This is a genomic window from Xanthomonas sp. NCPPB 1754, assembly GCF_041475725.2.
GTDB classification, from domain to species: domain Bacteria; phylum Pseudomonadota; class Gammaproteobacteria; order Xanthomonadales; family Xanthomonadaceae; genus Xanthomonas; species Xanthomonas euvesicatoria.
Genome location: NZ_CM192982.1, coordinates 342817 through 573502, shown reverse-complemented (window position 1 = coordinate 573502; position 230686 = coordinate 342817). Strand labels below are relative to the sequence as shown.

Here is a 230686-nt window from a genome sequence, read left to right as displayed (position 1 = left end):
TACTTCAAGCCAGGCCGCCGCATCGGCTGCCGCGGCATTCACCGCGCATGCCGCACTCAGGCGTCGGCGGTTGCGGCCTGCAACGCCGTGGCCGGCTCGGCACGGCCGGCTTCCGGCGCCGGCAGCGCCGCGGTTGCGCCGGCCGTCGCGGCATGGATCAGCCGCCCGGTGAGCTGCGCGCCGGCGCTCATTTCCACCACCTGGTAGTGCACATTGCCCTGCACGCGCGCATTGGCGGCCAGTTCGACCCGCTCGGCCGCATGCACATCGCCGGTCAGCTGGCCGTTGATGATCACCACCGGCGCACGCACCTCGCCTTCGATGCTGCCCTGCTCGGCCACCGTGAGGGTCGCGCTGGCGCCGTCTTCGGCGATCACCTTGCCCAGGATGCGGCCTTCCACATACAGCCCGCCGCTGAACATCAGGTCGCCGCGGATGACCACCTGCGGCCCGATCAAGGTATCGACCACGGTCTGCGCACCACGGTTGGACTTGTTTCCGAACATGAGCTACTCCCCCGCGCCATTGCCGGCGACTTTCCAATCGAATGTCTGACTGACCGGCGCCCCATCGCCGCTCAGGGAGATTTTGACACGTTGCGGGGTGAAATCCTTCGGCAGGATCACGCTACCGTCCAGCTGCTGGAAATAGCGGAACGAGTACGGCTGCCCGGCGGCATCGGGCTTCTGGTGCAACTCGTTCCAGCTCACCGTCACCAGCTTGCCGGCGCGCACGCCTTCCACCGCAAAGCGCAACTGGCCCTGGCTGATCGCGCCGCGGTTGAGGTTCTGGGTCAGCACCACGCTGTAATTCCAGGTGCCGCCGGCTTCGGCAGTGAATTGCACCGAGTGCGCGTTGAGCCCCTTGCGCTGCGCGGTGGAGCCCACCAGCCGCTCGTAGAACGCCACGTCGGCGCGCAGCGCGGCGATCTGCTCGTCGCGCTCGGCCAGCGAGGCCTGCACTTCGGTATTGGCTGCGCGGCTGATCTTGTCGGACATCGCCAGATTGACCTGGCGCTGCTGCAACTGCTCGATCTGCCGACGTTGCTGGGCCTGGCTGCGTTGCGCCTGCTGCAGCGCTGCCTCGGCCTTCACCAGCCGCGGTGCAGCCGTGCGCGTGGCCATCCACCACACCCCGCCCAGCGAAGCCAGCCACACGATGGCCAGCAGCAGCCACAACCAGCGGCGACCGGGCCGGCCGCCGCCGGAGGCACGTTGGACGATCTGCACGCGTGCGGCTGGTCTCATAGGCATCGGGTCCGGACGGGCCGGCGCAATCATGGGCGGCGTAGTGTGCCAGAGCCCAGACAATGGTCGCGCTGGCGTTGGACCGGCGGTTATCCCAAAGTTCTGCGATAGTTCTGCAATTGTTTGCAGGGAACCACGCCATGAGCGAAGCGCATCTGTTCGTGATCGGCATCCTGCTGGCCTGGCTGGCCGGCATCCGGGTCTATCTCACCGTGTTCGGCGTCGGCCTGGCCGGCCTGCTGGGCTGGATCGACTTGCCGCCGGCGCTGCATCCGGCGCAGTCGTGGTGGGTCCTGGGCACCTCCGGCGCGCTGGCAGTGGCCGAATTCTTCGCCGACAAGATCCCGGGGGTGGATTCGGGCTGGGACCTGCTACAGACGCTGGCCCGCGTGCCCGCCGGCGCCTTCCTGGCCGCGGCAACGCTCTCGCCCGACGGCGACCTGGGCGCGGGCGCCCTGGCGGCCGGTGCCGGCGTGGCGCTGACCAGCCACACGCTCAAGGCCGGCACGCGCGCATTGCTCAACACCTCGCCCGAACCGGCCAGCAACTGGATCGCCTCGCTGGCCGAGGACACCATCGCCACCACGGCCTTGGCACTGGCACTGGCGCACCCCTGGCTGGCACTGGGTTTGGCGGTGGGCTCCAGCCTGCTGGCGGGGCTGGTGGTGTGGTGGGTCTGGCGATTGCTGTGGCGGGGAATGCGTCGGCTGGTTGCGCCGATGCGCCCCGCCGCTACGCCAACTGCACGCAGCTCCCCGCTACCGTGAAGTTCATCGCATAATCACAGCGACTGTAGGGAGTATCGATGGCCGCCCGAGATCCGGTTTCTTCCACCACACGTGACGACACCGCCACGCGTAATCGTCCACTTCGCGCCGAGACGCCGCCGGCCGACCACTGGCGTCGCTGGGCCGATGAGGTTGCGTCGCCGGTCGACACCGCTGTGCCGGTGAGCGCGGCGATCATTCCTGCGCCTGCCGCTGCAGCGGTGCCCAGCCCGGCCGCGGCCGTGTCGGCGCCGCGCGCGTCGGCGGCCAGCGGCAGCGCGCGTGCTGCCGCAGCATCGGCGCCCACGGCGTTACCCACATCGGCAGCGGCCACCGCGCCGCACGACGGCGAGGACAATGTCGCCGCCGATGCGCCGTACCGCGTCCTCATCGTCGAGGACGACCGCTCGCAGGCCTTGTTTGCGCAGAGCGTGCTGCATGGCGCCGGCATGCATGCGCAGGTCGAAATGACCGCCGCCAGCGTGCCGCAGGCGATCCAGGACTATCACCCGGATCTGATCCTGATGGATCTGCACATGCCCGAGCTGGACGGCATCCGCCTGACCACGCTGATCCGCCAGCAGCCCGGTCAGCAGTTGCTGCCGATCGTGTTCCTGACCGGCGACCCGGACCCGGAGCGCCAGTTCGAAGTGCTCGACAGCGGCGCCGACGACTTCCTCACCAAGCCGATCCGCCCGCGCCACCTGATCGCTGCGGTGTCCAACCGCATCCGGCGCGCACGCCAACAGGCGCTGCAGCAAGCCGGCGAACAGGTCAGCGCGCGCAGCAATCCGGAAACCGGCCTGCCCACCCGCGGCCACGTGATGGACCTGCTCGCCGATGCGCTGGAGCGCAAGCAGTCCGGCGGCCTGTTCTTCATCGAGATCGCCAGCGCGCTCGGCCTGCGCGAGCGCTACGGCTATGCCGCCTACGAGCGCCTGATGACCCAGGCCGGGCACCGCCTGGCCAGCGCCGCCCAGCCCTACCCGCTGGCGCGCCTGAACGACAACAGCTTCCTGCTGCTGGCCGTCGACATGCCCGAAGCCAGCCTGGAACAGCAGGCACTGGAGATCCGCCAGCGGCTGTCTGCCAACGCCTTCCCGGTGCGCGAAGAAGAATCCGTGCACGTGCGCTGCGCCATCGGCGTGGCACCGCTGGGCGTGGGCTTCGACGACACCGGCAGCGCGCTGGAAGCGGTCGAACGCACCGCGCTGCAGGCACGCCTGCGCAGCGACGGCGTGCAGACCTACCTGGCGCCCAGCCAGGCCGAACAGCAGGAACAACTGCGGCTGGTCGAAGGCCAGCTCGAACTGGCCTATCAGCCGATCGTGGCCGTGGCCGGCGGCGACACCGCGCAGTACCAGGTACTGCTGCGGCTGCGCCAGGCTGACGGCACCTTGCTCTCGGCAGGCCAGGTCATTCCTGCCGCAGAAGCCGCCGGGCGCATCGCCGATCTGGACCAGCAGGTCATGGACCACGCGCTGGGCCTGCTGCACCTGTACCAGCACGCCAGCCCGCCGCTGCGCCTGTTCGTCTCGCAATCGCCGCGCACGCTGGCCCGCGACGCCTTCGCCGACTGGCTGCTCAAGGCGCTGGTCGAACGTGGCGTGGCCGGCCAGTCGCTGATCGTGGATCTGCGCCTGGACGATGCATTGATCCATGCCGTCACCGTGCAGCAGTTCTGCGCCAAGTTGATGCCGGCCGGCGTGCAGTTCTGCCTCAGCCAGTTCGAACCCGGCGACGAAGCCAACGCACTGCTGGCCCAGCTGCCGCTGAGCTTCGTGCGCATGGCCAACCGCTTCGCCGATGCGCACGGCAACGCGGCGGTGCGCGACGAACTGCGCGGCGTCATCGACATCGCCCACCAGCGCGGCCTGCTGATCATCGGCCAACGCATCGAAGATCCGCAGGCCGCGGCTGCGATGTGGATGAGCGGCGTGGATTTCATCCAGGGCAACCTGGTGCAGACGGTCGGCAAGGAACTGGACTTCGACTTCACGAGCGCGGTGCTCTGAGTGAGAGAGCGGGCAGCAGGTCTTCGCGCCTGGAGCATCTTGGCAGTGCTGGCCGCGCTGGCGGTCGCACTCGGCGCAGGCCTGCAATGGTCGTCGCTGCAAGGCCCCTGGCGCGCCGTCAGCGCGGTGTCGGCAGTACTGGCGGTGGTCTGCGGGCTGTGCGCCGCACTTGCGGCCCACCGGGCTGTCCAGGCGCAGCATGCGTTGGCACAGCGCCTGGAAGAGGCCGACCTGGCCCGCGAACGCTTGCAGCAGGAACTGCGGCGCCACGGCGAACTCGAACAGGAACTGTTGCGCGCCAAGCAGGCCGCCGAGGCCGCCACCCTGGCCAAGGGCGAATTCCTGGCCACCATGAGCCACGAGATCCGCACCCCGCTCAACGGCATCATTCCGATGCTGGAGCTGATCTCCAGCGGCCAGCTCAGCGTTGACCAGCGCGACATGCTGCAGACCGCCACCGGCAGCTCGCTGCAGCTGCTGCGCATCGTCGACGACATCCTCGATTACTCCAAGCTCGAAGCCAACAAGCTCGAACTGGAAATCACCACCTTCAACCTGCGCGAGCTGCTCGACGGCGTCATCCAGTTGCTGCAGCGCACCGCCGAAGGCCGCCAACTGCGCCTGAGCCTGGATATCGAACCGTCGGTACGGCTGCTGGTGCGCGGCGACCCGATCCGCCTGCGCCAGGTGCTGGGCAACCTGATCGGCAACGCCATCAAGTTCACCGAACGCGGCAGCGTCGACATCCAGCTGCGCCGCCTGGGCGAAACGCGCGCCCAGCACCTGCTGCGCTTCCAGGTGCGCGACACCGGCATCGGCATCGCCCCGGACCAGCAGGCACGCCTGTTCCGCTCTTTCGCACAAGCCGATGCCTCCACCACGCGGCTGTACGGCGGCACCGGCCTGGGGCTGGCGATCTGCAAGCGCATCATCGACCTGATGGGCGGCCGCATCGGGGTGGAATCCGAACCCGGGCGCGGCTCCACCTTCTGGTTCGAAATCCCGCTGCTCAAGGTCATCGGCGACCTCCAGCAGGCCACCGGCGCCGATGCCGCACGGGTGATGGTGATCAGCTCCGATGCGCGCCTGTCGCAACGCCTCAAGCGCCTGCTCGACAGCTGGGGGGTGTCGCACGTGCTCATGGAAACCACCCAGGAAGCGCTCGAACGCGTGCGCCGGCACAACGACAGCGAGGGCTTCCGCTGCGTCATCGCCGACCACGACACGTTGCGCTACAGCGCGCGCGCGGTGCACCGCGCGCTCGCCCGCCCGGAAAACGCCAACAGCGCGCGGCTGATCTGGCTGTACGGCGAAGAACCGGTACCGGCCGAACTGCAGGATCACACCACTCTGGTGCCGCGACAGAGCCCGGACGAAACCCTGCGCGCCCTGGTGCTGCCGCCCGAACCCAAGCCCGCCCACGTCACCACGCTGGCCTCGGCGATGATCCCCGAGCCATTGCCGCCGCCGATGGCCAATGCGCGCGAGGTGCGCATCCTGCTGGTCGAAGACAACCCGGTGAACCTGCTGGTCGCGCAGAAGCTGCTGGCCGTGCTTGGCTTCGAGGCCGACACCGCCACCGACGGTGAAGCCGCACTGGCCAGCATGGAATCCACCCGCTACGACATGGTCTTCATGGATTGCCAGATGCCGGTGCTGGATGGCTATGCCGCCACCCGCCGCTGGCGCGCGATGGAAACCGAGAGCGGCGGCCGCCCGATTCCGATCGTGGCCATGACCGCCAACGCCATGGCCGGCGATCGCGAACGCTGCCTGGCCGCCGGCATGGACGACTATCTGTCCAAGCCGGTCGCACGCGAACAGCTCGACGCCTGTCTGCAGCGCTGGCTGCCGCGTCAGGCGCTGCTGCCCGGCCCAAGCAGCGCCGGCCAGGCGACCCACGACCCCGAAAGCGCCAGCGCCGCTGCGCAGGCACGCGCACTGCCGATCCTGGACAACAGCGTGATCGACGAGCTGTACGAAGTGGCGGGCGCGGACACCATCACCATCCTGCAGCTGTTCCTGGAAGACGCACCGCTGATCATCGAGCAACTGGAAGCGGCCGCCGCCAACCGCGACAGCATGCAGCTGCGCGACCTCGCCCACACCCTCAAGTCCTCCAGCGCCAACGTCGGTGCGCAGGCGGTTTCCAACGCGGCCCGGCGCATCGAACTGGCCGCCCGCACCGGCACTATCGAACGCCCCTCAGTCATGGTCGCCCTGGTCATCGCCGAATACGCCCGCGCCCGCCTGGCGCTGCTAGGCCAGGTCGCCCGCCTGCAAGCCGCTGCCAGCGCCACAAATCCGTAGTCGCATCAGCGCTGTCGAAGCAGCAGCAGACGCCTGGCGCCGCCACCTGCATCGAACTGCTGAGGGATGCCATCTCGGCCGCGAACACGCTTGGGCACAGCCGCCCTGACCACGAACGTTATTCGGCCGTTGCCCTGACAGCGCGGTGAGCGGCCCAGGATCCTGGGCCCGGAAGGACACCAGAGCCCCTCTCCTGCGGGAGAGGGGTTGGGGCGAGGGGACGGGGGCGAAGCTACGCACGCTCATCCGGCAACCGATTTGTGAAGGAAAATCATCAGCGACCCATCGCTGAAACACCGACCGGCAGAACTACAGCGCACTCGTAAATTCAAGACCAAAACAAGACAACCTCGACCAAATGCGCGTTCAGTCGTCCAGCTTGGTCAGCAGGTAATTGGGCTCGCCGATGCGCGCCACCAGATCCAGCTGGGTTTCCAGCCAGTCGATGTGCTCTTCTTCGGACTCCAGGATGTCCACCAGCAACTGGCGGCTCACATAGTCCTTGACGGTCTCCGCATACGCCACCGCCTCGCGCAGCACGACAACCGCCTCGCGCTCCAGGGTCAGATCGCAGCGGAACATCTCGGTCGGGTTCTCGCCGATGCGCAGCTTGCCCAAGGCCTGGAAATTGGGCAGTCCTTCGAGAAACAGAATGCGGTCGGACAGCTTGTCCGCATGCTTCATCTCGTCGATGGATTCCTTGTACTCATGCTCGGCCAGTTCATTCAGGCCCCAGTTCTTCAGCATCTTGGCGTGCAGGAAGTACTGGTTGATCGCAGTGAGTTCGTTGTAGAGCACCTTGTTGAGGTACTCGATGACCTTGGTATCGCCCTTCATGCGATGTCTCCGAGACAGTGAGCCAGCCGCACTCTAGCGCGTTGGCGCGGCACATGAAGGAACGCGAATCGTGATCAGTTGCGGGACGCGTCGCGCGCCGCGGGCAGCTGCCAGTTGCCTGGCAGCTGCCAGCTGAAATCGCGGATCAGGCGTGGAACCGCCGCAGTCTTGTGCTGGCTATCAACGGGCGACCACTTCGCCGCAGGTGGCGCCGGCGAGGCAGGAATGGAACTGGCATTCGCGGCCCGGGCCGGATGCATCTGGCATCAGGTACCGCGTGGGAATCCCGGAACAGCCATCGTCGGGACCTCGGTCCCAAGCGCCTGCCTCAGGCGGCGCTGGCCAGCCCCAGGAGCGGCAACGGCAATGCGCGGGTGGCATGTGCCTGGTTCAACAGATCACCCGCCATCTCCAGGCATGAGCCGCAATTGGAGCCACAGCCGGTACGCATGGTCAGTTCGGCAAGGCTGGCGCAGCCATTCTCGGCCGCTTCGCGGATCTGGTGGTCGGTGACCCCATTACAGATGCAGACGTACACAGTATCGGTCGGGTGTTGGCGATCCGGAAAGGACCGGCGCTGATTGCACCGCAAACGAGAATAGGTGTCAATTCCATCCGTTAATCATTATTAATCCGCATCGCGCGAGCCCCGCTGCGCTTGCGTGGCCGCTTGCGTGGGCTGTCGTGCCCCGCCGCGCTGCTGCCCGGCAGCCACGCCTCCAGCGCACGTTGGGGCATCGCACCGACTGCCGCCGGGCCGGCCAGGCTTTGCGCAAGCGGCGCCAGATGACGCAGCGCGCGCGCATAGACGCCGCGCTTGAACATCACCACGTGCTCGACCGGATACCAGAAATCCACCCAGCGCCAGTGGTCGAACTCCGGGGTGTCGGTATGGTCGAGCTTGAGATGGGATTCATCGCCGGTGAACTGCAGCAGGAACCAGACCTGCTTCTGCCCGATACACACCTGCCGCTCATTGCGGCGCACTGCCCTGCTGGGCAGCCGATAGCGTAGCCAGCCAGGCGTGGCGCCGAGCAATTCCACATGCTCGGGCAACAACCCGGTTTCTTCGCGCAACTCGCGGTACATGGCTTCAACGGGTGTCTCATCGGTGTTCATGCCACCCTGCGGGAACTGCCAGCCGTCCCTGCGCACGCGTCGTGCCCAGAATACCTGACCGTCCTGCCGCATCAGCACAATGCCGACGTTTGGCCGGAAACCGTCCGGATCGATCACGATGCGGACTCCTGAAAATCTACTGCCACCGACTCTGCCACGGCGACGCCCGGCTCACAAGCTGAAAACGAAATGCTTGACAACAGCACGACGCATCGTGAGAATTGCCGGCTCCCTAGGCTATGTAGCTCAGCCGGTTAGAGCACAGCACTCATAATGCTGGGGTCGGTGGTTCGAGTCCACCCATAGCCACCAAGGTGTTCACGCCCTCACCGGCATGCAATAATCTTGGGCCAACGCGTTTTATTGCCCCGTCGCCAAGCGGTAAGGCACCTGACTCTGACTCAGGCATTCGGTGGTTCGAATCCATCCGGGGCAGCCAAACTCAAAAGGTCCGATCGAAAGATCGGGCCTTTTTTGTTGCCCGGCGTCCGGCGGCGACGCATGGCGCATCTGCGTTCATGCATATCGCGTTCGGCCTCCAGGGCGATCCTGGCCACGCGCTCGTACAGGGCACACACCAGGACCCAAAACGACAAAAGCCCGGCATGGCCGGGCTCTTGAAGCAGGCATCCGGCGAACCGGGATGCACCAAACGCCTTGGATCAGCGCTTGGAGAACTGGGTGGCGCGACGGGCCTTGTGCAGACCGACCTTCTTGCGCTCGACTTCGCGAGCGTCGCGGGTCATGAAGCCAGCCTTGCGCAGCTCGGACTTCAGGGTTTCGTCGTACTCGACCAGCGCACGGGCGATGCCCAGACGGATCGCACCGGCCTGGCCGGTGGTGCCGCCGCCGGAGGCGGTAACCATGATGTCGAAGCTTTCGGTGTTCTTGGTCAGTTCCAGCGGCTGGCGCACGATCATGCGCGCAGTCTCACGACCAAAGAATTCGTCCAGCGGACGATCGTTGACGGTGATGTTGCCGGTGCCCTTGCGCAGGAACACGCGAGCGGTGGAGGACTTGCGGCGGCCAGTGCCGTAGTTTTGCGTGATAGCCATGATTAGATATCCAGAACTTGCGGCTGCTGGGCGGCGTGCGGATGCTCGGCACCCGAATAGACCTTGAGCTTGCGGTACATGGTGCGACCCAGTGGGCCCTTCGGCAGCATGCCCTTGACGGCGATTTCGATCACGCGCTCCGGGTGGCGCTGCAGCGCCTGCTCCAGGCTCTCGGTCTTCAAGTTACCGATGTAGCCGGTGAAGCGGTGATACTTCTTGTCTTTCAGCTTGTTGCCCGTGACGACGATCTTCTCGGCGTTGATTACCACCAGGTAATCGCCAGTATCGACGTGAGGGGTATAAACCGGCTTGTGCTTGCCGCGCAGGCGGCGGGCCAGTTCGGTGGACAGACGGCCGAGCGTCTTGCCGGCGGCGTCAACGAGATACCAGTCGCGCTGGACGGTCTCGGACTTGGCGGTGAACGTAGTCATGAGAAAACTCTTGAGTGGTCGGGCGGATTGCAGCGGCCGATGACCACTGGAACTTTGCCACGCGTTGTGAAGGCGAAACAGAAGAGGCGGGATTGTACGGGACGTTCGGCGGCGGCGCAAGTTGCAGCAACAACCGCGCCATGGCGGTTGGCAGCACGGCGGAGCGGGGCCAGAATCGCCGTATGACCCAGATCTCCCCCACCCGCCTGCATAGCCCGCTCGACCGGCTGCTGGTCGAAGCCCAGCGCGCGCTGGACACCGTCTTCGGCAATCCGCCGGCCGAGCGTCCCAATCCCGCCGCCGACACGCCCGACGTCGTCCTGGACCCGGAGCAGCGTCGCCATGCGGCCGGCCTGATGCGCATCAACCATGTTGGCGAGGTGTGCGCGCAGGGCCTGTATTTCGGCCAGGCCGCCGTCGCCCGCGACGCACACACCCAGCACCACCTGCTGGAAGCTGCCCAGGAAGAAACGGATCACCTGGCCTGGTGCGCCGACCGCCTGCACGAGCTGGACAGCCGCCCCAGCCTGTTCAACCCCGTGTGGTACGCCGGCAGCTACGCGCTCGGCGCGCTGGCCGGGCTGCGCGGCGACGACTGGAGCCTGGGATTCGTGGTCGAAACCGAACGCCAAGTCGAAGCGCACCTGGACGAGCATCTGGAAACCCTGCCCCAGAACGACCAACGCAGCCGCGCCATCCTGCGCGTGATGAAGATCGACGAGGCCCGCCATGCCGACCAGGCCGAGCAGGCTGGCGCCCGCCCGCTCCCGGCTCCGATCCCCAGCGCGATGGCCCTGGCCTCCAAGCTGATGAAGGCGGTTGCTTACCGCCTCTAGTTGGGAATTGGGAATTGGGAATTGGGGACTGGCAACCAGAATCTAGCCCGTACCTAAGTACACCCAACACGGCGATCAACCGCTGGCCGGCACACCACTGAAGCACAGCCCCCCCTTGTTTAGGGGGGCGCGCGCCAAAGGCGTGGGGATAGGCCTCTGAGTCGGGGTCCCAAGGTTTTGCGCCGCAAACTGGGGCTGTTCCCGCATTGCGCGTGCAGCTACGGCCGAACGGGTGGATAGGCAGCCTCCAGTCGGAGCCCAGCGTTTGCGCAGCAAACGCTGGAGGACTGACTACCCGACCAGCTTCAGCCCGATCACGCCGGCCACGATCAGACCGATGCATGCCAATCGCGACCACGAGGCGCTATCGCCAAATAGCGCGATACCGGCAATGGTCACGCCCAGGGCGCCGATGCCGGTCCAGATCGCATAGCCGGTGCCCACCGGAATGGTCTTCAGCGCCTGCGTCAGAAACCACAGGCTGATGCCGGCAAGGCCGATTGTCAGCACGGTCGGCCACAGGCGAGTGAACCCGTCGCTGTATTTCAGTCCCATGGCAAAGCCGATCTCGAACAGGCCGGCCAGCAACAGATAGATCCAGGGCATTGCAGTACTCCTCACAGAAAAAACGGACAAAAAAAAAAGCGACCCAGTGTCTGCACACTGGGCCGCCGTCGGCTGTGGAACGCGAGGTCGTCGCGTGGCGGGCCGTCCCGCCTGAAGGCGTTTGCGCGCTTGCGAGCAAGCACGCGACAGGATGCGCCTGCGCTTATTCGCTCAGGTTGCGTCCGTGAAACAGTTCTTCGATTTCGCGCTTGAGCAGCGTTTCGATCTTCATGCGCTCCTTGAACGACAGGTTCTTGGCGCGCTCTTCGAACAGGTACTGATCCAGGTCGAAGTCCTTCAGGTGCATCTTCGTGTGGAAGATATTTTCCTGGTAGACGTTGACGTCGAACATCTCGTAGCGCGACTTCACGTTCTTGGCGAGAAATTGCTGGATCGAGTTGATCTTGTGATCGATGTAATGCTTCTTGCCCTTCACATCGCGCGTGAAGCCACGCACGCGGTAATCCATGATCACGATGTCCGATTCCAGACTCTCGATCAGGTAGTTGAGCGCCTTCAACGGCGAAATCACGCCGCAGGTCGCGACGTCGATGTCGGCGCGGAACGTGGCGATGCCTTCCTGCGGGTGCGTTTCCGGATATGTATGGACAGTGATATGACTCTTATCCATATGAGCAACCACGGCATCGGAGATCAACTCCTTGCCGGCCTGCTTCTTGTCGATCACCGGTTCTTCGGAGATCAGGATCGTCACCGATGCGCCCTGCGGATCGTAGTCCTGACGTGCGATATTGAGGATGTTGGCGCCAATGATCTCGGCCACATCGGTCAGGATCTGCGTCAGACGATCGGCGTCGTATTGCTCATCGATATACTCGATGTAGCGCTGACGCTCCTCTTCGGTACGCGCATAACAGACGTCGTAGATGTTGAAGCTCAACGCCTTGGTGAGGTTGTTGAACCCCTGTAGCCTCAGACGAGGCAACGGCTTGACCACGTCGGTCTGTCCTTATGGAAAGCGGGAAAGGAGTCAATTATGAGCCAAAGATCCCAGCAACGAAATGCCGATGTTAAGAGTGGTTTACCTTGCATGACTCATGCCGTTAAGCTTCAGGAATCACACGCGGAACTACCATGAGCCCAGGAAATACGACGGTTGTCACTACGACGGTACGTAACGCTACCCCTTCCCTGGCGCTGGACGCGGGCACCATCGAGCGTTTCCTGGCGCACAGCCATCGAAGGCGCTATCCGACCCGGACCGATGTGTTCCGGCCAGGAGACCCGGCCGGCACCCTCTACTACGTGATCAGCGGCTCGGTGAGCATCATCGCCGAGGAAGATGACGACCGTGAGTTGGTGCTGGGCTACTTCGGCAGCGGCGAATTCGTCGGCGAGATGGGGTTGTTCATCGAATCCGATACCCGTGAGGTGATCCTGCGCACCCGCACCCAGTGCGAGCTTGCCGAGATCAGCTACGAGCGGCTGCAGCAGCTGTTCCAGACCAGCCTGTCGCCGGATGCGCCGAAGATCCTGTATGCGATCGGTGTTCAGCTTTCAAAACGGCTGCTCGATACCACAAGGAAAGCCAGCCGCTTGGCCTTCCTCGACGTGACCGACCGCATCGTGCGCACGCTGCACGACCTGGCCAAGGAGCCGGAAGCGATGAGCCACCCGCAGGGCACCCAGCTGCGTGTCTCGCGCCAGGAGCTGGCACGCCTGGTCGGGTGCTCGCGCGAAATGGCCGGCCGCGTGCTCAAGAAGCTGCAGGCCGACGGCCTGCTGCATGCACGCGGCAAGACCGTCGTGCTGTACGGCACCCGCTGACGGCGCTGTGCAGCCAGTGCCTTGTGCACTGGCTGCATGCCGGTTTCGGCTCCGATGGATTCGATTGCGACGGTGCCAACATCGGCACTTCATGCCCTCTGCAGCGGCACTTTTGCGCGATACCTCTTATAAGAGAGTCTTCGCGCCGTCGAACCGCACGCTCTGCATCGCGACTGCGTCACGATCCTGAAGATTCGTTGCGCTACAGGTCGCATCCGTTTGCCCGCGCGACCCGCCATGGAAATGCGCCATCGCAAGCTGGACTGCGCAATCGTTGCGCTCCGCGCGAAACGACCTAGCTGCCTGAATGTTGCGCTCGCCTACAGCGCCTTGCCGCCGCGGTCGCGGCAACCCCAGTTGAGGATGGGCGTGCCTGTCGGCAGTACCTGGCGGAACAGCGCTTCGCGGTTGGCCTTGGGATTGACCACCACCGGCGCGCGCGCGGCCTTCAAGAGCGGCAGATCTGCGGTGCTGTCCGAGTAGGCGATGGCGATATCGGCGTAGCCGCGCTCGCGCAGCATGCGCATCTTTTCTTCGTTATGGCAGTGACGTCGCGCAGTGACTGCGCCCAGGCGCGGGCCGACCAGGCTGCCAATGACCGGCACGTCCTGGTGGGCCACGAAACCGAGAATGGCGCGCGCCAACTCCGGCGGTGCGCCGGTGGCGACCACCACACGGTCGCCGGCGGCGCGGTGTTGGGTGAAGACCTTCAAGGCATGCGGGAGCAGGCGCTGGCGGATCTGCGCTTCATGCTTGAGCACGTATGCGTCGATGAAACGGTTGAACTCGCGCGCGCGGTGCAGGCCGAACGTGGCGATCCACACATAGCCGGACACGCCGCGCCGCCGGGTTGGCAGCATCGCCACCATCGGGCCGAGAATTGGCGAGGCCAACAGCGCAACCAGCAAGCGCAACGGGTTGCGCTTGATCAGCCAGGCAAACAGATGACTGCCGGAATCGCCGTCGTACAACGTGTGGTCGAAGTCGAAGACCACCAGCGGTGCGTCTTCGCGCGGAACGGGATACGACTCAGTCATGCGCGAAGAATAGCTGACGCAGCGACTCGCCGGGTTCGGCCGCGCGCATGAAGGTCTCGCCGACCAGAAACGCGTTCACATCGTGACTGCGCATCAGTTGCACATCGGCCTGGGTGACGATGCCGCTCTCGGTGACCAGCACGCGATCGCGCGGCACCGCCGCGCGCATGTCCAACGTGGTCTGCAGCGTCACTTCGAAGGTGCGCAGGTTGCGATTGTTGATGCCGATCAACGGCACCGGCACCTGCACCGCACGCTCGAGCTCGTCGATGTCGTGTACTTCCACCAGCACGTCCAGGCCCAGCTGCATGGCCAGGCCCGATAGATCGGCCAGTTGGGCGTCTTCCAGCGCGGACACGATCAGCAGGATGCAGTCGGCGCCGAGCACGCGGGCTTCGTAGACCTGATACGGGTCGACGGTGAAATCCTTGCGCAGCACCGGCAGCGTGCAGGCGTCGCGCGCCTGGCGCAGATAGGCATCCGATCCCTGGAAGAAATCCACATCGGTGAGCACCGACAGGCACGTCGCGCCACCGAATTCATAGCTGACCGCGATATCGGCCGGCTGGAAGTCCGGCCGGATGACACCCTTGGACGGGCTGGCCTTCTTCACTTCGGCAATCACGGCCGGGTCGCCTGCGGCGATGCTGGCCTGCATGGCAGCTGCAAATCCGCGCGTGAGCGGCAGGTCGGCGCTGCGCGCGATCAACTCGGCCAGCGGCACGCGCGCACTGCGCTCGGCGATTTCGTCGGCCTTGCGGGCAAGAATGGTGTTGAGGATGTCGCTCATCGTATCGGGTCCTGGCGGGCGGGCATTATCGGTCAAGACGGGCGTACTGCAGCGCGGCTGGGCGCCATCACGCAGCTTGCCAGCGCGGCCGTGGGGACGCCGGCGGGTGATGGCCGCTGCGTGGCGGTTGCCGGCATGGCTCAGGCCTGCACGGCAAGCTGGCGGGTATAGGCGACATAGGCGTCCACCCGCGCGCGCGCCGAGCCGTCGGCGATGACCGCGCGTGCGCGCAGCACGCCATCGGCAATGCTGTGGGCCACGCCGGCCACGTACAACGCAGCACCGGCGTTGAGCGCCACGATATCCAGCGCGGGGCCGGGCACGTTGTCCAATACCTGCAGCAACATCGCGCGCGATTGCGCAGCATCGGCCACCTTGAGGTTACGGCTGGCCGACATGGCGATGCCGAAATCTTCCGGGTGCACTTCGTATTCGCGCACTTGGCCATCGCGCAATTCGCCAACCAGCGTGCCAGCGCCAAGCGAAAGTTCGTCCATGCCGTCGCGCCCCCACACCACCAACGCGCGTTCGGCGCCGAGTTCGTGCAAGACGCGCGCCTGGATACCGACAAGGTCGGGGTGGAACACGCCCATCAGGATGTTCGGCGAGCCGGCCGGATTGGTCAGCGGACCCAGGATATTGAAGATAGTGCGCACCCCCATTTCGCGCCGCACCGGTGCCACCACCTTCATGGCCGGGTGATGCACTGGTGCATACATGAAGCCGATGCCGGTGTGCGCCAACGCGCTGGCAACCTGTTCGGGCTGCAGCTCGATCACCGCGCCCAATGCTTCCAGTGCATCGGCACTGCCGGATTTGGACGAGACGCTGCGATTGCCGTGCTTGGCCACCTTGGCACCGCCGGCTGCGGCGACGAACATGGCGCAGGTGGAGATGTTGAAGGTATGCGAACCGTCCCCGCCGGTACCGACGATGTCCACCATGTGCTGGCGATCGGCCACGTCCACGCGGCGCGAGAACTCGCGCATCACCGTGGCCGCACCGGCGATTTCGCCGATGGTCTCTTTCTTGACCCGTAGCCCGGTGAGGATGGCCGCGACCATCATGTCGGAGACCTCGCCGCGCATGATCTGCCGCATCAACTCGACCATTTCGTCGTGGAAGATTTCGCGGTGTTCGATGGTGCGTTGCAGGGCTTCTTGCGGCGTGATGGGCATGGAAACAACCGTGGCAGAACGTGATGGATGGAGACGCAGGCGGCTTGCGACGCGCGCGATCAATGCAGGAAAGCGCAAGCGCCAGGCGACGCGACTGCCGTGGCAGCTGCGACGATCACTGGCCTGGACGCGTCATGCGAAAACGCGCCTGCGGCTGCACTTCGTAATAATCGGCCGGCCCGCCCGCGCGCAGAATCGTCTGCACTGCGCCCGGATCATAGATGCCCTCGTGCAGCGCCGACCTGGCCAGGTGCACGCCGACCACTTCGCCCAGCACCAACCAGGTCTGGATGGCGTGACCGGCAGCGGTTTGCAGCGGCAGCAGCTGGCTGAGCCGGCATTCGAAACTGACCGGACTGGCAGCGACCCGTGGCGCAGCGATCAGCCGCGATGGCGCCACCTGCAGGCCGGCCAGACCGAATTCATCGACCTCCGCAGGCACCATCGCCGCGCTGGCGTTCATTGCTTCTGCCAACGGCCGGGTGGCCAGATTCCAGGTGAATTCGCCGGTGGCTTCGATGTTGCGCAGGCTGTCCTTGCGACCGATGCTGGCAAAGCCGACGATCGGCGGGATGTAGTTGAATGCATTGAAAAAGCTGTACGGCGCCAGATTGGCGATGCCCTCGGCGCTGCGCGAGCCGATCCAACCGATAGGACGCGGGCCGACGATGGCGTTGAACGGATCGTGCGGCAGCCCGTGACCCTGCGTCGGCTCGTAGAAATGGATGCTGTCGTCGGGTGTGCTCATCGTGATTCGAATGCAGTGGAAGGCGGCGCGGTGTTTGAACACGGTGCGTAGTACGGCGCGCGTCGGGCGATGTCGCGATTTCGCATCGTCGCTGCACCGATGCCGCAATGCGATACGTCACGATGGCACAGGCACATCGCAATCAACGCTGCAGAAAGTTCTTCAGCAAGGCATGTCCGTGCTGGGTCAGGATCGATTCGGGATGGAACTGCACGCCTTCGACCGGAAACTGGCGATGGCGCAGGCCCATGATCTCTTCCATCGAGCCATCCGGATTTTCGGTCCAGGCGGTGACCTCCAGTGTGTCCGGCAAGGTGGTCTTGTCCACCACCAGCGAGTGATAGCGCGTGGCCTCGTAGCTGTCCGGAAGGCCGGCGAACACGCCCTTGCCCTGATGACGAATCGGCGAGGTCTTGCCGTGCATGATGTTGCCGGCGCGGATCACATCGCCACCGTAGACCTGGCCAATGCTTTGATGGCCCAGGCACACGCCCAGGATCGGCGTGGTCTGACCCAGCTGCTCGATCAATTGCAGCGAGATTCCGGCTTCGTTGGGCGTGCACGGACCGGGCGAGATGACGATGCGCTCGGGCTTGAGCGCGGCGATCTGGTCGACGCTCATGGCGTCGTTGCGCACCACCATGACCTCGGCGCCCAGCGCCTGCAGGTACTGCACGAGGTTGTAGGTGAAGCTGTCGTAGTTGTCGAGCATCAGCAGCATGGCAAAGGACTCATTGCGCGATCAGGAAGACCGCATAGATGTTTTCGGTATAAGTGATAGTGCCGGTCATCAGGCTCTCGCCGACTCCCTGGCCCACTGCGCTTGGCGCAGGCGACGACGGTGGAGCCGGCGGCGAAGGCGGAGACACGATCGAGCCTGGCGTTGCCGCTGTGGCGGCCGACCAGGTGCCTGCTTCGACGCCATAGGCAAAATTGGGAGCGACATCCGAAATGCTGTAAATGCCGCCGAGCCGGACGCCGTACGCAGCGGCAAGCCCCTGAGCGGACTGGCGTGACTGCGTCGCGGCTTCACGCTTGAGTTCCGCACGTAACGCGGCAGCATCGGCGTAGGCCGTTTGCATCGATAACACCTGCACATTCTCGTTGGCGTCCAAGTCGCCGAGGAAGGCACGCACATCTTTCAATGAAGTAAAGGCGCCACGAATCCTGCGCTCCACCCGGGTCCCCTCGAAGACGGATTTGCCCGCCTCATAACGCGATTGCGGAGAAATCGAGAGTGCAGAGGCGTAAAGGGAGTCCTTGAGAACGTGATCGCGCTGTAATCCATCCAGAACCAACCTGGCACGGCCTTCGACAAACTTCCGCGCCAAGTCGGGCTGTAATTCCGTCTTGCTGATCTTGAGGTCAACGATAAAGCGGTCTGGATCGACCGTGCGAAACGCCTGGCCTTTGACCAACAAATGCGGCTGCGACGGCAGGGCATTGATCTGCGCCATTCCAACAGTGGGCAGCGTCAGCACAGCGGCGAGCATCCAACCAGCGATTGTGTTCATCGTTGTCGTCCTTGAGGTCTAGTCATGGCCCTGCACTGCGTGCTGCTGCAAAAGGGCCGCCACATCCGCACACAGCCGATCGACCGCCGTGGCCGTGGTCGCCCACGAGGTCACGAAGCGGATCACCTGACTGCCATCGGTGCGCATTTCCCAGCGCTCGAAGTCGTAGCCTTGCGCCAGCTGCGCGGCCTGCTGCGCGCTGACGGCGATGAACTGCTGGTTGGTCGGCGAGTCGCTGGTGAAATGCGCGCCTGCCGCAAGCAGGCCAGCGCGCAGGCGTTGCGCCATGGCATTGGCATGCGCGGCCAGTTCGAAGAACAGACCATCTTCGAACAACGCCGCAAATTGCACACCAAGCACCATGCCCTTGGCCAGTAGCGCGCCGCGCTGCTTGATCAGATAACGCAAATCGGGCTGCAGCGCCGGATTGACGATGACCAGCGCTTCGCCGAGCAGCGCACCATTCTTGGTGCCGCCGATATAGAACGCATCGGTCAGCGCGGCAATGGTGGGCAGATCCAGATCGTTGCCGTCGGCGGTCAGCGCCGCCCCCAGGCGCGCGCCATCCAGGTACAGCAGCAGATCGTTCGCGCGACAGAAGCCAGACAATTCTTCGAGTTCTGCACGTGTATAGAGGGTGCCGCTTTCGGTGCTGTTGGAAATGTAGACCAGGCGCGGCTGCACCATGTGTTCGTTGCCATGCATAGCCAGCACCGGCCGGATCAACGCAGGCGTCAGCTTGTCGTGCAGCGCCGGGACAGTGAGCACCTTGTGGCCGGTCGCTTCGATGGCGCCGGTCTCGTGCGTGGCGATATGCGCCGCGTCCACCGCGATGACGGCCTGATGCGGGCGCAAGAACGCGCTGATCGCAATCAGATTGGTCTGCGTGCCGCCGACCAGCAGATGCACGTCGGCCTGCGGCTGCGCGACGGCATGGCGGATCAAGGCAACCGCATGCGCTGTGTGCCGATCGGTGCCGTAGCCGGCGTGCTGATCGGCGCTGGCCTGCGCCAACGCCTGCAACAGCCGCGGATGCGCGCCTTCGCTGTAGTCGTTGCGAAAGCTGATGCGCGTCGTGCTGCCCTGCCCGTCCATCACAGGCCCTTGGCCGCCTGGGCAACTGCGCGAAACAGCGCGCGCCCCTTGTTCATGGTCTCCTGCCACTCCAGGTCGGGATCGGAGTCGTAGACCACGCCGCCGCCGGCCTGCACATACAGGTAGCCGTCCTGGATGACGGCAGTGCGGATGGCGATGGCGGTGTCGGCATCGCCATGCCAGCCGATATAGCCCACCGCGCCGGAATAGACATTGCGTTTGACCGGCTCCAGCTCGCGGATGATTTCCAGCGCGCGGATCTTCGGCGCGCCGCTGACGGTGCCGGCCGGGAAGGTGGCGCGCAGCACATCGCTGTAATTCAGACCGGCCTTCAGGGTGCCGGTCACTTCGCTGACGATATGCATGACATGGCTATAGCGTTCGATCACGAACTGCTCGCCGACCTTGACCGTGCCCGGTTCGGCCACGCGGCCGACATCGTTGCGCCCCAGATCGATCAGCATCACGTGCTCGGCGCGTTCCTTCGGGTCGGCCAGCAGTTCGGCTTCCAGTGCCTTGTCCAGTTCGGGCGTGGCGCCGCGTGGGCGGGTGCCGGCGATCGGGCGCACAGTGACCACGCCATCGCGCAGGCGCGCCAGAATTTCCGGCGACGAACCAACCACCTGGGTACCGCCGACATCGAGAAAATACATGTACGGCGACGGGTTCAACGCACGCAACGCGCGATACACGTCCACCGGGCGCGCGCGGAACGGCACGCGCAAGCGCTGCGATGGCACCACCTGGAAGATGTCGCCGGCGCGCACGTATTCCTGCGCCTTGCGCACCACGGCGTGGTACTCCTCGCGGGTGAACGAGGAATGGAAGTCCGCTTCGTCGATCGCGTCGGAAATCTGCGCCCGCGGATAACCGGCGCCGCCCTGACGCAGGCGATGCGCCAGCTCGTCCAGGCGCCGATTGGCGCGCACATAGGCCTGCGGCTGGCGCGGGTCGGCATGCACGATCAGGTACAGACGGCCCTTGAGGTTGTCGAACACCGCCAGCTCTTCGGAGAGCATCAGCAGGATGTCGGGCGTGCCGAGTTCGTCGGGTTTGTCGCCACTGCCCAGGCGCGGTTCGATGTATTGGATGCATTCGAAACCGAACCAGCCGACCAGCCCGCCGGTGAAGCCGGGCAGGCCATCGAGTTGCGGCACCGAATGTTCGGCGCGCAACGCATCGACTTCAGCCAACGGGTCGGCGACCTCACGGGTCTCGACGACTTCGCCGTGTTCGCTGACCTCCAGCGTGTGGCCCCGAAAGCTGTACACGCGCCGCGCCGGCAGGCCGATGATGGAGTAGCGCCCGAAGCGCTCCCCGCCTTCGACCGATTCGAACAGATAGGTGTAGGCGCCGTCGGCGAGCTTCAGATAGACCGACAGCGGCGTGTCCAGGTCGGACAGCACTTCGCGGACAACGGGGATACGGGTGTGACCTTCAGCGGCCTGGCGCTGGAACTGCTCTGCAGTGATCAAGACGACTTTCCTTCCGGGACTCTGTGGCGGGGCGGACGACGGCAACGGGCCACCATCGCCACCAGCGGCGAGCGGAAGAGAAGGAGCGTGGAGTCGTCAGGCGGGACACGCGGCTACTGTAGCGCAACTGCTGGCCCAGGGCAGCAGCCGGGGGCGAACGTCGTTCAACAACGGCGAAGGTGGGCTGCGGCGATTGCCTGGCCCACCCGAAACGCATGCGAAGCTTTCCCGATCCCCCCATCCCCGATTCCCGATTCTCACCCGCCAAGCAAAGGGCACTCACCCGGCAAGTGCATTCGCAGACGCGCCGGGACGCATTCGATGCGGAAGTGCCGCGAGGTTTCCGGTTCGCCGTCCAGGTTCAAAGTCAGCGGTTGCTGGGAAACGATTTCCAGCCACGGCACGCGGGCGCGCACGGCCACGCGTTCGAGCGCGGCCTGTTTGCCGCCAGTGACCAGGGTGCCGAGCGTGGCGGCCACTTCCCCGTCGAGGTCGGGGACGATGGTGACATCCAGCAGGCCGTCGTCGATCAGTGCCTCCGGGCACAGCGCCTGGCCGCCACCGGCCTGGCGCCCGTTCCCCAGGCCAAGTGCGATGAATTCGCCTTCCCAGCTGAACTCCGGGCCGCTGAAGCGGGCGCTGATCGGGTCGATGCGGCCCAGCCGCGACATGCCGGTGATGAGATAGGCCAGGCCGCCGAGCATCTTCTTCAGGCCTTCGTCGGTTTCCACCGTGACCTGGGTGCCGAAGCCGCCGCTGGCCACGTTGGCGCACCAGTGTGGGCCGTGGTCGGCGTCGATCCGCAACAGGTCGACCGGCTGCGCGACGCGCTCGGCGATCAGGGTCAACGCCTCCAGCGGGGCGATCGGCAGATTGGCGGCGGTGGCGAAGTCGTTGGCGGTGCCCAGCGGCACCAGGCCCAGCGACGGCAGCGAGGCCGCATCGCCCTCGTGGTGCGCCAGGGCGGCGGCCACTTCGCTCAGGGTGCCGTCGCCACCGGCGGCCACCACCGTGTGCACGCCATCGGCCACCGCCTCGCCCACGTAACGCTCGGCATCGCCGTCTTCCCAGGTGACCCGCACATCGAGCTGGATGCCGCGCTTGCGCAGCGTTCCCACCGCCTCACGCAGGTCCATGTTGTCGGTGGACTTGCCGTTGAGGATCACACGCCAGTGGGACGGGGCCATGCGCGCTGCCGATGCTGTGAGGGTAATGGCCGCAGGCTAGCAGCGGGCCAATGGGCAGATCGTGAATAGGCGCTGGCTGCGCACTGTCATTGCGGTGTCATCGATGACCCGGAGAGTGGAAGGCCATAGCAGGGACGACGGGCGGAGGCAGGATCAGCCTCCAATTTTCTTGAAGGCCGCCCCGATGGGGGCGGCCTTCCTTTTGCATGAGGCTGGATTGCGCGGCGTGCCCGGCTCAGTCGCCTGCCGCAAACGCGGCCAACCGTTCGCCGTCGAGCCGGTACACGGTCCAGCCGTCCATCGGGCGCGCACCGACCGCCTTGTAGAAGTCGATGGCCGGCTGGTTCCAGTCCAGCACCGACCATTCGAACCGCCCGCAGCCACGCTGCACGGCCAGCTGCGCCAGGTGCCGCAACAGTGCAAGGCCCGCACCCTTGCCGCGCGCTTCCGGCCGGACGAACAGGTCTTCCAGGTACAGGCCGTTGCGGCCGAGCCAGGTGGAGTAGTTGAAGAAATACACCGCAAATCCCAGCGCCTGACCGTCCTGCTCGCAGATCAGCGCATGCGCGGTGGCGCCGTCGCCGAACAGACTGGCGCGCAACTCCTCCAGGCCGGCCTTGACTGCGTCCGGCTCGCGCTCGTACACCGCCAGCGCGGTGATGAGTTCATGCAGCAGCGGCACATCCTCAGGCGTGGCGCTGCGGATCTGCGGCGCGGGCCGGCTCATCGCACCGCATCCACCGCCGCGCGCATCTGCGCAATCACCTGCGCATAGTCGGGCGCATTGAAAATGGCCGAGCCGGCGACGAAGGTGTCGGCGCCGGCCGCGGCAATCGCACCGATGTTGTCGGCCTTGACCCCGCCATCGATCTCCAGCCGGATCGGCTTGCCCGTCGCGTCGATCTTGCGGCGGAGGGCGCGCAGCTTGTCCAGTGCGGACGGGATGAAGGCCTGCCCGCCAAAGCCCGGGTTGACCGACATCACCAATACCAGGTCCAGCTCGGGCAGCACCCAATCCAGGATGTCCACCGGCGTGGCCGGATTGAGCACCAGTCCGGCCTGGCAGCCATGCGACTTGATCAGCTGGATCGTGCGGTGCACGTGGCGGCTGGCTTCGGGGTGGAAGCTGATGGTGGTGGCACCGGCTTCGGCGAAATCCGGCACGATGCGGTCCACCGGCTCGACCATCAGGTGCACGTCGATCGGGGCGGTGATGCCGTGCTTGCGCAGCGCCTGGCACACCATGGGGCCGATGGTGAGGTTGGGCACGTAGTGGTTGTCCATCACGTCGAAGTGCACCCAGTCGGCACCAGCCTTGAGGACGTTGTTCACTTCCTCGCCCAGACGGGCGAAATCGGCGGACAGGATGGACGGGGCGATCGCCGTCGGTTGCATGGGCAGCTCGGAAAAATGCAGGAGCGCCATTGTCGCAACCGTGGCCCGGAGAGGAAAGCCGGATGCCGCTGGGCGCTGGGGCTTTCGATGTACAGCGCGCTGCGTCGACGCCCGGCACTGCGTAACACAGCGGTTTTCGGCGTGAGCCTTTGCTTCAGCGCTTGCGCTGCCGTTGAATCCGGTCGTAGGCGGCGTTGATCTGGCTGGCCTTCTTTTCGGCCTGGCGGCGGGCTTCCGGGTCGGCGTTGGCGACCTTGTCCGGGTGGTAGCGGGACATCAGCCGGCGATAGGCCAGGTCGATCTCGGCAGTGGTGGCGTCCGGCTCCAGGCCCAGCGCCTCGTACGGATTTTCCGCGCGCCGTTTGAACCAGCCGGCGTCGACCGCGTGGCCGATCGCCAGCCCGATCAGCAGCCCCACCACCGGCGCCCCGCGAAACAGCAAGGCACCGGCCAATGCGCCGAGCAGTTTTCCGTACCAGGACATGGGGGCGATCGGGGGCGGGAGGCGGGCTGGCGATCTTACCCGAACGCCCGCCCAGCCTGGCTGACGGCTCCTGCACAAGCCCCACCGCGCGGGCCTCCAATAAATTCTGCGGGAGGCGGCGAAGCGCCGTACACTACGCGGCCCGCTGCCTACCCGCGGGCCCGCCGGGTCCCGGGGACAGCGTCATAGCGACGTCCTTAGGAGTGCCTGTGTCGACCACGCTGTTGCAATCCGATCTGCCCGGCCTGCCGTTGCGTCACCGTGGCAAGGTCCGCGATGTCTTCGATCTTCCCCGCGACCGCCTGCCCGCCGATGCGCCCCCGGGCGACTATCTGTTGATGGTGGCCACCGACCGCCTGTCCGCGTTCGACGTGGTGCTGCCCGACCCGATTCCCGGCAAGGGCGAGATGCTGTGCCAGGTATCCAACTTCTGGTTTCACAAGACCGAACACCTGATGCCCAACCACCTGGTGGACATCCGCGTGGAGCAGGTATTGCCCGAGGGTGTCGATCCGGCCTTGTACGCCAAACGCGCCGTGGTCACGCGCAAGCTCAAGCCGGTGCCGGTGGAAGCCATCGCCCGCGGCTATGTGATCGGCAGCGGCTGGAAGGATTACCAGCGCACCGGCAAGATCAGCGGCATCGAATTGCCCGACGGCTTGCGTCAGGCCGAGAAACTGCCCGAGCCGATTTTCACTCCTTCGACCAAGGCAGCGGTTGGCGACCACGACGAAAACATCGACTTCGATGCAATGGTCAAGACGGTCGGCGCCGAGCTGGCCGAACGCGTGCGCGATGCCACCTTGCGCATCTACCGGTTCGCAGCCGATTTTGCTGCCGAACGCGGCATATTACTGGCCGATACCAAGTTCGAATTCGGTACCGATGCCGATGGCCGCCTGTACATCATGGACGAGATGCTGACTCCGGATTCCTCGCGTTATTGGCCGGCCGACCAATACGAACCGGGCACCAGCCCGCCGAGCTACGACAAGCAGTTTGTGCGCGATTATCTGGAAAGCCTGGACTGGGGCAAGACCGCGCCCGGCCCGCGCCTGCCGGCCGACGTCATCGATCGCACGCGTGCGAAATATGCCGAAGCGCTGCAGCGGCTGGCGGATATTTCGGTGGATTGATTGCACGCGCCCGGTGAAAGGGGCGAGGCGGCGAAGTACGCAGACGCCTATGCCTGAGAGCGCCGACATTCTCGGCGTTTCGATTTCTCGACTACCGACTGAAGCCCAGGTTGGTGATCAAGCGTGAAGCTTCATGACGGCTATCGCACACACTCGCCCACCAGTATCCCCACCGCGCCCACTGCGATGGTGTGTTCTCTTGCCCAGCAAGGCCGCAATGACCATGTCAAGTCACTTGTGTCGCGTGCTGCCTGCCTTGCGCAGCGCACTAATTCCAGGTCTAGCGCTCGCACTGAGCGCCTGCACTCCCGGCGAATCTGCACCCCACGCCGTTCCCTCATCAGCACCGGTAGCACCTGCGAAGAACAACGCACCCGCAGCATTGCAGGTCAACGCCAGACTAGCCGCGCTGATACAGGCCGCTGGCGCAACCTGCACGGATGCAACAGGATGCACAGCAGGCAATGTCGACACGCGTGATTTTTACGATGTGGAGTTTTTGCCCGATTGTGGCGATAAGGGCTTCTTCGCCGGCGTCGCCCAGGCGAACGGAGCAGATCTATTGGATGCCGTTCCCGTCACCGGCAGCAGCGCAACGGCTACAGCCAATCTTGCCCAAGGCCAGCTCGTCTGCGTCCAGGCGATCGGCCGAGCCGGACAAAACCCGCGTTATTACTACGTGGCCGCAATTCCAGCGGACACCATTGCAAAGTGCAAAAACAACGCATTGTGCAAAACCTATGGCGACAGGCCGATTAAGCAGATCAAGCCTGAAAGTAGTGAGAGCTGCCACGCGGCAGCACCAGGACAATCCACTGGCAATTGCGCGCAAGGATGGGTGGGTGCGGACGCACTCGAAGTATTTTCCAACGGAATCTAGTTGCACGCACCAAACGGGTGATTTGCAGGCATCCCATCCATCACTGCATGACGATTGCTGCAATGGATCCAGATGAGGTACCCGGCCCGTGTCGAGGACACTCACCGGCCTTGGCATCGTTTGAGCAATCGGCCACCGTCATTCCGGTCACGCTCCCAGGGTGCGGGCCTGCCGCGTCCGGCCGGCTCGCCGCACTCTGGCCCCCGCAAGCCTTCACGCATTTGCACACAATGCGCAGATACCATCCTGCGCGCTCGCACATCGCCCGATACGATCAGGAGGATCCGTTGGCCCTTTTACGAACATCTCTGCATGCCCTCGCACTGAGCCTGGCGCTGGCTGCCTGCAAACCGCAAGCAGAGCCAGCAGGCGCGGCAATGCCCGCGGCGAAAGCAGAGGCAGCGGGTACCGCGCCTGCCGCCTCAACCCCTGCTACGGCGTCGGCCACGCCCGTTCAGCCGACGACCTGCCCCACCGCCGACTTCTCTGCATTTCTAAAAAGCTTCAGTGCAGACATCGCGGCCCAGGAGAAAGCCACGGCCGACCCGCTGACCATGATCCGGATCGATCCGGATGCGCAGCCGGAACCGGCGCCAGTCACTCGCGAGGTTGCGCTAGCCGACGTCAAATGGCCGGTTATCCCGAACCTGGACGTGGCCCGCTCCGCGGGCCGCGAGGTCGTGGTGTCCGAGAACGCAGGCGGTCGCCAGGTGCTGGTGCGTACACCTGACAGCGGCGATCAACAGGTCTACCACTTCGCCCAGCGCCCATGCTGGACCTTGGTCAAGGTCGACGACCAGTCGCTGTAACGGCGCGGGCAACACCGCGCCACGCAAAAACCCAAATCAGGAGACGGCCGTGCCCCCCTTCAGAGTGCTCATCCCCGTGCTGGCAGTAGCGCTTGCCGCGTGTAACGGTCCGCAGGCAGCCGATGCGCCTGAAACGCCGGCCAATGCACCCGCAGCCGCGGCCGGCCCACCCGCACCGGCCGCGACACCTCCTGCCACACCGACACAAGGGACTGTACCCATGGCAACGATCGACTCCTTCGTTCCAGCAGGATCGAAGGCGCTGGATACCCAACGCGGCGACCTGACTGGCGCCGGACATTCGGACGCACTTGTCGTGATTTCTCCGCCGGCAACCGGCAACGAAAAGCTCGGCGAAGGGCAGCCACGTCGCGTCCTGCTGCTGACCCAGAACGCCGATGGCAGCCTGCAAAAGGCCGCTGAAAATAATCGCATCGTGCCCTGTGCCCGCTGCGGCGGCCTGGCAGGCGACCCGTATGCGTTTTCGCGCGTCCAGCCCGGGCAATTCACCATCTCCATCTCAGGCGGGTCGCGCGAGCGCTGGGCCGACGACTTCACGTTCAAGTATTCGGCAGACAGGCAGACCTGGTTGCTGGACAAGGTCGTGCGCGATCTTTCCGATACCGAGACCGAACAACACAACACCCTGGAATTAACCGACAAGGATTTTGGGACGGTGACGTTCCAGGACTTCGACCCCGCCACGCTCAAGAAAGTCGCGGCGCTGGATGAGGCTGGAGCCCAGAAACAAAATTAAAGGGAAGTAATGGCTGACGCGGACAAGGATGGGTCCGTCTTTTCATGTTGCTGAGAAATGAGGAGTTACACCATGGCAACCGATCGCGAAACTGGGCTGCTGCAGGCAGCCTATGCAGCAGGAATCACCCGGCCCAACGAATTGGCGAATTTCATGGCCCAGGTAGGCCACGAATCGGGCGGACTCAATCGCCTGGAAGAAGGGTTCCGCTATACCCGCGGCCCCTCGCAAGTGAGCTCGAAAGTGCGTTCTGCACTGCGCGAAGGACCGGAGGCGCTGGAAGAAGCGCGCCTTGAGGCATTGCGCGGCCAGCCGGAGAAACTCGCCGAATTGATGTATGGCGGGCGCATGGGCAACAACGAGCCCGGCGATGGCTATCTTTACCGTGGTCGCGGCTACATCCAGCTCACCGGCAAGGATCAGTATCGCGAGGCCGGCGAAGCGCTGAAACTCGACCTGGTCGCGCACCCCGAACTGGCCGCGCAACCGGAAAACGCGTCGCGGATCGCAACCTGGTACTGGCAGCACAATGTGCCGCAAGCGGCCAGGCAGGATGCGCATGCAGCAGGCGTTGCGATCAACGGCGGCGATCCGCCCAATGGACTGGCTGACCGCGAAAGCCGCTTCGCGCGCTGGCAGCGCGACCTCACGCCCGATGTGATGCACAAGCTCGAACACGGTCAACTCGGACAGACCGTCGCGCCCGCGCAGCATTCGGCACCGACGCAAGCACCGCATGCCGGTTCGAACGCGCATTCGTTCCAGGCCACCATGGAGCGCATGCTTCCGCCGCAGAACGGCACCGCGCCGCATATCACCGGACATTACGGCGAGCACCGCAGCGCGCGCGACCACGGCGGCACCGACTTCAATTATCAGGGCGGTCAGGCAGGACGCAATCTGCAGCATCCAACCGTGCATTCGCCGGTCGCCGGAACGGTGACCTTTGCCGGCGGAAGCTACGGCACCGTCAAGATTCGCGATGCACAAGGCAACTCGCACGAGATCCTGCATCTGGATGGCGTCAAGGTCAAAGAAGGGCAAACGCTGTCGGCAGGCGACGCGATCGGCACGATGGGGGGACGTGGGCCCAATGGCGCAAGCCAATATGCGCAGCATGTGCATTACCAATTGCGCGATGCCAACGGCAAATTGACCAGCCCCGAGACCTTCTGGAATCAGGGTCACCAACACGAAGCGGGTGCGCGCCACACGCAGGCAGCACCGGCAAGCGGCACAAGTGCCCTGCGGCATGGCGACAACAGTCAGGATGTGGGCAAGCTGCAGCAGGACCTCAACCGTCTCGGTGTACGCGATGCACAAGGCAACCGCCTGGCCGAAGACGGGCGCTTCGGCGACAACACGCGTGAGGCGGTAGTGGCGTTCCAGAAGCAGCATGGGCTGCAGCAGGACGGTGTTGTCGGCCGCGATACGCGTGCAGCATTGGCTGCACAACCGGCGCAGACCCGCGAGGCGCAGGTTGCTGGGCCGAAAGGGCCTTCGCTCAACGATGCATCGCATCCCGACCACGCGCTACATAACGCAATCCGCAGCAGGCTGCCGAGCATGATCTCCAACGAGACGGCGGCACATGTCACGCTGCAGGCGAAGCAGAATGGGATCGACAGCGCGGACAAGTTGCAGAACGTGACAGTGCAGGACGGCAAGGCATTCGTCATGGGCACCACGCCGGGCTTCCGTGCGGCGGTGGACCTGAACCAACCTGCTCCGACACTTGAGCAAACCAGCGCGCAGTTGCTGGCTGGTCACTCGCAGCAGCAACAGGCCCAGCAAGAACAGCAGAAGGTTGCGATGGGAGGTCGCTGATCTTTCAGCGATAGATCAAGAAGACGCCGGCCAGGAGATTGGCCGGCGTTCTTGTTTCCACATGCACCGTGGGAGTCACGACACATCGCGCAAGCTGATCGTCATTCAACGGCCAGCGCGCGTGGTGATGGGACACCGCAACACCCCGCGCTGGCGCAACGATACGGCGCAACCCTGCCTGACACCACTGCATTGCGCGCATGCTTGGCCGCTGCGGCCAATGACACCATGCATCCGCTGCGCCTCTGCGATGTGCGCCACAGCGGAAAGTGGCCGGGCGCACAGAACGCAACACATCCGTAATTTTTACTACTGTCCATTTCGTGACTGTGCAAGCGTAACTGCCGGCACCCAAGGTGCCATCGGCGACCGGCTGTCGGGGGGCTGCCGGTCTTTGCATTACACGTTTTCTGGAGAGAGTCGTCATGCAATTCCATGTCCTGGGCGCGGCAATCTGCTGCGCGCTCTCGTTTTCTGCTGCCGCGAATGCTGCCGATGTATCGGCAAATGCCGCTATTTCGCGCGCGCAATCGTTATTGGGGAACAACGCGTCTGCATTGGCCAATCGCGCGCCGGCCGACGCCTTCATCGCACGCGACAGCATCGTCGATGCTGACGGTACCGAACATGTGCGTTTCGATCGCACCTATCAGGGCCTGCCGGTGATCGGCGGCGACGTGGTGGTGCACTCGCGTCGCGGGGTGATGCGTGAATTGAGCCAGACCATGGACACCACGGTGCGTCCGAGCCTGGTGCCGGGAATCGATGCGGCAAGCGCGTTGCGTGTGGCCGGTTCGCACTTCGATGTGGCGCAGGATGCCGCGCCGCGTGCGAGTCTGGCGCTGTATGCACGCCAGGGCGCGCCGCGCCTGGTGTACGAGGTAATTTACAGCGGCGTCAAACCCGACCAGACACCGACCGAGATGCATTACATCGTCGATGCGGTGAACCAGCGCATCCTCGAATCCTGGGATACCGTGCATACCGCATGTAGCGGCGGCACCAGCGCCGCTGGCACAGGACGTTCGTTGTATGCGGGCAGCGTGACGGTGAACACGACGCGCTGCAGCAGCACCAGCTACGAAATGACCGATCTCAGTCGCGGCAGCGGTGCGACCTACAACATGCGCAACAGCACCTCCGGCAATGGCACGCTGGTCACCGATGCCGACAATGCCTGGGGCAGCGGCACCACCGGCGATACGGTCACCGCAGCGGTCGATGCGCATTACGGCGTGGCGTTGACCTGGGACTATTACCGCACCACGCATTCGCGCACGGGCATTGCAAACGATGGCGCCGGTGCACGGAGCCGGGTGCATTACGGTAGTCGCTACAACAACGCCTTCTGGCAGGACAGCTGTTTCTGCATGACCTTCGGCGATGGCGACGGCAGCACGTTCACGCCGCTGGTGTCGGTGGATGTGGCCGGCCACGAGATGACCCACGGTGTAACCAGCCGCACCGCCGCGCTGACCTACTCGGGCGAATCGGGCGGTTTGAATGAAGCCACGTCCGACATCATGGGCACCATGGTGGAGTACTCCGCTGCAAACAGTGCCGAGCCGGGCAATTATCTGATTGGCGAGAAGATCATCCCCAACAACAGCACCGGCACACTGGCGTTGCGTTACATGTTCAAGCCAAGCCTGGATGGCAAATCGCCCGATTGCTACAGCAGCAGCCTGGGCTCGCTCAATGTGCACTACAGCTCGGGCGTGGCCAATCACTTCTACTATCTGCTGGCCGAAGGGGCGGTGGTGCCGAGCGGGTTCGGCTCGGGCACCAGCTACAACCTGACCCCGACCAGTCTGGTCTGCAGCGGCTCCACGGCACTCACCGCGATCGGCCGCGCCGCGGCCAGCCGCATCTGGTATCGCGCACTGACGGTCTACATGACCTCGTCCACCAACTACGCGGCGGCCCGTCGGGCCACGCTGAGCGCGGCCACCGATCTGTACGGCAGCACGTCCACGCAATACCGCGCAGTAGCGGCGGCGTGGAGCGCGGTCTCGGTGAACTGACGGTGCGTCCCTCGCCACGCCACCAAGGCGTGGCGAGGGCACATCTGCCATGGCGCCATCCGCGCGCGTATGCTTGGATCATTCCTGGGAGGGAACATGAGCCAAAGCACCACGACCGCGCGACCGATCGAGCGCTATTTCGCCAGCTATTCCGACGATCATCAAAACGCGACCAATCAGCAGATCCACGTGCTGGCGGTGCCTGCCATCCTGTGGTCGGTGGTGGCGCTGTTGTGGTGCATCCCGGTCGGCGGTAGCTGGTTCAGCAGCGGCGTGTGGGCCGCGCTGTCGATGTTTGCGGCGTGGTCGTACTACAACCGGCTGTCGCGCCCGCTGGGGCTGGGCATGCTGGGGATCTTTTTCTTCTTCGGCTGTGTGTGCCGGTTGATCGAAGGCCGCGTCGGGCTTGGCGGCCTGTTCACCACCGCGCTGACGGTGTTCGTGCTGGCGTGGATTGCGCAGTTCGTCGGCCACAAGATCGAAGGCCGCAAACCGAGCTTCCTGACCGATCTGACCTATCTGCTGATCGGGCCGATCTGGGTGCTGGCCAAGGCGTATCGCCAGCTGGGTTGGCGTTACTGAGCGTCGCCGACAGACCAGCCAGGCCTCACGCGCCGATCCCGAGCTCTTCGGGCAGTGGGCGAAATGCACGCGGCGCATAGCCGAAATCGCGGCGTGCCGGCTCCAGATCGAATACCAGGTCCTCGCGCATGCGCTGTAGCGCGGCGGCATTCAAGCCCCGCAGGCGGCCCAGGCGTTGCGCTGCGGTGAGTGCAAGACCGAACAGGCTCGGCGGCACCTGGTACAGACGTGCAGGCCGTGGCAGCGCTTCCAGTACGCGCTCTACCATCTGCGTGTACGCCAGCACTTCGCCGCCGCCCACGGCATAACTGCGCTGCTGGGTGGCCGGCTGGCCAACCACCGCCAGAGCGGCGCTGGCCAGATCTTCCACATGCACGGGCTGGCGAAGGCCAGTGGCGTTGGCGGGCAGTACGAACGCGCCGGTGCGCTGCGCCAGCCCGGCGATCTGGGTCAAGGTTTTGTCGCGTCCCGCGCCGTAGACCAGGGTCGGCCGCAGCACGGTGGCGCTAGCGCCACGCGCACGCGCGGCGGAAAACAGCACCTGTTCGGCAGTGGCCAGACGCTGGGCCACGTCGCGCTCGGCCGCGTCGATGGAGTGTTCCTTGACCTCAACGCTGGTGGAACCGAACGCCACGATACGCGGCGCTACCACCGGGTTTTCGGCATACCAGCGTGCGAAGTGGTCCAGCGGACCACAGCTGAAGATCACCTCGAACGCCTCGCCGGCAGCTGCCGGCACAGCCAGATCGCCCTGCCGCCAGACCAGTCCGGAGCGCGCTGCGCGCGGCTGGCGCGACCACGCCGTCACCTGCCATCGGCTGCTCAGCAGGCGGGTCAGCAAGCGCTCGCCGATTTGCCCGCTGCCGCCGAAGACCAGGGCGCGCGGCGCAGATGCAGCGGTGGACGGAGCGGGATTGGCGGCAGTCACGGGGCAATTATCGATGCATGCATGCCTGCAGCATAGCGAGTGCGGCATTGCGATGTGCAGCCCAGTGGGGCCGATGGCAGGCCATGTGCGCTGGCGGCGTTGACGCGGACGTCAGTCAACGGTTTGTTAAGCTCTCGGGCCTGCTCGCGAATCTTGTGTTCCCTGCATGCCTTTCTCGTTGGAAATTCTGCTGGCGCTGCCATTTGTCATGGCCGCTGCCGCTGCGCTGCTCTGGCGCGCCTCCCGTTCGATCACTGCGTGGTTGGCTGCGGCCGCGCCGTTGGCCGGGCTGCTGGTGCTGGCGCTGTTGACGCCCGCGGTGCTGCGCGGCGAGGTGATTGCCAGCGAGCACGCGTGGCTGCCGCAGATTGGCCTGATGTTTTCGCTGCGGCTCGATGGCCTGGCCTGGATGTTCGCACTGCTGGTGCTGGGCATCGGTGCGCTGGTGGTGCTGTACGCGCATTACTATTTGAGCGCACGCGATAGCGCGTCGCGCTTTTTTGCCTATCTCTTGCTGTTCATGGGCGCGATGCTCGGCATGGTGTTGTCGGGCAACCTGCTCTTGCTGATGGTGTTCTGGGAACTCACCAGCATCAGCTCGTTCCTGTTGATCGGTTTCTGGTCGCACCGCAAGGACGCGCGCGAAGGCGCACGCATGGCCTTTGTGCTGACTGCCGGCGGCGGCCTGGCGTTATTGGGCGGCGTGTTGATGATCGGCCGCATCGTGGGCAGTTTTCAGCTCGATGCCGTCCTGGCCGCCGGCGATGTGATCCGCGCCAGCCCGCTGTATCCGTACGCGCTGGGCTTGGTGTTGCTGGGCATCTTCACCAAGAGCGCGCAGTTCCCGTTCCACTTCTGGTTGCCGCACGCAATGGCGGCGCCCACGCCGGTGTCGGCGTATCTGCATTCGGCCACGATGGTGAAGGCCGGCGTATTTTTGCTGGCGCGTTTGCATCCGGCGCTGGCCGGTACCGATCTGTTTTTCTATACGGTGACCAGCATCGGCGCGATCACGGTGCTGTTGGGCGCCTGGCACGCCATCTTTCAGCACGATCTCAAGGGCGTGCTGGCGTACTCGACCATTTCGCATCTGGGCCTGATCACGATGCTGTTCGGCCTGTCCACGCCGATGGCGGTGGTGGCCGGCGTGTTTCACCTCATCAACCATGCGGTCTTCAAAGCGTCGTTGTTCATGGCCGCCGGCATCATCGACCATGAGACCGGCACGCGCGACATGCGCAAGCTGGGCAATCTGCGCCGGTTGATGCCGGTGACCAGCGCGCTGGCCATCACCGCTTCGCTGGCCATGGCCGGCATTCCGCTGCTCAACGGCTTCTTGTCGAAGGAAATGTTCTTCGCGGTTGCGCTGGATACCGAAGCGCCGCAACTAATGCGCATCCTGGCCAGCACCGCTGCGCTGCTGGCCGGCCTGCTGGGCGTGGCGTACAGCCTGCGCTTCGTGCACGACACGTTCTTCGGCGAAGGCCCGCGCGCGCTGGACACCACGCCGCACGAGCCGCCGCGCTGGATGCGGATTCCGGTCGACGTGCTGGTACTTACCTGCGTGGCGGTGGGCATCGTGCCGGCATGGACAGTGGCGCCCGTATTGCGCGCCAGTGCCACCGCGATCTTGGGCGACCGGCTGCCCGACTACAGCCTGGCGCTGTGGCATGGCGTCAATTTGCCGCTGGCGATGAGCGTTGCCGGCATCGTCGGCGGTGCGTTGTTGTACGTGGCGCTGCGCCGCACGCTGGATCTGTATGCAATCCAGAACCGTTCGCCGGGAAAGGCACTGTTCCAATGGAACCTGCGTGCCTTGTTCAGTGCCACCGCACGCATGACCGACGCCGTCACCAACGGCAACCTGCAGCGCATGTTGATGCTGCTGGTGCTAAGCGCGGTCGTGGTGGCGCTGGTGCCGTTCCTGCAAGGCGGTGCATTGCCGCAATGGCCTGCACCCATGCCAATGCCGGCGCTGGGGTGGATGGTGTGGCTGTTGATGATCGCATGCGCCCTGGGCAGCCTGTTCCTGTACAAGCAGCGCCTGTTGGCGGTGCTGGTGCTCGGCGGCACCGGGCTGGCGGTCAGCCTGACGTTCGTGTTCTTGTCGGCGCCGGATCTGGCGCTGACGCAGTTGCTGGTGGAAATGGTCACGCTGGTGCTGATGCTGCTGGCGATGAACTACCTGCCCGAGCGCTCGTTGCCCGAACGTGCGCGGCTGCGCAAGATGCGTGATGCCGCAATTGCCATTGCCGGCGGTGCCGGTCTTGCGGCGTTGGCGTATACCTTGATGACGCAACCCAGCCATTCGGTCGCCGGCGAACTGCTGCAGCGCGCCTTGCCCGAAGCGTATGGGCGCAATGTGGTCAACGTAATTTTGGTGGATTTCCGGGGCTTCGATACCTTTGGCGAGATCACCGTCTTCGCCATCGCCGGGCTGGTGGTGCACGCCTTGCTGCGCCGCGCGCGCATGGCACCGGAGCGCACCATGCCGGGGCCGCCGATCAAGTTGCCGGTGCCGGCCGATCTGGCGCAGATCATGTTCCCGCTGACATTGACGGTGTCGCTGTTCCTGTTCCTGCGCGGGCACAACGCGCCGGGCGGCGGCTTCATTGCCGGGCTGGTGTTGGCGGTGCCATTGCTGATGCAGTACGTGATTCAGGGGACGGCCTCGGTGGAGTCGCGCTTTGGTTTCGACTACATCCGCCTGATCGGCATCGGCTTGTTGTGCGCGCTGGTCAGCGGCGCCGGCTCGCTGGTGTTCGGGCTGCCGTTCCTGAGCAGCGGACATCTGGAAATTCCGCTGCCGCTATTGGGCGAGCTGGAACTGGCCAGTGCGCTGGGCTTCGATACCGGCGTGTACCTGGTGGTGTTCGGTGCGGCGATGTTGATGCTGTCGATGATGGGCACGATCAAGCCCTCGCGTACGCGCAGTTCGCAGCGCGGCGAGATCGACCCCACCCAACGTTCGACACGCACCGCGGAGCAGCATTGATGGAATTGGCAGTGGCAAGCGCGATCGGCGTCCTCACCGCACTGGCGATCTATCTGCTGCTGCGCGCGCGCAGCTTCGATGTGATCCTGGGCATGACCTTCCTGTCGTATGCGACCAACCTGCTGATCTTTGCCGGTGGGCGCTTGCGCAGCGGCCAGCCGCCGGTGTTGCGCGACGGCGTGCCGGCCGAGCTGATGCATCACACCGATCCGCTCCCGCAGGCCTTGGTGCTGACCGCCATCGTGATCGCGTTTGCGATGACAGCGGTGAGCCTGGTGCTGGCGATCCGCAGCCGTAGCGACAATGGCAGCGACCATGTGGATGCGCACGAAGATGCCGCGACCGGCACGGATACGCGGCAGGCCCGGCGATGAACCATCTGCTGATCCTGCCCATCCTGATCCCGATGCTGGGCGCGTCGGCATCGTTGTTCGTCGAGCACCGTCGCTATGGGCCGCGCGTGCAGCGCAGCGTGGCGTGGGTCAGCATCGCCTTGTTGGCCGCGGCGGTCATCGCCCTGTTCGCACGCGCGGCCGACGGCCAGATCCTGGTCTATCTGCTCGGCGACTGGCCGGCGCGCATCGGCATCGTGCTGATGGGCGACCGCTTGTCGGCGTGGATGCTGCTGACGACCTTGATCCTGGGCTCTGCGTGCCTGCTACATGCATGCGCAGGCTGGGACCGGCGCGCACCGCATTTCCATGCATTGTTCCAGTTCCAGTTGATGGGCTTGAACGGCGCATTCCTGACCGGCGACATCTTCAACCTGTTCGTGTTCTTCGAGGTGATGCTCATCGCCTCCTACGGCCTGCTGCTCAGCGGCGGGCGCGGGTTGCAGATGCGGGTGGGCCTGCATTACGTGGTGTTCAACGTGTGTGCGTCGACGTTGTTCCTGATTGCGCTGGGCCTGCTGTTCGGTGTGTTCGGCACGCTCAACATGGCCGAGCTGTCGCAGCGCATTGCCGATCTGCCGGCGCAGGACGTGCCGTTGGCAAGGGCCACGCTGGGCTTGTTGCTGCTGGTGTTCTGCAGCAAGGCCGCGCTGCTGCCGCTGTATCTGTGGCTACCGGAAACCTATTCGCGTGCGCCGGCGGCGGTGGCTGCATTGTTCGCCATCATGACCAAGGTGGGGTTGTACGCAGCGCTGCGGGTATCGTCGTTGTGGTTCGGCGCCGGTGCCGGCGCGCTGCACGGCTTCGGTCGCCACGCGCTGTTGTGGCTGGGCATCGCGACGCTGCTGATGGCCGCGTTCGGGGTGATGGCCGCATCGCGGCTGCGGGTGATGGTGTCGTACCTGGTGGTGTTTTCGGCAGCGACCTTGTTCATCGCGTTTTCGCTGGACGATGCCGGCGCACTGGGCGCGGGGCTGTATTACCTGCCGCACAGCAGCTTTGTCGCCGCTGCGTTGTTCATGGTCTCTGACCTGATCCGCCGTCGCCGCGGCAGTGCCAGCGACCGCAAGGAAGTAGTGGCGCCGCTGCCGGGGCGGGCCATTCCGGGCACGATGTTCATGATTGCCGCGGTGGCGGTGGCCGGGTTGCCGCCACTCTCCGGATTTCTGGCCAAGGCCGCATTGCTGCAACACGTGCCTGAAGGGCTGGTCGGGCCGGTGTGGATCGCGGTGCTCGGCAGTAGCCTGCTGATCGTGATCGGCCTCACCCGCGCCGGCGTACGCTTGTTCTGGCGGGTGCCGGCGGCGGCGGAAAATGCGCCGGAACTGCAGCCGCCGCGGCGTGGCCGCATGCGTCCGGTGGAGACCGCCGCCACGGTGCTGTTGCTGAGCGGGCTGGTTGCGATGACCGGCGCCGCAGGTCCCCTGATGCATTACACCGATGCGGCCGCTGCGCAGTTGCGCGACCCCGGCGCGTATGTTGACCAGGTCCGCGCCACCACGCCGCAACGGAGGCAGCCATGAACACGCGTCTGCCACTGCGTCGCCGCCTGTTTCCCTCGCCGCCCTTAAGCGTGACGGTCTTCGTGTTCTGGCTGCTGCTCAGCGATAGCTTCGGCCCGCAGCAATGGGTCCTGGGCATGCTGCTGGGCGTGGTGGTACCGATCTTTGCAGCGCGGCTGGACCGCGAGTTCGCACAGATCGGCTCGCTGCGCTCGGTGCCGCGCATGCTGCTGGTGGCCGCGGGCGACATCGTGCGCTCCAACATCAAGGTCGCTGCGCAGGTGCTCGGGCCAGAATCGCGTATCCATCCCGGTTTCATCTGGGTGCCGCTGGACATCGCCAACATCCACGGCATTGCCGCGTTGACCAGCATGATCACGCTGACCCCGGGGACCGTCTCGGCCGCGCTGTCGGACGACCGCAAATATCTGCTGGTGCACGTGCTGCATCTGGACGATCCGCAGGCCTTGATTGCCGAGATCAAGACCCGCTACGAAAAGCCCCTGATGGAGATCTTTCCATGACCGGCCACATGTTCATCGAATCGACCATCGTGATCTGCATGCATGCGGTGGGCCTGGCCATCCTGATGGCCTTGTGGCGGCTGCTGCGCGGGCCGACCGTGCCAGACCGCATCCTGGCGCTGGACACACTCTCGGTCACCTCCATTGCCGAATTGATGCTGCTGGGCATGTACCTGGATTCGCCGATCTATTTCGAGGCGGCCCTGGTCATTGCGATGCTCGGCTTCGGCAGCACCGTGGTACTGAGCAAGTACGTGTTGCGGCGGAGTATCGTCGAATGATCGCCCTCACCGAATACTTGCTCAGCGCCTTGCTGCTGGCGGGCACGTTTTTCATCCTGATCGGCGCTTTCGGCCTGGTGAAGCTGTCGGACTTTTTCAAGCGCCTGCATGCACCGACCAAGGCCAGCACGCTGGGCGTGGGCTGCGTGTTGCTGGCTTCGGTGGGCTACCATCTGTTTCTCGGCGTGGACCCGCAGCCGCGCGAATTGCTGATCACCGTGTTCCTGTTCATCACCGCACCGATCAGCGCGCACTTGATGGCCAAGGCAGCGCTGTCGCTGATGATGGAAAACCGCCCGGAAGTACCGAACCACGGCGACGCGCAGCAGGAAGGATTGCCGCAGGTCAAAGGCGATCTTGGCGAGAACGAAGAAACCGAGAAGCAGCATCCGGGGCCTGCGTCCGAGGATGGCTAAGGCGTTGCTGCCCGGCGTGGATTGTTTGCCGATCAGGTCCGGTTGCTGCTCAGAACCTTCTCAACGGCGCAACTGGCTGAGCCGGTCGCCGGCACATGGGGCATCGACTCACGAGCGCTCACTTCGTGCGTTCGCCAACCACGGATGGGCATGCAACTGCAGTGTGGCGCGACTCAACAACCACGCGCGGCGCTGCGCCACCGTTGCGCAGAGCGATTCTGCGACCGCCCACCATCGCTAACCGGCGCGACGCATGGGCCGCAGCAGGAATGACACACCCTCCGCTAGCGCAGGATACAAACGCCTGCGCAAGACGACACCGCCATCGCACCTTGCATGTCAGCCGCAGCCTTCGACGTAATCCACCTGCGGCGGCTTGCCCACGCGCCAGCTGGTGACTTTGCCGTCTGCATCGGTCTCGAATACCAGCGCGGTCTGCGTGGCAGCGTCGGGGAGACGCAGCGTCAGCGCGCCTGGAATGTACTTATGCGGCTGCTCGGTCAGGCCGTCGGGGTACAACGCACGCAGCTGCGCCAATGTCATGCCGACCTTGCCGCCGCCCGGCGCCGTCTCTTTCGCTTCGTTGGTCTGCAAGCGCACCAGTTGCCCGCCTTCGAACATGAAGCCCAAGCGACGCGCATCGCTGGCCCACCGTGGGCGCAGCAGGTAACAGCCATTATCGGGTGCCGCCTCGCCCTGCAAATCGCCACCCCAGGCAGCCCGCGCCTGGCTGGCATCCATCCCAAAGCGCAAATCGCCATAGCCATCCATGCGCGCAAGCGCAGCGGGGTCCTGCTGGGTGCGCGGTGGAAATGTGCCAGCTGGCGCCGTGGCCGGCGGGACAGTGGCCGCCGGTTGGTCGTCAGCGGCCGCAACCGGTGCGTGCTCGGCGTTGGCGGGCGCGGCCGGCGCGGGCGATTGGTCGGCGCGGTTGCAGCTGGTCAGTACGAGCAATGCGCTCATCAGGCCCAATAGTCTGGATGTCATCTGCGCGTTTCCTAGAGTTGCAGTACAGCGTACACAGCCACCATCGCGACCATGTGCAGAGCGTGGCCACACACCGTCGCCGCCATGTCATCGGCGCTTCATTGGCGGGCGTCACGCTATTGGCTTCGCAGGACCGCCGCCATGATCCCACGCAAGACCGAGCTCGCCCTAACCACGTTGCAATCGCACCGCAGCCCGCTGACGCTGCTGCAACGGCGCGCGTTGATCCTGGCCGACGGCCAGCGCGATCTGGCCACGCTCGCCATGCTGCTGGGCGGCGACGGCACAGGCTTGGTGCAGAGCCTGTGCGCGATGGGGTATCTGGATCTTGGACCCGCTGCAGGCGGTGCTGCGGGTCAAACGCGCACGGCAGCCACTGCCGCGCTGCCCGATGTGCACGAAGCACCCGTGGCCCTACCGGACGCAGGGCCCAGCGAAGAAGAGCTGCGGCGCCTGCGTCGCCGTGCAGCGACCAATGCACGCCTGTATTTGCTCGATATCCTGCAGTTGCAACGCAATGCCCTTGCCGCTGCGCTGCATCGGCAACTGCACGCCGCGCGCGACGACGATCAGATCCGCACGACCATCGCCGAGGCGTTGCACGCGCTGCCGCAGATCACCTCGGCGAGCTACGCCGAACGTGTCCGTACACGGATCGGCGAGCTGCTGCCGGAGACCTTGCAAGCCGCGTGATACATCCGCGTGATCTGGCAGTGGTGGCCAGCGCGCGCCGACCGGCTCGTGCCGAGTCGCTCAACATGCGCAGGGGCTGGAGCCGAGCGCCGCATCACCGCAACGGCAGCAGCCCGCGCACCCACCGCTCGCATCATATCGCTGGCGCGCTGACAGAGCAGCTGCAGTCCGGCTTGGGAGCGTCGGACAACCTGCCGCTCAGCCGCCAGGTGCAGCCGGCTGGTACTCGGGGCAGGCATCCGGCCGCCCTCCACTCCAGGCACCGTGTGCCTGAGCATCGTCCGCACCATCTGCCAATTGCTTGCGAGGTCTTGGCCGCGCGCTAGGTTGCGTCTTCCGTTGTCGGCGGTTGAAACGCAGCGCGCAATCCGGACCAGCACTGCTGGTAATCGGCTTGCCGATGGGCGGCGTTCAATGCCTGCTGCGTAGGGCGCAACACCGCGCGCGTTTCGAACATGAAGGCCATGGTGTCGGCGATCACGTCCGGGCGCGTGAGATCTGCCTGTGACGCCTTGTCGAAGGTGGCCGCATCCGGGCCGTGCCCGCTCATGCAGTTATGCAACGAGGCGCCACCGGGCGCGAAGCCTTCGGCCTTGGCATCGTAGACGCCATGCACCAGGCCCATGAATTCGCTGGCGACGTTGCGATGGAACCACGGCGGGCGGAAGGTGTGCTGTGCCACCAGCCAACGCGGCGGGAAAATCGCAAAATCCATGTTCGCCGTCCCGTGCGTGTCGCTGGGCGAGGTCAGCACGGTGAAGATGCTGGGATCGGGATGATCGAAACTGATCGAGCCGATGGTGTTGAAGCGACGCAGGTCGTAACGATAAGGCGCGTAATTGCCGTGCCAGGCGACGACATCCAGCGGCGAGTGACCGATGTCGGCACGCCAGAGATGGCCCTGGAATTTGGCCACCAGTTCGAACCTGCCTTCGCGTTGTTCGAAGGCGGCGCGAGGGGTCTGGAAATCGCGCGGATTGGCCAGGCCATTGGCGCCGATCGGCCCCAGGTCCGGCAGGCGCAGCAGGCCGCCGAAGTTTTCGCAGACGTAGCCACGCGCTTCACTATCGAGCAGTTCCACCCGGAAACGCACACCGCGCGGTATCACGCCGATCTGTTGCGGCTCTAGTTCAAGCACGCCCAGTTCGGTGCAGACCCGCAACCGGCCAAGCTGCGGCACCAGCAGCAGCTCGCCGTCGGCGTCGTAGAAGAAACGATCGCGCATGGAGGCGTTGGCCGCATACAGATGCACGGCCACGCCGGTCATCGCCTCCGGGCTGCCATTGCCGGCCATGGTGTACAGGCCATCGACGAAATCGGTGCGCGTGGCCGGCAACGGCAACGGCAACGGACTCCAGCGCATCTGATCCGGCGGCACCGGGCCGCCGCCGAAGTCGTTGTGGAGCCGAGACTGCTCGATCAGCGAGAAACGCCCATGCACCGCTGCCGGACGAATGCGGTACAGCCAGCTGCGCCGGTTCTCGCCGCGTGGCGCGGTGAAGGCGGTGCCGGACAACTGCTCGGCGTACAGGCCATGCGGCACGCGCTGCGGTGAGTTCTGCCCGACCGGCAGACTGCCGGCCACCGCCTCGGTTGCGAACTCATTGCCGAAGCCGGTCATGTAGGAAGTCTGGTCATGCATGGGCATGGGCTCTTCGGTTGCGGCACCACCGTTGCAGGGAGGTGCGATGGTTGCAGGGAGGTGCGATGTTAGAGAAACGCAATGTTCAAGCCCCTCTCCCACCGGGAGGGGGGTTGGGGTGAGGGTACGGCGTCGCGACTATCGTGAAGATCGCCTCAACCACAGCATCCAGCGAAAGCAGCACATCGTTATTCCAAAAGCGCAGCACGATCCAGCCTTTCGATTGAAGCCACCGCGTCCTTGCCTGATCGAAGGATGCCTGATGCTGCGATCCGTCCAACTCAACAATCACCTTAGCTTCAATGCAACAAAAGTCTGCGATGTACGGTGCAATCGGATGTTGCCTTCGGAACTTGAAGCCTTGGAGCTGATTCCCACGCGGACGGCGCCAAAGTGCACGCTCTGCCTCGGTCATGTGGCGACGCGATGCACGGGCGTGGGCACGGGTGACGGTAGGCAATGGCGGTTTGATTTTCATCGCTCCACCGTACCCTCACCCCAACCCCTCTCCCGTGGGGAGAGGGGCTTCAAGCACGTCCGTTTTCATGGGCTTTTCTTATCAGACAGCCTGGTCTTGCTGAGGTGGCGCTCGAGGGTCTTGCCCCAAGCGAATCCCCAATCCCGAATCCCGAATCACCAATACCCAATCCCCGCCCTCAAAGCACCCCGCGCTTGATCTGATCGCGCTCGATGCTTTCGAACAGCGCCTGGAAATTGCCTTCGCCAAAGCCTTCATTGCCCTTGCGCTGGATGATCTCGAAGAAGATCGGGCCGATGCAGTTGGTGGTGAAGATCTGCAGCAGCTTGCGCTGCTTGGTATCGGGGTCGGCGTCGATCAGGATCTTGTTGCGGCGCAGGCGTTCGACATCTTCGCCATGCGCGGGGATGCGCAGGTCCACCACATCGAAATACGTGTCCGGCGTATCCAGGAAACTCACGCCGGCGGCGCGCATCTTTTCCACGCTGGTATAGATGTCGTCGGTAAAACAGGCGATGTGCTGGATGCCTTCGCCCTGATACGCGTCCAGATACTCGTTGATCTGGCTCTTAGGGTCGGAGGATTCGTTGAGCGGGATGCGCACGATGCCGTCCGGCGCAGTCATCGCCTTGGACACCAGGCCGGTCTTGGCGCCCTTGATGTCGAAATAGCGGATCTCGCGGAAGTTGAACAGGCGCTCGTAATAGTCCGACCAGCGCTGCATGTTGCCGAAATACAGGTTGTGGGTCAGGTGGTCGATGAAGGTCAGTCCGAAGCCGGCCGGGTGCTGGTCGGCACCGTCGATCGGCTCGAAATCGGCGTCGTAGATACTGCCGGCCTCACCGTAACGGTCCACCAGGTACAGCATGCAATCGCCGATCCCCTTGACCACCGGCGCCGGAACCGCGCGGGTGTCGGGCTTGTTCTGCACGGCTTCACCGCCGTTGCCCAGCACCGTCTGCAGCACGGTCTCGGACGGGGTGCGGAAGCGGATGGCAAAGCCGCAGGCGCAGGGGCCGTGCGCGGCGGCGAAATCGGCAGCGAACGAATCGGGATCTTCGTTGAGCAGGAAGTTGACCCCGCCCTGGCGATAGACGGTAATGGGGCGGCTGCGGTGACGCAGCACCGCGCTGAAGCCCATCTTGCGGAAATAATCGTGCAGCTGTTCCCCCTGGCCGGCCGGTGCGGCGAATTCGACGAACTCGAAGCCGTCGATGCCCATCGGATTGTCGAAGGTGGTGACCTGCATGCCAGGATCGGGGCGGGTTGCAGTGGTGTTCGGTTGTGCGCTCATCTTCGTTTCTCCACGCTTGGGGGGCCGCAGGGCTATGCGGAGTAGCAGAAGACCCGCGAGAATGCGCAGGCCACCCTCGGTTTGTAGTTGCAAATGAAACCAAAATCAAGACACAGTGCAACATGAGCGATCTCGACAGCCCGCATCCGCCGCAATATCCCGTGCTGCTCAACCTCGAGCAGTTCCTGCCGTATCGCCTGAGCGTGCTGTCCAACCGGATCAGCAGCAACATCGCCAAGGTATACGGCGATCGTTACGGCATGGCGATTCCCGAGTGGCGGGTGATCACGATCCTGGCGCTGTATCCGGGTTCCTCGGCCAGCGAGGTCTCCGACCGCACGGCGATGGACAAGGTGGCAGTCAGCCGCGCCGTGGCGCGCCTGCTGGAGCGCGGCTTCATCCGCCGCGAGACCCATGGCGACGATCGCCGCCGCTCGATGCTGGCGTTGTCGCCAGCCGGGCGGCAGGTCTACGAGACCGTCGCGCCGCTGGTCAACGAGATGGAACAACGGCTGATGTCGGTGTTCAGCGCCGAAGAACAGCAGGTCCTGGAAACGCTGATCGACCGGCTGGCCAAGGACGGGCTGCCGCGCATGGCCAGCAAGGACTGAACAGCGCTACGCCGGGAGCCAGTGCGTGGTGCCTTGGCGCCGCGCAGGATCGGATCCGGTTGCAATCGGCGCTGGCGCATGGCGCTGGCGCAGCACTGGCCTGGATGCCGTGCCGCGGCGCTGTCGCGTGATTTCGATAGATTGTCGGCGCGCTCGGAAACGACTGTTCGCTGGCTCGCAAATCGCGCATTGACGCAGGGCATCGCATGCCGGTGTGCGCCGCCGTCGCCAGCAAGGCCTCATCACATCGCGCCAGGGCTGCGCGCGTGGAAGTCACAGGCTGAGTTCGCGCCGGGCGATAGCCATCGGCACGATGCAAACAAAAATCCCCGCAGCAATGCGGGGGTTTTTGTGTGACGTGTTCGCGCAACGTCAGGCCTGCGGTGGCGCCCACTGCTTGAGGAAATCGAACAGCTTCTTGCGGTCGAAACCCTCGCCCTTGCGCAACTCCGGGCCGGACTGCGTGGTCAGCAGCTTGCCGTCGCTGTCCAGCACCAGCAGCGACGGGGCGTCGTTGAGCTGGGCGAACGCCGACAGGAAGGCAGCGTTCTCGTTGGCTGCATCGCGGTTGACCTTGACCACCACGAAGTGCGCGTCGCGGAAGCTGCGCAGCTCCGCATCGCCGCCCATCAACTCGTCCAGCGCCTTGCAGGGCTCACAGGCGGCATTGCCGACATTGAGCACGATGCGCTTGCCGCCGCGCTTGGCCTCGACCTTGGCCGTCTCCAGATCGGCCGCCGGATCGCGCGAGGGGTCGTATTGCGCATTGAGCGCAGCGGCCGCGGCGATGTCGGCCGCGGTCGGCGTGTTGCCCGAAGACACCGGCTGGCTGGGATCGGCGCTGGGCGGCTTCTGCATCGAGGTATCCAACGGCTTGGGCGCCTCCTGCGGGCTGCTGGTCTGCCCGCAGGCGCTCAACAGACCGGTCAGCAGCAGGCCACAGACAAGGGGTTTGATCGGCATCGCTGTTCTCCTCACTTCACACCATGCATCAATTTATTGATCAGCGGCGCGATCAGGAACAGCAACGCGCCGGCGCCCACCAGCGCCCAGAACCCGAACGTATACCCACCCAGCGCCGAGGACACGCTCATGCCTTCGTTTCCGCTGACATGGCCGGCGAAAATGCCCGACAGGTTGTTGCCGATGCCGGTGGACAAAAACCAGCCACCCATGCCGAAACCGACCAGGCGTACCGGGGCCAGCTTGGTCACCATCGACAGGCCGATCGGCGACAGGCACAGCTCGCCGACCGACTGGATGACGTAGACCATGAACAAGGTCCAGAACGGAATCTTGCCGGCGTCGTTGACCAGGCTGGACAGCGCAAACATCAGCAGCAGGAAGGCCAGGCCGTTGAACAGCAGGCCCAGGCCGAACTTGCGCGGAATCGACGGATTGAAGCGGCCGGACTTGACCCAGATCCACGCGATGACCGGTGCCAGCGCAATGATGGCGATGGAGTTCACCGACTGGAACCACGCGGTGGGGAAGGTCCAGCTGCCGAAATTGCGGTTGACGATGTTGTCGGCCAGGAAGGTGAACGAGCTGCCGGCCTGTTCGAAGAACATCCAGAACAGCACGTTGAAGGCGAAGATGATCAGCATCGCGATCACCTTGTCGCGCTGTACCTTGCCTTCACGGATGCCTTCCACCAGCAGCATCACCGACAGGCCGATGAACAGCACCGTCAGCACGATCTGCAACACGTCCGCACCGACGGCGAGCAGGAAGTACACGCCTGGAATCGCCAGCAGGCAGCCCACCAGCACCATCAGCACGCGGCCCATGCCCTGCGCGTTGGGCGCCGGTGCGCCGATGCCCTTGAGCTGGACGCGGCCGAACCAGAACCACACCAGGCTGATCAGCATGCCCACGCCGGAAGCCATGAACACCATCTTGTAGGACGGCATGACTTCAGTGCCGAAGACCTTTTCGGCCAGCAACTGGGTCAACACCGGCGAGATCATCGCGCCCAGGTTGATGCCCATGTAGAAGATGGTGAAGCCGCTGTCGCGGCGCGGATCGGCCACCGAATACAGCTTGCCGACCATGGTGGAAATGTTCGGTTTGAACAGCCCGTTGCCGACCACCACGGTGGCCAGGCCGATCTCGAACATGGTGTGGTCGGGAATGGCGATCAGGAACAGGCCGGTCGCCATGACGGCCGCCCCGACCAGGATGGAGCGCTGGTAACCGAGCACGCGGTCGGCCACGTAGCCGCCGAAGATCGCCGCCGCGTACACCAGCGCCAGGTAGGCGCCATAGGTCCGCCCCGCCGGCGCCTGGCCGGTGGCATCGCCATTGAAGAACTGCGCCACGATGTACAGCACCAGCGCCCAGCGAATGCCGTAGAACGCAAAGCGTTCCCAGAATTCGGTCATGAACAGCAGCCACAACGGCCGGGGGTGGCCGAGCAACGTGGGGAACTCGGGAGGCGCCGGCGGCTGCGGCGGTGTGGAGGCGGATGTCGGCGCGGTCGCGTCAACGCTCATAGAGGTCCCTTGCGTATTCAGTGATGGCTGGGTGCACCGAGGCGAGCCCGGGCGACGCGCGAGGATCACTTAGACGTCATGTACGCGTCAAATTCGCCGGAGTCAGCTGCCTGATGGCCGTGGGTGGAGTTGGCGGAATTTGGCCGCGTGCTGGGGCACCGCGGGCCGGTGTGAGATCGCGCCGGCCCTGTTCCGAAAGCACACGCGCTTGCGTGCGCTTGCCTTGCCCTTGCGCATGCCTGGCCTTGCTCAGCCCTGCGCGGCGTCCGGGGCGCCTTGCGGGGGGCGGCCGTCCACGCCCACCGAGGTGCGCACGTCGAACAGTTCCGGGAAGAACGTCAGCGCCAGCGCCTGCTGCAGGAAGCCGACGCCGCTGGAGCCGCCGGTGCCGCGCTTGAAGCCGATCACCCGCATCACCGTGCGCATGTGGCGGAAGCGCCACAGCTGGAACTGGGTTTCCACATCCACCAGGTCCTCGCACAGCGCGTACTCGCGCCAGTAGCGGTCGGTGTTTTCGTAGATGCGCTCGAACACCGGCCGCAGGCTGTCGTCGGCCACGTGTGCGGCGGTCCAGTCGCGGGCCTGGTAGTGCTGCGGAATCGCGTGACCGAAGCGCGCCAGATAGCGCAGGAACTCCTCGTACAGGCTGGGTGCTTCCAGCGCCTCACGCAGCCGCGCCTGGCCGTGCGGGTCGTAGGCGAACACCTGCAGCATCTGCGGGTTCTTGTTGCCGAGCAGGAACTCGATGTAGCGGTATTGCAGCGACTGGAAGCCCGACGACGGCCCCAGCACGTCGCGAAACCCCATGTATTCGCTCGGGGTGAGCGTTTCCAGCACCGACCACTGCTCGGTCAGTTGCCGCAGGACCTGCTTGCTGCGCGCCAGCACCTTGCGGCATTGCCAGACTTCGTCGCGCTGCAGATGCACGATGGCCGCGCGCAACTCGTGCGCCAGCAGCTTCAGCCACAGCTCGGAGGTCTGGTGCTGGATGATGAACAGCATTTCATCGTGATGCGCCGGCTCGGACAGGGGCTGCTGCGCAGACAGCAGTTGATCCAGCCGCAGATACCCGCCGTAGGTCAGCCGCCCCTCCAGGTCGGTGTGGATGCCAGGTTCCAGGTCACGCAGGTTCTTGTCGACGGGCATGGCATCGCGCTGAAGATCGGGCCACGCAGGGTAACGCAGCGGCCGGGATTCGGGATTCGGGATTGGCGGATGGCGGATGGCGAAGCGTATTGGCCCACGGCTATCGCCGGCCCTGGCTGGCTGCTTGCAGCCCTGGCGGGATTGCCTGAGGGGATCGGGGCCAGCGAGATACGTGCGCAGGTGCCTCGTAGAAATCCGTATGCACGATTGGCACGCCCAGGCCTCAGCGTCGAGCCCGCTTCCTTCAGCTTTGAACCACTTGGCAGGCGCCCGGTGCGGTCTCAGCCACTGCGCCGCTGTCACCATATCGTCAACCTAGGTCTGCAAATTCATGCAGAATCGAACGGCGCTGCCGGCCAGGGACGTGGCCGGACCAGGGGAGCGTTTCACGTCTCAAGGATCAGGGGACTCTCATCTCATGCATGTGTTGCAGCGTCGTGCAGCCGTATTTTTGTGTGCGCTGGCCGTGGCCGGCCACGCCAATGCCCAGGTCGTCATCAGCCAGGTCTACGGCGGTGGCGGCAATAGCGGCGCCACGCTCCGCAGCGATTTCATCGAGCTGCACAACATCGGCAGTGCCCCGGTCAGCCTGGATGGCTGGTCGGTGCAGTACGCCTCGGCCGCCGGCAGCAGCTGGCAGGTCACCCCGTTGGCGGGCACTGTCCCGGCCGGCAGCTATTACCTGATCAAGCAGGCCGACGGCAGCGGCGGCAGCGTGGCGCTGCCCACGCCCGATGCCATCGGCACGCTGGCCATGAGCGGCACCGCCGGCAAGGTGGCGCTGAGCAATAGCGCCTCCGCGTTGAGCGGCACCTGCCCCACCGGCAATGCCGATCTGGTCGGCTATGGCAGCACGGCCAGCTGCGCCGAAGGCAATGCGCCCACGCCGGCCCCCAGCAACACGCTGGCGGTGCTGCGCGGCAACGACGGTTGCACCGATACCGACAACAACGCCGCCGACTTCGCCACCGGCGCGCCTGCCCCGCGCAATGCCGCCAGCCCCGCGCGCCTGTGCAGCGGCGGCGGCCAGCCGGTCGCCACGCTGGCCGATGTCAGCCAGGCCGAAGGCAATGCCGGCACCCGCAGCTTGGTGTTCACCCTGAGCCTGAGCCAGCCGGCCGGTGCGGGCGGGGTGAGCTTCACCGCCGCCACCGTCGATGGCACCGCCACTGCCGGCAGCGACTATGTCGCCCTGCCCGCCACCACCCTGCGCATCGCCGCTGGCGAACGCAGCGCCACCATTTCCGTCGATGTCCTGGGCGACACCACGCCGGAGCCGGATGAAAGCTTCCGGCTGCAGATCAGCGGCCTCACCGGCGCGCTGCCGGCCACGCTGAGCGCCACCGGCACCATCCTCAACGACGACTTCAGCCTGCTGCCGATCCACGCCATCCAGGGCAAGGGTGCGCGCTCGCCGCTGGAGGGCCAGGTGGTGGCCACCTCGGGCATCGTCACCGCACGCCGCAGCGCCGGGTTCTTCCTGCAGGCACCCGATAGCGAAGCCGACGCCGACCCGTCCACCTCCGAAGGCGTGTACGTCTACACCGGCAGCGCACCGCCGGAGGCGGCCGCCATCGGCAACCGGGTGCGCGTGCAGGGCACGGTGATCGAATACGTGCCCACCGCCGACCCCACCCAGCCACCGCTCACCGAGATCGGCGGCAGCCTGACCGTGCTGGCCGATTCCACCGGCAACCCGTTGCCGATGCCGGTGGCGTTGAGCGCGAACTTCCCCAACCCCAACGGTGCCTTCGATCAGCTCGAAGCGCTGGAAGGCATGCGTGTGGCCGCCGCCAGCCTCACCGTCAATACCCCCACCGGCGGCAGCGTCAACGAGACCAACGCCACGGCGACCAGCAATGGCGTCTTCCATGCCGTGGTCACCGGCGTGCCGCGCGCCTACCGCGAGCCGGGCGTGCAGTTGCCCGACCCGCTGCCGGCCGGCTCGCCTGCCGGCGTGCCGCGCTGGAATACCAATCCCGAAGTGATCGCGGTCGGCAGTGCCGGCGTCGGCGCCGAGCGGCTGGATCTGGCCTCCGGCTGCCAGGTGCTCGATGTGGTCGGCCCGCTGGATTACAGCTTCCGCCGCTACACGCTGTATCCGGAACGCACCCCGCAGGTGAGCTGCAACGGTGCCGACCAACCGCGCCCGGCACCGGTACCGCAGGCCGACGACGTGGCCGTGGCGACCTACAACATGGAGCGCTTCTTCGACGACCAGAACGACCCGGCGATCGGCGAACCGGTGCTCACGCCGGCCGCCTTCCAGGCCCGCCTCAACAAGGCCTCGCTGGCGATCCGCAACTACCTGCACACGCCCGACATCCTGGGCACGGTGGAAGTGGAAAACCTCAGCGTGCTGCAGACGCTGGCCGCACGCGTCAACGCCGATGCGGTGGCCGCCGGCCAGCAGGATCCCAAGTACGTGGCGTACCTGCAGGAAGGCAACGACGTGGGCGGCATCGACGTCGGTTTCCTGGTCAAGACCGCACAGATCGCTGGCGGCGTGGCGCGCGTGGAAGTTCTCTCGATCGCTCAGGAAGGCAAGACCACCACCTGGACCGAGCCGGGTGGCGGCGTGAGCCTGCTCAACGACCGCCCGCCGCTGGTGCTCACCGCCAACGTGCACCAGGCCGACGGCCGCGTGCTGCCGCTGACCGCCATCGTGGTGCATCAGCGTTCGCTCAACGGCGCCGAAACCGACGATGCCGCCGGCATGCGCATCCGCGCCAAACGTCAGGCGCAGGCCGAGTATCTGGCGCGCCTGCTGCAAACGCGTCAGCAACTGAATCCCGACGAAAAAGTGCTGGTCATGGGCGACTTCAACGCCTTCGAATTCAACGACGGCTATGTGGATGCGATGGGCACCGTCACCGGCAAACCGGCGCCGGATGCGCAGACCGTGGTGGGCGGCGATGGCACCGATCTGGTCAACCCGGATTACACCGACCTGACCTGGTTCAACACGCCCGACCAGAGCTACTCGTACGCCTTCGACGGCAACGTGCAGTCGCTGGATCACATCCTGGCCAACGATGCGCTGATGCGCGCGCCGCAGATCGCCTCGCTGTCGGTGGGCCACGCGCGCATCAATGCCGACTTCCCCGGTACCGCGCGTAACGATGCCAATACACCGACGCGGCTGTCCGATCACGATCCCACCGTGGTGCTGTTGCGCATGACCAAACAGGTCAATGCGGACCTGGGCGTGGCGGTCACTGCTGCGCGCGATCAGGTCACCGAAGGCGAGCGCATCGACTTCAGTGTGGACGTCGAAAACCGCGGCCCCGACAGTGCGGCGTTCGCTGCGGTTGCCTTCGCGTTCGATGCCGCAGTGAGCCCACGCGTCACCGCCGCACCTGGCTGGGTGTGCCAACCGCCGCAGACCGGCACCCAGACGGTGGTCACCTGCACCATTGCAGCGTTGGCAGCCGGTAACGCGCAGAACTTCTCGGTGCAGGTGGAGGCGGGTGCGGCGTTGGCCGGACGGACGTTGACCCTGGCTGCATCGGCGGCTTCGCAAACCCCCGATCCGCAGTCGGGCAACGACACCGATGCGGCCAGCGTGACGGTACAGGCGCAACCCCGCAGCGACCTGGCGGTACGTTTCGACGGCCCAAGCAGCCTGCCGACCACCGCCTTCAGCGCCACCTACCGCGTGCTGGTGAGCAATGTCGGCGCCGCACCGGCGCAAGGCTCCGGCCTGGTGATCGAAGGCAACACGGTGTCGGCGTTGTCGCAATTGGTACCGCCGCAAGGCTGGCGTTGCGACAAGCAGACCCAATCGCTGCGTCGGGCCCGCTTCGTCTGCAGCACCGCCGCGGTGGTACTGCCCGGCGCGCAGGCAACTTTCCAGTTGACCGTCGCTGCCAGGCCCATCCCGGCCGACGGCGCGGTGCGGGTGCAGGCCACGGCCACCTCGCGTTCGCCCGATGCCAACCCAGCCGACAACACTGCGCTGATCGTGACGCCGATCGGCGGAGGTGATGGGCGCCGCTAATCGCAGTGCAACACGTCGCAGTTCTCTACTGCGACAAAGGGCGCGGCCTGGTCCGCGCCCTTTTTTTTGTGCAAGCCAGCATGATTGTCTGCTGCGGTGCAGGACAGCGTTTTGCTTCGCCGTCCTTAACATGGCAACTCATATCATTTGAAACTTCTTGATGAAGGTGTCGTCGCAATGAGCGTAGCCGCGCAGTTCCAGATCGACTATCTGCAATACATGGACGCGGACGGCCAATGGGTCCGCGACGACATTCCGGCCGACGCTGCCAACCCGCAACAACTGCTCGCCCTGTTCAAGCGCATGTTGTTCGTGCGCACCTTCGACACCAAGTCGGTGGCCTTGCAGCGCACCGGCAAGCTGGGCACCTACGCGGCCTGCATCGGCCACGAGGCCACGCATGTGGGCATCGGCGCTTCGATGCGCAGCGGCGATGTGTTCGCGCCCAGCTACCGCGAATACGGCACCATGTTCGAACGCGGCGTGCGCCCGCGCGATGTGCTGCTGTACTGGGGCGGCGACGAGCGCGGCAGCGACTATCCGCGCGATGCCGATGCGGCGATCGACTTCCCGATCTGCGTGCCCATTTCCACCCAGTGCCTGCACGCGGCCGGTTCGGCGCTGTCGTTCAAGCTGCAGGGCAAACAGCAGGTTGCGGTGGCCTGCTGCGGCGACGGTGGCAGCTCCAAGACCGACTTCTATGCCGCACTCAATTCGGCCGGCGCCTACAAGCTGCCGCTGATCCTGTGCGTGATCAATAACGGCTGGGCGATCTCGGTGCCGCGCTCGGCGCAGACCGGCGCGCAGACGCTTGCGCAGAAGGGCCTGGCCGGCGGCCTGCAGTGCCTGCAGGTGGACGGCAACGATCTGGTTGCCGTGCTCGAAGCCATGCGTCAGGCACGCGTGCGCGCACTGGCCGGCGATGGCGGCACGGTGATCGAGTTTTTGACCTATCGCCTGTCCGACCACACCACCGCCGACGACGCGCGGCGCTATCGCGGCGAAGAAGAGGTCAAGCAGGGCTGGGCGCGCGAACCGCTGCTGCGCCTGCGCCGCTACCTCACCGCGCAAGGCCTGTGGGACGCCGCCCAGGAAGACGCCTGGAAGGCCGAATGCAGCGCGCGCGTGGACGAAGAGGTCAACGCCTATCTCAACACGCCGGTGCAGCCGGTCGAAGCGATGTTCGATTACCTCTACGGCGACCCGCCGGCCGAGTTGCTGGCACAGCGCGCCGAGGTGATGGCGCTGGAGTCGCGCCATGGATGAGCTCACCCATGTGCCTGCCGACACCTCGCAGCACGCCAGTGCCCCCTACAACGCTGCGGCAACGCGCGGAGAGATCGCCATGAGTTCGCCCATCACCCTGATCGAAGCCATCACCCAGGCGCTAGCCTGGGAGCTGGAACACGACCCCGCGGTACTGGTGCTGGGCGAGGATGTCGGCGTCAACGGTGGCGTGTTTCGTGCCACCGCCGGCCTGCAGCAACGCTTCGGCAGCGACCGCGTGCTGGACACGCCGCTGGACGAAACCACCATCGCCGGGCTGAGCGTCGGGCTGGCTGCGCAAGGCATGAAGCCCGTCGCCGAAGCGCAGTTCGACGGCTTCGTGTATCCGATGGTCGACCATCTGATCTGCCACGCCGCCCGCCTGCGCAACCGCACCCGTGGCCGCCTGCATTGCCCGATGGTGCTGCGCGTGCCGTGGGGCGGTGGCATCCGCGCGCCGGAACATCACAGCGAAGCCAACGAAGCCATCTTCACCAACGTGCCGGGCCTGCGCGTGGTGCTGCCGTCCTCGCCGCAGCGCGCCTACGGCCTGCTGCTGGCCGCCATCCGCGACCCGGATCCGGTCATCTACATGGAGCCCAAGCGCATCTATCGCCAGTACAAGGAAGTAGTGGCCAACGATGGGCAAGCGCTGCCGCTGGATGTGTGCTTCGTGCTGCGCGACGGCACCGATGTCACCCTGGTGACCTGGGGCGCGCAGGTGAAAGAGGCGCTGGAAGCGGCCGACAAACTCGCTGGCGAAGGCATCAGCGCCGAAGTCATCGACGTGGCCACGCTACGCCCGCTGGACTTCGACACCATCGCCGAATCGGTGGCCAAGACCGGCCGCTGCGTCATCGTGCAGGAAGCCCCGCGCACCGCCGGTTTCGGTGCGGAAATCGCCGCGCGCCTGGCCGAACAGTCGATGTACGACCTGGTGGCGCCAGTGGAACGCGTCACCGGTTACGACACGCATATCCCGCTGTTCCGGCTGGAAATGAAGTTCCTGCCGAGCGTGGAGCGCATCGTCGCCGCGGCACGTCGCGCGGTGGCTGCCGGCTGATATGCGCGCCCGTCTGCTTTGCGACCATCGCGCCGCCTACGCCAACCCGGTCCGCTTCCAGGCAGGCCAGCAGGTCGGCGTGGGCGTGCGCGACGAAGAATGGCCGGCGTTTGCCTGGGTCACGACCGATAGCGGACGCGCCGGTTGGGCGCCGCTGGCCTGGTTGCGCCCGCTGGGGGACGGCCGGGCCGAAGCCCTGCGCGATTACGACGCACGCGAACTCGATGCCCAGACAGGCGAGGACGTGTTGCTGCATCACGAACACGGTGGCTGGTGGTGGTCCGAACGTGCCGACGGCACGCAGGGCTGGCTGCCGGCCGCCGACCTTGAACTCCTCGACGACACCACGCCGCAGCTGCCGGCCGCGCAAGAGAACCTGCCATGAGCGACAACAAGAATTTCCACCTGCCCGACCTGGGCGAAGGCCTGCCCGACGCCACCATCGTGGAATGGTTCGTCAAGGAGGGCGACACCGTGCGCCTGGACGACCCGCTGGTGTCGATGGAAACCGCCAAGGCGGTGGTCGAGGTGCCCTCGCCGTTTTCCGGGACCGTGGTCAAGCTCGCCGGCGCCGCCGGCGATGTGATCGTGACCGGCTCGGTGCTGGCGCAGTTCGCGCTGGATGCCTCGCAGCCGCAACGCGCCGACGGCCAGGACACCGGCCATTCGCATGGACCGGCGCCGACGCACGCACCCACGCCCAGCACCGGCGACAGTGCGGCTGGGCACACCACACGCGTGGTGGCCTCCGATAACGGCGGCGAAATTGCCGATGCCGATGCTGGCGATGGCAGCAGCGATCGCGACGATGCCGGCACCGTGGTCGGCGCGATGCAGAGCTCCAACGCCGTGCAGAGCGAGCAGGCCATTACCGTCGGCGGCGTGCGCGCCATGCCGGTGGTGCGCGCGCTGGCGCGCAAGCTGCGTGTGGACCTGGCACAGGTGCGCGCTACCGGCCCGGACGGCACGGTCACGCTGGCAGACGTAAAGCAGGCAGCGGCCGCCGGTACCGCGCAGCCCTCACCCGGCGCGCATGGCGCGCCGACCTCTCCTGCCAGCGGGAGAGGTGGTCCGATCGGTGACGGTGGGAGAGCTGCCGACGGCAGGGATCGACCCGCAACAGCAACCCTTCTTCCGCCTGCGGGAGAAAGTGCCCGCAGGGCGGACGAGGGCAACGCCCGCTCCACGCTGTCGGCCAGCGGCAAGCCGATGCGCACCCAGTCGCCCGGCATCAGCGCCAAGGGCCAACCCGAGCAACTCAAGGGCGTGCGCCGCAACATGGCACGTGTGATGGCCGATGCACACACCAAGGTGGTGCCGACCACGCTCAACGACGATGCCGATCTGCACGCCTGGCAGCCCGGTAACGATGTCACCGTGCGTCTGGTGCGCGGCATCGTGCGCGCCTGCCAGGCGGTGCCCGCACTCAATGCCTGGTTCGACGGCGACGCACTCAGCCGCACCCTGCACCACCAAGTCGACATCGGCATTGCCGTGGATACCGAAGAAGGCTTGTTCGTGCCGGCGTTGCGCAACGCCGACATGCTGGATGCGCATGGCATTCGCGAAGGCGTCAACCGGTTGCGCCAGCAGGTGGAAAGCCGCAGCATCGCCGCGTCCGAACTGAGCGGCTACACCATCTCGCTGTCCAACTTCGGCATGTTTGCCGGCCGCTACGCCACGCCGGTGGTGGTGCCGCCCTGCGTGGCGATCGTGGCCGCCGGCCGCGCGCGCTACCAACTCACCCCGGTGATGGGCGGAGTGGAAACGCACAAGGTGATGCCGCTGTCGCTGACCTTCGATCACCGCGCCGCCACCGGCGGTGAAGCGGCGCGCTTCCTGCGCGCCTTGCTGGACGATCTGGCGTTGGCCAACTGAGCACTGTCTTTTTTGCCATGTAGCACGATGTGCGTCACCGTGACAGCGGCAACATTGGCCGCTGTCCGATGCACATGCTGCACCGGCCCGGAACACTCATTCACGCCGATGTGCGCCTTCATCCCGATACCACTGCTTGCCCTCTCGGCGTGATGCATCTCAGGGTCGCGCGCGTGATCGGCGCTTTTGGTCGAACCGGGCGCAGCGATCCGCGTCGCATCGACGATCGTCCCGGGACGTAGACTCTGGCCCTTGCGCGTCAGAGGCGCGTTGACCGCTTCCAGCAACACCATGGGCCTCCAGCAAGCGTCGAAAGTTGAGAATCGTGGTCTCGTCGAGAATGTCGTCCAACCCACCGAGCTGGGCAAATCGCCGCAAGGTCGGAATCTCGTGCAGCGCTTCTTCCCTCGCCGGATCGCTCAACGCATACCCCTGCTGCAGCAGATGATCCGCAATATCGTCGCCAGTGCGTAGGGCTGCCGCCCTGGCCGCCCCGACGCCGGATAGTGCGGCGCGATCAGCCCGAGCAGTTTCTGCCACGCAACGACCTGCTCCATCTCGGCCAGGAAGATCTCGTGCCGGGTCTGCTTGCGCTTGCCCAGGCTCTCGGTGTCACCGAACATCAGTTGCATGGATCACTCATCAACATGAGGCGGGCAATTTCGTGTATCTGTGGCGCCTTGTTCAGAGGCTCCTTAGCCAAACGCCTTATAACTCAGACCGCGCTGCAATATTGGAACGCGTATGCGACCGGGCCGACAATTTGTCGGCCCGGCTAAGACAGGTTTATCTTTAATTTCTAACCTTTATAACCATTATTTTTTAATAAGTCTTTGTATGCAGCATATAGTTTTGGATCTCTCTTAGTAGACCTCTTGACATCGCTGGGAAGACCTCGCGGATACGTAGCGTAGAGCTGGCCTGCGCTGTAACTAAGTGCAGTGTCATCACTCAGCACAATACCAGGCTTTCGATCCTCGCGAGGCAAATCGTGAACAGTGGGCTCCTCTGTCGAGAATCTGACATTTAAGAGCTCTCCAGGCCGACGATGGCGACTACTCAAGTGCTGCAGACCGCTGAACTGAGCAGACGGAGGTGGATTCGAAGGTTGTCCCTGCTGCGGTGGCGAGCTTTCTGGATTGCTTTCATGGGACTAGTTATAGCTACTGCTTGATGCGCCACGAATCGGACTTGTCATGTAAAAAAATCTCCACGATTAAGGCTTATTGCAGCGCCAATAAGAAATACAATTTTCACCTCAGTGTGACGCCGCAACGTCAATATTCCTCCATGTTTAGATTCTTTTCTTTTGCACCAGGAATATTTGGTGCGAGAAGCGAAATTTACCGATGAGTGCATCAACTTAAGCAAAGGTGGTATTGCACTCTTTGCAAATGGCGACCACCGCAAAAGAGTGTGCCACTCGGCGCATACATGCCATTGGCAAGCCGGCAGGCTGCCCACAGCCACGCTGACAAGTCGCGATGGCGACCACACCTTGAACGGATAAAGCGGCCTCGCTACATCCCTTGTAACTGGAAAGCGCGTTGTGTGCCTGCTTTGTCGCTTCTGCAACAACGCGTTTCGGCGCCGGCTGGCAGTAGCACCTTGCCGTCGCCCACAACTCTGCACTGGCGCATTTGCCTCTGCGCGCAGGAAGTCCCCTCTGCGCATGAAGTGGACCCTGCCGTCGGCAATCTTTGCTTCCATAGCGTGATACCACCACTTTTAGAAACAAGAATTTCTACCTAGCATTCATCGCCAGTCAAACAACGCGCGCAGTTAGAACGTATTCCCCATAGGCGAAGCATTGCATCGTCCGTGTGCATCTCCGGAAGGTCTTCATCAATTCGGACCGCTTGAGCAACGCTGCGCTAGGGAAGGTCTGAACATTGAGTCCTGAGAGTGCGCGATGTCGCCTCGTTCCGGAGAGTCGCGCGTGGATCTTCAGATTTTTCGCCACTTCTGGCGCTTTCCGTGGGAAACACCCGGGTCACAGGCGCACGCTCCCCATAGCCTGACCCACCCCGGGAGACCGGGCCACGGCCAAGGCGAAGTCGCATTGGACGCAGCAGACCTCGGGTCGACACACCGGTTGTTGCCACTGCCGCTTGGCGGCGCCATGGAGCGCCATGCGCGGCCAGCGCACCTGCACTTCGTTTCGGCATGCACGCCGTCGACAATGCGCGGATAATCGCGCGATGTCACTGAAAGCAGATTTGCTGTCGCTACAGCTACAGCCCGTATTCGAGTCCGCGCTCGCCAGGGCCGGTGTGCGCACGCTCACACCGATCCAGGTCGCGATGATTCCGCCGATGCTGGCCGCACGCGACCTGATCGCCACCGCGCAGACCGGCTCGGGCAAGACCCTGGCATATGCCTTGCCGCTGCTGTAGCAGCGCCTGCAGGCGCCGGAACAGGCGCCGCGCGTGCTGGGCGGGCTGATCCTGGTACCGACGCGTGAGCTGGTCGCGCAGGTCGCGCAGACCCTGCTGTCGCTGGCCGCCGCCTTGCCGCGACGGCTGAAGATCGTCGCCGCCACCGGCGGTGAAGCCATCAATCCGCAGCTGATGGCCTTGCGCGGTGGCGCCGACATCGTCATCGCCACCCCGGGGCGGCTGCTGGACCTGGTGACGCACAATGCGCTGGGCCTCTCGCAGGTAAGCACGCTGGTGCTGGACGAAGCCGATCGCCTGCTCGACCTGGGCTTTGGCGCCGAGCTCGATCGCATCCTGGCCTTGCTGCCGGCGCAGCGGCAAAGCGTGCTGGTCTCGGCCACCTTCCCAGCCGCCATCGCGTCGCTGGCCAAGCGTCGCCTGCGCGATCCGTTGCGCATCACCCTCGACGCCACGCCCGAACAGGCACCGGCGATCGCGCAACGCGCCATCGCAGTGGATGCCGGCCAACGTACGCAGCTGCTGCGTCACCTGCTGCTGGAATACGGATGGCCGCAACTGCTGGTCTTCGTCGCCAGCCGCCACAGCGCCGACAAGGTTGCCGAGAAACTGAGCAAGACCGGCATCGCCGCCTTGCCGCTGCACGGCGAATTGAGCCAGGGCCGCCGCGAACGCACGCTGCGCGCCTTCAAACAGGCGGACGTGCAGGTGCTGGTGGCCACCGACCTGGCCGGGCGCGGCATCGACATCGACGCCTTGCCGGCCGTGCTTAATTACGACCTGCCCCGCTCCACTGTCGACTACACCCACCGCATCGGCCGCACCGCACGCGCCGGTGCCAGCGGCGTGGCGATCAGCTTCGTCACGGCAGACAGCGCCCAGCAGTGGCGGCTGATCGAAAAACGCCAGGGCCTGCGCGTGCCGACCAGCGTGATCGAAGGGTTCGAGCCAACTCCGGTCCAGGCGCCTGCCCCCGACCATGCGCCCGGCGCAGCGGTGCGTGCAGCGGATGACAACGGCGGCATCAAGGGCAAGCGGCCGAGCAAGAAGGACAAATTACGTGCCGCGGCGCAGGCGCAGGCTGGCAAGCCGGGCTGAGAGTAGCGAACGCATCGTCGCGAGCAGTCCTAGCACCGGCGCGTGATGACTGCGCCCACACCGCCGCACTGCAGCGCGGGCTGGCCTGGCAACCGCGCGCCTCGGCAGCCGAACGCGCTCAGCATGCCTAAGCCGCAACCGCCCAGCAAAACGCGCTGGCGCAACAGCGTCGGCCAGCCACGGCCCGCTCGAACCGCTGCGTCCGAGCGGTAAGTGTCCGCTACCAAGCACCAGCAGGGTTGGCCGATGGCAGCGTCCCCGTCGCTCCGCCAACAAGGGCGCTCGCCAGCGTCAAGGCACCGCAGGCCTCCTGCACCCCTGCCAGTTGCCATCCGCAACGCGCGAGGCCTGGCTCGTCCATGCGATGCGGTCGACAATCCGCCAGCAACTGCTCGTCCCGTAGCGGTGCGCCGCCGACGGGACGACGATCAAACCTCAGTCCTGCTCGAAATCCAGTTCGCCATCACCGAACGCATGATCGCTCTGCGCGCGCGGCGTGCGCTTGCCCGGCTTGCGCAGGATTTCGACGAAGAACTGCTCGCCACCGTCGGCGACGAGTGCGTTGATCGAGCGGATCAGCTCGGCCGGCGGCAGTGCCACGGCACTGGCTTCATCCACACCGAAGCGCATCTCGAAGTCCCAGTAGTCCGCGCCGGCCGGCAGCTCCTTGCGGCGCTCGCGGCGGATGTACTTGCGGATATCGTGCTTGCTGGATTCCAGCAGACGATCGCGGTTCTTGCCTTCGAGGTTGAGCTGGTAGGTCTTGCGCATGGCGACATCGGTGGTGGGGACTGGCCGCCTATTGTGAGGCCAAGGCGGCATCCTCGGTGAATCCAGCATCAAGTGGCGCTGCAGAACCGCCAAATGGCGGCATGCGCGCCTGGACTGACGCAATCACGCCGTACGGCCCACCCCTGCGTTCACGGCCGTATCGACGCCCTGACGCACCTCACCGCAGCCCGAGCTGCTTGCGCAGGCTGCCGTCCACCGCGCTGGCGGGCAGGAACCGGCGCAGCTTGCTCAGCAGCGATGCCTGCCCGGCGGGTGTGCGGCGCATGCGCCACCTGCCCAGCGCCGCCTCCACCACGGTGGCGGCCACGCCATGCGGTTCCGGCGCGGTGTCGATGCTGTGCGTGACTGCCCGCGCCACCACGCCACGCTCGCGGTCGTAATCGGCAATGGTGGCCTGCACCACCGGCGAATTGCTGCCCAGGCTGGTCTTCGTATACGCAGGCTCCACCAGCGTCACGCGAATGCCGAATTGACGCAGCTCGTGATCCAGCGTTTCCGACAGCCCTTCCACCGCATGTTTGGAGGCAGCATACACGCCCATGTACGGCGCCGGCAGGAACCCCAGCACCGAGCTGACATTGACGATGCGGCCCTGGCCGCGTGCACGCATGTGCGGCAGCACGGCCTGCACGGTGCGCAGGATGCCGAGTAGGTTGATGTCGAATAATGCGGCCGCTTCGTCGACGCTGGTTTCTTCAATGGCACCGACAAGATTGGTGCCTGCGTTGTTGACCAGCACATCGATGCGGCCCGCGCGGGCGACGATGCCATCGACCGCACGCTGCACCGATGCGGCATCGCGGATATCCATTTCCACCAGCTCCACGGCCGTCAACGGTGTGGCACCGGCCAGGTGACGCACGCTGCCGTAAACGATGCAGCCGGCTCGGGCGAAGTGTTCTGCGGCGGCACGGCCAATGCCGGACGACACGCCCGTGATCAGCACAACGGTCTGCTGTTGCATTGCGGTTCCTTCAATCAAGAGAAAGACATCGGCGATACGCGTGCGGCCTGCAGGGCATGCGTTCGGAAGGTGGTGACGATGGCGCACGACATTGCGCTGCGACGGCACCGTGGCCACCGTCGCAGAAGTGCTTCATGCAGGCCGGGCAATGTCCGGTGCGTTATTCCCTTTGCCGGGATCGGGCCGGATCTTGAACCAGATCGAATACATCGCCGGCAGGAACACCAGGGTCAACACGGTGCCGGCCAACGTGCCGCCGATCAGCGTGTAGGCCAAGGTGCCCCAGAACACGGAATGGGTGAGTGGAATGAATGCCAGGATCGCCGCCAGTGCCGTCAGAATCACCGGACGCGCACGCTGCACGGTGGCTTCCACCAACGCATGGAACGGATCCAGACCCTCGGCTTCGTTGTGATGGATCTGTCCGATCAGGATCAGCGTGTTGCGCATCAGGATGCCCGACAGCGCAATCAATCCCACCAGCGCATTGATGCCGAACGGCTGCTGGAACAGGATCAAGGTCGGCACCACGCCGATCAGGCCGAGCGGGCTGGTCAGAAACACCATCACCATCGCCGAGATCGAGCGCACCTGCAGGATGATGATGAGCAACGTGGCCGCCAGCATGATGGGGAACAGCGGCAGCATCGCGGCGGTGGCCTTGCCGGACTCCTCGATGGAGCCGGCCTCCTTGATCTGAGATCCGCTGGGCAGTTTGTCGATGATCGGCTGCAGCTGCCTGGTGATCGCAGCCGAGACATCCGGCGGCTGCAGCGTGTCGTCGACATCGCCGCCCACCGTGATGGTCGGCACGCGATCGCGGCGCCGCATCACCGGCTCTTCCATCCGCACATCCACCTTACCTACCTGCGACAGCGGGACGCGTTGGCCGTTGCCGCCGGCCAGGGTGAAGTCGGCGATGCGTGCCGGATCCAGACGGGTATCGCCGGCCGACCGCGCCACCACCTGCACGCTGCGGATATCCTCGCGCACCAGCGTGATCGGCACGCCGCTGAGCAGGAACTGCAACTGCTGGGCGACCGCGGCCGAGGTCAGCCCCACCGCCTGCAGGCGATCCTGGTCCAGGCTGAAATGCAGGGTCGGTGTGCGCACGCCCCAGTCGGTATTGACGGTGCGCAGCATCGGGCTGTCCTGCATCACCTGCATGACCTGCGCAGCGATGCCGCGCAGCACCGTCGGGTCCGGGCCGCTCACCCGGTAGGCGACCGGAAACTTCGAATACGGGCCGAAGGTCAATTGCGTCACGCGCACGCGCGCTTCCGGTGCCAGGCCTTGCGCGATCGCCTCACGCAAGCGCAGCTTCAGCGCATCGCGCTCGTGCTGGTCGTCGGTACGCACCACGATCTTTGCGAACGAGGGGTCCGGCAGTTCCGGACCCATCGCCAGGAAAAAGCGCGGCGCGCCCTGGCCGATGTAGGCGGTCACGATCTTTGCTTCCTTCTGCTTGGACAGCCAGGCTTCCACCTTGGCGGCAGCCGTGCTGGTCTGGTTGATCGAGGTGCCGTACGGCAGCTGCACTTCCACCAGCACTTCGGGCCGGTCGGAGATCGGGAAGAATTGCTTCTTGACCATGCCCATGCCCACGACCGCCAGCACGAACAGCCCCACCACGGACCCTGCGACCAGCCACTTGCGGGCAATGACGCGACCCAGCGCCTGGCGGAAGCGGTTGTAGCGCGGCGTGTTGTAGATGGCTGCGTGGCCGCCTTCGACCTTCTTCAGGTCGGGAAGCATCTTCACGCCCAGATACGGCGTGAACACGACCGCCACCACCCACGACACGATCAACGCAATGCCCACGATCCAGAACATGTTGCTGGTGTATTCGCCGGCAGTGGAAGCAGCAAATCCGTTCGGCATGAAGCCCACCGCGGTGACCAGGGTGCCGGACAACATCGGTGCGGCGGTGTGGCTCCAGGCATACGCCGAGGCGGCAACGCGGCTATAGCCTTCTTCCATCTTCACCACCATCATCTCGATGGCGATGATGGCATCGTCGACCAGCAAGCCCAGCGCCAGGATCAGCGAGCCCAGCGTGATTCGGTCGAAATTCTTGCCAGTCGCCAGCATCACCACGAACACTGCTGCCAGCGTCAGCGGCACGGCTGCCGCCACCACGATGCCCACGCGCCAGCCCATGCTGACGAAGCACACCAGCATCACCACCAGCAACGCGACGAAAAACTTGGTCATGAACTCGCCGACCGACGCATCGATGTTGACGGCCTGGTCGGTGACCTTGCTCAGACGCATGCCCAGCGGCAGTTCGGCATTGATCGCCCCCACTTCGGCGTCGAGCGATTTGCCCAGATCCAGGCCATTCCAGCCATCGCGCATGATGATGCCCAGCAACAATGCCGGTTCGCCGCCGCTGCGGATCATGAAGGTGGACGGATCTTCGTAGCCGCGTTTAACGGTGGCGATATCGGACAATTTCAGCGTGCGGCCCTGCACGACCAACGGGGTGTCGCGGATCTTCTGCAGGCTGTCGAGCGCACCATCCAGGCGAATGAACACCTGTGGCCCGCGCGTTTCCACCGAGCCGGCCGCATTCAACGCGTTTTGCGCGTTGAGTGCGGCAAACACGTCCTGCGGACTGACCCCCAGCGTGGCCAGACGCTCATGCGAGAACTCGACAAAGATGCGCTCGGGTTGCTCGCCGATGATGTTGACCTTCTTGACGCCCGGCACGTGCAGGATGCGCTGGCGCAGGGTCTCGGCATCGCGTGCCAGCAAGCGCTGCGGCTCGCCCTTTGCCTTGAGCGCGAACAGCGCAAAGGTGACGTCGGCATATTCGTCGTTGATCAGCGGCCCGATCACGCCGGCCGGCAAGTTGGCCACTTCATCGCCGGCCTTCTTGCGCGCCTGATAGAACTGCTCCTGCACCTCCCCAGGCGGAGTACTGTCCATCAAGGTCAGCGTCGTAAACGCAAGACCCGGACGCGTGTAGGTTTCGGTACGGTCGTACCAGCGCAATTCCTGCATGCGCTTTTCGAGTTTCTCGGCCACCTGGTCCTGCATTTCCTGCGGCGTGGCACCGGGCCAGGCGGTCACGATCGTCATCACCTTGATGGTGAATGCCGGGTCCTCGGCACGACCGAGCTTGAGAAACGCCACCAGGCCGGCCAGCGAGATCAGGAAGATCAGAAACAGCGTGATGGAGCGCTCGCGCACGGCAAGCGCCGAGAGATTGAACCGGCCCTCGCTCACGGCTGCGCTCCTGCCGCCTTGGCGGTGCTGCCAGCGGTGGCCGCGCTGCTACCGGCCACGCCTTCGCCGGCAATGCGTACCTGCTCGCCTTCGCGCAACAGATGCGCCCCCAACGCCACGATGCGCTCGCCGCGTGCCAGCTTGCCGGCCACGTTGGCGTGGTCATCGTCCAGGCCCAACACCGTCACCGGCCGCCAGCTCACCCTGGTCGGGTTGCCGGCAATCACCCACACGCCCGGCCCCTTGCCGGCGTCGAACAGCGCGGCCAGCGGTACCTGCAGGCCGGCCTGGTTCCCGGAAGCGGTGCCGCCGGGGACGCGCACGCTGACCGTGGTGCCGAGCGGTGCCTGTGCGAGCGCGCCGTCCAGCACGTAGCGTGCCTCGAAGGTGCGGGTGAGCCGGTCGGCGCTCTCGGACAGCTGGCGCAAGGTGGCCGGCACGGTGACGGCGGCGTTGCCGAACAGCGTGGCTTGGGCCACCGAGCCGACCTGCGGGCGCAGGGTTTCCGGCAGCTGGATCACCGCTTCGCGCGGGCCGTGCGCCAGCCGCACCACCGGCTGCCCGGCCGCAACCACCTGGCCCGGCTCGACCAGCGTTTCCATCACCACGCCGTCGGCGTCGGCCACCAGGTCGGTGTAGCGATTGGCGTTGCGCGCCACGTCAGCCTGGGCCTGGGCGGCGCTCAGCTGCGCCCTGGCCGCATCGGCGGCGGCCTTGATCTGGTCGTAGGCCGAAGCCGAGATGGCGCCGGTACCGCGCAGGTCGCGGTACCGGGCTTCATCTTCGGCGGTCTGCTGCGCCCGGGCGCGCGCGGCGGCCACCGTGTCCTGCTGCGCACGCGCAGCCAGTTGCAGATCCACCGGGTCGATACGCATCAGCGGTTGCCCGCGCTTGACGCTCTGCCCGGCATCGACCAGCCGCTCGGACACCTTGCCGGCCACCCGGAACCCCAGGTCGCTCTGCACGCGCGCCGCTACCGTGCCGGAGAAGGTGCGCACCGCAGCGCTGGCATCGCCAGCCGTGGCAACCCGCACCCGCGGCGCGGCGGTCCGTGGATCGGGCTGCGCCTTGCCGCCGCAGGCGCTCAGCGCCAGCGGCAAGACACAGAGGAAGGTAAAGGCGACAAGGCGGCGGCGACGCATGGCAATCCCGGAGCGATCGGATGAAGGCTCGCATCCTGAGACTTGTGACTAAATCAGTCAATAGTCACAAACATCTTTTTACGGCGACAGGCTTCGCAATACCAGGCTGGACAACAGCAGCGGCACGTCGCCGGCATGATCCAGGCTGTGCTGCAGCAGCACCGGATTGATGTAGGGGCGCATCACCAGATAGGTGGCCTGGGTCAGTTCGTCCAGCGGCGTCTTGCGCTCGAAGTCACCGTTCTGGCGCCCTTGCACCAGAATGTCCTGCAGCAGTGCCTGGATGTGGCCCTCGTACGCAATGACGGGCGGCCAGCGCTCGGTCGCGGCCGACGTGGCGATCTCGTACAACTTGCGCTCGCGCGAGTACAGCCGCAGGCTCGCCTCGATAATCGCCTTGAAAAGGCTACGCAATTTCTCTGGCGGCGACGCCGCGGCAGACACCGCAGCCAGCACCTCGGCCTCGATCTCCCCCAGGCAATGCGAGCAGATCATCTCGCCGATGGCCTGCTTGGATTCGAAGAACTTGTAGATGTAGGCCTTGGAAAAACCGATCTCCCTTGCCAGGTCGGACACGGCCGTCTTTTCGTAGCCGTAGCGGCTGAAATGCTCGGTGGCGGCCACCACGATCTGGTCGCGGACATCATGGTCGGCCGGGCCGCGGCCCGACACGGGATAGTTGGATGCTTTGCTCATCGCGACAGCTTAGCGCCGTCGCTGCCGACTTACAAAAGTGACTATTTCGTATTATAGTCACTTACCACTCGTCATTCCGGCCCCGCCCATGTCGTCACTCCGCACCCTCGCAGTGTTCGTTGCCGCCAGCCTCGTCACAGGTTGCGCGGTTGGTCCCGACTACGCCCGGCCGGAGGTGCCGCTGCCGGACCGCTACATCGGCCAGGCGGATATCGCGCAGCGCCAGGCCGCAGTGCCAGCCGACCTGTCGACCTGGTGGGACGGCTTCAACGATCCCGACCTGAGCCGCTACATCAATGCGGCGCTGGCGCAAAACCTGGACCTGGCCCAGGCCGGCGCACGCGTGGCCCAGGCGCGCGCCGGGCTGAGTGCCGCCACCGCGGCGCTACTGCCGGCCGGCAACATCAGCGGCAGCGCCACGCGTGCCTACCAATCGCTGGAAACCCCATTGGGCCAGGTGCTCAGCAGCACGCCCAGCTTCGACCGCCATGCCAGCGTATACGAAGCCAACCTGGGCGCCAGCTGGGAGCTGGATCTGTTCGGGGGCCTGCGCCGCGGCCGCCAGGCGGCCTTGGCCGACTACCAGGCCACCGAAGCCGGCGCCGCGGCCACCCGTCTGGCGGTGGCCGCACAGACCGCCGATATCTACATCAGCATCCGCGGCCTCCAGGCGCGGCTGGACGTGGCGCAGCGCCAGGTCGCCACCCAGCAAGGGCTGGTTTCGATGGTGACGCTGCTCCACGGCAAAGGCCTTGCCGCCGAACTGCAGTTGCAGCAGGCCCAGGGCGCACTCGCGCAGGCGCAGGCCGGCGTGCCGCCTCTGGAAGCCGGCCTGGTTGCGGCAATGAACGCGCTGGACGTGATGCTTGGCGTGCCGCCCGGCACGCACCGTGCCGAGCTGTCGGCGACCAAACCCATTCCGCCAGCCCCCCAGATCGCCGGCAGCGGCACCCCCGGCGACCTGCTACGGCGCCGGCCCGACCTGATCGTGGCCGAGCGTCGGCTGGCCGCCTCCAATGCGCGTATCGGCGTGGCGATGGCCGAGTACTACCCCAAGTTTTCGCTGAGCGGCCTGCTTGGCAGCGCCACCGCCATCTCCGGTGCGAACCTGTTTACCGGCGACGCCGCGCAGTCGTCCGGCGTACTCGGCCTGCGCTGGCGGCTGTTCGACTTCGGCCGCATCAACGCACAGATCGCACAGGCCAAAGGCCAGCAAGCCGAACAATTGGCGGCTTATCGCCTTGCGGTATTGCGCGCCACCGAAGACGTCGAAAACGCATTCACCGCACTGATCAAACGCGAGCAGCAGGCAGCGGTGCTGACGCAGGGCGTGGATGCACTCGGCAAGGCACGCGGCGCCTCTGCGCTGGCCTACGAAAAAGGCACGGTGAGCCTGATCGAAGTGCTCAACGCCGACGACAGCCTGCTACGCGCCTCCGACGCGCAAGTGCAGGCGCGTACCGACGCGGCGCGCAGCGCGGTTGCGACCTTCAAGGCGCTGGGCGGCGGTTGGCAGGCCGGCGGTGCGGGTCCTGCTGCGATCGCTGTCGCCGTGGACAGCAACCGTCACCAAGACGACACGACAGCAACTAAGTGAATGACACGCCACGCTGACGTTGATGGGCGTCTGCGCAGGTGGCACGCCACCGCTACCGATGTCGCCGGCTACACGCAACCGCAAGAGCTGGCCGACAGGGTCAGCAAACGGCTTGTCAGCCGCGCTCAATCGGCATGGAAGCGCACGCCTGCATTAATCTTGCATTGATACGCCAGCACCGGCCCGCGTTGCTGCAGGCCCGGCAAGTCGTACATGTAGGTGGTGAAGCGCAGCGTGTCATCCGGGCGCAGCTGGTAGCGCATGAATTGCTGGATCGGCTTGCCGTCGTTGGCCACGGTAAAATGCGCATCGGAAAAGGCCACGGTACCGTCGGCGGTGATGCGATAGGCGTCGATGTGGCGGCCGCCGCGGGTCTGCGTGGCCGGCGTGCCTTCTTCGGGCGTGCAACGTGCAAGGTCGGTGCTCACACTGACGTCGTAGCCGGCGTCCAGGGCAGCGAGAACTTCGGCGCGGTTGTTCAGCGATTCGGTGGCCAGGGCAGGCAGCGCACACGCGCACAGCGTGGCGAACAGTGCGGCAGGAACAAGACGTGGCATGGCGGACTCCAGGCGGGGAAATGGATGCGACGGCCTGGGCTTGCATGCGCCCAGGACCGCCAACATGACCCAGTTCGGCCTGCATGAGCGCGCGGCACTACGCATCGCGCGGCATGAGTGCGCTCGCCGGCGGACGCCGCGCACAGATCCAGAGGCCGGCCATCACTGCGCATGCGCGGGCGGCGCGATGCGCAGGTCAAGATCGTCAAAGATCTCGTCAATTGCCGCACTTACAACCGCGCATTGACCTCGCGCGGCACGTGCTCGGGCGTGGGCTGTAACGCCGGCGTTGCGCCCAGCAACAAGCGGTCGGCCAATGCACGCGTGGCCACGCGCAACTCGGGCACGGCGGTGATTTCCCAGTAACGCCCCCGCAAGAGCGGCCCGACGCAATACAGTCCCGGCACGATCTGACCGGCGCTGTCGCGGACGCGCAACTGCGCATCGGTGTCCACGCCCAGGCCCAAGGGATCGGCCCGCAACAGACCGGCTTCGCGCATGCCGGCGATCAAGGGATCGCTGGTGCGATCGATGTCGGTATCCAGCCCGGTAGCGCGAATTACCGCATCGTAATGACCGGTCTGCGCGTCGGCAGCACCACGCGGGCGGATCACCGCCTCCACGCCATCTGGCACCCAGCGCGCCCGCAGCAAGCGCGCAGAGACAATCTGCAACTGGCCCGATGCCTGCAGTTGCGCCAGCTGTTCGGCCGCACCGGGCGCCACGCGATGGCGCGCCACTTCCCAGTACGGGCGCAGGTGCCGCAAAAAGCGTGCACGCTGGGGAAGTTCCAGGCGCTGCCACAGCGGCTGCAGATGCGGGCGCAGCGCATCCACCACGCGACGCCAATCGTCGACCACCGCACTGAGCTGACGCACTCCGCGCAGCAGGCCACGCAGGTCGGCGTCCTTGAGCGCACGCTGCAGATGCGGCGGCAATTCCAATGGCGCGCCGGGCTGGCGCAGATGCGCCTGCGGTGCCAGTCCGCGCCGCGAAATCGCCAGCAGGCGGCCGCGATGCCCTCGTGTGTGCAAGGTCAGCGCCACGTCCACCATGGTCAACCCGGTACCGACGATCAGCACATCGTCGTCCGGCGACAGCCGCGCCAATGCGTTGCCCTGCCACGGCCACCCGATGTAACGCGGATGCACGCTCAAGCGCGGGCCGATACCCGCCAGCGCCTGCGGTTGCAGTGCGCCGACCGCCAGCACCACGCGATCGCTCTGGAAGGCATCGCCATTGGCCAGAAACACGCGGAACCCCTTGCGCACGCGCTCCACCGCCACCGCTTCCTGCGACAGCCGCATGACCGACGCCTGCGCACTGCTCACTGCTGCATCCAGTTCGCTGCGCAGATAGTCGCCGTACGCCAGCCGCGGCAGGAATTCCAGCCGCCCGCTCTCGCCCAGGTGCAGCGTATCGGCAAAGGCACCGGGCGCCTGTGCGTCGATGCCCAGGTCCTTGGCACGCACGTTGAGCAGATGCTCTGGCCGCGCTGCGCCGTAGGCGATCCCGCTGCCAAAGGTCTCGGCCACGCCGACCAGGGTGATGCGTACCTGCGCATCGGCCGTCTGCGCCAGCGCACGGACCAGCGCGGTGCCGCAGAAGCCGGCGCCGATCACGGTGATATGGGTTTCCATGTGCAAATCCCGCTGAATGACCCGCACGTTGTGCCCGCAGCGCGCCGCCGATGTGTAAACGTTTGGTTAGCGCCGAGCAAGCAAAAACGCATGAGCTGATCGCCGGCAGTGATGAGGCAGGCGGGGCATGCAACGCCATCGTCCATGGCAGCGATATGACAGCGGTCGCCACCGTACGTGGTGATGCCGCGTGCGTTGCGCATGTCTGTTTTCTGCGGCGCTGCGCAATGCGGCGATGCAAACGGCTGAGGCCAATGGTCCGGTGCAGCGCAAACATGCAGGGCGATCGTCGTCCGTGCCGCACTTGCGATACGCGTGGCGACCCCGTGGCGCGCGGCTATCGGATAATACGGCCATCCAAACCGAGCAGCCGCCATGTCAAACACCGCAGTTCGTCCGCAACGCGTGCTGATCGCTGGCGGCAGCCGTGGCATTGGCCTGGCGATCGCAGAAGGCTTCGTGCGTCATGGCGCGCAGGTTTCGATCTGCGCACGCAATGCCGCCGGTCTTGCACACGCAGCAGACGCACTGGCAGCGCATGGCACCCCGGTGCATACACTGCCTTGCGACCTGGCAGACGCCACGCAGATCGATGCCTACGTGCACGCTGCAGCACAGGCGCTGGACGGCCTGGACGTGGTCATCAACAACGCCTCCGGCTTTGGCCATGGCAACGACGATGCAAGCTGGCAGGCGGGCCTGGATGTCGACCTGATGGCCGCAGTGCGCTGCAACCGCGCCGCGTTGCCGTATTTGCGCAGCAGCGCGGCTGCGGTGATCCTCAACATCAGTTCGATCAATGCGCAACGCCCCACCCCGCGCGCGATCGCCTATTCCACCGCCAAGGCCGCGCTCAATTACTACACCACCACCCTGGCTGCAGAGTTGGCGCGCGAGCGCATCCGCGTCAATGCGATCTCGCCTGGCTCGATCGAATTTCCAGATGGTCTGTGGGACAAACGCAGCCGCGCGGAGCCGGAGCTCTACGCACGCATCCGCGACAGCATCCCGTTCGGTGGCTTCGGACAGGTGCAGCATGTTGCCGATGCCGCGTTGTTTCTGGCATCGCCACAGGCAAGCTGGATCACCGGGCAAGTGTTGGCCGTGGATGGCGGGCAGTCGTTGGGCGTGTAAGCACCATCCCTGCTGACGGAGATACCGATCGGCTGCTCGCAGACTCGTAGGAGCGTGCCTGCGCGCGACCCAGCTGCATCGGTAACGCGTCCTCGCGCGCAGGCACGCTCGACGACACGGTGGCGTTTCGCCCGTATCCGATGTTCCCACGCCGAAGCGACGAGACCGCGTTAGCCAGCCAACTCCGCCGCCTCGATGCTGTGCTCGCCCCGTGCCGGTGCCAGCGCAGCAGACACCATCGCCGCGGCAATCCGTTCGGCCGGATTGATGCGGAACCGGCGCGGCAGGAGCGGGCCGAGCGCGCCAAGGACGACGCTGCCGATGTGCTCGCCGGTGCGGCGCTCTTCGCGTTCGCCGCCGATCAGGCCGGGGCGCACGAAGGTGAGCGAGGGGAAACCAATCTGGCGCAGATCGCGCTCCAGTTCGCCCTTGACGCGGCTGTAGAAAATGCGCGACTGCGCGTTGGCGCCGGCCGCCGAGTTCAGCACGAACACCGAGGTACCTTGTGCGCAGGCGGCGCGCGCGATGGCGAGCGGGTAATCGTGGTCGATACGATAGAACGCATCGCGCGAGCCGGCCTGTTTCATCGTGCTCCCCAACGCACAGATGGCCGCTTCCATGCGCGGTGCCGTCCAGTGCTCGAGCCGCTCGAAGTCGATCACCTGATTGCGCAACTTGGGATGGATCTGCGCCAGCGGCCGCCGCGTCATCGCCACTACGCCGGTGCACCGCGTATCGCCCAGCAATTGCTGCAGCACGTGCCTGCCGACCAGGCCGGTCGCCCCTGCCAACAAGACATCCATCAGGCCATCCTCGCCATCAGCGCGCTCCTTCGGAGACGATCCGCGCACTGCTGACAATGCGATCGCGCTCCACCGCCAATAGCGTCAGCGAATGCGCCGGGGCCTTCCATTCGCTGCCACCGGCCACCACACGGCCGCCGTGGCGCGCGGTGTCCACCAGCACGCGCCAATGTTCGTCATGCATGGCCGGCAGCGTAAACGACACCGCGGTAGAGGCGGCATTGATCAGCATCAGCAAGGTCACGTTGGCGGCAATCTCGCGCAGGCCGGTGGTCGGCGAGCGGCCATCCAGACGCAGCATCAACGCGCGCGCTTCCGGGTCGTGCCAGGCGGCTTCATCCATCTCGGTGCCGTTGGGCGCCAGCCAGGTCAGATCCTTCAGGCCCAGCGCCTCGTCGAACTTGCCGTCGAAGAAACGCGCGCGATGCAACAGCGGGTAGCGCTGCCGAATACGAATCAACCGGCGCACGAATGCGGCCTGGTCGGCGGCGGCGGCCTTGGTGGCAGCGGTCCAGTCGATCCAGGTCAACTCGTTGTCCTGGCAATACGCGTTGTTGTTGCCGTTCTGGCTGTGGCCGAACTCATCGCCGGCCAGCAGCATCGGCGTGCCCTGCGACAACAGCAAGGTGGCGAGCAGGTTGCGCATCTGCTGGCGACGCAGCTGCTTGATCGCCGGGTCGTTGGTCTCGCCTTCCACGCCATAGTTAGAAGAGATGTTGTGGTCGCTGCCGTCCCTGCCGTCTTCGCCATTAGCGAGGTTGTGCTTGGTTTCGTAGCTGACCAGATCACGCAGGGTGAAGCCGTCATGCGCAGTGACGAAATTGACCGATGCGGTGGGGCGGCGGCCGCTGTGATTGAACAGGTCCGCAGAGCCGGTGAGGCGCGTGGCCAACTCGGCCAGCTGGCCGCTGTCGCCGCGCCAGAACGCGCGCACGTTGTCGCGGAACTTGTCGTTCCATTCCACCCAGCCGGGCGGGAAATTGCCCACCTGATAACCGCCGGGGCCGATATCCCACGGCTCGGCGATCAGCTTGGTCTGGCTGAGCACCGGATCCTGGCGCACCGCATCCAGGAAACTGCCGGACGGATCGAAGCCATAGCGTTCGCGGCCCAGGATGCTGGCCAGATCGAAACGGAAGCCGTCCACGTGCATTTCCTGCACCCAGTAACGCAGCGAATCCATCACCATGCGCAGCGCGCCGACATTGGTGAGGTCGAAGGTGTTACCGGTGCCGGTGTCGTTGATGTAGAAGCGGCGATCGTCGGCCAGGCGGTAATAGCTGGCGTTGTCGATACCCTTGAACGAGAGCGTGGGCCCGAGCTCGTTGCCTTCGGCGGTGTGGTTGTAGACCACGTCCAGCAGCACTTCCAGGCCGGCGTGGTGCAGGCGCGCCACCATCTGCTTGAACTCGGCCACCGTGCGCGTGGACATGTAACGCGCCTGCGGGGCAAAAAAGCCCAGCGTGTTGTAGCCCCAGTAATTGCGCAGGCCTTTTTCCAGCAGATATTGATCGTCCACGAACGCATGCACCGGCAGCAATTCCACGGCGGTGACGCCGAGCGAACTGATGTGGTCGATCAATTCGTCGGTCTTCAGCGCCGAAAAGGTGCCGCGCTCTTCCGGTGGCACCGCCGGATGCAGCATGCTCAGCCCGCGCACGTGCGCTTCGTAGATCACCGTGCGGTTCCAGGGCGTCTGCGGCGGGCGGTCCTGGCCCCAGGTGAAGGCCGGGTCGATCACGGCGGATTTGGGCATGAACGCGGCGCTGTCGCGGCGGTCGAAGCTCAGGTCCTTGTCGCGATGGCCGATGATGTAGCCGAACAGGTGCGGCGCCCATTTGAGTTCGCCAACGATCTGCTTGGCGTACGGGTCCAGCAGCAGTTTATTGTGGTTGAAACGGTGCCCGGCATCGGGCGCATATGGCCCGTGCACGCGGTAGCCATACAACTGGCCGGGCCGTGCGTCGGGCAGATAACCGTGCCAGACCTCGTCGGTGTATTCGGGGAGCGCAATGCGCTCCTGTTCGCGGCCACGTTCGTCGAACAGGCACAGCTCCACCCGGGTGGCATTGCGCGAATACAGCGCGAAGTTGACGCCCAACCCATCCCAGGTGGCACCGAGTGGGTTGGGACGGCCTTCGCGAATGCGCGAGCGCTGGGTGAACTTGCGAGTGGCCATCGGTGACTCCTTAGAACGGTGAACGCAAACGGTGCGCGATTTTGCACTGGCGGTGCAGTCCGCAGCACACGGGCCGGCGCGCAGCAGGCCGGCCCATGCACGCTGCCAGACGCGCCGTTACTGGCGTGCAGCGATCGGGGTGGCCGCGTATTCGGCGGCCTGTTCGGCGGCGCGCTCCTCGGCCTCCACCAACCGCTCGGCCATGGCCCAATGGCGGTCCGCGTGCCCGTCCGGGCGGCCCTCTGCCTCCCAAATCTCCCGTGCCAACTGGGCAAGCCGCGCCTGCCGTTCCATGTCATTCATTGCGTACGTTTCTCTCAGGGGTCAATTTTCTTGGGACAACAACACTGCCACCGGCGCACGTGCAAACAGCGTAGATAGCGCCACGCGGCCGCGCTGCGACTGCAGCGTGCTGCCATCGAGCACATTACGGTATGTGCCCTCGCCCAATGCCAACGACGCCTGACCCCAGGTGGCAGGCGCCACCAGCAACGGCAGATCGCCCTCGCCCTCGACGCCGGCGCCCAGCCGCGTGACGGCCACCACCAGCGACTGACCGCGATACTGGCGACGGAATGCCAGCACCTGCGCATCGCCGCTGACCGCCACGTTCAAGGGTTGGTAGTCGCCCTTCGCAAATAGCGCTGGAAATTCGCGGCGCAACTGCAGCAACAGCGCCGTCAGGCGCGCCTTGACCGCGCCATCGCGCCAGCTGCGCAGCAACCCGGAGAAGTCGCGCGCCTGCTGCAGCCACTGCTGGCGCTGGACGTAATCCACCGGACGGCGGTTGTCCGGATCCACCAGCGACAGATCCCAGCCTTCGGTCCCCTGGTACAGGTCGGGCACGCCGGGCACGGTCAGGCGCAAGGTGGTTTGCACCAGGCTGTTGCGCGCGCCGGCGGCGGCGATGTAGCTGCTTGCGCGCAGCAGCGCGCGCCGCAGCGGCAGCCCGGCGCGACTGCACAGCACCTGCTCCACGGTGGCCTGCACGGCGTGCTCATAGGCCGGCGAGCCGTCGGTCCAGCTGGTGTGCAGCTTGGCTTCGCGCACCGCCTTGAGCAGCCATTGCGCGATGCGCTCGGCGTAGCCGGCAAGCGGCTCGGTCTGGTCGGCGCCCAGGCCGATCGGCCACGCCGCCACCAGGGTCTGCCACAGCATCTGCTGGTCGCCCCCGGCCAGGGCCGGCGATTCCAGCGCGTCGGCCAGCGCATCGAACTGGGCGCTCTGCTCGACCCACCAGCGCGGTTGCTCGGACAACACCGCCAGCCGCATGCGCAGGTCTTCGCCACGCTTGTGGTCGTGGGTGGCGGTGGCCAGCAACGCGCGCGGGTAATGCTTGGCGCGCTCGAGATTCTGCGCGTGGAACTCGGCCGCTTCGTTGGCGAAATGGGTCGGGTGGCTGCCGACCTCGTTGCGCGACAGCAGCACGCCGTGCCGGTAGAACGCGGTGTCCTCCACCGACTTGGCATTGAGCGGTGCGGACAGCTGCTCCACGCGACGGCGCAGGATGCGCCGCAAGGCGATCTGCGCACGGTCTGCGCCGGCATCGTCGAGCAACCACCGCTCGATCGCATCCACGGCCGCCACGATCGATTCCGGCATCCCCTCGCGCGCCTTTGCGGCGGTAGCGCGCAAACGCTCCGCTTCGCTGCCGGTGATGCCCTTGGCGCCGGCATAGGTGCGGTACACCGGGAACCAGCGCAGCAGCACGCACAAGCCGCGCGCCAGCATCTGCGGGCTGAACTCGCGCGTGGGCGGATCCAGCCGCGCCAACGCCGACAACGCACCCACGGCGCGATTGAATTCGCTCTGCAGCGGGCCACGCAGGATTTCGTCACGGGCGGTGCGTTCTTCCTGCGCGAAATCGCCGCTGCGCCCGCTCACCTTCTGCCAGGCACGCGCCAATGGCCGGAAGCCGGCCGCATCGTGCAGCACGCCGCCCACCTGGTCCATGAAGTCGTAACCGGTGGTGCCATCGCACGGCCAGTCGGCCGGCAGGTGCTCGCCCGGTGCGAGGATCTTTTCCAGGTACAGGCCCAGCGTGCCGGGCTTGAGCCCACGCGTGCGGCCGGCCGCATCCAGCCGGCTGCGCAGCTTGCGCACATAGCCGGTGGGGTCGGTCAGCCCGTCCACGTGGTCGATGCGCAAGCCGTCCAGATGGCCTTCGGCCACCAGCCGCAGCGGCAAGGCGTGCACCGCGTCGAACACCGCCGGCAATTCCACCCGCAAGGCCACCAGCGAGGTGATATCGAAGAAGCGGCGGTAGTTGAGCATGTCGTTGCCCACGCGCCACCAGTTCAGGCGATACGGCTGGCGTTCGATCAACTTGTGCAGGCGGCCGTCGCCGCGTTTGGCGCCGTCGTTGTAGTCGCGCAGCCACTGCGCACGTGCGCCCTTTTCGGGGATGTCCAGCGTCTGCGGACGAATCGGGTAACGCTGGTCGTAATGCGCCAACGCCGCGCTGCCGTCGTCTTCGATCACCAGCGTGATCAGGCCTTCGGCCAGCGCTGTCGCATACGGGCGGTCCAGGACTGCCAGCCACAGCTTGCCGTCGCGCCCGGGCGCGCGCCAATCGATGTCGAACCAGTCGGCGTGCCTGGCACTGCGGCCATTGCGCAGCACATCCCACCACCACGCGTTCTGCGCATGCGTGGCCATGTGGTTGGGCACGATGTCGGCGATCAGACCCATGCCGTGTTCGCGCGCGGCCTGCGAGAGCGCCACCAGGGCGTCTTCGCCGCCGAGTTCGGGATTGACCACGGTGGGGTCGATGTTGTCGTAGCCGTGGGTGGAGCCCGGCACGGCCGTGCCGATCGGCGACAGGTACAGGTGACTGATACCCAGGCCTGCGTAGTACGGCACCTGCGCGAGCGCATCGTGCAGGGTGAAGCCGGCATGCAGCTGCAGGCGGGCGGTGGCGCGGAGATCGATCATGGATGCGGTTCCGAAACGGCCGCGACGCGACGCGCCTCGGCAAAGCCGTGCAGCGCCGAATGCAGGCGCGCATGCGGCAAGGGATCGGGCAGGCGTCGACGCCAGTTGGGATGCACTTCGACGGTGCCCGGCAGGTTGGGTTGTTCGTCCAGGGCCAGCGCGTCTTCCACCGGCAACAAGGCCAGCGGCGAGACACTGGTGGCGGTGAAGCGCAATGCGCCCAGCAGCGGGTCGTGCGCACTGCTCAGGCCGGCAAGTTCGACAGCGGCATCCAGCCGTGCCACGTCCTTGTTGCGCGCGGCGGCATCGTCGCTGGCCTGCGCGGGCTGGATCAATTCCAGCTTGCGCCGCCATTCGATATCGCGGCCGGTGCGCCAGCCGGTGAGCGTGGGCAGGTCGTGCGTGGTGGTGGTGGCGATCGCATCCGGCCGCCACAGCGCCGGCGAGACGAATGCGCCATCGTCGTCGCGGGTGAACATCAACACGTCGATGCCCATCACTCCACGCTGCGAGAGTTCTTCGCGGATGCCCGGCGGCACCACGCCCAGGTCCTCGCCGATGACGATCGCCCGGTGCCGCCACGATTCCAGCGCCAGCAGGTTGAGCAGATCGTGCAACGGGTAGGCCAGATACGCACCTTCATTGGAACTGGCACCATCGGGGACCACCCATAGCCGCATCAGGCCCAGGATGTGGTCGATGCGGATGCCGCCGCGGTCGCGCAGCACCGCACGCAGCAGCGCGATATACGGCGCGTAGCCGCTGCGCCGCAGCGCCGTGGGCGAATACGCCCCGATGCCCCAATGCTGGCCATCGGCATTGAAGGCATCCGGCGGCGCGCCCAGCACCAGCCCGCGCAATACGGTGTCGGCCGCCGCTGCGGCTTCGGCGCCGTTGGGGTCGAAGCCCACCGCCAGATCGGCGATCAAACCGATCTTCATGCCGCGCTCGTGCGCCTCGCGCTGCGCATCGGACCAGCTGCGCGCCGCCAGCCATTGCGTGAACACATGCAGCTGCGGATCGTTGTCGCCGAAATCCTGCGCAGCAAAGCGTGCAAAGCCCTCCAGCGCCGCGCCGCCTGCGTTGCGGAAGGCGACCAGATCGGCATGATCGGGCGAAACGCGCGTGTACAACTGGCGCAGCAATTCCCACTTGGCGTGCGCCGAGGCCTGCCAATCGATCAATGCAGCGTTATGCAAGCCATCGAAACGTTCGCGCAGGCCGGGCACCGCGTTGATGGCATCCAGCGCCAGTTCGCCCAGGATGCGCACCGGCGCGGCATGCAAGGGATCGAGAAAGCGCCGATCGCTGGGCGAATACGGGCTGTAGCCGCCGCTCACCGGGCGCGCGGCGTGCACCGGACTCAATGCCAGGGCGTCGGCGCCGGCCAAGGCCGCGTGCCGCAACCATTCCACCGTGCCGGCGGCATCGCCGATACCGCCGTCATCCAGGCTGCGTGCCGAATACACCTGCAGCGCCATGCCCCAGGCACGCGGCGATGGCTGGCCACAGGCATCGGCCACACTGAAGCAACGTGGCGGCGCCACGGCCACCTGCTGGGTAATCGCGCCGATCTGCAGCGTCCAGTAACCGAAACGCTGCGGCGCGCGCAGGCGCCCTTGCGCATCGGCACGCACGTCTTCGCTGGCGCCGCTGTCGTCGCTCCAGCGGCCACTGGCGTGTGCCGCCACGCGCAACGGCAGCGGCTGACCCACCTGCACCGTCAGCAGCGGCGCCGGCTCGTCGGCCTGCGCCTGGCAGCGGCGCAGGCTGTCGGCGCGCTGCGCCGCGGTGGCGGCCGGCAGTTCCAGCGCGCTGAGCACCGCATGCACCGATTGCTCGGAGACCTGCCGCGGCTGGTCGCTGGCATCCACCCAATCCACCATCACCCCGGCCGCGGCGGCCAGGGTGTTGAGATCATCCCCGCCCGGATCGCGCGTACTCATGCCTGCGCCTCGTGCCAGGCGATGAAGCCATCGACCGGTAGTTCCCGCGCATCGGCAGCCACGTTTTCGACATGCGCCACGCGTCCGCGCAGCGGCGGCAACGGCACCGGCTGGGTGCCGACATTGAAGGCGATATGCCACAGCCCGCCCGGCAGCTCCCAGGTGGCGGCCACCGCGCCATCGGCAAGCACGCTGGCACGCACGGCGCGCGCCTGCGCCAGGCCCGGCACCAGCCACTGACGACGCACGTCCAGCAGCGCCGTGAACCAGCTTGCCCACTGCGCGCCGTCGCCATGCACGGCATCGGCGATCGGCGCACGCGATGCCGCGAACGTGGCATGGCTGTTCGGATCGGGAATGGTGGCGCGCTGGGCTTCATCGGCAAACGCGGCGAAGTGCGCGAACTCCTTGCGGCGGCCTTCGCGCACCGCATCGTCCAACGGTGGGCCGAAGTCGGTGAAGAACAGGAACGGTTGCTTGGCGCCCCACGGTTCGCCCATGAAAAACAGCGGAATCATCGGCGTCAATGCGGTCAGCGCCAACGCCGCGCGCAAGCGTTGCGGCGACACCAGCACGCTCAGCCGCTCGCCGCGGGCGCGGTTGCCGATCTGGTCGTGATTCTGCGCAAACACCACGAATTTGTGCGGCGGCAAGGCGCCACTGGGTTCGCCCCGCACATGCCCGCGCGGGTCCGGCTCGCCCTGATAGGCGAACCCTTCGCCCAGCACGCGCGCCAGGTGCTCGGTCGGCTTGTCGGCGAACGCGGCGTAATAGCCTTCCTCTTCGCCAGTGAGCAGCACATGCAGCGCGTTATGGAAGTCGTCGTCCCACTGCGCGGTATAGCCACGCTGCAGTTGCGAGGCCTGATTGGCCTCGTTTTCCAGCACCAGATGCACATGCCGCCCGGCCGGCAGGCTGGCCTCGACGGTCTCGCGCAAGGTATCCAGGAACGCGTTGGGCGATATCGCATGCACCGCATCCAGGCGCAGGCCGTCGAAACCGTATTCGTGCAGCCACATCAGCGCGTTGTCGAGAAAATACCGCTGCACCGGCGGCTTGCGGAAATCGATCGCTGCGCCCCATGGGGTGGGCTTGTCCTCGTTGAAGAACGGCGCAGCATAGCTGTGCAGGTAATTGCCGTCCGGGCCGAAGTGGTTGTAGACCACGTCCAGCAACACCATCAGGCCATGCCCGTGCGCGGCATCGATCAGCGCCTTCAGTTCGTCCGGTGTGCCATACGCCTCCACCGGTGCATACGGCAGCACGCCGTCGTAGCCCCAGTTATGCGCGCCGGGAAACGCGCTCAACGGCATCAGTTCGATGGCGGTGATGCCCATCGCCGCCAGCTGCGGCAGTTGCGCCTGCACACCGGCATAGCCGCCGCAGGTGCCGACATGCACTTCGTAGATCACTGCCTCGTCCCACGGCCGTCCCTGCCACTGGGCGTTTTGCCAGGCATAGCCGTCGGTCGGCTGTACCGCGCTGGGGCCGTGCACGCCTTCGGGCTGCCAGCGCGAGGCCGGGTCCGGGACCGGCTCAGCGCCGTCGACGCTATAGCGGTAACGCGCATTGGCAGCGCAGTCGATGACGGCGCTGAAAAAACCGTCCTGTCCCGCCTGCAGCGCGCGGCGCGCGCCGTCGTCGAAGACCACGTCCACGCTCTTGGCTGCTGGAGCCCAGAGCGCAAAGCGCACCTGTCCCTCACCCGCCGGCCAGGCGCCCCAGGCCGGTGTGATTGCATTGCGCTGGTTCATCGTTATTTCTCCGCTTGCAGATAGATCGTGGCCAGCGGCGGTAGGGTCAGGCGCAGACGTTGCGCATGCCCATGCATGCCCACCGGCTCGGTCGCCAGGCGACCGCTGTTGCCGAGGTTGCTGCCGCCGTAATGGGCACTGTCGGTGTTGAGGATCTCGCGCCAGAGGCCAGCACGCGGCACCCCCACGTGATAGTCGTGATGCGGTTGCGGGGTGAGGTTGCTCACTGCCAGCAACGGTGCGCCGCCGGCAGGATCGTGGCGGACGAACGCCAGCACGCTGTTGCGCGCATCGTCGGCCACGCTCCAGTCGAAGCCGTCGGCGCGATGGCTGCCGCGATACAGCGCCGGCGTGCGGCGCAGTGCGGCGTTGAGATCGCCCACCAGTTGCTGCATGCCACGATGGCGCGCGCCGTCCAGCAGATGCCAGTCCAGCGACTGGTCGTGATTCCAGTCGGCCCATTGGCCGAACTCGGCGCCCATGAACAGCAGTTTGTCGCCCGGGTGCGCCCACATCAGCGCCAGGTAGGCGCGCAGGTTGGCGAAGCGGCGCCAGTCATCGCCCGGCATCTGCCCGAGCAGGCCCCCGGTGCCGTGCACCACTTCATCGTGCGAGAGCGGCAACACGAAGCGTTCGTCGAAGGCGTACACCAGCCCGAAGGTGAGCTGGCTATGGTGCTGCGCACGTTCGGCCGGATCGCGCTGCATGTAGCCCAGCGTGTCGTGCATCCAGCCCATGTTCCATTTGTGGGTGAAGCCCAGGCCGCCATCGCTGATCGCGGCGGTCACGCCCGGCCAGGCGGTGGATTCTTCGGCAATGGTGAGCACGCCGGGGAACTGGGTGGCGATTTCGCGGTTGAGCTGGCGCAGGAACGCGACCGCCTCCAGGTTCTCGCGGCCGCCATGCGCATTGGGCACCCACTCGCCTTCGGCGCGGCCGTAGTCGCGATACAGCATCGAGGCCACCGCATCCACGCGCAGGCCGTCGAGGTGGTAATGCTCGATCCATTCCAGCGCGCTGCCCAGCAGGTAAGCGGTCACTTCCGGCCGACCGTAGTTGTAGATCAGCGTATTCCAGTCGCGATGCATGCCTTCGCGCGGGTCGGCATGCTCGTACAGCGCGGCGCCGTCGAACTGGGCCAGGCCGTGCGCGTCATCGGGAAAGTGCGCGCTGACCCAATCCAGGATCACGCCGATCCCGGCGCGGTGACAGGCATCGACGAACTGCGCAAAGCCGTCCGGGCTGCCATGGCGCGCGGTGGGCGCATACAGGCCCAGCGGCTGATAGCCCCAGGAACCGCCGAACGGGTGTTCGGTGATCGGCAGCAATTCGATATGCGTGAAGCCGAGCTGCTGTACGTAAGGAATCAACTGCTCGGCCAGCGTTGGCCAGTCCAGCGGTTGGTTGTGTCCGTCGCGGCGCCAGGAGGCGGCATGCACCTCGTAGATCGACAGCGGCGCCGGCACGGCGCCGGGGTCGCGGTTGGCCATCCAGGCCGCATCGGTCCAGGCGAATGCGGCGGCGCTGGGCACCACCGAAGCGGTTGCCGGCGGCAATTCGGTTTGCCGGGCCACCGGGTCGGCCTTGAGCAGCACCCGCCCATCGGCTGCGGTGACGGCATATTTGTACCGGGCGCCGGCTTCCACGCGCGGCAGGAAGAGTTCCCAAAAGCCACCGATGCGCTGCCGCATCGGATGCCGCCGCACGTCCCAGCCGTTGAAGTCGCCAACCACCGCCACGCGTTGGGCATGGGGTGCCCACACCGCAAAGCGCACGCCCGGCACATCGCCACAGTGGACATGCTGCGCGCCCAGCGCACGACGCACGGCCTGGCCATCGCCGGCAGCGATCTGCAGCAACAGCGATTCGTCCAACGTGGCCGCGAACGCGTACGGGTCTTCGACCTCCTGCACCCTGTCTGGCCACACGATGCGCAGCCGGTACGGCCCATCGGCCGCCAGGATGCCTTCGAAGACGCCATCGATGGCGCTGGCCTGCATGCGCGCGAGCAGCTTGCCGCGCGGGTCGATCAAGCCCATCGCCTCGGCGCCCGGTGCCAACACGCGCACCTGACGGCGGCCCTCGGCCAGCGGTTTCGGTCCAAGCACCGCAAAGGCATCGGCCGGCAAGCCGTTGGCCAGGGCTTGCAGGGTCTGCGACGTTTCCGAGATCCCTTCCGTGGTCATGCCGTCTGCTTCCGTGCGCTGCTCCTGCCCGCCCTGCCGTTCGCTCATGACACCGTCGCGAGCGCGGGCGCGGTTGCGGCGGTGTGTTCGTAGAGCGAGAGGTATTTCTTGCCTGCCACGTCCCAACCGCTGGGACGCAACATGGCCGCGCGCCGCATCGCAGACAGCAGGCTGGGCAGGCGGAAGGTGCGGAAGGCGCGCTCCAGGCAGCGGCGCAGCGCTTCGACGCTGGCGTGCTGGAACAGGAAGCCGGTCACGCCATCGTCCACGGTGTCGATCAGCCCGCCGGTCGCATGCGCGATTGGCAGGCAGCCGAAGCGCTGCGCATACATCTGGCTCAGGCCGCAGGGCTCGAAGCGCGAGGGCATCAGCAGGAAGTCGGCACCGGCGAACATGCGCCGCGCCAGGCCTTCCTCGAAGCCGATGAAGGCGCCCACCTGACCGGGATAGCGCCTGGTCAGCTCGGCCACCTGCCGTTCGATCTCCGGCTCGCCGCCGCCGATCACCGCGATCTGGCCGCCAGCGGCCACGATCTGCGGGGCCACCTCGCAAATCAGGTCCAGGCCTTTCTGATGCACCAGCCGCGACACCACCGCAAACAGCGGGCCGGTGCTCTCGCGCAGCCCGAATGCCTTGCGCACCTGCGCTGCGTTGGCCTGCCGGCCCTGCCACTGGTTCACGCTGAAGTGCGAATCCAGGTATTCATCGGTGCGCGGATCCCAGCTGGCGTCGATGCCGTTGACGATGCCGGTGAGCGCGCCCTTGGCAGCGCGACCGGCCAACAGCCGGTCCAGGCCGCAGCCCTGTGCCGGGCCGGTGATCTGCTTGGCGTAGCTGACGCTGACCGTGTTGACGTGGTCGGCATTGACGATGCCGCCGCGCAGGAACGACATCTGCCCATAGAACTCCAGCTCGGCCACCCGCTCGGCAGGGATGCCCAGCGCGGCGGCCATCGAATACGGCACCAGGCCCTGGTAGGCCAGGTTATGGATGGTCAGCAGGCACGGCGTGGTGCCGCCGGACCAGCGCACATAGCCGGCCGCCAGCGCGCAGGGCCAGTCGTTGAGATGCAGCAGGCGCGGTTTCCAGCCCAGGCCGGCGTGGCCGGCCGCAATCTGCGCGGCGGCATGCGACAAGGTGGCAAAACGGATCGCGTTGTCCTCGAACTCCGAACCGCTGGTGCTCACATAGGGCGAGCCGTCGCGTTCGAACAATTCCTTGGACAGCAGGATGTAGATCGGCAGCCCGTCCGATTGCACGATGCGGCCGATGTCGCAGGCCGGCAGCGCGGCATGCGCCAACACGCGGCCCACGATCTCCACCTTGCCCGCACGCTCGAGCACGGCGCGGTAGCCAGGGATCAGCACGCGTACGTCGTAGCGGTGGCGCAGCGCGCGCGGCAACGCGGCCGCCACATCGCCCAACCCGCCGGCCTTGATGAAGTCCGCCATTTCCGACACCACGAACAAAGCACCGCGCGTGTCTGCCAACGAGACCGGCAAGCGCTCGTGGTGACGGATGAAGCGGCCACGCGCATCGCGCGGGCGCCCGCTCTTCTTCAGAGTCGGGAGCAGCGTACTGCGCTCTAAGCGTGCGGTAGTAGCGTGAAGCGGCATCATGGCAACCATCGAAACATCCGTCGTAATGTGGGTGGAGACGGAAAAACGGCGAAGCGAAAACCGCCGTCTGCCGATTCAGCCAGACGACTTGCTACGAGTGAGGAGCGTGGGCAACGCGCGTACTCCACGTCGCCCTTGCAGAGGAATCTACACCCCGACCAAATAAAATATGCGTGAACACGTGCTGACTTTTCTGCGACAGCCCACATTCCTTTACGCGCAGTTGCGCACGCCTCAAGGCATAAGCGCCACATTGCAGTGCGATGACATCCCCGTCTCGGTGCGTTGCCCGTGACATGCACCGAATGCGGGAACTTGCGGCCGCGTTCGCCCTCATCCAGGTAACCGGTTCATCGATGCCTTGCTTCGCGCCTGGCGACCATGATTCGCGCCCGGCCTGCATGCCGTTGCCGCGCACTACGGCCCGGCTTGCTCAAGCGCCCCCTCCATGGGCCGATATCGAGCGTTAGCACAAGACCTCTCGAGACCGTGGCGCATGGCAGACCAGCCCGAACACCCAAGCCGCCCCCGTGGCGGGCTGCGCCGCCTGTTGCCCTGGGGCGGCACGGACACCGCGCGCCCTGCCGCTGCCCTGCCGACGGTGATCAATGGCGAGCGCAGCGGTCATGGCCTGGCCGCGCACCAGCTGGTGCCGGCCAAGGCCAAGTCCGGCGCGCACGATCCGGCCGCTGCCACTGCATTGCTGATACGGCTGTTCTCGCATGCCGCGCATCCCGAAGCGCTGCTGCTCGCGTTCGCCGAAGGCATCGCCAGCCTGCATGGCGAGCTCGGCGACATGGGCGTGCGCCTGAGCGCGGCGTACGCGGCCGGCGATTGGCCCGGCTATGGCCGTGCCTTGCGCCAGCTCATCGACAAATACATCCGCACCATCGATATCGGCGATTCGCTGGCCGAAGGCCGCACGGAAGCCGAGCAGCTGCGCGATCTGCTGCGCCACGCGCTGGGCAACGCCCTGGCCACGCTGTTGCAACGCAGCCCGGAGCTGGCCGAAGAGGCGCAAACGCTGGCATCGGCACTGCGCCACTGGCGCCCCGGACACGAGCTGATCACGCTGGAACAGCGCCTGCGCGAACTCAGCCACCAGATCGGCCTGCGCGCCGAAGATGCCAGCGAACAACAGAACCTGTTACTGGGCCTGTTCGACCTATTGCTGGAGAACGTCGGCGAACTCCTGGACGATCGCAGCTGGTTGCAGGGCCAGATCTCGGTGGTGCGGCAACTGATTTCCGGCCCGCTGGATGTCAGTTCCATCGAACAGGCACGCGGCACCCTGCGCGAGGTGACCTACAAGCAGGGTCTGCTCAAGCAGGGCATCGCCGAGTCCAAGACCGCCATGCGCGAAATGATGGTGTCCTTCGTCGACCGGCTGGACGGCATGGCCACCAGCACCGGGCAATACCACGACCGCGTTGCCGGCTATTCGCAGGCGATCGGCGAGGCGCGCGGCATCCCCGACCTCAACCGGCTGCTGCAGGACCTGCTGCAGGACACCGCCGGCGTGCAGGCACAGGCCCTGGCAGCGCGCGACGAACTGCTCGCGGCACGCCGGCAGGTGGAAGATTCCGAACAGCGCATCGCCTTGCTCGAACAGGAGCTCAGGGACGTCGCCGGCCTGGTGCGCGAAGACCAACTGACCGGCGCGCTCAACCGGCGCGGCTTCGAAGAATTGTTCCAGCGTGAAGCCGTGCGCACCCAGCGCAGTGGCCAGCCCCTATGCGTGGCAATGCTGGACCTGGACGACTTCCGCCGCCTCAACGAGACCCACGGCCATGCCGGTGGCGACGCCGCGCTGCGCCACACGGTGGAGGTGGCCAAGGCGGTGCTGCGCACCACCGATGCCATCGCCCGCTTCGGCGGCGAGGAATTCGTGCTGCTGCTGCCGGACTCGACCATCTTCGAAGCCAGCGCGGCAGTGATCCGCCTGCAACGTGCATTGTCGCAGCGCTCGCTGCTGCATGACGACGTGCGCGTGTTCATCAGCTTCAGCGCCGGCGTGGCGCTACGCGGGACCGACGAGACCCAGGACGAGGTCATCCGCCGCGCCGACCGCGCCATGTACGACGCCAAGGCGGCTGGCAAGAACCGGGTGATCAACGCCGATTAGCGGCCGTGATGAGTTGCCCCTGAAATCTTTTTTAAGGCTGTTCGAAGTCTTCCCCAATGATCCGGTCAGATAGAGCGACCTCTATCTCGCTAACGCCGGTGGCGACGTTCATCAGGTTGGTCAGGCGGTTGGCGCCGTCGTAGTAATACTCGTAGCTGGTATCCCCGGTGACGTGCGTGCGCAGATTGTCCTGCGCGTCGTAGGTATAGCGATGCGCGCCGGTGCCGCCGAAACTCGCCGATGCCGCTACCCGCAACCGGTCGCGCGTCGTACTCCATGGTGCGGCTGTAGGCATCGCCTCGGGTCTGGTCCAGGATGGCGCTGACATTGCCGTTGGGTCATGTTGGTACTGAGCTGCCGCCACTCTGGGCGACCTTGAGCATGTTGCTTGAAGAGCTCGTCGGCATATCGGGTAAAAAGCGGCCCAACTCCTGGGCTGCTTAATGGCCATGCTGTGGACAGATCAATACCGGAATTTATTTTTCCGAACTTACCGTCTTCACCCAGTCCTTAGATCGCGTTTACTTCGACACCCTTCAAGTTTAGGGCAGCCACGACAGGAGCAGACTTGCTTAACGTAGCCCTCAATCAATTTCTTATGAGTCTCACCCTTAAATTCCTCATTGCCAGATGATCCTCCCATTTATCATTAGCTTAAGTTATGCGTGATGTTCCTCGAGAGTCACCCGCCAATTCTTATTTTTATTCGTGGAATACCACTCGCTCCAAAATCACCTACTGCCTCTTCCTCCAGAAACAACCCTCAAATATTAGCTCCAGACTCGACATAATATTAAAGCAGAGTAACAGCCGACGATTTACTATGAAATATTATTATCCGCCCTTCGAAATAATGGAGCAGGATCCGCCCAGATCGAATTTGTGAGCATCCCTGTTGTTATACTCAAAAGATCTAGCCGAAGAATTATCGAACTCCGTTTCCAAATTTTCTGAGGCTACCACCCTATATATTCCTTTCTTAGAAAAAACAACAACCTCCCTTTTTATTCCCTCATTGTCCCACATATAGCCAGAGGCGGCAGAAGGATCAATAAAGATCATACCACCCTTCTGCAGTATACCCCGGCATAAAAATTCCTCACTTTTCATGAAAATAAATTTCTTATCTGGCGTAACCACCCCCACTTCAACTGCACTTAATCCATCAACATTAATCCTTATATCGTTAGACTCCAGAGAAGCTTTTCCCGATTTCCACTCCCTGCATCCAGCAGAACAAGCCAAAACAAGAAGTGCACAAAAGAAACTTCTAATTAATATTTTCATATTTCAATATTCCACATGAGTGTGAGGGGGTATTCCCTCCCTTAAAACATTTGTAGCGCCCGAATCATAGGCTGACTGTTGCAAAATCAACTTCTCATTTCCGGTCATATCACGATCTCTGAAATCCGCACCCGTTCCCTTCAAATGCTTTGATATATATACCCCCGAGTTAACCTGCTTTTGAATTTCAGCGGCCATCGCTGAAACAGGATCTTGCTGGCTCGCAATCGCTTCTGTGTATGCGGCCAATATTTCACGCGCCGCCGCTTTATTTGCATATTCCCTAACGCCAGCCCCATTCGCAATTTTGTATCGCATACGAGCTGCCTGATCTGCTGGAGTACGCATCCCGTCAGTGACAACCAATTTTTTACCTGTCTTTTCATTGAAATTATCTGCAGTTTGCGAAACCTTTGAATACGCCTCAACACCCAACTCCACGCCTGCTTTCACTGAGAAATTAAGGGGCCTTCTGGACCCGCCACCTGTATCAATTGGACCTATCGACCAAGCAATTCCACGCTGACATATATTAGATCCCGTAACCTTTTCGCAACGACCATCTGAATCTTTAAATTTATAGGGATTTCCCGCTGCATATATGTAGACATTAAAGCCAGAGCCAGTAGTTTTATTTACAGGAATTGAATCAATACTCAAGAACCGCCCGACCACCGGATCATAATACCGCTGCTGCATATAAATCAGCCCGGTCCCGCCATCCATTGCATGGCCGGTATAACCCACGCCATCGACCGTCTTGCCGATCGCCGCGCCATAGGGTTCGTACTGGGTGCGCTCGACGACTTGACCCGCCGCGTTGGTCGTTGCCACCGGACTACCCAGCGCATCGGTGTGCTGGTAGGTCACGGTCTCGGCGGCGCCCGCGGCCGGGCGGGTGCGCAGGGCCACGACGCTGCCGGCCAGGTAGATGTAATCGGTGTTGATGCCTCTCCGGGCGTCTTGCGTGTAGAGCAGCTGGCCCAGCTGGCTGTACAGCTGATAGTTGCAGGCCGCGCTGCCGCAGGCGATCACCCGTCGGCCGTAGCCGTCATAAGCGTACCACTCCTTGTTCGCCACCGAACGCAGCCGGTTGCCCTGCGAGAACGTGTAGGCCTGCCCGTTCTTGTTGGACAGGTTGCCCTGCACGTCATAGCTCAGCCCCACCACGCTGGCGCCAGTGGCGACATTCATCAGGTTGGTCAGGCGGTTGGCGCCGTCGTAGTAGTACTCGTAGCTGGTATCCCCGGTGACGTGCGTGCGCAGATTGTCCTGTGCGTCGTAGGCATAGCGATGCGCGCCGGTGCCACCGAAACTGGCCGATGCCGCCACCCGCAACCGGTCGCGCGCGTCGTACTCCATGGTGCGGCTATACCCATCGCCACGGGTCTGGTCCAGGATGGCGCTGACATTGCCGTTGGGATCGTATTGGTACTGGTACTGCTGTGCGCCCGAGTCCGCCACCATCGCCGGCAGCTGCCGCGCGTTCATGGCCATGCTGTGGACGACCCCATTGCCATAAGTGAAGCGCGCTATTGCGCCATTGGGGTGATAGCCGACTCCAGCGGCATAGCCGCCAACCCGGGTCGGCTGCCCTAGCGCATTCGGGGCGTAGTCCACCGATAAGCCACTTGGGTACACCTGGCTGGCCAAGGCGCCGTTGGCGTCGTAGCCATAGCCCACGCTCCAGCTCGTCCAGCCTTCGGTTCCTTCGCCGGTCAACAGCCTGCGACGGTTGTACTGGTAGGTATTGATCACCGTCTTGCCGCCACCGTCGGTGGTGGTGGTCTCGATCCGGGCGGGCAGGCCGTCTGGCGTGTAGGTCCAGCGCTGATCGCCGTTCTTGTCGGGGAAGGACAGCCAGGACAAGCGGTTGCGAGCATCGTAGGTGCGTAGCACCACGCGCCCGGAAGCCAGTGCCTCTTCGCGGTTGCAGGCCTGCGTATCCGGCAGCGACAGCCCGCTGGCAGTCCAGCTGATGTTACCGGCAGCGTCGTAGTCGACCACCGTGGCGCCTGTCTCGGGTTCGATGGTCTTGCACAGCCGCTGGTATTCGTCATACACGTAGCGACGCGCGACAGACACCGGCGGCGGAACGCGGAACGTGCCGGAGTTGGCGATCAGGTTGTGTGACGCACCAACTGGCGAGATTCCGTGGATGTAGATCAATTGGTTCGCGTAGCGTTGGCGTGCTGCCGCATCCAGCAGAATCGAAAAACGGTACGCGCCACCTTGTGCGCGGCATGCGCTGGCGACTCCGGCTTCACTCGCTTGATTAGCAGACACAGCGGCAAAGAAAGTACCGCTTCCCGCCGGACCGGCGAGGTAGGCATGCACATCGATCGATGCGTTGCGCCCGGTCGAGCACGCCCAGCCCACGATGGTGTAGGTATTGCCTTGACCTGCCCCTACCCCATCGATATTACCGGTGACGACAGATTGCTCGACGTTGACCGTCAATGGCGCGGAGGTGGTCTGCTTGCCGTTGTTGTCGGTCGCACGCGCGGTGATGCTGTGGTTTCCCACCGGCGCCCCTGTCCAGGCGATCGCATAAGGCGCAGCACCACTGTTTCCGATCGCAGCGCCATTGGCAAAGTAGTCGACCTGGGTGACGTTGCCATCGCTATCGGAGGCGTTGGCGGAAAGACCGACCGTGGCCGGCGCGAAAAACGGTGCGCCGGTCGCAGCATTCAAGGCGATGCTCGGTGGCTTCTCTCCAGCCGCCACCACCGTGACGGCAGTGGTGGGGCTTGTTTGAGCACCGCCGAGATTACTGGTGGCACGCGCGGAAAACTGATGTGTCCCGGCCTGCACGCCGTTGACGACAAACGAAATTGTTTCCTGGTAATTCACACGCGCGATGACAGCGCCATTTTGGTAAAGCGTGATACTGGAAACGCTAACGCCATCATCAATAGTGCCGGCAGAGGCTTTGACTACGATACTTGCGGGCGCCGTCAGCGTCATGCCTGATGCTGGAGCATCCAGTTGCACCCACACATAGGGATTTGCTTTTTGCGCATACACGGCCGAGGACAGCAGCATCCAGCCGCATACGATAAGGAGAAAACGCAACATTCGGCTCGCCTTCAAGGTTTGGCCAACGCGTGCCGCTACGCCCATCCAGGCCTAACGGCATCCTGATTCATTCGATTGCAGCCCGACTAACGGCCAGGCCCAGAGCGCACCAACTCCAACGGCTTACCGAAGACGTCGCGGCTGATCGTGGTCGAAACGCCTTCCGGTTCGTCGATCCCTACAGGCGCTGCGTAGCTGGGCTGATCGAAGACCTGGAAGCGCTCGGTCGTCGCATTGCCGCGGGGATTGGTGGTTCTGCGCTGAAACCCCGCCAGGTACGCGGTGGTACTTGCCAGCACACCGCTCTCGGCGTCGTACTCCACACGGATCGCCCGCCCCAATGCGTCGTACTGGGTTCGCGTTCCTGGGACGGACTGGGTGTACGCAGAGATGCCGCGTTGCGGATAGGACTGGAACGCCAGGCGCCCTGCCCGGTCGTAACGCTTGATGACCTGCACCGCCGTCCCGCCCGGATCGGCCTGGTCGACTGTTTCTTCCAGTACCGGACGCCAAAGCGCATCGAGATGACTGGTAACCCGCTTGTTTCCCTGGGTCGTGATGACACGCCAGTGTCCGGCAGGAAGGCCAACCTCGGCGCTGGCGACAATCCGAAAGTCAGAGACCACCGGATTCCAGGCGATGCTGTCCCCAGCGGGATAGCCTAGACGCGCCAGCCGCCCCATCGCGTCGTAGCTGTATGAGCCGGAATAGCCATTTTCATCGGTGGTGGCGTTGATCCAGCCCATGTCGTCGACCACCGCCGACTCGACAGCACCGTCGGCGTAGCGAATGGATTCGGGAATACCGCGTTTCCACGATGGAATCGCCGTGGTGTTGCCTGCACCGTCGGCCACGCTCGCGACCATGCCGTTGGCATGGTAAGTAAGTGTCTGCTGCAGCTTGCCGAAGGCATAGTGTCGCAACGGGAGCGCGGTGGCGGAGTCGTAGTCCGTATTGCTGACGACCCTTCCGGTGGTGGTGTTGAGCTGGCGCAGCGATTGCCCCATCACCCAAAGCGCCGGCTGGTCATGATAGGTCACCGTGTCCTGGCGACTGAATCCCAGGCTGCTCCATTTGGTCGTCGTCAGCGGGCGAGCCATCGCATCGAACGCATCCACCCTGCGATTGAAGACGACGCCATCCAGGGAAACGCTCGTTGCACTTTCGGGTCGCAGGTACTCGGACGAAAAGCCGTCGCCCCGGTCCTGCTGTGTGCTGCCGATTTTGGCAGCGAATGGCTGGCCGTCGAACGGCCAGAGGTAATTGGTGGTCTCGACCTGCTGGATGGCAGCGGGACCCGAGCCGCGCTCCACCTTTAGAAGTTTTCCTTCGTTGTAGCGGTAGCTATTGCCGAAGGTGTAGCGAACCCAGATGCCCTCGGGCTCAGTGACTTCGGTCACCTGGGTGCCGGAACAGCTCTCGGACTTGCACACCACCGCCGCACAATCGCCACTGGTACAGGTGGGACCAGTGCCTGGGGCAAACGAGGCGACACCGCCATAGGCATAGTTCCATTCCGCCGGATCGATGCCAGGGCCGGACAGGCGCTTCCGAGTAAGCGCGAAACTGTCATAGGTCATCGCGTAGCGCGCAACGTCATCGTTGGGATTATTGTTCGGGGTGGTGTAGTTGTTGCAGACACGCGGAACGTTCGAACGCCCCCGACCGATCACAGACACCGTGAACTCGCCCACCGCGCCGGAGGGATGGGTGATCGCCCCCCTTGCATCTGGGGGACTGACGATGAAACCAGGGTAACCGCACGTACGGACAATATCTTCTGGAGACACTGGTTGCTCGTAGACGATTGCCGCTGCTCCTAATGCAGCCAGGTCAAACGACCAGCGACTGCCATCGGGCAGATCGATTGCGGTCAGATAGCCAAATTGGGTTGAGGGATAGGTATAGTTGTAGATCCATGTCTGCGTCCCGCTGGTGATGCGGGAGATATGTCCACGCTGGTTGTAGGTCAGCGCAACGGATCGACCATCGCTACTGGAAATGGAATTGAGCCGCGCGGGTGCATTTGAGGCATTGCTGTAGCTGTAAGTGATCCAATTTCCGAAACGATCTTCGACACGGGTCGCATAGAGAACGGCCTGGCGCCGACCCAGATCGCTGGTGCCACCGCTTGTGGGACGCTGGAGCGTAGGCTCCATGTACTGAGCCTGCCAGTCGAACCAGTACCTCACACCGTCCGGACTGATCGCCAAAAACCCTTCGCTGGACGCATTCTTTTGCTTGGGAATGCAGGAAAAATACGTGAAATCGGGAGTGACCCAGGTGTAGGGACCGCCGCTCGTCGGCTTGGGCAGACTGGCGTTGTTGGCGACAAGCATGTCTTGTCGGCCGCGCCCAGGGATGATGAGTTGATTGCCATGCCAATACTCACTCGCCTGGAACACCGCCCCCTTTGCAGATGTAGCGGTGGGAGGCTGGCCGTTACCGTTGTGAGTGCACGCACTTGCCCAACCGGTTGTACTGGCAAAAACGCCAGTTAGGCGTGGCACTTCCAGGTCCCAATCAGCGAAAGAGAGATCGTTGAGACTATATCCCTGCCGGTTGGTAACCGTCAGGCTACGGCCTATGCTGATCGCCAGGGAATTGCCTGGCACATCCACATCGACATTCGAAAAACTCAACGTCCCGCTGTAAAGATCAACCTGGTCACCAAATAGCGTTGGCCCCAGCGCCGTCAATGCCTGTCGGTTGTGAATTAATTTGTCGTACTCCTCCCAAGGCGCTTTGACATTGGATTGAGCGTTTGCCAAACCACAAAAGAATAGTCCTACGACCAGCGCAATCCCTGCACGGCAGATGCTCATTGCATGTCTCTTGAGGCGTCCTTGGTTTTTCGATCATCCAAGCAGATCGTGACGTTTGTCAAGGATTAACAGACGTTTTTTAACCCCTGAAATACACGCTTGCCGAAGATGTGTAATGTCAGGGGCACGTTTCGACTTTTTAGTGCGCGGGCTTGGCTCCGCGCAGCTTCTGAAACAGCATCACCGCGCCGAGCACGAGCGCACCGGCGACCACGCCCACCAGCATGTTGCCCAGCGCCTCGACCAGCCAGCCCATGCTGCCGGACGACTCGGCCAGATCCACCACCAGGTGATGCAGCGCCGGGATGTTGTGCACCAGGATGCCGCCGCCGACCAGGAACATCGCCAGCGTGCCGGCCACCGACAGGAACTTCATCAACCACGGCGCCGCCACCAGGATGCCGCGACCCAGGGCCGCCAGCGCGGCGCCCTTCCTGGTCAGGTACAGGCCCAGGTCGTCCAGCTTCACGATCGCGGCGACCACGCCGTACACGCCGATGGTCATCGCCAGCGCAATGGCCACCAGCACCGCCACCTGCTGCCCGAAGGACACCTCCGAGACCACGCCCAGCGAGAGCACGATGATCTCGGCCGAGAGGATGAAATCGGTGCGGATCGCGCCCTTCACCTTGTCCTTTTCCAGCGCCACCACGTCCACGTTCTGGTCGGCCAGCGCGCGGGTGCGTTCGGCATGCCGCTGTGCTTCTTGCTCATCGTTGTGCAGAAACTTGTGCGCCAGCTTTTCCACGCCCTCGAAGCACAGGTAGGCGCCACCGATCATCATCAGCGGCATCACCAACGGGACGTTGTAGCCGCGCCCGCGCAGCCACGCTTCCAGCGCGCTGATCGCCAACGCCGCCGGCACCAGGATCATCTTGTTGACCAGCGAGCCCTTGGCTACCGCCCACACCACCGGCAATTCGCGGTCGGCCGTGACGCCGGTGACCTGCTGCGCATTGAGCGCCAGATCGTCGCCCAACACGCCTGCGGTCTTCTTGGCCGCAACCTTGGTCAGTATGGAAACGTCGTCCAGCAGTGTGGCGATGTCGTCGAGCAGGGTGAACAGGCTGGCACCGGCCATGCGCAAGGTCCTTCTGGGGTGGTCGCGAATTCTCGCCGATCCCGCACCCGCGTGGGGTGATGAGCGGCCATTGCGCGGTCGTTGCACGCTGTTGGCAGAGCGATGCAGGCACCGCAGCGCCTGCGCTTGCGGCCGTTCGTACTCGCTTTGGGCAGGTTTGCCTGCGGTGTGCGGGAGCGCGCGGATTCACTAGGCGACGACCCGTCGCTGGCCACACTCGCCGCCTGCATGACGCCCCCGGAGATGGCCTTGAGTCAGAACGACCCGCACCGCGCCCCGGCCGCAAGCCCGGCAGATCATGCCGTGGTTGGCGGCATGAGCCGGCGCACGCAGATCCTGCGCTTGCTGTTGCGCTACCGCGGCTCGGGCGTGTTCGCTGGCATGAACCTGGACCCGGCGGCCATCAACGAATACGAAGTGCCTGCAGAAGGCACCCCGGACCAGTTCGTCTCCGACCTGGAATCGCTCGGACCCACCTTCGTCAAGCTGGGCCAGATGCTGTCGACCCGGCCGGACATCGTGCCGCCGGAATTTGCCACCGCGCTGGAGCGCATGCAGGAGAACACCAGTTCGGTGCCGGTGGAGCGCATCCGCCAGATCATCGAGGAAGAGCTCGGGGTCTCGGTCAACAAGGCGTTCTCGTTCTTCGACCCGGTCCCGTTGGGCTGCGCCTCGCTGGCGCAGGTGCACCGCGCTGCGCTGCGCGACGGCACGCCGGTGGCGATCAAGGTGCAGAAGCCCGAAGTGGCCGCGCAGGTGCGTTCGGATCTGGACGTGCTCAAGAGCTTCGCCACTGCCGCCGACCGTCTCACCGGCATTGGCCGGCGTGTGCGCTTTGCCGACTGGCTGGGCGAATTCGGCAAGACCCTGCGCGCCGAGCTCAACTACGAAGACGAAGCCGAAACCCTGGCGCGCTTCGGCAAGCACCTCAAGCCGTTCCCCTTGCTGTGGGTGCCGCAACCGGTGTGGGACCTGAGCAGCCGCAAGGTGCTGACCATGCAGCTGGCCGAAGGCGTGCGCGTGGACAAGATCTCCGGTCTTCGCCGCACCGAACAGCCGATGGACGAGCTGGCCGCGGAACTGGTCAAGGGGTATCTGGACCAGATGTTCGTGCATGGCGAAATCCATGCCGACCCGCATCCGGGCAATTTGCGGGTGCTGCAGGACGGGCGTCTGGCCATCTTCGACCTGGGCATGGTGGCGCATGTGCCGCCGCGCCTGCGCGAGCGCCTGCTCAAGTTGCTGTTTGCCGCGGTCGATGGGCGCGGCGAGGAAGTGGCCGAAGAGACCATTGCGCTGAGCACGCGGCTGGAGGATTACGACGAAGAACGCTACCAGCGCGAAACCGGGCAGATGATCGCGCGCTACGCAGCGCACGATGCCACCTCCGAAGGCCGGGTGGTGCTGGATCTGGTGCGCATCGCCACCTCGACCGGCTTGCGGACGCCGCCGGAGTTGAGCCTGCTCGGCAAGACCTTGCTGAATCTGGAAGGCGTGTGCCGCGCGTTGTCGCCCACGCTGGATACCCGCCGCATCGTCGAGCGCCATCTGCAGCACGTGATGCGCGCGCGCCTGAAGAAATCCCTGTCCGCGGCCAACCTGGCCAGCGAGGCGATGGAACTGCAGCACCTGGTGCGCGAAGGACCGCGCCGCATGTCCGAGATCCTGTCGCTGGCTGCGGAAAACCGCCTGCAGATGCGCGTCACCGGGCTGGAAGAATCGCACCTGATGGAAAGCCTGCAGAAGATCGCCAACCGCGTGGCGGCGGGCATCGTCACGGCTGCGCTGATCATGGCGTCGGCGCAGATGATGCGCATCGAAACCGGCTTGAAGCTATGGGGCTACCCGGCTATTGCGATGGTGCTGTTCCTGCTCGGGGTCGTGCTGGGGCTGGGCATCGTGGTCAGTGCGCTGCTGTTCGACCGCCGCGTGCGAGCGCGCGAAGAGCGTGGGCACCGCTAGTCGTTAGGGCTGGTTGCCGCAGGTGGGCGCCTTGGTGCCCTGCGGTCAGGCATTGGGTCTGCGTCAGTCACCAACCTGTAAACAAGTGCCACTGACAAGACCGCGCCGCACGCACCCGGCGGGCGCGGCCGGAACCGGCATGTGACGTGTAAGCGACGGTTGCTGCGCGCTGTCCACGTTCAGTGACGACTGCTTCTTATCGTGTCGACAGTCCGTTCAACCGCGCAGGCAGGTGTGAGCGATTGCGCGTCAGGGGTAGCGCCTGTGATCTCCGCATTGCATGCGTGCACGACACGCAGCGAACGGTGCAAGAAAAGCGCCAGTTCCGTTCGTGCGTCTTGCATCGTGCTCGATGCAGCGAATTGCAGGCGTCCTGCGCACACCACCGTGTCCCCACCCCTGCTCGCTACGTGCAGCAGCGCTGCAGCGCTGCAGCGCTGCAGCGAGCACAACCACTACCACGCGTGGGCGCAAGGGATCTGACGCCACCTGCGCTTCAGCATCTTCGCACTGGTTGGTGCGCACGGATGCGTCGCCGCTGTCCGGCGATGCTGGGCCGGAGGTCAGGCCGGATCTGTCTGCAACAAACATTTCAGTCAGCTTCGGCGCGGCATAGTCCGTCATCCGGGTGTCACATTGCAGGTGGCGCACAGGACATGGCGAGCAAGGCGTCCGGTACGCGCTCGCACCATTCCCCCACGGACGCTGCGCATGCATTGGATGTTGTTGGTTTCGTTGTTGCTATTGCTGTGGCTGTTGGTCGCTTCTCCGCGTCTGGCATGGCTCAAGGCTGGCCTGTTGTCGCTCTTTCTGCTGCTGCTCAGCGCCTGGGGATTGGTCGACCGGCTCAGCGGCGACGGTATCAATGCAGCCACGCTGTATCACCTGCGCGCCGACATGGACGGCGCCGGCGTCAGCGACTTTTCCGGCTATATCGCGGTTTTCGTCGGCATGCTGTTGCTCTCGCTGAGCCCGCTGTTGCTGGTGCGGGTACGCCGCTTCCAGCGTCCGCGTGACGGCGGCGCCGTGTTCGCAGGCTTTGTGGGCATGTTGCTGGTCGGCATCGCCGCAAGCCCGCTGTATCGCGATGGCAAGCGCCTGTACTACCAGCTGCGCCCGGTCGATTACGCCACCGTGGTGCCGGAATACCAGGTGCCGCAGCAACCGCTGCACAAGCGCAAGAACATCGTCTGGATCTACGGCGAAAGCCTGGAGCGCACCTACTTCGACGAACAGGTGTTTCCGGGCCTGATGCCTAATTTGCGCGCGCTTGCGACCGAAGCGGTGGACGTACGCAATCTCGCCTCCGCCGAAGGCAGCGGCTGGACCATCGCCGGCATGGTCGCCTCGATGTGCGGCGTGCCGCTCACCACCGCGCCGGGCGATGAAAACAGCATGGACCGCATGGGCATGTTCCTGCCCGAAGCGCGCTGCCTGGGCGATTACCTCAAGGATCAGGGCTACCGCAATCATTACGTGGGCGGTGCCGATGCCAGCTTCGCCGGCAAGGGCCGTTTCCTGTCCAGCCATGGCTTCGACGTGGTGCATGACGTGCACCATTTCCACGACCAGGGTGTCGCGCCAAAGCACTTTTCTGCATGGGGCGTGCACGACGATGTCCTGCTGGACGACGCCTGGGATACCTTCCAGACGCTGTCGCGTGCCGGCCAATCCTTCATGCTGACCACGCTGACCATGGACACCCACCATCCGGCCGGCCACCTGCCACTGGCGTGCAAGGGCCAGCAGTACGACAGCGCACTGGGCGATATCGGTCTGCTGCATGCAATCAAATGCAGCGACCGTTTGATCGGCGAACTCGTCGCACGCATCCGCAGCAGCCGGTATGGCAAAAACACCATCATCGTCATCGCCTCCGATCATCTGGCCATGCCCAACGACCTGAGCGACGTGCTGGCCAAGCAGAAACGCGAGAACCTGCTGTTGTTCCTGGGCAAGGACATCGCGCCACAACAGGTCCACACGCGCGCAGGCAGCACGCTCGATTCGGGCGCAACGCTGCTGCAGTTGCTGGAACCAGGCATGCGCACGCTGGGCTTTGGCCGCTCGTTGCTGGCCCGCGATGCCCCACCCAGTGCCAGCGCGGCCGCCAGCCGCGACAGCGGCAAGGACTATCCGCGCTACCTGGCCTACGCGCGCACGCTGTGGACCGGGCGCAGTACGCGCATGCTGCGCATCAATGGCAATGGCGATGTGGTGGTCGGCGTGCAACAGGTGCGCCCACCGGTGCTGCTGGAATACGACAAAGACACCAACCTGAAAACGGTGTACCTGGAAAACACCTCGCGTCAGTTCGACCGCACGCATTCCAAAGGCACGCTGGCCTATGTGGACCGCTGCACGGCGTTCGAAGACGGCTCGGCCGATGGCGACTGGTGTGCGCTGGTGGTGGACCGCCACCAGAGCATGAAGCTGTATCGCGACCCGGACCTCACCCGCGGCATCGCCGTCGACGCGCCGCTGGAAGCCACCCAGCAGGGCCCGCGTCCGCGCGTGCGTCAGCCGATCATGCTCACCCAGGCTGCGCGCAAGACCGATGCCGGCCGCTACATGCTCGAGCTATACGCCAAGCGCCGGCCCACGCGCGCGTTCTGGGTGGAAGCGGTGTCCTCCGAACGTAAGGTCGTGCTGGCACAGCAATGGGTCGTGCCCGACGCCGCCGGGCGCATCCGCATGCCGGTGGGCCTGGAACATGCGGTGGAAGACCTGGAGATTCGTGCCTGGCTTGATTACACCGAAGACGTCAGCGTGGACGACCTGGCCTTGGTCAAGGACATCCCGGTGGCGGATCGCTCCTGATGTGCCGACATGCGTCCATCGATGGTCGGGCATGGTTGTGCAATCAGCGCAAGCCGACCGACTTGCCGCTGCGCAGCCCTCGCCGACCTCGCCAGCTCAGTCATCCGACGCAGGCGCACCATCTCCGGCCTCGCGTGCCACGGCGGCCCCTGCACGACTGAAGCGGATCTCCTGCGGCGACTGCAACGCAATGCCCACCGTCGCCATGCGCTGCAGCAGCGCGAAGAACAGCTGGCTGCGCACGCCATACGAATCGCGCGGACTGCTCACGTAGGCGAACGAGTTGAAATTGACGTGCCCGCCGGCCAGCGAATCGATGAACACCGATGGCGCCGGTTCGGCCAGCACCTTCTCGTGCTCGGCGAACAAGGCCAGCAACATGTCGCGCACCCTGGCCACATCGGTTTCCAGCGGCACCGAGAACTGCAACTGCACACGGCCCATCGGATTGGACAGCGTCATGTTGCGCACGCTCTTGGTGATCAACTCCGAGTTGGGCACGATCAACGTGGAGCGGTCGCCCACCTGGATTTCGGTCGCTCGCACGCTGATCTTGCGCACGTCGCCTTCCTGATCGCCGATACGCACCCAATCGCCGATCTTCACCGGACGCTCGGCCAGCAAGATCAACCCGGACACGAAGTTCTGCGTAATCGCCTGCAGACCAAAACCAATGCCCACCGACAGTGCGCTCAACACCAGCGCCAACCGCTTCAAATCCAGACCCAGCGCCGTGAGCCCCCACACCACCACGATCAACCAGCCCAGATAGCGCGCCACCGTGCTGATCGAATTCCGCGCTCCCGCATCCAGTTCGGTCTTGGGCAGATAGGTGTTGAGCAGCCACTTCTGCACCACATGGACCACGACCAGTCCTAGGACGGAGACGAGCAACGCACGCACCACCGCCGCCGGCGTGATCGTCAGCTCATTGCCGATTTTGATACCGTGCGAGACGTTTTCGGCCCAGCCGGTCACGGCGGACAGGTTGGCCCCATAAGGCGTGACCAATGCGGCAATGCCCAGCAGAATCAATAGGACACGCACCACTGCAGACAGCAACAGGCCCAGTTGCACCAGGCGCCCGCTGCCGGCACCAGAGGCATGCGACAGCGCACGGCTAAAGCGTCCGTCCGGGTTGAAGATCCAGGTCAGCAGGTCGTCGGCGAACACCACCAGTAACCCGAGCAGGCTGCAGATCAGCGTGATCCAGATGATCTGCCGGGCGATAAACAGCGACAGATTGATATAGCCGAACAGGGCAGCCAACAGCGACACAATCACCGCAACATGCCCGAGCAGGCGGATCAGCACGATGAAACCGCCACCTCGCGACACCACAGGTGGTGGCTCGCTGCTGTCGACATTGGCTTGCCCGGCGCTCGCAGCGCGTGCACGCAGCGACAGACTCAGGCCAGCCAGGGCTGACAGGATCAAACCGGCATACAACAGCGCAGCAATTGCGTCGGTGGCAGTGGTTGCGGCATCGCTCGTGTGCGCCACCTCGTTGAGCTTCATCGCCATACCGCTGAACCAGCTCACCGCCGCAGTCGCCAAGCAATGCAGCCTCAGGCGATCGACGGTCGCGTCATCCAGTGGAAACAACCGCCAGGTGGGCTGGTGCTTCATCAACAAGCTGGCGCTCAGCGAGCCGATAAACGCAGCGACGAAACTGATAATGACAAAAGCACTCAGCAATTGATCCAAATCGGCCGGCACCTGAGCAATGGCACGAACCGTTTCGACGAGCACCCACGCCGCGATGCCAAGACTGAGCGTTCCGATCAACAGAAACCACAGGGCCAATCCGGAGCGGCGCAAACGGCCCCCAGGCGCACGTGAGGCGGCATAGCGACGACCGAGATGTCGCAGGAAAATGCGCAGCGGAAATGCCAACAGTAGTGCGATCAGCGCGCCAGTCACCAGGCTGCCCACACCATTGGCGGCCGTCCCACTCCGCAGGAGCTGCGCTGCCTCATCATACAAAGCTCGCAAACGCGCGCGGTCATCCGGCCATTGCTGTGAAATCTGGTTCCAGAGAGCCGGCGATAGAGGAGATGCCACACGCGTGGACATCTGCACGCTGAACAGTTGTGCGCGCTTTTGCTCAAGTCGATCGGCCAGATCACGCGCTTTGGAATCCAGAAGATTGGCGCGTTTGAATTCTGCATCCAGCGCGCTCTGCTCTTTTTTTAGCGCTTCCCGCTGTTTTTTCAGATCGCTCGCTTCGCCGCTTTGGGCATCCCCCAATCCGGCCAGCTGTGAACTGATTTGCTTGAGTGGCGGATCCAGCTCGCGCGCCAGGTCCTGTACCTGCCGCTGCGCCGTTGTCACTTGGTCAATCAGCTTACGCAGCTGCTCGTCGTCGGCCTTTTCCAATGCGGCATCGGCTGTGTCCAGCGACTTTTGTGCATTGTCCAACTGCGTCTGAGCTGTCTCCAACAGCGTGTCTTCTTCCTGGGCGAAAGCACCCACATGGACAAGCCACAAGGCGCAGCACAGCAGCACACGCAGCAACACGCTCGAACGGGCAGACGCGGATCGAAATTCGGACACAGGCAGACATCGCACAAGCGCGGGACCGCGCGGTGCCGGCATTTTAAGGCACCTTCCTATCGGGCCAATCACCGCCGCGGTGTCGATTCATGCGGACGCAAGCGTACCGACCGGCACGCAATGCGCCGCGTCCGCAGGCAACCCAGCCGCGATGACTCACAGACTCGGACAGGACCGGGAGGACACTGTCGGCAAGTACAACGACGTTTACAGTGCAAGATCTGATCGATAGCGCGGAGCAGACCCACATGCCGCAGGCATCCTGCTGCTTCGCAGCAACCAAGGCGCAGTCACGCCATCATGGCCGCAGGCGGACCGGGTCTCGGCTCAGCGGCGCAGAACGCCAACCAGCGCGCGCTGCGCTTTGCCAAGGACCTGCGCGCCCACTCAGCCAACCCGCGCATGAATGGGCATGCCGCGTTGTCACTTTGCGACAACACGCCGCTGACGCAGAATCGAGCCACCGCTGCGGCAGACGCAGCGGATGACCGCGAAGGAGATCCTCTATGCAGATTCAGATCCAGACCGACAAGCACGTGCCGCACGATCCGTCCGTTGTGGCGCATGTCGAAAAGACCTGCACCGCCCAGCTGGCCCACTTCGCCAGCGACATCACCCGTGTGGAAGTGCATTTGCGTGATGAGAACGGCCAGCGCGGCGGCGCGGCGGATCGAACCTGCAGCATCGAGGCGCACGTCGCCGGCCTGCCGCCGATCGCGGCTACCAACAGCGCCGAAACGACGGCCTCTGCCGTGACCGGAGCTGCACGCAAGCTGCGCACTGCCATCGAACATGCACGCGGCAAGCAGCACTCCAAGGCCACCGCCCCGCCGCCGGACATGCTTTGATCTGATCTGGAGGTTGGCATCTGCCTCGGCGGCTGCCAACCTTTGCGGCGATGGCATCGCGGCACGTCATCTAGCGATGCGCGAAGCGCCCCTCCAAAACCTGTGACCCTTAAACGGCATTCGGCCCGTCGCACTCATCTTGCGGCGGGCCGAATGCTTTGAATGTCTTGGTGCTTACGGAAAGGGCCCAATCCCAAGCACACGGTGCCGATTCTTAGGATTGTCGAGCTGATCTCTGGCTTTTACGCCAGCAGCGTCCAGGCACTCGGGCTCATGACTAGCGACGCGGATAACCGGCGTAGCGACAGGCTGAGCCGCACCAATCGGGTGCAACGTAGCCTGGATCCTTTCGCCCATTGCACGGCATTGCTGAAGGTATACGTATGGTTTGCTTCCCACAGCAGCACGGGATTATGTCTTGAGTCCGGCAGCAAACCGATCAAACTCGCCTTGTGCAGTTCGGCTTTCGATCTCCATGACTTACCGGCAGATTCGTAAGTCAGCCCGTTCGAGTTACCGGCAACTCCCTGGCGCGTTACCGTAATTGCAAGGCCTGGAAAAATAGCCAACCGCTGCTGCAATTTTCCATGATCGCAGCAATGCAATCGCTCAACAGCGGACTGGCCACGGACCGACGCAGCCACTCGATTCCCTCATCCAGCCCGGCTCGCCCCGGTCCGCAGGGTTCGGCAGCGTGTGGCTGGCATGCGAATCAGGGTATGCGCAGAAACAGATAGGCCGCAGTGGTGGTAGGGAAAATGCGGCTCAAACGGCCAACTGCTGCCTTGGTGCGGTTGCACCTTGTTGGTTCGCGATCTTGGTGCTTGGAAATGCTGCCATCTGCTCTCCAAGCCACACCACGCGTCCTGGGCGATCGCTCGAACGCTCTAACCCGTCATTGCGCCATCGATCCGCACGGGCACCGACGTCCATCAACCAACACATGTCGCAGGGTAATCCCCCCGCCCATTAGCAGACGCCAGAAGTGGAATTTTCTCGTACCCTTTCCCGAGGAGGTTCCATGAAGAAGTCCCGCTTTACCGACAGCCAGATCATCGCCGTGCTCAAGCAGGCCCAGGCCGGTGCGCCCGTGCCGGAGCTGTGCCGCGAGCACGGCATCAGCTCGGCCACGTTCTACAAGTGGCGTAGCAAGTTCGGCGGCATGGACGTGTCCATGGTCGCACGCATGAAGGAGTTGGAGGAGGAGAACCGCCGGCTCAAGAAGATGTACGCCGAGGCGCAGCTCAGTACCGACCTGCTGAAGGAAGCGCTCGCAAAAAAATGGTGAGGCCATCTCAGCGACGCGAGATGGCCCAATCGGCAGTCACGAGCGGGCGCACGAACATCCGCCACGCCTGCCAGACCTTCGCGGTGAGCCAGACCTGCTTCCGCTACCAGGCCAAGGCCAGCGAGCAGAACGCCCGGATCGCCGACTGGCTGGTCCGCCTGACGACCGCCCATCGCGACTGGGGCTTTGGCCTGTGCTACCTGTACCTGCGCAACGTGAAGGGCTTTGGCTGGAATCACAAGCGGGTCTACCGGATCTACCGCGAGCTGGAGTTGAACCTGCGGATCAAGCCGAAGAAGCGGCTGGTGCGTGAGCGGCCCGAGCCTCTGGCGGTGCCGGAGGCCATCAACCAGGTCTGGTCGATGGACTTCATGCACGACCAGTTGGCCGACGGCCGCAGCTTCCGGCTGTTCAATGTGCTCGACGACTTCAATCGCGAGGGGCTGGGGATCGAGGTGGATCTGTCGCTGCCGTCAGCCCGGGTGATCCGATCGCTGGAGCAGATCATCGAGTGGCGCGGCAAGCCCGCCGTGATCCGCTGCGACAACGGCCCTGAATACATCAGTGGCGCGTTGCTGTCCTGGGCACAGCGGCTTGGCATCCGGGTCGAGCACATCCAGCCGGGCAAGCCACAGCAGAACGCCTACGTTGAACGCTACAACCGCACCATCCGCTACGCCTGGCTCGCCCGCACCCTGTTCGACACCATCGACCAGGTGCAGGACAAAGCCACCCGCTGGCTATGGACGTACAACCACGAGCGCCCGAATATGGCGCTCGGCGGCATCACGCCTGCCATGAAGTTGGCGATGGCCGCTTAGCTCCACTTCTGGCGACCGCTAGAAGTGGGGGGGTTACCGCAGCGCTGGCACACGCGCACGTCTTCGTCCCTGCAAGGACGGCCGCGGCAGCAAACATATTTGGCCAGCACAGACGAATTGATTGTTCGGATGTGGAATGATCGTTTCGCCAAGCGCGCGTCAAGATTCCGTGGATTCATGCGAACTTCAAGCTCGCCGACGACGATGACACATACCACGCAAGGTGGCCGTGGATAGCAGGGACGCCTGGGCGCATCGATTGCGAGCGAAGAAGTCACGCTCTGGTTGCACGGGCAGCTGAGCGCAGCATATGCACCTTGCCGGGTCGGCGTGCCGCACGTCACGCATGATTGTCCGGTCGACGCGTCTGGCTGCCGATCGCGATCCCCACGCTGCAATCAAGCCCCTCGCCGCCATGCCCTTCTTGATGAGGTACCCATCGTCCGGCGCTATCGATCAATTGCCCCGCAAGCCTAGGCGAGAGCATGCCGATATCCCCCCAACGCGAGGACAAGCCGTGACGAAGATCTCTTCAGCCAGTACCTCCCAGCAACCGCAAGCCACAAGCGGCGATATTGTGATCGAGATACCGGCACAACGACGCGACGATACATCGACGCCCAGGATCGATTCTCCCCTTTCCGCCCTGCCGCCCAGACCTTCGGGACGACGCAATAGCACAGGAAGCGACAGCGGATATGAAACCGCCAACGACGCAGACCTGTCCCCCTATGGAAGTCCGCAGCCGCATGCTCCGCTGCGTGGGGAAGAGAGCAGCAGCGAGCAGTTCTACGACGCTGAAGACTCCTTGGAACCGTCGGCTTTGCCATCACTTCCCCAGGAACACGCTGCACAACATGGCTCCCAAGCGCATGCATCCACCTCTGCGACAGGCACTGCGCGCTTGGGCGCACTGGCGGCGTCGGTCCGCGCAGGTGCAACACATGGAGTCACCACCCTCCTTGGACCCGCCGCGACAGCGGTCGCAGCTGCGGCGCGCGGTGTCATACCGATCAGCTTCGACAAACAATACCTGGGCGCTGCGCTGGGACATCTCGTGCACCAGACCACCTCCGTGGGACCGACCACGTTCGTGCGCGAGTTGATCGGCGAAGCGCTGTTTGCCGCGTTTCGCCAGCTCCCACCCGAAGCAGTCGTTGCCATGCAGGCGGTGTCGGGCACGCTGCATCTGGCCCTGCATACGCTGCGGCGCAACCGCGAAAACCGCAATCCGGATGCCGCCGCCCGAGGTTTTCACAACCTGAATCTTGAACAGTGGGAAGCGCTGTCCGAAGACGAACGTCATCACAAGAGGAGCGAGCAGCAACATTACTCGAATCTGGTCACCCGGCTCGCGCTGACCGGCATCTTGAGCAATATCGCCATCGGCGCTGCGGGCAAGGCTTCTGGCCGACCGGAGATGGCGGCCAGGCTGCTGGCCAGTGAGCTCAAGGTCGCCCCTTATGCTGCGGCCCGCGACGCCATCCAGGCGACATTCCGCATGGTGGGAATGCGGTCACCGACCAACGGTGGCGTCAGCGATCCCCACGTCACCAGTGCAGGCAGGTTTTACGGCATGGCCAACGTCCTGACCAACCTGGCGTCGAACGAGCTGGAGGCACCAGACTTTGCATCGGCCAGGCAGCGCTGGGCAGGACTGATGTCGCCCTTCAACATGGGAGAGGCAACCAGGGTCGTCTTTCAGCAAGCGGCGGTGAACGCGGTCTTGAATGTCGGTCTGGAGACAGCCGACTGGCTCAATGTCACCCAACACGAAGCCGACGAAGCCGGGACGCAGCAGATCTGGGAACCAACCTGGAAGGCCAAGCGCGAGGATTATGAGCGGGTCATGGATCATTCTGTCGCGCGCACGGCCGCCATCAACTCCAACATCGCATTCGGTACAGCAGTCAACATGATTGGCACCTGGCTCGGTTTGTCGCCAGCACGCAGCGCGCTGCTCTCCAATACATTGGCGGGCATGGCCGCCGGCATGCAGTACAAGGTCATCGCCGGCACCTGGCAGGCTGCAGCGGCAGTGCGCGAAGCCGAGGCCGCTCGCACGCGAACTGAGTGAGCGTGACTGCGCCTCGCGCCGGCTATCGCGCAGCCATCGGCGAGTGCAGCACGTGGTGGTCGCACACGCACTGCCGATTCAACGGCAGTGCGTGTGCGACAGCTGTGTGGTGGCTCCATGCGCAGCCTCCAGCACGTCCTAACAAACCAACCGGCGGCGGCGGCGGACAGCAGGGATTGATCGAAAGCTAGGCTGCGTATGCCAGTTCTCAGCTCAGGTCGCGGCTAGCTGGTCTCTGCACCACAGGTCTCCAGCCGCGCGGCGCACCTTGTCGACCCATGATGACGGATGCTGCTGTGGCGATCGCCATTTCAGTCACCGTATGCGCGACAGCATGGTCACCGCGCTATTTTCTGCGGATAACTCCGTCGCGGGGCGCCGCCGCTTTTTACGGTTCTACGCCATCACACCAGGGAATCCCCGCGCACATCGGGCTGCGCCTACGTCCTCCTGCAGTGGCACGCCCGCTATTCATCAATCACACCGCGCCTTAGCAGAATCGAATGAATGGCATGCGCATATTTATCGCGTTCCCCCGGCGTTTCGGAATGGTAGGCCCCGACTGCAGCCCAGGTATTTCCATATTTGTTGGTCATCTCGCGCAACCGCCACGCTGCCACATACACACTGATGCATGGATGCATCAATGCGTCCCTGGAGATTCCATAGCTGGATAACCGCCGCAGATGGATGGAGTTGATCTGCATCTTCCCGTAATCAACCGTGCCGTTATTGTTGCGATGGATGGCGTCGGCACGACCGCGCGATTCCTGCCAGGCAATGGCACGCAGCACCCAAGGGTTGACGTGCTGATAGCCGGCGGCCTCCTCGAAGCAATCCGCACGTGCGAAAGGCGCCGCGCATGCCAGTGCTGCTGCAAACAAAATACGCTGCGGACCAGCTCCTGCCCGACGACCACGTCCGGACCATTGCGCGCGCATGCGCCGCTTTGGCGAAAGCCCGGACGAGGCCTCCCACTGCCAATTGGATGCTTTATCGACATACTTGCATGCGATCGTTGAATTGATCATGTGTCGTTACCTCGATCTCGATTGAATACAGGTCTCCAGGTGAGTAGAGCGCCGGCACACAACGACCCACGACGCTCGACGGCGGCAACATAACGCCACCTGTACGCGATTTACTCAGGACCGACGAAGCACTTAACAGGCAAGCGAAAAAACCTCTTTTCAACAATGCCGCGCGGATTTACTTATCGATCCTAGAACATTTTTTCACTTGCGCTCTTCGCGCGGACAAGCGCGATTTCGCAAACTTTCTGACGATAATGGGTTGCCGCTTCTACTGTTCGATCGGGGCGCAAAACCCGCCCCGCAGCCACCGCCGTCTAGGCACGGCGGTTGATACAAAGACAAATCCCAGTTAATCAGAGAGGAATCGTCATGATGAATTCTTTGAACACACAGTTCGGCGCCAACTCGTCCTTGTTCCGGGCTGACCGGATCCAAAGCCCGCAATCCGATTCAAACCAGGGCAATCAAGGCATCTCGGAACAGCAGCTAGACCAACTACTGACCATGTTCATCATGTTCCTGCTTAATGGAGGCAACAAAGCCAATGAGGGTAAGGGTGACCCATATGAAGATGGTAGCGGTGACAATGGCCCGCAAAACGGCTCGCTTTCGCCAATTACACTGGCACTCATGAGCATCATCGGAGACATTATCCAGTCGCAGAATGGTGGCGGCCTTGGTGGCGGCCTCAACACTGGCTTCAGCCTTGCGAGCAACACCGGACCGATGCAGTAACGAACTGTTGGTCGCCCCTACCGGCCACAGCCTGCAGGTTCTCGCTTCATGCGCCAGCCTGCAGGCCCTGTCATTGCTGTAACCGCGAACATTCGCTACCACTTCGGGCGCGCGCTTGTCTTTTTCGATCACAGGTGCCCGACAGACAGCCATTGGCATGCGAGCAGCGCCCTTCCGGCGTCAAAGCGTCAGTCAATCGCCAGATCTTTTGTTCCGGGACACGCCTTCTCAAGTGAGCCTTCGTTGCTGGCGTGATTTTTTTCGGCGCGCGCTCGCAAATCATCACGCCATCGTCGCTCGACTGGAGGCTGCTGCACCCACGCACCGGCCACGCGTAATGATGCCGGCTCAGGCCATCGATATGCGCCCGATCGCAATCGCGCTCAGTTCAAGGCATAGACGGCCCCTCATCGTCTACCCCAGATACCGAGCTGACTGCCAGCAACCCGCCTCTCGCAGGCGACACGACTGCCATGTGATCGCTCAGACAGGCTGAGGCACGTATAAAAACCAGCATGTGCGAGTGACACATACCGATTCCCAGCGCCGCCCGATTATCATCCAGGCGGTGGTCTTGGGCACTCTGAGTCGCTACACACGCACGCCAATTGCATGGCCGGTCTGATGATTTCTCAAACAATCCCGTCATTATTCGGGCTTTGGCATTCACCGAGTATCAGGCACTCGCAGCTGCCACCGGTGGCTTTTCGCACACCATCCATCAGGGCGACACCACATGCGGGGTCAGCAGAAACAGCCGTTGCATGCGGGTCCCGCTTTTTTGGCGGTGCTTGAACAGATTACCGACCAATGGAATCTTCGACAGGCCCGGTACCGCATTCAGATCGGTCTCGTCGGCATTGTAGGCGTATCCTGCAATCAGCAGGCTTTGGCCTTCATTGACGAAGGCCTGGGTCGTGATCTCGCTGGAGGTAATGACCGGAATGCCGTCCACGGTGTTGGATCCGAGCTGGCCATCCTCAATACGCACATCCAGACGCATCTGACCGTTCGGCGAGCCCGGCACCACGCTGGGCAGTACCCGCAACGACACCCCGGCGGAGAGGTTATAAAGATCGGCCGATGCGTATCCGCTGACCCGGACGAATGCCTGTTGTTTGTGGTCCATGACCGCCTCGACGTTGTCCAGCGTCGCAACCTGGGGCGAAGACACGATCTTCGCCTTGTTGGTCGTCTCCAACGCCGACACGCGCGTCATCAGGTAGCGCCCGGCGTCTCCCAGCACGGCCGTCAAGGTGCCCCCAGCCGGCGTGGTCGCGCCATCGGTGGCAGCGCCGCTCAATGCGCCGTTGAAGCCCAACTGACTGCCACTGCCGTTGCCGGTCTGTATGTCCGTGTGCTGGCTGTGGAAGCGCCAGTCGACACCGAGATCCTGCATGGCGCCATCGCGGATCTCGATGATGGTGGCATCGATCTGCAGCAACTTGGGCCGGTTATCCAACTGTTGGATCAGGGTGCCATAGCTCTGCATCCGCTCGGGTCGATCGCGGATCAGGATGGCATTGGTACGCGGGTCGGCTTCGATCACCGGTGCATCGGAGGCCAGCTCCGCTCCACCACCGGCGTCGATCAGATTGGATTCATCGCGCCGTCCCTTGCTGAGCTCCGGCCAGACGCTGGCGGGCGACCCCGCAGCCGCAGCAGCTCCGCTACCGGGTAGCGGCGGGCTGACCGGCACGCGATCGGACGACGAGGCGCCGCCGAACCAGGACGAAGGCAGCCCGAGGATGCCGCTGGCTCCGCCGCCTTGACCCTGTGCCGCATTGCCGAATGTGTTGGAGGACCCACCGCCGATCGGCTGTACCCGGCCAAAGTTGGCGCCAGGCCCGGGTATCGCCGCGACCGGCGCGCCGCGTGCGCCGTACATGCTGCGCAGCAGGCTGGCCATGCCGGGAATCTGCACATCCTGGCCGCCGATGCGCGTGGTGTGGTCGGCCGCTTGCGCATAATGCAGCTGGAACACCTGCACTTCGGTGGCATCGCGCTGACGCGCGCCCTGCTCGACCTGCTTGGCAATCGCCGAAACGGTATCCACATACCCTGGCGGCCCGGAGACCACCGCCACATGCGCGGCCTCGTCGTAACGCACCGGGAAGCGCGGATCGTCCAGGCGCATGCGTGCAAGTGCGTCGCGCAGTGACTTCGTCGATGCAGTCCCCAGGCTCAAGGTCGCGCTCTTGGATTCGTTCGCACCCCAGATCCTGAGCACGGCACCGTCGTAGTACCAGACAAAGCCGTAGGTGGCCGCCAGATCGTCGAGGAATTTCTGCGGGGAGGTTTCGAATTTGCCGCTCAGGGTGCCGGTCACCTCTGGCGAGATCCAGGTGGCGATGGACTGGCTGGCGGACAAATCACGCAGCACTTCTTTGAGATCCTTGTTGTCGGCGACGTATTTGAACGTGCGCGAATGCCACGGGACCTGGGCGGCGTCGGCATGTGGCGACAACAGCGGCAGCAGGCTGAGCATCAGTACGGCGGCCAATGGAGCACGTCGGCGGTGGGCGGTGGTACAGGCAGGAGCCATGGCGTTCCCTCTGCTAGGCAAGTGAAAAAGTCGATAGCGACCAGTGTAGGAAGTGCAAAGCCGGGAATGTCTCAATAAAGATCAGTGCGTCGCGCCTCCCTTGCCAGCCAGGTTGGCGGCATCGTGCAATTGCTGCTGGAAATGCAGGAAACCAAGTGCTTCGCCGAATTGCGCGATGAAGACGCTGGTCAGCAAGGCGAGCAGCAACAACGCCAGCACCCCACGGATTGGCTGACTCAAGTTCGACGGTTCGAGTTTGTCGGCCGCTCGCGCCACCAGGCCGATCGCAAGATCCACCAGCACAAGCACCAGCATCACCGGTGCGGACAGTTTGACGACGGCGGCCATCATGCTGTCGGATTGCTGGATCACGAACGATTCGGCAACCGCCCCCATGTTCGGCCCAAGCTGGGTCAGCGGCCACCAGCGAAACGATTCGAACAACGCGCCGAGCAACATCAGCATGCCGCCCAATGCGTAGAACGACACGATGGCCAGTTGCAGCAGCACCGTGGACACCGGCGTGCTTTGCTGGCCGCTGAGCGGGTTGGTCATCTGCACATTGTTGTAACCGGCAAGGTCGTCGATCAGCAGGCCAACGCTCTCGGCGATCCAGAACACCGTCGATGCGGCAAACCCGATCAGCAGGCCGACGAACGCCTCCTTCAACGCCACCCCGACCAGGCCCGCCGCCTGGATTTTCGCCAGCGCATCGGCCGGCTGCCCATAGGCGATGAACGAGCTCAGGACGTAGATCACGCCATTGCGCGCGATTCCGGGAAGACTGTCCTGCGCGGTTGCCGGTAGCACGATGAACATCACGAACACGCGCACCCCGCACAGTGCCAGCAGGGTCAACAGCGACACGCCCTGCGAGGAAATGGCCAGCAAGGCATCGGTGGCGTCGTTCATCGGGCGCCCCCATGTGCGGCGCGGTGCGAACGCAGCGCGACCAGTGCCTCGATCGCGTCTTCTTCTTCCGCTGCGTCGCGTTGCGCCTGTCGGGCGCGGCGCGCACTGGCGGCCTTGTCTGCGTAGACCTGCGCCTGTGCCTGCAGCTTGCTCAGTGCCTGCTGCACGGACGCGAGCTCATCGCGGGCACTTTGCAACGACTGATCCGCCGCTGCCTGCGCCTGCTCGGCAGCGCGACAGGCCTCGAGCAGCACGGTGCGGAAGCGTTCGTGCTGCAGGATCGTGTCGATATCGATCGAACCCCCCACGCCGGTTTTGTCCATCAGTGCGGCATCGCAGTTGGCCAAGCGTGTGGTGCAGGCCTCTGCCTCCTGTCTGCACCTGGCAAGTTCGCGGTCGCAGTGTTCCAACGCACGCCTGCAGTCACTCAGGCGTTCCTGCATGCGCTCGCAGCGGCGTGCCTTGAGCTGGTGCAGCACCGACCAGGTGTAGGCAGGCTCACGCATCGTCGGTCACGCTGGCCAGCAGTTCCAGCGTACTTTCGTAGGCACTGAGCTGGTCGGTCGGTTGGCTGAGAAAGTCGCGGATCGCATCGATCCTGTCGATCGCTTCGTCGGCAACGGCATCGCTTCCCTGACGGTATTCGCCCACCTGCACCAGGGTTTCCACCTCGTTGTACTTGGCGAGCAGGCGCCGCAACCGGCCGGCGGCCTGGGAGTGGTCGTACGGGACGATCTGGCTCATCACCCGGCTCAGGCTGGCCAGCACGTCGATTGCCGGGTACTGGTTCTTGGCCGCGATCTCGCGAGAGAGAATCAGGTGCCCATCGAGGATGCCGCGCACTTCTTCGGCGATCGGATCGCTGCCGGTATCGTCCTCGGCCAGCACGGTGTAGAACGCGGTGATCGACCCGCTCTCGCCCATGCCCGCGCGTTCGAGCAGGCGCGGCAACTCGGCGAACACCGATGGCGGAAAGCCGCGGCGTGTGGGCGGCTCGCCGGCGGCCAGACCGATCTCGCGTTGCGCGCGGGCAAAGCGCGTCAGCGAGTCCATCATCAGCAGAACGCGCAGGCCCCGATCCCGGAAATACTCGGCGATGGCGGTGCCGACGTAAGCGGCCTTCGCGCGCTCGATCGACGAGCGATCGGAGGTTGCGCACACCACGACGCTGTGCGCCAGCCCATCGGCGCCAAGAATGAGCTCGATGAACTCCCGCACCTCGCGCCCGCGCTCGCCGATCAGCACGATCACGTTGACATCGCACTGCGTCCCGCGCGCGAACATTCCCATCAAGGTGCTCTTGCCGACGCCTGCTGCAGCGAAGATGCCCATGCGCTGGCCTTCGCCCAGCGTCATCAGGCCATCCACGATCCGCACGCCGGTCGGCATGGGGTGTTCAATCAGCCGCCGACGCATCGGGTCCGGTGCCTGCGCCTGGATCGGCACCCAGGTGTCGCAGGCGATGGCTCCTTGCCCGTCCGATGGCTCGCCCAGGCCGTCGAGCACGCGCCCCAGCAAGGCCGGTCCCACAGGCACCGCCAACGGGCGCCCCAATCCGATCACGCGCGTCTCGCGCGACAGCCCGATCAGTTCCCCGAACGGCGCCAGCAACGCCAGATCGCGACTGAAGCCCACCACTTCGGCCCGCTGCAACAAGCTGCCATCGCGCTGGCGCAACTCGCACACCTCGCCCAGGCTGACCTGCACGCCGGCCACCTTGAGCATGGTGCCGACGACTTCGACCACCTTGCCGTAACGACGACCGACCGCGAGCGTGGCCAGTTCGCGTTCGAGCGCTGTCTCCAGCAGGGGCGTCTCAGCCAGCATCCGCCGGCTCCTGGGGTGCGGCCAACACGCGGCGAATGACGCGCCGCAGACTGCGCAGCTGATCGCGCAGATCGGTCTCGAACACGCCCGTATCCCATTCGCACACGCAGGCGCCCACGGCCAGGTCGGCATCGCCGCATAGCTCGACCTGCAGGGTCCAGCCCGCCTCGGTGGCGGCCGCATCGAAGGCGCGCCGCGCAGCGTCCACCGCGTCGGGGTGCACGCTCACCCGCAGGGCCTTGGCCTCGTCCAGGGCACCTTCCAAGGCCTGCGCCGCACGCGCATACAGCGCCGCAGGATCGTGTCCGAGGATGATGTGCTCGCAGGTGCGCGCCACAATCTCGGCCAGACGCTCGCGTGACCGCTGCGCGGCCGCTTCGGCGGCAAAGGCATGGCGCAGGCCCGATTCGTTCCACTCATCGAGCTGACGTCGCAGGCCCGCTGCATATCCCAGGCGTGCGCTACGCTCGGCCTTCTGGCGCGCATCGTGCAGAATCGCCTCGGCCTGCTGCTGGGCCTCGTCGACCAGCGTCTGTGCGCGCGTCTGCGCCTGGCTCAGGGCCTGTTCGCAGCGTGCGTGCACCTCGGCAGTGGCAGCGTCCAGCGCCAACACCGAGGCCAGCGCCTCGCGCGGAATGACATCGCAATCCAGGCCGATCGCATCGGGCGTTGACCTCAACCACAGACGCATGACGCCTCCGGTATCAGGGTGGGAAGCGCGGTCAGGAAGGCATCGCTCGCACCGTCTGCTGCGACGGTGGCCACCTGCGCGGCGCCCAACGGCAATGACAGCGCCAGCAGCTTGGCAACAACCGGGTTGGACCAGACGCCATCGGCCTGCATCCGACGCCAACCGTCGCCGACCCACGCCGCCTGATCGGCATCGCGAGGCAACAGGGGCACGGGGAGGCCGGCGGACGCGTTCTGTCGCACATGCTCAAGCACGGCCGGCCCCACACACTGTTCGAGCCAGTCCAGACGTTCGCGCTCGATACAACGACGCACCGCCAACCCGCGCGAGAACAACGCGCGCGCGATCAGGACCTTGGCCAATCGCGTGGGCATCAGCAAGGCAAGTTGGTTCGCATGCAGGCCGAGTGCAGACGGCGACAATTCCGACCATCCAGACCACGCCTGGATTACCCGCATACGACGGTGGACGGGCGCCGCTGCCCAGCCTAACGCTGCCACCGGGCCAAGCCAATGCGCCACCCGTGCGGCGTCCAAGGATTCTGCCAGTTGCGCCAACGCGTCCGTCCAGCGCTGAACACAGCGTGCCGCATTGTCGATCCGCGTGTTGTCCATCCCGCGCTCACCCGACTTTGCCTTTCTTCAACTCGCGTAGGCGCTGCCAGCCGCCCCACCGGCCCGCCTGCGGGTTTGGCCACCAATACAGCGCCGCCGCACCCGCCAGGCACAACGCCAACGCACACCCAACCAGCCACGGCCATGGCGAAGGTCTCGGCGGTGCCGATGCGGTGAACTGCGCATCGCTCTCCGCTCCGCCCGGCACCAGCGTGACGCTGACGTTTTCGTAGGTGAGTCCCTCCACGCTGTGCATGACCAACGTCTTGATGTTGGGCACCAGGCTGGTCAGATCGCTACCGACGCGGAACTTGATGAACACCGCAGCGCTGGACGGCTTTACCGAGGTGGACAGCGGGTCGTTGTTGGGCAGCACGATTTCCACATCGGCCGAGATCACCCCATCGATATTCGACAAGGTCTGCGATAGCTGCTGCGACACGCCATAGATGAAACGTACGCGTTCTTCGGTGGGTGTCGAGATCAGCCCGTCCTTCTTGAACATCTCGCCGAGATTGGCGTGCCGTTCATGCGGCAAACCATGCGCGCGCAGCACCTCCAGCGAATAGGACACCTGATCGTGCGGTGCGTTCACCGCCCAGGTCTTGCCGTCGTCTGGCGTGACCTTGGACGCATCCACGCCCGCATGCAGCAGCACCTCGAGCATGTCGTTGGCATCATTTTCGGTGAGCCCGGAGTACAGCTGCTGACTGCACGCAGACAGCAGCAGCGCCACCAGCAGCACCACCAGGCATCTCGGCGCGCGCATGCTACTGGTTCTTCACCAGCGTCTGCACGGCGTTCTTTCCCGATTGCGCCACGCCCACGCTGACATTGAGGTTGAAGCCGACCATGGTCAGCTCGTGCATCAACTTGATCTGCTGCGCCGCCATTTCCTGCAGCCCCATGGTCGGTGCCTGCATGCTGAAGGCATCGATATGCTCGGCGATGGTGCGCACGCCATCGTTCTGCACATCGACCACCCGGCTCATCATGCTCGGGTTGCCTACGCGCTGCATGGCGGGCGGCAAGGGGCTGGAGGATTGCATCAGCGCTTGAAAGCGATTCACCAGCGCTTGGTTGGGCGTTGCCACCGGCGACAGCGCTTGGGTCGCGGCAGCACTGGTGCCGGCAATCGCTTGGACAGGAGGAATGAGCGTCATCGCATACTCCTATGGGGTTGGGACTGGCGTCACTCAGGCGCGCAGGTACTGCGAATTCGGAACTTCCATCGGTGCTGAAGAATCGACCGGTACTTCCGCCGGCGCGGACGTTGGGGTGCTTCGCCCGGACAGCGCCTTGACCAGGGCCACCGCATCGGCATCGGCGTCTTCTTCGATCAGCCCGTCTGCAACGCCATGCCACGACGGGTCCCCCATCGCGAACAGGCAGCAGGCGTACAAGGCCCTGCACAGCGGCTTGGAGCCGGCGTCGCTCTCCAGTTCGCGCAACAGGCGCGCACCTTCCACGTAATTGCCGCGCTTGATCGAAATCCATGCATCGAAGGTGTCCAGCGCTTTCAGCTCCGGCCGCAGGACGCGCACTGCGGCCAGCACAGCGGCAGCGTCCTGAATCTTTTCATGGGTGAGTCCGACCGTGATCAGTTCGATGAGCCCACTCACGACCGACCCGGGACATTGAATCTTCTCCACACTGCACCTCGTTTTTTATGGCATGCGGACCGTACATGTGGGGAACGCTACGCGCGCCACGCCGGCCGGATCCTTTCGGAAGCGAATATCGGAATTCGCTGGCGAACAAATCATTCCGGCTTCGCCAGGCCATCCACACATTCGCCTGGAAAACGGATCGCTCCACCACAGCTGCCCACAATCGGGGGCGCAGCGATCGCGGAAGGAGAAGGCAATGTCGGAAGAAAAAACCGAGAAGCCGACCGAGAAGAAACTGCGGGATGCGCGCAAGGACGGGGAAGTTCCGGTCAGCCCGGACGTCACTGCAGCGGCGGTGCTCTTCGGCGCGTTATTGGTGATGAAATCGGCCGGCGATTACTTCTCCGATCACATGCGCGCATTGATGACGATCGGCTTCGATTTTTCCGAACATACACGCGATGCAGCGGCCATCAACCGCGCACTCGGCCATATCGGCATCCAGGGATTGCTGTTGATGCTGCCGTTCCTGGCTGCCTGCCTGGTGGCCGGTATGGCGGGCGGTGCGTTCCAGACTGGCCTGAATGCCTCGCTCAAGCCGGTGGCGCCCAAGTTCGATTCCCTCAATCCCGCAACCGGGGTCAAGAAACTCTTTTCGTTGCGAAGCCTCATCAACTTGCTGAAGTTGATCATCAAGGCCATCTTGATTGGCGTGGTGCTGTGGGTCGGTATCCGCGCCCTCATGCCGATGATCATTGGGCTTGCCTACGAGACACCGCTTGACGTTGCGCAAATTGCCTGGCGCACGCTGGGCATGCTCTTCGCACTGGGCGTGCTGCTGTTCGTCCTGGTCGGCGCTGCAGACTGGAGCGTGCAGCGCTGGCTGTTCATCCGCGACAAGCGAATGAGCAAGGACGAGCAGAAGCGCGAATTCAAGGAAAGCGAGGGCGACCCCGAAATCAAGGGCAAGCGCAAGGAATTCGCCAAAGAGCTGGTCTTCGGCGACCCGCGCGAGCGCGTCGCCAAGGCCAAGGTGATGGTGGTCAACCCGACCCATTACGCAGTGGCGCTGGCCTACGAGCCCGACGACTTCGGCTTGCCGCAGGTCGTTGCCAAGGGCGTGGACGACGGCGCACTGGAACTGCGCGCCTTCGCGCATAACCAGGGCATTCCGATCGTTGCCAATCCGCCACTGGCGCGTGCGCTGTATCAGGTTGAATTGGGCGATGCAATCCCCGAGCCACTGTTCGAAACGGTTGCGGTGGTGTTGCGCTGGGTCGATGAACTCGGTCGCGACCACGGCGACGGCGATGGAGCCCTGCCATGCTAGGAGACCGCGTGCGAGCGACAAGGTATTTCGCTTATAGCGGCGAAGTGGCGATCGCCGCCCTGGTGGTGGCGGTCATCGGGCTGATGATCCTGCCGCTGCCAACGCCCATGATCGATACGTTGCTGGGCATCAACATCACCCTGAGCGTGGTGCTGTTGATGGTCACGATGTATGTGCCCGACTCGATCTCGCTCTCGTCGTTTCCTTCCCTGCTGCTGTTCACCACGCTACTGCGGCTGTCCTTGAATATCGCCTCGACGAAGTCGATCCTGCTGCATGCCGAGGCGGGCCATATCATCGAGAGCTTCGGCGAGTTGGTGGTCGGCGGCAATCTGGTGGTGGGCCTGGTGGTTTTCTTGATCATCACCACCGTGCAGTTCATCGTGATCGCAAAGGGTTCCGAACGCGTTGCCGAGGTCGGTGCGCGCTTCACGTTGGACGCAATGCCCGGCAAGCAGATGAGTATCGATGCCGACCTGCGTGGCGGCAACCTGACCGCAGATGAGGCACGCCGCAAACGCGCGCGGCTGGCCATGGAAAGCCAACTGCACGGCGGCATGGATGGCGCCATGAAATTCGTCAAGGGTGATGCGATCGCCGGCCTGGTGATTACCATGGTCAACATCCTGGCCGGTATCGTGGTCGGCGTGACCTACCACGGCATGACGGCCGGCGACGCCGCCAACCGCTTTGCGATCCTGTCGGTGGGCGATGCGATGGTGTCGCAGATCGCCTCACTGCTGATATCGGTGGCTGCCGGCGTCATGATCACCCGCGTGGCCAACGAGAACGAGACCAGGCTCAGCTCGCTCGGGCTCGATATCGGCCGTCAGCTCACCAGCAATGCGCGGGCCCTGATGGCAGCGAGCGTGCTGCTGGCCTGCTTTGCGTTCGTCCCCGGCTTTCCCGCCGTGCTGTTCCTGCTGCTGGCAGCGGCCGTCGGCGCCGGCGGCTATACGATCTGGCGCAAGCAACGCGACATCAGCGGCACCGATCAGCGCAAGTTGCCTTCGGCGAGCCGTAAAGGTGCCAAAGGCGAGGCGCCACATATTCGCAAAAACGCCCCGGATTTCGCCTCCCCTTTGTCGATGCGGCTGTCGCCGCAGCTGGCCGCTCTGCTCGACCCCGCGCGGCTGGATCAGGCGATCGAAAGCGAGCGGCGGCAATTGGTCGAATTGCTGGGCTTGCCGTTTCCCGGAATCGCGATATGGCAGACCGAGTCGCTGCAAGGCATGCAATACGAAGTGTTGATCCACGATGTCCCCGAGACACGCGCCGAACTGGAGAACACCGACGACATGCAGGCCGCACTGGCCCGGCAGGCCATCGCACCCCTGCATGCACGGGCGCACTTGTTCGTCGGCATCCAGGAGACGCAGTGGATGCTGGAGCAGGTGGCCGTGGACTATCCCGGGCTGGTTGCGGAAGTCAACAAGGCGATGCCCGCCCAGCGCATAGCCGATGTGTTGCGGCGTCTTCTGGAAGAAAGGATTCCGGTGCGCAATATCAAGAGCATCCTGGAGAGTCTGGTGGTCTGGGGGCCGAAGGAAAAGGATCTTCTGATGTTGACCGAATATGTGCGCTGCGACCTGGGCCGTTATCTGGCGCATACCGCAACCGCAGGCACCGGGCAGCTGCCCGCGGTAATGCTCGACCATGCTGTCGAACAACTGATCAGGCAATCGATTCGCGCGACCGCGGCCGGCAATTTCCTGGCACTTCCGCCCGAGCAGGCGAACCAGCTTGTCGAACAGGTGGAACGCATCGTCGGCGACCATGCGCAGCATCCGCTGGCGGTGGTCGCATCGATGGACGTGCGCAGATACGTGCGCCGCATGATCGAAGCACGGCTGACCTGGCTGCAGGTCTATTCGTTCCAGGAGCTGGGTTCGGAAGTGCAGCTGCAGCCGATCGGTAGAGTGGTGGTGTGATGCGCAAGCCGCCCCTCCGCCATGTGCGCATCCTGCCGGTCAGCGGCGCACTGCAGCGGCCGGCGGCTCCAGCCACGCCGGCCCGGTCGGCGCTGCGCTCCAGCTTCCTGCAACTGCGCCAGCGCTTGCGCAGCGCACAGCTCGCGCTTCCCTGCATGGTGTTGCCACCGCAGTGCGACGAGGATCGGCCGGAGCCTGATGCCGAGGAGGGCTTCACCGAGGCGCATGACAGCGTGCCCGTGCAAACCGACCCGCCCTTACGTATCGAGGGGACGAAACACCAAGAGCCGTCCCAAGGCAACGACGATGGCGCAGTGGGGCGACAGATTGCGACCGAGTGGATACGCACGCAACGCGCCCAAATGGCGATCGACCGCATCGCGCTGCGGGTGGCCGAGTTCTGCAATGCCCAACCGGTGCGCAGCGCAGGGAGTTGGGAAGCGTGGCTGGATATCGACCAAGAGGTCGTCGCACAGACGACGTTGTTTTTGCGGCTTTCGCCGGACCAGCTATCGCTTCGCTTCAATACCAGTTCGCCAGATGCGCGCGAGGTACTTTGGTGCGGAAGGCAGCGCCTGGAGGCTGCCCTGACGTCCACGCTGAGTAGCACGCTCCAGATCAGCATCGAGGTTGTCTAACGCGGCACTGGCGACAGAAAGCCATTTGGAGGAACTCCATCTTGCTAACCGAGCAGAGCCAGACTCCACCGGCACGTGCACTCTCTCAGGCGTTGACGCGCGTTGCGGCCGAGCGCGCCCAGCTTGGCAGAGTGTTCGGCGACCCACGCGCAGCACGGCAATGCGGCTTTGCCACGCATTGCCGTCGCATCTGGCCCAACGATGCGGCCCGCCTGCGCCTGCAGCTGGATGCCGGCCAGATGGATTTGCGGATTGCCGCGCGCGACGGCCTGGCGCTGCTATTGAACGAGGACGACGACGCACTACGCGTTTCGATCGCGGGAATGCTGCTGGCCGATCGCCTGGGCGCATTTGCGCCGCTCGGCCTGGGCGCTGCCGAGGTGATCGCCTTCGAGCGCGATGCAGAGCCAGACGACTGCCACGGCATCGGCATGACACTGGGCGATCTCGATGCCGTTGCGCTGACGGCGAGCGCGTCGCTGCTGGCCACGTTGCAGGCCGCAGTCGGCGGACTTGCGCCGCCTGCGCAGCTGCCAGCCTGGCTGGCTGCACTGCGCGTCAACACGCGCCTGCGCATCGGCGGGCGCACCGCATCGGCGGCTTTGCTGCAGTCGCTGCGGCCTGGCGATGTCTTGCTGCATTGCACGGCCTCGGCTGCGGTGACCGGCGGCGATGTGCTCTGGGGTATCGCCGGAGGCGTGGTATTGCGCGCGCCGGTGCGCTTGAACCTGCAACAGATGATTCTGGAGGCCAGCCCCACCATGCAACACGATACGTTTGAGCCGGAAGTCGCGCCGTCCACCAGCAACGTGGCAGAACTGGAACTGCCGGTGCAGCTGGAAGTGGATCAACTTGCGCTGTCTCTATCGACCTTGTCGGGTTTACAGCCCGGGCAGATCCTGGAGTTGTCGGTGCCGGTCGATCAAGCCGACATCCGCCTGGTCGTTTACGGCCAGACCATCGGCACCGGCAGGCTGCTGGCAGTGGGCGAACATCTGGGTGTGCAGATCCTCAGCATGTCGGAGAGCACGCATGCAGATGCCTGACGTCGGCTCGCTGCTGCTGGTGGTCATCATGCTGGGCTTGCTGCCCTTCGCAGCGATGGTGGTCACCTCCTACACCAAGATCGTGGTCGTACTTGGCCTGCTGCGCAATGCGATCGGGGTACAGCAGGTGCCGCCCAACATGGTCCTCAATGGCGTTGCATTGCTGGTGTCGTGCTTTGTGATGGCCCCGGTGGGCATGGAGGCGTTCAAGGCCGCGCAGAGCTACGGCGCCGGGTCGGATAACAGCCGCGTGGTGGTGCTGCTCGACGCCTGCCGGGAGCCGTTTCGGCAATTCCTCCTCAAACACACACGCGAGCGCGAAAAGGCGTTTTTCATGCGTTCTGCACAGCAGATCTGGCCCAAGGACAAGGCCGCCACGCTCAAGTCGGACGACTTGCTGGTCTTGGCACCGGCATTCACGCTCAGCGAATTGACCGAAGCCTTCCGTATCGGCTTTCTGTTGTATCTGGTGTTTATCGTCATCGACCTGGTGGTGGCCAACGCGCTGATGGCGATGGGCCTTTCACAGGTCACCCCGACCAATGTGGCGATCCCGTTCAAGCTGCTGTTGTTTGTCGCCATGGACGGCTGGTCGATGCTGATTCACGGCCTGGTTCTGAGCTATCGGTGACGCCATGGACCATGACGATCTAGTGCGATTCACTTCCGAAGCCTTGCTGCTCTGCCTCAAGGTGTCCTTGCCGGTGGTCGGTGTCGCTGCGTTGGCCGGGCTGCTGATCGCCTTCGTCCAGGCGGTGATGTCGCTACAGGATGCATCGATCTCGTTCGCACTCAAGCTGGTGGTGGTGGTGGCCGCCATTGCCGTGACGGCGCCGTGGGGTGCCTCGGCCATCATGCAGTTCGGCCAGGCATTGATGCAGGCGGCGTTCCCATGATCCGTCGCATCTCGCCCGGCACCTTGCGGCCCTCGGTTTCCATCGAGCATGGCGGCTCGCATCACCATGGCGATCATCATGCCGATGCGGCAGGCACCAGCGCGGGGTCGCCTACCGACATTGCGGCACGAGCACCGCGTCTGCGCCCTGCTCCACCGCGCAGGCGACGCCGCGGGATCCGGTCGCTGGACGGCCAGGAGGATGAATTCGACGCCAACGAGCAGGAAGAGATCGAAGCCAAACGCGAGTGCGCACTGCGCGGACGGGTGAGCGTGGCCATGCTCCCGGCCCAGAGCCGGGAGCATGGCCAGGGCGACCAGCACGGCGGTGACCGCAGCACGCATACCGACGATCCGCAGGCCGGTCCATGGCACAGCGCCGCTCCAGCGCAATTGAGCGACAGCATCCGCACGTGCATCGACGCGATTGTCGATCGCTACGTGACCAGGCGCGACGCCGATCCAGTGGCCAAGCGCCACGCGCTGGCTGCTGCGCTTGTCGAGCTGCGCGCCGTCGGCGTTTCGCATCCTGCCGTCGCCCCCTTGACCGCAACGATCTGGAGGTTGATGCGCGAGCATCTACGCGCGTACGACAAGGCCAGCGCGGCGGAGAACCTGCTGGCCTTGCGGACCCGGTTGCTGGAGTTGATGCCATCGGAGTTGGAGCCGGTGCCCGCGCTACGCAATTTTCATCTCCTGCTTCCACTGATCCTGCTGAATGCGGAAAAACCGCGCAGACAGGTCGATCGTACACATGCCATCACACGTCTGAACACACTGCTGATTGAGCAACCACAACAGGTGGCTCAGGAGGTTCGCCCATGACCATGCAGCTTCGCGTACTGACAGGAACCCATGCAGGCGCACGATTAGATTTGGCACAAGGTCGTTACACCCTGGGGAGCGATCCCCAAACCGATATCCGAATAGACGATTGGCCTGGTTGCTCACTCATTATCGAGGTAGACCAAGATGGTCAGATCCGCTATAGCAGCGACACGGTGCCAGAAACGTCCTTTGTTGCGTTTCAGCCAGTCCGCTTCGGCCCCCTGGTACTGTGTATTGGCGATGCTGGTGCCGATTGGCCACACGATGTGGCGCTGCTGGAGCAGCTGCTTTCCCCAGCCGCCGCGCCGGCACCGCGCGCGTCCAGGCGCAAAGTCCTGCGCACGGCGGTGGGTGCCATGCTAGCGCTCTCTGCAGCAGCGTTGATCCCCTCGTTGCAACCCGCATTTCTGTCCGATGCCGCCACCCCGCAACGTCCAGGAAATGCTGTCAATCAGACCAAAACGTTGTTGAAACAACTTGGTTTTCACGAAGCGCACGCTGAACGCGTCGGCACGCGCGTGCTGATCGAAGGCCTGGTCCCCAGCAGCGCCGACGCCGCACGCCTGCGCACGCAGGTGCATCGGTACCACCCAGCCGTCGCCGTGAATGTCGCCGTTGTGGACGAAGTACTGGCGACGCTGCGCGACACCCTAGCTGACCCCGCGCTCAGCGTCCGTTACGAAGGCAATGGCGTTTTTTCGGTTTCCGGCAGCAGCGACAACGCCGAACGTGCAAGCCGCCGCATTGCCGACGTGCGTAGCGACCTGGGCCCTGAAGTCCGTTCGTTACACGTCGAGATCAGCCAGCAAGATCCGTCCGTAAAACTTCCGGAAAATTACGACGCGGCATTGCTCGCCGACGGCCTGCACTATGTCGAAACGCCGGATGGCACCAAGCACATGACATCCCTGCCGCAGCAAGCGGCGCAATGAGAGCCCCCCATGTTCGATGCCATGACCGATACGGTCACCCAGGATATGAGCAAGATTTTGCAGACCAAGGTGCTGGATGTCTCCGGCGAGCGACTGCGCAACATCGAGGCAGCCCTGCACGCGACAGCGCAACAGCTTCGTGTGCACTGGTCCGCCGCGAGCGATCAGGTTGCGCGCAACGACTTCACTGTCTTGCACGACGGCATCAACGCTGCGCGAGAAATCGTCGCGCACATCTCCAGCATGCCTTGATCATCGAGTTACTTGGCCATGATGGTCAAGCAAAACGCGCCAACAGGCGCACCACGTTACGTCTATTTATCTAAGGAGTATTGATATGCCAAATTTACAATCGTTAGGGCCGATGTTAGGTCAGGGCATGGACCCGTTTACAACAGACCTTTCAAACAGATGGAGCAATCACTCGGCCACTAGTATGTCGGGCAATCAGATCACCAGTCTGATGAGTGGCATTGGCGATTCAGCCGCGGAGCAGGAGCGTATGAACAATTACCTCACTGCAAAGAAGAACGAACTTGACTTCAACGTGGCGCTCAACAAGTTCATCGGCAAGGCGGGCGACAACGCGAAGCAGCTGGTTGGCCAGTAATCGGCGCCGGCATGCGCAGGGCTTGTAGGGGGCCCTGTGCATGCCTCACCCAAGATGAGCAGTGCGCGATTCGAAACCATCGTTCGACAGATGTGCGAGGCACTGGACTTGCCGGATGTGGAGTCGGTGCTCAGCCGGCGTGTGCTTTGGGTAGAAGGCTTCGAGGTCTATCTGCACCTGCCGAAGCCACAGCAAGAGGACGACGTGCAGGAAGAAGCACTGTACTTGCGCATCGCCTACGGGCTGCCACCTGCGGGGCGGACACTGATCGTTTTCAGGCTCCTGCTCGAGGCCAATCTGTCGGTGTATGCGCAGGACCAGGCACAGCTTGGATTGAACGATGACGGCGTTATCGTATTGATCGTGCGGGTACCGCTGGACGATGACGTCGATGGCGCGTGGATATGCGACCTGCTTGCCCACTACGCTGAGCATGGCCGTTACTGGAACAACAACATCTTCATTGCACATGACGAAATGTTCGAAGGCATTGCGACGGGAAACTATCTGTGGCTGCGCGCGTGAGGTGACAAGCCGCCGCGCTGCACTACATCGCGACGCTGCCGCGACTTATCACCTGTAACAAGTCTTCGTCCGTTCCTAATTTCTAACAAGGGAACTCACCAATGAATCTCGCCATCCCCTCGCACACCACAGCGAACTTACAGCCGTCACCTTTATACCTATCGCAGCAGCAGACCTTGAATGCGTTGATCATGAGTATGTTCGCTTACTGCATACAACGCATGATCAACGGCATGCTGCAACCGCAGGACAACCCATCCAAAGAAGATCAGCCACCGATCGTCCCCAATCCGATGCCGTCGGGACCGGCGTCTAATCCGCCCTATTCCACCAACCTCGACGGACAGCACGACAGCGGGACTGGCGATGGCAGCTGCTACAACAAAAACAAAGGCGGCAAATGGGACCCAGATGCCGACAGTGACTCACCGCCCACCCGACCCGCTCAACCGACAACATTGTCCAGCCATGGCGATCCCCCCAACGGCACGCAGGCGCCACTGCCTTCCGGAAAGGTCGTCAGCGCCCCCCCCGGTGTTCAGAACAAGACCATCGTGGTGCACAAGGGCGAGGTGTTCGATGGCAAGAACCAGACGTACATCGGCGGGCCCGGCCTTGGTGATGGCTCTCAGAATGAGCACCAGCAACCGCTGTTTGTCGTCGAGGAAGGCGGCAGCCTGTGCAACGTCCGCATGAGAGGCGGTGGCGACGGTGTGCATTTCATGGGCAGCGGCAAGATGGTCAACTGCGTTAACGAGGACGTCAGCGAGGATGCGGTCACCATTGATGGCCTGGGCAACCGTGCGCATGATGCGGGGATTGCCGGTTGCAACGCAGACGTCAGTGGCCGCCCGAAGGTAGAAATCATCAATTGCACGTTCAACAACGCCTCGGACAAGGTCGTTCAGGACAACGGCACTGCCGACGTGCTGATGTCGGGCGACACTGTCAATGGTGCCGGCAAGGTTTTCCGGACCAACGGTGGGTATCGCGATATCGACACGCACCTGCGGGTCCAGGATTGCGAGTTCAACCATGTCAAGGAAGCCGTGTTCCGTACCGATGCGCCCGACGCGACAGTGGTACTGGCAAACCTGGAAACAGATGCGCCCAACGAAGTGATTGCCCCTAACGCTTCGCAGGCCAACGGGGCGACGCGTGTCGGTCATAAGACCTACAGCGGCTGATCGTCCCCTGCACCTCCGCCGCGAGTCGGTGGCGCCAGGCAGGTGCACTTGATTGATGCATCTGCCTGGCATAAGCGACCGGTGGTGGCGGCCCACGTAATTGACCACTGGCGTGCAGCGTGCGCTTTTTCAGCATCGTCTTAACGGCAATCGGCCACAATTGCAGCCGGAGTCACGGTGTCGGCAATCCAATCCAGGGATGTCCGCGAAAGTAAGCACGGACGCGGGCATGGCGTCCCGCATTCTGTTGCAGCAGTTTGCAGCGTACGGCAGCTGGTGCATTGGCGCTGACGAGGAGACGACCGCCTTGCCGGCGAGTTCTTTCCGGTGTTTGACGTGCGCGTCAAGTTCGACGCGTTCCGGAGCGGCGACGCCATCGAGTCGCGGATGCAATGCCTGCCTCGTGCAGTGAGCGACCTGCGCAGATCGCGGCATGAGGCCGTGGTGTTCCATGATTGCTGGTAATGGCTAAGCTGCCAGACACCACCAAGCCACAGACGCGACGAACGCGACGTCTGTGGCTTGGTGGTGTACAACGCTCCTGAGTATCAACGCGACAGCTGAGCGCTCATGCTCGCCCGCTCTGCCACTGGCGAAGTGCTTCGCTGTCATGCAGTGCACGCTTGAGCGTTTGCAGCTGGCCATCCAGTGCCTGCGTGGCCGCGTCGCGGGGGACGCCGCTAAAGGTTTGACTCCACCCCTCGCGTAGTGCAGTGCGTACCGCATCGATGGTCGCGATCGAAACGGACTGCGTGCCGATCTCCGTACGCAATGTCTGCAGCGCAGTACGCAGTGTCTGGCCAAGCGGCCCAGGGCCAGGCGCGGCGCGCATCCCCTCCTCCATGGCACGTTCTGCCTCGGCAGGTGTCGGCCCCGAGAGCCTGGCGATCGCCTGGTCCACAGGCTCGGCCAGGGCCTCGAGGGTTCGTTCGATGGTGCGTTGATGCTCGGCTGCAAGCGCGGCACGTTCGTTGTCCAGGCGCGCCGCCTGGGAGGTATTGGCGCCGTTTTTGGCCTTGAGCGCATTCCAGAACGTATCGTTGAACAGGGTTTGCACGGCCTGCTGCACGACCACAGCCGTGGAATTGGCGGCTTCGCCAGCAACACGGATGTGGCTCCCCCGACGCAACGGCGCTGTGATGATGCGCCCGGCCCCCATCGAGCCGAAGCTGGCCATGACGTTGCTCAGCATGTGGCGGGTCAACAGGTCGCGTGCCGTGGTGGCGACGGCGTTTGCGCTGTTGAAGCCCTGCCTTGCCAACGCCAACGCTTCCTTTCCGGTGTCCAGCAAATAGGTAGGCGGGAAATGCACGGCGTCGGACCATTGTGCAGGCCGGCGCGCTTTGTCGGGCAACGCCAACGCAAACAGGTTCAGCCGTTGCTCTCCGCCAACCAGATCCGGGACACGCATTTGGCCGGTCCGTGCCACGGCTTTGCCTGTTTCCAGCAGTGCCTTTTGCACGACCCCGGCAGCGCCAATGGCCAGCGCGCTCAACCCCCACTGGCCGACAGGCGTCAGTAAGCCCGGTTCACCACCAGTCCGGCGCGCGGCGTTGAACCCTGCGTTGATCACTGGCTTGAGCAACAAGGTATCCAGTGACTTGTCGTCCAGGGTCGATTGGCGCTGCGTGATGCCCAGGCGGCGGTCGTAGGTCTGCGCCTTGAGGTCGGCAAGCGTCGGCGCATTGTTCTCGCCCGGACGCGTGAAGCGCTTGCCCTCGGCAGTGATTTCCAGAATGACCGGTGGCGGATCGGGCACCAGGATCTTGGGGTCGATGGCCTGAAACCTCGGCAGGTTGGAAACGCGCGCGCGCCGGTCCATTGCCGGGATCAACAACGTATCGCTGGTATAGGACGCAGACCCCGCCGCGACACCTGCAACCATCGCCGTACTCAGCTCCTCCGCGTCGGCAGGGCGCCGGGACGCATAGGCCGCACCCGTGGCAAGACCGACCGGATTGCGCATCGCACCGATAATGAACGCCCGTAGGCATTCGTAGGCAATCGGCAATGCCGCTTTCGTGCCCGCTGTCTTCATGTCACCGACAGCCTGGTACCCGGCATCCGGCCCGAAGGCAGTGATGCGTTCCTGCACGCGCGCGTCAGCCCATTCCAGATAGCTGGCCTGCAGGGCCGTCTGCTCTTCGGAGGGCGCAGCAAATGGCAGAGCGTCCAGGCGGGCACGTAGCTGCGCTTTCACCTCGGCGGCCGCCGCCGTGCTGCGTTCGGCATAGGTCGCCGCGGCGGCAGGCACATCCGGTGTGTCGATTTCCCGGGCTGGGAACACGACCTGCGCGGTGTAAAACGTTGCGTCCGACGCGTCCGACGCTTGCGACGAGTCGGACCGATGCGAGCCGCCGAGCATGGCCCCTTCTTCATCTGCATGAGGACTGGCGCGACCGGCCAGTGATGCGCGACGACCACGCAGCGCCGCGCTGGAAGAGGCCAGGCCCGCAAGCGGGCCAGTGGGTGCGCGTTCTTCCCGCGGGGCAGCAACGTCTTCGGCCTGCGTTGGTTGGACGGGAGGGTGCGAGGCTGCGCCGCGACTTGCAGCGGTGCCGATATCGCTGGAGAGTTTCATGAGGCCACCTCCTTGGCCGTCTCGACCTGCGTCGCCAGCGCGTCCAGCACGACACGGGCAACCACCTGCCCACGGTCCAGTGCAGCGGCCACCTCTGCAGGCGTGCGCACCAGCAACAGCGGGCAGACGCAGAGCAGGCCGAGATCCGACAGCGTGAGCCGCCAGCCATACTCGGTCAGCAGTTGCTCCTGCAGCGACAGCAGCATCACCACCTCCTCGCCTCCAAGCTCGCGTGCCGCCAGGGGCAAGATCACTTCAGGGAAGGCCATCAATGCGTCTGGCTGCCCCTGCGTGTGGACGCGGCACAGCATGCCGGCAGGGCCCAGAATGGTCTCGCCTTCGCCGAGCCGCTGCGCAAGCTCACCAGGTAACCCAAGGCATGCGCTCAGGCCGATAAAAAAAGCGGTATTCGCTGTTTGTTGATTGTGCGATTCCAACGTCATCTGAAGTGCTCCGTGAGGAAATTCGATGGGTTGCTACGCGCCAGCAGCGCGCGGCACATTGTCTTGCCCACAAATTCGCGCCCAAGCGAAGTGGGACGAACCACCTGCGCCATACACGAAGTGGGGTGCCGGTAAATTTCCCAACCAAAACCTGCGCCACACATTAATAAAACGGACACAATCAGAAGGACTGCGCCCCTGACCTGGCGAAGGAACCAAGACTGATAAGTGCGCCTGCAGGCACCGCCGGCAATTTCGCGTCCAGGCGGGTCTACTGACGCAAGCGAGTTACCGAGATATTAACTAACTGCGCACTTTATCCTGCGTACTTCATCCGTGTCAGCTCCAGCGTTGGCCAGCGCGTTGATTCGGTGCAAGCCCCATCTGGCGACCCAGATGATCCCAACACGTTTCATGGCCGTGATTCACGGCTCCAGCCGGGCAATAAAAGAAATGTCATGCAACCAGGTTCCATGACATCCCCTGGTTTCTCAGCACATCCAGGGCTGCAGTCAGAACAGCCCTCACAATTCCAATACTGAGGGGTTCGGCCGCCGCGTGACGGAACGCTGGTGATCGCTGCACACGCCGCCGGAACACCGCGATGATCTGCATCTCCAAGCACGTATCGTAGCGATGTACATGAGTGCGCCGGCCCACAGCAGGAACAATCGCCGCTCAACTATCGGCGCCAAGCAGCGCCGGCAGGCAACGCATCGACGGGCCGATTTTTGCGCTTTTTTCGCCAAAATAGTTCGTCGGCCAGGGTGCACCTTGCGCAGATTGGCAACATACGTCTACACCGCATGGGCGCATCCGTGCGGCCGTATAAGAATCAACTTATACGAAGGTGCTCTGCCAATTCTGTCATTCGCGAGGCCGCCTCTATGTCGCTCAACACGCTTTCTACCGGGAGCAACCCCAGCCAACTGCTGGGCACCTCTTTCAACGAGTCGTCTTCATCGGAGCTGCTTGGGTCCGATTCGTTCAAGGACGGCTCCGACCTGCCATCGACGATGGACGACATCTTCCTGCTGATCTACCAGTGGCTGGCAGCCCTCCAAACCAACACGCCAACGAGTACATCAAGCAATGCGTCGGCCGATGCACCGGCAAACACGCCAAGCGGCGATGCCAGCACCCCGTCCTCCGCATCGGACGATCAAGCCACCCAGCCGATCGAAAAGCGCACCTCCTGGCCATCGCTGGGCTACGACTTCGACCCCAAGCACATCAAGGGGAAGGATGCGCCGCCGGCGCTGGAAGGTTCGACGGTGACCTGGAACGATGGCACGCTGACCAAGTCGGAGCTTCAGATCGTTTCGACGCTGAATGCGCACAAGGACCAGATGCCGCTCGAGTACAAGAATCTCGACGACAAGATCAACGACCCTTCCACGCCCGCCGACCTGAAGGCTGCATTGCAGGGCCTGAAACAGGACCCGCGCTTGTTCTTTGCGATCGGTTCCCAGGGAGACGGCAAGTGCGGCGGCAAGATCAGCGCGCAGGATCTTTGGGATTTCTCTGATTCACATCCGCAGGTCAAGGAACTGGGCGGGAAGAACGACGAGTTCAACCCCAAGAATATCAAGGGGTCCAACCCGCCGCCGGCGGCGGAGGGCTCGACGGTCACCTGGAACGAGGGCCAGCTCAATCAATCCGAACTGGAGATTGTTTCGGTTCTGGATCGGCACAAGGACCAGGTCGACTCGCTGTCCTTCGATCAGCTGGACGCCAAGATCAACGACCCGTCGACGCAGCCTGACTTGAAGAAAGCGCTGCAAGGATTGCAGAAGGATCCGCGGTTGTTCTTCGCCATCGGCTCGCAGAAGGACGGCAAGTGCGGCGGCAAGATCAAGGCGCAGGACCTCACAGACTTCTCGTACTACCATCCGCAGATCGCCGAATACAACGACAAGCAGGCAAAGAGCTACACGCAGAACTACATCGCATCCGATAGCCCCGACAAAACCAAGGCGTCGGTCATGACCAAAAGCGATGCCCTGCGCGAGCTGTATCGCTATTCCGACTATCTGCCCGGCAACCTGAGCGAGGACGAATTCGCCAAGATCGTCGATGGCGACAGCAAGACCGGCAAGTGCCCGCCGCAGGTGATCGCGGCTGCTCAATATTTTCGCGATCATCCGGACGAGTGGAAGGAATTTGCAGGGGATTCGGGCTCGATGAGCACGCCGGATTTCCTGCAGAAATCCACCTCCGCGATGCACCTGACCGCGGACGAGCAGAAGACGCTGGACACCATCAACAGTCATCAGGACGCGTTCTACGGCGACGGCAAGGAAATCACGCGCGACAAGCTCGACGCGATCTCCAAGGACGACAAGGCCGACCCGGCCGTCAAGCAGGCCGCGACGCAGTTGTTGGCCGACCCGCTGCTGTTCGGCTTGTTGAACAACTCCATCACCGGCTACAAGAAGCCCCATCACTTCTTCGGCGGCGGCCATGTCGTCGATTCGGGCAAGATCAGCCAGGACGATTTCCGGCAGTTCTATGACCACATGAGTGCAGCCAACAAGACCGTGGACACGCCGGCCACGCACGAGGCGAGCTCGCCCGATCAGCAAAAGGCTGTCGCGGACATGCTGGTGGGCAAGGACGATCCGCCCGCGATCAAGAAGCCCAAAAAGGACGTCGGCACCTTCCAACACGGCCTGCACGAGTTCCTCAAGTGGGACAGCAAGATCCTGGACTGGATGTCCGTGGGGCTCAGCGCATTGAACGGGATCCCCATCATCGGCGAAATTGCCGATGCGGCGTCGATTGCATTGGAGAGCGAGGCGCAGGCGGCGCAGGTGGTCGACACCGCGATTCAAGGTGGCGACATGTCGCTGGCCTTGAAGCTGGCCGGCATCAATATGGCCGGGGCGGTGGTTGGGGCAGTCGGCGGCCCCACGGCCAGAATCGGGGCCAAGGGCGTGGCCAAGGGAGTGGCCGAAGCCGCGGCCAAAGGAGCAGCCGAGGGCGCGGCCAAGGGAACGGCAAAGGGAACTGCAAAGGGCGTCGCCAAAGGTGGCGGTAAAACCGCGGCCGAACGGCCGAGCGCCGCTGAGTTCGCAAAAGGCTACGTGGGCGGCACCGCCATCAGTAAATCGGTTGAAATTCTCAAGACGCCCGTCCTGGCGGGCTTGCATTACGAAGAATATCAACTGGACAAGCAGAAAGACGGACAGATCCACCAGAAGCTGGAAAACGCCGGCGGTGTCCCGGTGGGTAAGCAGATTATCCCCAAAGGCATCGCCGACAACTTCGAGGGAGACCTGCGGCAGAATCTGCGCAATATCCGGATCCGTCGCAGATAATGCGCATGCCACAGCGAGGTTTCGTTTCGGCGTCTTGCCGCTGGCGTTGGTGCTCGAAGGCAGGCGTTGAGGCAACGCCGGTCGATGGGCCACGACGTGCGGCAGCATCGCGCTGATGCGTTGCGGTATCGCTCGGCGACCTTCGTATGAACGTGCCTCCAGATGCTTGGAGGCACGTTCCGGCGCCGCTGCAGCCATGTGCCTTGGCGAACAGGCGACGGGATACCGGAAGCTCTCCCGCGAGCATCGACATCCTGACAATGAAGACCGGCGATACGCGTGGAGACTGCGTCGCGAGCGATGCGGCGCGTCACCTGATCGATCGCCCGTTGCCATCGTGTACATCGCGCCGACAGCCGATGACATCGAATGCCGAACAATCACCGCTGTCGGTGAGCAGGGATGCAGCACCGGCGCGCTTCTACAAAAACCGATTCGCCAGGCGATGCAGCCTCTTCGCGTTGATGCGGCGATGGCAGTCGCATCGCAGTAGCCTGCACGCTTGAACGCCGCAGCTAGCCGACCAAGCAGGGTGTATCTCCATGTTCAATGTCAATCGCCTACTCCGCTCTCGCCCGCGAACGGACAACGCCGATCAAGCGCCCGCGCAAGACAGTCCTTCACGGCAACCTTCGAACGCAGAGGGCTTGTTGAGCCCCCTGCTCGCGCGGCCGCGACGGCGCGAAAGCACGTCAGCGGCCGGCACGTCGACGCCTGGAAACCCAGTGCACGGGAGCCCTTTCCGTTCACCTCTGCGTCCGTCGGGCCAGCCGGCTGCACTTGCGGGTGCCTCTTCTGCGCCACCGCGCAGCATCGAGCACGACATCGATGATTGGCTTGCGCAAAGCCTACCGATGGCAGAGCGGGTTCGAACGGGCTACAACCTGCACGACGGGTCGAGAGATATGTCGCGGGAAGTACTGCAAAACGCCGCAGACGCCATCCGCCGTGCAGCGAGCCGCCGCAGCACCGAACTTGTCGTCGATTGCCTGCCTGCCACGACGCTACCTGACGCGATCGGCCGGCTCGACGCGCTACAGAAATTGACGCTGCTCCATACCGGGCTTCAGTCGCTGCCAGACAGCCTGGGGCAGCTGCGCCGGCTCCGCCTTTGCAGATCACTGGCGCGCCGGACCTGAAGACGCTGCCGCCCTCGTTGACGCGCCTGTCCAATCTCAGAACCCTTCAATTGGCGATGGTCCCGTTAGACGAATTACCCGCAGACCTTGGGCGCATGCAGGGTCTGCGCGGCCTCGCGCTAGGCCGCGGGCACTATGCGCGCCTGCCGGACAGCATCGTCGAACTGAGCCGGTTGAGCGAGTTGCGCGTGTCGCACTCGTCGCATTTTCGCCAGTTGCCTGAAAACATCGGCCTCATGCAGGGGCTCAGGTCACTGGAGGTGGCATCGAATTCCAAGCTGGAGCAGCTGCCAGGCAGCCTCACGCAGCTGCATCTGCTGGAAAAACTCGACCTGTCATCCAACCGCCGGCTGGCGCACTTGCCTGAGGACATCGGGCAACTGCGCGGCTTGACGGAACTGTCGCTGAGAAGTTGCGCTGCGCTGCAGCAGCTGCCGGACAGCGTGGGGGATCTGGCCCAGCTGCAACTGCTGGACCTGCGCGACACGGGCCTGCAGACTCTTCCACAGTCGCTGGCACGACTGCCCGCTCAATGCGATATCAAGGTGCCGGATCATCTGGCAGACCGATTGCTGCAGATCCGCGACCCGGAGCGGGCGCAGCGCCAGGCACAGCGCGCGGCACAGCGGCTGGCCGAGCGGAGACGACGCGCGCCCGTGCCGGCGGCGCAACAGGCCGGGTCGTCGTGGAACCGCGTCCCCGAGTTCACGCGCGTGTTGCGCAGTGTCGATGCCGACCTGGGCGAGCGTTTTGAGAAATGGACGCAAGGCCTGATGCAAAATGCCAGGATGTTTGGCGCATCCATCACATCGGCCGACATGCCCCTGCTGGACCAGGTGGTAGCCGAGGCCATTCGGTCACCCGAATTCCGCAGCAGCTTCGGCCAATTCTTGAGCGACCACACCATCAAGACGCTCAACCTGGATGGCATGACGCAAGTGGGTGGGCGCGGGCCCGCCGTGCGAGGAGACGCCAAAACCGCGTTTGCCGAGATGCTCAAGCACAAGCTCATGCACACGCAGGACCACCAGACCGCACTGGGCCTGCTGCTGGAAGCACTGAGGAATTCCGACCTGGGGCTGTCCAGGCAGACGCTGCTGCGCAGCAGGAATGAACTCACCGGGCGTGTGGAAATGTGGCCGCCACTGAAGGCCTACATCTCCATGCACGATGTGGAAGGAAAAGCGGCGCAGGATGCGGCGATCACGTGGGCGATGGCTCAGTTTGACGAAGCGCATGAGGGTGTCATCGGGGAAGCGGAGGCCAAGCAGGAGTCCGAGCAGGCGCAGGCCAACGCGAACCGCTTCATCGAGCGGCGGGCGCGTGTACTGCTCCAGGAATGGGGCATCCATTAGACCCTGGCGTCCGGCGATGCCACTCCCGCAGTTGAATGGACAGGCATGCTGATGATGTTGATCGCAGAACCCGGCGGGTGTTTGCCCGCCGCGTCCATGCAGTCGTTATCGGCTGCAGGCAACCAGCCAAGCGGCAGCGGTCTGTCTGCTCGCGTCGCTCAAACTGCAGAAGCCACGCATATCCAGGACGCCGCGTTGGTCGCTGTCGTTGAAGCGTTCCATGAAGCCGCTTGACTGCTTGGGGCATCCATCTTTTGCGCTTCTGCGTTGAGGGCAGGTGCGCCCATCTATGCCCGATCAGTGTGGATGCCAATGGCTCCGGGTGGACCGTTCGCTGTACAGGCAACAAAAAACCCCCGATCTCTCGAGGGTTTTTTTAAATCCCAGCACAAGCTCTGGAACTGAACTGGTGCGCCCGGAGGGATTCGAACCCCCGACCAATGGCTTCGGAAGCCACTACTCTATCCGGCTGAGCTACGAGCGCCTGGCCGCGCATTATGCCAGAACAGCCGGCGTGCGCGTGATGGGGCCGGGCGACACGCGACCTGGCCAGCCACGGCGTCACTCCAGATGCAACGACACCGGCCTCTCGGCCCGGGCAGTCGCCGGGCGACACCGGATGCCCAGGTTCAAGCGCACAGGGTCCAGACGTGCAGCGGTGTGGCCATCTCAAGCGCCGTCGCCAGAGGCAGCCTGCTCAACGTCCCACCTGACCGTCAGCTTGGGCACGCGCGTGAGCGCGACCACTGCCGAGCCTGCGTGGCAACCGCACCACCTGCCGCAGCCCACCCGCGCCAACGCCCGGCCCTGGCCGCTCGCAACCTTGATCGCTGCGGCCAGCCGCACCCCATGACAACCGGCCATCATGGATGGCAGGGCATTGCCAGAATTGCCGCCCGCACAGCGCCCACCCCGCGCCCACATGACCACGGCCGAGCCGCGCTGCTACCCTTTGCCGCATGAGCAAGCATGGTGTCGAACAACTGCCCGCAGCGCGCGCGCTGACGTGGCCGCAGCGATTGGGCCAGTACTGGAAGCTGGTCCGTGGCGACCGCCCGATCGGGAGCCTGCTGCTGCTCTGGCCCACCTGGTGGGCGTTGTGGCTGGCTGCCGATGGCCTGCCGCCGCTGTGGACGCTGTTCGTGTTCACCGCCGGGGTGTGGCTGACCCGCTCGGCCGGCTGCGTGATCAACGATTACGCCGACCGCTGGCTGGATCCGCACGTGGAGCGCACCAAATCGCGTCCGCTGGCCACCGGCGCGGTCTCCGGGCGCGAGGCGCTGTGGGTCTTCGTGGTACTGATGCTGGTGGCCTTCGCGCTGGTGCTCACGCTCAACTGGCTCACCGTGGCGCTGAGCGTGCCCGGCGTGTTCCTGGCCGCCAGCTACCCCTATCTCAAGCGCCATACCCACCTGCCGCAGGTCTATCTGGGCATGGCGTTCGGCTGGGGCATCCCGATGGCCTTCGCCGCCGTGCAAGGCGGCGTGCCGTTGCTGGGCTGGCTGCTGTATGCCGCCAACATCCTGTGGGCCACCGCCTACGACACCTGGTACGCCATGGTCGACCGCGACGACGATATCCGCATGGGCAGCAAATCCACCGCCATCCTGTTCGGCAGATTCGATCTGATCGCACAAGGCATCTTGTATGCGCTGATGGCCGCGACGCTGGTGCTGGTCGGCCTGCGCGCAGATCTCGGTGTGGCGTACTGGGCCGGTCTGGCCGTTGCGGCGCTGCTGGTCGCCTACGAATTCCGCATCGCCCGCCACCGCGAGCGTGGCCCCTGCTTCCGCGCCTTCCTGCACAACAACTGGGTCGGCCTGGCGATCTTCGTCGGCATCGCCGTGGCGGTAGCGGGGCGTTAGGTTCGGGATTCGGGATTCGGGATTCGGGATTCGGGATTCGGGAGTCGGGAGTCGGGAGTCGGGAATCCGTCGATTACAGACCAGATATTGGGATGACGGGTGAGGGTTCGAAGCATGCGCGCATCTTTGATGGCTCTACTCCTCGTCTCGTCCTCCGCCGTCCACCCGCCGAAGCCGCATCGCCATTCGGCGCGCTCTGCTGTCAGACAAAGAGCCCCTCTCCTGCGGGGCGAAAAGACACGGCTTGCGCGCCACTGGCGCGCGTGTCTTGGAGCGCCCGCGCCGCAAGCGTGGGCCGGGGCGCAGAGCGGGGGTTGGGGTGAGGGTAAGGGCGAAGCCTCGCGCACCTGACGCCGGCAGGCCAGATCACGGCACCCGCGCGCAGACCCACGCATCCACCCGTTGAACACCCGCCTTGCGCAAGGCCTTCGCCGCGGCGTGGAGTGTCGCGCCGGTCGTCATCACGTCGTCCACCAAGGCCACATGCGCCGGCAAGGCGCCGCGGGCCTCGAAGGCATCGCGCAGATTGCGCTGCCGCTCGACCGCGTCCAGTTCGGATTGCGGTGCGGTTGCGCGAACGCGTCGCAGCAACGGCAGGCACGGCAGCTGCAGCGCGCGGCCCAGCGGTCGGGCCAGCTCCAGCGCCTGGTCGTAACCGCGCTGGCGCAGACGCTGCCGGTGCAGGCTTACCGGCACCAACGCCTGCGGGCGCGGCAGCCCCACGCAGCGCCGGGCCATCAGTTCGCTGAGCAGGCGGCCTGCCGCCAGGTCCTGATGAAACTTGAACCGCCGCAGCAGCCCATCCACCGGCCAGCGATAGGTAAAACAGGCATGCACCCGCTGCAGCGGTGATGGGTGCTGCAGGCACTGCCCGCATAGCGCCACCGCGTCGGAGACGAACAGTTGCGTGGCGCAGCACAGGCAGGCATGGCCGTGATCGGGCAAGGCGGCGCGGCATGCGGGGCATAGATCGCCATCGGGCGTGCCGGCCTCCGCGCAGACCAGGCACAGGCTCGGCAGCAACAGCCGCAGCACCCGCTGCGGCCATCTGTAAACCGATCGAACCTGATTGAAGTTGACAGCCTCTTCCATGCTCACCAGACTGCCTGGCTTCCAAGCCGCTGACTGTCAGGAAACTCCGATGTCTGTTGTCGTCCGCCATGACTGGGATCGCAAAGAGCTGCAGGCGCTGTTCGATTTGCCGTTCCCGGAGCTGCTGCACCGCGCGGCCAGCGTGCATCGCGCGCACTTCGACCCGGCGCAAGTGCAGGTGTCCACCCTGCTCTCGGTCAAGACCGGCGGTTGCCCGGAAGACTGCGCGTACTGCCCGCAGGCCCAGCGTTACGACACCGGCGTGAGCGCGCAGAAGCTCATGGAGACCGAAGAGGTCGTGGCCAAGGCGCGCCAGGCCAAGGCCGCCGGCGCCTCGCGCTTCTGCATGGGCGCGGCCTGGCGCTCGCCCAAGGAGCGCGACATCCCCAAGGTCGCGGCGATGATCCGCGAGGTCAAGGCCATGGGCCTGGAAACCTGCGCCACGCTCGGCATGCTCGACGCCGGCCAGGCGCGTGCGCTCAAGGATGCCGGGCTGGACTACTACAACCACAATCTGGACACCGCGCCGGATTATTACGACTCGATCATCCACACCCGCCAGTACCAGGACCGCCTGAACACGCTGGAGCATGTGCGCGATGTCGGCCTGAAGACCTGCTGCGGCGGCATCGTCGGCATGGGCGAAACCCGCGAACACCGCATCGGCCTGCTGCTGGCGCTGGCCACGCTGCCGGCGCATCCGGATTCGGTGCCGATCAACCAACTGGTGCAGGTACCCGGTACGCCGCTGCACGGCACCCAGCAGCTGGATCCGTTCGAGTTCGTGCGCATGATCGCCGTCGCCCGGATCGCCATGCCGAAATCGATGGTGCGCCTGTCCGCCGGCCGCGAGGCGATGAGCGACGAACTGCAGGCACTGTGCTTCCTGGCCGGTGCCAACTCGATTTTCTACGGCGAAAAACTGCTCACCACCGGCAACCCGGACACCGAGCGCGACCAGGCCCTGTTCCAGCGCCTGGGCCTGCGCCCGATGCAGATCACCGTGGATGCGGCCGAGCACGATCATCCCGGCACCATCCATGCGGAGATCACCCGCAGCGCGGCCTGCGAGCACGCCGCCTGACCCGGCGCCGGGCGCCGGTCGTCGGTGGCGGCTGGGCGCCCCGAGCCCGGCACGCTACGCTAGCGGGCCTTCCCTGCCGTTGAACGCCCCCATGGCTCGCCCCGATCTGCACGAACGGATTTCGTCGCTGCGTAAATTGCGTGTGGCCCAGGAACGGGTGCGGGTGCGGCGACAGGTGGGGCGGCGCGATGGCGTGCGGCTGGAGATCGATGGCCGTTGGCTGACCGGTTTCTGTTCCAACGACTACCTGGGTCTGTCGCAACAGTTCGAAGTGGTCGCCGCGCTGCAGGATGCCGCTGCCCGCGATGGTGCCGGCGCCACCGCCTCGCATCTGATCTGCGGCCACCACACCGCGCACGAAACGCTCGAACGCGAAATCGCCGACTGGTTGGGTTATCCGTCGGCGTTGCTGTTCGGCAGCGGCTTCATCGCCAATCTGGCCGTGCAGCAAGCGTTACTCAGCGAAGAAGACGACGTCTGCGTGCAGGACCGGCTCAATCACGCCAGCCTGCTCGATGCCACGCGGCTGGCCGGTTGCCGGCTGCGGCGCTATCCGCACCTGGACGTGGAAGGCGCGATGCGCCAGCTCAAGGGCGCGCCCGAAGGCGCGGCGATGCTGGCCACCGACGGCGTTTTCAGCATGGATGGCGATGTCGCGCCGCTGCGCGCCTTGAGCCTGGTGGCACGCATGCAGCACGCGCTGTTCTATGTGGACGACGCGCACGGTGTCGGCGTGCTCGGTCCGCAGGGACGCGGTTGCGTGGCCGATGCCGGGTTGGGCGTGGCCGAAGTGCCGTTGCAGTTGGTCACCCTGGGCAAGGCGCTCGGTGGCTACGGCGCGGTGGTGGTGGGCGAAGAGGCGTTGGTGCGCCATCTGGCCGAAACTGCGCGTCCCTACATCTACACCACTGCACTGCCGCCGGCGCAAGTGGCGGCCACCCTGGCGGCCGTGCGCCTGGCGCGCCGCGACGATTGGCGGCGTACGCGCCTGGTCGAATTGATCGGTGCCTTCCGCGATGGCGCGCGCAAGTACGGCTTCGAACTGATGGCCTCCGACACGCCGATCCAGCCGCTGCTATGCGGCGAGGAAGCAACCGTGATGGCGATGTCGGCTGCGCTCGAACACGCAGGTTTCATGGTTGGCGCCATTCGTCCGCCCACCGTGCCCGAAGGCAAGGCGCGCTTGCGCGTCACCTTGTCTGCGCTGCATACGCCGCAGCAGGTGCAGGCATTGATCGAGGCCATCGTGCAGGCGCGCGACGTGGTCAGTCGGCAGCCGCTGCGTGCCTCTGCCTGAGACACGCGGCAGTGCGTGGCTGGCCTGCATGCGAGCACGCGTGGGCCACTCAGCCACCGCAGCGATTGCACGACGCAGCTGCATGGCAGGCGACAACGGCGCGCTGACCGTGCATTGCGGGATGGATCGCCTGCATTGGACCCGCCGTGCAACCGGTGCGCGCCTGCATCCAATCGCACCCGGCCACTGACATGCCACTGGCGACACCTGGCACGGATACGGCGGCGCAACGTCGCGTGTGGGAAGCGTTGTCGCGGCTGTACCTGGACAGCGGCAGTTGCGACGACGACGGCATCGCGCGCGTCCTGGCTGCCTCGCCCTTCACCCTGGACCAGGTGCGCACGATGTTGTTGTACGAAGTGCACCCGGTGCTGATCGGCAATCTGCGCAGCGTGGCCGGCGTCTGGGACGGCTTCGATCCCGACTGGCTGGCTGCGGCGATCCAGGCGCGGCGCGCACGGCGCCGACACTGGCCGGCGCGCTGGCACTGGTGCGGCCATGCGCGCGCGCAATGGGCACTGCTGGCTCCAAAGATCGTCGCACTGCGTGCAGCCGCCACGCATTGACGCCCAGGCGCTGCACCCACCATCGGATCTGCGTGCCTCCAATGACCAGCGCGCATCCCACCATGCGTGCCGGCACGCCACAATCGGCGACAATGCGCGCATGCATATCGATGTCATCGGCCACGGGCCTGCGCTGGTTCTCCTGCACGGTTGGGCACTGCACGGCGGCGTGTTCGCACCGCTGGTGGAGCGCCTGGCGCCGCACTATCAATTACATCTGGTCGACCTGCCCGGGCACGGCTTCAGTCGCGACGACAGCACGCCGCTGGCATTGCCCTATGTGGTTGCAGAAATTGCGGCCGCCACACCGCCGGCGGTCTGGCTCGGCTGGTCGCTGGGCGGGCTGTTTGCGCTGCATGCGGCCGCCACCCTGCCGCAGGTGCGTGGGTTGGCGATGATTGCCGCCACGCCGCGTTTCGTGCGTGGCAACGATTGGCCGAGTGCCGTCCAGCGCGAGGTGTTCGTGCAATTCGGGATCGAGTTGTCGCGCGACTACCGCGGCACGCTGGAGCGTTTTCTTGCGCTGGACACGCTGGGCTCGGCGCATGCACGCAGCGAACTGCGCAGCCTGCGCGAGACGCTCACCGCGCGCGGCGAACCGGCACCGGAGGCGTTGCAGCAAGGGCTCGCCCTGCTCGAACGCACCGATCTGCGCCGCGCCGTGCCGCAACTCGCACGCCCCAGCCTGTGGATCGCCGGGCAACGCGATCGCCTGGTGCCTGCCGCCGGCATGCACGCCGCCGCCGCGCTCAGCCCACACGCGCAGGCGCTCACCATTGCCGGCGGTGGTCACGCGCCGTTTCTGGGTCATGCAGATCAGGTGAGCGAGGCGCTGCAACGCTTCGTTGCGTCCGTGCCATGAGCCGATCGTCGATCATGCGACATCGCTGATCGAGGACATCTCGCATGAATCTGGGAATCGCTGGCCGCTGGGCGTTGGTCTGCGCCGCAAGCAAAGGGCTGGGTTTGGGCTGCGCACGTGCATTGGCCGGCGAAGGCGCCAATGTGGTGATCGCCGCGCGCGGCCGTGAGGCACTGGAGCACGCCGCCGACGCCTTGCGCGCACTGCCCGGCGCTGGCCAGGTGCGCAGCGTGGTTGCCGATATCGCCACGCCGGAAGGACGCAGCGCCGCACTTGCGGCCTGTCCGCAGGTCGACATCCTGATCAACAACGCGGGCGGCCCGCCGCCGGGCGATTTCCGCCAGTGGGAACGCGCCGACTGGTTGCGCGCGCTGGACGCCAACATGCTGGCGCCGATCGAACTGATCCGCGCCACCGTCGATGGCATGCGCGCACGCCGCTTCGGCCGCATCGTCAACATCACCTCCAGCGCGGTGAAGGCGCCGATCGACATCCTCGGCCTGTCCAATGGCGCGCGCGCCGGCCTGACCGGTTTCGTCGCCGGGCTCGCGCGCAGCACCGTGGCCGACAACGTCACCATCAACAACCTGCTGCCTGGGCAGTTCGCCACCGACCGCTTGCGCGGCAACTTCGCCGCCATCGCGCAGCAACAGGGCAGCAGCGCCGACGAGGTCGCCGAACGCAAGCGTGCGGGCATTCCGGCGGCGCGTTTTGGCGAGCCGGACGAGTTTGGCGCGGCCTGCGCCTTTCTGTGCAGCGCGCAGGCCGGCTATATCACCGGACAGAATCTGTTGATCGATGGCGGCAGCTATCCCGGCACGTTCTAGCGCGGCGCCTTGCACGCCCGATCGATTCCCTCCGCCCCTGCCAGGGGCGACAATAGCCTTGCCATGACCAGTACTTTCGATCCCCGCCACGTCCGGCGCGCCTTTGCGCGTGCCGCCAGCACCTATACCGCCGCCGCCGCGCTTCAACGCGAAGCGGAAGCCCGCCTGCTCGAATCCCTCGACTACCTGGGCGAGCAGGTGCCCAAGGTGGTGCTGGATGTCGGCGCCGGCCCCGGCCATGCCAGCGCTGTAATCAAGAAGCGCTGGCCCAAGGCACAGGTGATCGCGCTGGATCAGGCCATGCCGATGCTGCGCCAGGCGCGCAAGGCCGCAGGCTGGTGGAAGCCGTTCACGCAGGTATGCGCCGATGCGCGCGCGCTACCGGTTGCCGACGGCAGCGTGGATGTGATCTTCAGCAATCTGTGCCTGCAGTGGGTGGAAGACCTGCCGGCCGTGTTCGCCGGTTTCCGTCGCGCGCTGCGCCCGGGCGGGTTGCTGCTGTGCTCCACCTTCGGCCCGGAAACGCTGATCGAATTGCGCGAGGCCTTTGCGCAGACCGACCCGGCCCCGCACGTCAGCCGCTTTCCGCCGATCGCCCAATTCGGCGATGCCCTGCTGATGTCCGGGTTCCGCGACCCGGTGCTGGACCGCGACCTGTTCACCCTGACCTACAACGACCTGCCCGCACTGATGCGCGAGCTGCGTGCGATGGGAGCAACCAATGCACTCAGCAACCGCCGCGCCACCTTGACCGGACGCGGTCGCTTCGCGGCCGCCAGCGCTGCCTACGAACCGCTGCGGCGACCGGACGGCACCCTGCCCAGCTCCTGGGAAGTGATCTACGCCCATGCCTGGGCACCGGCGCCGGGCGCGCCCATCCGCGAACACGGGCATGAGGTCGCCAGCGTGCCGGTCAGCGCCATCCCGATCCGCCGCCGCATCGACTGAACGGCGGTACAGAACGCCGGTCCGCGCGCATCCACTGCCGGTGAGACACAGCGTATTGCGCCCATGCCACTGCTCAGCGGTCAGGCTCGGCGGTGACAGTTGCTAGAATTCTGAAGTGACCGGCCGCACTTCCTTCGTTGCGGCTTACCTTGTTCGATGGTGGCTACCGACACGACGCAGCAGTGCTGCGTGCGTTTATTGGCAGCCACTCTCACGTTTGCGGCCCCCCGCCCCCAATCGGCCTCCCTCATGTTGAAGTGGCTCCTCATCGCGCTGTTCATCGCATCGGCGCTCTACATCCATTATCGCGGTCGCGTGCGGCACCGGCTCAGCCGGCAGTTGCTGGACCATTCCACCTTCATGGCCCCCATCAACACACTGATGTACCTGTGTTCGCGGGTGCCGACCACCCCGTTCATCGACCCGGGCAAGGAATTTCCCGAGCTGGCGCCGCTGCGCGCGAGCTGGCCACTGATCCGCGACGAAGCGGTGGCGTTGCAACAAATGCAGAAGATCCGCGCTGCCGAAGGCTATACCGACATCGGCTTCAATTCGTTCTTCCGGCGTGGCTGGAAGCGCTTCTATCTGAAGTGGTACGGCACCGCGCATCCGTCGGCGGCCGAATTGTGTCCGCAGACCACCGCCCTGCTGAAATCCATTCCCACGGTCAAGGCCGCGATGTTCGCCGAGCTGCCGCCGGGCAGCGAACTTCGCCCGCACCGCGACCCGTTCGCCGGCTCCATGCGCCTGCACCTGGGCCTGGCCACACCGAACGACGACCGTTGCTTCATCGACGTCGACGGCCAGCGCCACAGCTGGCGCGATGGCGAGTGGACCATGTTCGACGAGACCTATATCCATTACGCGCGCAACGACACCGACCAGGACCGCATCATCCTGTTCTGCGATATCGAACGCCCGATGCGTTGGCGCTGGGCGGCGGCGGTGAACCGCTTCGTCGGCCGCAGCCTGCTCTCGGCCGGCGCCTCGCCCAATCAGGAAGGCGACAAGACCGGCGGCATCAATCGCGTGTTCCGCTATTTCTACGCCGCCCGCCTCAAGGCCAAGGCGCTGAAGGAACGCAACAACCCGCTGTACCAGGTGCTCAAGTGGAGCATCTTCATCCTGGTGGTGGTCGGGATCGTGTTGCTGTAATTCCCGCCTACCCGCGTAGAAGCGCACCCGGGCGCGAGCGTCGTCGTCGATAACGCTTCATCGCACCCAGGTGCGCTGTTACGCAGCGCTGGTCGATGCGCTCAGCGCGATACCTGCGCAATCCATTCCTGCAGGTTGTAGTAGTTGGTCACGCGGGTGATCTTGTCGCCGCGCACGTCGAAGAACGCACCGCCCACCAGCACATAGGTCTGCCCGTTGGCCTCCGGCAGGCCTTCGTCGGTGGTGTGATAGACGCCATGCACCACGTACTCGGCACCGACCCGGGTGCCATCGTCGTTGGCGATGACGACCACATCGCGCAATTGCTCGCGGTAGCTGTCGTTCATGCGCTGCAGGAACGCGGCAAATGCGTTGCGGCCGATTTCGCGCGGACCTTGATTGAGGTCGTGGGCGACGTCCTCGGCCAGAAACGCCAACATGCCGTCCCAATCGCCACGGTTGAATGCTGCGTAGTAGGCCTGCACCAGGCCAATGGCGTGTTGCCGATGGGTCTCGCTCATGCTCGAACCTGCCCGCTGGGAAAGCCGCATCATAGGCCTGCGGTCACGGCCCTTGCACCACCAGATCGCGGTGGAAGTAATACACCTCCTGCAACAGGAAGCGCCAGCTGGTGTGGAAGCTGCGAAACCGCGTGCTCGGCGTGGACGAAGCCAGCGCGTCGATACCCAGTTCCTGGCTCAGCCGCAGCGCGCGCGCCATGTGCAGTGGGTCGCTGACGATGATCGCCCGATGCAGGCCGTGCCGCTCCATCAGCGTGCGCGCCTGTTCCAGGTTCTGCCGGGTGGTGCGCGAGGTGGTTTCGATCACGATGGCCTCCGGCGGAATGCCGTGGCGCAGCGCGTAGCGTCGGGCCACCTGCGATTCGGCAAAGCGTGCGCCGTTGCCGAAGCCGCCGGTGAACAACAGCCGCGGCGCGTAGCCCTGCGCGTACAGGTCCAATGCGTGCCGGATGCGTTCTTCGAACACCGGCGAAGGGCGCGCATCGTAGGCGGCCGCACCCAGCACGATGATCACATCGGCCGGTGCGGCCTGATCGCGGTCGCCGATCCACACGATCCAGCCTGCCACGGCCACCAGCCAGATCAGCGCCAGCATGCACAACCGCCAGCCCCAGCCCCACAGGCCGAGCCCGCGTGAGCGCCTGCTCACGCCGCGGCCCAAGGCAAGGCATCCAGATCGACATTGCCGCCGGACAGGATCAGCCCCACCCGCCGCCCGGCAAACCGTGCCGGCTGGGCCAGGACCGCGGCCAGGGCGATCGCCGAAGACGGCTCGACCACTTGCTTGAGCAACTGCCAGACCAGCCGCATCGCCTGGACGACCGCCGCATCGTCCACCGTGATCACCTGTGCCCCGGCGCGCTGCAGCACTGCGAAGTTGGGCGCGCCCAAGGTGCCGCGCAGGCCATCGCAAATGGTGTCCGGCACGAAATCGACCAGCCGCTGCCCGGCCGCCAGCGAACGCGCGGTGTCGGCTGCGCCGGCCGGCTCGGCCAGTACCAGCTCGCAGTCCGGCGAGGATTGCAGCGCCAGTGCGGCGCCGGCCGCCAGCCCACCACCGCCGACCGGCGCCACCAGCACATCCAGCCCGCCGCTTTGGTGCAGCAGCTCCAGCGTGGCGGTGCCCTGCCCGGCGATCACTGCACGATCGGTATACGGGTGCACCAGCGTGGCGCCGCTGCCGGCCTGCACCTCGGCGCACATCTGTTCCCGCGCCGCGATGGTCGGCGCGCAACGCCACAACGTGGCGCCGTTCCGGGAGATATTGGCCAGCTTGGCCGCCACCGCGCCCTCGGGCACCACCACATGGCAGCCGATGCCGCGCGTGCGTGCGGCAAGCGCCAGCGCCGCGCCGTGGTTGCCGGAGGAATGCGTGACCACACCATGCGCAGCCAGCTCATCCGGCAGCGACCACACGGCATTGCAGGCACCGCGGAACTTGAATGCGCCGCTGCGCTGCAAATGCTCGGCCTTGAAGAACAACTGCGCACTGCTGAGCGCGTCCAGACTGTGCGATGTCAGCAACGGTGTCGGCGCGCAGTGCGGCGCAATCCGCGCAGCGGCCTGCAGGACGTCGGAATGGGCAAGGGGGACCGTCTCGATCATGCCTGCAAGATTAACGTATCGCCTCCTCTTCACGGGTCGCACGCAGTGCCGCCGCGCATGCTGGATCGATGACAAAGCGTCGCAATGCCGCACAATTAAGGACCGATTCAATGCATCGGTTCGACAGTGGCACCATGGTTGCAGGAGGGCACCATCCATGAAATTCCGTCTGATCTTCGCCGCCGGGCTCTTGGCCCTGGGCGGCTGCGCAACCTACGACTACACCGGCGGTGGGTCGGGCGGCTATTACCGTGGTGCGCCTGCCGTGCAGTATCGCTATCCGCCCGGCTACTCCCCGTACTTCTACGGCAACCCGTATGGTTTGCCATATGGGTATGGCGCCGGGTCGATCGGCCTGTACGACTACCCTGTGTATCCGGTCTATCGCGGTGGTGGCGGCTACTACTACCGGCAGTACGATCGCCGTCCGCAGTACCGTCCGCCGCGCCCGAACGGCTCGTTCAACAATGGGCAGCGCCCCGGCGGCTCGCGGCCCCAGCAACCCAATCGCCCGCCGGCAACCGGCGCGCCGCCGTCGCGGCCGCCACCGCGTATCGGCGCGCCGCCGCGCGTCATTCGCGAGATCCAGCGGCAAACCGCGCCGCGCAACACACGCGAACAGATTCCGTGAGAGGCTGACTGCGACCTGGCCCACACTTGGCGACATTGGGGGCTTGCGTTCAGCTGACGATTGGCCGCAAGCTAGGTGCTCTGTGTGACCCGCCACGTCATTTTTTGACCGGGCCAGCCCCACTGACGACTTATGTCGATGTCCGACAGGGAAATCTGGATCCCCCCTGTTCCGGCCCTGTCGGATATCGGCGCCTACAACACAGAAAGCCCCGGCATGCCGGGGCTTTCTGTTTTTGTTTCGATGGTTGCCAAGCAGGCTGCAGCGGAACGGGCGCGTGCTCCATTTCGCAGAAACCTTAAAAAATAAGGGTCGGCAGTCCCCCGACTACCGACCCTTACGCTACCCCATCGCACGCGCGGCTGGCCCCTGTTCCAATTCCAGCCTTTGCGCCCATGTCGCAATGCCACGACGGGTGCAGTAGGGATATCCGCACGAAACATGCCAACTTGAGGGTCACTTACGTAAATTGTGATTTTCATCACAATTTATAGCGAACGAGTGACCTCGCCCGCCCTTCAGCCGATACTTTCGCGGCCGTTTTCCTTTTCCCGCTCCTGGTCCACGCCCATGTCCGACTCCTTCTATCGCTACGACGTCATCGTGATCGGTGGCGGTCATGCCGGCACCGAGGCCGCCCTGGCGTCTGCACGCACAGGGGCGCGCACCTTGTTGCTCACCCACAACATCGAGACAGTGGGCGCGATGAGCTGTAACCCGGCCATCGGCGGAATCGGCAAGGGCCACCTGGTCAAGGAGATCGACGCACTCGGCGGGGCGATGGCACGCGCCGCGGATCTGGCCGGCATCCAGTGGCGCACGCTCAACGCCTCCAAGGGGCCGGCAGTGCGTGCCACGCGCTGCCAGGCCGATCGCAACCTGTACCGCACTGCGATCCGCTGCATCGTCGAGGCCCAGCCCAACCTGACCGTCTTCCAGGCGGCAGTGGACGACCTGATCATCCACAACGGCACGTCCGAAGCCGACAGCGTGCGCGGCGTCATCACCCAGACCGGGCTGCGTTTCCAAGCGCCTTCGGTGGTGCTGACCGCCGGTACGTTCCTGGCCGGCAAGATCCATGTCGGCGAAACCCAGTACGCGGCCGGGCGCATGGGCGACCCGCCGGCCACCACGCTGGCCGCGCGCCTGCGCGAGCGCCCGTTCGCGATCGACCGGCTCAAGACCGGCACCCCGCCGCGGATCGACGGGCGCACCCTCGATTACGGCGTGATGGCCGAGCAACCCGGCGACGACCCATTGCCGGTGATGTCGTTCATGGGCCAGGTCAGCGACCATCCGCGCCAGGTCAGCTGCTGGATCACCCAGACCACCGAACAGACCCACGAGATCATTCGCAACGCGCTGCACCGCTCGCCGCTGTATTCGGGGCAGATCGAAGGCATCGGCCCGCGCTACTGCCCGTCGATCGAAGACAAGGTGGTGCGTTTTGCCGAGAAGACCAGCCACCAGATCTTCGTCGAACCCGAAGGGCTGGAGGTGGCCGAGATTTATCCCAACGGTATTTCCACCTCGCTGCCGTTCGATGTGCAGCTGGCGCTGGTGCGCTCGATCCACGGCTTTGCGAACGCGCACATCACCCGCCCCGGCTACGCCATCGAATACGACTTCTTCGACCCGCGCGGGCTCAAGGCCTCGCTGGAGACCAAGGCGGTGGGCGGGCTGTTCTTCGCCGGGCAGATCAACGGCACCACCGGTTACGAAGAGGCCGCCGCCCAGGGTCTGCTGGCCGGACTCAATGCAGCGCGCCACGTGCAGGGGCTGCCGGCGTGGTCGCCGCGCCGCGACGAGGCCTACCTGGGCGTGCTGGTGGACGATCTCATTACCCACGGCACCACCGAGCCGTATCGCATGTTCACCAGCCGCGCCGAATACCGCTTGCAGCTTCGCGAGGACAATGCCGATGCGCGGCTGACCGGCGTCGGGCGTGCGATGGGCCTGGTGGACGACGCGCGCTGGGCGCGCTTTGCGGCCAAGCAGGAGGCCGTGCAACGCGAAACCGCGCGGTTGTCGACGCTGTGGGCCACACCGGGCAATGCGCTGGGCCGCGAGGTGGCCGACGCGCTGGGCGTGACGGTCAGCCGCGAAACCAACGTGCTGGATCTGATCAAGCGCCCGGAGCTCACCTACGCCACCTTGATGCGGGTGCCGACCCTGGGCCCGGGCGTGGACGATGCGCAGGTGGCCGAGCAGGTCGAGATCAGCGTCAAGTACGCCGGTTATCTGGATCGCCAGCGCGACGATATCGCGCGTCAGCAACGTCACGAAACCACGCCGATCCCGGAAGGTTTCGATTACGCCAGCGTGCGCGGCCTGTCGATCGAAGTGCAACAGAAACTCGAACGCGTGCGCCCCCAGCACATCGGCCAGGCACAACGGATTCCCGGCATGACGCCGGCGGCGATCTCGCTGCTGCTGGTGCATCTGGAGCGCGCGCGACGCAGCCAGGTGGCGTGATCGACGCGACGATCGCTGCCCGTCGGCAGCGATCGCCGGGCCATCCATCCCTCTGAAGGCAGCCGTGAGCGCGCCAGTCATCGCGAAACGATGGCGTGTGCCGATTAGCGAACATGCGGGCGAGCAAAGGCGACCTGAGCCGACCGAACGGTCGAAACGGACTCAAGCGTTATTGCTATGATTTGCCAACGACGACACATTTCGACACATGAACGCATCTCGCACGTTACTGCCGGCGATGTTTCGCAGCGCCTGCGCCCTCCTGCTGTTGACCCTGGCATGCAGTTGGCCGGCGCATGCCAGGACCGAAGAAGACGGGCGTTACTGGCTGAGCGTCTACGCGCAAGGCAAGCTGCCGGTCGAAAACCTGTACTGGAGCATGGATGTGCATCCGCGCTGGCGCGAGGAAGGCGAACAGTTCGATCAACTGATCTTGCGCCCTGCCGTGTTCTATCGGCTCAATCCCAAGGCCAGTGTCTGGATGGGTTACGACACCATCATCAGCCATCCGGCCGGGCAGCCATCCAACCGCGAGAATCGCTGGTGGGGGCAATTTCAATATCAATTCGATCCGATCGCCGAGATCACCATTACCAGCCGCACGCGCCTGGAACAGCGTCACCGCGAAGGCTTCAGCGATGAAGGGTATCGCGTGCGGCAGATGATCCGCGCGGTGCGCCCCAGCGGGTTCAGTCCGCAATTGTCGTGGGTGGCGTTCAACGAAGTGTTCGTCAATCTGGATCAGACCCGATGGGGCGCACAACGCGGTCTCGATCAGAACCGGGTGTTTGTCGGCATCAACTGGAAATTCAATGCCATTGCCAACGCCGATGTCGGTTACCTGAATCAGTTCGTCAACACGCGTACGGTGGATCGGGAAAACCACGTCCTGATGACCACGTTCCGCTTCAATTTTTGAGCATCACGTGCGCGTGGGCCAATGCAGGGCGAAGTTGAAAGCGCTGCGTTCAATCGACCCCGGCGCCATGCTGACTGGTTTCGATAGGACCTGCGGGTTGCCGACGAGCCACCGATGACGACCGTGACGGTTCGCGTGGTGCACAGCGCCCTTGGCGCCCACACAGCTGCCGGCGCACGGCTGCACCCAGGTGTTCTTTTTGCGAGGCGAGCCCGCACGCGGTGACACACGCCCCGACGCTGCAGTGACACCGCCACAGGTGCGGCAGCGCGTGCCTCGGCACGGCTGCCGCAGGCTGTCAGGCGGCCCTGCGTTCGATCGCGGGCAGCAGGCGCTGGCGTAGCGTCAACGCCGCCAGGTCCAGCGTTTCACCGGCGGCACGCAAGACGCTGCCCATGTTGATGAAGCCGTGGATCATGCCCGGGAAACTATGCAGGGTGACCTCCACTCCCGCCGCACGCAGGCGCTCGGCATAGGCGCGGCCTTCGTCGTACAGCATGTCGCGGTCGCAGACCACGACCAGCGCAGGCGCAACGCCGGCGACATCCGGCGCCAGCATCGGCGAGACACGCCAGTCATTGGCCACCGCCATATCCGGCAGCAGATGGCGGTTGAAGAATTCCACCGCTGCCGCAGTCAACGGTGGCAGGCCGGCATTGAGCGAGCGCGATGGATACACGCCGCTGTCCTGGCGCGCGTCGGTCAGCGGATAGACCAGCAGCTGGCAACGCAAAGCGATGCCGGCATCGCGCGCGGCCAATGCGGCAACCGCGGCCATGGCGCCGCCGATACTGTCGCCGCAGACGGCAAGGCGCTGCACATCGGCGCCGACCGTGTCCGGGTGCGCAACCAGCCAATGCAACGTCGCGATGACATCTTCCACGCCGGCCGGCGCCGGATGCTCGGGGGCCAGACGGTAATGGATCGCCAACACCTGACAGCCAGCACGCGCCGCCAGTTGCCGGCACACATCGTCATGCGATTCCAGATCGCCCACCAGACCGCCGCCGCCGTGCACGAACAGGCAGGTCGGGGCCGGGCCGGCCGCGACCCCCGTGGGGCGATACAAGCGCAAAGGCACTGCACCGGTGGCGGCATCGGCCTGCAGATCGCGTACCTCGGCCATCTCGATGCGCGGGAAACCGAACTGCGCGCCCACCGCGCGCATCATCGCGCGCGCGCCTTCGATCGGCAGGGTTTCCATGGGCGGCTGCGCCGCCTCTTGAAGCTGGGCGAACAGACGCACGACATCAGGATCAAACGACATGACGAACTCTCCGATAAGCGATGGTCGAGCTTGCCAGATTGTTATGAACCATCACTATTCAAATCGTTAATCAGTACCGACAAAAAGGCCGGTGGTCCGGGCACGTACGCAAAAAAGCCCAAAATTGCTGGAAAAAGTGGCCGCACACGCGCAGATTGGCCGCTCGGCGATGTCGCAATGACTGCAGCATGCGCGCTGAATTTGCTGCGCTGCATCGCAACCAATGCGCTGCTGCTGCGGCCTGTTGGCGCTTCCTAGTCGTTGTCTTCGGCAGCCGCTTCGCGGCCTTGCTGGCGAATGAGGTTTTCCTGGCGCGCATCTTCGATCGAGGCACGGACGGCGCGTACATCGGCGCGACGAGTGTCGAATTTGAACCGCCCGGTGAGCACGCTGTCCGGGCGCAGTTCGCCCTTTTCGAACAGCGCCCACATCTCTTCGCCGTAATGGGTGTCCAGCAGCTCGGGCGCGAAACGGCCCAGGCAGTCGCGCAGGTTGTGCACGTCGCGCAGCAGCATGTCGCGCGCGGCATTGTTGCCGGCGGCGCTGACCACCTGCGGAAAGTCGATCACCACCGGGCCATCGGGCGAAACCAGCACGTTGTATTCGGACAGATCGCCGTGCACCAGGCCCAGCGACAGCATCTTGACCACATCGCCGATCAGGCTGGTGTGGAAGGCGCGCGCCTGCTCGGGTTCCAGGTCCACCTCGCCCAGCCGCGGTGCGCTGTGGCCGGCGTCATCGGTGACCAGATCCATCAGCAGCACGCCGTGGAAGTAACCGCGCGGTTTGGGCACATGCACCCCGGCATCCACCAGTTGATAGAGCGCGTCGGCTTCGGTGTTCTTCCAGGCGGTTTCGGCTTCCTTGCGGCCGAACTTGGTGGCCTTGCCCATCGCGCGGGCCTGACGGCTGCCACGCACCTTGCGGCCTTCCTGGTACTGCACGCGCGCCTGGAAACTGCGTTGCGCCATGTCCTTGTAGACCTTGGCGCACAGGATCTCGGCGCCTGCGCTCACAACGTAGACGGATGCTTCCTTGCCGCTCTTCAGTGGTCGCAGCACTTCGTCGATGACGCCGTCGTCGATCAGCGGCTGCAGGCCGTTGGGGGTTTTCATGGACTAAGCGCACCGATCCGTCACAAACCAGCGGCGATTATGCGGCAAGCAGGGTGAAGCGCTTACATGCCCACGCGCAGAGTGTGAGCCGGGGCATGTCATGGCGCGAGCGCTTACCATGCACGGACCTGTCCGCTGCCGCACTCCTATGCCCGAGCCCGCCTCCAGCCGCCGCAAACGTCCCGCCGCCGTGGTTGCGGCCGGCAGCGATCGCGGCCTGCCGCATGAGCTGATGCAGCAGATCGCCGCCGCCCAGGGCGATCCGGACTTCATGACCTCGCTGGGGCGCGGGCTGGTGGTGCTGAGCGTGTTCGCACAGCATGCGCGCGAAGTGACGATGTCGCAGATCAGCCTGGAAACCGGCATCTCGCGCGCAGCCGTCCGGCGCGTGCTGCATACGCTGGCCAAGCTGGGCTATGTGGGCGAGCAGGGACGTGGCTACGTGTTGCTGCCGCGCGTGCTGGGCATCGGCGGCGCGTACGCGGCGTCTTCATCGATGACCGCGGCCGCGCAGCCGGTCCTGGACGGGCTGCGCGACCAACTGCACGAATCGTGTTCGCTGGGCGTGCTGGATGGCGACGATCTGCTGTACGTGGCGCGGTCGGAAACGGTGCGCATCATGTCGATCGGGCTGCGCCCGGGGACGCGGCTGCCGGCCTACTGCACCTCGATGGGGCGGGTGTTGCTGGCCGCCCTGCCCGGCGACACCTTGCAGGCGTATCTGGAACGCACCACCTTGCGTCCGCGGACCGACCGCACGGTGACCCAGGCCTCGGCGCTGCTGGAGGTGCTGGCGCGCACGCGCCGCGAAGGCATGTGCCTGACCGATCAGGAACTGGAAATCGGCCTGCGCTCGATCGCCGTGCCGGTGCGCAACCTGCGCGGCGAGGTGATCGCCGCGCTCAACATTGGCGCCCAGGCCGGGCGGGTGAGCCTGCAGACGATGCAAACGCAGTTGCTGGAACCGCTGAAGCAGGCGGCGCAGCGGCTGGGAACCTTGCTGAGTTAGTGCAGCACCTTGCGTTGGCGCGGGCGTCGCCCGCGGGGCATCTGACCTGCCCCTGTGCTGCATAAGCGCTAGTGGCGCAGTGGTGGCTGGCAGAGGTCAAAAGCAATCGCGTCCACACATTGCGCGTGTGCCCGACGTACATGCGAGGCTGCACATCGCAAAGTGCCAGGCCAGGCCTGTTCGGATTGATCGCCACTTGCTGTTGCACGCTTCCCGACTCAGAGCGGCAAACAAGACATAGCGAGCAGTCGGCAGATGGGTGCGGATGACGCACAGGAACCGCAATGCACGAGGTTGCAATGCCGCACCGGGCACCGGCCACGCCCGCCTGACGGCCGCGCAGTCTTTTGTTGACGGCTCCTAGCGCGGCCGGCGCAGAAAGCTCACCACCGCGTCCACCCACGCTGCGTGGCTGTCTTCGACCTGGGCCACGTGGTCGGCGTGCGGCAGGGTCACCCAGCTGCGATCTTCGCTGCGCAGGCGTGCGTAGAGATGCGCGTTGTCTGCCTGGGTGGCGATCGGGTCGTCGACGCCGCGCAACAGCAAGACCGGCACCGTCGCGACTTGCTCGGGGTGGAAGGCGAACTCCTCCATGGCGCGCCAGTCGGTGCGCACCGGATCCGCTGCAAGCGCCTGGGCGACGTAAGCCGCACGCACGCCCGGTGGTGCCGCATTGGCGGTGATGAAGTCCTCACCGGCCGCAGCGGCCGTGGTGGGTGCGCGCAAGGGCCGATCTGCCGGAACCGCCGGCGCGGGCGCTGCATCCACGTCATCGGGGAAGCCAAACAACACCAGGGCAGACATCGCCTGCGGTTGCTGCTGCGCGAGCAGCAACGCCACCCGCGCGCCGTTGGAATAGCCCAGCAATGCCGGCGGCGGCAGGCCGGGATGGGTCTGCGCGACCCAGGCCAGCACATTGCGGACATCGGCCACTGCACGGGCGGGCGTATTCCAGCCCGTGCGGTCGCGTGGGCTGCCGCCGTAGCCGCGCAGATCCACCGCATACGCGGCAAACCCGGCTTGCGCGAGCGCTGCAAGGACAGAGCGCGCGTCACGCGGCTCGCCAGGCACCTGCAAATCGAAGTTGGGCAATGCGCTCCAGGTGCGGCCGTGCACCAGCACGATCGTGCCACGTGGCTGCGCGGGCACGCGCGACCACACGGTCAGCGTCTGGCCATCGTCGGTACGCACCCGCGCCGACACGGTGCCGGGGCCGGGCTGCGGTTGTGCGTGCAGCGCCGCGGTTGCCAATGACACCACCAGCAGGCAGACCAATCGATGCAGCATGCAATGTCTCCGGTTGCGGTGGGTTGAGCGCCGCCAATACGCGTGTGCGCGCAGTCGGCAGGCGATTCTGGACGGCGCGCCAGGCACCACAGTGTACGAGTGGTTCCCGCCGCATCGAATGCCGACCACACGCGCCGGGCGCTGAGCGCAGTCGGTTGCCCGCCGCCCTGAGACCACTCTTACCGCGGTTGCGCCGCCGAGGCTGCGCCGGCGTCGGCCGCTTGTTCTTCCAGGATCGGCCTGGCCAGCGCGAACGCGTGGTTGGCGGCCGGCACGCCGCAGTAGATCGCCGCCTGCAGCAGCACTTCCTTGATCTGCGCAGGCGTGACGCCGTTGTTGCGCGCCGCACGCACGTGCAGCTTGAATTCTTCGTCGTGGCCTAGCGCGATCATCATCGACAGGGTGATCAGCGAACGGGTGTGGGCCGGCAGGCCGTCGCGGGTCCAGATGCCGCCCCAGGCGTAGCGGGTGATCAGGTCCTGAAATTCTTCGGTGAATTCGCTACGCGCGGCCAGCGCACGGTCGACGTGCGCATCGCCAAGGACGCGTCGGCGTTCGAGCATGCCGGCTTGATAACGTTCGTCTTCGTGCATGGGGTGTCCTTGCAAGGTGGGAAAGCTCACTGGCCCTGAAGAAAGCCGAGTACCGCCTGGTTGAACGCGGCCGGCGATTCCAGGTTGCAGATGTGGCGGCCAGGCACCTGGGCGTAATGCCCGTCCGGCGCGGCATAGGCGATCTCGCGCAGGTCAGGCGGCGGGCACACCGGGTCGTCGTCGCCGGCCAGCGCCAGCAGCGGCAGGCTCAGCCCGTCCAATGCGCCGCGGAAGTCCGCATCGGCCACCGCCTGGCAGCAGGCGATGTAGCCGGCAGGCGAAGTGGACACGAAGGCAGCAGCGATCATGTCCAGGCGCTGCGCATGGCTGATGGCAAATTCGGGGGTAAACCAGCGCTGCAGCGTGGCATCGATCAGCGTCGGAAGGCCTTCGCTGCGCACCTGTTCGATGCGGGTTTCCCAGGTGGCGGCACTGCCGATCTTCTGCGCGGTGGCGCACACCACCAGCCGGCGCAAGCGCTGCGGTGCATGCAGGCCCAGCCACTGGCCGGTGAGCCCGCCGATCGACAGGCCGCAGAAATCGCTTTGCGCGATCTCCAGGGCGTCCCACAGTGCCAGCACGTCCTGACCCAGGTCGGCGACGCTGTACGGGCCGGGCGGCGTCTCCGAATACCCATGGCCGCGGCGGTCGTAGCGCAGGATGCGGTAGTGCGGAGCGAAGGCTTCGAGCTGCACGTCCCACATGTGCAGATCGGTGCCCAGCGAATTGCAGAAAGTCAGCCAGGGGCGTCCTTCGGTGCCGTCCAGGCGGTAGTGCAGGCGATGCGTGGGCAACTGGAGATAAGCCATCGAGGCACCGTCAACAGGAAGAAGATCCAGCCAGCACGCGGTCGATCCACACCGAGGACATGCCGCGCCAACTTGCGCTATCGAACACTGCCTGCAGTTGCGCGTGCGTGAGCACCGCGCTCACCTGCGCGTGCTCGCCAAGCACCTCGCGCAAATGCCGTTGCTGCGCCTGCGCGCGCAGCGCGGCCTGTTCCACCAGGGCGTGCGCCTGCGGCTTGCCCAGGTGTGGCGCAAGCGCGAACACGGCCGCCTCGGCGTAGAGCAGCCCGCCGTGGCTGTCCAGATGCGCCTGCATGCGTGGGCGATCCAGTTCCAGACCCGACAGGCACAGCTGCATCTGCGCCAGGCTGCCGGCGGTGAGGCAGACGATCTGCGGCAAGGTGTCCCACTCGGCATGCCATTGCCCGGCTGCGCGCTCGTGCGGCTGCGCCATGGCGCTGAACAAGGTGGCGACCAGGCCCGGTACGCGGGTGGCCGCAGCCACGGCTGCCACGCTGGAGACCGGATTGCGCTTGTGCGGCATCGCCGAGGAGCCACCTCTGCCGGCGGCGGCCGGCTCGAACGCTTCGCCCACCTCCGTTTGCATCAGCAACACCACATCTCCGCCGATCTTGCCCAGCGTGCCGGCCAGCAGACCGAAGGCGCAGCCGACCTCGACGATGCGGTCGCGCGCGGTATGCCAGGGCAGCGCGGGCAGCGGCAACGCCAGGGCGCTCGCCAGCGCCTGCGCCACTTCCAGGCCACGGCCCTGCAACGAGGCCAGGGTGCCGGCCGCGCCGCCGAACTGCAGCACCAAGGCATCGCGCCGCAAGGCGTGCAGGCGCCGCTGCGCACGCTGCAGGGCGTCCAGCCAACCGGCGACCTTGAGCCCGAAGGTGACCGGCACGGCCTGCTGCAGCAGGGTGCGACCGGGCAGGCCGGTGTTGCGCTCGCGTTCGGCCAGCACCGCCAGATCGGCGCACAGGGCGTGCAGACGCGGCAGCAGCAGATCCAGTGCGGCGCGCAGCTGCAGCACCGTGCCCGTATCGATGACGTCCTGGCTGGTGGCGCCCCAGTGCACCCAGCGCGCGGCGGCGTTGTCGTGCGCGGCCACCTGCGCGGTCAGCGCCTTGACCAGCGGAATGGCGGGATTGCCGGCCAGCGCCGTGGCCTGCGCCAGCGCGGCCAGATCGTAGTGCTGCACATCGCAGGCAGCGGCAATGGCCTGCGCGGCCTGCGCGGGAATCACCCCGCACTGCGCCTGGGCGCGCGCCAGCGCCGATTCGAACTGCAGCATCGCCTGCACACGCGCGGCATCGTCGAACAAGGCCTCGCACGCAGGCTCGCCGAACAAGGATCCCAACAACGAAGATGTCGCACTCATGCATTGCATCTCTAGGCGAGCCGGCAGCATCGCACCGATGTACCAAGGTGCCAACTAGACCAAAGGGCAATGCATCGGGCGCGCCTGGCACTGCCGGGATGAGGTGGATGAGGCCATGCGTGCTTGCGCTGCGTGCACGCGAGTGCACGTGTGCACCTGCCTGCCACGATGCGCGCTGCCCCGGATGCATGTGCGTGAGGCGTCACGGCGCATTGCTTGTCGCCGGAGATACCCTGGCGATGTTTCGGCAGCAGGCGCTCGTGCAGCGGCGCCTATGGCCCTGTGGACGTGGCCGCGTGCCGGCAGGATGCAGCGCTGTCCCTGTACGCATACGGCGTTTCAACATCGGCATGCGGATCAATAGCGGAAGAACACCGTTTCCGCGTCGCCCTGCATGTGGATGTCCCACGTGTACGCACTGCCTGGATGCGGCTGGGCCAGCAAGGTGGCGCGCCGCTCGGCCGGCACCAGCGCCAGGATCGGGTCGCTGCCCAGCTGTGGGTCGTCGGCGAAATACAGCCGCGTCGACACCCCGCGCAAGAGGCCGCGCATGAAGACCAGCACCGTCAGATGCGCCGCCTGCTGCTTGCCGTCCGGGCCCGCCACCCTGCCCGGCTTGATGGTGCTGAAGGTAAAACGCCCGTTGGCATCGGTGGGCACGCGGCCCCAGCCGTCGAAGCTGGGGTCGTGGGCCTCGCAGCGACCGTCGGCCATATGCGCATAGATGCCCGCAGCATCGGCTTGCCACACTTCCAGCACCGCATCGGCCACTGGCACGCCGGCGCCATCGAAGATGCAACCGCTGATCTGCACATGCGTGCCCGCGGCCTGCGCAGGTGCGATCTGTTGGCGATACAGCGGCTCCAATCCCAGCCGGTAATACGGGCCGACGGTCTGCGACGGCGTTGCATGCAGGCTCATCGTGTCACTCCCAGACCGTTTGCTTGCGACCGCGCAAGACGATGTCGAAGCGGTAGGCCAACGCGTACTCGCTGACCGCGTTTTCCCAGTCGAAACTGGACACCATGCGTTCGCGCGCCAGCGCATCGTCGACACAGTTGAAGATGGGGTCGTGCGCCAGCAGCGGGTCGCCGGGGAAATACATCTGGGTGACCAGCCGCTGCCCGATGCCATCGCCGTGCAACGAAAAATGGATGTGCGCCGGCCGCCAGGCGTTGTAGTGATTGCGCCACGGATACGCGCCCGGCTTGATGGTCTTGAAACTGTAGCGGCCGTGCTCATCGGTCAGCACCTGGCCGGTGCCGCGGAAGTTGGGGTCCAGCGGTGCATCGTGCCGATCGCCAGCGTGCTGGTAGCGACCAGCCGCGTTGCATTGCCACACTTCCACCACGCTGTTGCGGACCGGCCTGCCGTTTTCGTCGAGCACGCGGCCGGAGACGATGATGCGCTCGCCCAGCGGCGCGCCACTGAACCCTGCAGTGAGATCGGCCGCGTGCGCGCCCAGCGTGAGCCGATCCAGGCGCGGGCCAGTGACTTCCGACAGCGTGACCGGCAGGTCGATCGGATCACGCGTAGGCCCTCGCAATGTGGTGGAAGCGTATGCCGGATGCAGGTACGCCGGCTGCGTACCGGGCCGGCTGCGGCGGTAGCCGAGCAGCGGGTCGGCGATGGCAGGTTGGTCAGCGGTGGGATCGCGCATCTTGAATCTCCGTCGGCAACAAGACGACCAGAACGACATGGGTGCAAGGGAAGGACGAGGGAGGTTGCAACAGCCGGTTCACAGGCGCTCGATCGCCAACGCCACGCCCTGCCCCACTCCGATGCACATGCTGGCCAGCCCGAGTCGCCCGTTGCCCGCCTCCAGCTGCCGCAGCAAGGTCAGCGCCAGCCGCGCACCGCTCATGCCGAGCGGATGCCCGAGCGCAATGGCGCCACCGTTGGCATTGACGTGTGCGGCATCGTCGGCCAGGCCCAATGCACGCGTGCAGGCCAGCGCCTGCGCAGCGAAGGCTTCATTGAATTCGATCGCATCGAACTGCGCGATGCGCAGGTGCAAGCGCGCCAGCAGGCGCTGGGTGGCCGGCACCGGGCCGATGCCCATGTACGCCGGCTCCACGCCCGCCGAGGCGAACCCCAGCACGCGCGCACGCGGCGTCAGCCGGTGAGCCTGCACGGCCTGCGCCGAGGCCAGCAGCAAGGCAGCGGCGCCATCGTTGAGACCGGAGGCATTGCCGGCCGTCACGGTGCCGGGCTGGCGGAACACCGGTTTGAGCTTGGCCAGCATGTCGGCGGTGGTGTTGGGTCGCGGCGCTTCATCGTGTTCGACCGTGGAGGCATCGCCGCCCTTGCGCGCTGCCACGGCCACCGGGGTGATTTCCGCATCGAAGAAACCGGCTGCCTGCGCCGCCGCCACGCGTTGCTGGCTGCGCAGTGCGAACGCATCCTGGTCTTCGCGCGCGATGGCGTACCGCTGCGCCACGTTTTCCGCCGTTTCCCCCATCAGTTCGGTGCCATAGACCGCCTGCAGGCGCGGATTGATGAAGCGCCAGCCCATGGTGGTGTCTTCCAGCTGCTGGGTGCGGGCGAAGGCGCTGTCGGCCTTGCCCATCACCCACGGCGCGCGCGACATCGATTCGACGCCGCCGGCAATGGCAAGATCCAGTTCGCCGGCACGGATGCCGCGCGCTACCGTGCCGATCGCGTCCAGGCCCGAGCCGCACAGGCGATTGAGCGTGCTGCCCGGCACCGAAGACGGCAGGCCGGCCAGCAACAGGCTCATACGCGCGACATTGCGATTGTCTTCGCCGGCCTGGTTGGCGCAGCCCAGGTACACATCGTCGATTGCGGCCGGCTCCAGCTGCGACTGCCGCGCCAGCAATGCGGCGATGGGCACTGCGCCCAGATCGTCGGCGCGCACGCTGGACAAGGCGCCACCGTAACGGCCGATCGGCGTGCGGATGCCATCGATCAGGTACACCTCGCTCATGCCTGGGCTCCCATTGCCTGCACACCATGCGCTGCATCGGTGCGTGCCTGCAGCGCGCGCAAGGCATCCAGCTCGGCGGTACTGGGCGGCGTGGTTTGTGCAAGGTCGGCGGCGAACCGGATCGGCCACCCGGTCGCCGCGCTGACCTGCTCGCGCGTGGCGCCGGGATGCAGCGAGGTCACGGTGAGTTCGCGGGTCACGGGGTCGGGTTCCATCACGCACAGGTCGGTGACGACCACGGTCGGGCCGGCGCCGGGGAGGCCGGCCCGCGCGCGCGCATCGCCACCGTCCAGATGCCCGACCGTGGTGATGAAGTCCAACCGCGACACGAAGCTGCGTTCGGATTGGCGCATGATGATGAACACCTGCTTGGCGCTGGCGGCAATTTCCGGCGCGCCACCGGCGCCGGGCAGGCGCGTTTTCGGCGCAGCGTAGGAGCCAATCACGGTGGTGTTGAGGTTGGCGTACCGATCGATCTGCGCCGCCCCCAGAAAGCCCACATCCACGCGCCCGCCCTGCAGCCAGTAGCGGAAGATCTCCGGCGTGGAGACCACGGTGTCGGCGGTTTCGGCCAGTTCGCCGTCGCCGATCGAGAGTGGCAACACCTGCGGGCGCGCACCGATCGGGCCCGATTCGTAAATCAAGGTGACGTCCGGTGCATGCGTAAGCCGAGCCAGGTTGGCGGCAGTGGACGGCAAGCCGATACCGACAAAACACACTGCGCCATCGGGCAGGCGGCGCGCGGCAGCCACCGTCATCATCTCGTTGGTGCTGTAGGCGCTCATGCGGCCACCTGCTGCTGGGACTGTGCATACACGCGCTGAAAACCGGCGAAATCGTCGGTGTCGAGAATATGCGTCTGGATCCAGGCCTGGAACGTCGCACGGGCGCGCGCGATCGCATCCCAGGCCAGATAGAACCGATTGTCGCGCGCGTAGTAGCCATGCGCATACGAGGGCGCCGCACCACCAGGGACAACGCAGACCGCATCGACAACCCAACGCGGCAGGATGCAGGCATTGGGCGGCGCGTCCAGGCTGTCGACGATCTCTTCCACCGTCACGATCACCTTGCGCGCTGCCAGCACCGCTTCCTTCTGCACGCCCAGAATGCCCCAGAGCAACACGTTGCCGCGGCGGTCGGCCCGCTGGGCGTGGATCACCGTGACATCGGGGTTGACGGCCGGCGAGGTGGCCAGCGTTTGGCCGGTATACGGGCACTGCAGGAACTTGATGCTGTCGTTGACGCGCGGCAGATCCGAACCGACATACCCGCGCAGCACTGCAAACGGCAGCCCCGACGCACCGGCCACATAGGCATTGGCCATATCGGCGTGGCTGTGTTCGCGAATCTGCAGCGGCTGCGGCCAGGCGTGTTCCACTGCATCGCGCAGCCGGTGCAACGAGCCGACGCCGGGATTGCCGCCCCAGGAAAACCGCAGCGCTGCCGCGCAACCGGCGCCGATCAGCTGGTCGTAGATCAGGTCGGGGGTCATGCGCACCAGCCGCAGCGCGCGCTTGTGCTGGCGGATCACCTCGTGCCCGGCCGCATGCGGAATCAGATGGGTGAAGCCTTCCATCGCCACGCAATCGCCATCGGCGATCAGCTGCGACACCGCTTCCGCGAGAGCGACGATTTCGGCCATTGCGTTCCCTTCCAGCACAGCGAGCGTGGGCTCACGGTAGGCGCAGCCGGCAGGGCGGTCAATCCGATAATCGGTGATTCAAATCGATATTCGCACAATTTCGGCAACCCCGTGACGCGCCCACATTGTCTCCGGTGTATACATAACTTCGCTCACAAGCAGACGCCAGCGTTGCGATGCGCGCCAACTAGCTGCAGGCCGGCGCACGCCGCGTCGCATCCAGGTTGCCTACACACCCAGGAGTCACGGTCATGTCCCAGTCCAAGCCGCTGTTTCCCCTCAATGCGTGGTACGCCGTTGCCTGGGACCATGAGATCAAGCACGTGCTCAGCCCGCGCAAGCTCTGCAACCTGGATGTGGTGGTCTACCGCACCACCGCCGGTACGGTCGTCGCGCTCGAAGACGCGTGCTGGCATCGGCTGGTGCCCTTGTCGATGGGCAAGCTGCGCGGCGACGACGTGGTCTGCGGCTATCACGGGCTGGTCTACAACACGCAGGGGCGCTGCGTGCACATGCCCTCGCAGGACACCATCAATCCCTCGGCCTGCGTGCGCAGCTTTCCGGTGGCCGAAAAACACCGCTACGTATGGATCTGGCCGGGCGACCCGGCCAAGGCCGATACGCGCCTGATTCCCGACCTGCACTGGTCGCATGATCCGGCCTGGGCCGGCGATGGCCGCACCATCCATGCCAAGTGCGACTATCGGCTGGTGCTGGACAACCTGATGGACCTGACCCACGAGACCTTCGTGCACGGCTCCAGCATCGGCCAGGACGAGGTGGCCGAAACGCCCTTCGATGTAGTGCATGGCGATCGCAGCGTTGTCGTGTCGCGCTGGATGCGCAACATCGACCCACCGCCCTTCTGGGGCGGCCAGATCGCCCGCCATCTGGACTACCACGGCAAGGTCGATCGCTGGCAGATCATTCGCTTCGAAGCACCCGCCACCATCGCCATCGATGTCGGCGTGGCCATCGCCGGCACCGGCGCGCCGGAAGGCGATCGCAGCCAGGGCGTCAACGCCTATGTGCTCAATACCGTGACCCCGGAAACTGATCGCACGTGTCATTATTTCTGGGCCTTCATGCGCAACTATGCGCTGCACGATCAATCGACCACCACCACGCACACTAACACCATCGCCGGCATCTTCGGCGAGGACGAAGTGGTGCTGGAGGCGCAGCAACGCGCCATCGATGCGCATCCGGATCACACCTTCTACAACCTCAACGTCGATGCCGGCGGGATGTGGGCGCGACGCGTGATCGACCGCCTGATCGCGCAGGAACAACGCGCGCAGGATCTGTCGCTGCGCATGGTGGGCTAAGCACTTCGCATGCGGCCAGCCATGTCATCGCTCACAGCGCCGCATTGCGGCGCCATCACAGCCGGCGCCGGCCGGCAGACCTCATTGCCTGGAGCCCTTCATGCGTAAAGACACCCAGTGGCATCGCGCCCGCGTCGTCAGCATTGCCGACGCCTGCCCGGGCGTGCGCGAAATCGTGCTCGATCCCGGCACCGCTGCGCGCAGCTTCGAGGTGGGCAGCCATGTGGATTTTCGTGTGCAGCTGCATGGTCGCGACGATGTGCGCTCGTATTCGCTGGTGGGCGAACCGCGTGCCGACGGGTACTACCAGATCGCAGTGCGGCAAATGCCCGACAGCCGTGGCGGCTCGCTGCATATGTGGACGCTTGCCCCGGGCGATGTGGTGGAGATGTCGCCGCCCAGCAACAACTTCGCGCTGGATGAAAGCGGCGAGGAAATCCTGCTGATTGCCGGCGGTATCGGCATCACCCCGATCGTCGGCATGGCGCAGCGGCTGGCGCGTGGCCACCGCGCGTTCCGTCTGCTGTACGCCGGCCGCTCGCGCAGCGCAATGGCGTATGTCGACACGCTGGAAGCACTGCTGGGCGAACGTTTGCAACTGCAATGCGACGACAGCGCCGGCCCGCCGGATCTGGCTGCCGAACTGGCGCGCCTGTCGCCCAATGCCGAGGTATATGTGTGCGGGCCGCTGGGCATGCTCGAGGCGGTGCGCCAGCACTGGCACGCCGCCGGCCGGCCGCGTGCGCGCCTGCACTTCGAAACCTTCGGCAATAGCGGGCGGGTGCCGGCGCAGGCGTTCGTGGTGAAATTGCCGGGGCTGGGCCTGGAAGTGCCGGTCGCTGAAAACGAATCGATGCTGGACGCACTGGCCGACGCCGGGGTGGAGCTGATCGCCGAGTGCCGCCGTGGCGAATGCGGCCTGTGCGCGGTGGACGTGCTGGACAGCTCCGCCGATATCGATCACCGCGACGTGTTCTTCAGCGACGAGCAGCGCCGGGAGAATCGCAAGCTCTGTGCCTGCGTGTCGCGTGCGGTAGGCGGCAGCATCAGCATCGACACCGGCTATCGCAGCGAGCTGGGCTGAGCCGGCATCCGGCCGGCTGCGCACCGTCTGGCGGTTGCGGTCGATACCGGGCTTAGCGAGCAACGCGTTTGCGGCGCCCGCGTTTCATCGGCACGACCCACTGCGTGTCCGCGCGTTGCTGGCCACCTTCTCGTTGGCGCTTCAGCACGCACACACCGAAGGCGGCGATCTTTACCGAGCCCTGACCGAGCCTGCCGGGGAATCGTATGCGCCCAGAACCGTGAAGCCTCAGCGCAGCGCGTCCGGCATGTCGCCACGCGTGCACCGCTTCAGGCCGATGTTCGCCGGCAAGCCCCTGTCGCGCTCAGCGTGCACCCCGCCGTGTTTGCATCCTCACGCGTATGCGCGATCATCTGCGCATGGAGTCGACTCACTACAGGACGGTCCCGGCGCCGGCGTTGAACCCGCGCCAGGAGCAATTGGTGGCGCTGGTGCGGCAGCAGGGCTTTGCCGAGGTCGAAGGTTTGGCCACACGCTTTGAGGTGACGCCGCAGACCATCCGGCGCGATCTGACCTTGCTCTGCGATGCCGGCGTGCTGCGCCGCTATCACGGCGGCGTCAGCATGCCCTCCAGCGTGGAGAATCTGGCCTACACCGCACGCAAGGCGCTGCAGGCCCGCGAAAAGCAGCACATCGCCGCACGTGTGGCGCGTTTCATTCCCGACGATGCCTCGCTGTTCATCAACCTGGGTACCACCAACGAAGAAGTCGCACGCGCGTTGCTGCAGCACCGCGGGCTGCGCGTGATCACCAATAACCTCAACGTGGCGGTGATGCTCAGCGCCAACCCCAGTTTCGAGGTGATCGTGGCCGGCGGTGTGGTGCGCGGGCGCGACCAAGGCGTGACCGGCGAGGCGACGGTGGAGCTGATCCGCCAGTTCAAGGTGGACTTCGGGGTGATCGGCATTTCCGGTATCGATCTGGACGGCACCCTGCTGGATTTCGATTACCAGGAAGTGCGCGTGGCGCAGGCCATCATCGAGCACTCGCGGCACGTGCTGCTGGCCGCCGATCACAGCAAATTCGGTCGCAACGCCATGGTGCGGCTGGGCGCCCTCGCCCAGGTGCACGACTGGTTCACCGACCGGCCGCCGCCGCAGGAGTTGGCGAGCGTCCTGGCCGAGGCCGGTACCCGGGTGCACCTGGCGGACGCGGACGGAACTGCCTGAGTTCGATGTTCGTTTTTGAGCGTTTTTACGCGATAGCCGCCGAAGACCATCGGGCCAGCTAGGTACGCCATCTCTTAATCTGCTCTTTCATCGCCGATTCGCGCGTACGTCACCGCTGATACTAAAGCTGTCCATCTTCACGCCCCCGCAAGGTTCGATGTTCGAATATGTTCGAACATGACAACTTGGGTTCGCTCATCAGCGCGCCCGGACGGAGGCACCGATGGGCGAGATATACGATCTTCTGGTAATCGGCGGCGGCATCAACGGGGTCGGCATTGCCCGTGATGCGGCCGGGCGCGGTCTGTCGGTGTGCCTGTGCGAGCAGGACGACCTGGCCGCGCATACCAGCAGCGCCAGTACCAAACTCATTCACGGCGGCCTGCGCTATCTGGAGCAATACGAATTCGCGCTGGTCGGCAAGGCACTGGCCGAGCGCGAAGTGTTGCTGCGGCTGGCCCCGCACATCATCTGGCCGTTGCGCTTCCTGCTGCCCCACCAACCGCACCTGCGCCCGGCATGGATGATCCGCGCCGGGCTGTTCCTGTACGACCATCTGGGCGGCAGCAAGCGCAGCCTGCCGCGCTCGCGGCGGCTGTCGCTGCGGACGCACCCGGTCGGTGCGCCGCTGCAGGAATCGCTGCGCACCGGCTTCGTGTATTCGGATGCCTGGGTGCAGGACGCGCGGCTGGTGGTGCTCAACGCGATGGACGCCGCCAGGCGCGGCGCCAAGATCCACACCCGCACGCGCTGTGTCGGCGCCTGGCGCGATGCCGGCTTCTGGTATGCCGAGCTCGAAGACCGCGAGGGCCGACGCCGCACGGTGCAGGCGCGCGCGCTCGCCAATGCGGCCGGCCCCTGGGCAGTGGCGTTCCTGGACACCGTGGCCTCGGTGCCGCACGAACACGCATTGCGGCTGGTCAAGGGCAGCCATATCGTGGTGCCCAAGCTGTTCGATCACGACCATGCGTACATCTTCCAGCAACCGGACCGGCGCATCGTGTTCGCCATCCCCTACGAGCACGACTTCACCTTGATCGGCACCACCGACGTGGACTACGAAGCCGACCCCGCCGCGCCGAAGATCGATGCTGCCGAGGTGCAGTACCTGTGCGATGCGGTGAACCTGTATTTCCAGCAGCAGATCTCCCCCGCCGATGTGGTGTGGAATTACAGTGGCGTGCGCCCGTTGCTGGACGATGCCGAAGACAACGCAGCCGAAGTGACCCGCGATTACCAGCTGGAAGTGGTCACCGAGGGTGCGCCGTTGCTCAACGTATTCGGCGGCAAGCTGACCACCTATCGCAAGCTCGCCGAAGAGGCAGTGGACCGACTCACCCACGCGCTGGGCGCACGCAAGCCGGCGTGGACCGCACATGGGGAGGCATTACCAGGCGGCGAGCAGCGCGATATCGCCAGCCTGCTGGAACGCGTCGGCCGCGCGCGCCCCTGGCTGCCGGCGGCGACTGCGCAGCGGCTGGTGCGCAACTACGGCACCTGCGCCGAACAACTGCTTGGCGATGCGCAGAGCCTGGCCGATCTGGGCACGCACTTCGGTGCGGACCTGTACCAGGCCGAGGTGGATTACCTGCGCCAACACGAATGGGCGGTGGCTGCCGACGATATCCTGTGGCGGCGCAGCAAGCTCGGCCTGCGGATCGATGCGGCCGGGCGGCAGCGCCTGGAAGACTATCTGCAGACGCAGTCGATCCGGCAACGCGATGCCGTTTCTGCTTGAACACACCGCGTTGCCGGCGAGGACGGGTCGCCCGGCAACGTATTCCGGCGCTTCAGCCAGCGTCACCCAAGTCACGTGGAGGGCACCCCAGATGAGCATCACCGACCACCGCTGCGCGCGAGCAAGCGCGCTGCACGCTGTTTTCTGCATCTTCGACCTTGCGGGCATGCACGCATGAGCCGGCAACTCGTAGGTGAGTTGATCTCCGAGGCGGTCGCGATGTTCATCATCATCGCGCTCGGCGATTCGGTGGCGGCGATGTACATCCTGTACGACCCCAGCCCTTATCAAAACGCCTATTGGGGCGTGTGTATCGCCTGGGGCCTGGCGGTGACACTGGCGATCTACGTGACCGGCTCGGTGTCCGGTACGCACGCCAATCCGGCGGTCACGCTGGCGCTGGCACTGTTCCGCGGTTTTTCCTGGAAGAAGGTATTGCCCTACTGGTTTGCGCAGGTGGTCGGCGCATTCCTGGGCGCGGCCATCGTCTATCAGTTGTACGGGCCGGTGATCGATCACTTCAACCAGGTGCAGCAGCTCACCCGTGAAGCCGGCGGCGCAGCCGGGGTGTTCTTCACCGCACCGGGGCTGGCGGTCACGCCGATGCATGCACTGGTCGACCAGATCATCATCACGGCGTTCCTGATCTTCGGCATCTTCGCCATCACCGAGCAGTTCAACGAGGCCGCACCCACTGCCAACTCCGGCGCGTTGATGATCGGCTTGCTAGTCACCACGCTGGGCGCGTCGATGGGCTATCTGGAGGCCTGGGCGATGAACCCGGCGCGCGACTTCGGCCCGCGCCTGTTCGCGTATTTCGCCGGCTGGGGCGAGGCCGCGTTGCCGGCCAAGGACAACTATTGGTGGATCCCGATCGTTGGCCCGTTGATCGGCGGGCCGATCGGCGCGCTGGCCTATCAGTGGCTGATCCTGCCATTCCTGCCGGCGCGGGTGCGCCATCTGCAAGGCGGCAGCAAACCGCTCGATCCACTGTGATGGTGCTGCGCCAAGCCAACAATCACGCTGACGACGCGTGAAGTTACCTGTGGCCAAACCCTGATGGCCACGCGGCGTCATCGCCTGCACCGACCTTTCTCGCCGTGCGCCAATGCCGGCATTGTTCGAGGAATTTTCGATGGAAAAGCAGTACGTCCTTGCGATCGATCAAGGCACCACCAGCTCACGCGCGATGTTGTTCGACCGCCAGGGCAAGGTGGCCGGCGTGGCGCAGCGCGAATTCGGCCAGATCTTTCCGCAGCCGGGTTGGGTGGAACACAACCCGCGCGAGATCATGACCAGCGTCTATACCACCATCACCGAGCTGCTCAACAACGCGCAGATCGATGCGCGCGCGATCGCCGGGATCGGCATCACCAACCAGCGCGAGACCGCGGTGGTGTGGGACAAGGGCACCGGCCAGCCGATCTACAACGCCATCGTGTGGCAATCGCGGCAGACCAAGGACATCTGCACCCAGCTCAAGGAGGCCGGGCATGAGCAGATGGTGCGCGAGAAGACCGGCCTGCTGATCGATGCGTATTTTTCCGGGACCAAGGTCAAGTGGATTCTCGACCACGTCGAAGGCGCGCGCGAACGCGCGCAGAAAGGCGAACTGGCGTTCGGCACCATCGACAGTTGGCTGATCTGGAATCTCACCGGCGGCAAGGTGCACGTCACCGACTACACCAATGCCTCGCGCACCATGATGTTCAACATCCACACGCTTGAGTGGGATGCTGAACTGCTGGCCATGTTGGACGTGCCCGCGCAGATGCTGCCGGACGTGCGTTCGTCCAGCGAGGTCTATGGCATGACCCAGACCCAGTACTTCTATGGCGAACAGGTGCCCATCGCCGGCATCGCCGGCGACCAGCAGGCCGCGTTGTTCGGCCAGGCCTGCTTCGAACCGGGCATGGCGAAAAACACCTATGGCACCGGCTGTTTCATGCTGATGAATACCGGCGACAAGGCGGTGGCGTCCAAGGCCGGTTTGCTGACCACGATTGCCTGGGGCATTGACGGCAAGGTCGAATACGCGCTGGAAGGCGCGATCTTCGTTGCCGGCTCGGTGGTGCAGTGGCTGCGCGATGGCTTGCGCATGCTGGGCAAGGCCAGCGACTCGCAAGCCTATGCCGAGCGTGCCGGCGACAACGATGGCGTGTACATCGTGCCGGCCTTCGTCGGCCTGGGCGCGCCGTACTGGCGCAGCGATATCCGCGGCGCGGTGTTCGGGCTGACGCGTGGTACCACCAAGGAACACTTCGTGCGTGCAGCAGTCGAATCGATGGCCTATCAGACCCGCGACGTGCTCACCGCGATGCAAAGCGATTCCGGCATCGAGCTGAAAGAACTGCGTGCCGACGGCGGTGCCATCGCCAACGACTTCATGGCGCAGTTCCAGAGTGACATTCTCAATGTGCCGGTACTCCGCCCGGAAGTGGCGGAAACCACTGCGCTGGGTGCGGCGTATCTGGCAGGGCTGGCAACTGGATTCTGGGGCAGCCGCGAAGAAATCGCCAAACAGTGGGCCGTGGATCGCCGCTTCGAACCGGCCATGGCCGACGACAAGCGCCAAGCGCTCTACGCCGGCTGGCAGCAAGCAGTGGAAGCGACGATGGGATTTCGCATCAGCTGACACTGGGGCCGCAACACGACAGCGCCCACTGTGAGGTGGGCGCTGTGATGAGCTCATCTTCGAGCGTCGAGGACACACGCAGGGCCACACAACGCAGCCTGGTGTGCAGCGGTGGTTACTGGCCGCCGGTGCTGGCACGTCCGGCGATGGTGTCCGGGTCCCAATGTTCCTTGATCAGGCCCTTCTCGGTCCGGAACATGTCGAACCAGGTGGTGGTGTACGTGGTGCCGGGCTTATTGGGGTTGGGTAAGGTGCGCACCGACACCAGGGTGACCAGATCGCCATCGGCGGTGATGGCGACCAAGGGCAATCGCACCCGCGGCTGCACCGGCGTCGGCTTCACGAATGCCGTCAGGAAGGCGATAAACGCATCGCGCCCATTGGCCACGTTCGGATTGTGCTGGATGTAGTTCTTGTCCATGTACATCGGCGCGTACTGCACCTGGCCAGCTTCGAACACGGTGCGCCAGAAATCGTAGACCAGCCGCTTGTTGGCAGTTTCATACCAGGTGCTGCCGAGCAGCATCTTCTGATGATCGGGATTGGCCGTTACCGCGGTCTGCGCGAACGCAGCCATTGGTGCGATGAGCATGACCAGCAACAAGGCACGGGAGAGCAACTTCTTCATGGAGTACTCCTGGGTGGAGGGGTGGCAGTGCGCTCATTGGGGACGCCAGCAACGTGTCCGTTGAGCGGGGGGAAGACGCGCGTGCGCACAGCTGCATTAACGCGTCATCGCCACCCTACCGGTGCCGTTCACCGGCCCGCTAGCCGCCTGAGCATGCACCTGGGCACTTGTGCAACCGTTGGTGAGAAAAACATCACCCATGTGGTGAGCGCCAGCGTGCTGCTGCACCGTGTACAGAATGGACCCGGGGTGTCGCGGTCGAGCGGGCGATGACCGCAGTGGAAGCAATGCATGTGAGCTGACGCGCATCATTCAAGCCGGTTTGGGGAAGCGCTGTTGTGCGCACGCATCGCACTTGCGCAGCCAAGGCGACATCGAACCAGGATGTCCAGCTAGAAATCCGCTCCGCGGCGTCTGCTAGTTCGCAATCACCAATGCGCCATCAGTCCGATAGCGCGGCCAACGGGAGACCTGCATAATTTTCCGCCAGCGTCGCGCGGCCCGCCTCGCTACCGAGCAGATAGTCCAGCTCCGCTCCGTGCAGCCGCGCAGTGAATGCGTCTTCGTCATCGAAGCGGTGCAACAGGGTGGTCATCCACCACGAGAACCGTTCGGCCTTCCACACACGCTGCAAGGCCAAGGTCGAATACTGTTCCAGCACACCGGCATCGCCGCTTGTCTTCCAACGCTCGAACAGCTGCGCCAACAAGCCGACATCGCCAAGCGCCAGATTCAGCCCCTTGGCGCCGGTGGGCGGCACGATATGTGCAGCATCGCCAGCCAGGAACAAGCGGCCATACTGCATCGGCTCGGCGACGAAACTGCGCAGCGGTGCGATGCTCTTCTCGATCGATGCGCCGGTGACCAGTTGCGCCGCCAACGCAGGCGGGAGCCGTGCACGCAACTCGTCCCAGAACGCCTGATCGCTCCAGGCCTCCACCTGCGCGCTGGCCGGCACCTGGATGTAATAGCGCGTACGGGTGGGCGAGCGCATCGAACATAGTGCAAACCCGCGCCGGTGACGTGCGTAGACCAGTTCTTCGTGCACGGGTGGCGTATCGGCCAGCACCCCGAGCCAACCGAACGGGTACACGCGCTCGAACAGGCGCAGCCGCTCGGCGGGGATGCTGGCACGGCTGACGCCGTGATACCCATCGCAGCCGACGATGTAGTCGCAGTCAAGACGCCTGCGCTGGCCGTCCTGCGTGAACTCCACAGCAGGCGTGGTGCCTCCCACATCGCACAGGGCCACGTCCTGGGCGTCGTAATGCGTGGGTGCCCCGCTGCGCTGGCGCGCATGCATCAGATCGGCGGTGACCTCGGTCTGCCCATAAACGGTGACGCCGCGGCCGCAGCCGCGCAGCAGGTCGATACGCTCGCGCTGACCGTCCAGGGACAATTCGAAGCCGTGATGCAGCAAGCCTTCGCGCTGCAACCGCTCGCCGACGCCGGCGCGCTGCAGCAGTTCCACACTGCCCTGCTCCAATACCCCGGCGCGGATGCGCGCCAGCACATGCTGGGGCGTCTGCCGCTCGACGATGACGCAATCGATGCCGGCGAGCCGCAACAGTTCGCCCAGCAACAGGCCCGATGGTCCGGCGCCGATGATCGCAACCTGCGTTCGCATGCACTGCTCCTGGCTTGGATGGCGATGCGTGCAGTGTCGGTAGCCAAAGCGCTGCGTTGAAGGGATGATTGCGTGCAGTCCTTGGACTTTTCGACGATGGCCACATCCGTGCCCGACACTGCCGCAGTCCCTGCCTTCGGCTTGTACGGCGAGCAACACGCCGATGCCGCCGAATTGCTGCATTGGGAATCGATTGCCGCACGCAGCCGACTGCACGACTGGCAGATCGTGCCGCACCGACACGAGGATTTGGCGCAACTGGTTTATGTGCAGCGCGGACCGGCCACGCTGCAGCTGGATGGGCGCACCCAACGCCTGCGCGGTGCCAGCGTGGTGTGGCTTCCGCCGCTCTGCGTGCATGGCTTTGCCTTCGACCCGGCAGTGCGTGGCCACGTCATCACCATGTGCATGCCGCTGGTCAGGACGGCGCTGAACGCTGCGCCGTTACTGCAACAGGTCATGGCCGCGCCTGCCGTTGTGCACGCCCAGCATGCGCGCAAATGGCTGGATGTGTTGTTTGGCAGCATTGCGCAGGACCACGCACGCCGGTCGATCGGCGATGACCTCGCAGCGCAGGCTGCGGCGGCGCAGCTGGTCATCTGGATGGCGCGTACGGCACTGGAGCGGGCCCGGCATGCCGCAGCGATCAGCCCGCAGGCAGACCCGGCACTGCGCCATCTGCGCGCCTATCAAGGCTTGATCGACCAGCACTACCGCGCCCACTGGCCGATTTCCCGCTACGCCGATCAACTCGGGTTGACGCCCGGTCACCTCAACGCGTTATGCCAGCGCCTGGCTGGCGCCTCCGCACTACAGTTGTTGCAGCGCAGGATCATGCTGGAAGCACGCCGCACCCTGCGTTACACCAGCCTGAGCGTGCAACAGATTGCCGCCAGCCTTGGATTTTTCGACGCCGCCTATTTCAGTCGCTACTTCGCACGGCACGCCGGTTGCTCGCCGACGCGCTTTCGGGCCGGTCAGTAGGAGCGACCAGCAGAACGACTTCGCTCACTCGCTGCGCGCGTAGCAGGGAGAACGTTCTGCAGACCAGCTGCAGGGTCCTTGCCCGCCCACCATCGCAGGACACGCTGCACGTGGCGAGGGCACCGCGCGCTCGACCAGTGAAGCCTTTGCCTGCATCCAGAACTGATGCAACGCCGCACCAAAAATCCAAGGCAATGGCCGGGCACGTGACCGCCATCCATACAGCGATGGAGAGGCCGAGCCAGCCGCCCCATCCCCAAGCCGTTGCGATCAGAACGGATACTGCGGTACTTCGCTCTTGATCGTCAGCCATTGCCAGTGCGTGTACTGCTCCCAATCGGCGGGGCCGCCGACGCTGGTGCCGTTGCCCGACGCACCGGTGCCGCCGAATGGATTGACGACTTCGTCGGCCACCGTCTGGTCGTTGATATGCAGCAGGCCGGTGTGCAACTTCTCGCCCAGGGCCAGCGCGCGCGAGACCGATGCCGACAGGATGCCGGCCGCCAGCCCGTACTCGCCCTGGTTGGCCAACTCGGCAGCGTCGTCGTCGGTGTCGAACACGGTGATGTTGATCACCGGGCCGAACACTTCTTCGTCGAACGCGCGCATGCCAGGACGCACGTTGGACAATACGGTCGGCGCATAGAACAGGCCTTCATGGGTGGCGCCAGCCTCCACGACCGCGCCGGCTGCGACGCTATCGTTGACGATGTCGACGACGCGCTGCAGCTGGCGTTGATCGATGATCGGGCCCAATGCCACGATGCCGCTGACCGGGTCGCCTACCGGCAAATGGCGCGCTTTTTCGGCCAGCCGTTGGGTCAGTGCCTGCGCCACGCTGCGGTGCACCAGCACACGCCCGGTTGCCATGCAGATCTGGCCCTGGTGCATGTAGGCGCCGAACGCGACCGCCGAGGCAGCCTTGTCCAGATCCGCGTCGTCGAGCACGATCACCGCGTTGTTGCCACCCAGTTCCAGCGAGACTTTCTTCAGATGGCGGCCGGCAATTTCGCCGATGCGGCGGCCGGCGGCCGTGGAGCCGGTGAACGCAATCATCGGGACATCCGGTGATTCCACCAGCGCCTGGCCAATCTGCGCATCGCCATGCAACACGTGCAGCAGGCCCTTGGGCAGGCCGGCTTCTTCGAGCACCTGCGCGATGATCACGCCACCGGTGTAGGGCGTGCGCGGGTCGGGTTTGAGAATGACCGCATTGCCCATCGCCAGCGCCGGCGCCACCGAGCGCAGCGACAGAATCAATGGGAAATTGAACGGCGAAATCACCCCGATCACGCCCAATGGCAGGCGGCGCGCAAGGCTGAGTTGGCCGGATGCGGTCGGCAACATCTGGCCGCTGGCCTGCAACGGCATTGCGGCAGCCTGCTGGTAGAACACCACCGATTCGTCCACCTCGCGCTGGGCCTTGGGCAGGATGCCGCCGGTTTCGCGCGCAATCAGCAACGTGGCTTCGGCACTGCGTGCCTGCATCGCCTGCGCAGCACGATGAAAGACGGCTGCGCGTTCGCGCGGCGGTGTCGCGGCCCAGGCACGCTGCGCCTGCTTGGCCTGTGCGATGGCAGCGGCGACATCGGCCAGGTCGGCCTTGCCCACTTCATGCAGCAAGGCGCCGGTTGCCGGCTCATGGATGGGCACGCTGCCACCGCGACCGGGCACCCAGTCGCCATTGAAGATGCAGCCATGCCACGCGGGCGAGTCGGTCGCAGCGGCGGTTGCGCTGGTAAGGGCATTCATGGTCTAGCCTCCTGCTAAAAACGTGTGGGGATTACAGCGTGGTGGAAGCCAGCCCGCCATCGATCGGCAGGGTGATGCCGTTGATCCAGCGGGCTGCGTCGGATGCCAGAAACACGATGCCCTCGGCCACTTCATCGGCATAGGCCGGGCGGGTCATGCGCTTGGCGTCTGCCTTGACACGTTCCTCGCCGAGCATGGCAGCAAAATCGCCCAGGATCGGGGTGAACACCGGGCCCGGAGAGACGTTGTTCACGCGCACGCCGTGGTCGGCGAACCAGGGCCGCGATTGCAGCAAGGTCCACACGATCAAGGCCTCTTTGAAGTATTGGTAGCAGGTGTCGTGCGCCACCGGATGCGCCGCCAGCCACGCGCGGCCGCTTTCGAAGCTGTCGGTTGCCGCCAGCTGCTTGTGCAGGTCCAGACGCTGCGGCCATTCGGCGCCCAGGATCGAGGCGACATTGATGATGGAACCGCCCAGCACGATGCGTGGCAGCAACCCCTGGGTCAGATGGCGCAAGCCCAGATAGTTCACCCGCGCCACCACATCCAGCGGCGCGGTGCCCGGCACGCCGGCAATGTTCGCCAGGGCATCGATGTGGTCCGGCAACGCCTTCACCAGGGCATCGATGGATGCCGGGTCGCCGAGATCGGCCTGGTGAAAGCCGTGCAGGGTCATCTGCACGGGCGTGCGATCGACCCCGATCACCTTGGCACCATGAAACCGCGCCAGCCGTGCGACCTCCGCGCCAATGCCCGACGCCACGCCGGTCACCACGATCGTCTTGTTCTGCAAATTCATCGCCATCCTCCAAAGGAGCCAGCCGTGCCGGCGCTAGAACACATGGACATACTCGAAATTGACATTGTTGCCGGACGCGGCATTGCGCACCTCCACCGGTAGATAGACGTTGGCGAACAGGATGTTGTTTGCATCAAAGCGCCACACGCCACCCGGCCCTGCATAGAACGCGCGTTGACGGCTGTCCGGCACGCGCTGGTCGTTGGTGCGGTTGTCGCGGAACTGGGTCAGGTAATACGCATTGATGCCCAGCCGCAGCTTCGGTGCCACCTCCCAGGAGGTGGCGAAGTTGATCCATCCCGCATCGCCTGCCTGACCATTGCGGAAGTCGAAGCCTGGCGGCAAGTTCGGACGGCGCTCGCTGCGAAAGTTGTAGATGTAGTTGATGCGTGCGCTAAGTTCCCAATTGGGCGTGGGCAGTACCGTGAATGCGTAGCTTGGAATGAGCGACCAGTAACCGGAGCTCTGGTTGAGATCGCGATTGCCGTCGTACTTGCCAATCGGTGCCACGGCGTCGAATTCGAACCGCTGCGAGAACACCGGTCGCCCGTTGCGGATCACAGGTGGCATTTGCAGATACGGCCCGAACGTCACATCACCCACGCCGGCGCCATTGTCACGCAGCGTGGCAATGCTGTTGCGGCCGAAGGAGGCATCCAGATTTACCAGCGGCACCAGCGCAGTGATGCCGAGCGCGCCGCCGAATACGTGATAGGGCGTGACGTAGGCGAACTGGGTCAGCAACACGGTGGAATCGATCCGCGGGTTGTCGAACACCGGGATATCGTTGCCACGTGCGTCCTTGATGGCATCCAGCGCGTTGTGCCGCAGATAGGTGACCACCGCCAGGCCGGGCGTGGTGCTGGTAAAGCCATCCAGGAAACTGGTGCCCCCGGTATTGATGCCATTGGTCAGCGCCGCGCTCTGTGGCTCACTTTGCGCAGGCGCCGCACCCGCTGCCAGGCATGCCGCCAGGCCGAGCAACGCGCGCAGCCGCCAGCCTGCTGCCACACCCGCACCACGCATCACCGATGATCGAATCACTGCAGATATCTCCAGCGTTGGGAAGCAACAGCGGTGCGTGCCACATCAGCGACGTCAGGCAAGCGCGCGCCCCGCACGACGCACAGCACGTGCAGTGGAAACGTTCGTTGGGAATGGCTGCCGGGCGGCAGGCCGCCGACCGAGGCGGGTTACGGCGTGTCCAGACGGTCCAGACGGTCCAGGGCGCGCAACAACGGTGCTTCGCTGGAACCGAGCACGGCACTGAGTTGCTGTTCCATGCGCAGCACTTCGGCCTCGGCGGCGGCCAGGAGCGCGGCACCGGCCGCGGTCAGCGAGAGGTGCTGCATGCGCCGGTCCTGCCGCCCACGCACCTGCCGCAGCAGGCGACGCTTGACCAGCCTGGCCACCACGATCGCCAGATTCGGCGGCGACACGTGCAGCACATCGCCGATCTGGCGCTGGTTGATGCCCGGGTTGCCATCCACCAGCATCAGCAGCGAGAAGTCGACCGGCTTGAGGTCGAAGGCGGCCACGCACTCCTGGAACATCCGCCGCACCATCAACTCGGTGCGGGTGATGCGATACCCCAGCAACCGCAGCAGCCGCGCCTGATCCACCGTGGTGACGGCATCGGGCAAGGGCGCAGCAAGGGCGGTGACGGGCATGGCGGTTCTCGCGACGAGGGCAGCGGGCGGACCGGTACGCGCAATGCGCCGCATCCGCAACGCCGATCCACGGCGTGCACCGCATTGTAGACGCCACCGGGCCTGCCGATGTGGACAGGCACGCCGCGGGTGCACGCGCCGCGGGTGCGTCAGCCCCGACGCCCTGCCGCGCACGCAGCCTGCAGCGGCGGGCCGGCGCTGCGGCTGACGGGGGGCGACGGTGATCCGGGCAAGGCTGAGACATGGTTCCGGCCGGCAAGTGATTGCGTTCCGGAATAGTTATTGATCATAACTACATTGCCAAGCTGCAGCGCAGCATGGTCGCGTTCGCTAGCGGGGTGGCGCTTCTGTGCAAGGGGTGTCGCGGTGATCGGCGCGCATGACGCACCGCGCGCATTGCCGCGGCGGCGACCGATTCAACGCCTGTATAGCCCGTCTAGGGCAGCCAGAGCTTTTCCAGATCGCGGAAGCCCCATTCGGCAGGGCTTTCCATCTGCGCGATGCGGTCATGGCAGTCCGGACGCGACAGGTCGATGTCCTGCACCAACACGTGGCTGCGCAGCTTGGCCGAATAGAACACGCGCACCTTGGGCTTGAGCAGCGCATCGGGCGTCTGTTCGATCACCACTGCAAGTTTTTGCGACTCCAGCCGCACCAGCGAGCCGACCGGATAAATCCCCAGCCGGCGCACGAAAGCCTGGAACACCACCGGGTCGAAATGGCCCTTCCAGGACGCCATTTGCTTGAGCGATTCGGCAGGATCCCAACCGCGTTTGTAAGGGCGGTCCGAGCTGATGGCGTCGTAGACATCGCAGACCGCACCCATGCGCGACATCAACGAAATATTCTCGCCCACCAATTGATTCGGATAGCCGCTGCCATCCATCTTTTCGTGGTGATGCAGCGCGATTTCCAGCACCACCGCGTTCTGCACGCCGCCGGCCACCAGCAGCCGATGGCCATCCAGCGGATGCTGGCGCATGATCTCCATTTCGTCGTTGGTGAGCCGGCCGGGCTTGTTGAGAATTTCCAACGGTGTCACCGCCTTGCCCATGTCGTGCAGCAGGCCGCCCATCGCTGCTTCCACCACCTGCGATTCGGGCAGGCCGAGCTGGCGCGCCAAACCGCTCATCAGCCCGGCCACGGCCATCGAATGCAGATAGGTGTAGTCGTCGGCTGTCTTGAGCCGCGCCACGCTGATCAAGGCCTGCGGATGCCGCAGCACCGAGTCGTTGATGGCTTCCACCAGCGGCATGGCCGCTTCTGTGTCGACGGTGCGCCCCAGCCGCACATCGCGGAACATCGCCTCGACCATGTCGCGGCCGTCTTCGAAGATGCGGCGTGCGCGTACCACCTCCGCTTCGATGCCGATTTGGGCGGTCACGCTGTTGGTGCGCACGCTACGCGGCGCGGCGGCAGGCTCCGGCGGTTCGGGCGCAGCAGGTGCCGGGCTCGGCGGCGCGGCTGGTTCGGCGGACACGCCAGGGGGCGTGGGCGCCTCCACATCCAGCCCGCGCGCGGTATCGATCACCAACTGCTCGATGCGGCTGTCATGGATCTTCTCCACATCGTCGGAATCGACCAGAAACGACGTCTTCCAGAACGGATGGTGCACCCACGCGCCCAGCAGCTTGTAGACGTACATGCCGGGGCGGAGTTGATCTGAGTCGATGGTTCTGAGCATGCCGGCGCTGGTCTGCACAATGTCCAGGAAAAGTTCGCCACGACTTGGCGGTCTGCGGTGTTATCGGCACATGGCACAATTTCTTTGGCCCGCGGCCAGGTCGAGAACGGCCCGGATGTGATGCCGGACGCGGCTGTGGGCGGGCCGCTCAGCGGTTGGGCAACCGCATCGCCAGCACGGCGAGGATGGCCAACAGCAACGGCACGCTGCAGGCCAGATACAACATGGCCGGTGACCATCCGGCGTCCAGCAACACCCCGGCGCAGAACGGCGACAAGATCGCACCCAAGCGCCCCACCCCGATCGCCCAGCCCAGCGCAGTCGAGCGCACCGCAGCGTTGAAGACGATCGGGACAATGGCGTACATGCCGCCCACCGCAGCGAACATCGCTGCCCCGGTAAGCAAGGCGACGGCGAAGGCCCAGCTCAACTGCGTACTGCACAGGCCGGAGGCCAGCATCGCCAGGCCCATCAGCAACAGGGACCCGATCGTCAGGCGCGCCAGCCGCACGCACGATGCCAACCCGCTGAACAGCAAGCCGCCGCCGATGCCACCAAGATTCAACAGCACCCCGCCCGTGACGCCGTCCGTGGCCGACGCGCCGGCGGTCACCAGCAGCTTCGGCGTCCAGCTGATCACGAAGTAGAACGCAAACATCAGCGAGAAAAAGCCAAGCGCGATCAGCAGCGTGTGCCGCCGCATGGCAGCGTCAAACAGGGCCCGATAGCCTTGTGCCTGCGTGGCAGATTGCGGCGGCAGCGGCGGCAATGCGTCGTGCGGCGGCATTCCCATCCGCGCCAGCACGGCGTTGAAGCGCGCGACGGCATCGGGTGGCCGGCGCATGATCAGGAACTCCAGCGACTCGGGCAGGAATGCAAGCACCAACGGCACGCACAGCAACGATGCCACCGCCCCGAGTACGAACACCGCGGGCCACGACCACTGTTGCATCAACAGTTCGGCAATCATGCCACCCAGCGTGGCACCGACCGGGTAGCCGGTCACCTGCAGCACGATGGCAGTGTTGCGCCAACGGGGGCTGGAAAACTCCCCTGCCGTGACTGCAACGCAGGCCAACATACCGCCGATACCCAGACCGGTCAGCAGCCGCAGCGCCCCGAGCTGCCATGCAGTGCTGGCCACTGCCGACATGCCCATGCCGACGGTCAGGATGGCCAGACATGCCAGCGTCAGCGCGCGACGACCGATGCGGTCGGCCAGCGGCGCCAACCCCAGTGCGCCAAGCGCCATGCCGATCAGGCCCGCGCTGAACAGCATGCCCAGCAGCTTGCCCGACAGCTGCCAGTCTGCCGACACGTGCGGTGCGGTGAACGCCATCGCCATCACGTCGAAGCCGTCGAGCATCGTCAGCAACACGCACACCGCAACGGCTCTCCACTGAAACGGCGTCATGCGCTCCAGCACGAAATGCCCAAACGATGCAGTGTGCTGAGGCATTGGCATGTCCTGTGGTGAGAGAGGGTTGAGGCGAAGGCACTGCAGTGGCCGTTGAACGGCGCAGTGTGCGAGACCGGCTAAACCGCGGTGCAGCGATGCGTGCAATCGCCGATGCGCAGTGGCTTGCGACCGCCTGCACACGCTAGCCCATTGCGCTGCCGGTTCAAGGCCGATGACCGCAACGCTGTGCGCTTATCGGAAATGCGCCAACACACTTGGCCAGCGCTGCGATGTCTCCGGATGCACCGCGTGACGTGCTGCCCGCGGCTTTGGAATCTCTGGCGACGCGACACACTCCATTGCACGTCGGCCCACCCGGCCACCTCTGCCAGCCACCTCGCACACATTGCATCCGTGCGTTGGTGACTGCAGCCCGGTGCGCTGCCGCAGCGGCAACCGCAGCGCAGGTATCATCCGCGGCGTGTCCGCAGTGGGCGGCACGCTGACCTGACGGAGATGCCGTGACCCCGATTCGCTCCTTTTTGCACCACACCCCGCAACTGGGCGCCCGCGTTTACGTGGATCCTGCCTGCACCATCATCGGCGAGGTGAGCCTGGGCGATGACGTCTCGGTCTGGCCGGGCACCGTGATCCGCGGCGACGTCAATCATGTGCAGATCGGCGCGCGTACCAACGTGCAGGACGGCACCATCATCCACGTCAGTCACCACAGCCCGTTCAACAAGGCCGGCTACCCCACCGTGATCGGCGAGGACGTCACCGTGGGCCACGGCACCATCCTGCATGCCTGCACCATCGAAGACCTGTGCCTGATCGGCATGGGCGCCTGCGTGCTGGATGGCGCAACGGTCAAACGGTATGGCTTTGTGGGTGCCGGCGCAGTGGTGGGCCCGGGCAAGGTGGTGGGCGAAGCCGAGTTGTGGCTGGGCAATCCTGCACGCCTGGCGCGCACGCTCAGCGACAAGGAAATCGAAAGCCTGCATTACTCCGCGCAACATTACGTGCGGCTCAAGGATCAGTACCTGGGCGCCTCACCCGCCGGCTGAGCCGCAGCACCGGCGCACCTGTCTGGCGCGGGCGCGACGGTACCAGGTGCGCGCGGCTACGGCTGCGTGGCGTGCTCCAGTGCCGTCAACATCGCCAGCGCCTGGGCGCGCGATGCACCGCACATGTCCTGGGACGGACGCAGGCTGGTGCAGACCGCCGGCCGCGTCGGCAGGCCGAACAGGCGGCAGCGGCCCTGCCCGTCCAGTTGCACGCACGGCACCCCCGCCGGCTTGCCGTGCGGCATGCCGGGAATGGCCGAACTGATGGATGGGGCGATACAGCAGGCCGCGCAGCCAGCGCGGCAGGGAATGTCCATGTGCATGCCGCAGTGTAAACCGCCGCCACCTCCCCGTAGCGGCGGCGATGCCCGCTAGCGGGGCGGAACGTAGCTGGACAGGCGCACGTCGAAGAACGCCTGCACGGCCGCCAGGTTGGCCTTGGCCTGGATGTCCGCACCCACGTCGCGGCTCATGCCAAGCACGTCGTCGTCCGGCCACCCGGGGCCGAAGCACCACTGCGTGCTGGGAATGTTGTAGGCCTGCAAGTGCGCCAGCATGCGCGTGGTGGCGATCTCCGCGCTGCGATTGCCGGCCGGATAGCCGTGCTCGCCCAGATAACCGCGCTTGCCGGCCTGCTGCAGCGCTTCGATGAACGGGCTGACCATGTCGATGCCGGTATCCGGCTTGATCACCTCGTTGCGTCCACCGGGCCCGATCCAGTTACCGCCCCCGCTGCCATTGCTGTCGAGATAGTTGTGCGCCTCGTACACGATGCAATCGTATGGGTCCGGGATGTCGAACAGGCCCATCGAATCGTCCTGCCAGCGCCGGGCGCTGGCATAGCCGTTGCCGCACACGAACACGAAATGGGTTCGATCGCGGTCGATGATGGCCTTGGAGCAGGCGGTGGCGGTCTTCTGCCAATGTGCGGCCATCGACAGTACGCTGCCATCGGCGTTGCGCTCGGCGCCCTGGTACGGCTCGTTCATGACGCCCCAGCCGAACACCGCCGGGTGCTGCTTGAACCGGTTGACGAGACGCGCCCACAGATCCGGCAAGCCGGCGTCGTTGTAGAGCGTGCACCCCGGCGTGCCGATCACCCGGTATTCGTAGAGCTTGAGCAGTTGGTCGCGACTGTCCAGATAGCCCACGTAATTGAAGTTGCGCAGCGGGTAGGTGTCGGCCCACAACCCGGCCGCCGCCAGGTCGCCGACACGGTTGCCACGCGCATCGACCACTGCACCGCTGGCATCGCGCCGATAACCGCTTTTGGCCGCCACCCGCTGCGGCAGCCGCATGTAATCGTGCAACTCCACGATGGCGCGCTTGCCGCGCGCAGCGATATTGTCCAGCGCGTCCTGCACCTGCCTGCAGTAGCTCTCGTTCAACGGCGCGCCCTGTCCACGCGTGAAGCGCGCGGCAGTGGTCGGCAGACGGAAGAGCGGGCAGCTCCCCGCCGCGGCCACATGCTGGGCAGTGATGGCGCGGTAATGCGTGCCGATCTCGGCGTTCTCCACATAGCTATTGGAGGCCAGACCGGACAGGTTGAGGCCAGCGAACGGCAGGCTGGCGCTTTGCGCGGCCGCATGGCCTGCCCAACCGGTGGTGGCCACGACCGCAGCGCCGGCCGCGCCTTGCAGCACGCGACGGCGGCTGATGCCGCCGGCGACCGGTGGCGTGGTGGAGTGAGATGATGCCGCTGGTACGCGGCGTGGAGAGGGATGGTCGGACATCGGGGCGCCTCCTGCGGTGCCGTTGGAAAGATCCTCGCCGGCGCAGCTCCCCTCGGCCGCAGCGGTCCGGTTCGATGGTGGCCGCGCCCCAGCGCCCGGATCTGCGCGCCGGTTCGCACTCCTGCCACTGCATGCCCGGACGCATACGTTTACATCGCATTACATGACAGGCAAAGGCGCCGCGCACGTGCAGCCTCGCAAGGCAATGGCGTACGTGCGGTCACTGCACGGCATGCCGGCAGCGCCCGCCGCTGCACTGCAGGTGCACGTCGGCGTGCGTGCTACCGTGCGGACCCTGCGCGTGCGGCGACGGTTGCAGCAGCAACAGTCACGACGCGCTCTAATTGCCAGCCACCGCTCGCCAATCAGCCGTCGAATTCGCCATGCCCGAGTACCGTTCCAAAACCTCTACCCACGGCCGCAACATGGCCGGCGCCCGCGCCCTGTGGCGTGCCACCGGCATGCGCGATGGCGACTTCCACAAGCCCATCATCGCTATCGCCAACTCGTTCACGCAGTTCGTGCCCGGGCATGTGCATTTGAAGGATCTTGGTCAGCTGGTCGCGCGCGAGATCGAACGCGTCGGCGGCGTGGCCAAGGAGTTCGATACCATCGCCGTGGATGACGGCATCGCGATGGGCCACGACGGCATGCTGTATTCGTTGCCAAGCCGCGAGATCATTGCCGACTCGGTCGAATACATGGTCAATGCGCATTGCGCCGACGCGCTGGTGTGCATTTCCAATTGCGACAAGATCACCCCCGGCATGTTGATGGCCGCGCTGCGGCTCAACATCCCCACCGTGTTCGTTTCCGGCGGCCCGATGGAAGCCGGCAAGACCAAGCTGGCCGAGCACAAGCTCGACCTGATCGACGCGATGGTGATCGCCGCCGACGACACCGCCTCCGACGAAAAGGTGGCCGAGTTCGAGCGCAGCGCCTGCCCCACCTGCGGCTCGTGCTCGGGCATGTTCACCGCCAACTCGATGAACTGCCTGACCGAAGCGCTGGGCCTGTCGCTGCCCGGCAACGGCACGGTTGTGGCCACGCACGCCGACCGCGAGCAGCTGTTCCTGCGCGCCGGACGCGTGGCGGTGGAACTGTGTCACCGCTGGTACGGCGGCGAAGATCCCACTGCCCTGCCGCGCGGCATCGCCACCTTCGAAGCCTTCGAAAATGCGATGACGCTGGATATCGCCATGGGTGGCTCGACCAACACCATCCTGCATCTGCTCGCTGCCGCACAGGAGGGCGAGGTTGCCTTCGGCATGCACGATATCGACCGCCTGTCCAAGCGCGTGCCGCAGCTGTGCAAGGTCGCGCCGAATACGCCCAAGTACCACATCGAAGACGTGCATCGCGCCGGCGGCATCATGGCCATTCTCGGCGAGCTGGCACGTGGTGGCCTGCTGCATACCAACGCCGCCACCGTGCACGCACGCACGCTGGCCGAGGCCATCGCGCAATGGGATGTCACCCAGACCGACGATGAAACAGTACACACGTTCTACAAAGCCGGCCCGGCCGGCATTCCCACGCAGATCGCCTTCAGCCAGGCCACGCGCTGGGACAGCCTGGATACCGACCGCAGCGAGGGCTGCATCCGCGATGTCGCACACGCGTTCTCGCAGGAAGGCGGCCTGGCCGTGCTGTACGGCAATATCGCCCGCGACGGCTGCGTGGTGAAAACTGCAGGCGTGGACGAATCCATCCACGTGTTCGAAGGCACGGCCCGCGTGTTCGAGAGCCAGGATGCGGCAGTCAAGGGCATCCTTGCCGATGAGGTGGTTGCGGGGGACGTGGTGGTCATCCGCTACGAGGGCCCCAAGGGCGGCCCCGGCATGCAGGAAATGCTCTACCCCACCAGCTATCTCAAATCCAAGGGCCTGGGCAAACAATGCGCCCTGCTCACCGACGGCCGCTTCTCCGGCGGCACCTCGGGGTTATCGATCGGCCACGCATCGCCGGAAGCCGCCGCAGGCGGCGCGATCGGCCTGGTGCGCGACGGCGACAGGATCCTGATCGACATTCCCCAGCGCTCGATCAACCTGCTGATCTCGGACGAGCAACTCGCCCTTCGTCGTGCCGAGCAAGATGCCAAGGGCTGGAAGCCGGTGGAAGTGCGCTCGCGCAAGGTCACTACTGCATTGAAGGCGTACGCGTTGCTGGCGACCAGTGCGGACAAGGGTGCGGTGCGGGACAAGGCGTTGTTGGACGGCTAGGGACAGCGAGCGCAGCGTGGCCAGCTGGTTTCGGATGGCCAGCGCGGTGCAACGCATTCGGTGGAACATGCTGATGCAACGCAGTCATCGCAACTTGTCTGCAGTCGAGTACTGAGTCGCTGCAAGCAAGTGCGGCGATTGGCCGCCCTCATCGCACGCTCTGGTGTGTCAGAACATGCGATTTCACTGGCGTGGTCGCAAGCATCCATTCATTGCATCGCGGCCCTGCGCGTTAGACGTCGCCACCAGAACCGCTGAGTCCGTCCAGCGGACTTCATACTGCCTACGCACCGCGTCCCAGCACATGCGCATAGATCTGCTTGGTCGTCACGTCCTTGTGGCCGAGCAGTTCCTGCGCCGCGCGAATATCGTGGCCTGCCTCCAGCAAAGGTGTTGCGAACGAATGCCGCAGCGCATGGCAGGTTGCAGGCCGGGCAATGCCAGCCTGGCGCCGTGCCGATTGCACACCGCACGCTGCAGGACTTCTTCCGATACGTGATGCCGACCAACGCGGCCACTGCGCGGATCCACAGAGCGACGCGCGGCGAGGAACAAATACTGCCAGCCGGGCTCGACATTGGCATTGGGATACTTGCGCGCCAGTGCATGTGGCAGAAACACCCGCCCTGCGCCCTCGGCGAGATCAGCGGCGTGCAATAGCAACGCCCGTTCGCGCTGCTGCATCAATTCTCCACGCAGACTGTGCGGCGGCGGCACCCGCCGATCCTTGCCCCCTTTACCATCGCGCACCACAATCTCACCGCGAACCATGTCCACGTCCTTGATCCGCAAGCGCAGGCATTCCAGCAGCCGCATCCCGCTGCCGTACAGCAGCCCCGCCATCAGCCGGCAACACCCCTCCAGCATCGTCAGCAAGCGCGCGACCTCCTCCGCCGAGAGCACCACGGGAATGCGCCGCGGTCGCTTGGAGCGCACCAGATTCTCCATCCAGGGCGACTCCACGCCCAGAACCTCGCGATACAGGAACAGCAGGGCCGCCAGCGCCTGATTCTGTGTGCCGGCCAACAGCTGGCCCGCGTCGCCAGCTCGGTGCGAACGCCTCGACCTCTGCCTGCCCCATCTGTCCTGGATGCCATTTGCCAGTGGACAGCATGAAGCGCCGGATCCGTCCCACATACACCTGCTCAGTCCGCAGGCTGTAATGGCGAAACCGCAGCCGACCACGGACCTGATCCAACAGCTTGGGGGGCAGGCGCGTCATTGCGCCTGCAGCTTCACGGGTGTAACTCGTACGCCTGCTCAAACGTCGGATAACGCACCCAGCATCGGTGCCAAGACCATGGGTTGCCATCCGGCAAGTCATTGCTGCGGGATAGGAATTCCCCTTCCTAGTTATCTGGGCTTAGTCGATACTTGGCGCAACACCGCTTTTAGGCGGTCCAATAGTAGTTAGCCCATGACCCCAGATGATCGTTGGTCACACTTGGCAGCACTTGACGAGGAACTGCTTAAGGGTGGCGTCATCCTCTCCGAGTGGTGTAGCGTCATAGTCCGTGAGACAGACATTGCATTTGTGCATTCAGCTCATTTGGCATCGATTCTCACCGCGATGTCCGGCATTGAGACCTACCTTCGATCTGAGTATGCGCAGTCAAAAAAGGGGCGATTGGTAGACCTGATAGATTTGTCCCCAATTCCGAACACTTTGAAAGAAAACCTGCATACGCTACGCAAGTACCGCAATAAATGGGTGCACATCGACGAGCCATGGGATGACGCCATGCTCCTTGAGCAGCCTCAAACCACCGAGGCAGAGCTTGAGCAAATGGCATTTTTTGCGGCCCGATTACTGCGGGAGACTATCTATGAGAATCCGTGGGTGTAGCGTGGGGCTAACAAATCGTCCAAGTCGACGCCGCTTCGCGGCGAGGCTTAACTCAAGCGTTAGGCAGTGGGGGAACAAATCTAGGGGTGGGCAGCTTCGGTGAGTTTGCTGGTCGGCGTGTGATCGGCTACGTGGCGCAGTAATCGCCACTGCTCATGCCGGTAGGTTTGGTGCTTCGCCGTCAGACGTTGTTACCGCGCTGCGCTCATTTGCTTTTGACTTCGATGACATCACGCACCACTGCATCGCTGGGCAAGTTCCCTCCCACAAGCTATGGCACACTCGGTCCAGGCGGCAATGCTGGGGAGCATGGTTGCACCATCCAACCTTCGCGGCCACTCACTGCCTAACAACTCATTCAAGCCGAATTTGCTTCGCAACTCGGCTTAATTCAAGCGTTAGATATCATGAGACAAATAATCGCACTTCTCATAATTGCCCTAAGCGCCTGCACGCCCAAGCTTCATATTCGTGATGGTGGCCGCACTTTGATCGCTAACACAGAACCAGAGGTGCTCACCTTTCCATCGGTTCAATGCGACGTGCCCAGCAATGCCGGAAAAGAGATTGGCCCCGTATTCCTGATTTTTAGCCAAGCACCGTGGGAGTCTCCCCGCCACCTCTCGATTTCCAAGACGTCGGCTGATCGTGGCTGCGACATGAGTATCTATAAGTTCATCTCTGCACGTGACGCCCACAAGTTCAAACCAGGAGCGGTATTCAGATATATAGCGAAATGCCAGTGCAAGATATGATGTCTAAAAATTCATTCAAGCCGAACCCGCTGCGCGGGTCGGCTTAATTCACGCGTTAGGCGCCACATGAACCTATTAGAATACTTTGCGAACGATGACGGGTCACTTCCAGAAGTGCAGGTAGCCTTCTCGGACTCTTCGCTTGTTCCACTCGCTTTCAAGCATCTTTACGACAGAGGCGCTCGAAACGTCACAGTCAATGGTGGCCACCTCTGGATCAAGGCGTCTGATAGTGAAAAGCCATTCTCTGGTTATGAGGACGCGTTACTTGTCGCGTCGGGCGACGCGGAGGCATTCCACGTGGTCCTCGGCGGCATCGCTGGTTCTTCCTCTCCTATCCCGGATCTTGGAGTGTTCGTTTTTGCGGATAGCCTCGACTTTGATTATAGGATGGGCGCCGTATGGGGCCAGAACGAGATCCAATCATTCCTTGCACTGCTAGACCAGCTCCGTGAGCTTGGCGGGCAAGTATCTGTTCCTTGGTGGGGTGCCGACGGCGAGCAGGATTTCCTTACTGCATTGGGTGGCGCCTAACAATTCATTCAATCCGAACCCGCTCCGCGGGCCGGCTTAATTCAGGCGTTAGGTGGCGGGGATAGATTTCCGCGTCAGACCCATGCGGCCGGTCGCTCTCTCTTGATCAGCGCAGCGACTAGATCGATCGTTTCAGAGCAGTAGCGCAAGAAGGCACTATCCACCTCCACGAGCGTCGCTAGCTCTGATACATCACCCTCATTAAAGAACTCATCGTCCCCTCGGACACGGAAAAGCAGCTGATCTCTACGAGCCATGAGCTCATTGTGGCTGCGGCCTGCACCATGCTTGAGCACGTTAACTGCGAGTTGGACGTCTTTAAACCTCACAAAGAGTTCGTCCTCTCCGGCCTGTTCGATGATGTTCAGTGCCTCCTTAAACCCATCCCCGCAATTCAAAGCATCTTGTAATGCGGCATCAAACATCGCGACCATCCCAACGGCCACAATTGCCCCTTGCAGCTCAATCGCCTGCAAAGCTTTGACAAGAACAGTTGTGCCGTGCTCTTGCAGCTCAGCAAGCACATGTGCTCTATTTTCTTCCAACAGGCCATTGGTCAACGCGGCGCATCGCGTGGCTAGCTCGGAAAATGGGTGCATGGCAGTAATCCTAGCCGCCACCTAACAATTCATTCAAGCCGAACGCGCTTCGCGCGTCGGCTTAACTCAGGCGTTAGGCCCCACACTGAGCAATTGAACAACTGGAAACTGCAATGAGCGTCTCGCAGGAAACACTTACTCGGTGGGCTGACAACTGCCTTCACATGAACCACCTTGGCACTCTGGTGCGACGTGAACTCCAAGCCGGCAACATCCTCCGCGCGGGAGACTTGGCGGAACGCGCTCGAGTTCGGGCGTGGTCGATGCTCAATGAACTGTTTGAAGCAGGTGCTTCCAAGCCCGAGTCGTATGCAGAGCCGGGCGAAGGTGGGCCTAACAATTCGTCCAAGCCGACGCCGCTTCGCGGCCCGGCTTAACTCAGGTGTTAGGCTGTCATGGAAAGTGCAATGCAGTTTCAGCTAATGCGTCTCGCAATTCTCGGGCTGGGGGCCGTTGGCTTCATTGCCATCACGCTAATTCCGCTGCGGGGTTATCTCGTCCTCCGTCACTACCGTCAACTCCTTAGCTCCAACTCTACGGGAACGAGCGTCTACCTGCTAATGATGGCGGTTGTTCTTTCTGCTATTGTCACAGCAGGATTTCCGTTTATGCGCGTCTCAGGGTGCTTGCTAGACTCTCAGGCATGCCATCCAAATCGGTCAGGAGGCTGGTTCTTCCTAGCCGCTATTGGCTTCGTATATCTTGTTTTTGAGCTACTTCTTTTTCTATTAGGCAGGCTGGGTCATCGGTCGCAGCCTAACAACTCATTCAAGCCGAAGTTGCTTCGCAACTCGGCTTAATTCAATCGTTAGGTAGCTATGCGAGATCCCGCAAGAATTGACGAGATGTTGGAGTTGCTCGGAGAGGTCTGGCGACTCGAGCCAGATCTGCGCCTTGGCCAGTTGGTCCAGAATGCGGCGCGCTTTCTAGATCCAGACCTTATCGACATACACTTGACTGAAGATGGGAATCTGAGGAGGGGGCTTGCGAGATACCTTGAGCTACTCAAGAGCTATCGACGTCCCCCCGCCCTGAGTAGCGGTCGGGTTTAGAGTCCGGGGTTGATGATATCGGTGTTTGCCAGATGTTGGGCATAAGCGGACGGCGTCATGCCGCCAATTGCTTTCTTCGGTCGGTCCTCGTTGTATTCGCGTCGCCAGCGTTCGATCTCGGTGCGCGCGTGCAGCAACGTCGGGAACCAGTGCTCGTTGAGGCATTCGTCGCGTAGTCGGCCGTTGAACGATTCAACATAGGCGTTTTGATTTGGCTTGCCGGGTTGGATTAGCCGTAGTTGCACACCACGGGCATGTGCCCAGACGACCATCGCTTTGCCGCAAAACTCCTTGCCGTTGTCGGTGCGGATCACCTTCGGTAAACCGCGACTGTGTGCCAACCGATCCAGCACGCGCGCAACGCCGTGCCCGGAGATCGCGCGTTCCACCTCGATGGCGACCGCTTCGTGCGTTGCGTCGTCCACGATCACCAGACACTTGATCACTCGGCCGTCGGCGGAGCGGTCGAACACGAAGTCCATCGACCACACCTGGTTGGCCTGCGCTGGCCGCAGCAGCGGCTGACGCTCGCCAACCGGCACCTTCTTGCGCTTGCGGCGCCGCACTTGTAGCTGCTGCTCGCGATACAACCGCTCCACGCGCTTGTAGTTCACCAGGCGTCCTTCCTGTCGCAGCTTGAGATAGATCATCCCCACGCCGTAGCGGCGATGGCGATGCGCCAACGCAAGAATGCGCTCGCGCAGTTCGCCATTGCGGTCTTGGCGTGGGCAATAGCGCAGCGCGCTGGCGCTCATGCCGATCGCCGCCAAGGCGCGACGCTCGCTGGCACCACGCCCGATCCACTCGCGCACCAGCGCACGACGCGCCGGTGCGCTCACCACTTTTTTCGCAACGCATCCTTGATCAGGTCGTTCTCGAACAACTGCTCGGCCAGCAACTTCTTTAGCCGCGCGTTCTCGGCCTCAAGATCCTTGAGCCGCTTGGCGTCGGGCACGCTCATTCCGCCGAACTTGCTGCGCCACAGGTAATACGAGGCCTCGCTGAAGCCATGCCGCCGGCACAGATCCTTGATCGCCACACCGGCATCAGCTTCGCGCAGGAAGCCGATGATCTGTTCTTCAGAAAAACGCTTCTTCACGTCCAATCTCCTTGGGGTAGGGAATTGGACTCCAAACTGAGGTGCTACTCAAAATTGGGGGGACGTCGATCAAAGAAAAAGTCCTGCACGGGATGGCCGCAGCCATCGCCAACAATGATTGGCAGGCCACATACGATCTCGTTTGCCATGCTCAAAGCATTCCGGATCAGGAACAGAGGGCTGAGGTTTTCAACAGGCTGTTGGTGATGCCCGGCCATGAGCTCCATCAAAAGATCACGCGCGAAATCCAGTTGCTTCGTCGCCCATCCAGCGTCACGTACATTCGACAGGTACTTGCGAACGGGTTTCAGATGTTCGAGTACACGTGTTCTGAGCCAGGCGTCATCGCGAAATGGTTTAGCCATGCGCTCGCTGATATCGATACACCCGAGTCCATTGCGGTCATTGAAGAGTTTGCGAGATGCAGTGACCCGGAAATCGCGGAAGAAATGACCTACCGCTTGAGACGCATCAATGCCTGAAACCTACGCCAAGGTGTCCTCGAACGTCCGCCGGCAGAGGGAGCCACGGTGCATTTAGACAGAAAGCAGCGAGGCGTGGTCCTCGGTATGGCATCTGGCCTTTTTGCTTCTCTACTCGTTGTGTTCCTGCTATCACGAGCGTTCTTGCGCTGGGACACACCAGAGCGGGCAGTTATCAGCTTGCTGTTGCCGGCCACGGGGATGTTTGTCGCTATCGCACGCATGGCCAAACATCGCTTCGTTACGCCTGCAGACATTGACGGCAGCGCGATGAGTGATGGCACCATTCGTGCTAAAACGTTGCAATCTTTGCTTCAAAATACGACAGAGCAGCTAGCGTTTGCGCTGCCGGTCTACGTCGCCGCCCTCATGAACCCGCACCGCGGCATCCAAGCCGCAGTTCCGGCATGCGCTTGTGCGTTCTTGCTTGGAAGGCTGACGTTTTTTGCGACCTACAGTGGCGGTGCTGGCGCCAGAGCGCTGGGGTTCGCGCTGACCTTCTATCCCACTGTGCTCCTGCTCATCTGGCAACTCGTGCTGCTTGCAGTTAGTGTTGCCGTCTAACAATTCATTGAGGCATTGGGCCGCATGCAGACGTTTCTAGAACCTGTCGGCTCCGAGGTCCAATGGCATGAAGGCGCAGACGTTACCGAGATCATCAGCACCAGCTCTGGCCTGCGCATTGTTGTGGCGGCGCCGGCGGGAGTCGACCGCCACCTTGAGATCCACTTTCCTTTCGTTCGGGCATTCCAGGCGATGGACGAAGGGGACATGCTTGAGTACTGGGAAAGCCCGCTCACTACAGGCCACGTCCTCTACAAGGTCATTTCCGGCGGCTGGCGGGATCGCACCGCAGGTCACTTCCTGCACGTCACCGCATCGTTAGACTCGATGCAGGAGTGGCTCATAGTCTCCGAGTGCCTCTGTGTGTCTGTGCTCTCAGCGTATGTGCCGCATCTGCGCGAGTTCGGCGATGCGTCGTAACCATTCATTCAAGCCGAACCCGCTTTGCGGCTCGGCGTACCTCAAGCGTCAGGCCGTATGACCAGCTGCCCCATTTGCTCACTTCAACTGCAAGAGATTGATGTCGCCCCGTGCTTCGACTGCGGGCATGTGCCTGGCGAGCTAGACGAGTGCATTCGCGGAGAGCACGAGTACCACGCCTTTGAAATTTGGGGCCAAGAGATTGTCCTCTGCGACTTCTGTGATGCAGATTTTGGATCGTACTTTCCGGATTACTGGGGCCTGCCGGAGCGGCCACTGCCAGATTACCCGCTGCATCTTGTTCGCAAGGTTGAGAGCCCCGGCATCGAACGGGACCTATACTGCGCCAACTGCAATCACCGCCTGGAGTTTCTACTGTTCCGGTCGCGTGTGGCGGCGCAGAATGCGGCCTAACAACTCTTTCAAGCCAAGTCCGTCTCGCGGGCAGGCGGCAGCGTAATTCAAGCGCTGGCGCTCTTCAGGAATCGGTGCATGGATAAGTCACAAGCAGACGCAATCGCGCAGGCCATACTTCAGCCGGATCTGGAAGCACGAGAAAAGATTCGTCGCAGGCGTGCCGCGAAAGATCGGGCCGTGGCGGGCCGTCGGATGGTTGGCTGGTTCTCGCTTTCCGGCTTCGTCATCGGTGCCGGTGTGGCACACCTTACTGGCTATCGCTTCACCGATGGCATCATTTGGGGTGGCATCGCTGGCGGCGGGGTTGGCTGGGCTGCACTGACGCTGTGTCGTCGCCGGTTGGCGCCCTGACACTTCATTCCATCCGACAGCACTTCACAGCGCGGACTGACTCACGCATCAGACCGCACATGAGAGAGATGCGAGCAGGGACACCACGAGTGCCTTCTGCAGTCACGGCCGACAGCCCAGCCGATGCGCACGCGGGAGCGCCGCTGCACCACCTCAGCGCATTGGCTTGAATCGCGGTGACGCAGCACTGCGCCTATGCCATCGCTTCGTCGGGATCCAACGCCACTGCCGCCTGCTGCGCGCGATCGAATCGCTCACGCGCGGCGCGGATGCTGCCGTGGTTTTCGCCCGCCCACGTGAGCAGTTGCGAGACCGGGCCGAGGAGGGAAATTCCCAGCTTGGAGAGCGCGTATTCCACGCTCGGCGGCTTGGTGGCGTAGACCTTGCGGGTGATCATGCCGTTGCGCTCAAGATTGCGCAGCGTCTGGGTCAGCATGCGCTTGGAGATGTCCGGCACGGCGCGCTGGATGGCACTGAAGCGGGATGGGCCGGGGATCAGCGTCAGCAGGATCAGCAGGGTCCACTTGTCGCCGATCTGGTCGAGTACATCGCGCACCGGGCACTTAGTGGCGTCGAAGGGTCCTTCCAGGGACGGCGGCAGCGGGAACAGGGCAATCGCATTCACGTGGGGTATCTCACGGTAACCAGGGGGAGCGAAACTGCCTCCTTGCGGAGGCCGGGGCGGGGCTGACACTATGCGGGCGACCAATGAGGTCTAGATAGTAGACCAAATCTCTTATGCGAACCTACCGGAGCCCGTCATGACATCTACATCCCCCCTGATTCTTGTCACCGGCGCCAGCGGGCAGTTGGGTGCGCTGGTTGTCGAAGCGCTGCTTGGCCATCTGCCTGCCAACCGCATCGTAGCAACGGCGCGGGATACCGCGTCACTTGCCGAGTTCGCAAAACGCGACATCGCGGTACGTCAGGCCGACTATGCGAACCCGCAAAGCCTGGACACCGCCTTCGCCGGCGTGGGCCGCGTGTTGCTGGTCTCGTCCAATGCGGTTGGCCAGCGCGTGCCGCAACACCACAACGTGATCGAGGCTGCAAAGCGCGCCGGGGTAGAGCTGCTGGCGTATACGAGCATCCTGCATGCCGATACCAGCACGCTGTCGCTGGCCGCCGAGCATGTGGCCACCGAGGCGCTGCTGCGCGAGAGCGGCGTGCCGCACGCGTTGTTGCGCAATGGCTGGTACACCGAGAACTACACCGGCTCGATCGCCGTAGAAGTCGCCCACGGCGCGGTGATCGGCAGTGCGGGCGACGGCAAAATCAGCGCCGCCACGCGCGCCGACTATGCCGCGGCGGCGGCTGCAGTACTGGCTTCGGACGCCCCACAGGCCGGCCAGGTGTACGAGCTGGCAGGCGATACCGCTTTCACGATGGCCGAGTACGCCGCCGAGGTGGCGCAGCAGTCGGGCAAGCCGGTGGCCTATCACGACCTGCCGGAAGCCGATTACGCGGCAGCGCTGGTGCAGATCGGCCTGCCAGCCGGCTTTGCGCAGGTGCTGGCGCAGTGCTCGGCCGCCTCGCGCGACGGCGCCCTGTTCGATGAGAGCCAGACGCTGGGCCGGTTGATCGGCCGCCCCACCACGCCGTTGCGCGACGCGGTGGCGGCGGCACTCGCGGCGCGCTGAGTCACGGCGCGACCACTGCGCTGCCCAGCGTTCGGCACGCAGTGGTTCGCGCAGCGTTGAGCAAGTGCGACGTGGCCCCTTGGAACCCGGCGAACTTCGTGGCGCTTCACCGCATGCAACCAGCGGCGGTGGCTGGCTGGTCGGCGTGGCTGCGTGTGTCGGGATGATCTCCAGTGCGTTGGACCAGTGGCACTGGTTCAGGCGATCAGCTATGGCGCTGTTCTGAAAGGCCGATCAGCCGCCGTGCGCGTCTCGGTTGGTCAACGCGTGGCGCGGTGAGCGCGCCGATGCGGCACTGGGTTGCTGCCAGCGCTGGAGACCTGCACGGCCTGGCGCTGCGCGACATATTCCCCCGCGCAGCAGACGGCCGCGTGACCGGGCCGATGTCGCCGCCGGTGACACGTGCCTGCCGATACCCAGTGGTGGCGCAGACGCTGTCCACGCTGGCGAGTCCAGCAGAGCACGCCGCGCAGCCATCGGCGATGGGCCACGTCGAAAGCTTGGACGGCCCGTGCGCAATCTCCGCCATGCCCACGACCACACCTTCCGAATCCAGTTCTGTCGATCGTCTGCACACCATCGTGCGCAGCTGGGCCCGCCTCACGTTGGTCGCATAACTGCCATCGCCCCGACACGACCGTGACACAAGGGCCACGGCAGCGAGGTCCGCCAGTGTCACCAAACTGACATCAAATCTAAATATAACTGCTGCCATTGCCGCTACGTCAGGACGACCGGCGCCTGGCAGGCGCTTCCACGCCGTGCAGCCGCCTTCTTGGCAGCACCGGATCGACGCAGCCGCCGACCCGTTTCCCTTGCACGAGCCGGACCAATGAAAAAACGCAATTTCGCCACTGTTCTGTGCGCCCTCAGCGCGACCGCCAGCGGCAGCACGCTGGCCGCCGAGCTGGAGCTGTACGTCGACCGCAAGACCAAGCAGATCTTCGCCGAGCCGGCGCCAGGGCGCGACAAGCTGGGCACCTTCGTGCAGGTGGACGAAAACGGCAAGCTGCCGGCGTCGGCAATGCCGGCAAGGCCTGCGCAACCGCTCCCGCCCGCGCCGGGCGCCGCCACGCCCGCCGACACTGCCGTTGCCCAGGCCGCGCCTGCGCCGGCGCCGGCTGCAACGCCAGCGCCGGCCAAGTCCGGCGACGCCGGCAAGAAGTGGTACGACAAACTGAGCCTGCGCGGCTACACGCAGATCCGCTACAACCAGGGCATCGGCGGCGATGCGCAGGACCTGCGCGCGCCGGGCGACCGCTTTATCGGCAACGACCAGAGCCTGGGCATCCGCCGTGCGCGCCTGGTGCTGAGCGGCGATCTCAACGAGCACGTGTCGCTGTATTTCCAGCCGGATTTCGCCAGCACGCCCACCGGCTCCACCACCTCCAACTTTGCGCAGCTGCGCGATGCCTACGCCGATATCTTCTTCGACAAGAAGCGCGAATACCGCGTGCGTGTGGGTCAGTCGAAAATGCCGTACGGCTGGGAAAATCTGCAGTCCAGCCAGAACCGGCTCTCGCTGGATCGTGCCGATGCACTCAACTCCGGCCTGCGCGACGAACGCGATATCGGTGCGGTGTTCTATTACAGCCCCACCGTGGCCAAGGGCCGCTTCCAGGACCTGGTCAAGTCGGGATTGAAGGGGTCCGGCGATTACGGCGTAATCGGTGCCGGTGTGTACAACGGCCAGGGCGCCAACCGCGCCGAGCGCAACGACAGCATGCACGCGGTGGTGCACGCCACCTACCCGTTCAAGTTCGCCAACGGCCAGTACCTGGAAGTGGGCGCCGACGCCTACGCCGGCCGCTTCGTGCCGACTGCGGCGGCAGTGAATATCGGCGGCCGCAGCTTTACCCCGGCCATCACCGAGCCCAATGGCTATACCGACCAGCGCGTGGCCGCGCACATCATCTACTACCCGCAGCCGTTCGGCCTGCAGGCGGAGTGGACGGTGGGCCGTGGCCCGGAACTGGATGTGGCCCAACGCCGCATCCGCACCCGCTCGTTGAGCGGCGGCTACGTGCAGGCCATGTTCAAGCACGACTTCAACTACGGCACCTTGCTGCCCTACCTGAAATGGCAGACCTACCGCGGCGGCTCCAAGTTCGACACCAATGCCCCGCGCATGCGTCTGGACGAAGTGGAAGCCGGTGTCGAATGGCAGCCGATGGATGCGCTGGAACTGGTGTTCGCCTATTCGAAGATGAAGCGCACCGACGTCAGCACCGCGCCGTATCCGGTGGTGGAAGGCGATTTGCTGCGCCTGCAGTTGCAGGTCAATTACTGAGCAAGGTCGGCAGCGCCGGTCATGGCCGGCGCATTCGTGTGCGGCTGCGCACGTTCGCGCCGGGATCTTCATGCACGCAGGTGCCTGCGCGATGCTGCCAGCCCCGCGCGTGGTGACGCGCTCACTGGAACGCAGATGCACATCAAGGCCACGGTGGAGCGACTTCCCGGCGGGATGATGCTGGTCCCCCTGTTGCTTGGGGCGGTTTGCCACACGCTCTGGCCGCAGGCCGGCAGCACCTTGGGATCTTTCAGCAACGGGCTGATCAGCGGCACCGTTCCGATCCTGGCGGTGTGGTTCTTCTGCATGGGGGCAACCATCCAGCTGCGCGCCTCCGGACGGGTGCTGCGCCGTTCGGGCAGCTTGGTGCTGACCAAGATCGCCGTGGCCTGGCTGGTGGCAGTCCTGTGCGCACCGCTGCTTCCCATCGGCGGCGTGCCGAACGGGCCGCTGGCCGGGATGTCGGTCCTGGCGCTGGTGGCTGCGATGGACATGACCAACGGCGGGCTGTACGCCGCGTTGATGCAGCAATACGGCAGCAGCGAAGACGCAGGGGCGGTGGTGCTGATGTCGCTGGAATCGGGCCCGCTGATCTCCATGCTGATCCTGGGTGCCAGCGGCCTGGCCAGCTTCGACCCACTGCTGTTCGTCGGTGCGGTGCTGCCGCTGTTGCTGGGCTTTGCGCTCGGCAACCTCGATGCGCAATTGCGGCAGTTCTTCGCGCAGGCGACCACGACGCTGGTGCCCTTCTTCGGCTTCGCGCTCGGCAACACGCTGGATCTGTCGACCATCGCCCACACCGGCGCAAGCGGGGTGCTGCTGGGCGTGGCAGTCATCGTGATCACCGGGCTACCCCTGCTGCTGGCCGACCGTTGGATCGGCGGCGGCAACGGCACGGCCGGGGTGGCGGCCTCCAGCACCGCCGGTGCCGCCGTGGCCACTCCGGCGCTGATCGCCGGCATGGCACCGCAGTTCGCACCCGCCGCGCCGGCCGCGACGGCGCTGGTGGCCAGCGCGGTCATCGTCACCTCGTTGCTGGTGCCGTTGCTGACGGCCTTGTATGCACGCCGTGGCGGTGCACGCAGCGGCTGAGAGCGGGGCCGGTGTCATGCGGCCTGCGATGGGATGCGTGGGCCATGCGCGTTGCGCCATGCATGGCGCCGGCGCGATCAGGCGCCGGCGACGCCCGTGCGCAGCCGCTGGCGATGATATGGACGATGTCCACGAACCGGCATCTGCCGCGTTTGCGCGCACCCCGGGCCCGCCCGACGGCACGGGGCACACTGCTGTGGCAATGGGACTAGAAGCGGCTGACAAAACGTAGCGAGCAGCCGTGCGGTGAGCGCGGACGGCGCGCTCAGAACTGCAATGTACAAGCGGCACATGAGAATTCCGAGCACCGACCGCGACCGCCTGACGGCTGCGTAGGAGTGTTGTTAGTTGCCCTAAGCCGACAGCTCGTCACGCACGATCTGCGCGCCTGCACTGAGCGCACCGAGTTTGCCGCGCGCCACGTGCCGGGCGAGCGGCGCCATGCCGCAGTTGGTGGAGGGATAGAGCTTGTCGGCATCGACGAAGCGCAGCGCCTTTCGCAGCGTCTCGGCCACTTCCTGCGGTGTTTCGATGGTGGTGCTTGCCACGTCGATGGCACCGACCATCACCTTCTTGCCGCGAACGAGTTCGATCAGATCGATCGGCACGTGCGAGTTGTGGCATTCCAGCGAAATGATGTCGAGCGAGGACGTTTGCAGCTTGGGAAACGACTCTTCATACTGGCGCCACTCCGAGCCCAGCGTCTGCTTCCAGTCGGTATTGGCCTTGATCCCGTAGCCATAGCAGATGTGGACGGCGGTCTCGCACTTCAGCCCTTCCACCGCGCGCTCCAGGGTGGCAACGCCCCAGTCGTTGACCTCGTCGAAGAAGACATTGAAGGCCGGTTCGTCGAACTGGATGATGTCCACGCCGGCCGCTTCGAGTTCCCTGGCTTCCTGATTGAGGATCTTGGCAAACTCCCATGCCAGTTTTTCGCGGCTTTTGTAGTGCGCATCGAAGAGGGTGTCGATCATCGTCATCGGGCCGGGCAGCGCCCACTTGATCGGCTGGCGGGTCTGCTGGCGCAGGAACCTGGCGTCGTCCACGAACACCGACTTTGGGCGGCTGACCGCGCCGACGACGGTCGGCACGCTGGCGTCGTAGCGGTCGCGAATCCTGACCGTCTGCCGCTTTTCGAAATCGACACCGCTGAGATGTTCGATAAACGTGGTGACGAAATGCTGACGGGTCTGTTCGCCGTCGCTGACGATATCGATGCCGGCGTGCTGCTGTTCCTGCAGCGACAAACGCAGCGCGTCCTGCTTGCCTTCGATCAGTTCGGCGTCCTGCAATTTCCAGGGCGACCAGAGCGTTTCGGGCTGGGCAAGCCAGGACGGCTTGGGCAGGCTACCGGCGGTTGAGGTGGGAAGCAGCTTTGTCATGATGAGTAATGGGATGGGTTCTGGTTGATTAGGAAGCGTGGCTGGAGGCCCACTGCGCAAGAAGGTTGCCGTAGGGCCGGATGAAGTGCTCTTCGGTGAACTTTCCCTGCGTCACGGCGAGCTGGCTGCGCTCTTGGCGGTCGTAGACGATCTGGGTGGACGAATAGTCCTGATGCTTCAGGCTCGGCCGATAGGTCGGCCCTGCTGCAGCGTTGGCGTTGTAGATCTCTGGCCGGTAGATCTTCTGGAATGTCTCCATCGTGGCGATGGTGCCGATCAGCTCCAGGTTGGTGTAGTCGCCGAGCAGGTCGCCGAAGAAGTAGAACGCCAAGGGCGCAACGCTGTTGGGCGGCATGAAATAGCGCACCTGCAGGCCCATCTTTTCGAAATACTGGTCGGTCAACGAAAACGCGTCCTGGCGGTATTCGATGCCCAGGATGGGGTGCCGGTTTCCGGTGCGGTGATAGGTTCTGCTGGTGGAGACGCTGATGCAGATGACCGGCGGCTTCCGGAAGTGCGCGCAATATGCGGGCGAATGCACGAAGTGCTTGAACAGCTTGCCGTGCAGGTCGCCAAAATCGTCCGGGACGTTGAAGCCGGACGCATCCTGGTTGTGCGCGGGCAGCAGCACGCTGAAATCGTAGTCGCGCACGTATGAGGAGAAATTATTGCCGGCAATACCGTCGATACGCGCGCCGGTGTGGCGATCGACGATGGTGGGCTTCAATATCTCGATCAACGGAAACGCATCGTCCAGCGCGCGTTCGCCGATGTGCATTTCGACGGAGATGATGTCCAGCTCCACCGCGTAACGGTCGCGGTCGGGATTATCCCAGTGCGCCAGCTCGTTGCAGCGGTTGTCGATCATCGCCAGCGTGTTACGCAGGTTTTCCTGACGTCGCTGACCCCTGGCCAGGTTGGCGAAATTGGTCGTGTTGCGCGTCGTGGCCGAGGGACGGTAGTCCTCATCGAAGCGCAGGCTCTTGATGGTGAAATTCAATGCGTGAGTCATTGCGAACCGATGCCTTGTTTCTAAGAAGGGAACGCGCGCATGCGCTGCGTAACGGGTCATGCCGGCGGCATGCAGGCCGGGAAGTGGATCAGCGCGCGCTTGCCGGCCGATCCGGTTCCCTGGCTACCGCGAGCTGGGCCCTCAGGCCGCAGCCACACCCGGCGCGGCAATGGACCGTGCATGCCCGGTCAGCTCGATCAACGGCAATGCCCGCTGCACCGCCAGCATGGCCCGTTCGGCCAGCGCGTCGTTGTGCACGCGGTAGTCCAGAAAGTCGCGGTCGGTTGCGTAAACGCCCAGCGGCAGGGTGCGTGCCTGGAAGAAGCTGAAAAGCGGACGTAGCTGATGGTCGATCACCAACGCATGGCGGTCGCTGCCCCCGGTTGCGGCGAGCAGCACGGGCGTGTCGATCAAGGCGTCCTGATCGATGAAATCGAAGAAATGCTTGAACAGTCCGGTGAAGGAGCCGCGGTAGACCGGTGTTGCCACCACCAGCACGTCGGCCTGCTCCACCAGGCAGAGCGCCTGCTCCACCGTGTCGGGCACTTGGGTACGCCAGAGCGCGCCCGCGAAGTGCGGCGCCAACGCTCCAAGTTCGACCAAATGGCGCTCGCACGGCACCTGATCGGCGATTAACTCCAGCAGGTGTTCTGCCAGTGCGACAGCCTTGGAGGGGCGTTGCATCCCGCCGGAGACCGCAACGACGCGGAGTGGGTGTTTGACAGTCATGCTGGGCAACCTTACGCAGTGGGGACGTCGTGCAGTGCGCCAGGACGCTTGCGGCCCGACCCATCGGCCGCGCCTTGGTCCGAACCCGTTCGCACGGCAGCGGCTGAACGACGAGTCCCGATGCTAGGGCTCGCATTCGATGAAGTAAAATGGTGTTATTTCAACAATCCATGAATTCGGATCATTGAATGCTTGAGCGCATCCATCTCACCATCGTCCAGCAGGTCGAGCAGCAAGGCTCGCTGACTGCCGCCGCAGGCGTGCTGAATCTGACCCAGTCGGCGCTGAGCCACAGCATGAAGAAGCTGGAACAGCAGCTGGGCACCGACATCTGGTTGCGCGAGGGGCGCAGCCTGCGCCTGACCCAGGCCGGCCAGTACCTGCTGGCGGTGGCGAACCGGGTGCTGCCGCAACTGGATCTGGCCGAAGAGCGGCTGGGGCAGTTTGCCCAGGGCGAGCGCGGTGCGCTACGCATCGGCATGGAATGCCATCCCTGCTACCAGTGGCTGCTCAAGCTGGTGGCGCCGTATCTGGCCACCTGGCCGGATGTGGATGTGGATGTGAAGCAGAAGTTCCAGTTCGGCGGCATCGGCGCGTTGTTCGGCTACGAGATCGATCTGCTGGTCACGCCCGACCCGCTGTTCAAGCCAGGGCTCAGGTTCGAGCCGGTGTTTGACTACGAGCAGGTGCTGGTCGTGGCCAAGCGCCATGCGCTGGCGTCGGCGGCCTACGTCAGGCCACAGCAGCTCACACGCGAAGTGCTGATCAGCTACCCGGTGGATCTTGAGCGCCTGGATATCTACAGCCAGTTCCTGTTGCCGGCCGGCGTCACGCCGCGGCGCCACAAGGCCATCGAAACCACCGACATCATGATGCAGATGGTGGCCAGCGGCCGCGGCGTGGCCGCCATGCCGCGCTGGCTGGTGGAGGAATATGCGGCCAGGATGGACGTGGTGCCGGTGCGGCTGGGTGCGCGCGGCATCCCCAAGCAGATCTATCTGGGCGCGCGCGAGGCGGACATCGCGATCGATTACCTGCGCGCCTTCATCGAACTGGCGCGCGCGCCCGCCAATGCCACTGCCTACACGCAAGGACCCCACTGATGGATTCCACTGCCCAACGCATGCCACTTCCACTGCCTGATGGCCACGCCAAGGTCTTGCTGCATTCGTGCTGCGCGCCGTGCTCTGGCGAGGTCATGGAGGCGATGTTGGCCTCCGGCATCGACTACACCATCTTTTTCTACAACCCCAACATTCATCCGCGCAAGGAATACGAGTTGCGCAAGGATGAGAACGTGCGTTTTGCCGAACAGTTCGGCGTGCCCTTCATCGATGCCGACTACGATCGGGACAACTGGTTCGAGCGGGCGCGCGGGATGGAAAACGAACCTGAGCGCGGCGTGCGTTGCACCATGTGCTTTGACATGCGCTTCGATGGAAAACGAACCTGAGCGCGGCGTGCGTTGCACCATGTGCTTTGACATGCGCTTCGAACGCACCGCGCTGTATGCCCACGAGCACGGCTTTCCGGTGATCACCAGTTCGCTGGGCATCTCGCGCTGGAAAAACATGCAGCAGATCAACGACTGCGGCATTCGCGCCGCGTCCAGGTATCCCGGCTTGATGTATTGGGAGTACAACTGGCGCAAGGGCGGTGGCGCCTCGCGCATGATTCAGATCAGCAAGCGCGAGAACTTCTATCAACAGGAATACTGCGGCTGCGTCTATTCCCTGCGCGACACCAATCGGCATCGTGTGGACAGCGGCCGCAAGCGCATTCAACTCGGTGTGAAGTTCTACGGCGATGACGCGCCGGAAGACTGAGCCTTTCGCCAGTCCAGCGGAGACCACATGGGGATTTTGGCTCCTTTCCGCTGGATCAGTGCGTCGTGGCGATGCCACCCGATCATCATGACAAGACGGCAAGACCCGTGATTTCTACCGACACGCCGAACTTCGCGAGCACCGTGACCGAGGCCTATTCGCTGGAGGTCAGCGCCAAGGACGTCGGCGCGCTGACCAATGCGGCCCCACGCATCCTGCCTGGCTGCGCCATGTTCATCCCCTACCTGCCAGGCCAAAACCAGGCGGTGCGGCTGGCCGCAGCACAGATGGTGCGTAGCCTTGGTTTCGAACCTGTGCCCCATCTTTCCGCGCGTCGCATCGGCTCGCTCGGGGAACTGCAGGCATGTATCGCGCGCCTGGTCGATGAGGCCGGCGTCACACGCTGCCTGGTGATTGCGGGCGATCCCTCCACTCCGAAGGGACCGTTTCCCGACAGCGTGTCGCTGATCGAGACGGGTGTGTTTGAACGCTCAGGCATCCGCACCATCGCCGTGGCGGGTCACCCGGAGGGGCATCCGATCCTGCGCACGACAGAACAATGGGACGTGCTGGAACGCAAGTGTCGCAGCATCCAGGAGCGTGGCATGGCGCCCCTGATCGTGACGCAGTTCGGGTTCGACGCCGACATCGTGGTGACATGGCTGGAAGCGTTGCGCGCGCGTGGCATGACGCATCCGGTGCGGGTGGGCGTGCCTGGTCCTGCCAGTGTCGCCGTTCTCGCACGCTATGCGGCAAGCTGCGGTGTCGGCGCCTGCGCGTCGGTGCTCTCAAACTATGGCATTTCCATTGGCAAGTTATTCGGCAACGCGGGACCGGATCGCTTTGTCGATCGCCTCGCCAGCCGCCTGACAGAAGCCCATGGAGATGTCCGCCTGCACCTGTTTCCGTTCGGCGGCATCGCCCAGTCTGTGGAGTGGGTTGCGCACTATCGCTCGCGTGCTTCGCAGCAAGATCGCATGCGTTCCGTGCGCGCCGATCAGGCCTGACAGCAACCTGTCCGTGTGCCAATCGGCGCGGGCTTGAGACGGTCACACTGCTGCTGATCTGGCTATCCAGCCGTGGCAAGGCCGACGAGGATGAGAACAGCTGAATGCGCTGTATGCGTCATGGGTCAAGGCCATCTGGCCGCTCCAGCTAAATCGCAAGAGGTTGAAGAGAGAATTGCGTGTTCCTGCGCTGCACGCGCTTCTCTAAACAACACCGCGTCCGCGACCCCGATCACCATCAGCATTGCTTGATTTCTAACGACTTGCGCGCGGCACCGCGAGTGTTGCAGCGCACAGCAGACCTGTCACAAGAGCGCGGTATAACCGTCTACGAATCGCGGCGAGGGGGCGCTGCATCCGATGTCGTTGCCGTGCGCGATGGCATCGCTTCTGCAATGCTCACGGAGAGATCTGCCATGCCGAAGCCGTCGCCGTTGTCGCTGTTGTGCTCCCTCTCATTGCTCTGCGCGCCGCTTGCGGCAGCCGAGTTGCAGCCCAAACAATTGGCTGGCCCACCGGAAGAGTTCGCGCAGATGCGTGCGCCAGATCCGGCCGAGTCGGCGATTCTGTCCAAGAGTGCATTGCTGCCGGTGGAACTGGCACCGGCCGGTCAATCCGCGCGCTGGCAAGGCAGCTTGCCGGTGGAAAACGGGCACCTGCGCTTCATGGTGCTGGCCGGCGATCAGGCCTGGGAGGCGGCAGTGGCTGCACCTCAGCTTGCCGGCGCGCGCACCGCCGCCGTGGCGACGCCGCTGCAAGCGCAGCGCACGCTGCTGGGCACCGCCGAGCACGGCACCAGCGGCGTGCGCTACGCCGTGGAGTCGGCGCGCAACGGCGCCTGGTCATTGACGCTGCAGTCGTCCTCGCCGGTGGCGCAGCGTGGCTACGTGCTGATGGAAGGCGATGCGCGCACGCAGCTTGCTTCGTACCTGCGCACACGTCAGCAGCAGGTTGGCCAGTCGCTCACGCTCAACGCGTTGCTGAGCGGCAACGATGTACGCGGCGCCACGCTGCTGACGGCACAAGCCGGAACGATCGACGAAGCAAGCCTGCGTGTGATCGATCCGCAAGGCGGTGTGCGCAGCCTGCCGATGGCCGACGACGGCAAGCACGACGATGGCGCCGCTGGCGATGGCGTGTACGGCGGCACATTCCAACCGACCAGCGAGGGTACCTGGATTGCCCAGGTCGTCGTGCATGGGCATGACCAGGCCGGCCAGCCGTTCGTGCGGACCAGCGAGCATGTGGTGCCGGTGGTGGATACGTCGCTACGTCTGCTCGGCAATGCCCTGGGCGCACGTGCTGCAGCGGGCACGCGGCTGACGATCGCGCTGCCAGTGGCTGCGCGAGGCAACGCGCCGTCGCATTACCGCGTGTTCGGCCAGGTCTGGGGCACCGATGCCAAGGGCAAGGACATCCCGGTGGCCTGGATCGGCGGCATGCTGACGCCGCAACAAGGCCAGCTCCCGCTAAGCCTGGACGAACGCTGGATTGCGCGCGCCGGTGCGCGTGCGCCGTTTACGCTGCGCAGCCTGCGCATCGAAGACCCGGACCATTACATCCCGCTGGTGCAGGCCGCCACGCTACCGTTGCAGGTGCCCGCGTTGCGACGCGCCAGCATCGCGCGCGCCAGCACGGCAATCGATGAAAGCATGCGCATGGGCCCGCGCCCGACTGCGTTGGCGTCTGCGATGACAACGGCACAGCCTCAGGCCGCCGGTTCGCAACTGGTGCTGGTGCACGGCTATTGCTCCAACGGCGTATGGCCACAGGCGCAATTCACCAACGCCTCGACCTTCCTGGATGCCAAGCAGAACCGCAGCAACGATCAGTTTGCGCAGCGAATCGCGCAGTTCGCCAGCCAATGGTCGTCGTTCTCCACGGTCGCGCACAGCCAGGGCGGCATGGCGGCGCTGCACCTGTATGCCTACTACTGGAGCGGGCTGGATAACGCCACCGGTGGGCGAGTGATGCAATCGGTGGGCACGCCGTATCAAGGCACCAATCTGTCTGGGGTGCTGGCCGCGGTGGGTTCGTGGTTCGGCGTGGGCTGCGGCACCAATAGCGACATGACCTACGACGGCGCCAAGGCCTGGCTGGCCGGCATCCCGGCCGATGCACGCGCCAAGGTCAACTACTACACCACCTCGTTCGCCAAGACCAACTGGTACACCAACGACTACTGCAACGCTGCCTCGGACCTGGTGTTGAACGACCCGGAAGACGGCACGGTGGAGCAGGTCAATGCGCAGCTGCCGGGTGGCGTGAATCGCGGCCACACCACCGGCCAATGCCACACCACCGGCATGCGCGACCCGGCGCAGTATCTGGATGCCAATCGCAACGCGGTGATGAATGCGAATGCGGCGCGTTGAGGGCCGGGATGATCAGCCATTCGGCTGCTGAAAAGCCAGGGAATCGGGATTAGGGATTGGGCAAGGCGCTGTCCCGGGCACGTCCCCGGTGCAGCGCCGATTTGACCAGGTGCCTAAGCCGACGCTGGTGCAGTTGATCGGAATATGTTTGTTGTAGGAGCGGCTTCAGCCGCGACAGGCATGACCGACAATGTCTGTCGCGGCTGCGCCGCTCCTACGAGCGTGCGGGCAATACGCTAACGCGCCGCACCCGCCACAGACGCGCCGCTCTGCGCATCGGCGCCACCGCCGAGTACCTTGTACAAGGTCACCCGATTGCTCGCCTCGGTCAGCCGCAAGCTGATCAATGTCTGTTGCGCGCTGTAGAGCGTGCGCTGCGCATCCAGCGTCACCAGGTAACTGTCCACGCCGTGGCGATAGCGCGCATCCGACAGGCTGAAGCTGCGTTGTGCGGCGTCCACCATCGCCTGCTGCGCATGCATGCGTTCTTCGAGCTGCGTGCGTTCGGCCAGTGCATCGGCCACTTCACTGAAGGCGGTCTGGATCGCCAATTCGTACTGCGCAATGGTGATGTCCTTTTCCAGCGTGGCCACATCCAGTTCGGCCTTCAACGCGCCGGCACGGAAGATCGGCAAGCTCACGCTGGGCGAGAACGACCATGTATGGTCGCCATCGAACAGGCTGGATAACGCATCGCTGCCGCGCCCGGCATTGGCGGTCAACGAGATGGTGGGGAAGAAGGCCGCACGTGCTGCGCCGATATCTGCATTGGCGGCCTTGAGCGTGTGCTCGGCCGACAGCACGTCAGGGCGCTGCAACAACACCCGCGATTCCAGCTGGGCAGGCAACGGCGCAAGCGCCACGCCCGTCTCGATCGCATCGCTGGCAGGCAACAACGCAGCCGGCACCGGCGTGCCCACGACCAGATTCAAGGCGTTGCGCGACTGCGCCAGCTGGGTGGTGTAGTTGGCCACATCAGCGCGCGCGCTTTCCACGCTGGTCTGGATCTGCGCCAGATCCAGACCGGAGACGATGCCGTTGTCGTGCTGCAGCTCGGTCAGACGCAAGGTCTTGCGTTGGCTGTCCATGGTCTGCTGCGCGAGCGCCAGGCGCTGCTGATCGGCGGCAACGGTCAACCAGTCGTTGGCCACTTCAGCGACCAGACTCAGACGCGTGCTGCGCTGGGTTTGCTCACTGGCAAGATAGGTTTCCAGGGCCTGGTTCTTGAGGCTGCGGATGCGGCCGAACAGGTCCAGCTCCCAGCTGCTGATGCCCACCTCGCCGCTGGCGCTGCGGATGATCTGCGGGGCGCCGGTGAAACTGGTCGCTGCCGCAGCGCGCTGCGCGGTATGCGAGACGGTGGCATCGACGGCGGGAAACAGGCTCGCACGTTGGATGCGGTACTGCGCGCGTGCCTGCTCGATATTGAGCACTGCCACGCGCAGGTCGCGGTTGTTGTCCAACGCCAGCGCGACCACCTGCTGCAGACGCGCATCGGTCACCACCTGCCGCCAATCCACAGCGGCTGCATTCGGCATGCCGGTGCCTGCGTTGCCGGTGCTGCCGGTGTCGCCGATCACCCCGGGCACCGGCGCATCCGGGCGCGCGTAATGCGGTGCCATGCTGACGCAACCACTCAAGGCGATGGCGCAGGCCGCTGCCACACTTGCAAAGCTGAAGCGCATCACGGGGCCACCTCGGACGTCTCAGCGGCTGTCGCGTGATCAGACGCCTTGCCCGGAAACACGCTGCGCACCATCACGTAGAACAACGGCACGAAGAAGATGCCCAGCAGCGTAGAGACCAGCGTGCCACCGAGCACGCCGGTGCCCAGCGAATGGCGTCCACCGGAGCCGGCGCCGCTGCTGACCACCATCGGCAGCACGCCGAGCAGGAACGCCAGCGAGGTCATCACGATCGGGCGCAAGCGCATGCGCGCGGCACGCAAGGTCGCTTCGATCAGCGGCTGGCCCTTTTCTTCCAGTTCCTTGGCGAACTCCACGATCAGGATGCCGTTCTTGGCCGCCAGGCCCATCGTCGCCAGCAGGCCGACCTGGAAATAGATGTCGTTGGAGAGCCCGCGCAGCCACGTTGCCAGCAGTGCGCCGACGATGCCCACCGGCACCGCCAGCATCACCGAGATCGGGATCGACCAGCTCTCGTAGAGGGCGGCCAGGCACAGGAACACGAACACCAGCGACACCGCGTACAGCATCCAGGTCTGCGCGCCGGCAGCCTGCTCCTGGTAGGACATGCTCGACCAGGCGTAACCCACGTCCTTGCCAATCTTGCCCACCAGCACGGCGATGCCGTTCATCGCTTCGCCGGAACTGATGCCACTGGCAGCGCTGCCGGTGATCTCCATCGACTCTACGCCGTTGAAGCGGCTCAGCACCTGCGGCGCATACGCCCACGCGCTGCTGGAGAACGCCGAGAACGGCACCATCTCCGAACTGCTGTTGCGCACGTACCAGCGGCCGATGTCGGCAGGCAGCATGCGCGCGCTCGGCTCGCCCTGCACGTACACGCGCTTGACCCGGTTGTTGTTGAGGAAATCGTTGACGTAGCTGCCGCCCATCACCGTGGCCAGCGTGGTGTTGATGTCCGCCGCATCCAGGCCGAGCGCGCCAGCCTTGGCGTCGTCGATCTGCACGCGGTAGGTGGGCGCATCGTCCAGGCCGTTGAAGCGCACGGCGGTCAGGTCCTTGTCGGCGTTGGCCAGTTGCAGCAGTTGCTGCCTGGCGGTGACCAGCGCGTCGTGGCCCTTGCCGGCCACGTCCTGCAACTGCAGGGTGAAACCGGAACTGGTACCCAGGCCGTTGATCGCCGGCGGCGACAGTGCGAACACCTGCGCATCGGGCAGCGCGCCCATCATCGCGCCGGTGATGCGGTTGGCGATCTCCTGCGCAGGCGCATCGCGCTGCGCCCAATCCTTGAGCTTGATGAAACCCATGCCCGAGTTCTGGCTGCTGCCGGCAAAGCTGAAGCCGGAGATGGTCATCATCCCCGCCACTTCCGGTTGCTTGAGGATGAAGTCGGTGGCCTGATCGATCGACTGCTGCGTGCGCTGCTGCGTGGCGCCGGCCGGTGTGGTGAACATCACCATCAGCATGCCCTGGTCTTCGTCGGGCAGGAACGAACTGGGCAGGCGCCAGAACAACAGCGCCATCACCACCAGCAGCGCCAGGTAGACCAGCCCGCCGAGTTTGCGATGGCCGATCAACGTGCCCACGCCGCGGCCGTAACCCTCGGCGCTGCGGTCGAAGCGGGCGTTGAACCAGCCGAAGAAGCGCCCGAGCACGCCCTGGCGCGAGACGTGTCCGCCGCGCGCGATCGGCTTGAGCAGGCTGGCGCACAATGCCGGGCTCAGGGTCAGCGCCACCAGCAGCGACAGCAGCATCGCCGCGGCGATGGTCACCGAGAACTGGCGGTAGATCTCGCCAGTGGCGCCGCCGAAGAACGCCATCGGCAGGAACACCGCGGTCAGCACCAGGGCGATGCCCACCAGCGCGCCGGAGATCTGCCCCATCGAGGTGTGGGTGGCCTGCCGCGGCGACATGCCTTGCTCGCTCATCAGGCGCTCGACATTCTCCACCACCACGATGGCGTCATCGACCAGCAGGCCGATCGCCAGCACCATCGCGAACATGGTCAGCGTATTGATCGAATAGCCGAGCAAGGCGAGCACGCCGAAGGTGCCCAACAGCACCACCGGCACCGCGATCACCGGCACCAGCGTGGCGCGCCAGTTCTGCAGGAACAGGTACATCACCAGCACCACCAGCACGATCGCCTCAAGCAGGGTCTTGACCACTTCCTCGATGGAAATGCGCACGAACGGCGTGGTGTCGTAGGCGATCTCGTACTTCAGCCCGGTGGGAAAGTACGGCTTGAGCTGTTCGAGCTTGTCTTCCACCGCCTTGGCCGCATCCAGCGCATTGGCGCCGGTCGCCAGCTCCAGTCCCATGCCCGAGGCTGACTTGCCGTTGTACTTGGAACTGGATGCATACGACTTGGAACCCAGCTCCACTCGCGCCACGTCGCGTAGATACACGGTGGCGCCGCCGGGCTGCGACTTCAGCACGATCGCTTCGAATTGCGCCGGGATCTTGAGCTTGCTGCGCGAGGTGACCGTGGCGTTGAGCTGCTGACCCTGCACCGCCGGCAACGCGCCCAGCGCGCCGGAGGAGACGTCGGCGTTCTGCGCCGAAATCGCGTTGCTCACGTCCGCGGGCATCAGCGCATAGGTGCGCAGCTTGTCCGGATCCAGCTACACCCGCATCGAGTATTCGGAGCCGAACACGTTGACCCCGCCGACACCGTTGAGCCGGCTGATCGGGTCCTGCAGCGTGGACACCATGTAGTCGCCGATGTCGGTGCTGTCCATGCTGCCGTCTTCGGAGGTGAAGGCCAGCACCATGAACATGCTGCTGCCGGTGGACTTGGTGACGGTCACGCCATTGCTCTGCACCGCCTCCGGCAGCATCGCCTCGCCTTGCGACACCTTGTTCTGCACCTGGGCGGTGTCCGGGTCGGTGCCGGAATCGAAGGTCAGGGTGATCGAGGCGGTGCCGGCGGAACTGCTGCTGGAAGACATGTACAGCAGGTGGTCCAACCCGGTCATCTGCTGCTCGAGGATCTGCGTGACCGAGTTCTGCACGGTCTGCGCCGAGGCACCGGTGTAGGTGGCGCTGACGTTGATCGTCGGCGGGGCGATGTTGGGATACTGCTCCAGCGGCAACGACAGGATCGAGAGCGCGCCGGCCAGGGTGATCACGATGGCGATGACCCAGGCGAAGATGGGGCGGTCGATGAAGAAGCGGGCCATGGCGGTTCCTCAGTCGGCCTTGGGCGCCGCCGCGGCGGTGCCCTGCGTGGATGGCGACGCGTTGGCGGCCGAGTCGGCCGCAGCGGTCTGGCTCACTTCCACGGCCCTGACCTCGGCGCCGACCGACGCCTTCTGCAGGCCCTGCACGATGACCTTGTCGCCAGCCTTCAATCCCTGGCGCACCACCCACTTGTCGCCGATCGCATCGCCGGTGGTCAGCACCCGCTGCGCGACCTTGTTGTCGCTGCCGACCACCATCGCCACCGCCTGGCCCTTGCTGTTGCGGCTGATCGCCTGCTGCGGCACCAGGATGGCCTGCTCGTCCACGGCCATCGAGAGCTTCGCGGTGACATACATGCCCGGCAGCAACACCCGCTCGGGATTGGGCACCACCGCGCGTAGCTTCACCGTGCCGGTGGCGGTATCGACCGCGGCATCCACCACCTCCAACGTGCCGCTGTGTGCGTAGGTGCTGCCGTCCTCCAGTTGCAGCGTCACCTCGGCCTTGCCATCCACTGCCTTGAGCTGGCCGGCGTCGAGCTGGCGGCGCAACTGCAGCAGCTGGACGCTGGACTGGGTGACGTCCACATAGATCGGGTCCAGTTGGTTGATGGTGGCCAGCACCTCGCTCTGGCCGGCACTGACCAGCGCGCCCGGCGTGTAGCTGGAGGTGCCGATGCGGCCGGACACCGGCGCGGTGATGCGGGTGTAGTCGAGATTGATGCGCGCGGTCTGCAACGATGCCTTGGCCGCGACCACCGCTGCCTGGTTCGAGCGCAGCGTGGCCAACGCATCGTCGCCGTCCTGCTTGCTGACCGCATCCAGCCCGACCAGGGTCTGGTAGCGCTGCCCCTTGGGCCTGGCCGACAACACCGCCGCCTCGGCTTGCGCCAGATCGCCCTTGGCCGTGTCGTACGCGGCCTGGTAGCTGGCCGGATCGATTTCATACAGCACCTGCCCGGCCTGGACGTCCTGGCCTTCGGTGAACAGCCGCTTGCGCAAAATGCCGCCGACCTGCGGGCGCACGTCCGAGGTGACGTAGGCCACGGTGCGACCGGACAAGGTCTGGTCCACGGCCAGCCGCTGCGCCTTCAACGTCTGCACGCCGACCTGCGTCTGCGGCATCTGCGGCGGCTGCCTGGAAGAACACGCGGCCATGAGCGTGGTCGCGGCGGCGAGCAGCAGCAAGCGCACGGACGCAGTGCGAAAACGATGGGTAGCGACGGGCAACATGCGACGAACTCACGGTTTATCCGAATGTGGCCACGCTACGGCGCGAATGTGCAGCAAATTTGGAGATTGCCGGCCGCGGCGTCGATTCGCTTGATTTCCCCTGGCCCGACCCGGCTAATACGCAGCAGCTGCGGTTACCGCGCTTCGCATCACCTCTTCGATGAAACTGGGTATCACCGCCAAGCTGTTTCTCGCCATCCTCGCCGCGTGCGTGGCAGTGCTGCTGATCAACGGCATCGCGGTGCAGGCCTTCGTCAAACGCCAGTTCCTGGACTACCTCAACGAACAGGGCGTAGAGCGCATGCAAGAGACCTTGCCACGGGTCAGGGCCGAATACGCGCGGCACGGCAGCTGGGAGTTCGTGCGCGACAATCCCGATGCCTGGTTCGTCCTGATGCGCCCGGAGCGTGGCCCCGGCCCGCCGCGCGAGGCACCGCCGATTTCCGACCAGACCGGCGCGGTGTTTCGCTTCGCGCTGCTCGACCAGGACTACACGCCGGTGATCGGCAATCCGGATGTCGGCCGCCACGACATCCTGCGCCCGGTGGTGGTTGGCGGCCGCACCGTCGGCTGGATGGCGATGCTGCCGTTCCAGAAGGCGCTGGCAGCGGCGGATGCGCGCTTCTACGCCGCCCAGCAACGCGCGTGGTGGGCGATCGGCGGCGCCTGCCTGCTGGTCGCCGCGCTGCTCGGCTGGCTGTTGTCGCGCACCTTGCTGCGGCGCCTGCGTGGCCTGACCCAGGCCACCCACCTGCTCGCTGCGGGCGACTACGCCACCCGCATCGACGCCGCGGCGCGCGACGAACTGGGCCAGCTGGCGCGCGATTTCAACCTGCTGGCGCAAGCGTTGGAGCACAACGAACGCGCGCGGCGCGACTTCATGGCCGACATCTCGCACGAGCTGCGCACGCCGCTGGCGGTCCTGCGCGCCGAACTAGAAGCACTGCAGGACGGCATCCGGCCGATGACACCCAACTCGCTGGGGTCGCTGCACCAGCAGGTCGGCCAGTTGGGCAAGCTGATCGAGGACCTGTACGACGTGTCGCTGACCGATGTCGGTGCGCTGGCGTATCGGCGCGCTCCCGTCGATCTGGCGGTCATCCTGGCAACCGTGCTGGACGGCTTGCGCGCGCGCTTTGCCGCCGCGCAGCTGCAGGTGCAGGCGCAGATCGATGCCGGCCCGCTGCAGCTGGACGGCGACGAGCGCCGTCTGCAGCAACTGCTGGGCAACCTGCTGGAAAACACGCTGCGCTACACCGACGCCGGTGGCACGGTGCAGGTGCGCTGCGTGCGCCGCGGCGCGGTGCTGGAGCTGGTGGTCGAAGACAGCGCGCCAGGCGTGGATGCAGACAAGCGCGCGCGGTTGTTCGAACGCTTCTACCGCACCGAGGCCTCACGCAATCGTGCCAGCGGCGGCAGCGGCCTGGGCCTGGCGATCTGCCGCAACATCGCCGAGGCACACGGCGGCTCGATCCACGCCGAGGCTTCCGCACTGGGCGGGCTGCGCATGGTGCTGCGCTTGCCGGCGCTGGCCGCATGAGCAGCGCGTCCCCGATCGGGCATGTGCTGATCGTCGAGGACGAACCGCGCCTGGCCGCGGTGTTGGGCGAGTACCTGCACGCGGCCGGCTATTCGCACGACTGGATCGCCGATGGCGCGCAAGCGTTGGGCGCATTCCGCGCGCAGCAGCCGGACCTGGTGTTGCTGGACCTGATGCTGCCCAACCGTGGCGGCCTGGACATCTGCCGCGACCTGCGCAGGGAAAGCGCGGTGCCGGTCATCATGGTCACCGCACGCGTGGAGGAAATCGACCGCCTGCTGGGCCTGGAGATCGGCGCGGACGACTACATCTGCAAGCCGTTCAGCCCGCGCGAAGTGGTGGCGCGTGTCCAGGCAGTGTTGCGCCGTCATCGCCACGACCCCCACGGCGCACCGGCACCGGGCCTGCATATCGACGAGGATGCCTGTCGCGCCAGCGTGGACGGCCGCGCCCTGGACCTGACCCAGGTCGAGTTCCGCCTGCTGCGCACCCTCGCCGCCGCCCCGGGGCGGGTGTACTCGCGCGAGCAACTGATGGGCCGGCTCTACGCCGACCACCGCATCGTCACCGACCGCACTGTCGACAGCCACGTCAAGAATCTACGCCGCAAGCTCGCCGACGCCGGCGGCGAGGACTGGGTCCGCTCGGTCTATGGCGCGGGGTATCGCTTTGAGCCGTGATTCGGGATTCGGGATTCGGGATTCGGGATTGGCAAGAGCGGTAGCGCCACGGCTGAAACGCAATCGGTCAAGCCGCTTTTGCGATTCCCCAATCCCGATTCCCGAATCCCGACCTCACCGAAACACCACCGTGCGATGTCCATTGAGCACGATGCGGTGTTCGACGTGGCGGCGTACTGCGCGCGCCAGCACCAGCGATTCGGTGTCGCTGCCCAGGCGGATCAGGTCGCGCGGGGTCATGGCGTGGTCCACGCGGGCGACGTCCTGCTCGATGATCGGGCCTTCGTCCAGATCTTCGGTGACGTAGTGCGCGGTGGCGCCGATGATCTTGACCCCGCGCGCGTGCGCCTGGTGATACGGCTGCGCGCCCTTGAAACTGGGCAGGAAACTGTGATGGATATTGATCGCGCGCCCGGCCAGTGCCCGGCACAGCTGCGGCGACAGGATCTGCATGTAGCGCGCCAGCACCACCAGATCGATCTGCAGATCATCGACCAGGGCGAGCAGCTGCGCTTCCTGCGCGGCGCGCGTGTCGGCGCTCACGGGCAGATGGTGGAAGGCGATGCCGTAGGAGGCTGCCAACGGCGCGAAGTCGGTGTGGTTGGAGACCACCGCAGCGATGTCCACCTGCAATTGCCGGCTGTGCATGCGGAACAACAGGTCGTTGAGGCAATGGCCCTGCTTGCTCACCAGCACCAGCAGGCGCGCGCGGCGGCGTGCGTCATGCAGTTGCCATGTCATCTGAAATTCGCCAGCGAGCACGGCAAAGCGCTGCTCCAGCGCGGCAATGTCGGTCTTTGCCGGTTTGTGGAAATGCACGCGCAGAAAGAATCGCCCGCTTTCGTCGTCGCCGAATTGCTGTGCGTCGAGGATGTTGCAGGCCAGGTCGAACAGCAGCCCGGTCACGCGATAGACGATACCGGTGCGGTCGGGACAGGACAGGGTGAGGATGTAGTCGGAGCGCATCGGCGCAATGATAGCCAATGCGCGACATCACCGACGCAGTGCTTGCGTCGGTAACTTTTGCAGTGCGAACGGGTGCAAAAACCGGCGTGCCGTCCAGCCGATGTTTGACGCTCTGCAAGATGACGTGCAGCCAACATCACGTGTCGCCCGGCAGGGCCATGCGTGCACCGATGCGGATGCGCGGCACCGCCACGCACGTCCGGCATCGGCACTCAGCGCGGCGGCAAACGCAGCATCAGCCGCCGGTTGATCTCCTCCAGCTGCGCAAGCGATGCGTCCACCGATGTTTCCATGGCTTCCTGCGTGGTGATGTGTGCACGCAGATGCGCGGGGTCGGACAGCTCGCCACGCACCAGGAACACGTTCTCGCCGACTTCGCCCAGATGGCGGCTGAGCACCACGTAGTCCACCTGGTCGAAGCCATGCTGCTTGGCCAGCGGCAGCAGGCGCGCGGCCATGCGCTCGCTTGCCTGGTCCACGGGCTTGCCTAACTCGGCGTCCAGCACGCTGACCGCTTCGCGGATCTGTGCGAACAGGTAGTGGTCCGGGTGCTCGGGATGGTCGGGGCCCACCGGGCCCTGGTGGATGACCGGTGCGTCGGTCATCGCGTGCCACCGGCGCAAGCCCGTGCGCGCGGCGCGCGCGCGGCCAAGCCGAGCGTGATCTGCAGGTGTCGCATCGCATCCTCCCTGGAGCGGCGGCTGTAACGAGCCGGCATTTTAGAAGGTCCGCTGCATGTTTGGGTGAGCAAGCGGTGGGCCGTCGTGGCATGAAGCCAAGTGCCTTGCGCAGGGCTCAATCCGCGTTGCGCAAGGTGATCAGGCCACCTGCCCTGCCCGCCGCGCCGAGACGTCCGCCAGGACCGCCCAGTCTGCGTTGCCGTCGCCATGCGCAATGGCCTCGTCCAGCCCTGCGCGCAGCAGTTCGCCCAACGGCATCGGCACCTGCTTGTCGGCGCCGGCCTGGATGGCCAGGTCCACATCCTTGCGGCCCAGCGTGGCGGTGAAACCCGCCGGCAGGTATTGGCGCTGCATGATCAGCCGGCCATAGCCCTGGTAGGCGGGCGCGGCGAACAAGGTGCTGGTGAGCATGCCCAGAAATTGCGTGGCATCCACACCGTGACCGCGTGCCAGCGCACTGGCTTCGGCCATGGCGCCGATGGCGCTGGCCAGGCAGAAGTTGGCGGCCAGCTTCACTGCATTGGCCTGCTCCGGTGCGCGACCGATGTACCAGGTCTTCTGCCCCAGCGCATCGAACATCGGCTGCACCCGAGCCACGGCCGCTTCATCGCCGGCGGCCAGGATATTGAGCTTGCCGGCTTCGGCTACATCCACACGCCCAAGCACCGGCGCGGCCACGTAGGCCACGCCACGTTCGGCATGCAGCGCGGTCAACTCGTGTGCCAGCGCCACCGAAATGGTGGCCATGTTGACGTGCACGCTGCCCGCCGGCAGCGCATCCAGTACGCCACGCTCCAGCACGGTCTGGCGCACTGCATCGTCGTCGGCCAGCATCGAAAACAGCAGCGGGCCGTGCGCGGTATCGTGCGGTTGCTCCACCACCGTGGCGCCAGCGTCGTGCAGCGGCTGGGCGCGTTCGTGCGAACGGTTCCACACGCTCAACGCGAACCCGCCACGCAGCAGGTTGTGCGCCATCGGCAGGCCCATCGTGCCCAAGCCCAGAAATCCTATCGGCATGCGGTGTCCTTGTTCGGTATGACGTCAGGTGAAGTCAGTTGGCGAACACGCCCCGCGCATCGCGCGGTTCGCAACGCAGGTATTGCGGTGCCGGCGTGACCGATGCGCCCAGTGCCGCGGCGGCATGCCACGGCCAGCGTGGGTCGTACAGGATGCCACGCGCCAGCGCGATCGCGTCGGCCTGGCCTTCCTGCAAAATTGCCTCGGCCTGCGCCGGCTCGGTGATCAAGCCTACGCCAATCACCGGCGTGTTCACCTGCGCGCGAATCTCCTGCGCGAACGGAATCTGATAGCCCGCCTGCAACGGAATCTGCTGGCGTGGATCAAGCCCGCCGCTGGAGACGTGGATGTAATGCGCGCCGCGTGCATCCAGCGCCTGCGACAAAGGCAATGCTCTGCTGCACATCCCAACCGCCTTGGACCCGATCGGTGGCCGAGATGCGCACGCCAACGGCGATTTTTTCGGACACTGCCGCACGCACCGCATCGAAGATGCGTAGCGTCAGCCGCATGCGGTTTTCCAGCGACCCGCCATACGCATCGCTGCGCTGGTTGCTCAGCGGCGACAGGAACTGATGCATCAGATAACCATGTGCGGCGTGCAGTTCGATCAACTCCAGGCCCAGCCGTTCGGCACGTTTTGCCGATGCGACAAAGGCGTCCACCACGGCATCGATCCCCGCCTCGTCCAATGCCTGCGGCACCGGCTGTCCCTGCCGGAACGGCAGCGCCGATGCAGACACGGTCTGCCAGCCATGCGCATGATCGGGTGCGATGGCCTCGCCGCCTTTCCACGGCAGATCGGTCGACGCCTTGCGGCCGGCGTGCGCCAGCTGGATGCCGATCGGCATCGGCGACCAGCGTCGTACCGATTGCAACACCTCGGCCAGGGCCTGCTCGGTCGCATCGTCGTACAAACCAAGATCGGCGTAACTGATGCGCCCTTCCGGCACCACCGCCGCCGCTTCGAGAATCAGCAAGCCGGCGCCCGATTGCGACAAGGTGCCCAGGTGGATGCGGTGCCAATCGCTGGCGCGGCCGTCCTGTGCCGAGTACTGGCACATCGGCGCAATGACAATCCGGTTGGCGAGCGCGAGCGGACCGAAGGTGATGGGGGAGAACAACTGGCTCAAGGCGGCATCCACAGCTGACATGGGGTGCTTATTGCACTGCGCCGCGCGCGCCGGCACAACCGCTGCGATGGATCACTGCGTCATGCAGAGCGCGCACCGGCGTCATTGACGCTACGTACACGCGGCAGGTCCGTCGGCCCGTGCAGGAACGCCAGCGCCTGCGCACACGACTGCTCCACCTTCAACGTCAGCAGCGCGTCCGCACGCGTGCGCCCGAAGTTGAGCGCGGCGATCGGCAAGCCGTTGCGCGCGGCGGTCTGCACGAAGCGAAAGCCCGAGTACACCATCAACGACGAACCCACCACCAGCACTGCATCGGCAGCGTGCAGATGCGCAAAGGCGCGCTCCACCCGCTCGCGCGGCACGTTCTCGCCGAAGAACACCACATCCGGCTTGAGCACGCCACCGCACACCGGGCACGGCGGCACCACGAAATGCTCGAAGGCCACATCGTCCAGATCGGCGTCGCCATCGGGCGCCTGCGCGGCCTCAAGCGCTGCCCAGCCCGGATTGGCCTGCTCAAGCAACAGTTGAAATTCGCTGCGTGGCATGCGGCGCTCGCAGCCCATGCAGCGCACCACATCGAGCCGGCCATGCAGATCGATCACCGCCTGGCTGCCAGCGGCCTGATGCAGGCGGTCCACGTTCTGGGTGAGCAGCACTTCCAACTGGCCGCGCGCTTCCAGCGCAGCGAGCGCGTGATGGGTGGCATTGGGTTGTGCCTGGCCGAAGCGCGGCCAGCCGACCAGGCTGCGCGCCCAGTAGCGCTGCCGCGTGGATAGCTCGCCCATGAACGCCTGGAACGTCACCGGCTGTGGACGCTTCCAGCCGCCTTGCAGGTCCCGGTAATCGGGAATGCCCGAATCGGTGCTGCAGCCGGCACCGGTGAGCACGAACAGGCGCCGATGGCGCGCGATGAAGTCCTGCAGCGGGTGATCGTCGTGGGCAGGGACAGCGGTCATGTGGTAGTTCCGGAAAGCCATGGGAGCACGTTGCGCCAGCGCCACGTGCCCGGCCCGCCGCGGCGCCGTGTCGGCCGCCAGACCGGCGCGCTTGTTCGCGCATAGCTGTGCACATCACACCGTCGTCGACAAGTGAAGATTTACACCGAATACGCGCAACGCGCCGCCCTGGATGCGGGCACGCAGACGGTACGGCATCACGCCATGGCCGCGCAGGTGGTTTCGAGCCGTTCGCGGTGGGGCATGTTGTGGCTGCCGGCGCTCAATGCGCGGCGCGTTCAGTGCTCGACAAAGCGCAGCAGATCCTGATTGAAACGCGCGCTGTCCTCCAGGAACGGCGCATGCCCGGCATCCGGATACAGCACGGTCTGCGCGCGCGGCTGCAGCTGGCGCGCACGCGCCACGGTCGGCTCGGTGGCGACCAGGGCATCGCGCGCGCCGTACATCAGCAGCACCGGCAGGCGCGTGCGCTGCAGGCCGCCGACATCGATCGACATGCCTTGCACGGCACGCTGCATGTCCCACGAGGCCAGCGATGCGTTGGCCAGCAAGGTCTCGAACACCGGCACCGCCGGTTGGGTGGCAAAGCACAGCCGCAGGAAATCCTGCACCGCCTGCAGATGCGTACGCAGATCGGGCGAAACCAGATCGCGATAGACCGCCGGATGCGCGCCCAACTGCTCTGCGCGCAGTTCGATCACACCGTCGACGTACACCACGCCGGCAAGCCCGGTATCGCCATATCGGCTCAGGTAGTTGCTGATCACCGCGCCGCCCAGGGACCAGCCCACCAGGACCGCCTGGCGCGCGTTTGCGGCCTTCAGCACGGCAGCCAGGTCGTCGGCCCAACGCATGCCGTCTTGATACGCCGATGCGGCAGCCGGCCTGCCGGAAGCGCCATGCCCGCGCAAATCGTACGTAATCAGCCGATACCGCTGCAGGCGCACATCGGCCAGTTGTGCATCCCAATTGATGCGACTCCCGAGCAGGCCATGCACGAAGACGATGGCCGGGCCATCGGTGGCGCCGTGCTCCTGCACCGCCAGGCGCACGCCATCGGGTGCGGTGACGGTATAGCTACGTGCGGCCGCAATGGCGCCCGGGCTGGCTGTCGCCCACATCGAGCATATCAACAACACACACGCCAACAGGTAGCGCAGCGGCAGCATGCGGCTGCCGGGCAACAGGCGAACGGACATCGGGTGAGCTCCAGACGAATGAGAGCCGTGATCGTGCAGCCTCACACCAATGTGAGGGTCAAGCCGTGCGCGCAGCGTATGCTTGGCGCATGGCCGCTTGCTCCGAACCCTTGCTGCGCATTGGTGCGCTGGCGCAACAAACCGGCGCCAGCGTGCGTTCGATCCGTCATTACGATGCGCACGGGTTGCTGACATCCTCGCGCAGCGCCAACGGCTACCGGGTCTTTCCTCATGCATGCATTGCACAGGTGCGCCAGATACAGCGCCTGATTGCAACAGGTTTCAACCTGGATGAGATTGTCGGCTTTCCTGAGTGCATGCGCCTGGTGGAAGGCGCGCAGATGTGCCCGGAAACCGCGCCGGCGCATCGCGCGCGCCTGCAGCTGATCGAGCGCCAGCTGGCCGATCTGGAGCGGCGGCGTGCGCATCTGTTGGCAACCTTGGCGCAGGCAGCCGGGGATGCAACGGCCGCCACGTCTTCAGCCGCGCAAGCCACACGGCGCCAGCGGGCGCGCTAGAAGCGTCGGGCGCGCTGCATCACTCGCCCCGCGCAGGATGCGGGGCAAACCGGCCATAGGGGCGTGCATCGTCGGCACGTTGGCGCAGCACGTATGCCGACGCAAGCGCCAGCATCAACAATGTCAGGCACATGCCGACCAACGCGGCCCAGCCGCCGTGTTGCCAGAACCAGCCGCCGAGCGCGCCGATCACGCTGGAGCCGGCGTAATACGCCAGCAGATACAGCGACGCGGCATGGCTGCGATGCGCACCACCGAGCCGGCTCACCCATGCGCTGGCGGCCGAATGCGCGATGAAGAACCCGATCGTCACCACCACGATGCCGGCCACCACCAACGCCAGCACGTGCGCCAGGGTCAGCGCCACGCCGAGCCCGCACAGCACGATGCCGATCGTGACCACTGGCCCGCGCCCGAACCGGTCCGATGCCGCACCGGCCACCGAGGAACTGACGATGCCGAACACATAGGCACTGAAGATCATCCCGATCTGGCTCTGGCTCAAGCCGAATTCCGGCCCACCCAGGCGAAAGCCGGCGTAGTTGTACAGGCACACAAACACACCCATCAACAGGAACGGCAGCGCGAACAGAAACGGCAGATTGCGATCGCGCAGGTGCCCGGCCCAGGCGCGCAGATGGAAGCGCAGGTTGATGCCGTGCCGGCGCACGAAATTGCGCGACGGCGGCAGCAACCAGAAGAACGCCAGCGCGCACAGCAGGTCAAACACGCTCAACACCGCCAATGCGGTGCGCCAATCGGTGTAGTCGGTCAGCACGCTCATCACGATGCGCCCGCTCATGCCGCCAAAGGCATTGCCGGCCACGTACAGGCCGGTGGCCGCCCCCATCTTGTTGGCCGGCAATTCTTCGCCCAGGTACACCATCGCCACCGCCGGCACCCCGCCCAGCGCGATGCCGGACAAGGTACGCACCACCACCAGCGCGCCCCAGTGCGGCAGGAACGCAGCAATCAGATTGAGTCCTGCCGCCAATGCGATCGACACGAACATCAATCCGCGCCGGCCCAGGTTTTCCGACACTGCGCCAGCACCAAAAATCGCCAGCGCCAGCGCACCGGTCGCCAGCGACAACGGCAGCGAGGCGGTCGCTGGGTCCACCTTGAAGGCACGCGCAAATTCCGGCAACAGCGGCTGCACGCTGTACAGCAGCGAAAAGGTCGCAAAGCCGGCCAGAAACAGCGCCAGGCGAATGCGCACCGCTGCAGGTGCGTCGGCGTCGGCGTCGGGGCCGGAACGGGTGGGTGGGTCAGGCAACAAACCCGGGCGATGATCGGAGAAAGACACGGCAGTGCACGTGTGACGTGGGAAGGGGAGTATTCGCCTGCCGCCACCCCCTGTCCAATATATGATGCTGGCAGTTGCCATATCTGGAACAGATGGATGGAGCTGCGCCACCTGCGCTATTTCCTCGCGGTTGCCGAAGAAGGCAACTTTACCCGTGCCGCCGCGCGCGTGGGCATTGGCCAACCGCCGCTCAGCCAGCAGATCCAGACCCTGGAACGCGAGCTGGGCACGCCGTTGTTTCGGCGCACCCACAGCGGCGCCGAGCTCACTCCGGCTGGCGAGGCGTTTGTGGGCGAGGTGCGGCGCGTGCTTGCCGATGTGGAACGCGCCGCCGAAACCGCACGCCGGGTGGCGCGTGGCGAATCCGGACGGTTGCGCCTGGGCTTCACCGCCTCTGCCGCCTTCAGCCCGGTGGTGCCGCGCCTGATTCGCGACTTCCGCCGCAAGTGGCCGCAGGTGGAGTTGCTGCTGGAACGACGCCCCCCCGATTTTGAGTAGCACCTCAGTTTGGAGTCCAATTCCCTAACTCGAGGAGATTGGACGTGAAGAAGCGTTTTTCTGAAGAACAGATCATCGGCTTCCTGCGCGAAGCTGATGCCGGTGTGGCGATCAAGGACCTGTGCCGGCGGCATGGCTTCAGCGAGGCTTCCTATTATCTGTGGCGCAGCAAGTTCGGCGGGATGAGCGTGCCCGATGCCAAGCGGCTCAAGGACCTTGAGTCCGAGAACGCGCGGCTGAAGAAGTTGCTGGCCGAGCAGCTGTTCGAGAACGACCTGATCAAGGATGCACAGCGAAAAAAGTGGTGAGCGCACCGGCGCGTCGCATGCTGGTGCGCGAGTGGATCGGGCGTGGTGCCAGCGAGCGTCGTGCGTTGGCAGTGATCGGCATGAGCGCCAGTGCGCTGCGATATTGCCCGCGCGAAGATCGCAACGTCGAACTGCGCGAACGCATCTGTGCGTTGGCGCATCGCCATCGCCGTTATGGTGTGGGGATGATCTATCTCAAATTACGACAGGAAGGACGCATCGTGAACTACAAGCGTATGGAGCGGTTGTACCGCGAGCAGCAGCTGCAGGTCCGGCGCCGCAAGCGCAAAAAGGTGCTGATAGGAGAGCGTCAGCCGCTGCTGCGGCCATCGCAGGCCAATCAGGTGTGGTCGATGGATTTCGTGTTCGACCGCAGCGCCGAAGGCCGAGTGATCAAGTGTCTGGTGATCGTGGACGATGCAACCCACGAAGCGATCGCCATCGAGGTGGAGCGCGCAATCTCGGGCCATGGCGTGACACGCGTGCTGGATCGGCTGGCGCACAGTCGCGGCTTGCCACAGGTGATCCGCACAGATAACGGCAAGGAGTTTTGCGGCAAAGCGATGGTGGCCTGGGCACATGCGCGTGGCGTGCAGTTACGGCTGATCCAGCCTGGCAAGCCAAACCAGAACGCCTACGTCGAATCGTTCAATGGCCGGCTGCGCGACGAATGCCTCAACGAGCACTGGTTCCCAACCCTGCTGCATGCGCGTACCGAGATCGAACGCTGGCGACGCGAATACAACGAGGAGCGACCCAAGAAGGCCATTGGCGGCATGACGCCATCTGCGTATGCCCAACAGCTGGCCAACACCGATATCATCAACCCCGGACTCTAAACCCGGCCGCTACTCAGAGCGGGGGGACGTCGAAAATCCAGCAGTGTGCGTTCGATTCGGTGAAGGTGGCGCTCAGCGATATAGCTACCTTCACCGCCCATGCGCTCCAACGCCTGTTTGTCCCGGTCAATGATTCCCTTGAGAATATCGAGATTGAATGCTTGCCGGCCGCCAACACCTGTTCTCGCGCAGCGTTCCTGAAGACTCCGCCACTGGTCTTCCAGAATGATCGCGCGCTGTAGCATCGATTGGCGTTGCTCGGTCAACTTTTCCAACTTCGATTGGGGCGCGACTGGGCGGTGGGTTGGCTCCTACTCCCGGAGGGTCTGCGGGCCGGTCGCTCCAGGGATGACAGCCACATATCGGCAATCTGGCGTCCTGCGCAACCCTCGACGGCAGTGTGCTCCTGCGGCCCAGCCGTCATATTTCCTGCATGCGGCATGGGGTTGCTGGTGGACGCTTCGGCAGTGCCATGCTCCGGCAACGCGGGCGCCATGTTTGCAGAGGGTATGCGTAGGCAGTTTCCCATTTGTACATCTCCCATGCTTTTCTAAAGCATAGGCAATGATGCGCACGCCGCGTCCACGCCGATGGAAATCCCGCTTGCGTATGCGAAGGCCCGGCCTGCGAAGCAGCGAACTGTCGGGCAACTAACGAGTGGCTGTGAACATTGAAATTGATCGATGCCAGCAATTGCAGGCAAAACTAAGCCAGGTCAGCCCGCAGGCCGGCACTTACTCACCACCGGTTACGACGCGCAGAGTGAAACGCTTGACCTCAACTGCGCTTGAGGTCGTTCAATGCCGGTTTTCCAACGACATTGCCGCCATGCATCTGCGTCATCTGGTACTGCCCTGCCTGGACCCCGACCTGACCCTGCGCTTCTACCGCGATGTACTGCAGTTGCCCATCCATGGCAACGCGGTGCGCATCGGCTGGAGCACACTGGAATGCGTGCAGGCGCAGCGGCCGGTGGGCAGCGTGCATCTGGCCTTCAACGTGGCCCCGTCGCGCTTCCAAGCCGCTGCGCAGTGGATTGGCGCACGCGCCACCTTGCTGAGCGATGCACACGGTCGCGAGCATTTCGCCCTGGACGGCGTGTGGCAGTCGCACTCGGTGTACTTCGCCGGGCCCGATGGCGCAGTGCTGGAGTTGATCGCGCGCAATGCCTTGCAGGATGCACCGGTCGGTAAAGGCCAGTTCGGCGGCGAAGAACTGCGGTGCCTGAGCGAAATCGGCCTGCCTAGCAGCAATGTCGAGGTGGTGACGCGCAGCCTGGCGCATCACTTCGGCCTGCAACCCTTCGCCCCGCCGCTGGAGGGCTTTGCGGCCTTGGGCGATGACCACGGCCTGTTGATCGTGGTCGACCAGCGCCGGCGGTGGTTTCCGCAACAACGGCAACTGCCCTGGGCCGACGGCCTGCGCATCAGCGTGGACGCGCCAGAACCCGGCCTGCGCCTGCGCGATGCGCAGGGGTGGGAATTGCTGGCCGCGTAAACTTCCGCGCGCAGCTCGATCCACTCAGCGCCGCGCACAGCAGCACTGCGCTCACCGCCGGCAGATACGGCCGGCTCGGTGCGGCACGTGTGCACTGCGGTAACAGCGCGCGATTGCAGCACGATTGCGAAATGCTGTCAGCCGCTCGTGGCGCTGGCAGGCTCCGGCAAGCGGAAGAACGCACGCGCCGCGGCCGTGCTGTTGGCGGCGGTCACCGCGACATCTTCACCACGATCGCGCGCCAGCTCTTCGACGATGTGCGACAGGAACATCGGCTCGTTGCGGCGGTCCTTGGGCATCGGCTTGAGCGTGCGCGGCAGCAGATACGGCGCATCGGTTTCGATCATCAACCGGTTGGCCGGAATGTTGCGCACCAGCTCGCGCAGGTGCGCACCGCGGCGCTCATCGCACAGCCATCCGGTGATGCCGATGTAGTAGTCGTGGTCCAGATACGCGAACAGTTCGTCGCGCGTGCCGGTGAAGCAGTGCACCACCGCCGCACCCAGGCGGCCTTCGAAGCTGCGCATGATGGCGATGAAATCCTCATGCGCGTCGCGCTGGTGCAGGAACAGCGGCTTGCCGTTATCGGCGGCCAACTGCAGCTGGCGTTCGAAGGCCTTGTGCTGCGCAGGGCGCGGCGCAAAATCGCGGAAGTAATCCAGCCCACACTCGCCCACTGCCACCACCTGCGGATGCGCCTGCAGGGTACGCATTTCCGCTTCGCATTCGGCAGTGAATTCCACTGCGTGATGCGGATGCACGCCGGCGGTGGCGTAGAGAAATCCGGGGTGTTGCTGCGCCAGTTGCAGGGCCAGCGGCGAATGCTCGCGGCTGGCGCCGGTAATCAGCAGCTGCGCCACCCCGGCATCGCGTGCGCGTTGCAGCACCGCATCGCGATCGCGATCGAACGCGTCATGGGTGAGGTTGGCGCCGATATCGATCAATTGCATGCTGCGGTATCGCCTGAAAGAACAGGGGTGATTGTACTGGGTGAGGTTGCTCATCCGCCCTGCGGGCACCTGCTCCGGCAGGCGGGGGAAAGAACATCCGTAACGGGATCTGCATGCGGTCAGCGGTGCCTGCAGCCACGAGCCTGCACGAACGCACGGCCTTTTCCCTGCGGGAGAGGGGCAGGGATGAGGGCCGCCTGCGCGACACACTCACCCCACCGCCGGCACCGCCATCGCATCGATCTTTGCCGCCAGCGCCTGGATCGCCAGCTGCGCCGAGCGCGAGAGCTGCCGCTGCGGGGCCACGCATAGCGCCAGCGTCATCGGTTTGGTCAGGTGCTGACGAAACGGCACGAAGGCCAGGCGCCCGTCGGCCACGTCCGGGGCGGCGTCCAGCCACGACATCAGCCCCACGCCGGCGCCGGCACGCACCAGGCCGCGCAGGGTGCGCACGTCGTTGCAGTGGGTGAGCCGCTTCACATCGATGTGCTGGCGCTGGTACAGCACCTTGGCGTGCTCGCCGACGATCAACGGCGCGGCCGGCAGCAACAGACGGTGCTCCAGCGTCTCGCTCAGCTGCAGCTCGGTACGGGTGCTCAACGGGTGCCCCACCGGCATCGCAATGCCGAGCGGAATGTCCGCAAACGCGCGCACCTCCAGGTCCACGCTGCTGACCGGGTCCAGCAGCAGGCCGATATCCACATCGGCCGAGGTCACCATTTCCATCACCCGCTGGTTGCGCGCGGTGGACAGGTTGAAGGTGATGCCCGGGTACTCCTGCACCAGCGCGGCCACCGCCGCGGGCACCACGCCTTCGCTGAGCGCGTCGATCATGGCGATCTCCACATGCCCCCGGCGCAGGCCCTTGAGCTCGTCGAAGCGCTCCAGGGTGCGTGCGTATGCCTTCTCCCAGCCGCGCACGTCCACCAGCAACAGCTCGCCGGCGGCGGTGAGCCGCAGCCGGCCGGGCAGGCG

191 protein-coding genes, 3 tRNA genes, 2 other RNA genes and 10 pseudogenes (1 of these 206 cut by a window edge) are annotated in these 230686 nt (G+C 64.8%); 94 read left to right on the top strand and 112 right to left on the bottom strand.

From position 1 onward, the window contains the following. Positions 1-56: 56 nt before the first annotated feature. Both ACCQ15_RS02540 and ACCQ15_RS02535 read right to left on the bottom strand, forming a co-directional pair. Entirely contained in the window at positions 57-506 is a 450-nt protein-coding gene (locus tag ACCQ15_RS02540) for a bactofilin family protein (protein ID WP_014089198.1), read from the bottom strand. Between the two features lie 3 nt (positions 507-509). Beyond that, positions 510-1247: a DUF6776 family protein gene (locus tag ACCQ15_RS02535; RefSeq protein WP_033478798.1), complete on the bottom strand. Its 738-nt coding sequence runs from the start codon at positions 1245-1247 to the stop codon at positions 510-512. Between the two features lie 140 nt (positions 1248-1387). Between ACCQ15_RS02535 and ACCQ15_RS02530 the strand changes: the two genes are divergently transcribed. The 3 genes from ACCQ15_RS02530 to ACCQ15_RS02520 are packed head-to-tail and all read left to right on the top strand — an operon-like array spanning position 1388 to position 6339. After that, positions 1388-2014: a DUF4126 domain-containing protein gene (locus ACCQ15_RS02530; protein WP_011346185.1), complete on the top strand. Its 627-nt coding sequence runs from the start codon at positions 1388-1390 to the stop codon at positions 2012-2014. 38 nt (positions 2015-2052) lie between these two features. Then, complete coding sequence (locus ACCQ15_RS02525; protein ID WP_184422733.1) at positions 2053-4029, top strand: EAL domain-containing protein; 1977 nt, start codon at positions 2053-2055, stop codon at positions 4027-4029. Between the two features lie 39 nt (positions 4030-4068). Continuing rightward, positions 4069-6339 carry an ATP-binding protein gene (locus ACCQ15_RS02520; protein WP_338338918.1) on the top strand — a complete coding sequence of 757 codons (2271 nt, stop codon included), beginning with the start codon at positions 4069-4071 and terminating at the stop codon, positions 6337-6339. 366 nt (positions 6340-6705) lie between these two features. Here ACCQ15_RS02520 and bfr read toward each other — a convergent pair whose 3' ends face one another. From bfr to ACCQ15_RS02505, 3 genes are all read right to left on the bottom strand, one after another. Further along, a complete protein-coding gene (gene bfr, locus ACCQ15_RS02515; protein WP_372381173.1) occupies positions 6706-7176 on the bottom strand; it encodes a bacterioferritin in 471 nt (156 codons plus the stop codon). Between the two features lie 328 nt (positions 7177-7504). Further along, positions 7505-7714: a (2Fe-2S)-binding protein gene (locus ACCQ15_RS02510; RefSeq protein ID WP_008575600.1), complete on the bottom strand. Its 210-nt coding sequence runs from the start codon at positions 7712-7714 to the stop codon at positions 7505-7507. A gap of 80 nt (positions 7715-7794) precedes the next feature. Then, entirely contained in the window at positions 7795-8412 is a 618-nt protein-coding gene (locus tag ACCQ15_RS02505; protein ID WP_011346181.1) for an RNA pyrophosphohydrolase, read from the bottom strand. A gap of 118 nt (positions 8413-8530) precedes the next feature. Between ACCQ15_RS02505 and ACCQ15_RS02500 the strand changes: the two genes are divergently transcribed. Both ACCQ15_RS02500 and ACCQ15_RS02495 read left to right on the top strand, forming a co-directional pair. After that, positions 8531-8607 (top strand) — tRNA-Met (locus ACCQ15_RS02500). Between the two features lie 52 nt (positions 8608-8659). Next, positions 8660-8734, top strand: a tRNA-Gln gene (locus tag ACCQ15_RS02495). Between the two features lie 223 nt (positions 8735-8957). Here the strand turns inward: ACCQ15_RS02495 and rpsI are convergent. Together rpsI and rplM are read right to left on the bottom strand one after the other, a co-directional pair. After that, positions 8958-9350 (bottom strand): 30S ribosomal protein S9, encoded by a 393-nt coding sequence (gene rpsI, locus ACCQ15_RS02490; RefSeq protein WP_003483085.1) that lies wholly within the window; start codon positions 9348-9350, stop codon positions 8958-8960. Between the two features lie 2 nt (positions 9351-9352). Then, on the bottom strand, positions 9353-9781 hold the full coding sequence (gene rplM / locus ACCQ15_RS02485) for a 50S ribosomal protein L13 (protein WP_003483082.1): 429 nt from the start codon (positions 9779-9781) through the stop codon (positions 9353-9355). A 182-nt stretch (positions 9782-9963) separates the two neighbouring features. On the opposite strand from rplM, the gene coq7 reads away from it, so the two are divergent. Beyond that, complete coding sequence (gene coq7 / locus ACCQ15_RS02480; RefSeq protein ID WP_109291331.1) at positions 9964-10617, top strand: 2-polyprenyl-3-methyl-6-methoxy-1,4-benzoquinone monooxygenase; 654 nt, start codon at positions 9964-9966, stop codon at positions 10615-10617. A 291-nt stretch (positions 10618-10908) separates the two neighbouring features. On the opposite strand, the gene ACCQ15_RS02475 is transcribed toward coq7, so the two are convergent. Further along, entirely contained in the window at positions 10909-11223 is a 315-nt protein-coding gene (locus ACCQ15_RS02475) for a DMT family transporter (RefSeq protein WP_003483069.1), read from the bottom strand. A 163-nt stretch (positions 11224-11386) separates the two neighbouring features. Beyond that, on the bottom strand, positions 11387-12181 hold the full coding sequence (speD, locus tag ACCQ15_RS02470) for an adenosylmethionine decarboxylase (protein ID WP_007967854.1): 795 nt from the start codon (positions 12179-12181) through the stop codon (positions 11387-11389). A 137-nt stretch (positions 12182-12318) separates the two neighbouring features. Here speD and crp point away from each other — a divergent pair, with 137 nt between their 5' ends. Then, a complete protein-coding gene (gene crp / locus ACCQ15_RS02465) occupies positions 12319-13011 on the top strand; it encodes a cAMP-activated global transcriptional regulator CRP (RefSeq protein WP_005914205.1) in 693 nt (230 codons plus the stop codon). Between the two features lie 320 nt (positions 13012-13331). Here crp and ACCQ15_RS02460 read toward each other — a convergent pair whose 3' ends face one another. From ACCQ15_RS02460 to ACCQ15_RS02405, 12 genes are all read right to left on the bottom strand, one after another. Beyond that, entirely contained in the window at positions 13332-14048 is a 717-nt protein-coding gene (locus ACCQ15_RS02460; RefSeq protein WP_007967853.1) for a haloacid dehalogenase-like hydrolase, read from the bottom strand. Then, on the bottom strand, positions 14041-14838 hold the full coding sequence (gene trpC, locus ACCQ15_RS02455) for an indole-3-glycerol phosphate synthase TrpC (RefSeq protein WP_033478978.1): 798 nt from the start codon (positions 14836-14838) through the stop codon (positions 14041-14043). Before trpC ends, ACCQ15_RS02460 begins: the two co-directional genes overlap by 8 nt. Before the next feature lie 140 nt (positions 14839-14978). Continuing rightward, a complete protein-coding gene (gene trpD, locus ACCQ15_RS02450; protein WP_014089193.1) occupies positions 14979-16016 on the bottom strand; it encodes an anthranilate phosphoribosyltransferase in 1038 nt (345 codons plus the stop codon). Positions 16017-16131: 115 nt separating this feature from the next. Continuing rightward, positions 16132-16764 (bottom strand): flavin reductase family protein, encoded by a 633-nt coding sequence (locus ACCQ15_RS02445; RefSeq protein ID WP_008575588.1) that lies wholly within the window; start codon positions 16762-16764, stop codon positions 16132-16134. A gap of 142 nt (positions 16765-16906) precedes the next feature. Further along, positions 16907-17485: an anthranilate synthase component II gene (locus tag ACCQ15_RS02440; RefSeq protein WP_071117974.1), complete on the bottom strand. Its 579-nt coding sequence runs from the start codon at positions 17483-17485 to the stop codon at positions 16907-16909. Between the two features lie 10 nt (positions 17486-17495). Next, the gene (locus ACCQ15_RS02435; RefSeq protein WP_033478977.1) at positions 17496-18278 is read right to left on the bottom strand and encodes an SIMPL domain-containing protein; all 783 of its coding nucleotides are present in this window, start codon (positions 18276-18278) and stop codon (positions 17496-17498) included. Between the two features lie 18 nt (positions 18279-18296). Beyond that, complete coding sequence (locus ACCQ15_RS02430; RefSeq protein ID WP_372381172.1) at positions 18297-19373, bottom strand: threonine aldolase family protein; 1077 nt, start codon at positions 19371-19373, stop codon at positions 18297-18299. Next, positions 19373-20848 carry an anthranilate synthase component I gene (gene trpE / locus ACCQ15_RS02425; protein ID WP_011346166.1) on the bottom strand — a complete coding sequence of 492 codons (1476 nt, stop codon included), beginning with the start codon at positions 20846-20848 and terminating at the stop codon, positions 19373-19375. Before trpE ends, ACCQ15_RS02430 begins: the two co-directional genes overlap by 1 nt. 257 nt (positions 20849-21105) lie before the next feature. After that, complete coding sequence (yegS, locus tag ACCQ15_RS02420) at positions 21106-22035, bottom strand: lipid kinase YegS (RefSeq protein ID WP_014089189.1); 930 nt, start codon at positions 22033-22035, stop codon at positions 21106-21108. 235 nt (positions 22036-22270) lie between these two features. Further along, a complete protein-coding gene (locus tag ACCQ15_RS02415; protein WP_057681082.1) occupies positions 22271-22762 on the bottom strand; it encodes a GNAT family N-acetyltransferase in 492 nt (163 codons plus the stop codon). Continuing rightward, positions 22759-23460: a ribulose-phosphate 3-epimerase gene (gene rpe, locus ACCQ15_RS02410; RefSeq protein WP_170922805.1), complete on the bottom strand. Its 702-nt coding sequence runs from the start codon at positions 23458-23460 to the stop codon at positions 22759-22761. Before rpe ends, ACCQ15_RS02415 begins: the two co-directional genes overlap by 4 nt. 124 nt (positions 23461-23584) lie before the next feature. Further along, positions 23585-23914 (bottom strand): J domain-containing protein, encoded by a 330-nt coding sequence (locus ACCQ15_RS02405; protein WP_014089186.1) that lies wholly within the window; start codon positions 23912-23914, stop codon positions 23585-23587. 209 nt (positions 23915-24123) lie between these two features. Between ACCQ15_RS02405 and ACCQ15_RS02400 the strand changes: the two genes are divergently transcribed. The 7 genes from ACCQ15_RS02400 (at position 24124) to ACCQ15_RS02370 (ending at position 31929) form a co-directional block, all read left to right on the top strand. Further along, the gene (locus tag ACCQ15_RS02400) at positions 24124-25050 is read left to right on the top strand and encodes a phosphoribosylaminoimidazolesuccinocarboxamide synthase (RefSeq protein WP_303401090.1); all 927 of its coding nucleotides are present in this window, start codon (positions 24124-24126) and stop codon (positions 25048-25050) included. 217 nt (positions 25051-25267) lie between these two features. Further along, positions 25268-25930 carry a hypothetical protein gene (locus tag ACCQ15_RS02395; RefSeq protein ID WP_080505873.1) on the top strand — a complete coding sequence of 221 codons (663 nt, stop codon included), beginning with the start codon at positions 25268-25270 and terminating at the stop codon, positions 25928-25930. A gap of 230 nt (positions 25931-26160) precedes the next feature. After that, entirely contained in the window at positions 26161-26739 is a 579-nt protein-coding gene (locus ACCQ15_RS02390; protein ID WP_506187849.1) for a hypothetical protein, read from the top strand. 220 nt (positions 26740-26959) lie between these two features. Continuing rightward, positions 26960-27496, top strand: a complete 537-nt coding sequence (locus ACCQ15_RS02385) for a hypothetical protein (protein WP_109291291.1) — start codon at positions 26960-26962, stop codon at positions 27494-27496. 72 nt (positions 27497-27568) lie between these two features. After that, entirely contained in the window at positions 27569-29323 is a 1755-nt protein-coding gene (locus ACCQ15_RS02380) for a peptidoglycan-binding protein (RefSeq protein ID WP_218489629.1), read from the top strand. 425 nt (positions 29324-29748) lie between these two features. Then, positions 29749-31347 carry a M4 family metallopeptidase gene (locus ACCQ15_RS02375; RefSeq protein ID WP_218555303.1) on the top strand — a complete coding sequence of 533 codons (1599 nt, stop codon included), beginning with the start codon at positions 29749-29751 and terminating at the stop codon, positions 31345-31347. Between the two features lie 96 nt (positions 31348-31443). Beyond that, a complete protein-coding gene (locus ACCQ15_RS02370) occupies positions 31444-31929 on the top strand; it encodes an Mpo1 family 2-hydroxy fatty acid dioxygenase (protein ID WP_014089180.1) in 486 nt (161 codons plus the stop codon). Positions 31930-31954: 25 nt separating this feature from the next. Here the strand turns inward: ACCQ15_RS02370 and ACCQ15_RS02365 are convergent, their stop codons facing one another. Continuing rightward, positions 31955-32857, bottom strand: coding sequence for an NAD-dependent epimerase/dehydratase family protein (locus ACCQ15_RS02365; protein ID WP_372381171.1), 903 nt, complete (start codon positions 32855-32857; stop codon positions 31955-31957). A gap of 166 nt (positions 32858-33023) precedes the next feature. On the opposite strand from ACCQ15_RS02365, the gene ACCQ15_RS02360 reads away from it, so the two are divergent. The 6 genes from ACCQ15_RS02360 to ACCQ15_RS02335 are packed head-to-tail and all read left to right on the top strand — an operon-like array spanning position 33024 to position 38967. Further along, on the top strand, positions 33024-35852 hold the full coding sequence (locus ACCQ15_RS02360; protein ID WP_372381170.1) for a monovalent cation/H+ antiporter subunit A: 2829 nt from the start codon (positions 33024-33026) through the stop codon (positions 35850-35852). Beyond that, positions 35852-36226, top strand: a complete 375-nt coding sequence (locus ACCQ15_RS02355) for a Na+/H+ antiporter subunit C (RefSeq protein ID WP_122273372.1) — start codon at positions 35852-35854, stop codon at positions 36224-36226. Before ACCQ15_RS02360 ends, ACCQ15_RS02355 begins: the two co-directional genes overlap by 1 nt. Continuing rightward, positions 36223-37767 (top strand): monovalent cation/H+ antiporter subunit D, encoded by a 1545-nt coding sequence (locus ACCQ15_RS02350; RefSeq protein ID WP_372381169.1) that lies wholly within the window; start codon positions 36223-36225, stop codon positions 37765-37767. The genes ACCQ15_RS02355 and ACCQ15_RS02350 overlap by 4 nt, the downstream gene beginning before the upstream one ends. Further along, a complete protein-coding gene (locus ACCQ15_RS02345) occupies positions 37764-38270 on the top strand; it encodes a Na+/H+ antiporter subunit E (RefSeq protein WP_008575552.1) in 507 nt (168 codons plus the stop codon). The genes ACCQ15_RS02350 and ACCQ15_RS02345 overlap by 4 nt, the downstream gene beginning before the upstream one ends. After that, positions 38267-38551, top strand: coding sequence for a K+/H+ antiporter subunit F (locus ACCQ15_RS02340; RefSeq protein ID WP_218492454.1), 285 nt, complete (start codon positions 38267-38269; stop codon positions 38549-38551). The genes ACCQ15_RS02345 and ACCQ15_RS02340 overlap by 4 nt, the downstream gene beginning before the upstream one ends. Beyond that, a complete protein-coding gene (locus tag ACCQ15_RS02335; protein ID WP_184422754.1) occupies positions 38548-38967 on the top strand; it encodes a Na+/H+ antiporter subunit G in 420 nt (139 codons plus the stop codon). The genes ACCQ15_RS02340 and ACCQ15_RS02335 overlap by 4 nt, the downstream gene beginning before the upstream one ends. 339 nt (positions 38968-39306) lie before the next feature. On the opposite strand, the gene ACCQ15_RS02330 is transcribed toward ACCQ15_RS02335, so the two are convergent. After that, positions 39307-39930 carry a hypothetical protein gene (locus ACCQ15_RS02330; RefSeq protein ID WP_041469981.1) on the bottom strand — a complete coding sequence of 208 codons (624 nt, stop codon included), beginning with the start codon at positions 39928-39930 and terminating at the stop codon, positions 39307-39309. A 165-nt stretch (positions 39931-40095) separates the two neighbouring features. On the opposite strand from ACCQ15_RS02330, the gene ACCQ15_RS02325 reads away from it, so the two are divergent. Continuing rightward, complete coding sequence (locus ACCQ15_RS02325; protein ID WP_008575544.1) at positions 40096-40647, top strand: hypothetical protein; 552 nt, start codon at positions 40096-40098, stop codon at positions 40645-40647. Between the two features lie 322 nt (positions 40648-40969). On the opposite strand, the gene hmgA is transcribed toward ACCQ15_RS02325, so the two are convergent. From hmgA to hppD, 3 genes are all read right to left on the bottom strand, one after another. Continuing rightward, a complete protein-coding gene (gene hmgA, locus ACCQ15_RS02320) occupies positions 40970-42289 on the bottom strand; it encodes a homogentisate 1,2-dioxygenase (protein ID WP_372381168.1) in 1320 nt (439 codons plus the stop codon). A gap of 85 nt (positions 42290-42374) precedes the next feature. Beyond that, complete coding sequence (locus tag ACCQ15_RS02315; protein ID WP_011346146.1) at positions 42375-42767, bottom strand: endonuclease domain-containing protein; 393 nt, start codon at positions 42765-42767, stop codon at positions 42375-42377. Between the two features lie 178 nt (positions 42768-42945). After that, positions 42946-44061, bottom strand: coding sequence for a 4-hydroxyphenylpyruvate dioxygenase (hppD, locus tag ACCQ15_RS02310; RefSeq protein WP_008575541.1), 1116 nt, complete (start codon positions 44059-44061; stop codon positions 42946-42948). 122 nt (positions 44062-44183) lie between these two features. Here hppD and ACCQ15_RS02305 point away from each other — a divergent pair, with 122 nt between their 5' ends. After that, complete coding sequence (locus ACCQ15_RS02305) at positions 44184-44672, top strand: MarR family winged helix-turn-helix transcriptional regulator (protein ID WP_008575539.1); 489 nt, start codon at positions 44184-44186, stop codon at positions 44670-44672. A gap of 372 nt (positions 44673-45044) precedes the next feature. Here ACCQ15_RS02305 and ACCQ15_RS02300 read toward each other — a convergent pair whose 3' ends face one another. The 3 genes from ACCQ15_RS02300 to ACCQ15_RS02290 form a co-directional block, all read right to left on the bottom strand. Next, positions 45045-45635 (bottom strand): thioredoxin family protein, encoded by a 591-nt coding sequence (locus ACCQ15_RS02300; RefSeq protein WP_008575538.1) that lies wholly within the window; start codon positions 45633-45635, stop codon positions 45045-45047. A gap of 11 nt (positions 45636-45646) precedes the next feature. Continuing rightward, a complete protein-coding gene (locus ACCQ15_RS02295; protein WP_011346143.1) occupies positions 45647-47167 on the bottom strand; it encodes a peptide MFS transporter in 1521 nt (506 codons plus the stop codon). Positions 47168-47416: 249 nt separating this feature from the next. After that, a complete protein-coding gene (locus ACCQ15_RS02290; RefSeq protein WP_008575535.1) occupies positions 47417-48313 on the bottom strand; it encodes a tryptophan 2,3-dioxygenase in 897 nt (298 codons plus the stop codon). 418 nt (positions 48314-48731) lie between these two features. Here ACCQ15_RS02290 and ACCQ15_RS02285 point away from each other — a divergent pair, with 418 nt between their 5' ends. The 5 genes from ACCQ15_RS02285 to ACCQ15_RS02265 all read left to right on the top strand — a co-directional run bounded on the left by ACCQ15_RS02285 (position 48732) and on the right by ACCQ15_RS02265 (position 56520). After that, on the top strand, positions 48732-52313 hold the full coding sequence (locus tag ACCQ15_RS02285; protein WP_372381167.1) for a lamin tail domain-containing protein: 3582 nt from the start codon (positions 48732-48734) through the stop codon (positions 52311-52313). Between the two features lie 177 nt (positions 52314-52490). Continuing rightward, positions 52491-53579, top strand: coding sequence for a pyruvate dehydrogenase (acetyl-transferring) E1 component subunit alpha (gene pdhA, locus ACCQ15_RS02280; RefSeq protein ID WP_372381166.1), 1089 nt, complete (start codon positions 52491-52493; stop codon positions 53577-53579). Beyond that, positions 53572-54642: an alpha-ketoacid dehydrogenase subunit beta gene (locus tag ACCQ15_RS02275; protein ID WP_011346140.1), complete on the top strand. Its 1071-nt coding sequence runs from the start codon at positions 53572-53574 to the stop codon at positions 54640-54642. Before pdhA ends, ACCQ15_RS02275 begins: the two co-directional genes overlap by 8 nt. 1 nt (position 54643) lies before the next feature. Continuing rightward, a complete protein-coding gene (locus tag ACCQ15_RS02270) occupies positions 54644-55027 on the top strand; it encodes an SH3 domain-containing protein (RefSeq protein WP_008575527.1) in 384 nt (127 codons plus the stop codon). Beyond that, the gene (locus ACCQ15_RS02265) at positions 55024-56520 is read left to right on the top strand and encodes a dihydrolipoamide acetyltransferase family protein (RefSeq protein WP_372381165.1); all 1497 of its coding nucleotides are present in this window, start codon (positions 55024-55026) and stop codon (positions 56518-56520) included. The genes ACCQ15_RS02270 and ACCQ15_RS02265 overlap by 4 nt, the downstream gene beginning before the upstream one ends. Positions 56521-56522: 2 nt before the next feature. Here the strand turns inward: ACCQ15_RS02265 and ACCQ15_RS02260 are convergent. After that, a pseudogene (locus ACCQ15_RS02260) lies at positions 56523-57152 on the bottom strand (IS5 family transposase); the annotation flags it as partial. Positions 57153-58721: 1569 nt separating this feature from the next. Between ACCQ15_RS02260 and ACCQ15_RS02255 the strand changes: the two are divergent. Next, positions 58722-60014: pseudogene (locus ACCQ15_RS02255) on the top strand (DEAD/DEAH box helicase). 435 nt (positions 60015-60449) lie between these two features. On the opposite strand, the gene ACCQ15_RS02250 reads toward ACCQ15_RS02255, so the two are convergent. The 5 genes from ACCQ15_RS02250 to ACCQ15_RS02230 all read right to left on the bottom strand — a co-directional run bounded on the left by ACCQ15_RS02250 (position 60450) and on the right by ACCQ15_RS02230 (position 66839). Then, on the bottom strand, positions 60450-60785 hold the full coding sequence (locus ACCQ15_RS02250; RefSeq protein ID WP_008575519.1) for a DUF6172 family protein: 336 nt from the start codon (positions 60783-60785) through the stop codon (positions 60450-60452). A gap of 178 nt (positions 60786-60963) precedes the next feature. Beyond that, positions 60964-61887 (bottom strand): oxidoreductase, encoded by a 924-nt coding sequence (locus ACCQ15_RS02245; protein ID WP_372381164.1) that lies wholly within the window; start codon positions 61885-61887, stop codon positions 60964-60966. Positions 61888-61902: 15 nt separating this feature from the next. Beyond that, positions 61903-65001 carry an efflux RND transporter permease subunit gene (locus ACCQ15_RS02240; RefSeq protein ID WP_372381163.1) on the bottom strand — a complete coding sequence of 1033 codons (3099 nt, stop codon included), beginning with the start codon at positions 64999-65001 and terminating at the stop codon, positions 61903-61905. Next, the gene (locus ACCQ15_RS02235; RefSeq protein ID WP_372381162.1) at positions 64998-66143 is read right to left on the bottom strand and encodes an efflux RND transporter periplasmic adaptor subunit; all 1146 of its coding nucleotides are present in this window, start codon (positions 66141-66143) and stop codon (positions 64998-65000) included. The genes ACCQ15_RS02240 and ACCQ15_RS02235 overlap by 4 nt, the downstream gene beginning before the upstream one ends. Positions 66144-66221: 78 nt before the next feature. Next, positions 66222-66839, bottom strand: a complete 618-nt coding sequence (locus tag ACCQ15_RS02230; protein WP_008575513.1) for a TetR/AcrR family transcriptional regulator — start codon at positions 66837-66839, stop codon at positions 66222-66224. 88 nt (positions 66840-66927) lie between these two features. On the opposite strand from ACCQ15_RS02230, the gene ACCQ15_RS02225 reads away from it, so the two are divergent. Beyond that, positions 66928-68436 (top strand): efflux transporter outer membrane subunit, encoded by a 1509-nt coding sequence (locus tag ACCQ15_RS02225; protein WP_372381161.1) that lies wholly within the window; start codon positions 66928-66930, stop codon positions 68434-68436. A gap of 125 nt (positions 68437-68561) precedes the next feature. Here the strand turns inward: ACCQ15_RS02225 and ACCQ15_RS02220 are convergent, their stop codons facing one another. After that, positions 68562-68993 carry a VirK family protein gene (locus tag ACCQ15_RS02220; protein ID WP_003486419.1) on the bottom strand — a complete coding sequence of 144 codons (432 nt, stop codon included), beginning with the start codon at positions 68991-68993 and terminating at the stop codon, positions 68562-68564. Positions 68994-69223: 230 nt separating this feature from the next. Beyond that, on the bottom strand, positions 69224-70633 hold the full coding sequence (locus ACCQ15_RS02215; RefSeq protein ID WP_372381160.1) for an FAD/NAD(P)-binding protein: 1410 nt from the start codon (positions 70631-70633) through the stop codon (positions 69224-69226). Positions 70634-71008: 375 nt separating this feature from the next. Between ACCQ15_RS02215 and ACCQ15_RS02210 the strand changes: the two genes are divergently transcribed. After that, complete coding sequence (locus ACCQ15_RS02210; RefSeq protein WP_209261066.1) at positions 71009-71767, top strand: SDR family NAD(P)-dependent oxidoreductase; 759 nt, start codon at positions 71009-71011, stop codon at positions 71765-71767. 170 nt (positions 71768-71937) lie between these two features. On the opposite strand, the gene ACCQ15_RS02205 is transcribed toward ACCQ15_RS02210, so the two are convergent. The 8 genes from ACCQ15_RS02205 to glgA all read right to left on the bottom strand — a co-directional run bounded on the left by ACCQ15_RS02205 (position 71938) and on the right by glgA (position 85197). After that, on the bottom strand, positions 71938-72570 hold the full coding sequence (locus ACCQ15_RS02205; protein ID WP_029818445.1) for an NAD(P)H-binding protein: 633 nt from the start codon (positions 72568-72570) through the stop codon (positions 71938-71940). Between the two features lie 16 nt (positions 72571-72586). Next, positions 72587-74749 carry a glycogen debranching protein GlgX gene (gene glgX / locus ACCQ15_RS02200; protein ID WP_008575501.1) on the bottom strand — a complete coding sequence of 721 codons (2163 nt, stop codon included), beginning with the start codon at positions 74747-74749 and terminating at the stop codon, positions 72587-72589. Between the two features lie 117 nt (positions 74750-74866). Beyond that, positions 74867-75052: a DUF2934 domain-containing protein gene (locus ACCQ15_RS02195; protein ID WP_008575499.1), complete on the bottom strand. Its 186-nt coding sequence runs from the start codon at positions 75050-75052 to the stop codon at positions 74867-74869. 21 nt (positions 75053-75073) lie between these two features. After that, positions 75074-77683 (bottom strand): malto-oligosyltrehalose synthase, encoded by a 2610-nt coding sequence (gene treY / locus ACCQ15_RS02190; RefSeq protein ID WP_372381159.1) that lies wholly within the window; start codon positions 77681-77683, stop codon positions 75074-75076. Continuing rightward, a complete protein-coding gene (locus ACCQ15_RS02185; RefSeq protein ID WP_372381158.1) occupies positions 77680-79629 on the bottom strand; it encodes a 4-alpha-glucanotransferase in 1950 nt (649 codons plus the stop codon). The genes treY and ACCQ15_RS02185 overlap by 4 nt, the downstream gene beginning before the upstream one ends. Further along, positions 79626-81383: a malto-oligosyltrehalose trehalohydrolase gene (treZ, locus tag ACCQ15_RS02180; RefSeq protein ID WP_372381157.1), complete on the bottom strand. Its 1758-nt coding sequence runs from the start codon at positions 81381-81383 to the stop codon at positions 79626-79628. Before treZ ends, ACCQ15_RS02185 begins: the two co-directional genes overlap by 4 nt. Positions 81384-81385: 2 nt before the next feature. Beyond that, a complete protein-coding gene (locus tag ACCQ15_RS02175; RefSeq protein ID WP_011346122.1) occupies positions 81386-83617 on the bottom strand; it encodes a 1,4-alpha-glucan branching enzyme in 2232 nt (743 codons plus the stop codon). Continuing rightward, positions 83614-85197, bottom strand: coding sequence for a glycogen synthase GlgA (gene glgA, locus ACCQ15_RS02170; protein WP_008575489.1), 1584 nt, complete (start codon positions 85195-85197; stop codon positions 83614-83616). The genes ACCQ15_RS02175 and glgA overlap by 4 nt, the downstream gene beginning before the upstream one ends. Positions 85198-85684: 487 nt before the next feature. Between glgA and ACCQ15_RS02165 the strand changes: the two genes are divergently transcribed. Continuing rightward, positions 85685-87313 carry a GGDEF domain-containing protein gene (locus tag ACCQ15_RS02165; RefSeq protein WP_008575488.1) on the top strand — a complete coding sequence of 543 codons (1629 nt, stop codon included), beginning with the start codon at positions 85685-85687 and terminating at the stop codon, positions 87311-87313. 31 nt (positions 87314-87344) lie between these two features. On the opposite strand, the gene ACCQ15_RS02160 is transcribed toward ACCQ15_RS02165, so the two are convergent. The 5 genes from ACCQ15_RS02160 to ACCQ15_RS02140 form a co-directional block, all read right to left on the bottom strand. Next, entirely contained in the window at positions 87345-87608 is a 264-nt protein-coding gene (locus ACCQ15_RS02160) for a hypothetical protein (protein WP_372381156.1), read from the bottom strand. A gap of 539 nt (positions 87609-88147) precedes the next feature. Beyond that, a complete protein-coding gene (locus ACCQ15_RS02155) occupies positions 88148-88600 on the bottom strand; it encodes a hypothetical protein (RefSeq protein ID WP_372381155.1) in 453 nt (150 codons plus the stop codon). A gap of 3 nt (positions 88601-88603) precedes the next feature. Continuing rightward, positions 88604-91678 carry an RHS repeat domain-containing protein gene (locus tag ACCQ15_RS02150; protein ID WP_372381154.1) on the bottom strand — a complete coding sequence of 1025 codons (3075 nt, stop codon included), beginning with the start codon at positions 91676-91678 and terminating at the stop codon, positions 88604-88606. An 86-nt stretch (positions 91679-91764) separates the two neighbouring features. After that, positions 91765-94503, bottom strand: a complete 2739-nt coding sequence (locus ACCQ15_RS02145; protein ID WP_228735503.1) for an RHS repeat domain-containing protein — start codon at positions 94501-94503, stop codon at positions 91765-91767. A gap of 139 nt (positions 94504-94642) precedes the next feature. Continuing rightward, positions 94643-95584: a DUF808 domain-containing protein gene (locus ACCQ15_RS02140; protein WP_031420813.1), complete on the bottom strand. Its 942-nt coding sequence runs from the start codon at positions 95582-95584 to the stop codon at positions 94643-94645. 243 nt (positions 95585-95827) lie between these two features. Here ACCQ15_RS02140 and ACCQ15_RS02135 point away from each other — a divergent pair, with 243 nt between their 5' ends. Together ACCQ15_RS02135 and ACCQ15_RS02130 are read left to right on the top strand one after the other, a co-directional pair. Then, the gene (locus tag ACCQ15_RS02135; RefSeq protein WP_003486453.1) at positions 95828-97546 is read left to right on the top strand and encodes an ABC1 kinase family protein; all 1719 of its coding nucleotides are present in this window, start codon (positions 95828-95830) and stop codon (positions 97544-97546) included. A 711-nt stretch (positions 97547-98257) separates the two neighbouring features. Beyond that, positions 98258-100366 (top strand): phosphoglycerol transferase I, encoded by a 2109-nt coding sequence (locus tag ACCQ15_RS02130; RefSeq protein ID WP_280294165.1) that lies wholly within the window; start codon positions 98258-98260, stop codon positions 100364-100366. Positions 100367-100462: 96 nt separating this feature from the next. On the opposite strand, the gene ACCQ15_RS02125 is transcribed toward ACCQ15_RS02130, so the two are convergent. Then, entirely contained in the window at positions 100463-102964 is a 2502-nt protein-coding gene (locus tag ACCQ15_RS02125; RefSeq protein WP_206516367.1) for a DUF3772 domain-containing protein, read from the bottom strand. A 464-nt stretch (positions 102965-103428) separates the two neighbouring features. Between ACCQ15_RS02125 and ACCQ15_RS02120 the strand changes: the two genes are divergently transcribed. After that, on the top strand, positions 103429-103770 hold the full coding sequence (locus tag ACCQ15_RS02120; RefSeq protein WP_007974834.1) for an HPF/RaiA family ribosome-associated protein: 342 nt from the start codon (positions 103429-103431) through the stop codon (positions 103768-103770). Positions 103771-104012: 242 nt separating this feature from the next. On the opposite strand, the gene ACCQ15_RS02115 is transcribed toward ACCQ15_RS02120, so the two are convergent. Next, complete coding sequence (locus tag ACCQ15_RS02115) at positions 104013-104414, bottom strand: hypothetical protein (protein ID WP_506187848.1); 402 nt, start codon at positions 104412-104414, stop codon at positions 104013-104015. A gap of 377 nt (positions 104415-104791) precedes the next feature. Between ACCQ15_RS02115 and ACCQ15_RS02110 the strand changes: the two genes are divergently transcribed. Both ACCQ15_RS02110 and ACCQ15_RS02105 read left to right on the top strand, forming a co-directional pair. Then, positions 104792-105879 (top strand): IS3-like element ISXac2 family transposase gene (locus ACCQ15_RS02110; RefSeq protein WP_089504397.1). Its coding sequence is split into 2 segments (ribosomal slippage): positions 104792-105044 and positions 105044-105879, totalling 1089 coding nucleotides; the frame shifts between segments, so codons are not numbered across the junction. 517 nt (positions 105880-106396) lie between these two features. Beyond that, entirely contained in the window at positions 106397-107956 is a 1560-nt protein-coding gene (locus ACCQ15_RS02105; protein ID WP_372381153.1) for a hypothetical protein, read from the top strand. 467 nt (positions 107957-108423) lie between these two features. Here the strand turns inward: ACCQ15_RS02105 and ACCQ15_RS02100 are convergent, their stop codons facing one another. Continuing rightward, positions 108424-108987: a lytic transglycosylase domain-containing protein gene (locus ACCQ15_RS02100; RefSeq protein WP_372381152.1), complete on the bottom strand. Its 564-nt coding sequence runs from the start codon at positions 108985-108987 to the stop codon at positions 108424-108426. 375 nt (positions 108988-109362) lie between these two features. Between ACCQ15_RS02100 and xopA the strand changes: the two genes are divergently transcribed. Continuing rightward, positions 109363-109725: a XopA/Hpa1 family type III secretion system protein gene (gene xopA, locus ACCQ15_RS02095; protein ID WP_372381531.1), complete on the top strand. Its 363-nt coding sequence runs from the start codon at positions 109363-109365 to the stop codon at positions 109723-109725. A gap of 721 nt (positions 109726-110446) precedes the next feature. On the opposite strand, the gene sctC is transcribed toward xopA, so the two are convergent. From sctC to ACCQ15_RS02050, 9 genes are all read right to left on the bottom strand, one after another. After that, positions 110447-112270, bottom strand: a complete 1824-nt coding sequence (gene sctC, locus ACCQ15_RS02090) for a type III secretion system outer membrane ring subunit SctC (protein ID WP_372381151.1) — start codon at positions 112268-112270, stop codon at positions 110447-110449. An 81-nt stretch (positions 112271-112351) separates the two neighbouring features. After that, entirely contained in the window at positions 112352-113182 is an 831-nt protein-coding gene (gene sctT / locus ACCQ15_RS02085; protein WP_029818425.1) for a type III secretion system export apparatus subunit SctT, read from the bottom strand. Continuing rightward, the gene (locus ACCQ15_RS02080) at positions 113179-113688 is read right to left on the bottom strand and encodes a type III secretion protein HrpB7 (RefSeq protein ID WP_218490906.1); all 510 of its coding nucleotides are present in this window, start codon (positions 113686-113688) and stop codon (positions 113179-113181) included. Before ACCQ15_RS02080 ends, sctT begins: the two co-directional genes overlap by 4 nt. Beyond that, positions 113681-115009, bottom strand: a complete 1329-nt coding sequence (gene sctN / locus ACCQ15_RS02075; protein ID WP_372381150.1) for a type III secretion system ATPase SctN — start codon at positions 115007-115009, stop codon at positions 113681-113683. The genes ACCQ15_RS02080 and sctN overlap by 8 nt, the downstream gene beginning before the upstream one ends. Continuing rightward, positions 114999-115700: a type III secretion system stator protein SctL gene (sctL, locus tag ACCQ15_RS02070; RefSeq protein ID WP_031420807.1), complete on the bottom strand. Its 702-nt coding sequence runs from the start codon at positions 115698-115700 to the stop codon at positions 114999-115001. Before sctL ends, sctN begins: the two co-directional genes overlap by 11 nt. Beyond that, entirely contained in the window at positions 115685-116314 is a 630-nt protein-coding gene (locus ACCQ15_RS02065; RefSeq protein ID WP_218490903.1) for a type III secretion protein HrpB4, read from the bottom strand. Before ACCQ15_RS02065 ends, sctL begins: the two co-directional genes overlap by 16 nt. A 7-nt stretch (positions 116315-116321) precedes the next feature. Then, positions 116322-117083: a type III secretion system inner membrane ring lipoprotein SctJ gene (sctJ, locus tag ACCQ15_RS02060; protein ID WP_218490902.1), complete on the bottom strand. Its 762-nt coding sequence runs from the start codon at positions 117081-117083 to the stop codon at positions 116322-116324. Position 117084: 1 nt separating this feature from the next. Then, positions 117085-117477, bottom strand: coding sequence for a type III secretion protein HrpB2 (locus ACCQ15_RS02055; RefSeq protein ID WP_008575450.1), 393 nt, complete (start codon positions 117475-117477; stop codon positions 117085-117087). A gap of 33 nt (positions 117478-117510) precedes the next feature. After that, positions 117511-117966, bottom strand: a complete 456-nt coding sequence (locus tag ACCQ15_RS02050; RefSeq protein ID WP_218504834.1) for an HrpB1 family type III secretion system apparatus protein — start codon at positions 117964-117966, stop codon at positions 117511-117513. A gap of 214 nt (positions 117967-118180) precedes the next feature. Here ACCQ15_RS02050 and sctU point away from each other — a divergent pair, with 214 nt between their 5' ends. From sctU to ACCQ15_RS01990, 12 genes are all read left to right on the top strand, one after another. After that, on the top strand, positions 118181-119254 hold the full coding sequence (gene sctU, locus ACCQ15_RS02045; protein WP_136733333.1) for a type III secretion system export apparatus subunit SctU: 1074 nt from the start codon (positions 118181-118183) through the stop codon (positions 119252-119254). After that, a complete protein-coding gene (locus ACCQ15_RS02040; protein WP_052836253.1) occupies positions 119248-121185 on the top strand; it encodes an FHIPEP family type III secretion protein in 1938 nt (645 codons plus the stop codon). The genes sctU and ACCQ15_RS02040 overlap by 7 nt, the downstream gene beginning before the upstream one ends. After that, positions 121185-121823, top strand: coding sequence for a type III secretion system protein SctP (sctP, locus tag ACCQ15_RS02035; protein ID WP_127167457.1), 639 nt, complete (start codon positions 121185-121187; stop codon positions 121821-121823). The genes ACCQ15_RS02040 and sctP overlap by 1 nt, the downstream gene beginning before the upstream one ends. A gap of 92 nt (positions 121824-121915) precedes the next feature. Next, positions 121916-122869, top strand: a complete 954-nt coding sequence (gene sctQ, locus ACCQ15_RS02030) for a type III secretion system cytoplasmic ring protein SctQ (RefSeq protein ID WP_218490922.1) — start codon at positions 121916-121918, stop codon at positions 122867-122869. Then, positions 122856-123500, top strand: a complete 645-nt coding sequence (sctR, locus tag ACCQ15_RS02025) for a type III secretion system export apparatus subunit SctR (protein WP_372381149.1) — start codon at positions 122856-122858, stop codon at positions 123498-123500. Before sctQ ends, sctR begins: the two co-directional genes overlap by 14 nt. 4 nt (positions 123501-123504) lie before the next feature. Continuing rightward, positions 123505-123765, top strand: a complete 261-nt coding sequence (sctS, locus tag ACCQ15_RS02020) for a type III secretion system export apparatus subunit SctS (protein WP_008575435.1) — start codon at positions 123505-123507, stop codon at positions 123763-123765. Further along, positions 123762-124589 carry a 4-hydroxyphenylacetate catabolism regulator HpaA gene (locus ACCQ15_RS02015; protein WP_372381148.1) on the top strand — a complete coding sequence of 276 codons (828 nt, stop codon included), beginning with the start codon at positions 123762-123764 and terminating at the stop codon, positions 124587-124589. The genes sctS and ACCQ15_RS02015 overlap by 4 nt, the downstream gene beginning before the upstream one ends. Further along, positions 124586-125524, top strand: a complete 939-nt coding sequence (gene hrpD5 / locus ACCQ15_RS02010; RefSeq protein ID WP_372381147.1) for an HrpD5 family protein — start codon at positions 124586-124588, stop codon at positions 125522-125524. The genes ACCQ15_RS02015 and hrpD5 overlap by 4 nt, the downstream gene beginning before the upstream one ends. 9 nt (positions 125525-125533) lie before the next feature. Next, complete coding sequence (gene hrpD6 / locus ACCQ15_RS02005) at positions 125534-125776, top strand: Hrp regulator HrpD6 (protein ID WP_218490898.1); 243 nt, start codon at positions 125534-125536, stop codon at positions 125774-125776. An 85-nt stretch (positions 125777-125861) separates the two neighbouring features. Then, a complete protein-coding gene (gene hrpE, locus ACCQ15_RS02000; protein ID WP_218490897.1) occupies positions 125862-126134 on the top strand; it encodes an HrpE family protein in 273 nt (90 codons plus the stop codon). Between the two features lie 54 nt (positions 126135-126188). Continuing rightward, entirely contained in the window at positions 126189-126659 is a 471-nt protein-coding gene (locus tag ACCQ15_RS01995; protein WP_218490896.1) for a CesT family type III secretion system chaperone, read from the top strand. A gap of 197 nt (positions 126660-126856) precedes the next feature. Beyond that, positions 126857-127846, top strand: a complete 990-nt coding sequence (locus tag ACCQ15_RS01990) for a pectate lyase (protein ID WP_372381530.1) — start codon at positions 126857-126859, stop codon at positions 127844-127846. Between the two features lie 568 nt (positions 127847-128414). Here ACCQ15_RS01990 and xopF1 read toward each other — a convergent pair. Both xopF1 and hap3 read right to left on the bottom strand, forming a co-directional pair. Next, a complete protein-coding gene (gene xopF1 / locus ACCQ15_RS01985) occupies positions 128415-130427 on the bottom strand; it encodes a type III secretion system effector XopF1 (RefSeq protein WP_372381146.1) in 2013 nt (670 codons plus the stop codon). Beyond that, positions 130424-130870, bottom strand: a complete 447-nt coding sequence (gene hap3, locus ACCQ15_RS01980; RefSeq protein ID WP_218490893.1) for an Hpa3 family type III secretion system protein — start codon at positions 130868-130870, stop codon at positions 130424-130426. The genes xopF1 and hap3 overlap by 4 nt, the downstream gene beginning before the upstream one ends. Positions 130871-131757: 887 nt before the next feature. Here hap3 and ACCQ15_RS01975 point away from each other — a divergent pair. The 3 genes and pseudogenes from ACCQ15_RS01975 (at position 131758) to ACCQ15_RS01965 (ending at position 136918) form a co-directional block, all read left to right on the top strand. Continuing rightward, entirely contained in the window at positions 131758-134190 is a 2433-nt protein-coding gene (locus tag ACCQ15_RS01975) for an HrpF/NolX family T3SS translocon protein (protein ID WP_372381145.1), read from the top strand. A gap of 1043 nt (positions 134191-135233) precedes the next feature. Then, positions 135234-136684, top strand: a pseudogene (gene xopAE, locus ACCQ15_RS01970) (type III secretion system effector XopAE). A gap of 45 nt (positions 136685-136729) precedes the next feature. After that, on the top strand, positions 136730-136918 hold the full coding sequence (locus ACCQ15_RS01965) for a hypothetical protein (RefSeq protein ID WP_169306461.1): 189 nt from the start codon (positions 136730-136732) through the stop codon (positions 136916-136918). Between the two features lie 173 nt (positions 136919-137091). Here ACCQ15_RS01965 and ACCQ15_RS01960 read toward each other — a convergent pair. Then, positions 137092-137168: transfer RNA gene (locus ACCQ15_RS01960), tRNA-Arg, on the bottom strand. A 475-nt stretch (positions 137169-137643) separates the two neighbouring features. Here ACCQ15_RS01960 and ubiA point away from each other — a divergent pair. Continuing rightward, entirely contained in the window at positions 137644-138549 is a 906-nt protein-coding gene (ubiA, locus tag ACCQ15_RS01955; RefSeq protein ID WP_218489608.1) for a 4-hydroxybenzoate octaprenyltransferase, read from the top strand. 366 nt (positions 138550-138915) lie between these two features. On the opposite strand, the gene ACCQ15_RS01950 is transcribed toward ubiA, so the two are convergent. Further along, positions 138916-139641, bottom strand: a complete 726-nt coding sequence (locus ACCQ15_RS01950) for a ComF family protein (protein ID WP_011346085.1) — start codon at positions 139639-139641, stop codon at positions 138916-138918. A gap of 49 nt (positions 139642-139690) precedes the next feature. On the opposite strand from ACCQ15_RS01950, the gene bioB reads away from it, so the two are divergent. From bioB to lpxO, 7 genes are all read left to right on the top strand, one after another. Then, positions 139691-140725, top strand: coding sequence for a biotin synthase BioB (bioB, locus tag ACCQ15_RS01945; protein WP_218507227.1), 1035 nt, complete (start codon positions 139691-139693; stop codon positions 140723-140725). After that, entirely contained in the window at positions 140649-142022 is a 1374-nt protein-coding gene (gene bioF, locus ACCQ15_RS01940) for an 8-amino-7-oxononanoate synthase (RefSeq protein WP_029818402.1), read from the top strand. The genes bioB and bioF overlap by 77 nt, the downstream gene beginning before the upstream one ends. Before the next feature lie 191 nt (positions 142023-142213). After that, complete coding sequence (locus ACCQ15_RS01935) at positions 142214-142588, top strand: DUF7079 family protein (protein ID WP_051370094.1); 375 nt, start codon at positions 142214-142216, stop codon at positions 142586-142588. Between the two features lie 100 nt (positions 142589-142688). Further along, the gene (bioH, locus tag ACCQ15_RS01930) at positions 142689-143450 is read left to right on the top strand and encodes a pimeloyl-ACP methyl ester esterase BioH (RefSeq protein ID WP_014089124.1); all 762 of its coding nucleotides are present in this window, start codon (positions 142689-142691) and stop codon (positions 143448-143450) included. 44 nt (positions 143451-143494) lie between these two features. Beyond that, on the top strand, positions 143495-144277 hold the full coding sequence (locus ACCQ15_RS01925) for an SDR family oxidoreductase (RefSeq protein ID WP_184422633.1): 783 nt from the start codon (positions 143495-143497) through the stop codon (positions 144275-144277). Positions 144278-144340: 63 nt separating this feature from the next. Beyond that, positions 144341-145225, top strand: coding sequence for a malonyl-ACP O-methyltransferase BioC (bioC, locus tag ACCQ15_RS01920; RefSeq protein WP_372381144.1), 885 nt, complete (start codon positions 144341-144343; stop codon positions 145223-145225). Positions 145226-145474: 249 nt separating this feature from the next. Then, the gene (gene lpxO / locus ACCQ15_RS01915; protein WP_008578114.1) at positions 145475-146380 is read left to right on the top strand and encodes a lipid A hydroxylase LpxO; all 906 of its coding nucleotides are present in this window, start codon (positions 145475-145477) and stop codon (positions 146378-146380) included. A gap of 101 nt (positions 146381-146481) precedes the next feature. Here the strand turns inward: lpxO and ACCQ15_RS01910 are convergent, their stop codons facing one another. From ACCQ15_RS01910 to ACCQ15_RS01900, 3 genes are read right to left on the bottom strand one after another with little or no spacing between them, the layout of a single operon-like run. Continuing rightward, positions 146482-146901, bottom strand: a complete 420-nt coding sequence (locus ACCQ15_RS01910) for a nuclear transport factor 2 family protein (protein ID WP_008578113.1) — start codon at positions 146899-146901, stop codon at positions 146482-146484. A 43-nt stretch (positions 146902-146944) separates the two neighbouring features. Then, entirely contained in the window at positions 146945-147562 is a 618-nt protein-coding gene (locus ACCQ15_RS01905; protein ID WP_005912742.1) for a YdcF family protein, read from the bottom strand. Further along, positions 147547-148506 carry a pyridoxal-phosphate dependent enzyme gene (locus ACCQ15_RS01900; RefSeq protein ID WP_008578111.1) on the bottom strand — a complete coding sequence of 320 codons (960 nt, stop codon included), beginning with the start codon at positions 148504-148506 and terminating at the stop codon, positions 147547-147549. The genes ACCQ15_RS01905 and ACCQ15_RS01900 overlap by 16 nt, the downstream gene beginning before the upstream one ends. Positions 148507-148663: 157 nt before the next feature. Between ACCQ15_RS01900 and ACCQ15_RS01895 the strand changes: the two genes are divergently transcribed. The 4 genes from ACCQ15_RS01895 to ACCQ15_RS01880 all read left to right on the top strand — a co-directional run bounded on the left by ACCQ15_RS01895 (position 148664) and on the right by ACCQ15_RS01880 (position 152531). Further along, the gene (locus tag ACCQ15_RS01895) at positions 148664-149137 is read left to right on the top strand and encodes a hypothetical protein (RefSeq protein ID WP_005912746.1); all 474 of its coding nucleotides are present in this window, start codon (positions 148664-148666) and stop codon (positions 149135-149137) included. A gap of 132 nt (positions 149138-149269) precedes the next feature. Beyond that, on the top strand, positions 149270-149446 hold the full coding sequence (locus tag ACCQ15_RS01890) for a hypothetical protein (protein ID WP_011346080.1): 177 nt from the start codon (positions 149270-149272) through the stop codon (positions 149444-149446). Between the two features lie 261 nt (positions 149447-149707). After that, the gene (gene mnmG / locus ACCQ15_RS01885; protein ID WP_071118613.1) at positions 149708-151612 is read left to right on the top strand and encodes a tRNA uridine-5-carboxymethylaminomethyl(34) synthesis enzyme MnmG; all 1905 of its coding nucleotides are present in this window, start codon (positions 149708-149710) and stop codon (positions 151610-151612) included. A gap of 238 nt (positions 151613-151850) precedes the next feature. Continuing rightward, positions 151851-152531, top strand: coding sequence for a DUF2490 domain-containing protein (locus ACCQ15_RS01880; protein ID WP_031420787.1), 681 nt, complete (start codon positions 151851-151853; stop codon positions 152529-152531). Positions 152532-152829: 298 nt separating this feature from the next. On the opposite strand, the gene ACCQ15_RS01875 is transcribed toward ACCQ15_RS01880, so the two are convergent. Together ACCQ15_RS01875 and ACCQ15_RS01870 are read right to left on the bottom strand one after the other, a co-directional pair. Further along, entirely contained in the window at positions 152830-153798 is a 969-nt protein-coding gene (locus tag ACCQ15_RS01875) for an alpha/beta hydrolase (protein WP_029818396.1), read from the bottom strand. 254 nt (positions 153799-154052) lie between these two features. Continuing rightward, positions 154053-154913: a PA4780 family RIO1-like protein kinase gene (locus ACCQ15_RS01870; RefSeq protein ID WP_008578107.1), complete on the bottom strand. Its 861-nt coding sequence runs from the start codon at positions 154911-154913 to the stop codon at positions 154053-154055. 148 nt (positions 154914-155061) lie between these two features. Between ACCQ15_RS01870 and ACCQ15_RS01865 the strand changes: the two genes are divergently transcribed. Next, positions 155062-155922 (top strand): IclR family transcriptional regulator domain-containing protein, encoded by an 861-nt coding sequence (locus ACCQ15_RS01865; RefSeq protein WP_008578106.1) that lies wholly within the window; start codon positions 155062-155064, stop codon positions 155920-155922. Between the two features lie 225 nt (positions 155923-156147). Here the strand turns inward: ACCQ15_RS01865 and ACCQ15_RS01860 are convergent. The 10 genes from ACCQ15_RS01860 to ACCQ15_RS01815 form a co-directional block, all read right to left on the bottom strand. Then, positions 156148-156222, bottom strand: a non-coding RNA gene (locus ACCQ15_RS01860) — sX9 sRNA. Positions 156223-156282: 60 nt separating this feature from the next. Then, complete coding sequence (locus ACCQ15_RS01855; protein WP_372381143.1) at positions 156283-157209, bottom strand: alpha/beta hydrolase; 927 nt, start codon at positions 157207-157209, stop codon at positions 156283-156285. A gap of 179 nt (positions 157210-157388) precedes the next feature. Then, positions 157389-157802 (bottom strand): 4-carboxymuconolactone decarboxylase, encoded by a 414-nt coding sequence (pcaC, locus tag ACCQ15_RS01850; protein WP_372381142.1) that lies wholly within the window; start codon positions 157800-157802, stop codon positions 157389-157391. 26 nt (positions 157803-157828) lie between these two features. Further along, a complete protein-coding gene (gene pcaD / locus ACCQ15_RS01845) occupies positions 157829-158611 on the bottom strand; it encodes a 3-oxoadipate enol-lactonase (protein WP_029818393.1) in 783 nt (260 codons plus the stop codon). 10 nt (positions 158612-158621) lie between these two features. Beyond that, positions 158622-159974 carry a 3-carboxy-cis,cis-muconate cycloisomerase gene (locus ACCQ15_RS01840; protein WP_372381141.1) on the bottom strand — a complete coding sequence of 451 codons (1353 nt, stop codon included), beginning with the start codon at positions 159972-159974 and terminating at the stop codon, positions 158622-158624. Between the two features lie 357 nt (positions 159975-160331). Continuing rightward, the gene (pcaG, locus tag ACCQ15_RS01835) at positions 160332-160895 is read right to left on the bottom strand and encodes a protocatechuate 3,4-dioxygenase subunit alpha (RefSeq protein ID WP_303401558.1); all 564 of its coding nucleotides are present in this window, start codon (positions 160893-160895) and stop codon (positions 160332-160334) included. A 4-nt stretch (positions 160896-160899) separates the two neighbouring features. After that, the gene (gene pcaH, locus ACCQ15_RS01830) at positions 160900-161634 is read right to left on the bottom strand and encodes a protocatechuate 3,4-dioxygenase subunit beta (protein WP_008577958.1); all 735 of its coding nucleotides are present in this window, start codon (positions 161632-161634) and stop codon (positions 160900-160902) included. A 78-nt stretch (positions 161635-161712) separates the two neighbouring features. Next, the gene (gene pcaF / locus ACCQ15_RS01825) at positions 161713-162921 is read right to left on the bottom strand and encodes a 3-oxoadipyl-CoA thiolase (protein ID WP_029818388.1); all 1209 of its coding nucleotides are present in this window, start codon (positions 162919-162921) and stop codon (positions 161713-161715) included. Next, positions 162918-163706, bottom strand: coding sequence for a CoA-transferase subunit beta (locus ACCQ15_RS01820; protein ID WP_008577960.1), 789 nt, complete (start codon positions 163704-163706; stop codon positions 162918-162920). Before ACCQ15_RS01820 ends, pcaF begins: the two co-directional genes overlap by 4 nt. Then, positions 163703-164566: a CoA transferase subunit A gene (locus tag ACCQ15_RS01815; RefSeq protein ID WP_372381140.1), complete on the bottom strand. Its 864-nt coding sequence runs from the start codon at positions 164564-164566 to the stop codon at positions 163703-163705. Before ACCQ15_RS01815 ends, ACCQ15_RS01820 begins: the two co-directional genes overlap by 4 nt. Before the next feature lie 251 nt (positions 164567-164817). On the opposite strand from ACCQ15_RS01815, the gene ACCQ15_RS01810 reads away from it, so the two are divergent. The 6 genes from ACCQ15_RS01810 to glpK all read left to right on the top strand — a co-directional run bounded on the left by ACCQ15_RS01810 (position 164818) and on the right by glpK (position 172520). Then, positions 164818-165894, top strand: a complete 1077-nt coding sequence (locus ACCQ15_RS01810; RefSeq protein WP_209261081.1) for an aromatic ring-hydroxylating dioxygenase subunit alpha — start codon at positions 164818-164820, stop codon at positions 165892-165894. A gap of 100 nt (positions 165895-165994) precedes the next feature. Then, on the top strand, positions 165995-166978 hold the full coding sequence (locus ACCQ15_RS01805) for a PDR/VanB family oxidoreductase (protein ID WP_008577963.1): 984 nt from the start codon (positions 165995-165997) through the stop codon (positions 166976-166978). A gap of 341 nt (positions 166979-167319) precedes the next feature. Continuing rightward, entirely contained in the window at positions 167320-168147 is an 828-nt protein-coding gene (locus tag ACCQ15_RS01800; protein WP_008577964.1) for a DeoR/GlpR family DNA-binding transcription regulator, read from the top strand. Positions 168148-168370: 223 nt separating this feature from the next. Beyond that, positions 168371-169885, top strand: a complete 1515-nt coding sequence (gene glpD / locus ACCQ15_RS01795) for a glycerol-3-phosphate dehydrogenase (protein ID WP_219196623.1) — start codon at positions 168371-168373, stop codon at positions 169883-169885. A 174-nt stretch (positions 169886-170059) separates the two neighbouring features. Next, positions 170060-170881, top strand: coding sequence for an MIP/aquaporin family protein (locus ACCQ15_RS01790; protein WP_372381139.1), 822 nt, complete (start codon positions 170060-170062; stop codon positions 170879-170881). Positions 170882-171020: 139 nt separating this feature from the next. Then, the gene (glpK, locus tag ACCQ15_RS01785; RefSeq protein ID WP_372381138.1) at positions 171021-172520 is read left to right on the top strand and encodes a glycerol kinase GlpK; all 1500 of its coding nucleotides are present in this window, start codon (positions 171021-171023) and stop codon (positions 172518-172520) included. 115 nt (positions 172521-172635) lie between these two features. Here glpK and ACCQ15_RS01780 read toward each other — a convergent pair whose 3' ends face one another. Both ACCQ15_RS01780 and pobA read right to left on the bottom strand, forming a co-directional pair. Beyond that, the gene (locus ACCQ15_RS01780; RefSeq protein ID WP_372381137.1) at positions 172636-173148 is read right to left on the bottom strand and encodes a nuclear transport factor 2 family protein; all 513 of its coding nucleotides are present in this window, start codon (positions 173146-173148) and stop codon (positions 172636-172638) included. A 442-nt stretch (positions 173149-173590) separates the two neighbouring features. Continuing rightward, positions 173591-174775 carry a 4-hydroxybenzoate 3-monooxygenase gene (gene pobA, locus ACCQ15_RS01775; RefSeq protein WP_372357997.1) on the bottom strand — a complete coding sequence of 395 codons (1185 nt, stop codon included), beginning with the start codon at positions 174773-174775 and terminating at the stop codon, positions 173591-173593. 96 nt (positions 174776-174871) lie between these two features. On the opposite strand from pobA, the gene ACCQ15_RS01770 reads away from it, so the two are divergent. After that, the gene (locus tag ACCQ15_RS01770; protein ID WP_014089100.1) at positions 174872-175759 is read left to right on the top strand and encodes a helix-turn-helix domain-containing protein; all 888 of its coding nucleotides are present in this window, start codon (positions 174872-174874) and stop codon (positions 175757-175759) included. Positions 175760-176029: 270 nt separating this feature from the next. Here ACCQ15_RS01770 and ACCQ15_RS01765 read toward each other — a convergent pair whose 3' ends face one another. The 6 genes from ACCQ15_RS01765 to ACCQ15_RS01740 form a co-directional block, all read right to left on the bottom strand. After that, the gene (locus tag ACCQ15_RS01765) at positions 176030-177511 is read right to left on the bottom strand and encodes a benzaldehyde dehydrogenase (RefSeq protein ID WP_218211661.1); all 1482 of its coding nucleotides are present in this window, start codon (positions 177509-177511) and stop codon (positions 176030-176032) included. 31 nt (positions 177512-177542) lie between these two features. After that, complete coding sequence (locus tag ACCQ15_RS01760; RefSeq protein ID WP_011346058.1) at positions 177543-178310, bottom strand: coniferyl-alcohol dehydrogenase; 768 nt, start codon at positions 178308-178310, stop codon at positions 177543-177545. A gap of 33 nt (positions 178311-178343) precedes the next feature. Continuing rightward, positions 178344-179336, bottom strand: a complete 993-nt coding sequence (locus tag ACCQ15_RS01755) for a SphA family protein (protein WP_372381529.1) — start codon at positions 179334-179336, stop codon at positions 178344-178346. Between the two features lie 167 nt (positions 179337-179503). Further along, entirely contained in the window at positions 179504-180034 is a 531-nt protein-coding gene (locus tag ACCQ15_RS01750) for a MarR family winged helix-turn-helix transcriptional regulator (RefSeq protein WP_029818376.1), read from the bottom strand. Between the two features lie 382 nt (positions 180035-180416). Then, a complete protein-coding gene (locus ACCQ15_RS01745; RefSeq protein WP_372381136.1) occupies positions 180417-181664 on the bottom strand; it encodes a cyclic di-GMP phosphodiesterase in 1248 nt (415 codons plus the stop codon). A gap of 148 nt (positions 181665-181812) precedes the next feature. Next, positions 181813-183123 carry an MFS transporter gene (locus ACCQ15_RS01740; protein ID WP_372381135.1) on the bottom strand — a complete coding sequence of 437 codons (1311 nt, stop codon included), beginning with the start codon at positions 183121-183123 and terminating at the stop codon, positions 181813-181815. Between the two features lie 240 nt (positions 183124-183363). Here ACCQ15_RS01740 and ACCQ15_RS01735 point away from each other — a divergent pair. Next, positions 183364-183588 (top strand): annotated as a pseudogene (locus ACCQ15_RS01735) (hypothetical protein). Then, on the top strand, positions 183585-184130 hold the full coding sequence (locus ACCQ15_RS01730) for a gamma carbonic anhydrase family protein (RefSeq protein WP_008577979.1): 546 nt from the start codon (positions 183585-183587) through the stop codon (positions 184128-184130). The pseudogene ACCQ15_RS01735 and the gene ACCQ15_RS01730 overlap by 4 nt, the downstream one beginning before the upstream one ends. A gap of 56 nt (positions 184131-184186) precedes the next feature. Here the strand turns inward: ACCQ15_RS01730 and ACCQ15_RS01725 are convergent, their stop codons facing one another. Both ACCQ15_RS01725 and ACCQ15_RS01720 read right to left on the bottom strand, forming a co-directional pair. Beyond that, on the bottom strand, positions 184187-184375 hold the full coding sequence (locus ACCQ15_RS01725; protein ID WP_031420773.1) for a hypothetical protein: 189 nt from the start codon (positions 184373-184375) through the stop codon (positions 184187-184189). A 126-nt stretch (positions 184376-184501) separates the two neighbouring features. Next, positions 184502-185863 (bottom strand): glycoside hydrolase family 5 protein, encoded by a 1362-nt coding sequence (locus ACCQ15_RS01720; protein ID WP_136733352.1) that lies wholly within the window; start codon positions 185861-185863, stop codon positions 184502-184504. A gap of 383 nt (positions 185864-186246) precedes the next feature. Here ACCQ15_RS01720 and ilvD point away from each other — a divergent pair, with 383 nt between their 5' ends. Next, the gene (gene ilvD / locus ACCQ15_RS01715) at positions 186247-188085 is read left to right on the top strand and encodes a dihydroxy-acid dehydratase (protein WP_372381134.1); all 1839 of its coding nucleotides are present in this window, start codon (positions 186247-186249) and stop codon (positions 188083-188085) included. Positions 188086-188368: 283 nt separating this feature from the next. Here the strand turns inward: ilvD and ACCQ15_RS01710 are convergent. Beyond that, positions 188369-189307, bottom strand: a pseudogene (locus ACCQ15_RS01710) (integron integrase). A 195-nt stretch (positions 189308-189502) separates the two neighbouring features. On the opposite strand from ACCQ15_RS01710, the gene ACCQ15_RS01705 reads away from it, so the two are divergent. After that, positions 189503-189931: a hypothetical protein gene (locus ACCQ15_RS01705; RefSeq protein WP_127167983.1), complete on the top strand. Its 429-nt coding sequence runs from the start codon at positions 189503-189505 to the stop codon at positions 189929-189931. 821 nt (positions 189932-190752) lie between these two features. Next, positions 190753-191220 carry a hypothetical protein gene (locus ACCQ15_RS01700; RefSeq protein WP_372381133.1) on the top strand — a complete coding sequence of 156 codons (468 nt, stop codon included), beginning with the start codon at positions 190753-190755 and terminating at the stop codon, positions 191218-191220. Positions 191221-191294: 74 nt separating this feature from the next. Here the strand turns inward: ACCQ15_RS01700 and ACCQ15_RS01695 are convergent, their stop codons facing one another. Together ACCQ15_RS01695 and ACCQ15_RS01690 are read right to left on the bottom strand one after the other, a co-directional pair. Next, positions 191295-191819: a hypothetical protein gene (locus ACCQ15_RS01695; RefSeq protein ID WP_338334693.1), complete on the bottom strand. Its 525-nt coding sequence runs from the start codon at positions 191817-191819 to the stop codon at positions 191295-191297. A 1048-nt stretch (positions 191820-192867) separates the two neighbouring features. Continuing rightward, a protein-coding gene (locus ACCQ15_RS01690; RefSeq protein ID WP_372166127.1) for an IS3 family transposase occupies positions 192868-193970 on the bottom strand; the annotation gives its coding sequence in 2 pieces (ribosomal slippage) (positions 192868-193712 and positions 193712-193970; 1104 coding nt in all). Between the two features lie 92 nt (positions 193971-194062). Between ACCQ15_RS01690 and ACCQ15_RS01685 the strand changes: the two genes are divergently transcribed. From ACCQ15_RS01685 to ACCQ15_RS01670, 4 genes are all read left to right on the top strand, one after another. Then, positions 194063-194452, top strand: a complete 390-nt coding sequence (locus tag ACCQ15_RS01685; protein WP_372381528.1) for a hypothetical protein — start codon at positions 194063-194065, stop codon at positions 194450-194452. 201 nt (positions 194453-194653) lie between these two features. Beyond that, positions 194654-195016 (top strand): MAPEG family protein, encoded by a 363-nt coding sequence (locus ACCQ15_RS01680; RefSeq protein WP_029818363.1) that lies wholly within the window; start codon positions 194654-194656, stop codon positions 195014-195016. 24 nt (positions 195017-195040) lie between these two features. After that, on the top strand, positions 195041-195436 hold the full coding sequence (locus tag ACCQ15_RS01675) for a hypothetical protein (RefSeq protein WP_029818361.1): 396 nt from the start codon (positions 195041-195043) through the stop codon (positions 195434-195436). A 492-nt stretch (positions 195437-195928) separates the two neighbouring features. Further along, on the top strand, positions 195929-196204 hold the full coding sequence (locus ACCQ15_RS01670) for a hypothetical protein (protein ID WP_057681352.1): 276 nt from the start codon (positions 195929-195931) through the stop codon (positions 196202-196204). 193 nt (positions 196205-196397) lie between these two features. Here the strand turns inward: ACCQ15_RS01670 and ACCQ15_RS01665 are convergent, their stop codons facing one another. Continuing rightward, positions 196398-196829 (bottom strand): winged helix-turn-helix transcriptional regulator, encoded by a 432-nt coding sequence (locus ACCQ15_RS01665; RefSeq protein ID WP_008576183.1) that lies wholly within the window; start codon positions 196827-196829, stop codon positions 196398-196400. Positions 196830-196965: 136 nt separating this feature from the next. Between ACCQ15_RS01665 and ACCQ15_RS01660 the strand changes: the two genes are divergently transcribed. The 3 genes from ACCQ15_RS01660 to kdgT all read left to right on the top strand — a co-directional run bounded on the left by ACCQ15_RS01660 (position 196966) and on the right by kdgT (position 201226). Continuing rightward, the gene (locus ACCQ15_RS01660; RefSeq protein ID WP_218195868.1) at positions 196966-197844 is read left to right on the top strand and encodes an SDR family oxidoreductase; all 879 of its coding nucleotides are present in this window, start codon (positions 196966-196968) and stop codon (positions 197842-197844) included. 832 nt (positions 197845-198676) lie between these two features. Beyond that, positions 198677-200134, top strand: coding sequence for an OprO/OprP family phosphate-selective porin (locus ACCQ15_RS01655; RefSeq protein WP_057681350.1), 1458 nt, complete (start codon positions 198677-198679; stop codon positions 200132-200134). Positions 200135-200269: 135 nt separating this feature from the next. After that, complete coding sequence (gene kdgT / locus ACCQ15_RS01650; protein WP_057681370.1) at positions 200270-201226, top strand: 2-keto-3-deoxygluconate transporter; 957 nt, start codon at positions 200270-200272, stop codon at positions 201224-201226. 216 nt (positions 201227-201442) lie between these two features. On the opposite strand, the gene ACCQ15_RS01645 is transcribed toward kdgT, so the two are convergent. From ACCQ15_RS01645 to msuE, 4 genes are all read right to left on the bottom strand, one after another. Then, a non-coding RNA gene (locus ACCQ15_RS01645) (sX9 sRNA) lies at positions 201443-201519 on the bottom strand. A gap of 60 nt (positions 201520-201579) precedes the next feature. After that, on the bottom strand, positions 201580-202608 hold the full coding sequence (locus ACCQ15_RS01640) for a methionine synthase (protein WP_031420763.1): 1029 nt from the start codon (positions 202606-202608) through the stop codon (positions 201580-201582). Positions 202609-202636: 28 nt separating this feature from the next. Continuing rightward, a complete protein-coding gene (locus ACCQ15_RS01635) occupies positions 202637-203620 on the bottom strand; it encodes a DUF1852 domain-containing protein (protein WP_029818355.1) in 984 nt (327 codons plus the stop codon). Positions 203621-203761: 141 nt separating this feature from the next. Beyond that, positions 203762-204349, bottom strand: a complete 588-nt coding sequence (msuE, locus tag ACCQ15_RS01630; protein ID WP_071118791.1) for an FMN reductase — start codon at positions 204347-204349, stop codon at positions 203762-203764. Positions 204350-204537: 188 nt separating this feature from the next. Here msuE and ACCQ15_RS01625 point away from each other — a divergent pair, with 188 nt between their 5' ends. The 4 genes and pseudogenes from ACCQ15_RS01625 to ACCQ15_RS01610 all read left to right on the top strand — a co-directional run bounded on the left by ACCQ15_RS01625 (position 204538) and on the right by ACCQ15_RS01610 (position 209557). Further along, entirely contained in the window at positions 204538-205452 is a 915-nt protein-coding gene (locus tag ACCQ15_RS01625; protein ID WP_011346037.1) for a LysR family transcriptional regulator, read from the top strand. Then, a pseudogene (locus ACCQ15_RS01620) lies at positions 205452-206175 on the top strand (epoxyqueuosine reductase QueH). The gene ACCQ15_RS01625 and the pseudogene ACCQ15_RS01620 overlap by 1 nt, the downstream one beginning before the upstream one ends. A 107-nt stretch (positions 206176-206282) precedes the next feature. Further along, complete coding sequence (locus tag ACCQ15_RS01615; RefSeq protein ID WP_218555301.1) at positions 206283-207182, top strand: methylenetetrahydrofolate reductase; 900 nt, start codon at positions 206283-206285, stop codon at positions 207180-207182. A 416-nt stretch (positions 207183-207598) separates the two neighbouring features. Beyond that, entirely contained in the window at positions 207599-209557 is a 1959-nt protein-coding gene (locus ACCQ15_RS01610) for a choice-of-anchor X domain-containing protein (protein ID WP_372164991.1), read from the top strand. A 236-nt stretch (positions 209558-209793) separates the two neighbouring features. Here ACCQ15_RS01610 and ACCQ15_RS01605 read toward each other — a convergent pair whose 3' ends face one another. From ACCQ15_RS01605 to ACCQ15_RS01595, 3 genes and pseudogenes are all read right to left on the bottom strand, one after another. Next, positions 209794-211242: an efflux transporter outer membrane subunit gene (locus ACCQ15_RS01605; protein ID WP_277569238.1), complete on the bottom strand. Its 1449-nt coding sequence runs from the start codon at positions 211240-211242 to the stop codon at positions 209794-209796. Next, a pseudogene (locus ACCQ15_RS01600) lies at positions 211242-214385 on the bottom strand (efflux RND transporter permease subunit). Before ACCQ15_RS01600 ends, ACCQ15_RS01605 begins: the two are co-directional and overlap by 1 nt. 9 nt (positions 214386-214394) lie before the next feature. Then, positions 214395-215618: an efflux RND transporter periplasmic adaptor subunit gene (locus ACCQ15_RS01595; protein ID WP_372381132.1), complete on the bottom strand. Its 1224-nt coding sequence runs from the start codon at positions 215616-215618 to the stop codon at positions 214395-214397. 160 nt (positions 215619-215778) lie between these two features. On the opposite strand from ACCQ15_RS01595, the gene baeS reads away from it, so the two are divergent. Together baeS and ACCQ15_RS01585 are read left to right on the top strand one after the other, a co-directional pair. After that, entirely contained in the window at positions 215779-217158 is a 1380-nt protein-coding gene (baeS, locus tag ACCQ15_RS01590) for a sensor histidine kinase efflux regulator BaeS (protein WP_029818346.1), read from the top strand. Beyond that, complete coding sequence (locus ACCQ15_RS01585) at positions 217155-217838, top strand: response regulator (RefSeq protein WP_031420758.1); 684 nt, start codon at positions 217155-217157, stop codon at positions 217836-217838. Before baeS ends, ACCQ15_RS01585 begins: the two co-directional genes overlap by 4 nt. Positions 217839-217952: 114 nt before the next feature. On the opposite strand, the gene purU is transcribed toward ACCQ15_RS01585, so the two are convergent. From purU to ACCQ15_RS01555, 6 genes and pseudogenes are all read right to left on the bottom strand, one after another. Continuing rightward, positions 217953-218804 carry a formyltetrahydrofolate deformylase gene (gene purU, locus ACCQ15_RS01580; protein ID WP_372381131.1) on the bottom strand — a complete coding sequence of 284 codons (852 nt, stop codon included), beginning with the start codon at positions 218802-218804 and terminating at the stop codon, positions 217953-217955. A gap of 212 nt (positions 218805-219016) precedes the next feature. Then, positions 219017-219409: an XVIPCD domain-containing protein gene (locus ACCQ15_RS01575; protein ID WP_008574877.1), complete on the bottom strand. Its 393-nt coding sequence runs from the start codon at positions 219407-219409 to the stop codon at positions 219017-219019. A 213-nt stretch (positions 219410-219622) separates the two neighbouring features. Then, positions 219623-220501: an NAD(P)-dependent oxidoreductase gene (locus ACCQ15_RS01570; RefSeq protein WP_372171955.1), complete on the bottom strand. Its 879-nt coding sequence runs from the start codon at positions 220499-220501 to the stop codon at positions 219623-219625. A 34-nt stretch (positions 220502-220535) separates the two neighbouring features. Further along, positions 220536-221634 (bottom strand): annotated as a pseudogene (locus ACCQ15_RS01565) (NADH:flavin oxidoreductase/NADH oxidase). Positions 221635-221714: 80 nt separating this feature from the next. Further along, on the bottom strand, positions 221715-222596 hold the full coding sequence (locus ACCQ15_RS01560) for an NAD-dependent protein deacetylase (RefSeq protein ID WP_033479224.1): 882 nt from the start codon (positions 222594-222596) through the stop codon (positions 221715-221717). Positions 222597-222874: 278 nt separating this feature from the next. Further along, positions 222875-223795: an alpha/beta fold hydrolase gene (locus ACCQ15_RS01555; RefSeq protein WP_277575256.1), complete on the bottom strand. Its 921-nt coding sequence runs from the start codon at positions 223793-223795 to the stop codon at positions 222875-222877. Positions 223796-223884: 89 nt separating this feature from the next. Between ACCQ15_RS01555 and ACCQ15_RS01550 the strand changes: the two genes are divergently transcribed. Next, positions 223885-224313 (top strand): MerR family transcriptional regulator, encoded by a 429-nt coding sequence (locus ACCQ15_RS01550; RefSeq protein ID WP_008575614.1) that lies wholly within the window; start codon positions 223885-223887, stop codon positions 224311-224313. Positions 224314-224332: 19 nt separating this feature from the next. On the opposite strand, the gene ACCQ15_RS01545 is transcribed toward ACCQ15_RS01550, so the two are convergent. Further along, complete coding sequence (locus ACCQ15_RS01545; protein ID WP_372381130.1) at positions 224333-225619, bottom strand: MFS transporter; 1287 nt, start codon at positions 225617-225619, stop codon at positions 224333-224335. Between the two features lie 96 nt (positions 225620-225715). On the opposite strand from ACCQ15_RS01545, the pseudogene ACCQ15_RS01540 reads away from it, so the two are divergent. Next, a pseudogene (locus tag ACCQ15_RS01540) lies at positions 225716-226093 on the top strand (LysR family transcriptional regulator); the annotation flags it as partial. Between the two features lie 68 nt (positions 226094-226161). Then, positions 226162-227264, top strand: a protein-coding gene (locus ACCQ15_RS01535) for an IS3 family transposase (protein WP_372381129.1) whose coding sequence is annotated in 2 segments (ribosomal slippage) — positions 226162-226408 and positions 226408-227264 — 1104 coding nt in all. Because the reading frame shifts where the segments join, the coding sequence is not laid out codon by codon here. 26 nt (positions 227265-227290) lie between these two features. On the opposite strand, the pseudogene ACCQ15_RS01530 reads toward ACCQ15_RS01535, so the two are convergent. Further along, positions 227291-227760 (bottom strand): annotated as a pseudogene (locus ACCQ15_RS01530) (hypothetical protein); the annotation flags it as partial. A gap of 332 nt (positions 227761-228092) precedes the next feature. Here ACCQ15_RS01530 and ACCQ15_RS01525 point away from each other — a divergent pair. Next, positions 228093-228761, top strand: a complete 669-nt coding sequence (locus tag ACCQ15_RS01525; RefSeq protein ID WP_029818337.1) for a VOC family protein — start codon at positions 228093-228095, stop codon at positions 228759-228761. Positions 228762-228898: 137 nt separating this feature from the next. On the opposite strand, the gene ACCQ15_RS01520 is transcribed toward ACCQ15_RS01525, so the two are convergent. Together ACCQ15_RS01520 and ACCQ15_RS01515 are read right to left on the bottom strand one after the other, a co-directional pair. Further along, entirely contained in the window at positions 228899-229711 is an 813-nt protein-coding gene (locus ACCQ15_RS01520) for a TatD family hydrolase (protein WP_071118472.1), read from the bottom strand. A 210-nt stretch (positions 229712-229921) separates the two neighbouring features. After that, on the bottom strand, positions 229922-230686 hold the 3' portion of the coding sequence (locus tag ACCQ15_RS01515; RefSeq protein ID WP_008575625.1) for a LysR family transcriptional regulator. Its footprint extends 153 nt past the window's final position; the window shows 765 of its 918 coding nt (coding positions 154-918); its start codon lies off the right edge, out of view; the stop codon is at positions 229922-229924.

Excerpts from the sequence above, each read along its gene's own strand:
- ACCQ15_RS02540 (WP_014089198.1), bottom strand. The coding sequence starts at position 506 with ATGTTCGGAAACAAGTCCAACCGTGGTGCGCAGACCGTGGTCGATACC.
- ACCQ15_RS02535 (WP_033478798.1), bottom strand. The coding sequence starts at position 1,247 with ATGAGACCAGCCGCACGCGTGCAGATCGTCCAACGTGCCTCCGGCGGC.
- ACCQ15_RS02530 (WP_011346185.1), top strand. The coding sequence starts at position 1,388 with ATGAGCGAAGCGCATCTGTTCGTGATCGGCATCCTGCTGGCCTGGCTG.
- ACCQ15_RS02525 (WP_184422733.1), top strand. The coding sequence starts at position 2,053 with ATGGCCGCCCGAGATCCGGTTTCTTCCACCACACGTGACGACACCGCC.
- bfr (WP_372381173.1), bottom strand. The coding sequence starts at position 7,176 with ATGAAGGGCGATACCAAGGTCATCGAGTACCTCAACAAGGTGCTCTAC.
- rpsI (WP_003483085.1), bottom strand. The coding sequence starts at position 9,350 with ATGGCTATCACGCAAAACTACGGCACTGGCCGCCGCAAGTCCTCCACC.
- rplM (WP_003483082.1), bottom strand. The coding sequence starts at position 9,781 with ATGACTACGTTCACCGCCAAGTCCGAGACCGTCCAGCGCGACTGGTAT.
- coq7 (WP_109291331.1), top strand. The coding sequence starts at position 9,964 with ATGACCCAGATCTCCCCCACCCGCCTGCATAGCCCGCTCGACCGGCTG.
- ACCQ15_RS02475 (WP_003483069.1), bottom strand. The coding sequence starts at position 11,223 with ATGCCCTGGATCTATCTGTTGCTGGCCGGCCTGTTCGAGATCGGCTTT.
- crp (WP_005914205.1), top strand. The coding sequence starts at position 12,319 with ATGAGCCCAGGAAATACGACGGTTGTCACTACGACGGTACGTAACGCT.
- ACCQ15_RS02460 (WP_007967853.1), bottom strand. The coding sequence starts at position 14,048 with ATGACTGAGTCGTATCCCGTTCCGCGCGAAGACGCACCGCTGGTGGTC.
- trpC (WP_033478978.1), bottom strand. The coding sequence starts at position 14,838 with ATGAGCGACATCCTCAACACCATTCTTGCCCGCAAGGCCGACGAAATC.
- trpD (WP_014089193.1), bottom strand. The coding sequence starts at position 16,016 with ATGCCCATCACGCCGCAAGAAGCCCTGCAACGCACCATCGAACACCGC.
- ACCQ15_RS02445 (WP_008575588.1), bottom strand. The coding sequence starts at position 16,764 with ATGAGCACACCCGACGACAGCATCCATTTCTACGAGCCGACGCAGGGT.
- ACCQ15_RS02440 (WP_071117974.1), bottom strand. The coding sequence starts at position 17,485 with ATGCTGCTGATGCTCGACAACTACGACAGCTTCACCTACAACCTCGTG.
- ACCQ15_RS02435 (WP_033478977.1), bottom strand. The coding sequence starts at position 18,278 with ATGAACACAATCGCTGGTTGGATGCTCGCCGCTGTGCTGACGCTGCCC.
- ACCQ15_RS02430 (WP_372381172.1), bottom strand. The coding sequence starts at position 19,373 with ATGGACGGGCAGGGCAGCACGACGCGCATCAGCTTTCGCAACGACTAC.
- yegS (WP_014089189.1), bottom strand. The coding sequence starts at position 22,035 with ATGGCCCCGTCCCACTGGCGTGTGATCCTCAACGGCAAGTCCACCGAC.
- ACCQ15_RS02415 (WP_057681082.1), bottom strand. The coding sequence starts at position 22,762 with ATGAGCCGGCCCGCGCCGCAGATCCGCAGCGCCACGCCTGAGGATGTG.
- rpe (WP_170922805.1), bottom strand. The coding sequence starts at position 23,460 with ATGGCGCTCCTGCATTTTTCCGAGCTGCCCATGCAACCGACGGCGATC.
- ACCQ15_RS02405 (WP_014089186.1), bottom strand. The coding sequence starts at position 23,914 with ATGTCCTGGTACGGAAAACTGCTCGGCGCATTGGCCGGTGCCTTGCTG.
- ACCQ15_RS02395 (WP_080505873.1), top strand. The coding sequence starts at position 25,268 with ATGACCATGTCAAGTCACTTGTGTCGCGTGCTGCCTGCCTTGCGCAGC.
- ACCQ15_RS02390 (WP_506187849.1), top strand. The coding sequence starts at position 26,161 with ATGCGCAGATACCATCCTGCGCGCTCGCACATCGCCCGATACGATCAG.
- ACCQ15_RS02385 (WP_109291291.1), top strand. The coding sequence starts at position 26,960 with ATGGCAACGATCGACTCCTTCGTTCCAGCAGGATCGAAGGCGCTGGAT.
- ACCQ15_RS02380 (WP_218489629.1), top strand. The coding sequence starts at position 27,569 with ATGGCAACCGATCGCGAAACTGGGCTGCTGCAGGCAGCCTATGCAGCA.
- ACCQ15_RS02375 (WP_218555303.1), top strand. The coding sequence starts at position 29,749 with ATGCAATTCCATGTCCTGGGCGCGGCAATCTGCTGCGCGCTCTCGTTT.
- ACCQ15_RS02370 (WP_014089180.1), top strand. The coding sequence starts at position 31,444 with ATGAGCCAAAGCACCACGACCGCGCGACCGATCGAGCGCTATTTCGCC.
- ACCQ15_RS02360 (WP_372381170.1), top strand. The coding sequence starts at position 33,024 with ATGCCTTTCTCGTTGGAAATTCTGCTGGCGCTGCCATTTGTCATGGCC.
- ACCQ15_RS02355 (WP_122273372.1), top strand. The coding sequence starts at position 35,852 with ATGGAATTGGCAGTGGCAAGCGCGATCGGCGTCCTCACCGCACTGGCG.
- ACCQ15_RS02350 (WP_372381169.1), top strand. The coding sequence starts at position 36,223 with ATGAACCATCTGCTGATCCTGCCCATCCTGATCCCGATGCTGGGCGCG.
- ACCQ15_RS02345 (WP_008575552.1), top strand. The coding sequence starts at position 37,764 with ATGAACACGCGTCTGCCACTGCGTCGCCGCCTGTTTCCCTCGCCGCCC.
- ACCQ15_RS02340 (WP_218492454.1), top strand. The coding sequence starts at position 38,267 with ATGACCGGCCACATGTTCATCGAATCGACCATCGTGATCTGCATGCAT.
- ACCQ15_RS02335 (WP_184422754.1), top strand. The coding sequence starts at position 38,548 with ATGATCGCCCTCACCGAATACTTGCTCAGCGCCTTGCTGCTGGCGGGC.
- ACCQ15_RS02330 (WP_041469981.1), bottom strand. The coding sequence starts at position 39,930 with ATGAGCGCATTGCTCGTACTGACCAGCTGCAACCGCGCCGACCAATCG.
- ACCQ15_RS02325 (WP_008575544.1), top strand. The coding sequence starts at position 40,096 with ATGATCCCACGCAAGACCGAGCTCGCCCTAACCACGTTGCAATCGCAC.
- hmgA (WP_372381168.1), bottom strand. The coding sequence starts at position 42,289 with ATGCATGACCAGACTTCCTACATGACCGGCTTCGGCAATGAGTTCGCA.
- ACCQ15_RS02315 (WP_011346146.1), bottom strand. The coding sequence starts at position 42,767 with ATGAAAATCAAACCGCCATTGCCTACCGTCACCCGTGCCCACGCCCGT.
- hppD (WP_008575541.1), bottom strand. The coding sequence starts at position 44,061 with ATGAGCGCACAACCGAACACCACTGCAACCCGCCCCGATCCTGGCATG.
- ACCQ15_RS02305 (WP_008575539.1), top strand. The coding sequence starts at position 44,184 with ATGAGCGATCTCGACAGCCCGCATCCGCCGCAATATCCCGTGCTGCTC.
- ACCQ15_RS02300 (WP_008575538.1), bottom strand. The coding sequence starts at position 45,635 with ATGCCGATCAAACCCCTTGTCTGTGGCCTGCTGCTGACCGGTCTGTTG.
- ACCQ15_RS02295 (WP_011346143.1), bottom strand. The coding sequence starts at position 47,167 with ATGAGCGTTGACGCGACCGCGCCGACATCCGCCTCCACACCGCCGCAG.
- ACCQ15_RS02290 (WP_008575535.1), bottom strand. The coding sequence starts at position 48,313 with ATGCCCGTCGACAAGAACCTGCGTGACCTGGAACCTGGCATCCACACC.
- ACCQ15_RS02285 (WP_372381167.1), top strand. The coding sequence starts at position 48,732 with ATGCATGTGTTGCAGCGTCGTGCAGCCGTATTTTTGTGTGCGCTGGCC.
- pdhA (WP_372381166.1), top strand. The coding sequence starts at position 52,491 with ATGAGCGTAGCCGCGCAGTTCCAGATCGACTATCTGCAATACATGGAC.
- ACCQ15_RS02275 (WP_011346140.1), top strand. The coding sequence starts at position 53,572 with ATGGATGAGCTCACCCATGTGCCTGCCGACACCTCGCAGCACGCCAGT.
- ACCQ15_RS02270 (WP_008575527.1), top strand. The coding sequence starts at position 54,644 with ATGCGCGCCCGTCTGCTTTGCGACCATCGCGCCGCCTACGCCAACCCG.
- ACCQ15_RS02265 (WP_372381165.1), top strand. The coding sequence starts at position 55,024 with ATGAGCGACAACAAGAATTTCCACCTGCCCGACCTGGGCGAAGGCCTG.
- ACCQ15_RS02250 (WP_008575519.1), bottom strand. The coding sequence starts at position 60,785 with ATGCGCAAGACCTACCAGCTCAACCTCGAAGGCAAGAACCGCGATCGT.
- ACCQ15_RS02235 (WP_372381162.1), bottom strand. The coding sequence starts at position 66,143 with ATGCGTCGCCGCCGCCTTGTCGCCTTTACCTTCCTCTGTGTCTTGCCG.
- ACCQ15_RS02230 (WP_008575513.1), bottom strand. The coding sequence starts at position 66,839 with ATGAGCAAAGCATCCAACTATCCCGTGTCGGGCCGCGGCCCGGCCGAC.
- ACCQ15_RS02225 (WP_372381161.1), top strand. The coding sequence starts at position 66,928 with ATGTCGTCACTCCGCACCCTCGCAGTGTTCGTTGCCGCCAGCCTCGTC.
- ACCQ15_RS02220 (WP_003486419.1), bottom strand. The coding sequence starts at position 68,993 with ATGCCACGTCTTGTTCCTGCCGCACTGTTCGCCACGCTGTGCGCGTGT.
- ACCQ15_RS02215 (WP_372381160.1), bottom strand. The coding sequence starts at position 70,633 with ATGGAAACCCATATCACCGTGATCGGCGCCGGCTTCTGCGGCACCGCG.
- ACCQ15_RS02210 (WP_209261066.1), top strand. The coding sequence starts at position 71,009 with ATGTCAAACACCGCAGTTCGTCCGCAACGCGTGCTGATCGCTGGCGGC.
- ACCQ15_RS02205 (WP_029818445.1), bottom strand. The coding sequence starts at position 72,570 with ATGGATGTCTTGTTGGCAGGGGCGACCGGCCTGGTCGGCAGGCACGTG.
- glgX (WP_008575501.1), bottom strand. The coding sequence starts at position 74,749 with ATGGCCACTCGCAAGTTCACCCAGCGCTCGCGCATTCGCGAAGGCCGT.
- ACCQ15_RS02195 (WP_008575499.1), bottom strand. The coding sequence starts at position 75,052 with ATGAATGACATGGAACGGCAGGCGCGGCTTGCCCAGTTGGCACGGGAG.
- treY (WP_372381159.1), bottom strand. The coding sequence starts at position 77,683 with ATGATCGATCTCCGCGCCACCGCCCGCCTGCAGCTGCATGCCGGCTTC.
- ACCQ15_RS02185 (WP_372381158.1), bottom strand. The coding sequence starts at position 79,629 with ATGAGTACGCGCGATCCGGGCGGGGATGATCTCAACACCCTGGCCGCC.
- treZ (WP_372381157.1), bottom strand. The coding sequence starts at position 81,383 with ATGAACCAGCGCAATGCAATCACACCGGCCTGGGGCGCCTGGCCGGCG.
- ACCQ15_RS02175 (WP_011346122.1), bottom strand. The coding sequence starts at position 83,617 with ATGAGCGAACGGCAGGGCGGGCAGGAGCAGCGCACGGAAGCAGACGGC.
- glgA (WP_008575489.1), bottom strand. The coding sequence starts at position 85,197 with ATGGTTGCCATGATGCCGCTTCACGCTACTACCGCACGCTTAGAGCGC.
- ACCQ15_RS02165 (WP_008575488.1), top strand. The coding sequence starts at position 85,685 with ATGGCAGACCAGCCCGAACACCCAAGCCGCCCCCGTGGCGGGCTGCGC.
- ACCQ15_RS02160 (WP_372381156.1), bottom strand. The coding sequence starts at position 87,608 with ATGCCTACAGCCGCACCATGGAGTACGACGCGCGACCGGTTGCGGGTA.
- ACCQ15_RS02155 (WP_372381155.1), bottom strand. The coding sequence starts at position 88,600 with ATGAAAATATTAATTAGAAGTTTCTTTTGTGCACTTCTTGTTTTGGCT.
- ACCQ15_RS02150 (WP_372381154.1), bottom strand. The coding sequence starts at position 91,678 with ATGTTGCGTTTTCTCCTTATCGTATGCGGCTGGATGCTGCTGTCCTCG.
- ACCQ15_RS02145 (WP_228735503.1), bottom strand. The coding sequence starts at position 94,503 with ATGAGCATCTGCCGTGCAGGGATTGCGCTGGTCGTAGGACTATTCTTT.
- ACCQ15_RS02140 (WP_031420813.1), bottom strand. The coding sequence starts at position 95,584 with ATGGCCGGTGCCAGCCTGTTCACCCTGCTCGACGACATCGCCACACTG.
- ACCQ15_RS02135 (WP_003486453.1), top strand. The coding sequence starts at position 95,828 with ATGGCCTTGAGTCAGAACGACCCGCACCGCGCCCCGGCCGCAAGCCCG.
- ACCQ15_RS02130 (WP_280294165.1), top strand. The coding sequence starts at position 98,258 with ATGCATTGGATGTTGTTGGTTTCGTTGTTGCTATTGCTGTGGCTGTTG.
- ACCQ15_RS02125 (WP_206516367.1), bottom strand. The coding sequence starts at position 102,964 with ATGCCGGCACCGCGCGGTCCCGCGCTTGTGCGATGTCTGCCTGTGTCC.
- ACCQ15_RS02120 (WP_007974834.1), top strand. The coding sequence starts at position 103,429 with ATGCAGATTCAGATCCAGACCGACAAGCACGTGCCGCACGATCCGTCC.
- ACCQ15_RS02100 (WP_372381152.1), bottom strand. The coding sequence starts at position 108,987 with ATGATCAATTCAACGATCGCATGCAAGTATGTCGATAAAGCATCCAAT.
- xopA (WP_372381531.1), top strand. The coding sequence starts at position 109,363 with ATGAATTCTTTGAACACACAGTTCGGCGCCAACTCGTCCTTGTTCCGG.
- sctC (WP_372381151.1), bottom strand. The coding sequence starts at position 112,270 with ATGGCTCCTGCCTGTACCACCGCCCACCGCCGACGTGCTCCATTGGCC.
- sctT (WP_029818425.1), bottom strand. The coding sequence starts at position 113,182 with ATGAACGACGCCACCGATGCCTTGCTGGCCATTTCCTCGCAGGGCGTG.
- ACCQ15_RS02080 (WP_218490906.1), bottom strand. The coding sequence starts at position 113,688 with ATGCGTGAGCCTGCCTACACCTGGTCGGTGCTGCACCAGCTCAAGGCA.
- sctN (WP_372381150.1), bottom strand. The coding sequence starts at position 115,009 with ATGCTGGCTGAGACGCCCCTGCTGGAGACAGCGCTCGAACGCGAACTG.
- sctL (WP_031420807.1), bottom strand. The coding sequence starts at position 115,700 with ATGCGTCTGTGGTTGAGGTCAACGCCCGATGCGATCGGCCTGGATTGC.
- ACCQ15_RS02065 (WP_218490903.1), bottom strand. The coding sequence starts at position 116,314 with ATGGACAACACGCGGATCGACAATGCGGCACGCTGTGTTCAGCGCTGG.
- sctJ (WP_218490902.1), bottom strand. The coding sequence starts at position 117,083 with ATGCGCGCGCCGAGATGCCTGGTGGTGCTGCTGGTGGCGCTGCTGCTG.
- ACCQ15_RS02055 (WP_008575450.1), bottom strand. The coding sequence starts at position 117,477 with ATGACGCTCATTCCTCCTGTCCAAGCGATTGCCGGCACCAGTGCTGCC.
- sctU (WP_136733333.1), top strand. The coding sequence starts at position 118,181 with ATGTCGGAAGAAAAAACCGAGAAGCCGACCGAGAAGAAACTGCGGGAT.
- ACCQ15_RS02040 (WP_052836253.1), top strand. The coding sequence starts at position 119,248 with ATGCTAGGAGACCGCGTGCGAGCGACAAGGTATTTCGCTTATAGCGGC.
- sctP (WP_127167457.1), top strand. The coding sequence starts at position 121,185 with ATGCGCAAGCCGCCCCTCCGCCATGTGCGCATCCTGCCGGTCAGCGGC.
- sctR (WP_372381149.1), top strand. The coding sequence starts at position 122,856 with ATGCAGATGCCTGACGTCGGCTCGCTGCTGCTGGTGGTCATCATGCTG.
- sctS (WP_008575435.1), top strand. The coding sequence starts at position 123,505 with ATGGACCATGACGATCTAGTGCGATTCACTTCCGAAGCCTTGCTGCTC.
- ACCQ15_RS02015 (WP_372381148.1), top strand. The coding sequence starts at position 123,762 with ATGATCCGTCGCATCTCGCCCGGCACCTTGCGGCCCTCGGTTTCCATC.
- hrpD5 (WP_372381147.1), top strand. The coding sequence starts at position 124,586 with ATGACCATGCAGCTTCGCGTACTGACAGGAACCCATGCAGGCGCACGA.
- hrpD6 (WP_218490898.1), top strand. The coding sequence starts at position 125,534 with ATGTTCGATGCCATGACCGATACGGTCACCCAGGATATGAGCAAGATT.
- hrpE (WP_218490897.1), top strand. The coding sequence starts at position 125,862 with ATGCCAAATTTACAATCGTTAGGGCCGATGTTAGGTCAGGGCATGGAC.
- ACCQ15_RS01995 (WP_218490896.1), top strand. The coding sequence starts at position 126,189 with ATGAGCAGTGCGCGATTCGAAACCATCGTTCGACAGATGTGCGAGGCA.
- ACCQ15_RS01990 (WP_372381530.1), top strand. The coding sequence starts at position 126,857 with ATGTTCGCTTACTGCATACAACGCATGATCAACGGCATGCTGCAACCG.
- xopF1 (WP_372381146.1), bottom strand. The coding sequence starts at position 130,427 with ATGAAACTCTCCAGCGATATCGGCACCGCTGCAAGTCGCGGCGCAGCC.
- hap3 (WP_218490893.1), bottom strand. The coding sequence starts at position 130,870 with ATGACGTTGGAATCGCACAATCAACAAACAGCGAATACCGCTTTTTTT.
- ACCQ15_RS01975 (WP_372381145.1), top strand. The coding sequence starts at position 131,758 with ATGTCGCTCAACACGCTTTCTACCGGGAGCAACCCCAGCCAACTGCTG.
- ACCQ15_RS01965 (WP_169306461.1), top strand. The coding sequence starts at position 136,730 with ATGCTGATGATGTTGATCGCAGAACCCGGCGGGTGTTTGCCCGCCGCG.
- ubiA (WP_218489608.1), top strand. The coding sequence starts at position 137,644 with ATGAGCAAGCATGGTGTCGAACAACTGCCCGCAGCGCGCGCGCTGACG.
- ACCQ15_RS01950 (WP_011346085.1), bottom strand. The coding sequence starts at position 139,641 with ATGGAAGAGGCTGTCAACTTCAATCAGGTTCGATCGGTTTACAGATGG.
- bioB (WP_218507227.1), top strand. The coding sequence starts at position 139,691 with ATGTCTGTTGTCGTCCGCCATGACTGGGATCGCAAAGAGCTGCAGGCG.
- bioF (WP_029818402.1), top strand. The coding sequence starts at position 140,649 with ATGCGGCCGAGCACGATCATCCCGGCACCATCCATGCGGAGATCACCC.
- ACCQ15_RS01935 (WP_051370094.1), top strand. The coding sequence starts at position 142,214 with ATGCCACTGGCGACACCTGGCACGGATACGGCGGCGCAACGTCGCGTG.
- bioH (WP_014089124.1), top strand. The coding sequence starts at position 142,689 with ATGCATATCGATGTCATCGGCCACGGGCCTGCGCTGGTTCTCCTGCAC.
- ACCQ15_RS01925 (WP_184422633.1), top strand. The coding sequence starts at position 143,495 with ATGAATCTGGGAATCGCTGGCCGCTGGGCGTTGGTCTGCGCCGCAAGC.
- bioC (WP_372381144.1), top strand. The coding sequence starts at position 144,341 with ATGACCAGTACTTTCGATCCCCGCCACGTCCGGCGCGCCTTTGCGCGT.
- lpxO (WP_008578114.1), top strand. The coding sequence starts at position 145,475 with ATGTTGAAGTGGCTCCTCATCGCGCTGTTCATCGCATCGGCGCTCTAC.
- ACCQ15_RS01910 (WP_008578113.1), bottom strand. The coding sequence starts at position 146,901 with ATGAGCGAGACCCATCGGCAACACGCCATTGGCCTGGTGCAGGCCTAC.
- ACCQ15_RS01900 (WP_008578111.1), bottom strand. The coding sequence starts at position 148,506 with ATGATCGAGACGGTCCCCCTTGCCCATTCCGACGTCCTGCAGGCCGCT.
- ACCQ15_RS01895 (WP_005912746.1), top strand. The coding sequence starts at position 148,664 with ATGAAATTCCGTCTGATCTTCGCCGCCGGGCTCTTGGCCCTGGGCGGC.
- ACCQ15_RS01890 (WP_011346080.1), top strand. The coding sequence starts at position 149,270 with ATGTCGATGTCCGACAGGGAAATCTGGATCCCCCCTGTTCCGGCCCTG.
- mnmG (WP_071118613.1), top strand. The coding sequence starts at position 149,708 with ATGTCCGACTCCTTCTATCGCTACGACGTCATCGTGATCGGTGGCGGT.
- ACCQ15_RS01880 (WP_031420787.1), top strand. The coding sequence starts at position 151,851 with ATGTTTCGCAGCGCCTGCGCCCTCCTGCTGTTGACCCTGGCATGCAGT.
- ACCQ15_RS01875 (WP_029818396.1), bottom strand. The coding sequence starts at position 153,798 with ATGTCGTTTGATCCTGATGTCGTGCGTCTGTTCGCCCAGCTTCAAGAG.
- ACCQ15_RS01870 (WP_008578107.1), bottom strand. The coding sequence starts at position 154,913 with ATGAAAACCCCCAACGGCCTGCAGCCGCTGATCGACGACGGCGTCATC.
- ACCQ15_RS01865 (WP_008578106.1), top strand. The coding sequence starts at position 155,062 with ATGCCCGAGCCCGCCTCCAGCCGCCGCAAACGTCCCGCCGCCGTGGTT.
- ACCQ15_RS01855 (WP_372381143.1), bottom strand. The coding sequence starts at position 157,209 with ATGCTGCATCGATTGGTCTGCCTGCTGGTGGTGTCATTGGCAACCGCG.
- pcaC (WP_372381142.1), bottom strand. The coding sequence starts at position 157,802 with ATGCACGAAGACGAACGTTATCAAGCCGGCATGCTCGAACGCCGACGC.
- pcaD (WP_029818393.1), bottom strand. The coding sequence starts at position 158,611 with ATGGCTTATCTCCAGTTGCCCACGCATCGCCTGCACTACCGCCTGGAC.
- ACCQ15_RS01840 (WP_372381141.1), bottom strand. The coding sequence starts at position 159,974 with ATGAGTGCGACATCTTCGTTGTTGGGATCCTTGTTCGGCGAGCCTGCG.
- pcaG (WP_303401558.1), bottom strand. The coding sequence starts at position 160,895 with ATGAGCCTGCATGCAACGCCGTCGCAGACCGTCGGCCCGTATTACCGG.
- pcaH (WP_008577958.1), bottom strand. The coding sequence starts at position 161,634 with ATGCGCGATCCCACCGCTGACCAACCTGCCATCGCCGACCCGCTGCTC.
- pcaF (WP_029818388.1), bottom strand. The coding sequence starts at position 162,921 with ATGAGCGAGGTGTACCTGATCGATGGCATCCGCACGCCGATCGGCCGT.
- ACCQ15_RS01820 (WP_008577960.1), bottom strand. The coding sequence starts at position 163,706 with ATGAGCGCCTACAGCACCAACGAGATGATGACGGTGGCTGCCGCGCGC.
- ACCQ15_RS01815 (WP_372381140.1), bottom strand. The coding sequence starts at position 164,566 with ATGGCCGAAATCGTCGCTCTCGCGGAAGCGGTGTCGCAGCTGATCGCC.
- ACCQ15_RS01810 (WP_209261081.1), top strand. The coding sequence starts at position 164,818 with ATGTCCCAGTCCAAGCCGCTGTTTCCCCTCAATGCGTGGTACGCCGTT.
- ACCQ15_RS01805 (WP_008577963.1), top strand. The coding sequence starts at position 165,995 with ATGCGTAAAGACACCCAGTGGCATCGCGCCCGCGTCGTCAGCATTGCC.
- ACCQ15_RS01800 (WP_008577964.1), top strand. The coding sequence starts at position 167,320 with ATGCGCGATCATCTGCGCATGGAGTCGACTCACTACAGGACGGTCCCG.
- glpD (WP_219196623.1), top strand. The coding sequence starts at position 168,371 with ATGGGCGAGATATACGATCTTCTGGTAATCGGCGGCGGCATCAACGGG.
- ACCQ15_RS01790 (WP_372381139.1), top strand. The coding sequence starts at position 170,060 with ATGAGCCGGCAACTCGTAGGTGAGTTGATCTCCGAGGCGGTCGCGATG.
- glpK (WP_372381138.1), top strand. The coding sequence starts at position 171,021 with ATGGAAAAGCAGTACGTCCTTGCGATCGATCAAGGCACCACCAGCTCA.
- ACCQ15_RS01780 (WP_372381137.1), bottom strand. The coding sequence starts at position 173,148 with ATGAAGAAGTTGCTCTCCCGTGCCTTGTTGCTGGTCATGCTCATCGCA.
- pobA (WP_372357997.1), bottom strand. The coding sequence starts at position 174,775 with ATGCGAACGCAGGTTGCGATCATCGGCGCCGGACCATCGGGCCTGTTG.
- ACCQ15_RS01770 (WP_014089100.1), top strand. The coding sequence starts at position 174,872 with ATGGCCACATCCGTGCCCGACACTGCCGCAGTCCCTGCCTTCGGCTTG.
- ACCQ15_RS01765 (WP_218211661.1), bottom strand. The coding sequence starts at position 177,511 with ATGAATGCCCTTACCAGCGCAACCGCCGCTGCGACCGACTCGCCCGCG.
- ACCQ15_RS01760 (WP_011346058.1), bottom strand. The coding sequence starts at position 178,310 with ATGAATTTGCAGAACAAGACGATCGTGGTGACCGGCGTGGCGTCGGGC.
- ACCQ15_RS01755 (WP_372381529.1), bottom strand. The coding sequence starts at position 179,336 with ATGCGTGGTGCGGGTGTGGCAGCAGGCTGGCGGCTGCGCGCGTTGCTC.
- ACCQ15_RS01750 (WP_029818376.1), bottom strand. The coding sequence starts at position 180,034 with ATGCGGCGCATTGCGCGTACCGGTCCGCCCGCTGCCCTCGTCGCGAGA.
- ACCQ15_RS01745 (WP_372381136.1), bottom strand. The coding sequence starts at position 181,664 with ATGCTCAGAACCATCGACTCAGATCAACTCCGCCCCGGCATGTACGTC.
- ACCQ15_RS01740 (WP_372381135.1), bottom strand. The coding sequence starts at position 183,123 with ATGCCTCAGCACACTGCATCGTTTGGGCATTTCGTGCTGGAGCGCATG.
- ACCQ15_RS01725 (WP_031420773.1), bottom strand. The coding sequence starts at position 184,375 with ATGCCGCACGGCAAGCCGGCGGGGGTGCCGTGCGTGCAACTGGACGGG.
- ACCQ15_RS01720 (WP_136733352.1), bottom strand. The coding sequence starts at position 185,863 with ATGTCCGACCATCCCTCTCCACGCCGCGTACCAGCGGCATCATCTCAC.
- ilvD (WP_372381134.1), top strand. The coding sequence starts at position 186,247 with ATGCCCGAGTACCGTTCCAAAACCTCTACCCACGGCCGCAACATGGCC.
- ACCQ15_RS01705 (WP_127167983.1), top strand. The coding sequence starts at position 189,503 with ATGACCCCAGATGATCGTTGGTCACACTTGGCAGCACTTGACGAGGAA.
- ACCQ15_RS01700 (WP_372381133.1), top strand. The coding sequence starts at position 190,753 with ATGAACCTATTAGAATACTTTGCGAACGATGACGGGTCACTTCCAGAA.
- ACCQ15_RS01695 (WP_338334693.1), bottom strand. The coding sequence starts at position 191,819 with ATGCACCCATTTTCCGAGCTAGCCACGCGATGCGCCGCGTTGACCAAT.
- ACCQ15_RS01685 (WP_372381528.1), top strand. The coding sequence starts at position 194,063 with ATGGCCGCAGCCATCGCCAACAATGATTGGCAGGCCACATACGATCTC.
- ACCQ15_RS01680 (WP_029818363.1), top strand. The coding sequence starts at position 194,654 with ATGTTTGTCGCTATCGCACGCATGGCCAAACATCGCTTCGTTACGCCT.
- ACCQ15_RS01675 (WP_029818361.1), top strand. The coding sequence starts at position 195,041 with ATGCAGACGTTTCTAGAACCTGTCGGCTCCGAGGTCCAATGGCATGAA.
- ACCQ15_RS01670 (WP_057681352.1), top strand. The coding sequence starts at position 195,929 with ATGGATAAGTCACAAGCAGACGCAATCGCGCAGGCCATACTTCAGCCG.
- ACCQ15_RS01660 (WP_218195868.1), top strand. The coding sequence starts at position 196,966 with ATGACATCTACATCCCCCCTGATTCTTGTCACCGGCGCCAGCGGGCAG.
- ACCQ15_RS01655 (WP_057681350.1), top strand. The coding sequence starts at position 198,677 with ATGAAAAAACGCAATTTCGCCACTGTTCTGTGCGCCCTCAGCGCGACC.
- kdgT (WP_057681370.1), top strand. The coding sequence starts at position 200,270 with ATGCACATCAAGGCCACGGTGGAGCGACTTCCCGGCGGGATGATGCTG.
- ACCQ15_RS01640 (WP_031420763.1), bottom strand. The coding sequence starts at position 202,608 with ATGACAAAGCTGCTTCCCACCTCAACCGCCGGTAGCCTGCCCAAGCCG.
- ACCQ15_RS01635 (WP_029818355.1), bottom strand. The coding sequence starts at position 203,620 with ATGACTCACGCATTGAATTTCACCATCAAGAGCCTGCGCTTCGATGAG.
- msuE (WP_071118791.1), bottom strand. The coding sequence starts at position 204,349 with ATGACTGTCAAACACCCACTCCGCGTCGTTGCGGTCTCCGGCGGGATG.
- ACCQ15_RS01625 (WP_011346037.1), top strand. The coding sequence starts at position 204,538 with ATGCTTGAGCGCATCCATCTCACCATCGTCCAGCAGGTCGAGCAGCAA.
- ACCQ15_RS01610 (WP_372164991.1), top strand. The coding sequence starts at position 207,599 with ATGCCGAAGCCGTCGCCGTTGTCGCTGTTGTGCTCCCTCTCATTGCTC.
- ACCQ15_RS01605 (WP_277569238.1), bottom strand. The coding sequence starts at position 211,242 with ATGCGCTTCAGCTTTGCAAGTGTGGCAGCGGCCTGCGCCATCGCCTTG.
- ACCQ15_RS01595 (WP_372381132.1), bottom strand. The coding sequence starts at position 215,618 with ATGTTGCCCGTCGCTACCCATCGTTTTCGCACTGCGTCCGTGCGCTTG.
- baeS (WP_029818346.1), top strand. The coding sequence starts at position 215,779 with ATGAAACTGGGTATCACCGCCAAGCTGTTTCTCGCCATCCTCGCCGCG.
- ACCQ15_RS01585 (WP_031420758.1), top strand. The coding sequence starts at position 217,155 with ATGAGCAGCGCGTCCCCGATCGGGCATGTGCTGATCGTCGAGGACGAA.
- purU (WP_372381131.1), bottom strand. The coding sequence starts at position 218,804 with ATGCGCTCCGACTACATCCTCACCCTGTCCTGTCCCGACCGCACCGGT.
- ACCQ15_RS01575 (WP_008574877.1), bottom strand. The coding sequence starts at position 219,409 with ATGACCGACGCACCGGTCATCCACCAGGGCCCGGTGGGCCCCGACCAT.
- ACCQ15_RS01570 (WP_372171955.1), bottom strand. The coding sequence starts at position 220,501 with ATGCCGATAGGATTTCTGGGCTTGGGCACGATGGGCCTGCCGATGGCG.
- ACCQ15_RS01560 (WP_033479224.1), bottom strand. The coding sequence starts at position 222,596 with ATGACCGCTGTCCCTGCCCACGACGATCACCCGCTGCAGGACTTCATC.
- ACCQ15_RS01555 (WP_277575256.1), bottom strand. The coding sequence starts at position 223,795 with ATGTCCGTTCGCCTGTTGCCCGGCAGCCGCATGCTGCCGCTGCGCTAC.
- ACCQ15_RS01550 (WP_008575614.1), top strand. The coding sequence starts at position 223,885 with ATGGCCGCTTGCTCCGAACCCTTGCTGCGCATTGGTGCGCTGGCGCAA.
- ACCQ15_RS01525 (WP_029818337.1), top strand. The coding sequence starts at position 228,093 with ATGCATCTGCGTCATCTGGTACTGCCCTGCCTGGACCCCGACCTGACC.
- ACCQ15_RS01520 (WP_071118472.1), bottom strand. The coding sequence starts at position 229,711 with ATGCAATTGATCGATATCGGCGCCAACCTCACCCATGACGCGTTCGAT.